Origin of the sequence: Pseudoalteromonas sp. OANN1 (genome assembly GCF_024124685.1) — a bacterium.
GTDB lineage: Bacteria > Pseudomonadota > Gammaproteobacteria > Enterobacterales > Alteromonadaceae > Pseudoalteromonas > Pseudoalteromonas piscicida.
This window is the reverse complement of sequence record NZ_JAMXSE010000001.1, coordinates 230687-441983: the sequence shown is the minus strand read 5'-3', so window position 1 is coordinate 441983 and position 211297 is coordinate 230687. Positions and strand designations below refer to the sequence as shown.

Annotated in this window: 184 protein-coding genes and 7 tRNA genes (1 of these 191 only partly in view); 109 read left to right on the top strand and 82 right to left on the bottom strand. The window is 43.3% G+C overall.

Annotated elements, in window-relative coordinates; genetic code table 11:
* Positions 1-361: 361 nt before the first annotated feature.
* The 3 genes from NH462_RS02050 to nfsB form a co-directional block, all read right to left on the bottom strand.
* Entirely contained in the window at positions 362-1423 is a 1062-nt protein-coding gene (locus NH462_RS02050) for an endonuclease/exonuclease/phosphatase family protein (protein ID WP_253103514.1), read from the bottom strand.
* 124 nt (positions 1424-1547) lie between these two features.
* A complete protein-coding gene (locus tag NH462_RS02045) occupies positions 1548-2660 on the bottom strand; it encodes a M35 family metallo-endopeptidase (protein WP_253103511.1) in 1113 nt (370 codons plus the stop codon).
* Positions 2661-3047: 387 nt separating this feature from the next.
* Positions 3048-3707 carry an oxygen-insensitive NAD(P)H nitroreductase gene (gene nfsB, locus NH462_RS02040; RefSeq protein ID WP_253103509.1) on the bottom strand — a complete coding sequence of 220 codons (660 nt, stop codon included), beginning with the start codon at positions 3705-3707 and terminating at the stop codon, positions 3048-3050.
* Between the two features lie 96 nt (positions 3708-3803).
* On the opposite strand from nfsB, the gene NH462_RS02035 reads away from it, so the two are divergent.
* Positions 3804-4715 carry a LysR family transcriptional regulator gene (locus NH462_RS02035; RefSeq protein ID WP_253103507.1) on the top strand — a complete coding sequence of 304 codons (912 nt, stop codon included), beginning with the start codon at positions 3804-3806 and terminating at the stop codon, positions 4713-4715.
* 4 nt (positions 4716-4719) lie between these two features.
* On the opposite strand, the gene NH462_RS02030 is transcribed toward NH462_RS02035, so the two are convergent.
* Positions 4720-5568 (bottom strand): sterol desaturase family protein, encoded by an 849-nt coding sequence (locus NH462_RS02030; RefSeq protein ID WP_253103505.1) that lies wholly within the window; start codon positions 5566-5568, stop codon positions 4720-4722.
* A gap of 121 nt (positions 5569-5689) precedes the next feature.
* Between NH462_RS02030 and NH462_RS02025 the strand changes: the two genes are divergently transcribed.
* The gene (locus tag NH462_RS02025) at positions 5690-6658 is read left to right on the top strand and encodes an AraC family transcriptional regulator ligand-binding domain-containing protein (RefSeq protein WP_253103503.1); all 969 of its coding nucleotides are present in this window, start codon (positions 5690-5692) and stop codon (positions 6656-6658) included.
* Positions 6659-6995: 337 nt separating this feature from the next.
* On the opposite strand, the gene NH462_RS02020 is transcribed toward NH462_RS02025, so the two are convergent.
* The 4 genes from NH462_RS02020 to NH462_RS02005 form a co-directional block, all read right to left on the bottom strand.
* Positions 6996-7436, bottom strand: a complete 441-nt coding sequence (locus tag NH462_RS02020) for a trypco2 family protein (RefSeq protein WP_010375886.1) — start codon at positions 7434-7436, stop codon at positions 6996-6998.
* Between the two features lie 527 nt (positions 7437-7963).
* The gene (locus NH462_RS02015) at positions 7964-8341 is read right to left on the bottom strand and encodes a hypothetical protein (RefSeq protein ID WP_010375884.1); all 378 of its coding nucleotides are present in this window, start codon (positions 8339-8341) and stop codon (positions 7964-7966) included.
* A gap of 212 nt (positions 8342-8553) precedes the next feature.
* On the bottom strand, positions 8554-9309 hold the full coding sequence (locus NH462_RS02010) for a DUF3944 domain-containing protein (RefSeq protein ID WP_010375881.1): 756 nt from the start codon (positions 9307-9309) through the stop codon (positions 8554-8556).
* Positions 9310-9477: 168 nt separating this feature from the next.
* Positions 9478-9858 (bottom strand): hypothetical protein, encoded by a 381-nt coding sequence (locus tag NH462_RS02005; RefSeq protein ID WP_248694197.1) that lies wholly within the window; start codon positions 9856-9858, stop codon positions 9478-9480.
* Positions 9859-10980: 1122 nt separating this feature from the next.
* On the opposite strand from NH462_RS02005, the gene NH462_RS02000 reads away from it, so the two are divergent.
* Positions 10981-12429 carry a RimK family protein gene (locus tag NH462_RS02000; protein WP_253103500.1) on the top strand — a complete coding sequence of 483 codons (1449 nt, stop codon included), beginning with the start codon at positions 10981-10983 and terminating at the stop codon, positions 12427-12429.
* On the top strand, positions 12429-13538 hold the full coding sequence (locus tag NH462_RS01995; protein ID WP_045988367.1) for a GNAT family N-acetyltransferase/peptidase C39 family protein: 1110 nt from the start codon (positions 12429-12431) through the stop codon (positions 13536-13538). The genes NH462_RS02000 and NH462_RS01995 overlap by 1 nt, the downstream gene beginning before the upstream one ends.
* 66 nt (positions 13539-13604) lie before the next feature.
* Here the strand turns inward: NH462_RS01995 and NH462_RS01990 are convergent, their stop codons facing one another.
* Positions 13605-15443 carry a di-heme-cytochrome C peroxidase gene (locus tag NH462_RS01990; protein ID WP_045964267.1) on the bottom strand — a complete coding sequence of 613 codons (1839 nt, stop codon included), beginning with the start codon at positions 15441-15443 and terminating at the stop codon, positions 13605-13607.
* Between the two features lie 184 nt (positions 15444-15627).
* Here NH462_RS01990 and NH462_RS01985 point away from each other — a divergent pair, with 184 nt between their 5' ends.
* From NH462_RS01985 to NH462_RS01965, 5 genes are all read left to right on the top strand, one after another.
* Positions 15628-17130: an ethylbenzene dehydrogenase-related protein gene (locus NH462_RS01985; RefSeq protein WP_253103498.1), complete on the top strand. Its 1503-nt coding sequence runs from the start codon at positions 15628-15630 to the stop codon at positions 17128-17130.
* A complete protein-coding gene (locus NH462_RS01980; RefSeq protein ID WP_253103496.1) occupies positions 17127-17798 on the top strand; it encodes a DUF1566 domain-containing protein in 672 nt (223 codons plus the stop codon). Before NH462_RS01985 ends, NH462_RS01980 begins: the two co-directional genes overlap by 4 nt.
* A gap of 11 nt (positions 17799-17809) precedes the next feature.
* Positions 17810-19774: a pre-peptidase C-terminal domain-containing protein gene (locus NH462_RS01975; RefSeq protein ID WP_253103494.1), complete on the top strand. Its 1965-nt coding sequence runs from the start codon at positions 17810-17812 to the stop codon at positions 19772-19774.
* Positions 19775-20030: 256 nt separating this feature from the next.
* Complete coding sequence (locus NH462_RS01970; protein ID WP_253103492.1) at positions 20031-21758, top strand: hypothetical protein; 1728 nt, start codon at positions 20031-20033, stop codon at positions 21756-21758.
* 88 nt (positions 21759-21846) lie between these two features.
* Positions 21847-22314, top strand: a complete 468-nt coding sequence (locus NH462_RS01965) for a DUF4920 domain-containing protein (protein ID WP_010375863.1) — start codon at positions 21847-21849, stop codon at positions 22312-22314.
* Between the two features lie 3 nt (positions 22315-22317).
* Here NH462_RS01965 and NH462_RS01960 read toward each other — a convergent pair whose 3' ends face one another.
* The 5 genes from NH462_RS01960 to NH462_RS01940 all read right to left on the bottom strand — a co-directional run bounded on the left by NH462_RS01960 (position 22318) and on the right by NH462_RS01940 (position 26741).
* On the bottom strand, positions 22318-22806 hold the full coding sequence (locus NH462_RS01960) for a hypothetical protein (protein ID WP_017216263.1): 489 nt from the start codon (positions 22804-22806) through the stop codon (positions 22318-22320).
* A gap of 116 nt (positions 22807-22922) precedes the next feature.
* On the bottom strand, positions 22923-23600 hold the full coding sequence (locus tag NH462_RS01955; protein WP_253103489.1) for a hypothetical protein: 678 nt from the start codon (positions 23598-23600) through the stop codon (positions 22923-22925).
* A gap of 113 nt (positions 23601-23713) precedes the next feature.
* Positions 23714-25480: a class I poly(R)-hydroxyalkanoic acid synthase gene (phaC, locus tag NH462_RS01950; protein ID WP_253103488.1), complete on the bottom strand. Its 1767-nt coding sequence runs from the start codon at positions 25478-25480 to the stop codon at positions 23714-23716.
* 62 nt (positions 25481-25542) lie between these two features.
* On the bottom strand, positions 25543-25890 hold the full coding sequence (locus tag NH462_RS01945; RefSeq protein WP_017216260.1) for a phasin family protein: 348 nt from the start codon (positions 25888-25890) through the stop codon (positions 25543-25545).
* 101 nt (positions 25891-25991) lie between these two features.
* Positions 25992-26741, bottom strand: a complete 750-nt coding sequence (locus tag NH462_RS01940) for an SDR family oxidoreductase (RefSeq protein ID WP_253103486.1) — start codon at positions 26739-26741, stop codon at positions 25992-25994.
* Positions 26742-26956: 215 nt separating this feature from the next.
* On the opposite strand from NH462_RS01940, the gene NH462_RS01935 reads away from it, so the two are divergent.
* Positions 26957-27499, top strand: coding sequence for a hypothetical protein (locus NH462_RS01935; RefSeq protein WP_010375848.1), 543 nt, complete (start codon positions 26957-26959; stop codon positions 27497-27499).
* A 115-nt stretch (positions 27500-27614) separates the two neighbouring features.
* Complete coding sequence (locus tag NH462_RS01930) at positions 27615-28460, top strand: hypothetical protein (RefSeq protein ID WP_253103484.1); 846 nt, start codon at positions 27615-27617, stop codon at positions 28458-28460.
* Positions 28461-28485: 25 nt separating this feature from the next.
* Here the strand turns inward: NH462_RS01930 and NH462_RS01925 are convergent, their stop codons facing one another.
* Entirely contained in the window at positions 28486-30003 is a 1518-nt protein-coding gene (locus NH462_RS01925; protein WP_253103482.1) for a winged helix-turn-helix domain-containing protein, read from the bottom strand.
* 138 nt (positions 30004-30141) lie between these two features.
* Here NH462_RS01925 and NH462_RS01920 point away from each other — a divergent pair, with 138 nt between their 5' ends.
* Positions 30142-31569, top strand: a complete 1428-nt coding sequence (locus NH462_RS01920; RefSeq protein WP_253103480.1) for a serine hydrolase domain-containing protein — start codon at positions 30142-30144, stop codon at positions 31567-31569.
* A 115-nt stretch (positions 31570-31684) separates the two neighbouring features.
* On the opposite strand, the gene NH462_RS01915 is transcribed toward NH462_RS01920, so the two are convergent.
* Together NH462_RS01915 and NH462_RS01910 are read right to left on the bottom strand one after the other, a co-directional pair.
* Positions 31685-33313 (bottom strand): methyl-accepting chemotaxis protein, encoded by a 1629-nt coding sequence (locus tag NH462_RS01915; protein WP_010375838.1) that lies wholly within the window; start codon positions 33311-33313, stop codon positions 31685-31687.
* Positions 33314-33727: 414 nt separating this feature from the next.
* Complete coding sequence (locus NH462_RS01910; RefSeq protein WP_010375836.1) at positions 33728-34246, bottom strand: hypothetical protein; 519 nt, start codon at positions 34244-34246, stop codon at positions 33728-33730.
* A gap of 113 nt (positions 34247-34359) precedes the next feature.
* On the opposite strand from NH462_RS01910, the gene NH462_RS01905 reads away from it, so the two are divergent.
* The 5 genes from NH462_RS01905 (at position 34360) to map (ending at position 38835) form a co-directional block, all read left to right on the top strand.
* Positions 34360-34848, top strand: a complete 489-nt coding sequence (locus tag NH462_RS01905; RefSeq protein WP_253103478.1) for a hypothetical protein — start codon at positions 34360-34362, stop codon at positions 34846-34848.
* The gene (locus tag NH462_RS01900) at positions 34845-35219 is read left to right on the top strand and encodes a rhodanese-like domain-containing protein (protein WP_010375831.1); all 375 of its coding nucleotides are present in this window, start codon (positions 34845-34847) and stop codon (positions 35217-35219) included. The genes NH462_RS01905 and NH462_RS01900 overlap by 4 nt, the downstream gene beginning before the upstream one ends.
* Before the next feature lie 197 nt (positions 35220-35416).
* Positions 35417-37681 (top strand): TonB-dependent siderophore receptor, encoded by a 2265-nt coding sequence (locus NH462_RS01895; RefSeq protein WP_253103475.1) that lies wholly within the window; start codon positions 35417-35419, stop codon positions 37679-37681.
* A gap of 181 nt (positions 37682-37862) precedes the next feature.
* Complete coding sequence (locus tag NH462_RS01890) at positions 37863-38063, top strand: ParD-like family protein (protein WP_010375827.1); 201 nt, start codon at positions 37863-37865, stop codon at positions 38061-38063.
* A gap of 1 nt (position 38064) precedes the next feature.
* Complete coding sequence (gene map / locus NH462_RS01885; protein WP_253103467.1) at positions 38065-38835, top strand: type I methionyl aminopeptidase; 771 nt, start codon at positions 38065-38067, stop codon at positions 38833-38835.
* 12 nt (positions 38836-38847) lie between these two features.
* On the opposite strand, the gene NH462_RS01880 is transcribed toward map, so the two are convergent.
* Both NH462_RS01880 and NH462_RS01875 read right to left on the bottom strand, forming a co-directional pair.
* Entirely contained in the window at positions 38848-39651 is an 804-nt protein-coding gene (locus NH462_RS01880) for a methyltransferase domain-containing protein (RefSeq protein WP_253103465.1), read from the bottom strand.
* 21 nt (positions 39652-39672) lie between these two features.
* Positions 39673-40428: a Nif3-like dinuclear metal center hexameric protein gene (locus NH462_RS01875; protein WP_253103463.1), complete on the bottom strand. Its 756-nt coding sequence runs from the start codon at positions 40426-40428 to the stop codon at positions 39673-39675.
* Between the two features lie 191 nt (positions 40429-40619).
* Between NH462_RS01875 and NH462_RS01870 the strand changes: the two genes are divergently transcribed.
* Positions 40620-42653, top strand: coding sequence for a tetratricopeptide repeat protein (locus NH462_RS01870; protein ID WP_253103456.1), 2034 nt, complete (start codon positions 40620-40622; stop codon positions 42651-42653).
* 85 nt (positions 42654-42738) lie between these two features.
* Here the strand turns inward: NH462_RS01870 and NH462_RS01865 are convergent, their stop codons facing one another.
* Together NH462_RS01865 and NH462_RS01860 are read right to left on the bottom strand one after the other, a co-directional pair.
* A complete protein-coding gene (locus tag NH462_RS01865; protein ID WP_253103453.1) occupies positions 42739-43812 on the bottom strand; it encodes an efflux RND transporter periplasmic adaptor subunit in 1074 nt (357 codons plus the stop codon).
* Between the two features lie 14 nt (positions 43813-43826).
* A complete protein-coding gene (locus tag NH462_RS01860) occupies positions 43827-46937 on the bottom strand; it encodes an efflux RND transporter permease subunit (RefSeq protein WP_253103452.1) in 3111 nt (1036 codons plus the stop codon).
* 285 nt (positions 46938-47222) lie between these two features.
* On the opposite strand from NH462_RS01860, the gene NH462_RS01855 reads away from it, so the two are divergent.
* Complete coding sequence (locus tag NH462_RS01855; protein ID WP_010375813.1) at positions 47223-47687, top strand: hypothetical protein; 465 nt, start codon at positions 47223-47225, stop codon at positions 47685-47687.
* 63 nt (positions 47688-47750) lie between these two features.
* Here NH462_RS01855 and NH462_RS01850 read toward each other — a convergent pair whose 3' ends face one another.
* The 7 genes from NH462_RS01850 to dinG all read right to left on the bottom strand — a co-directional run bounded on the left by NH462_RS01850 (position 47751) and on the right by dinG (position 53456).
* The gene (locus NH462_RS01850; RefSeq protein WP_010375811.1) at positions 47751-48545 is read right to left on the bottom strand and encodes an NPP1 family protein; all 795 of its coding nucleotides are present in this window, start codon (positions 48543-48545) and stop codon (positions 47751-47753) included.
* Between the two features lie 100 nt (positions 48546-48645).
* Positions 48646-48807, bottom strand: coding sequence for a DUF2496 domain-containing protein (locus NH462_RS01845; RefSeq protein ID WP_253103450.1), 162 nt, complete (start codon positions 48805-48807; stop codon positions 48646-48648).
* Entirely contained in the window at positions 48804-49076 is a 273-nt protein-coding gene (locus tag NH462_RS01840) for a late competence development ComFB family protein (RefSeq protein ID WP_010375804.1), read from the bottom strand. Before NH462_RS01840 ends, NH462_RS01845 begins: the two co-directional genes overlap by 4 nt.
* 27 nt (positions 49077-49103) lie before the next feature.
* Entirely contained in the window at positions 49104-50009 is a 906-nt protein-coding gene (locus tag NH462_RS01835) for a histone deacetylase (protein ID WP_010375801.1), read from the bottom strand.
* On the bottom strand, positions 50009-50608 hold the full coding sequence (locus NH462_RS01830; protein WP_039496840.1) for a primosomal replication protein: 600 nt from the start codon (positions 50606-50608) through the stop codon (positions 50009-50011). Before NH462_RS01830 ends, NH462_RS01835 begins: the two co-directional genes overlap by 1 nt.
* Positions 50605-51384: a TSUP family transporter gene (locus tag NH462_RS01825; protein WP_010375797.1), complete on the bottom strand. Its 780-nt coding sequence runs from the start codon at positions 51382-51384 to the stop codon at positions 50605-50607. Before NH462_RS01825 ends, NH462_RS01830 begins: the two co-directional genes overlap by 4 nt.
* Before the next feature lie 2 nt (positions 51385-51386).
* The gene (gene dinG, locus NH462_RS01820; protein WP_099029414.1) at positions 51387-53456 is read right to left on the bottom strand and encodes an ATP-dependent DNA helicase DinG; all 2070 of its coding nucleotides are present in this window, start codon (positions 53454-53456) and stop codon (positions 51387-51389) included.
* Positions 53457-53623: 167 nt separating this feature from the next.
* On the opposite strand from dinG, the gene NH462_RS01815 reads away from it, so the two are divergent.
* The 3 genes from NH462_RS01815 (at position 53624) to NH462_RS01805 (ending at position 62630) form a co-directional block, all read left to right on the top strand.
* Positions 53624-55960 carry a DNA polymerase II gene (locus NH462_RS01815; RefSeq protein ID WP_253103448.1) on the top strand — a complete coding sequence of 779 codons (2337 nt, stop codon included), beginning with the start codon at positions 53624-53626 and terminating at the stop codon, positions 55958-55960.
* 380 nt (positions 55961-56340) lie between these two features.
* The gene (locus NH462_RS01810) at positions 56341-59208 is read left to right on the top strand and encodes a TonB-dependent receptor (protein WP_010378868.1); all 2868 of its coding nucleotides are present in this window, start codon (positions 56341-56343) and stop codon (positions 59206-59208) included.
* A gap of 497 nt (positions 59209-59705) precedes the next feature.
* Positions 59706-62630, top strand: a complete 2925-nt coding sequence (locus tag NH462_RS01805) for a TonB-dependent receptor (protein WP_253103447.1) — start codon at positions 59706-59708, stop codon at positions 62628-62630.
* A 109-nt stretch (positions 62631-62739) separates the two neighbouring features.
* On the opposite strand, the gene NH462_RS01800 is transcribed toward NH462_RS01805, so the two are convergent.
* Entirely contained in the window at positions 62740-65076 is a 2337-nt protein-coding gene (locus NH462_RS01800; RefSeq protein WP_010378874.1) for a helicase-related protein, read from the bottom strand.
* Positions 65077-65379: 303 nt separating this feature from the next.
* Between NH462_RS01800 and NH462_RS01795 the strand changes: the two genes are divergently transcribed.
* Positions 65380-66204, top strand: coding sequence for a M90 family metallopeptidase (locus NH462_RS01795; protein ID WP_010378876.1), 825 nt, complete (start codon positions 65380-65382; stop codon positions 66202-66204).
* A gap of 73 nt (positions 66205-66277) precedes the next feature.
* Here the strand turns inward: NH462_RS01795 and NH462_RS01790 are convergent, their stop codons facing one another.
* The 6 genes from NH462_RS01790 to NH462_RS01765 form a co-directional block, all read right to left on the bottom strand.
* On the bottom strand, positions 66278-68101 hold the full coding sequence (locus NH462_RS01790) for a DEAD/DEAH box helicase (protein ID WP_019647600.1): 1824 nt from the start codon (positions 68099-68101) through the stop codon (positions 66278-66280).
* A gap of 129 nt (positions 68102-68230) precedes the next feature.
* A complete protein-coding gene (locus NH462_RS01785) occupies positions 68231-68494 on the bottom strand; it encodes a GrxA family glutaredoxin (protein WP_010378880.1) in 264 nt (87 codons plus the stop codon).
* Positions 68495-68588: 94 nt separating this feature from the next.
* Entirely contained in the window at positions 68589-68867 is a 279-nt protein-coding gene (locus NH462_RS01780) for a peptidylprolyl isomerase (protein ID WP_010378882.1), read from the bottom strand.
* 60 nt (positions 68868-68927) lie between these two features.
* The gene (locus tag NH462_RS01775; protein WP_253103445.1) at positions 68928-70991 is read right to left on the bottom strand and encodes a TonB-dependent receptor; all 2064 of its coding nucleotides are present in this window, start codon (positions 70989-70991) and stop codon (positions 68928-68930) included.
* A gap of 109 nt (positions 70992-71100) precedes the next feature.
* Positions 71101-71583, bottom strand: a complete 483-nt coding sequence (locus NH462_RS01770; protein ID WP_253103443.1) for a TlpA disulfide reductase family protein — start codon at positions 71581-71583, stop codon at positions 71101-71103.
* Between the two features lie 83 nt (positions 71584-71666).
* Positions 71667-73388, bottom strand: a complete 1722-nt coding sequence (locus NH462_RS01765) for a lysophospholipid acyltransferase family protein (protein ID WP_253103442.1) — start codon at positions 73386-73388, stop codon at positions 71667-71669.
* Between the two features lie 116 nt (positions 73389-73504).
* Between NH462_RS01765 and NH462_RS01760 the strand changes: the two genes are divergently transcribed.
* Together NH462_RS01760 and NH462_RS22855 are read left to right on the top strand one after the other, a co-directional pair.
* A complete protein-coding gene (locus tag NH462_RS01760; RefSeq protein WP_253103440.1) occupies positions 73505-74431 on the top strand; it encodes a glyoxylate/hydroxypyruvate reductase A in 927 nt (308 codons plus the stop codon).
* A 136-nt stretch (positions 74432-74567) separates the two neighbouring features.
* A complete protein-coding gene (locus NH462_RS22855; protein WP_010378895.1) occupies positions 74568-74702 on the top strand; it encodes a hypothetical protein in 135 nt (44 codons plus the stop codon).
* A gap of 27 nt (positions 74703-74729) precedes the next feature.
* Here the strand turns inward: NH462_RS22855 and smrA are convergent, their stop codons facing one another.
* On the bottom strand, positions 74730-75311 hold the full coding sequence (smrA, locus tag NH462_RS01755; protein WP_253103438.1) for a DNA endonuclease SmrA: 582 nt from the start codon (positions 75309-75311) through the stop codon (positions 74730-74732).
* 122 nt (positions 75312-75433) lie between these two features.
* Positions 75434-75673 (bottom strand): hypothetical protein, encoded by a 240-nt coding sequence (locus NH462_RS01750; protein WP_010378899.1) that lies wholly within the window; start codon positions 75671-75673, stop codon positions 75434-75436.
* 360 nt (positions 75674-76033) lie between these two features.
* Between NH462_RS01750 and NH462_RS01745 the strand changes: the two genes are divergently transcribed.
* From NH462_RS01745 to NH462_RS01720, 6 genes are all read left to right on the top strand, one after another.
* Complete coding sequence (locus tag NH462_RS01745) at positions 76034-77644, top strand: diacylglycerol kinase family protein (RefSeq protein ID WP_253103436.1); 1611 nt, start codon at positions 76034-76036, stop codon at positions 77642-77644.
* A gap of 80 nt (positions 77645-77724) precedes the next feature.
* The gene (locus NH462_RS01740) at positions 77725-79128 is read left to right on the top strand and encodes a sigma-54 dependent transcriptional regulator (protein ID WP_253103435.1); all 1404 of its coding nucleotides are present in this window, start codon (positions 77725-77727) and stop codon (positions 79126-79128) included.
* A gap of 15 nt (positions 79129-79143) precedes the next feature.
* Positions 79144-79359, top strand: a complete 216-nt coding sequence (locus tag NH462_RS01735; RefSeq protein WP_253103433.1) for a histidine kinase — start codon at positions 79144-79146, stop codon at positions 79357-79359.
* Positions 79356-80840, top strand: a complete 1485-nt coding sequence (locus NH462_RS01730) for a sensor histidine kinase (RefSeq protein WP_253103431.1) — start codon at positions 79356-79358, stop codon at positions 80838-80840. The genes NH462_RS01735 and NH462_RS01730 overlap by 4 nt, the downstream gene beginning before the upstream one ends.
* Complete coding sequence (locus tag NH462_RS01725) at positions 80830-81279, top strand: response regulator (protein WP_010378908.1); 450 nt, start codon at positions 80830-80832, stop codon at positions 81277-81279. The genes NH462_RS01730 and NH462_RS01725 overlap by 11 nt, the downstream gene beginning before the upstream one ends.
* Before the next feature lie 113 nt (positions 81280-81392).
* Positions 81393-83345, top strand: coding sequence for a response regulator (locus NH462_RS01720; protein WP_253103429.1), 1953 nt, complete (start codon positions 81393-81395; stop codon positions 83343-83345).
* A 27-nt stretch (positions 83346-83372) separates the two neighbouring features.
* Here NH462_RS01720 and NH462_RS01715 read toward each other — a convergent pair whose 3' ends face one another.
* The 5 genes from NH462_RS01715 to NH462_RS01695 form a co-directional block, all read right to left on the bottom strand.
* Complete coding sequence (locus NH462_RS01715) at positions 83373-83627, bottom strand: hypothetical protein (protein WP_010378914.1); 255 nt, start codon at positions 83625-83627, stop codon at positions 83373-83375.
* Entirely contained in the window at positions 83611-84048 is a 438-nt protein-coding gene (locus NH462_RS01710; RefSeq protein ID WP_010378916.1) for a phage holin family protein, read from the bottom strand. Before NH462_RS01710 ends, NH462_RS01715 begins: the two co-directional genes overlap by 17 nt.
* 2 nt (positions 84049-84050) lie before the next feature.
* A complete protein-coding gene (locus tag NH462_RS01705; RefSeq protein ID WP_010378919.1) occupies positions 84051-84380 on the bottom strand; it encodes a hypothetical protein in 330 nt (109 codons plus the stop codon).
* A 417-nt stretch (positions 84381-84797) separates the two neighbouring features.
* Complete coding sequence (locus tag NH462_RS01700; protein ID WP_017216222.1) at positions 84798-85373, bottom strand: outer membrane beta-barrel protein; 576 nt, start codon at positions 85371-85373, stop codon at positions 84798-84800.
* Positions 85374-85434: 61 nt separating this feature from the next.
* Positions 85435-85998, bottom strand: a complete 564-nt coding sequence (locus tag NH462_RS01695; protein ID WP_010378923.1) for a BON domain-containing protein — start codon at positions 85996-85998, stop codon at positions 85435-85437.
* Between the two features lie 235 nt (positions 85999-86233).
* On the opposite strand from NH462_RS01695, the gene NH462_RS01690 reads away from it, so the two are divergent.
* From NH462_RS01690 to NH462_RS01670, 5 genes are all read left to right on the top strand, one after another.
* Entirely contained in the window at positions 86234-87118 is an 885-nt protein-coding gene (locus NH462_RS01690) for a mechanosensitive ion channel family protein (protein WP_017216221.1), read from the top strand.
* A 165-nt stretch (positions 87119-87283) separates the two neighbouring features.
* Complete coding sequence (locus NH462_RS01685; RefSeq protein ID WP_253103427.1) at positions 87284-87730, top strand: PA2169 family four-helix-bundle protein; 447 nt, start codon at positions 87284-87286, stop codon at positions 87728-87730.
* A 10-nt stretch (positions 87731-87740) separates the two neighbouring features.
* On the top strand, positions 87741-87908 hold the full coding sequence (locus tag NH462_RS01680; protein ID WP_010378934.1) for a DUF1328 domain-containing protein: 168 nt from the start codon (positions 87741-87743) through the stop codon (positions 87906-87908).
* A gap of 40 nt (positions 87909-87948) precedes the next feature.
* Positions 87949-88140: a hypothetical protein gene (locus tag NH462_RS01675; RefSeq protein WP_010378936.1), complete on the top strand. Its 192-nt coding sequence runs from the start codon at positions 87949-87951 to the stop codon at positions 88138-88140.
* A 216-nt stretch (positions 88141-88356) separates the two neighbouring features.
* Entirely contained in the window at positions 88357-89982 is a 1626-nt protein-coding gene (locus NH462_RS01670; RefSeq protein WP_082086223.1) for a methyl-accepting chemotaxis protein, read from the top strand.
* Positions 89983-90109: 127 nt separating this feature from the next.
* Here NH462_RS01670 and NH462_RS01665 read toward each other — a convergent pair whose 3' ends face one another.
* The 3 genes from NH462_RS01665 to NH462_RS01655 all read right to left on the bottom strand — a co-directional run bounded on the left by NH462_RS01665 (position 90110) and on the right by NH462_RS01655 (position 92379).
* The gene (locus NH462_RS01665) at positions 90110-90481 is read right to left on the bottom strand and encodes a hypothetical protein (protein ID WP_010370869.1); all 372 of its coding nucleotides are present in this window, start codon (positions 90479-90481) and stop codon (positions 90110-90112) included.
* A gap of 145 nt (positions 90482-90626) precedes the next feature.
* On the bottom strand, positions 90627-91391 hold the full coding sequence (locus NH462_RS01660; protein WP_253103425.1) for an ElyC/SanA/YdcF family protein: 765 nt from the start codon (positions 91389-91391) through the stop codon (positions 90627-90629).
* Between the two features lie 100 nt (positions 91392-91491).
* Complete coding sequence (locus NH462_RS01655) at positions 91492-92379, bottom strand: LysR substrate-binding domain-containing protein (protein WP_010370874.1); 888 nt, start codon at positions 92377-92379, stop codon at positions 91492-91494.
* A gap of 291 nt (positions 92380-92670) precedes the next feature.
* On the opposite strand from NH462_RS01655, the gene metE reads away from it, so the two are divergent.
* Positions 92671-94947, top strand: a complete 2277-nt coding sequence (metE, locus tag NH462_RS01650) for a 5-methyltetrahydropteroyltriglutamate--homocysteine S-methyltransferase (RefSeq protein ID WP_290442324.1) — start codon at positions 92671-92673, stop codon at positions 94945-94947.
* A 58-nt stretch (positions 94948-95005) separates the two neighbouring features.
* On the opposite strand, the gene NH462_RS01645 is transcribed toward metE, so the two are convergent.
* A complete protein-coding gene (locus tag NH462_RS01645) occupies positions 95006-97366 on the bottom strand; it encodes an EAL domain-containing protein (RefSeq protein WP_253103423.1) in 2361 nt (786 codons plus the stop codon).
* 184 nt (positions 97367-97550) lie between these two features.
* Between NH462_RS01645 and pyrC the strand changes: the two genes are divergently transcribed.
* The 3 genes from pyrC (at position 97551) to NH462_RS01630 (ending at position 100915) form a co-directional block, all read left to right on the top strand.
* Positions 97551-98588 (top strand): dihydroorotase, encoded by a 1038-nt coding sequence (gene pyrC / locus NH462_RS01640; RefSeq protein WP_253103421.1) that lies wholly within the window; start codon positions 97551-97553, stop codon positions 98586-98588.
* A gap of 167 nt (positions 98589-98755) precedes the next feature.
* On the top strand, positions 98756-99061 hold the full coding sequence (locus NH462_RS01635; protein WP_010370885.1) for an H-NS histone family protein: 306 nt from the start codon (positions 98756-98758) through the stop codon (positions 99059-99061).
* Positions 99062-99172: 111 nt separating this feature from the next.
* On the top strand, positions 99173-100915 hold the full coding sequence (locus NH462_RS01630; protein WP_253103419.1) for a DEAD/DEAH box helicase family protein: 1743 nt from the start codon (positions 99173-99175) through the stop codon (positions 100913-100915).
* Between the two features lie 15 nt (positions 100916-100930).
* On the opposite strand, the gene NH462_RS01625 is transcribed toward NH462_RS01630, so the two are convergent.
* Complete coding sequence (locus NH462_RS01625) at positions 100931-101263, bottom strand: ribonuclease E inhibitor RraB (RefSeq protein ID WP_039496902.1); 333 nt, start codon at positions 101261-101263, stop codon at positions 100931-100933.
* A 239-nt stretch (positions 101264-101502) separates the two neighbouring features.
* On the opposite strand from NH462_RS01625, the gene NH462_RS01620 reads away from it, so the two are divergent.
* Genes NH462_RS01620 through NH462_RS01605 form a run of 4 tightly spaced genes read left to right on the top strand, consistent with a single transcriptional unit; the run spans position 101503 to position 108585 of the window.
* Positions 101503-103239 carry an outer membrane protein assembly factor gene (locus tag NH462_RS01620; protein ID WP_010370894.1) on the top strand — a complete coding sequence of 579 codons (1737 nt, stop codon included), beginning with the start codon at positions 101503-101505 and terminating at the stop codon, positions 103237-103239.
* Entirely contained in the window at positions 103239-106898 is a 3660-nt protein-coding gene (locus NH462_RS01615) for a translocation/assembly module TamB domain-containing protein (protein ID WP_253103418.1), read from the top strand. The genes NH462_RS01620 and NH462_RS01615 overlap by 1 nt, the downstream gene beginning before the upstream one ends.
* Positions 106895-107716: a transporter substrate-binding domain-containing protein gene (locus tag NH462_RS01610; protein ID WP_010370899.1), complete on the top strand. Its 822-nt coding sequence runs from the start codon at positions 106895-106897 to the stop codon at positions 107714-107716. The genes NH462_RS01615 and NH462_RS01610 overlap by 4 nt, the downstream gene beginning before the upstream one ends.
* Before the next feature lie 2 nt (positions 107717-107718).
* Positions 107719-108585, top strand: a complete 867-nt coding sequence (locus NH462_RS01605; protein WP_253103415.1) for a peptidylprolyl isomerase — start codon at positions 107719-107721, stop codon at positions 108583-108585.
* Positions 108586-108845: 260 nt separating this feature from the next.
* Here the strand turns inward: NH462_RS01605 and queF are convergent, their stop codons facing one another.
* Positions 108846-109691: an NADPH-dependent 7-cyano-7-deazaguanine reductase QueF gene (queF, locus tag NH462_RS01600; protein ID WP_253103413.1), complete on the bottom strand. Its 846-nt coding sequence runs from the start codon at positions 109689-109691 to the stop codon at positions 108846-108848.
* A gap of 127 nt (positions 109692-109818) precedes the next feature.
* Here queF and syd point away from each other — a divergent pair, with 127 nt between their 5' ends.
* Positions 109819-110370, top strand: a complete 552-nt coding sequence (gene syd / locus NH462_RS01595; protein ID WP_253103410.1) for a SecY-interacting protein — start codon at positions 109819-109821, stop codon at positions 110368-110370.
* Positions 110371-110398: 28 nt separating this feature from the next.
* Here syd and NH462_RS01590 read toward each other — a convergent pair whose 3' ends face one another.
* From NH462_RS01590 to NH462_RS01580, 3 genes are all read right to left on the bottom strand, one after another.
* Positions 110399-111172: a Zn-ribbon-containing protein gene (locus tag NH462_RS01590; protein WP_010370909.1), complete on the bottom strand. Its 774-nt coding sequence runs from the start codon at positions 111170-111172 to the stop codon at positions 110399-110401.
* A complete protein-coding gene (locus NH462_RS01585) occupies positions 111172-111432 on the bottom strand; it encodes a hypothetical protein (protein ID WP_010370912.1) in 261 nt (86 codons plus the stop codon). Before NH462_RS01585 ends, NH462_RS01590 begins: the two co-directional genes overlap by 1 nt.
* Positions 111433-111503: 71 nt before the next feature.
* Positions 111504-111731 carry a DUF2789 domain-containing protein gene (locus tag NH462_RS01580; protein ID WP_010370914.1) on the bottom strand — a complete coding sequence of 76 codons (228 nt, stop codon included), beginning with the start codon at positions 111729-111731 and terminating at the stop codon, positions 111504-111506.
* A 275-nt stretch (positions 111732-112006) separates the two neighbouring features.
* On the opposite strand from NH462_RS01580, the gene NH462_RS01575 reads away from it, so the two are divergent.
* On the top strand, positions 112007-112639 hold the full coding sequence (locus NH462_RS01575) for an N-acetyltransferase (RefSeq protein WP_010370917.1): 633 nt from the start codon (positions 112007-112009) through the stop codon (positions 112637-112639).
* Between the two features lie 912 nt (positions 112640-113551).
* A complete protein-coding gene (locus tag NH462_RS01570; RefSeq protein WP_253103409.1) occupies positions 113552-113899 on the top strand; it encodes a DUF805 domain-containing protein in 348 nt (115 codons plus the stop codon).
* Positions 113900-113974: 75 nt separating this feature from the next.
* On the opposite strand, the gene NH462_RS01565 is transcribed toward NH462_RS01570, so the two are convergent.
* Complete coding sequence (locus tag NH462_RS01565) at positions 113975-114280, bottom strand: DUF3301 domain-containing protein (RefSeq protein ID WP_253103407.1); 306 nt, start codon at positions 114278-114280, stop codon at positions 113975-113977.
* Complete coding sequence (locus NH462_RS01560) at positions 114281-115309, bottom strand: DUF3549 family protein (RefSeq protein WP_253103405.1); 1029 nt, start codon at positions 115307-115309, stop codon at positions 114281-114283.
* A gap of 158 nt (positions 115310-115467) precedes the next feature.
* Between NH462_RS01560 and NH462_RS01555 the strand changes: the two genes are divergently transcribed.
* The 4 genes from NH462_RS01555 (at position 115468) to NH462_RS01540 (ending at position 117363) form a co-directional block, all read left to right on the top strand.
* On the top strand, positions 115468-115785 hold the full coding sequence (locus NH462_RS01555; RefSeq protein ID WP_010370929.1) for a YqcC family protein: 318 nt from the start codon (positions 115468-115470) through the stop codon (positions 115783-115785).
* The gene (gene truC, locus NH462_RS01550) at positions 115785-116519 is read left to right on the top strand and encodes a tRNA pseudouridine(65) synthase TruC (RefSeq protein ID WP_253103403.1); all 735 of its coding nucleotides are present in this window, start codon (positions 115785-115787) and stop codon (positions 116517-116519) included. Before NH462_RS01555 ends, truC begins: the two co-directional genes overlap by 1 nt.
* A complete protein-coding gene (locus NH462_RS01545) occupies positions 116519-116962 on the top strand; it encodes a flavodoxin domain-containing protein (RefSeq protein WP_253103401.1) in 444 nt (147 codons plus the stop codon). Before truC ends, NH462_RS01545 begins: the two co-directional genes overlap by 1 nt.
* A 200-nt stretch (positions 116963-117162) precedes the next feature.
* Positions 117163-117363: a hypothetical protein gene (locus NH462_RS01540; RefSeq protein WP_010370935.1), complete on the top strand. Its 201-nt coding sequence runs from the start codon at positions 117163-117165 to the stop codon at positions 117361-117363.
* A gap of 224 nt (positions 117364-117587) precedes the next feature.
* Here NH462_RS01540 and NH462_RS01535 read toward each other — a convergent pair whose 3' ends face one another.
* Together NH462_RS01535 and gloB are read right to left on the bottom strand one after the other, a co-directional pair.
* Positions 117588-119162 (bottom strand): LysM peptidoglycan-binding domain-containing protein, encoded by a 1575-nt coding sequence (locus tag NH462_RS01535; protein ID WP_253103399.1) that lies wholly within the window; start codon positions 119160-119162, stop codon positions 117588-117590.
* Positions 119163-119389: 227 nt separating this feature from the next.
* Positions 119390-120157 carry a hydroxyacylglutathione hydrolase gene (gene gloB, locus NH462_RS01530; RefSeq protein ID WP_010370943.1) on the bottom strand — a complete coding sequence of 256 codons (768 nt, stop codon included), beginning with the start codon at positions 120155-120157 and terminating at the stop codon, positions 119390-119392.
* 52 nt (positions 120158-120209) lie between these two features.
* Between gloB and NH462_RS01525 the strand changes: the two genes are divergently transcribed.
* A complete protein-coding gene (locus tag NH462_RS01525; RefSeq protein ID WP_010370946.1) occupies positions 120210-120959 on the top strand; it encodes a methyltransferase domain-containing protein in 750 nt (249 codons plus the stop codon).
* 63 nt (positions 120960-121022) lie between these two features.
* Here the strand turns inward: NH462_RS01525 and rnhA are convergent, their stop codons facing one another.
* Positions 121023-121493: a ribonuclease HI gene (rnhA, locus tag NH462_RS01520; protein ID WP_010370948.1), complete on the bottom strand. Its 471-nt coding sequence runs from the start codon at positions 121491-121493 to the stop codon at positions 121023-121025.
* 69 nt (positions 121494-121562) lie between these two features.
* Between rnhA and dnaQ the strand changes: the two genes are divergently transcribed.
* From dnaQ to NH462_RS01455, 13 genes are all read left to right on the top strand, one after another.
* Entirely contained in the window at positions 121563-122273 is a 711-nt protein-coding gene (gene dnaQ, locus NH462_RS01515; RefSeq protein WP_010370953.1) for a DNA polymerase III subunit epsilon, read from the top strand.
* Positions 122274-122372: 99 nt separating this feature from the next.
* Complete coding sequence (locus tag NH462_RS01510) at positions 122373-123743, top strand: TIGR03503 family protein (protein ID WP_017216194.1); 1371 nt, start codon at positions 122373-122375, stop codon at positions 123741-123743.
* Between the two features lie 110 nt (positions 123744-123853).
* Positions 123854-123930 (top strand) — tRNA-Asp (locus NH462_RS01505).
* A gap of 30 nt (positions 123931-123960) precedes the next feature.
* Positions 123961-124037 (top strand) — tRNA-Asp (locus tag NH462_RS01500).
* Positions 124038-124069: 32 nt separating this feature from the next.
* Positions 124070-124146, top strand: a tRNA-Asp gene (locus NH462_RS01495).
* A gap of 32 nt (positions 124147-124178) precedes the next feature.
* Positions 124179-124255 (top strand) — tRNA-Asp (locus NH462_RS01490).
* Positions 124256-124304: 49 nt separating this feature from the next.
* A tRNA-Asp gene (locus NH462_RS01485) sits at positions 124305-124381 on the top strand.
* Between the two features lie 41 nt (positions 124382-124422).
* Positions 124423-124499: transfer RNA gene (locus NH462_RS01480), tRNA-Asp, on the top strand.
* A 29-nt stretch (positions 124500-124528) separates the two neighbouring features.
* Positions 124529-124605, top strand: a tRNA-Asp gene (locus NH462_RS01475).
* Positions 124606-125623: 1018 nt separating this feature from the next.
* Positions 125624-126310, top strand: a complete 687-nt coding sequence (imuA, locus tag NH462_RS01470) for a translesion DNA synthesis-associated protein ImuA (protein WP_010370960.1) — start codon at positions 125624-125626, stop codon at positions 126308-126310.
* 2 nt (positions 126311-126312) lie between these two features.
* Positions 126313-127710 (top strand): DNA polymerase Y family protein, encoded by a 1398-nt coding sequence (locus tag NH462_RS01465; protein ID WP_253103398.1) that lies wholly within the window; start codon positions 126313-126315, stop codon positions 127708-127710.
* The gene (locus NH462_RS01460; RefSeq protein ID WP_253103396.1) at positions 127710-130787 is read left to right on the top strand and encodes an error-prone DNA polymerase; all 3078 of its coding nucleotides are present in this window, start codon (positions 127710-127712) and stop codon (positions 130785-130787) included. Before NH462_RS01465 ends, NH462_RS01460 begins: the two co-directional genes overlap by 1 nt.
* 337 nt (positions 130788-131124) lie before the next feature.
* Complete coding sequence (locus tag NH462_RS01455) at positions 131125-132078, top strand: fibrinogen-like YCDxxxxGGGW domain-containing protein (RefSeq protein WP_010370969.1); 954 nt, start codon at positions 131125-131127, stop codon at positions 132076-132078.
* A gap of 96 nt (positions 132079-132174) precedes the next feature.
* On the opposite strand, the gene NH462_RS01450 is transcribed toward NH462_RS01455, so the two are convergent.
* Positions 132175-132645, bottom strand: a complete 471-nt coding sequence (locus NH462_RS01450; RefSeq protein WP_010370973.1) for a hypothetical protein — start codon at positions 132643-132645, stop codon at positions 132175-132177.
* Positions 132646-132737: 92 nt separating this feature from the next.
* On the opposite strand from NH462_RS01450, the gene NH462_RS01445 reads away from it, so the two are divergent.
* Positions 132738-133121 carry a response regulator gene (locus NH462_RS01445; protein WP_010370975.1) on the top strand — a complete coding sequence of 128 codons (384 nt, stop codon included), beginning with the start codon at positions 132738-132740 and terminating at the stop codon, positions 133119-133121.
* Between the two features lie 93 nt (positions 133122-133214).
* Here NH462_RS01445 and rpsT read toward each other — a convergent pair whose 3' ends face one another.
* Positions 133215-133475: a 30S ribosomal protein S20 gene (gene rpsT, locus NH462_RS01440; protein WP_010370978.1), complete on the bottom strand. Its 261-nt coding sequence runs from the start codon at positions 133473-133475 to the stop codon at positions 133215-133217.
* A gap of 427 nt (positions 133476-133902) precedes the next feature.
* Here rpsT and murJ point away from each other — a divergent pair, with 427 nt between their 5' ends.
* The 13 genes from murJ (at position 133903) to NH462_RS01375 (ending at position 148595) form a co-directional block, all read left to right on the top strand.
* Entirely contained in the window at positions 133903-135465 is a 1563-nt protein-coding gene (gene murJ / locus NH462_RS01435) for a murein biosynthesis integral membrane protein MurJ (protein WP_010370982.1), read from the top strand.
* Between the two features lie 67 nt (positions 135466-135532).
* Positions 135533-136459 (top strand): bifunctional riboflavin kinase/FAD synthetase, encoded by a 927-nt coding sequence (gene ribF, locus NH462_RS01430; protein WP_010370985.1) that lies wholly within the window; start codon positions 135533-135535, stop codon positions 136457-136459.
* A gap of 21 nt (positions 136460-136480) precedes the next feature.
* Positions 136481-139309 (top strand): isoleucine--tRNA ligase, encoded by a 2829-nt coding sequence (gene ileS / locus NH462_RS01425; RefSeq protein ID WP_017216185.1) that lies wholly within the window; start codon positions 136481-136483, stop codon positions 139307-139309.
* A gap of 9 nt (positions 139310-139318) precedes the next feature.
* The gene (gene lspA / locus NH462_RS01420; RefSeq protein WP_253103394.1) at positions 139319-139822 is read left to right on the top strand and encodes a signal peptidase II; all 504 of its coding nucleotides are present in this window, start codon (positions 139319-139321) and stop codon (positions 139820-139822) included.
* Positions 139819-140259 (top strand): FKBP-type peptidyl-prolyl cis-trans isomerase, encoded by a 441-nt coding sequence (gene fkpB / locus NH462_RS01415; protein WP_010370993.1) that lies wholly within the window; start codon positions 139819-139821, stop codon positions 140257-140259. Before lspA ends, fkpB begins: the two co-directional genes overlap by 4 nt.
* Positions 140259-141188, top strand: coding sequence for a 4-hydroxy-3-methylbut-2-enyl diphosphate reductase (ispH, locus tag NH462_RS01410; protein ID WP_253103392.1), 930 nt, complete (start codon positions 140259-140261; stop codon positions 141186-141188). The genes fkpB and ispH overlap by 1 nt, the downstream gene beginning before the upstream one ends.
* A 13-nt stretch (positions 141189-141201) precedes the next feature.
* A complete protein-coding gene (locus tag NH462_RS01405) occupies positions 141202-142206 on the top strand; it encodes a histidine kinase (RefSeq protein WP_253103390.1) in 1005 nt (334 codons plus the stop codon).
* Entirely contained in the window at positions 142203-142889 is a 687-nt protein-coding gene (locus tag NH462_RS01400) for a LytTR family DNA-binding domain-containing protein (RefSeq protein ID WP_253103388.1), read from the top strand. Before NH462_RS01405 ends, NH462_RS01400 begins: the two co-directional genes overlap by 4 nt.
* 117 nt (positions 142890-143006) lie before the next feature.
* Positions 143007-143561 (top strand): type IV pilus modification protein PilV, encoded by a 555-nt coding sequence (gene pilV / locus NH462_RS01395; protein WP_017216180.1) that lies wholly within the window; start codon positions 143007-143009, stop codon positions 143559-143561.
* Positions 143558-144565 (top strand): PilW family protein, encoded by a 1008-nt coding sequence (locus NH462_RS01390; RefSeq protein WP_045964373.1) that lies wholly within the window; start codon positions 143558-143560, stop codon positions 144563-144565. Before pilV ends, NH462_RS01390 begins: the two co-directional genes overlap by 4 nt.
* Positions 144553-145014 carry a hypothetical protein gene (locus NH462_RS01385; RefSeq protein WP_010371010.1) on the top strand — a complete coding sequence of 154 codons (462 nt, stop codon included), beginning with the start codon at positions 144553-144555 and terminating at the stop codon, positions 145012-145014. Before NH462_RS01390 ends, NH462_RS01385 begins: the two co-directional genes overlap by 13 nt.
* A gap of 22 nt (positions 145015-145036) precedes the next feature.
* On the top strand, positions 145037-148171 hold the full coding sequence (locus tag NH462_RS01380; RefSeq protein ID WP_253103386.1) for a PilC/PilY family type IV pilus protein: 3135 nt from the start codon (positions 145037-145039) through the stop codon (positions 148169-148171).
* The gene (locus NH462_RS01375) at positions 148158-148595 is read left to right on the top strand and encodes a type IV pilin protein (protein WP_253103384.1); all 438 of its coding nucleotides are present in this window, start codon (positions 148158-148160) and stop codon (positions 148593-148595) included. The genes NH462_RS01380 and NH462_RS01375 overlap by 14 nt, the downstream gene beginning before the upstream one ends.
* A gap of 262 nt (positions 148596-148857) precedes the next feature.
* Here the strand turns inward: NH462_RS01375 and NH462_RS01370 are convergent, their stop codons facing one another.
* Together NH462_RS01370 and NH462_RS01365 are read right to left on the bottom strand one after the other, a co-directional pair.
* The gene (locus NH462_RS01370; RefSeq protein WP_253103382.1) at positions 148858-149364 is read right to left on the bottom strand and encodes a GspH/FimT family pseudopilin; all 507 of its coding nucleotides are present in this window, start codon (positions 149362-149364) and stop codon (positions 148858-148860) included.
* Positions 149365-149463: 99 nt separating this feature from the next.
* Positions 149464-150069, bottom strand: coding sequence for a GspH/FimT family pseudopilin (locus NH462_RS01365; RefSeq protein WP_010371021.1), 606 nt, complete (start codon positions 150067-150069; stop codon positions 149464-149466).
* 68 nt (positions 150070-150137) lie between these two features.
* Between NH462_RS01365 and glnB the strand changes: the two genes are divergently transcribed.
* Entirely contained in the window at positions 150138-150476 is a 339-nt protein-coding gene (gene glnB / locus NH462_RS01360) for a nitrogen regulatory protein P-II (protein ID WP_010371023.1), read from the top strand.
* Positions 150477-150722: 246 nt separating this feature from the next.
* On the opposite strand, the gene NH462_RS01355 is transcribed toward glnB, so the two are convergent.
* Positions 150723-151487 (bottom strand): outer membrane protein assembly factor BamD, encoded by a 765-nt coding sequence (locus NH462_RS01355; RefSeq protein ID WP_010371025.1) that lies wholly within the window; start codon positions 151485-151487, stop codon positions 150723-150725.
* Positions 151488-151610: 123 nt separating this feature from the next.
* Here NH462_RS01355 and rluD point away from each other — a divergent pair, with 123 nt between their 5' ends.
* The 6 genes from rluD (at position 151611) to NH462_RS01325 (ending at position 159479) form a co-directional block, all read left to right on the top strand.
* On the top strand, positions 151611-152588 hold the full coding sequence (gene rluD / locus NH462_RS01350) for a 23S rRNA pseudouridine(1911/1915/1917) synthase RluD (RefSeq protein WP_010371027.1): 978 nt from the start codon (positions 151611-151613) through the stop codon (positions 152586-152588).
* A gap of 1 nt (position 152589) precedes the next feature.
* Positions 152590-153306 carry a peptidoglycan editing factor PgeF gene (gene pgeF / locus NH462_RS01345; protein WP_010371029.1) on the top strand — a complete coding sequence of 239 codons (717 nt, stop codon included), beginning with the start codon at positions 152590-152592 and terminating at the stop codon, positions 153304-153306.
* Between the two features lie 90 nt (positions 153307-153396).
* The gene (gene clpB, locus NH462_RS01340) at positions 153397-155970 is read left to right on the top strand and encodes an ATP-dependent chaperone ClpB (RefSeq protein WP_253103380.1); all 2574 of its coding nucleotides are present in this window, start codon (positions 153397-153399) and stop codon (positions 155968-155970) included.
* Between the two features lie 128 nt (positions 155971-156098).
* Positions 156099-157034 carry an NADP-dependent oxidoreductase gene (locus tag NH462_RS01335; protein ID WP_010371032.1) on the top strand — a complete coding sequence of 312 codons (936 nt, stop codon included), beginning with the start codon at positions 156099-156101 and terminating at the stop codon, positions 157032-157034.
* Positions 157035-157162: 128 nt separating this feature from the next.
* On the top strand, positions 157163-158740 hold the full coding sequence (gshA, locus tag NH462_RS01330; protein WP_010371034.1) for a glutamate--cysteine ligase: 1578 nt from the start codon (positions 157163-157165) through the stop codon (positions 158738-158740).
* Positions 158741-158870: 130 nt separating this feature from the next.
* On the top strand, positions 158871-159479 hold the full coding sequence (locus NH462_RS01325; protein WP_010606683.1) for a transglycosylase SLT domain-containing protein: 609 nt from the start codon (positions 158871-158873) through the stop codon (positions 159477-159479).
* A gap of 52 nt (positions 159480-159531) precedes the next feature.
* Here the strand turns inward: NH462_RS01325 and NH462_RS01320 are convergent, their stop codons facing one another.
* Together NH462_RS01320 and ccsA are read right to left on the bottom strand one after the other, a co-directional pair.
* On the bottom strand, positions 159532-160791 hold the full coding sequence (locus NH462_RS01320; RefSeq protein WP_017216168.1) for an HlyC/CorC family transporter: 1260 nt from the start codon (positions 160789-160791) through the stop codon (positions 159532-159534).
* A 68-nt stretch (positions 160792-160859) separates the two neighbouring features.
* Entirely contained in the window at positions 160860-161666 is an 807-nt protein-coding gene (gene ccsA / locus NH462_RS01315; protein ID WP_253103378.1) for a cytochrome c biogenesis protein CcsA, read from the bottom strand.
* Between the two features lie 207 nt (positions 161667-161873).
* Between ccsA and ffh the strand changes: the two genes are divergently transcribed.
* The gene (gene ffh, locus NH462_RS01310) at positions 161874-163253 is read left to right on the top strand and encodes a signal recognition particle protein (protein ID WP_010371045.1); all 1380 of its coding nucleotides are present in this window, start codon (positions 161874-161876) and stop codon (positions 163251-163253) included.
* Positions 163254-163313: 60 nt separating this feature from the next.
* Here the strand turns inward: ffh and NH462_RS01305 are convergent, their stop codons facing one another.
* On the bottom strand, positions 163314-164972 hold the full coding sequence (locus tag NH462_RS01305; RefSeq protein WP_253103372.1) for a tannase/feruloyl esterase family alpha/beta hydrolase: 1659 nt from the start codon (positions 164970-164972) through the stop codon (positions 163314-163316).
* A gap of 257 nt (positions 164973-165229) precedes the next feature.
* Between NH462_RS01305 and rpsP the strand changes: the two genes are divergently transcribed.
* From rpsP to NH462_RS01270, 7 genes are all read left to right on the top strand, one after another.
* Positions 165230-165478, top strand: a complete 249-nt coding sequence (gene rpsP / locus NH462_RS01300) for a 30S ribosomal protein S16 (RefSeq protein ID WP_010371051.1) — start codon at positions 165230-165232, stop codon at positions 165476-165478.
* A 17-nt stretch (positions 165479-165495) separates the two neighbouring features.
* The gene (gene rimM, locus NH462_RS01295) at positions 165496-166029 is read left to right on the top strand and encodes a ribosome maturation factor RimM (RefSeq protein ID WP_010606688.1); all 534 of its coding nucleotides are present in this window, start codon (positions 165496-165498) and stop codon (positions 166027-166029) included.
* A complete protein-coding gene (trmD, locus tag NH462_RS01290) occupies positions 166029-166796 on the top strand; it encodes a tRNA (guanosine(37)-N1)-methyltransferase TrmD (RefSeq protein ID WP_237115899.1) in 768 nt (255 codons plus the stop codon). The genes rimM and trmD overlap by 1 nt, the downstream gene beginning before the upstream one ends.
* A 33-nt stretch (positions 166797-166829) precedes the next feature.
* On the top strand, positions 166830-167189 hold the full coding sequence (rplS, locus tag NH462_RS01285) for a 50S ribosomal protein L19 (RefSeq protein ID WP_017216162.1): 360 nt from the start codon (positions 166830-166832) through the stop codon (positions 167187-167189).
* A gap of 211 nt (positions 167190-167400) precedes the next feature.
* The gene (gene tyrA / locus NH462_RS01280; RefSeq protein WP_253103370.1) at positions 167401-168549 is read left to right on the top strand and encodes a bifunctional chorismate mutase/prephenate dehydrogenase; all 1149 of its coding nucleotides are present in this window, start codon (positions 167401-167403) and stop codon (positions 168547-168549) included.
* 577 nt (positions 168550-169126) lie between these two features.
* The gene (locus NH462_RS01275) at positions 169127-171469 is read left to right on the top strand and encodes an SEL1-like repeat protein (protein WP_253103368.1); all 2343 of its coding nucleotides are present in this window, start codon (positions 169127-169129) and stop codon (positions 171467-171469) included.
* 221 nt (positions 171470-171690) lie between these two features.
* On the top strand, positions 171691-172554 hold the full coding sequence (locus tag NH462_RS01270) for an AraC family transcriptional regulator (protein ID WP_193521406.1): 864 nt from the start codon (positions 171691-171693) through the stop codon (positions 172552-172554).
* 839 nt (positions 172555-173393) lie between these two features.
* Here NH462_RS01270 and NH462_RS01265 read toward each other — a convergent pair.
* The 7 genes from NH462_RS01265 to NH462_RS01235 form a co-directional block, all read right to left on the bottom strand.
* Positions 173394-174251 (bottom strand): sugar phosphate isomerase/epimerase, encoded by an 858-nt coding sequence (locus tag NH462_RS01265; protein ID WP_253103366.1) that lies wholly within the window; start codon positions 174249-174251, stop codon positions 173394-173396.
* 68 nt (positions 174252-174319) lie between these two features.
* Positions 174320-175069 carry a gluconate 2-dehydrogenase subunit 3 family protein gene (locus NH462_RS01260; protein WP_253103364.1) on the bottom strand — a complete coding sequence of 250 codons (750 nt, stop codon included), beginning with the start codon at positions 175067-175069 and terminating at the stop codon, positions 174320-174322.
* Positions 175069-176748 carry a GMC family oxidoreductase gene (locus tag NH462_RS01255; protein ID WP_017216155.1) on the bottom strand — a complete coding sequence of 560 codons (1680 nt, stop codon included), beginning with the start codon at positions 176746-176748 and terminating at the stop codon, positions 175069-175071. The genes NH462_RS01260 and NH462_RS01255 overlap by 1 nt, the downstream gene beginning before the upstream one ends.
* A 2-nt stretch (positions 176749-176750) precedes the next feature.
* Positions 176751-177446 carry a DUF1080 domain-containing protein gene (locus NH462_RS01250; RefSeq protein WP_253103362.1) on the bottom strand — a complete coding sequence of 232 codons (696 nt, stop codon included), beginning with the start codon at positions 177444-177446 and terminating at the stop codon, positions 176751-176753.
* 53 nt (positions 177447-177499) lie between these two features.
* On the bottom strand, positions 177500-178717 hold the full coding sequence (locus NH462_RS01245; protein ID WP_045964393.1) for an MFS transporter: 1218 nt from the start codon (positions 178715-178717) through the stop codon (positions 177500-177502).
* Positions 178718-178731: 14 nt separating this feature from the next.
* The gene (locus NH462_RS01240; protein ID WP_253103360.1) at positions 178732-179787 is read right to left on the bottom strand and encodes a sugar phosphate isomerase/epimerase; all 1056 of its coding nucleotides are present in this window, start codon (positions 179785-179787) and stop codon (positions 178732-178734) included.
* A 7-nt stretch (positions 179788-179794) separates the two neighbouring features.
* A complete protein-coding gene (locus NH462_RS01235; protein WP_253103358.1) occupies positions 179795-180955 on the bottom strand; it encodes a Gfo/Idh/MocA family oxidoreductase in 1161 nt (386 codons plus the stop codon).
* Positions 180956-181112: 157 nt separating this feature from the next.
* Here NH462_RS01235 and NH462_RS01230 point away from each other — a divergent pair, with 157 nt between their 5' ends.
* Positions 181113-181847: an AraC family transcriptional regulator gene (locus tag NH462_RS01230; protein ID WP_017216150.1), complete on the top strand. Its 735-nt coding sequence runs from the start codon at positions 181113-181115 to the stop codon at positions 181845-181847.
* On the opposite strand, the gene NH462_RS01225 is transcribed toward NH462_RS01230, so the two are convergent.
* On the bottom strand, positions 181827-182687 hold the full coding sequence (locus NH462_RS01225; RefSeq protein ID WP_253103353.1) for a BadF/BadG/BcrA/BcrD ATPase family protein: 861 nt from the start codon (positions 182685-182687) through the stop codon (positions 181827-181829). The genes NH462_RS01230 and NH462_RS01225 overlap by 21 nt on opposite strands.
* Entirely contained in the window at positions 182684-183430 is a 747-nt protein-coding gene (locus NH462_RS01220; RefSeq protein WP_010371087.1) for a copper homeostasis protein CutC, read from the bottom strand. The genes NH462_RS01225 and NH462_RS01220 overlap by 4 nt, the downstream gene beginning before the upstream one ends.
* 384 nt (positions 183431-183814) lie before the next feature.
* Here NH462_RS01220 and NH462_RS01215 point away from each other — a divergent pair, with 384 nt between their 5' ends.
* Together NH462_RS01215 and NH462_RS01210 are read left to right on the top strand one after the other, a co-directional pair.
* The gene (locus NH462_RS01215; RefSeq protein WP_253103351.1) at positions 183815-186799 is read left to right on the top strand and encodes a TonB-dependent receptor; all 2985 of its coding nucleotides are present in this window, start codon (positions 183815-183817) and stop codon (positions 186797-186799) included.
* A 144-nt stretch (positions 186800-186943) separates the two neighbouring features.
* Positions 186944-189784 carry a discoidin domain-containing protein gene (locus NH462_RS01210; protein WP_253103349.1) on the top strand — a complete coding sequence of 947 codons (2841 nt, stop codon included), beginning with the start codon at positions 186944-186946 and terminating at the stop codon, positions 189782-189784.
* A gap of 99 nt (positions 189785-189883) precedes the next feature.
* Here NH462_RS01210 and pheA read toward each other — a convergent pair whose 3' ends face one another.
* Positions 189884-191038 carry a prephenate dehydratase gene (pheA, locus tag NH462_RS01205; protein WP_017216145.1) on the bottom strand — a complete coding sequence of 385 codons (1155 nt, stop codon included), beginning with the start codon at positions 191036-191038 and terminating at the stop codon, positions 189884-189886.
* Between the two features lie 371 nt (positions 191039-191409).
* Here pheA and NH462_RS01200 point away from each other — a divergent pair, with 371 nt between their 5' ends.
* A complete protein-coding gene (locus NH462_RS01200) occupies positions 191410-194373 on the top strand; it encodes an EAL domain-containing protein (protein ID WP_253103347.1) in 2964 nt (987 codons plus the stop codon).
* Between the two features lie 40 nt (positions 194374-194413).
* Here NH462_RS01200 and NH462_RS01195 read toward each other — a convergent pair whose 3' ends face one another.
* Positions 194414-194743, bottom strand: coding sequence for a translation initiation factor (locus NH462_RS01195; RefSeq protein ID WP_010371093.1), 330 nt, complete (start codon positions 194741-194743; stop codon positions 194414-194416).
* A gap of 143 nt (positions 194744-194886) precedes the next feature.
* On the opposite strand from NH462_RS01195, the gene NH462_RS01190 reads away from it, so the two are divergent.
* The 4 genes from NH462_RS01190 to NH462_RS01175 all read left to right on the top strand — a co-directional run bounded on the left by NH462_RS01190 (position 194887) and on the right by NH462_RS01175 (position 199035).
* Positions 194887-195192 (top strand): STAS domain-containing protein, encoded by a 306-nt coding sequence (locus NH462_RS01190; protein ID WP_010371095.1) that lies wholly within the window; start codon positions 194887-194889, stop codon positions 195190-195192.
* Positions 195193-195213: 21 nt separating this feature from the next.
* On the top strand, positions 195214-196872 hold the full coding sequence (locus tag NH462_RS01185) for a fused response regulator/phosphatase (protein ID WP_010371098.1): 1659 nt from the start codon (positions 195214-195216) through the stop codon (positions 196870-196872).
* A 127-nt stretch (positions 196873-196999) separates the two neighbouring features.
* A complete protein-coding gene (locus NH462_RS01180; protein WP_253103346.1) occupies positions 197000-197665 on the top strand; it encodes a GAF domain-containing protein in 666 nt (221 codons plus the stop codon).
* A 179-nt stretch (positions 197666-197844) separates the two neighbouring features.
* Positions 197845-199035, top strand: coding sequence for an amino acid aminotransferase (locus tag NH462_RS01175; RefSeq protein ID WP_010371103.1), 1191 nt, complete (start codon positions 197845-197847; stop codon positions 199033-199035).
* 94 nt (positions 199036-199129) lie between these two features.
* Here the strand turns inward: NH462_RS01175 and NH462_RS01170 are convergent, their stop codons facing one another.
* On the bottom strand, positions 199130-199444 hold the full coding sequence (locus tag NH462_RS01170) for a YebG family protein (RefSeq protein WP_039497042.1): 315 nt from the start codon (positions 199442-199444) through the stop codon (positions 199130-199132).
* Positions 199445-199913: 469 nt separating this feature from the next.
* Between NH462_RS01170 and NH462_RS01165 the strand changes: the two genes are divergently transcribed.
* Complete coding sequence (locus NH462_RS01165) at positions 199914-200222, top strand: helix-hairpin-helix domain-containing protein (RefSeq protein WP_045964414.1); 309 nt, start codon at positions 199914-199916, stop codon at positions 200220-200222.
* Positions 200223-200273: 51 nt separating this feature from the next.
* On the opposite strand, the gene NH462_RS01160 is transcribed toward NH462_RS01165, so the two are convergent.
* From NH462_RS01160 to NH462_RS01150, 3 genes are all read right to left on the bottom strand, one after another.
* Positions 200274-200579, bottom strand: a complete 306-nt coding sequence (locus NH462_RS01160) for a hypothetical protein (protein WP_017216140.1) — start codon at positions 200577-200579, stop codon at positions 200274-200276.
* Between the two features lie 12 nt (positions 200580-200591).
* On the bottom strand, positions 200592-201101 hold the full coding sequence (dsbB, locus tag NH462_RS01155; RefSeq protein WP_017216139.1) for a disulfide bond formation protein DsbB: 510 nt from the start codon (positions 201099-201101) through the stop codon (positions 200592-200594).
* A gap of 194 nt (positions 201102-201295) precedes the next feature.
* Positions 201296-202795 carry an amidohydrolase family protein gene (locus tag NH462_RS01150; protein ID WP_253103343.1) on the bottom strand — a complete coding sequence of 500 codons (1500 nt, stop codon included), beginning with the start codon at positions 202793-202795 and terminating at the stop codon, positions 201296-201298.
* 145 nt (positions 202796-202940) lie between these two features.
* Here NH462_RS01150 and NH462_RS01145 point away from each other — a divergent pair, with 145 nt between their 5' ends.
* From NH462_RS01145 to NH462_RS01135, 3 genes are all read left to right on the top strand, one after another.
* On the top strand, positions 202941-204698 hold the full coding sequence (locus NH462_RS01145) for a winged helix-turn-helix domain-containing protein (RefSeq protein WP_253103341.1): 1758 nt from the start codon (positions 202941-202943) through the stop codon (positions 204696-204698).
* A gap of 572 nt (positions 204699-205270) precedes the next feature.
* Positions 205271-205984: a fatty acid metabolism transcriptional regulator FadR gene (gene fadR / locus NH462_RS01140; RefSeq protein ID WP_010371123.1), complete on the top strand. Its 714-nt coding sequence runs from the start codon at positions 205271-205273 to the stop codon at positions 205982-205984.
* A gap of 320 nt (positions 205985-206304) precedes the next feature.
* A complete protein-coding gene (locus NH462_RS01135) occupies positions 206305-206910 on the top strand; it encodes a peroxiredoxin C (RefSeq protein WP_010371125.1) in 606 nt (201 codons plus the stop codon).
* A gap of 422 nt (positions 206911-207332) precedes the next feature.
* Here the strand turns inward: NH462_RS01135 and NH462_RS01130 are convergent, their stop codons facing one another.
* A complete protein-coding gene (locus NH462_RS01130; protein WP_017216129.1) occupies positions 207333-207575 on the bottom strand; it encodes a hypothetical protein in 243 nt (80 codons plus the stop codon).
* A 236-nt stretch (positions 207576-207811) separates the two neighbouring features.
* Positions 207812-208363, bottom strand: a complete 552-nt coding sequence (gene smrB / locus NH462_RS01125) for an endonuclease SmrB (RefSeq protein WP_010371129.1) — start codon at positions 208361-208363, stop codon at positions 207812-207814.
* Between the two features lie 96 nt (positions 208364-208459).
* On the opposite strand from smrB, the gene prmB reads away from it, so the two are divergent.
* The 3 genes from prmB to NH462_RS01110 all read left to right on the top strand — a co-directional run bounded on the left by prmB (position 208460) and on the right by NH462_RS01110 (position 211038).
* Positions 208460-209395 carry a 50S ribosomal protein L3 N(5)-glutamine methyltransferase gene (gene prmB / locus NH462_RS01120; protein ID WP_026000853.1) on the top strand — a complete coding sequence of 312 codons (936 nt, stop codon included), beginning with the start codon at positions 208460-208462 and terminating at the stop codon, positions 209393-209395.
* Positions 209396-209442: 47 nt separating this feature from the next.
* Positions 209443-210540, top strand: a complete 1098-nt coding sequence (gene aroC, locus NH462_RS01115; RefSeq protein ID WP_010371135.1) for a chorismate synthase — start codon at positions 209443-209445, stop codon at positions 210538-210540.
* 66 nt (positions 210541-210606) lie between these two features.
* Entirely contained in the window at positions 210607-211038 is a 432-nt protein-coding gene (locus NH462_RS01110; protein WP_253103339.1) for a hypothetical protein, read from the top strand.
* Positions 211039-211123: 85 nt separating this feature from the next.
* Here NH462_RS01110 and NH462_RS01105 read toward each other — a convergent pair whose 3' ends face one another.
* Positions 211124-211297, bottom strand: the final stretch of a protein-coding gene (locus NH462_RS01105; RefSeq protein ID WP_253103337.1) for a transposase DNA-binding-containing protein. The gene runs 282 nt beyond the window's last position; only the last 174 of its 456 coding nucleotides appear in the window; the start codon falls outside the window, past its right edge — the gene reads right to left on this strand; its stop codon occupies positions 211124-211126.

Below are 211297 nucleotides of genomic sequence, written 5' to 3'. Positions count from 1 at the left end.
TGCGCGATTTACATCTAGGTCAGAGTTTCAAATAAAACTCATTAACAGACCGTATATATGACAGCAATCCTGTCCCTGTTATTTACTAAAGAAACCTTGCAATAAGGGAGGAGACCATATATGAGCTTCGGAGAATTAATGCCTTTCTAGCAGCCAGTTTTAGCGCTAACTGCGTTGAATTCACTTCCAATAGCCAGCTATTGGTGCGTAAATTCGCCTTGCCTACAAGGATGTAGGTACCTGGGCGGTAGCAGGACGCGAGAGCGGAGTTATCCCCAAAACTCTCTGGCTAGATAAGAAGATAGTTTAAGGTGATTAAAAAACAATGAGCTAGCTCATTCCTTATCCAAACCTCAGGTTATCATAATTTGCAATTCGGCTTTGCCACGGCATTTTCAATAATTTCTTTGCTGCGATGTATATCTTTCTTTTTCAGCTCAAGACCTGCTTCATCTTCATTTTTTACGGGTTGATAAGCGAGTTTTGCATAAAGCGCAAAGTGATCTGACCCTATGTTGTTGAGCCTTTTAATATTGATCACTGTGAAATGGTGACTCGCAAACAAATGATCTAACGGCCAGCGTGCAAACGGGTACTGTGCATGAAAAGTGTTAAACATGCCTCGGCCAACTCTCGGATCAAGAAGCCCACTTATTTTCCTAAATAACCTCGTGGTTGGTGACCAAGCAACATCATTGAGATCGCCTGTGACTATGGTAGGCAAAGGCTCCTTTATGACGCGTTTGGCAACAACCACCAGTTCTGCATCTCGCTCAATGGCCGTTTCGTTCTCGGTGGGGCTCGGCGGTGCTGGGTGCAAAAAATGGGTTTGGATAGTGATATGGGGAGCGATCTTGAGTCTTGCATGTATCGAAGGCACGCCTTCTTCAACGATATACTCACATTTTGCCTCGTCTAGCGGGTAGCGAGAATAAACGTGCATGCCATATAAATTGGATTGTGGACATTTAACGCTGTAGGGCAGTATATCTAACAACGAGTCTAATTGTTGCTCCCATAACTCATCACTTTCTAACGTGACTAAAATATCAGGTTGATGTGTCCTAACTTGCTCCAATATCAGATTAAACTGTCGATTGGTTTGCAGGATATTGGCGGTGATCAAACTGATTGTGTGAGTATTGGTTGTCGCTTTTTTTACCTCGACCGGCCAAAGCGGGGTGTAGGGTAAAATCCACCACAGTTGAAAACTTAAACAACCTAATAGAGCAATGACAGCAAGCGCGGCTACGCTTTGAAGATTAAGGTAGAAAATGGACAGCAGTAGCGTAAATGCAGTAATAATAGCGAGCTGAAGCCGTGGGAACTCCATTGCTCTGACACTCCAGTGCGGATGCTTAGCAAGTGGCAATAACGTAGCAAGTAGGATAAAACCACACAGCGCGACGATAACCCAAGTCATGAAATTCCTCAGCAAATAGATGAATTTAAGAAGTATATTTCATGTTAGCTGAAATCGCTGTGAATAGTATCGGGTTTAGACGGTTGCCTAAACCCGATACTCGTTCAGGGATAACTAGTTGAGATTAGTTTTGGTACGGAGTGTTTTCCGCAAAATATTCATGGCTGTCAGCATTTTGAATCGCTTGACTTGGGTTTGAGTTTGCTAAGTTTTTCGCACCAGATTGGCCATAAACGATGTCATCTGTACCTGCAACGGCATTAAAGTGACTTAGCTCATGAACAATCGTGCCCGCACGTGAATCTGTACCTAGCTCATTTGCGCTCCAAAATGCGCGACATAGATAGACTTTGTATGGTTGATTTGGGTATACATAAGCAAAGTATGATTTGTTACAACTACAGTCAAAAGTGAGATCTTGGTTGTCGATTGCATCATTGATTGCGTTGAAGTTAGATTTCACGGTTGCGTAACGGCTGCTTGTCGCTGCGCCAAACCAAGTTTGATAACGCGTAGATGGGTTGCTTGCTGAGTGGCTATTTAGGTAAGCAACGGAGTCATTAGTGATCTGGTCTGCAGCATTTAGTGCTGACAAAATACTGGTTTTTTCACTGTTACTACAACGACCTGTAAAACAAGTGCCATCAGTACAATCGGCCGCGCCTGCGGTTGGTTTTGCATTGACTTGAACATTGCCCTTCGTCATCGCAACGCCTTCAAGCCAGAGATTGACCGAATTTGAGCTGAGTTCTGCTACATCGGCACGCATCATCGATTGCTGACCCATCGTTCTTGTAGTCATGCTCGGGATTTCTTTTTTACCGAAAAGATCAAATGATTCAACATCATAACTAATTTCGTAGTTACCTGGCTGGCTAAGATCATAAAGGCCTGAAAGCTCAAATGATTTAGTGAGCGTTTCGCCAGACTTTAACTTGATAAAGTCAGCTTCAGTAGGAGCTGGGCGTTTGTAGTGAGGACCAAAGAAATTAACTTCTTTACCATCACGCGTAATTTTGAAAATATGCTCTTCTTCAAGGTCTGTATACCAGCTTAAGATTTTTTGATTGCCTTTACCCTGATTGGTGATGTTTAGCGTCGCAATAACATCGCCATTGCTTTTTGTGTCGACATCAACGCTTACCGCTAGGTTTTTATTCATTGCTTGAGCATTCAGTGATGCGGTTACGGCTGCTGCGAGTAACCCTGTAGATAGTGTGCGTGATAGTAGCTTCATTATTTCTTCCTGTTGAGGTTGCTACAGTCTCTCGGTTGGCAGGTACAAAACCAGTGGCGAGGACTGAGTTTACTTGTTGTCATTTCGTTATTTTTAAAGGTGAATTCACTCTTCACTTTTAATTAACAATAATATATTCAATGTTTCAAGCAGAATTTTCACAACAGAGTTAAAAAATTCACATTAAAAAATTACCAATAATTTCAAATAACTGTAATGTTATTGAAAAGTATGGATAAATTTAATACAAAACTGGGGAGAGGGTAGTTGTGAATTTATTGTTTCATTCACATTGGTTTACATTGAGGTGTTTGAAATGGTATTCCAACAGAAGTTGGAGTGGCACTGACGTTATATAGCTAGCCATTATCAGCGCCAAACTGAGTATTAGATTTCGGTAATGATATCGTCGATAGCAAGGCGAGATTTAGGTAATTTAGCATTAAAATCACCTTCGTCTCGATAGCCCAATGCGACAATGGCAAGAGCGTCAAAGCCTTGCTCAGTTAACCCAAGCTCATTGCTGAGGATTTCAGCATCAAAACCCTCGATAGGAACTGAGTCAATGCCAAGAGATGCCGCACCGAGCAAGAACTGTCCAAGATTTAAATAAACTTGTTTGCCAGTCCATGCTTTGATTGCTTCATCGCTGGTTTGATTTAAGCCGACAAAATAGCGACGGCCATTGTTCATTTGTGCCTCGATCTCAGAGCCTTTTTCAAATCGGCCATCAGCACTTTCTTTGGCAAGCACTTTATCTAAATGCGTATCATCTATATTTTGTTTTGCAGCAAATACAACAACATGCGATGCATTTAGTACTTTTGCTTCATTAAATTTGTAATTCTCTTGCGTGCTTTTTGCCACTTGAGTTTTTCCAGCCTCAGTACTTGCGATGACAAAATGCCATGGCTGAACGTTGGTACTAGACGGGCTTAGTCTTAGCGCCTGCTTGAGTAGGTCAATATCTGAATCACTAATTTTTTTATTAGGATCAAAGGCTTTTGTTGAATAACGATTGTGGATTGCATCGCGTAATGTGTACATATCAGACTCCTAAAATTGCTTTAAAGACATAATATGGATTTACATAATCAATAAAAAGATGATAATGAGTTAAATAGTTTAAAAAATTTTTTGAAAATGAATACACAAGATTTAATCGTCGTAATGAAAACGGCTCAGCTTGGCAATATTAGTGCGGCGGCTGCGCAGTTAGATATGCAGGTTGCTACAGCGAGCGCTGCGATAAAGCGAGTAGAAAAGCTCCTTGGCTTTCAACTTTTTGTGCGTTCTACGCGCAGCTTAAGGCTATCAAAGCAAGGTGAAACTTACTTGCCAATTTGCGAGCAGGCACTTGCGCTTTTGGCTGATGGCAAAAAGCAGGTGCTCGACAACGACAACGAAATTGACGGTGAGCTAAGGTTAACCGCACCGTCAGATTTTGGTCGTAATATCCTCCTTCCTTGGCTAGACGAATTACTTGATGAATACCCTAAACTTGCCCTGAAGCTTATTCTTAATGATCACAATCTCGACTTTTATCGTGACGGTGTTGATATCGCGCTGCGCTATGGTGCGCCTGAAGACAGTAGCTTCTACGGCTTTAAAATTTGTGATGTGCCATTGCTGCTGTGTGCCTCTACGGAATACCTAGAAAAACAGGGTACACCAAAGGATCATGAGGAATTAAGCGAGCACCAAGGGCTGTTCTTTTTGATCAGAGGCAGTAAGTTTGATACGTGGAAACTGACGAAAAATGAACAAACTTACAAAGTGGTGCTTAAAGGGCGGAGAACCAGTAATGATGCGGATGTGGTAAAGCGCTGGTGTGCGCAAGGAGCGGGTATTTCACTGCGCTCCGCGATAGATGTAGCAGACCAATTAGAGCAAGGTGTGGTGCAAAGTATATTAAATGACTACCGCGTTGAATGTAAGCCGCTGTGGTTGATCTGCCCGTCAAAGCAAATGATCAACCCAAGCGTGAGAGTGCTGCGCGATAAACTAAGAATGTACTGCCAAGCGCTTGTAGAAAAGGCAGAGCGGTATAAATAGCTCACTAGGGCTTGACTGAAGCTGTATTCTTAGGTTTGTCGGGTAAGTGGGTTGGATAACCAAATAACGCCAACCATTTGCCCTTTAAGGTGTTTGCTTGTGAAAAGCAGTGGAACATATGACGCCACTGAGCAAAGTTTACATCTAAAGGGGTCTGCTTTGGCGCCGCACCTCTTATTCCATAGCAAATTGTTATGTCTTCACGCTCTTCAACAAAGGTGCCAAAAAGCTTATCCCAAATGATCAGCACCCCAGCAAAGTTTTTATCTATATAGTCAGGATTACTGGCGTGATGGACTCTGTGGTGGGAAGGCGTATTAAAAATTCGCTCTACCATCCCTAATCGATTAACCGTTTGTGTATGGACAAAAAATTGAAAAGCCAAGTTGATTGCGACGATGGCAAATACCAAAGTCGGGGTAAATCCAAGTAGTATCATAGGCAGCCAAAATAGCCACATACCAACAATAGGGTAAAGTAAGCTTTGGCGAAATGCGGTGGTAAAGTTCATGTTGTTAGAACTGTGATGGACTACGTGTGCACTCCAAAGCCAGTGAGTGCAATGTGATGCGCGGTGAAACCAGTAATACAAAAAATCTTGCAAGATAAACCCAAAGAGCAAAGTGAAGATACTTAATTCGATTGTGAATAAGGCAAATTGATGGAGCCAGTAAAAGAGCGGCATCAGCACAAGCAAAGCCAGCGCGTCGCTGCCTTGATGGAGCAAGGCGAGTAGGGCATTGAGTATTGAGTCTCGCCAATCATAGTATTCGTGGTGCTTAATATATTCCCAGGCAACACAAAGTAAAAAGACGGGACTGAGTGCCAGTAAAATTAGTGATACATCAACCATATACAGCTCCTTCTTTAGCCAAAGCTTTGGTACTTTATATGCACAAGGGTAACGGGTTAGTCATTGACAATCCTGCCAAACTGCGCCAACAATTTGTCCAAATACGACAAAAGGAACTGCAATGCACTCCACTTCGTTTGTTTATTTTTATAGTGCGTGGGTATATCTCCATGACCATTTTACCGATGACAAGAGACTGCAAGGCGAGTTTGCTGAGCTGGTGGCGTCACGGCCTGAACGTGTAACACTCGTTGAGTACGAGCGGTTGCTTGAGGTAGGGCAGGAGTTAAGCGGCGATCCCTTGATTGGTTTTGAACTGGGTAAAGCCATTCAGTTGCATGACTATGGGGCGCTTGGTTATTTGGTCGAAACCAGTAAAGACTTGCAGCAGGCTATAACCTCATTATTGCATTACGACGCAATTGTCGCCGATATTGGCCTCGCCGTATTCACAAGTGATAGTGACAATGCCAAGTTAACTTGGCAACCAAAAACCCCGCTGGGTAAGCAAGCCATTTTGCGTAATATGACCGCTTGGGTGAGCGCTGCACGGCAGCTTTTGCGATCAACTTTATCGCCTAACCAACTCCAGCTTAGCTTTAGCGTGTGTGACCTAGAATTACAGCGGTTGCAAACTTGGTTTGGTTGCCCCGTATCGCAAAATTGCCCTGAAAATGCACTGTCGTTTCCGTTAGATTTTCTTACCATGCCAGTCGCTACCGTCGACAGCCTAATGCACGAGCATATTGAGCAAGCGGTTGCCAAAAGCGTATCAGCGCTTTGTGATAATCATGATTTAAAAACGCGTGTTGCCAATTTACTTGCGGCAAAGCACTCACTGACTGGAGTCAACCAAGCAAGTATTGCTAAGGCATTAAACATGAGTGTGCGTTCGATGCAGCGTAAGCTAAAAACACAACACACCAGCTTTAGAGCCTTACTCGACCGAGAGCGAAAGCATAGATTTGAACAACTCATCGGCAACACAAGGTTACTCGATATTGTAGACGCACTCGGTTTTACAGAACAAAGTGCGCTGAATAAGGTGTGTTTAAAATGGTATGGGAAACCACCGTCAAAGCTAAAGTGAAGAACCGAAGGTAGGTAAGTTTTGGTTTGTTAGTCAAATTCCCAGCTTCGGTGCAAATATGCAGTGGGAATATATAGTGGGTGTCATCGATTTCCTATTTACGAATACTCCTGACTTGGCTTGTTAGCACTTTTTCATTCCCTTTCTACTAAGCCGAGAAATAAATCGCTGACACCCACCTCAGATCGACGTGTTCTAAAAATGCCACTTAAGTTTTAATACTGAAACGTAGTGATAGGTGTCATCTTTTCGCTCTGTTCATAAGCAATGCGTTTCATGTCGCAATCGGCAAAGCATAAAGTCAGTTATTGACGCCATAGTCTCTCGTTATATGCAATTACGCTTCACCCTCTAATTTCCCAGCTACCGGCATAGTAACAACATGAAAATTTATACCATCTGGATCTATAACTTCAGGGTGTGCTTGCAGATATTGCCGAATTGCAACTGCTTGTTCTGGAGTTGATACAGTTATATCGCCGTGGGCTGTGATGCTATTTCCTCCTCCACCACTAAGTAAAGAGGGATTTATCGACTGTCGTATTGGCGAAAACTTAAGAGTGACACAGTGTCTTTGATTTGCTTCGGTTTTGGCCGATAAATCGACAAAAAATTTAAACCCGCCACTTGCTTCGGCCTTTAATCCAAACTCTGTTTGAAGCTCAACTGCATTAAGCGTAAAAAATGGATCATCGTCTTCTTTTTTGTTTTTTACAGCCTCAACCAATTCCTTTTTTACTTCACTAATAAAATCAGCAAGACTAATTTGACCTTTCATAACAACTCCCTTTAGTTTTAATAAATGACCCCAAAACACTTACACATAACGAGCCTGTGGAATTGCTCGTTTTTAATACGTTTTGCATTGTGGTATCAACCTTAGCCGAGTTCCGTGCTTGGTTCAATTGTTTACTCTAAACGTCACTGTCATTTTTTTGCTATGTCTTATAAGGTTGGTCTCTGTTGAATAAATCGCTTAAATCGCTGACACCCACCTAAAGTTTGTGTATTCAAAAGATGACAGCTTCAACTTTGAAGTGCCCTCCCTGTATCGGCAAAAATATGTGATGGATGTCATCTAAAGCTTGTACTGACACCCACCTTAAATTTGCGTGCTTTTTAATCTCACTTTGCCAGTATAGATACAAATAATAGGGGGTGTCACTTATTCCACTAAATCCTAAATCGCTTACACCCACCTCAAATTGGGGTGTTCTAATGTTCTAAAAATGTCATTTAAGTTTTAATACTGAAACGTAGTGATGGGTATCATTGACTCCAGACTTCATGATCGACTCCATGTGCTTACTCCAGTAATCCTTGAGACCACAACGACACAACAACATCCATTTGGCTATTATGAACTTTAGACTCAGAGCCACATGACTGAATCCAAAGTTTTTTGATGTCATTTTGCATATCTGGCTTTTCGTTTAACAGCCTAACAGCCCTTAAAGCATACTGTTTATTTAAAACTGATTTTGTATAGCTTCCTTTGGGCACACCGACGACAAAGCCATTTTCAGCTAAACCTAGAAAAGCGTTTTTTGGACATCCTTTTTTAATGGAAGCAGTACTGTCCTTGAACTCTTTTTCTGCGGCTGTATTCCAAGCTTCAACTGGACAGACTCCAGTTTGAGCGATATGAGTAGCTCCTACAGCAACATCTCCATATTTGCTCATTTGACCTCCTAGCACATAATGCCGCAATATACGGCTAATTTTATTGAAGACTAATCGTTAAAGTTTGTGCTGACACCCACCTAAAGTTTGTGTATCAAAAAGATAACATTTTCAACTTTGAAGTACCTTCCCAGTATCGGTGAAAATATGTGATGGGTGTCATCTGCTCTCTCTTTGTGAATTGATTTCGAACAGGTTGTTATCGATGCGTCTTACGAAAACTCAACTTCTTCAGCTTGTTTTTCATATATATGTTTTTGCCTCAAAACGGATACTTGAATTACGGCAGGGATTGTTACACGGTATGCAGCCCCGGCAACATCAACTGCTGTCCACAAGCCTGTGATAGCCCAACCAATTGGTCCAGTCAAAACCGCCATTGTTCTAGTAAGCGCAGCATTACCTGCGAACGTCAAGCCGCGACCAATTAGAGCTTTAGCTACGGCATTTACGATAATTAGTGTTAGCTGGTATGACTTAAAACCTCCGGCACGGAATACCGCCTGAAAAAGACCAACCATTGCTTCTTTCGTTATACCTGAAGTATTTTCTACACCAGTACTCAATGCCAATTCTTTGAGCTCTTCCGGAGACATTTTTTCAATAGCGTCCTCGAGAATTTTCATTAGCAAATTTTGCTCAATCTTTTCAACACTAGAGTTTTCATTGTAATTTACTTTCATCTTGTCGCAGACATCAGTCAACACTTCCTTATACTCGACGCCTTTACCACCACGTAGGAGAGTCACAAAAGTGTTGGCACCAAAACATTGTATTTCAGCAGCTATTTCTTCCCAGTACATCGAATGATCTGGATAGTGTCTTTTATAGTTTGCATGCTGAGTAAGCTCTTCAGTAAAACGCTCCTCACCATCCTTATCATGAGTTAAACAATAAACTAAGTCACTAAGATCTTCAGATTTAATCGCTCCTAAAAATTCTAAGTCACTATCATATCTATAAGCCATTTTTTTTCCTTTATTACTATTTTACTTACAACAACTAATTTGTACTCCTAACGCCTGTTAGGGGCGGAGTAACGCAATACTGATGCCGCCGCATACAACCTTAAACACTCAGAGCAACTCATAACAAAAAAGCCATGCGTTTCGAATCACTCTCAAACAGTTGTTATGCTATTTTTTGTCCGTAATAGCTTCGACGCCTCGAATAGAGAAACGTTTACTATAATGAGGTGATTTGTATAGAGCTTTGGTTTTTTTCTCAGCGATCGTAATTAACAGTTCCATGGCTTCAGCTAATCCCTCTTCTTTGTATGCTGTTGAAGGTTCATTACTAAATTTCATATCTGGATTTACCGTTATACAAGGCACTTTAGGATGATCGATTTGCTTCAAGTAGGCATAAAAAGCATCTTTTGAAATTACCAGACCAAACTCACGCCACGCATATTTCTTACCCCATAAATAACCATCTGTGCCTTTATGTGTAACCCTTTCGTCGTTTTTCTGCTTGTTAACTGTATGTTTAGCTCTAGAAAACTCTTTTGCATACATATAGGATAACATTGGGTTTACACTGTCTGATTTTGAAATACACGACAAGTCGACGATCTTACGACCATTTTATCCTCACGGAATCCGATGTTGTACCTTTCGCCTTCTTCCATCTCTGCGACACCATTAGCTTCGAACTGATATAAAGTATTCGTCGTTTTCGGCTTAAATGTGTGTAAGAATCGGCCTTCACCGATATGTGTCATTATGTATTCAGTTACAATAACGTCATATATTGTTTTTAAATCTCTTGATTTCATAAATATCCAATAATTTCTATTGACATGTTTAAAATTGCATAACTTTTTTGGCTAAAGTTAGCGAAGAATGAGTGCCAGCCAAGCTTTAGAACCCATTCTTAAGGCGCTTGTTATAGCTACTTATACGGAAACGGTTACTCTAACTGCAACACTGATTACGGACACAACGATTGCAACAACTGAATACTCAACTTTAAATTTCACCGGTGAGGTATTCGAGATCTTTCATTTTTTCATTGTGTGGCAAATTTGTAACAGACTTTTATCATTTATTTTTAACAATTGAAATTACACTGCATTACACATTTGCATTGCTTTCTCTTGACCACGACTCAAGTAACCCTATTGCTCGTATTCTTAACGATTCAAGCGGCTTAAAAATACCTGTCTTGAAATCATCAATAGGGTGGAGCTCTGTCCACTCTCGCTGTTTACTCACGACTTCCCATCAGATGAAATTAAGGCTTATCCTTTAGTGGTCATCTGCTCTCAAATATAGCAACTACAACCAAAGCACTCATTGCTCGTGGTGTTCCTAAGCATGCCTACCGCTTGCTATTTCATCCTTGATATCTGTTTGTAAACACGAGAAATCTTAATCGTTTCAATCAAATCTAATTGTATACGCTTTTGTGATTTTTAACTTATTGAAAATAAATCCTTTTATTCCAACCGCCGACAGCAAGAAAGATTTATCTTGAGAATCAAAATTACTCAATTGCTAAGTGCTATATTTAAGATTACAACTACTCCACTTTAATGTGGGCCCTTGAATTTGCCCACTAACCCTATGTTAAATCGTGGGGTGCCTAAACCATCATGTAATGATGTGCCAACGCATCGCCACCTAAGGATTATTTAGATGCTATCTACTCTATTCGTTGTTGATCAAAATGCAGATGTACTGCCTTTGGCAAATAACGTAGTGACGTTTGAAACGTATTTGCAAGAGTACCCAAAGCTCGGTGAATCAAAACTTCGAGTGATTAATTTATGTGACTGTGACCGTTATTTAAGCCAAGGTTATTACTGCTCTTTACTTGCTGAAGCGCGTAATCACCAAGTACTTCCGAGTCTAAAAGTTATTAACGGTTTACGTGATGGCGATAATGCGTTGTTTTTATCGCAAGCTTGGTTTGATAAGCGTGGGATTGCGATTGCCGATGACGCTGAGCTGATCATTTGTATGGGCGAAACCCAACAGCCTGAGTTTAGTAAGTTGGCGGCGTATTTATTTCAGCAATTTCCAGCGCCTTTACTAAAAGTGACATTACAGCAGCAAGATAAAGGCGTGCGTGTGCAGGTGCAGCGTCGAGACTTTTCGACTCTACAGGTGGCGCAGCTTGAGTTTTGTACTCAAGTATTAGGTCATGTGCATGCCACTCAGTGGAACAAACGTAAGAGTCACAAAAAGTATCGCTGGGATATCGCGATGCTGGTGGACCATGATGAAAAGTTGCCGCCAAGTAACAAAGGGGCGATCAGCCGCTTTGTAAAAGCGGGTGAAAAGCTTGGCATTAAAGTCCATCCATTAGAAGCGGCTGAGTTATACAACTTAGGTCAATACGATGGACTATTTATTCGTGAAACCACAGCGATTGATCACCATACTTATCGCCTTGCGCAAGAAGCAGAGCAAAAAGATTTAGTGGTAATTGATGACCCAAGCTCGATCCTACGCTGTTGTAATAAGGTGTTTTTACATGATGCTTTTAATTACAAGAAGGTGCCAAGTTTAGAAACGCGATTTGTGAGTCAGTGTAATGAACAAGTAATCGATAAACTTATTGCTGAGTTATCGTTACCTATGGTGCTTAAAATGCCTGAGAGTTCGTTCTCAAAAGGCGTATTTAAAGTAAAAACCAAAGAAGAGCTTGGCGAGCGTTTACAAGAGCTGATGAGCGTCTCCGCGATTGTGTTGGCGCAAGCTTACTTATACACAGATTACGACTGGCGTATTGGGGTATTAAATGGCCGTGCGATCTACGCATGCCGTTACCATATGGCACGTAACCATTGGCAAATCTATAACCATGAGTCAAAACGTAATTTCTCGGGTGGGTTTGACACGCTACCAACGTTTGAAGTGCCAAAAGCGGTGTTACGTGCAGCGTTAAAAGCGGCGGCAGTTGTGGGTAATGGTTTGTATGGTATTGATATTAAAGAGCACAACGGCAAAGCCTACGTGCTTGAAGTAAACGACAACCCCAATATTGATCAAGGGGTTGAAGACAAATATCTCGGTGACGAGCTGTACATGCAGGTGATGTCTGAATTTTCAAGACGTCTTGAAGCGAGGGGTAAAAAGTAATGTTGCAAGCCGCGTTGGTGCTTGAAAAGGCGACACTGCAGGATTTGAATTCACTGAATGCGCTGGAGCAAAGCTGCTTTAGTGCAGATAGACTGAGTCGCCGCCAACTCAAGCATTACATCAGTTTTGAACATAGCTTGCTGCTCACTGCAAAGTTAGCAGGGGAACTTGTGGGCTATGGATTGCTTTGGTTGCACCAAGGGACGCGGCTAGCAAGGCTTTATTCATTGGCGGTATCGCCTCATCATCAAGGTAAAGGGATCGCACGCCAATTGATGTCTGAGCTTGAAGTTAGAGCGGGTGAAATGGGCTGGTTATATATGCGTTTAGAAGTGGCTAAACGCAATGACGCGGCCATCGGCTTATATAAACGCATGGGTTATCGTGTATTTGGCGAGTATCAAAACTATTACGCGGATCATGACGATGCGCTAAGAATGCAAAAATGCGTGCGTAAGCTGTCGCAAAAGGCGGTGTTGCACCAAGCTCCTTGGTATCAGCAAACGACAGACTTTACCTGCGGACCGGCGTCACTGATGATGGCAATGGCAAGCATAGATCCAGGCTGTATGGGCGATCAGGCCTTAGAGCTTGAGATATGGCGTGAAGCGACCACCATCTTTATGACCGCAGGTCACGGCGGCTGTCACCCATTTGGATTGGCATTGGCTGCGGAGCGCCGTGGTTTTGCGGCAGAGGTGATGGTGAATACGGCGGGCCCGCTATTTTTAGATGGCGTGAGAAGCGCGCAGAAAAAACAGGTGATGACCTTAGTTCATGAGCAATTCCGTCAAGAGTGTGAATATCGTGATATTGCTATTCATCAAGCCGATGTAAAGCTTGAACAGGTTGAACAATGGTTGTTACAGGGCAGTGCGGTATTGGCTTTGATCAGCACCTACAGACTAAACGGCAAAAAAGCGCCACATTGGGTGCTTATTACGGGGTTGGATGAATTGTGTTTATATCTTAATGACCCTGATGTCGAGGACGATCAAAACCCTATCGACTGCCAGCAAGTACCCATTGCAAGGTCGGATTTTGAAAAAATGATGACGTTTGGCGCAAGCAAGTTAAGTGCGCTGGTGGTGTTGCACGAGTCATTTTAAATAACGTTTTCGGTTATAAGTCAAAGGGCCTGTATTCGGCCCTTTGTTTTTAGTGCTACATGGCGTTTATAGCGTTTTCAAAAACTCAACGATTTGCCATTTTTCATTGTCACTCAAGGTCGTGCCGTAAACGTGACCGCTGTTATCATTGCCCGGCATCACCTCGCCGCTGGCTTTGTTCACTTTGAACTCGTTCATGCCTTGATGAGTAATATAGCCAACATTGATAGGGTCGAATTCGCGACTGCCAACCCAGAAGGTATCTGGGCGCGACTCTGGTGATTGTAGTAGTGACCATAGGTTTGGCACCGAGCCATTATGTAAATAAGGCGCGGTTGCCCAAATTCCATTTAGCGGCCTTGCTTTGTAGACCCCCGCGTCGTAAAAACCATCAACACAATCTTCGTTAGTATTGGGCGTTAACTGTTGTCTATTTGCCAAATAGACTTTGAGGCGCTCTTCAATGGACTTTTTCACGGTGGTTTTCTTACCATCAGGCCCGGTGCGCTCTGCTATTAAGCCCGCTTCGATTGCTTTGATGGGATCTTTTAGCACTAGACCCACCACGCCATTTACTGGGATATCGATAGCGCTATCCACTGCTTGGAATTTGTCTCCCGCGATAATGTCGGTTTTTGTGCCTTCCAAGAACAGTGTTTTTGCCATGTGGCAGCTTGCGTTATTAGACATAGTCGGATCGGTACCTATCTCTTTTACCGGTACTTTTACTGCTTCGTAATCCTTGAGTAAGTTTTTGCTATCAATGAGTTGGTGGCAGTTGGCACAATTTGCTTGGAATAGCATTTTTCCTTGTGCCGCCTTATTGGTGTCAATCCCCGGAAGGTATTGCTCAGGCCAAGCTGGTGGCAGAAGTGTTTTTACCCAGGCTTCTAGTTGCCCTAACGCATGCATGTCTACCGTTGAGCTATATCGAGCATGTTTTCCCCAAACGCGCTGCCAAACCGGTGCTTCTTCAATGGATAACGAACCAAACACACCGACAACTTCACCAATGTTGCGTACTAATGGGCCGACCACAGGAATATTGGGGGCGGAAGCATTCCACTGCACAACATTTGACTGGTGCGTCCCCCATAAAAATGGATAGGAGACGGGCGCGGTGGGCGCATTTTTATTGTTAAGGTCGTCAAGCGCAAATGCCGTGCCGGCGTTTTGTATATTGCCAAATGCATCAAGTCGAGCATAGCTAGTAAAATCGTCTGGATAGTCTTCGGGCAAGTCATTAACGGTTTGTCGCTCGGCGGTTGCAAGCGCCACATGCTTGAGATCGTCTCGTAGATCATCAATCAATTCTTGCGATGCCCCTTCTTTTAATACGCGCATCGCGAAACGGCTAAACTTTTGATTATCGTTAAGGGTCGCTTCTAACGCGGCATTTAGGCGGCTAAAGAAGAGTACAAAGTTGGCGAGGGTGGGCGCACCTTCTACCAAGATTTTTGTGCCATTATAGTCAATTTGGTTAGTGTGACATGCGGCACAGGTCATCCCGACCCAAGCTTGTCCCGTGGTTTGATTGTTATGCACGGCAAAACCGATGGGCAAGCCTGAAGGGTTATTGGCGGCGGTTTTACTGGGCAGGTAGCGCAGCATTTCCATATGTTCGCTATCGCGAAAGAGCTTTTTACTGTTGGGTTGCTCTAACCAAGTAAACCAAGTATAGGGAATGATTTGTGACCCTTGGCCTGTAAACCAAAAGTCTTGCCGAAGTTTATCTGACCACCCTTGATTGAGCCAAACTCGCTCAGGCACTTGACCAGATTCTGCAACCGGGTCGAGCGTTTCTTTTGGCACTGAAGGTTTTTTACTTGGTGAGCTACAACTTGCGAGAAACAATGTGCAAGCCACTGCCGCACTTACATATTTTATTACTAGTCTATTGTTCATGTTGAACTGTCCGTGACGGTGGAAGTACCAACTACCTTAGTACAAACTAATTAACAATCAAGTTACACGACATTACACGTGCCGCTAATTCACAAGATGAGAAAGTCTCATCTTTCCAAATATGAAATATTTATGTAAATTTATTTGTTTACACTAAATTTACTTTATTTGTTTGGGAGCGGTTGTGCGTCGAAGTAGTTTTGCCATTTTTCATGTTATGGCGGTCATAGTTATCTTGGTTGGGTTACTGACAGGTCCTCGTTTGGGCATTATCAATCATGATTTTCTTACGTTTCTTTCGCCTTTGCTTCCCCAAGGCGCGTTGCTGTCAGTGCATGTGTTATTTGGTTGCTTACTCACCTTGATTGCGATTGTTTTTACTGTGGCAACCATTCGCACACCGTTTCATGGCGCACCAAGCAAGTTTGATAAAGCCGTTAACTACTTTGGGTATCTTGTTATCGTGCTGAGTATAGCCACAGGTTGGTTACTTTGGCTCAATCCAGAGAGTCTAAGTCTAGTCATTCATGGGTTATCAGCGACAGGCATTTTTTTGTATTTGGTGTTACATGGCATAAAGCACACCGTGTTTAAGGGTAAGCAAGTACTGAGCGTATTATTGCCTAGAAACGCGCTTATTTTACTCAGTTGCAGTGTTGCCCTGGTGTATTTTTGCGGCCTTGGCATAAAGCTTATTGTTGCAGAGCAGCATTTACGGCTAGAAGTTGCGCCGCTATCAAGGCAAAGCCACCTTGAAATAGACGGTAAAGGAGACGAGCCGGAATGGTTGCGTGCTAAGCCTATTAAGTTAACTACATTTGGTGGTGCAAACTTCTTGGATGGGAGTAGTGAGGTCGAAATAAAAGCGTTGAGCAACCATGATGAAACCTTTTTTCTGATCCGCTGGCAAGATCCGACCGAAAGCCTAGAGCATCTGCCGCTGGAAAAAACCTCGAACGGTTGGCAAGTACAAGAAAATGGCTTTTATCGCTTTGACGAGCGCACTTATTATGAAGATAAGTTTGCCATTATGCTATCGACTACCTGTGAACTAGGAGGTGATGGCACCGTTCAATACGGCGATGCGCCGCTTGCAGGCAAGCCCCGTAACTGGCATGGCAAGGGCTATCATGCAAGTACGGACGGCCGCACGCGAGATTTATGGCACTGGAAAGCGCTGAGAACCAATGACATGTACTTGGCCGATGATAATTTTTTTGGGCCGCCTCAAAGCGTTGCACTTGGGCAAAGACGCTACACCGCAGGGTATCAACCTGATAGCAAAGAAAGCGGTGCTTATGTGATGAACTGGCGCTGGTACTCACCGACTGAGGTTACGCCAAAGCGAATACCAATCCCATCGCCAGATATCACTGAGCGCAAAGTCCTTGATTGGTTTGCCAGCGAAACCTACAACCCACAACGAGACATGGCGAAAATTGGCGAACAGTTACCGTCCGTGTTGTACCGTTCAAATCGCTTTGAGGGAGATAGAGCCGATGTTAGGGCTAGGGGAGAGTGGCACGATGGTTATTGGACGCTAGAGCTGGTACGTAAACACCAAACGCATTCTACCCTTGATGTTGAACTGCGCTCTGGTGTTTGCATGTGGGTCTCCGCATTTGATCACGCGCAAATCGCGCATACTCGTCACCACAGAGCGATTCAATTGAGGTATATGCGATGACCGTTGCCTCACGTTTAATACTTAGTTTAGCGATTGCCGCTGTGGCGATGAGCTACTTGTTATTCAGCGCATCTGAGCGAGAGACTCCAACTCACGCACGCTTTATTAAAGTCACCAATGACATGCAGTTTTTGTCTGTATGGCAGGGTCCTTGGCATTGTGTCTATGACAAAAAGCTTAATCTGATCTGGGAAGTAAAACGAGATGATGAGTCTATTCACGATGGCTATTGGAGTTACTCTTGGTATGACGGTCAATTTGGTTATGCTGATCAAGGTGATTGTTATTTCGAAGCATCCCACTGCGACAGCCAAGATCTGATCCGTAAAACTAACCAAGCTAGATTATGCGGTAGTGCCGAGTGGCGTTTACCTACACCTGATGAGCTGCGCTCTTTAATTCAAACGCCAAATAGTCCCGGAAAGCCCCATATCGCAAGTGATTTTTTCCCACACATTAAAAATGGTGACTATTGGAGTAGTGAGGCTGGTGTGCCGTTACCCAAGTCGTTTAAGCGTGAAAAGTTAGGGGCAACAGCTGTGAATTTTCACTCTGCAGAGACGCTTTCGCTCCCTTATGCAAACGCCGCATTTGTCATGTTGGTGGCTACGCCGTCAATACCACTCTCATTGGCTCAAAGTCGTGCTGAGCCTGTTACTCTAAACTAGGAACCAAGGAAATGAAATATACTCAAATGGCAACTTTTGTGGTTGCAGTTGGCCTATCTTGTAGCAGTTTTGCTGCGAGTGACTACCATCGTCTTGTGTGGGACACCAGTCCAAGCACTTCAGCAACAATAGGATTTACACCCACATCAGGCACTAATCATATTGTTAAATATGGCAGCACAACGGATGAGCAGAGCTGGCAAAGTGCTGCGGTCAGCGCAACGCATACCTTTGACGGTGGCCTCTCAAGTTCATTTGTGAAATTAACCGGTTTAACCCCAGATAGTGCGGTTTATTATCGTGTTTGTGATTCACAAGGTTGCGGTCAGCGTTTGTGGTTCAGAACTGCGCCGCAAATGGCATCAGGGATCACTGCTGTAGCTGGTGGTGATACGCGCACGGGTTGGACAACACGCCGTAAAGGCAATGAGTTGATCGCTAAAATTCGACCGCTATTTATTATGCATGGTGGCGATTACACCAATGCAAACTCCGTTTCTGAAATGCGTGAGTACTTAAAAGATTGGCAATTAACCTTTTCGGATGATTTGATAGATGGCCTTGCATACAAGCGAATTTATCCATTTGTAGCAACACATGGCAATCACGAAGACGATAACTACAAAACGCTATGCGAAGTATTTGGCGTCGATTATGACCAAGATGGTGCGTGTACAGCAAAAGATACCTATGGTGCTTTTAACGTGGCGGGGCTTTTAAGGGTTTATACCTTAAACAGCCAATTTAAAAATAGTGGCTGGTCGAGCTATGCTACGGCGATGAACAATTGGCTGAAAAGCGACTTACAGTCTCAGGGCAACAGCGCAACGTGGCGTATCGCTCAGTATCACAAGCCGATGTATCCTCACTATTCTGGTAAGTCAGACAACACCATATTACACACTTGGTGGGCACAAGACTTCTATAATAATGCGATGAACTTAGTGGTAGAGTCCGATACTCATATCAATAAACTGACTTACGCACTAACGCCTACCAGCAATGGCTTCACTGCAACGACCCAAGGCGGCACCGTATATGTGGGGGAGGGAAGCTGGGGGGCACCGGCTAGAAGCGCCAATGATCCAAAAAGCTGGACTATCGACCTTGCGAGTATTCAACAGTTTAAAGTGTTGAGTGTGACAAACGATAAGCTCATTGTTCGAACTGCTGAGTTTTCAAGTAATGCAACCGCGTTATCTAAAGCGCAGCGAGATGCCGATCCGCTCGCGTTACCTATGAATATGACATGGTGGTATGCCGCAGAAATTGGTGATGAACTGAATCTGATCAAAGCAAGCAATAATCTATCTGTGATAGAAACTCCCATTGTTGAGCCGCCAGCTGCAATTGAACTTATCAGTGGTCAAACACAAGCGAATGTCACAGGTGCTAAGTCTTCTCAGGCACTTTATTACATTGATGTGCCAGCAGGAGCAACGCAGCTAAAAGTTGAAACGGCGGGCGGCAGTGGGGATGTAGATATGTATGTGCGCTTTAATGCGGATCCGACGACACAAAACTACGATTGTCGGCCCTATAAATCAGGTAATAATGAAGTCTGTACAATTACTCCAGTACAAACAGGTCGTTACTATGTCATGCTTGATGGCTATGAGAGTTATTCAGGCGTTGCGCTAACGGCTACGGTTTATACTGATACTCCTCCAGATCAAGGTAATAGCCAGCAATGGTTAGATCAATCCGCCAGTAAAGGTCAGTGGCAGTATTATACTTTTGACGTGGCACAGGGAACACAGAGCCTGCAAGTAAAGGCATCGGGTGGTACTGGAGATGCTGATTTATATCTGCGTTTTGGTCAACAACCAAATAGTAATACCTACGAATGTCGGCCTTATGAAAATGGCAATAATGAAACGTGCACAATCACCAATCCAAATGCGGGAACATGGCATATTGGGCTCTATGGTTACGCCGCTTTTTCAGGGTTGACTCTACAAGCAGAAAGTCAATAATTCTGTAAATGAGAGCTTGGTGGTTATTTGTGTAACGATCAAGCTCATTTTAAAACTGACCGAATATTGAGAGTAACTTGACCATTCACAATTAATGGAATTGAGACAATAATCGAGGTACAATACCGCTGCATTTTTGGGCATGCAATTGTCTTTATGCAACGACCTCTGACGCGCGCAATCGTTGCGGTTCGTAGGGAAGAATAAATTTACCACGTATTTGGCTATGTACCGTGGTGATAACAAGGAATCAATTATGAATACAAAACTTCTCGTTGGCTTAGGTGCGGTGGCTATTGCCGTTGGTGCTTATGTAACCACTCAATCATCTTCTTCAAGCATTACGATGGAACAACTGGAATATGTTCCGGCTGATACCGCTGTATTTTGGGGGCAATTAACGCCTTTTGAGCAGCAAAAATATTTATCTTTTATGCCTGAATCGCTTAGAAAAGTACAAAACCTTGAAGAAGTAACTGGGCTGCTTAGAAAAGAAAATGACAAACATCTGAATTTTCTGGCGACGTTATTAGAGCAGTACAATCTAGCGATGACATCCCCTGAGCAAATGAAAGCTATCTTAGGTATGGGTGAGACAGTTAGAAGTGTATTCTACACCGTTGGTTTGTTACCGACACTGCGTTATGAGCTTGCAGATCCTGAAGCTTTTCAGCGCACGATAAAAATGGCTGCAAAAGATGCCGAAATCACATACCAAGAAGATACGCTTGATGGCGTCGCATTAACGCGTTATCAGCTTGAGTTCGCGCCAGAAGCTAAAATTGAGCTTATCACATCCGTGCAGGGTCAATGGGTAACGACGACATTTAACACGCCAATTAACACCGAAGCAGATTTAAAAGTCGCTTTGGGTATTGCCAAACCAACCCAGTCACTGGCGCAATCTGGCAAACTTGAGCAATACAATACGCAGTTCAGTTTTGATGGTTCGTCAATTGCGTTTCTGAACCATGTGGCCATCGTCGATGGCATTACTGCAAATAAGCAGTCCGATTTGACTCGTATGTTAGATAACCTATTGCAGCTAGGTGGTGGTACTGAGAAATTAGCAGCGGTACGTGCTCCTGAGTGTCAGGCGGACTACAGTGAAATCGCCAATCTGTGGCCAGCAACGGTATTGGGTACCAAGAATATTCAATTTACTAATTCTGCAATCGACTTTGAAGTTGATACTGTGGTGGTGGGTAAAGATGCCGAACTGATGAAAGCGCTTGGGTCGATCCGTGGCTTTATTCCTGCCCACGTCACCAACGGTGAAGAGAAAGTACTAGGGTTTGGCTATGGTGTTGATGTTGCAAAAGTTGCGCCGCTTGTAAACACCCTTTGGGGCCGCTTTACTAAAGCTGAATTCAAGTGTTCTGAACTCGTTGCGCTACAGCAGCAAGCGAAACAAAACAGTCCAATGGCTATTGCGATGATGACAGGCATGGCGAACTCGGTTAAAGGCGTGAGTGCATCCGTTTTTGATCTTATTATGGAGCCAAACGACCAAGGCATGCCAGAACCTAAAACGTTTGATGCTCTAGTCACATTGTCTGCCGAAGATCCTTTAGTACTTGTTAATACGATAAAAGGGCTTGCACCTATGCTGGGTCAAATTCAAATCCCAGAAGATGGTACTCCGGTTTCAATTAACCAGTATATTCCATCTCCACAGCCTTTAGATGTAGATATTAAACTAGCAGTTAAAGGCGATCACTTGGTATTGTTTACGGGTGAAAAGGCGACGGTTATTGCTGAGAAAATGGCAAACCAAGCGCTAGAAACTAATGGCATGACGCATTTCAGCATGGATATGCAAGCGTTTTTAGCACCAATGTTAGAAGCGGCAAAAGCGACGGATCTCACTATAACTGATAGTATGGATGCAGTTTTACAGCAAAATATGGTGTTTGAGTTTAGTATGGATGTTGCAGATCATGGCCTTGTATTTGGCACTGATATGAAGCTGAAAAAACTATAACGAGCAAAAACCAAAATGATGTTAAAAATGCCGACTTTAAGTCGGCATATTTGTTTATACTGGCTGTAATTTTTGAGAAGGAGGTTTTATGAAATTACAAAATAGGTTGCTGCTGATGTTGGCATTGCTTAGTACTATATCTTATGCAAGTGATACTCAGTTTGGCGGTGGTGCAGACATGAGTAAGCTCGTTGCGGGCAAAGACGTATTGAAAAATACTGAGCAGTTTGTGGGGAGTCAGATCACGCTGTCGGGTGAGGTGGTCAAGGTGTGTAAAAAGCGTGGTTGTTGGATGACACTGAAAGTAGATAACGGCGAGGAAATAAACGTAAAGGTACGGGATGGCGATATGGTTTTTCCAATGTCCGCCATTGGAAAGCAAGCCTATGCGACTGGAATACTTGAGCAGTTCGAGTTAGACATTGAGAAAACGAAGCGTTATTTGGCTCATAGAGCACATGAAAACGGTGAAGTGTTTGATGCAAGCAAAGTCACTGAGGGAATGAATCTAGTTAGGCTCAAACCGGACTCAGTAACGATTTTAGAAGCGCAATAAAAGCTATTTCACAAGTACGGCGTACTCGAAGTTTGTGCGCTGTGAATTTGGGCTGATCACTACTTGGTAAGTGTCAGCGCCAAGCATCACATAATTCACCTTACCCACCTTGAGCGGTTTTGGTGTGCTATCTAAATCCATTATCCAGACACCAGTTTCTGTATCCGGAGCCAAGTTTATTAAGGTTCTTCCTGCGTTATTTGGAATATATAAAGCGGCATTGCTACTTTTACCCCAAATCGCTTTGAGTTTGTGGTTTTCCGACACCAACGTGTAATCCGCAGGACCGGAAGGGCGCATATCGGTCTGACGTTTGATTTCACATTGTTCACATTGAATTGAGGGAGCTGACAGGTGCGTTTGCAGCTGCCCATCAAAAATGATGCCTTCTGAGGCGATTCTCCACAAAGATTGACCTTCGCCCAGCTGGTGGCATCCCGACATCAGTAAGGCTGAAAATAGCAGGCTGTAATGTTTGTTGAAAATAGGCACCGGATCACCAAAAGAAAACTAGTTAAACCGGTACAAATAGTAGCTAATCTTTGGCGCCAATATAAGGCCTTAACGTTAACGAATGTAAAAGGCCGCATCCTAGAAATACTTTGTGTTTAACTACTACAGCCGCTACCGCAACTTGAACCACTACTACAACTTGAGTTTGAAGAGCTTGAGGAAGTGCTGCTGTCGCCACTGTCCATTGACGTACACCCGATGTGCCCGGCATAGGTTGTGCTGCTGGAGTCGCCTTTGGCAATGGGCTCTCGAAAATCAGTTGCCGAGTAGTAATAGCCATTTGGGATGTTAAGTAAGGCATCCAGTGCGAATAATATAGGTAAAGTAGCTGGCCTGCGCGGAGATATTCCTTCGATGCTACAGCAGGCTCTCCATGTTTTACGCAAACTGAGTTGAGCTTTGTTTTTCCCTTTCATTGCCTCAGATGGACAATGGTGTAAGAAACGGTCAAAAGCCTGGTAGCAAAAGGAATGATACTCTTGTGTGTGTAAAATAAATTCATGCCACAGCGCATCGACAACCTGAGAGGGCATAGCCAAGGATTGATCTTCGAGCAATAAGTTCGCGTGAAAAAACTGCTTAAGGCCTAGCTCAACCTGTGTCAGTTGCTCATTGGTAAGCTCAGGGTAATGGTGGCTGAGTTTGGGCCTTAAATGTGTGAGGTTGTAATCTTGAATAAAACTACGTCTACGTGCCGTCGTTTTTACTTTTTGATATTGTAATACGCCAACAAAGGCTACGAACGCCGCAACAAGTATAAGAAATCCAATCATGTTATTTCCCTATATTTTTGCGTCCTAGACTGACCGAATGTATAGAATGTGTCAATAACGGGAAATATTAGAAGCAAGATTTCTTGCCTCTAATTGATTTGATTGTAAGTTTCTTAAATACTCTGTTTGACGTATTCTCCGGGGGCATCGTAAATCCCCGGTTGTTCATCACTTTGTGCGGCACGGGCTGGGACTTGCTCTGGGTTTATTTGATGTAACCACTGTGCCCAATGGGACCACCATGACCCGCTTTCATGCTTTGCCGAGGCCAGCCACTCAGCGGGGTTTTCTTGGTCTTGTCCATCAAACCAATAACCATATTTGTTTGCATTTGGCGGGTTGACCACACCAGCAATATGGCCAGACTCACCAAGCACAAAGGTGAGCGGGCTGCTGAGTTTTTTGGCTCCTTCAAAAGTGCCTTGCCACAGTGCAATATGATCGTCACGGGTAGAGAGAAAGTAGACAGGTTGCTTTACTTTACTGAGGTCAATTTTAGTGCCACGAATACTGACAGATTTGTCTTCAATAAGCTGATTATTGAGATATAAGTCTCGTAAAATAAAGTTGTGGCAGGCCGCTGTTAGGTTCGTGCTATCACTATTCCAGTAGAGTAAATCTAAGTCGGCGGGCGCTTTGCCTTTGAGGTAGTTATTGACGAAGTAATTCCAATACAAGCTGTTTTCTCTCAGCATACTAAAAGAAGTACCGAGCAAGTGCCCAGACATCACGCCATTTTGATTATTATACTGCTCTAGCGCATTAATGGTGGGCTCATTGATAAATGCGCCAAGTTCTCCAGGCTGCGAGAAATCTAAAATCGTAGTTAGCAAGGTTGCACTTTTTACTCTTTGCTTGATGCGCTTAGCAGCAATATAGGCCATACACGTAGTGAGTAGAGTACCGCCGATACAATAACCCACAGTATGGATTTGAGTTTCGCCTGTTTGCTTTTCAGTTTGCTCTAAAGCACATAACACACCGTCGACGACATAGTCGTCAAACGCAATATTTGCCATGCTTGGATCTGGGTTTTTCCATGACATCATTAACACAGTATAGCCTTGCTCAAGTGCCCATTTAACCATGGAATTATCAGCTCTCAAGTCCAAAATATAGTATTTATTAACAAATGGCGGCACGATAAGCAGGGGAGTCTTGTATACTTGCTCCGTTGTTGGATGATATTGGATCAATTCAAACAGGTGGTTTTGGAATACCACTCTTCCCGGTGTACAAGCTAGGTCTTCTCCAAGTGTATACGCATTTTCATTGGTCATGCTGACTCGGAGCATTTCAGTGCTTTTGGCTAAATCTTTTTTTAAGCGCGCCAGTCCATCGAATAGGTTCTGCCCGTTACTTTCTAGCGTCAGCTTGAGTAATTCAGGGTTGGTTGAAACAAAGTTGCTCGGCGATACTGAATTAACGGACTGTCTTGCAAAAAACGCTAATCGCTCTTTAAGTTTTGGGTCGAGACCTGGGGTATTTTCAATGGTGTTTTGTAGTGATTGTCCAAACCAAAGATAGCTTTGTTTAAGGTAGTTAAACCAAGGATTGTCCTGCCAATCTGGGTCTATAAAGCGTTTGTCTCCACGCTCAGGGCTAATAATGTCTTCTTTCTCATCAATCGTTTGTGGCATAAAACTGTTTTGAAAAATTGCAAACTGAGTTTGCCACCACGCATTTTGCTGTTTAATAAAGGTTTCTGGTTGCTGATTGAGTGCACTGAGCCAACTTTGTAAGTCGGCTTGGTTTTGCTCATTTAATGCATTTTGTAATGGATTCTCTTTACCAAAATTTGTCGCTGCGAGCTGCCACAATTCTTGGTTATATTGCCACCACGCAGTTAACCCTTGCTCAATATTTTCTTGAGTGCCCATACAGGTAGATCCTTTGTGTTGTTTGAACGGGTAAGGCGACCTAAGCCGCCCAAAATTGCAGGTTATTGCGCTTTCGCTGTTTTTAGCGTTTCTTTACCAAGAGATTCTAAGCTGTCTTTAAATTCTTGACCTAACTGAGAAAGCTTTTGACCATCTTGGATCATCTGTTGGCTTAGTGCGTTTAACGCGTTCAACTGACTTGCGTTAAAATCCATCATAGATTTTGCATCTTTGATTTCAGTCGCTTGCTTTAGCTGCTCAATGGATGTTTTAGTGATCTGTTCAGCCGAGTGCAGCTGAATTTTAGATAGTGCTTCGATGTTTTTTGCCACGATTTGGTTAAACTGTACCGCTGGTGCAAAGAATTGCTCAGTTTGTTCGTTGAATGTTTTGAATAAATCGCTGTACATGGTCTTTTCCTTGTTATCGATTAAGTTAACACAATGGATGATAGTGAATAGTTGGCACCACCGAACATCAGGTACAGCTCGCTCCCTCAGTGGTACTTAGGTTATTGCATGTATAGGCCGCCATTGAGCGACAGGGTTTCGCCAGTAATGTAACCGGCTTCTTTTGATGCTAAGTAAGCAACTGCAGCTGCAACTTCGTCAGGCGTGGCTAAACGCTGCATCGGTACTTGTGCTTTTATGCTATTTAATACGTCTTCACGCATGGCGCTCACCATAGGCGTTTCTGTGTAGCCTGGTGCTACTGCATTGACGGTGACACCGCTTCTCGCACCTTCATAGGCTAGCGCCTTAGTAAAGCCAATCATGCCCGCTTTCGCAGCGGAATAATTTGCCTGCCCAAATTGACCTTTTAGGCCATTAACGCTAGAGATATTAACGATACGACCTTGCTTATTAGCGCACATTGCCGCAAAGACCGGGTTGGTCATATTAAAAAGGGAATTTAGATTGGTGTTGATCACCTCGCTCCATTGCACGTGGGTCATTTTTTTAAACGCTGAGTCGCGTGTGATCCCGGCGTTGTTTACGAGTAAATCGATATTACCAAATTCTTGTAGGACTTGAGTCATCGCTGTGTGGCACTGCTCAGCATTAGTCACATCCAAGAATAGAGGTTTTACTGCCGCTGGATTGATTTGTAGCGTGTTAAGCCAGAGATCAAAGTCGGCCTCATTACGCCTTTCGCTTGCTATCGCGACAACAAAAAAATCTTTTTCAATGAGTGTTTTCGTAATAGCAGAACCAATACCACCGAAGGCACCAGTTACTACCGCAATTTGCTTGTTTTCCATAACGCTCCCGCGAAAAAAGAGGCTATACCAACATACTTCCTAGCCGAGTTAGCTTATCGAGTATTTTTGCTGGTATTTATGACAAATTGGTCGCGAGTTGATGTCAGTTTGAAGACAGCGGAAACGAAATTAGGAACGCACAACGTAAATTTAATTAAGTTTTATCCAGTTTTTCCGATATGTATAGCAAACAGTATCTATCCCAAGGAGTGAAAATGGATATTCAAATACATCAAGGTGGCTTACCACCGCTAAAGCAACAGACTGAATTGAAATCACAAGGCTCGGCTCAAGTTGCTTCCAACCAGCTAAAAACGAAATCACCAAGCGATGCGGAAGAAAAGCCAGAGGTGCCCGCGATGCTCTCCAAAGAGCTTGATGATGAAGCAGCTGGTTATAAGGAAGATAACCCTGTATTTAAAGAGGATTATGAAAACTTAGAAAAGGCAATGGACCTTATTCAAGCGCAAATTCGTAAACTCCAAGAAAGAATTAATAAACTGATGCAATCCCAAGAGCAGCGCTTTCTAAAAGTCGAACAACACCCAGACGCGACTAATGATGAGCAGCAAGCTTTAATCGAACACGTAGGCAGTAAAAAGTACCGTGACCAAACAAAAGTGGATGAAGTGGAAGTGCTTGAAGAGCAGCTCTCTGAATTTAAACAGCAAGAAGCGGAGCTTCGCATCCAGATGTTAAAGATGATTTTGGCGGAGCGAGAGCGGTTAGAAGAGCTTAAACGCAAAGGAAAACGGTAGAAATCAGATAAAGGTCATTAATAAATCATCAGAAATTCAAGAGAATTTTGCTGAAATTGTTACCTTACCCACTCTCAAAAAAATAATCTCTAACCGAAGAAAGTGAGTAATAAAAATGAAAATAAACATTGGTTTAGCGCTGTTGATGATATCAATGTCTGCTAAGAGTTTCGCGCAGCTTAGATCCGGTCCTTATCTTGGCCAAACACCTCCTGGGGACACACCTCAAGTATTTGCGCTTGGCACGGTGTCAACAGAGCACAGAGATCACAATGCGTTTTTCTCCCCGGACATGAAAACCTTTTATTTTACGCGAAAGGATCTGAACGTGAACCGTTGGAGTTTAATTGCATACGAGCAGCGAGGTGAACAGTGGCATGATACGGTTGTTGGTCCAAGAGTTGGCAGGCCATTATTAGCACCAGATGGCGTGACCATGCATATGGGTAAATATGTTATGACACGTCAAGAGGGGAGCTGGTCTGAAGCCAAAAGTCTAGGCCCTATGTTTGATAAAGAAAGCTGGGGGATCATGCGGTTAAGTGCATCTGCGAGTGGTACGTATGTGTTTGACGATTATAAAAGTGGCGATGTTATTAGGATCTCTGAGGTGAAAAACGGTCAGCGCCAACGACCGGTTAAATTAGGTCCTGAAATTAACACTGGCCTTTATAATGCACATCCATTTATCGCGCCCGATGATTCTTACATTATATGGGACGGGGTTCGAGATTCAGGGTTTGGTAACTCGGATCTTTATATTAGCTTCCGCTTGAAAGACGGTAGTTGGGGCGAAGCGATTAATTTGGGAGACAAAGTGAATACCAGTGCGCGGGAGGCGTCAGCGAGTGTCACGCCCGATGGTAAATATTTGTTCTTTAACCGTACCACACCTTCACGAGATGCTGATATTTTTTGGGTTGATGCTCAGGTAATCGAAACGCTAAGACCTGCTAATTAACTTATTGGTATACAGCGCACAGTGACTACTTTGGTGTGCGCTTTATTCTTTTCTTTAAGTTAGTCAGAGTAAGCTGCTCAACAATGCTATCTAAAAAATGAGCTTGATCTGCCGTGATATTGAAGGGTAATGCTTTAAACCTAAACTCGTCACTAAATCCCAGTTGAATAGCCTGTTTGAAATAGTCCTGAGCCTTGTCATTTTGCTGATGGTAAAGGCTGATGAGACCGAGGCTAAAGACTAATTCAGGGTCTTGGTTGCCGGCCTTTATCTGGTTGGCAATATCATTGGTGTATTTACTTATTGATTGATGCTTAGTAGTGAGGAGTGACAAGTATAATTGACTGAATAATGCGTATTTACCGTGCTTTTCAACAGTCAGCGCTAAAACATCGGTCGCTTTATCATGATGATTGTTACTTAGATAAGAAAGGGCTGTGAACCAGTTTAATGTCTGGGAATTTGGTGCGGCTTTGGCTAATAAGTTAAGTTGTTGGATGGCTTGTTCGTGCCGCGCTTGTTGCTGCAAAAACTGGATGTGTTCTAGTTGTATCCAAGGAGAGCCCTTTACTTCAGGGCTGGCATTGACAAGTACCTTGCTAAACCAGTTGGCCATATACATTTTGCGCAGGCAGTGGAGGTAGCTAGCAACTACCTTGGGTTCGGTGGGAGAAGCCTCATAAGCTTGGCGTGCTAGCGGGTATGCATCAATGGTATTGCCTTGCAAGAGATAGGTCTCGGCTAGGTGTGACTTTAACAAAGGCCAATTAGGTGTATTTGCTATGGTGTCATTTAGAAGTTTTTGTGCTTGATGGTAATGCCCTTGAAGCGTCTGTGCTTGAGCCAAAAGCAGATTTGCTGATGGACTATCAGGTGTTAAGTCCAGCGCTTTTTCTGTATTGATCCGGCTTTTCGTCAGCGCGTCTGCAACCTGATTATATAAGTTGTAGTCGCTCAATAATGCTCGACTCAAGCCCTTATAATTCTCATCTACATCTTGCGATGTTGTGATGCTTTGCTGATACAGCGCTATCGCCCGCAAATTATCTTCTAAAGTTTGTTGGGTAAAGTGTTGCTGGGCGATGCTCAATGTTGCGTCCGAGTTTGTTGAAGAAAATGGTGAGGTAAAAGGGGAGTGATATATACAGATTGCAGACACCAGAATTAAGCCGATACTTCCGCCGGCTAGAGTAGTAAATCGTTTTACTGCTGGCGCTTGCGCTTCATGATTTATCATATTAACGGTTGCGCTAAAACGGTATCCGAAGCTGCGTTCAGACACGATATATTCTGGTTTATTGGCATCATCTTCAAGGAGCTTTCGTAGCCTTGCTATTTGTTTTTTAATCGCATCATGAGTCACGACTCGACCAAGCCAAACTTGTTGTTCTAATTGCTGGTGGCTCACAAGGTGAGGTGCATGCTCAATCAGGTTCAGCAACAATCTATGCGCGAGCGGTGTCAGTACATGAGACACATCGCGATGACTGATGGTGCGAGAAGATACATCAAAGTCCCATTTTTGATTCAACTGATACTGCAAGTCATCAATCCTGTATTTTTTATTTTATTGATTTAAAAGCTTTTAATTGTTCCGTCACGCAATGTCACCAAAGCACACTGGCAAGCCAACATTAGATACGTAGAGTAAGACTCGTCATAACAATAAACAAGGATTTACATGAAAGCATTACCCCATTTACTGTTATTTTTATGCTTGTTTTCTATGCCTGCTCAGGCGACGACTCAACTGCACAAACAACTAGATGACTATATCGCGCAGTATCACCAAATTAAAGAGTTTGATGGTGCCGCTTTGGTTGCTCGAGGATCTGAGGTGTTACTGCAACAAGGTTATGGGTTTGCCAACGTAGAGTGGCAAATAGCAAATCAGCCCAATACTAAATTTAAGCTAGCATCAGTGACCAAACAGTTTACCGCGCTTTTGGTATTACAACAGGTTGAGAAAGGAAAGATTGAGCTTGATGCTAATATTTCCAGTTATTTACCTAAATACCGAAAGGATACGGGAAACCAAATTACCATAAGGCAATTACTTAATCACACGTCAGGCCTACCTGATGTGTTTAAACACCCTGAATTTCGCCAAGTGCAAAGTCACAACCCTTATAACCGCGATGAGTTTATCGACCATTTCTGCTCAGGAGACTTGTTGTTTGAGCCGGGCTCTGCGTTTCGTTACAGCAATGCCGGTTACACTATACTTGGACGTATCCTTGAGCTTGTGAGTGGACAAAGTTACTGGCAACTACTTGAAAAGCAAATATTAGTACCGTTAGATATGAAAGAAACTGGATTTGCCGATGATGAGCAGGTAATTAAAGGCCTAGCCAGTGGTTACGATACCACGTTAAAGGGGTTCAAACATGCCGATTTTATTGACATGACTGTGCCTTTTTCCGCGGGTGCAATGTATTCAACGGTGCTAGATATGTATAAGTGGGACCGTGCATTATACACAGATAAACTATTAACGCCTGAGACCAAGACATTGTTATTTACCCCCTCTAAACATAGAAATTACGGGTTTGGCTGGGAAATCACCAACAAAGAAGATGCCAGTCAAACTAAAACGCTGATTCACCATGCCGGTGGAATCCCAGGGTTTGGGGCTAAGATTGCAAGAGTATTGGAGGACAAAACGGTTATTATTTTGCTGGATAATACAGGTGGTGCGCCATTGACACAGATGATTGATGGCATACTTGAAATCCTTGCAGGTAGGGCTGTAGCAGCGCCTAAGTTAAGTCCATATCGGCTGCTTTTTGCAACGATTCTATCTGACGGCGTTGAAGTTGCGATTAAAAACTATCAACAACAGGTTCGCGAAGGGAAGGGGCTGAGTGAGCGCCAGCTAAATCGCTTTGGGTATCAATTATTGGAAGTCGGTTATTACGACGCCGCAATTGAATTTTTCAAATTGAATGTTACGGCACACCCAAAAAGCGTGAATACCTATGACAGTCTTGCTGAGGCGTATCTAATTAAAGGAGATAAAGCCAATGCACATGTTACTTATCGGCAGTTATTGCAATTAGATAGTAGCCATGAGGTGGCTAAGAGATTTGTAGAATCAACCTTGAAGTGAGCGCAGCAGTCAACTTTTGCTATGTCTGTTACCGAGCATAGTTTTCTGATGATAGAGTGTTTCAATTATATAGCGCCTAGCTAAGCCTAAGCGCTATTAATTTCGTCGGGTTATCTTAGAGCGTAAACTTGTCGACTTGTGACTTTAAGTCATGGGCAAGTTTACTCATTTCATTACACGCCGTCGCGGTTTGGTTGGCACCTTCGGTCATTTCAACGGCTGAGTAATTGATAGTCTCGATATTTTTGTTCAGCTCCTCTGAAACCACTGATTGCTGATGACAAGCTGACGCGATCTGTGTACTCATGGCTGCGATGCTATCAATTTGAGATTCAATTTGATGGATCATATTGCCAGCGACTTCCGATTGCTCAACACAAAGTGCAATACCTTGTTCACAGCTTTTGGTTGCCACGCCAGTTTCCTTCGACTTGGTTTGTAGGTCGTTGACGATTTCAACAATTTGCGTGGTTGAATCTTGGGTGCGTTGGGCCAGTGAGCGAACTTCATCCGCAACAACGGCAAAACCACGACCTTGCGCGCCTGCACGAGCGGCTTCAATGGCGGCATTTAATGCCAATAGATTCGTTTGTTCCGCGATCTCTCTGATTACGTCAACAACCACATTAATGTTGTGTGAGTTTTTCTCGAGATTATTGGCAAGCTCGCCTGCAGATGTGACTGTTTGTGCAACGTCTGAAATATGATTAATATTTGATTTAAGTGCGTCGCTGCCTTCTCTGGCTTTTTCACTTGCCTGATTTGCTGACTCAGCGCCCATTTCTGTACTTTTAGCTACTTCACTAATCGCAGCTTGCATTTGTGTCATCGCGGATGCGACGGATTGCAGCTCATTTTGTTGTACATTCATGCCTTGGGCATTTTGGTAAGAAATAGCATTTACTTCTTCTACCGCTGCAGTTAATTGAATGGCTGAGTCATTGATCATGGTGATCAAGGCGTGTAACTGTGAACGCATTTTTTCTAAAGATTGGGTCAATAAACCGAGCTCGTTCTTGCCTGTATCTTCAAGTGTAATCGCATGATTTAGCTCACCACGGGCGATTTTACTCGCAAGATCCACGGATAAAGCAAGCGGTGTCTTAATCGCTTTACTCAACAGCATACAAATAATGACTATGGTTATTGCAACGAGTAATCCAGAAATCGCTAAAGTAAATAGGGTGCTATTAACGGCTGATATAGCCGAGCGCTCAGAATTTTCAACACTGCTATCATTTAGTGCTTCCAGTTCACTAAGCTCAGACATGGCGTTGGCAAACAGGGGGTAGCTATCCAAAATAATACGATTTGCTTCTTTTGCGTTGCCACTTAAGATAAGGCTTTCATAATGATAGGTCGCATTGACGTATCGCTGCCAAGCTTTAATAAATGCGTCGAATAACGCTTTTTCTTCTGTGCTGACCGGTAATGATTGATAAAATGCTATCTTGTCATTTAATGACTTCTTCAGATCTCTTAATATAGCGAGCCAGTTTTGTACCTCTGAGTCTTCAGGGTTTAATGCAGTACTAAACTCATCTTTACGTATCGTTGCTAAGTCAATTTTAATGTCTTTGATGGTTTCCATCGATGGAATACTGGTTCTGACTATGTCGTTCAGATTGGCGTTTACTTCTTTCATTCCTTGGTAGCTCATCAAGCCAACTCCAATGAAAATGACAAAAAGTAAGGTGAAACTTAACGTTATTTGGTTAGAAATAGATAGTTTTTTTAACTGCATTATTGAAGCTCAATGAATCCATGGATGATGATTGATATTTAAAGGGGCGGTATTGTATTTGAAAAGCAGGTGATATTAATAATTAAATGTTTTTTGCTAATGTTTGCAGTTTGTATTATTTGTTGATTATATTTTGTGTTTTAGATTTGTGATTTTTTAGCTGAAAGGTGGTGTGGTTTTTTATCCTCTTTTTGTGATTTTCTTTTCTAAAAAATGTCCGGTTTTTAACTTTGCCACATCACTTACTTTTTTGTTCAAAATCTTTACGTTATGGAGACTTATAAATAGCGTTGAAGGACAAAGTTGAGGTATGTAGCCTAAGTGAATTAAAATTCACCTAAATTTTAGTTGTAGAAATCTGCATAATATTGATTTAGTTAAGTCGTTATAAAGTAATAGACGCGCTAGGACTATTTAGACTTCATACCTTTTATCTCGTTGCCTAGTCATTTCATCAAGTACCATTTGGATCATCTGTTGCTTTATATCAGCATGCTGTGATTTAAGCTCATCAAGTTGTTGGGTTAAAATCTCGATTTCTTTTTCTGTTTCATTATCGCGGTACTGTTTTGCGCCGGTATGTTCATATCTCAGGGTATCTTCTTGTGTCGTTGGGACATCAATATCACTTACTGTGGATAATTTTATGGCCCGCTGCAGAGGTGTCTTTTTTAACTCGCTAATAAGCTGTTGTAAATGTTGGATTTGCTCTTTCATTAGGGCTTCAGACTGTTCTAACATTTCATATTGTTGCTTAAAATTAGGGTTGTTACCTTTGTATTTCTTTGCCTTTTTATCCATAAACTCAGTCAGTATGGTTTCATTTGCTGGTTTTTCTTCCGTTTCTTCTGTGGAGTTACTTGTGGCAGTGGATGTGTCGTTGTTTGCGTTTAGTGCGTCGGCAAAGTGATGTAGCTTCGTTTGAATTTCCATAACGTTATCCTTGTTATCTCTATTTCTAACTGTATCGGAGTATTTCCTGATTTCTTTAGCTGTTTGGTTAATCCCCGCTAAGCTAACAAGGTTGGTTATAAGGAGTCAGTGAAATGAAGGTATGGTTGGTTATTAGTATTTTGTTTTTTAGCTGCAGCAGCTTAGCTAAATGTGAAGGCCAGGTATTTAGACAGTTTGATTTTTGGCTTGGAGATTGGTCGGTAACGAGCGTAGGAGGCCTTGAGTCTGGACGTAATCGCATTACCCGTGAGTATGATGGTTGTGTCATTAAAGAAAGTTATACCACTGAACTTGGGTATCGTGGTGAGAGTATAAATATTTATGATGCTTCCACTCATCGTTGGCATCAAACTTGGGTGGATAATAGTGGGCTGTTGTTACAGTTGGATGGTGAGTTTCATGAAGGGAAAATGGTATTACAAGGGGATAGGAAAAATGCAGCAGGTATTAAGGTGACGGATAAGATAACATGGACTGCGAATCCAGATGGTACGGTACGTCAAGTCTGGCAGAGTAAGCAAGGGGCTGATGAGTGGCAAATAGTATTTGATGGATTATACAAAAAGGAGACTAAAGAATGAGAAAACTGATTATTAGCTTTATGTGGTTTGTTAGCAGTATTTGCTATGCCCAATCGGAAACGATCACACAGCAAGCACTGATGGTAAATCAAATGTCTGCAGACGCTTACACCATAGTGGACGTACGAAGCCCTGAAGAGTTTGCCGCAGGACATATCAAAGGGGCAATAAACATTCCTTTTAATGAGATTGAAATGCATCAGGAAGAGCTGACTAAATTGACTGATACACCACTCGTAGTGTACTGCCGCTCAGGGCGTAGGGCTGGCATCTTCATTAAAGCACTAGCGCCAAAAGGTTACACCTTAAAACACCTAGAAGGTGATATGAATAAGTGGCTGGCGGAGTCTTTACCTGTGGTGGAAAAGTAGGGGTTCCCTACTTTTTGAGTAAATAGTAGAGGGTAAAAACAAAAGGTAAACGGCAAAGCTCAATAGGGTTTGGTCGCTGGTACGTTTGAATAGCGCTTAAAATAACTTCATATCACTAAAAAAGGGACTTGAAAGAATCATTAATATAAATGATAATCACTATCGTTTTCAAAATAAAGTTAATTTAGGGAAAAACGATGCGCTCTTCATCTCCACGTACACGAAACAATTCTTTAAAACTCTCTCTTTGCGCCACTTTTGTGCTGTTCTCACTACATGGCAATGCACATGCCGCTGATGATACGCTAGCTGCTGATGCCGCGGGTGATGGCAGGGCTCAAGAACTAGAGCATATTTATGTGACTGGCACGAGTGTAAAAAATTACACTGAGTCCGCGAACAAAGCAGCATTAAAAATGATTTTATCACAGCGTGAAACGCCTCAAGCGGTGACCGTTATCACTAATCAAATGATGCAAGATTGGCAAACGGTTAACATTGATGAGATCTTGGAACATGCAACGGGCTTTTATGCAAAGCGGGGGGCCAGTCTCGATAGGACACGTTTTTCTGTACGTGGCGGTGATGTCAATTTAATCCAAATAGATGGTGTGCAACAGTTTCCTGGTGGCCGAAGACCGAATGTAAACGGGGATGCGGTTGCTTATGAGCGCGTGGAGATTGTACGTGGTGCAAATGGTTTATTAACTGGCGTTGGTGACCCAACCGCCACCGTAAACTTAGTAAGAAAACGTGCAACAAGCGATGAGTTTAAGGGCAGTGTGGCGGTTTCGGCTGGTAGTTGGGATAATTACCGCGCAGAGGTGGATGTGGCGAGCGGGTTAAACCAAGAAGGCAGTATTCGCGGCCGCTTTGTTGCTGCACATTATGAAAGAGATTCTTATATTGAGCGTTATAGCCAAGAGAAGACGTCAATCTACTCTACTATTGAGGCAGATCTGACCGACTACACCTTATTACGACTCGGTGTGGAATATGCTGATACTGCTTCAAAAGGGGCGATAAATAGCCACTCTCAACCTTACTTTTACGCTGATGGTAGTCGCTATCAGGGACGCCGTGGTGACACTGGGATGACGGCAAAATGGAGTAGCTGGCCAATCGAAGAGTACACCTATTTTGTTGGGCTTGATCACGCGTTTGAAAACGATTGGCAACTCCATGCCATCGCGACTTACAATACTATTGAGATGCAAGGTGGGCAGCTGTTTTTCGTCTATCCAGATGGGCCTATCAACCCTGATGGCAGCAGCGATAATGGATTCGGTTACAGTGCTGTAATAAGTAGCTCCGAAGATGAACAAAAGACAATAGACTTGTCACTCCAAGGCCCAGTAGAGCTATTTGGTCGTACGCACGATGTTATTTTCAGCTACAACCAATTCAAGCGAGAGCGTACCTCATTTGGCAATGAAGCAGACCAAACCGCGATTTCATTGGAAGGATTAAATTTTCACGATTGGACAGGTGACGTGCCGCGCTATCCGTTTAAAGATTTAGGCCGTGATAGTTTGACGGTAACAGACTCTAATGGTGGATTTGTGGCCGTGCGTATTAACCCGCATGATGATGTTAAGCTTATTGTTGGCGCTAGGATCACCAATTGGGAGTACGATATTGACCTCTATGATCCTAATAACGGTAACTTTCTTCGTAACCGCTATCATGAAAAGGTGGATACAGAAGTTACGCCTTATGCCGGGCTCGTGGTTGATATTAATGAGCAATATAGTGTTTACGCAAGCTACACAGAGGCATTTCAGCCGCAAGCCTACTTTGATATCAATGATAAAATGCTCGACCCAAGCACCGGCGAAAGCTATGAGCTCGGGGTAAAAGGTGAGTTACTTGATGACACCTTGAACTTTACGGCGGCGGTGTATCGTAATGTTGAAAATGGGCTTGCGATTGTCGATCCAAACTACCCAGACAGCTATCTAACTCCGCAGGGCAATAGGCCATATATTCAGCGCGGTGAAGGCGATACGACAGAAGGCTTTGAAGTTGAATTTACGGGCTCTATCAATGAGCAGTGGAATATCAGCTTAGGGCTATCAAAACACAAAACTGAATCAAAAGATGGCAAAGAGCTGTTAACGGATCAGCCCAAAGAGCTCATAAACCTGTATACAACCTATGACTTTAGCGAGTTTGTTGACGGCTTGACTGCGGGGCTTGGAATTAATTGGCAAGGTAGCTTTTATGCAATACCACAAAGGCCATTGCCGGGCGGCGGTAGCGAGGCGTATAAGATCACACAATCTTCCGGAGCGTTACTTAATTTAATGGCAAGATATGAAGTGAGTGAACAGCTTAGTGTGTCGCTTAACTTCAACAACCTACTGGATGAAAGTTACTACAACAGTATTTCATCTTGGGACGGCTATGTAATGCACGGCGAACCGTTCAATTGGCAATTAGGGATGCGCTATAGCTTTTAGTGAGTCAACCTAAGCTTGGGTGACTTAAGCTTAAAATACGGAGTGCACCGCCGAGGCGGTGCATTTTTTTGCCTTAAATTTTTTTGCTTCAAAATAATAAGCAAATTGGCATTAGATTTTGCATTGTTCCGCAACTCCGTTATTATATAAAGCATATATGATATGTATATGGTTTATATAAATGGGTATCGTAAAAATTTCAGATGAACTACACGATGAGATCCGTGAAGCGAGCACTGTGATGTCGCGCTCAATCAATTCACAGGCTGAGTTCTGGATTAAAATTGGGCGACTTGCCGAGCGCAATCCAACGCTTACATTTACAGAGATCATTACGGCAGAGATGTCGCGAGTGAAGTCACAACAGCCAAAAGGAAATTGAGATGCAAGAGGTTACCTTCAAAACCGCTGATGAGATCCAATTGATGCGCGAAAGTGGACGATTGCTTACGCAGGTGTTTGACTACATTGATAGTTGGATTGAACCCGGAATTTCTACGCTAGAGATTAATGATAAAGTGCACAACTTTATTGTTGATGAGCTTAAAGCGCGTCCTGCCAGCCTTGGTCAATATGGTTATCAGTTCGTCCTCAATAGCTCTGTAAACGAGGTTGTGTGCCATGGTGTGCCGAGTAAATCACAAATCTTAAAGTCTTCAGATATTGTAAACATCGATATTACGCTTGAGAAAAATGGCTTTATCAGCGACTCCAGCAAAATGTACGTGATGCCAGACGCATTACTCCCAGCCAAAAAGTTAGTGGCAACGACTTATCAAGCGATGTGGGCTGGGATAAAAATGGTTAAACCGGGAGCAAAACTTGGGGATATCGGTGCGGCTGTACAACAAGTGGCGGAAAAAGCAGGTTACAGTGTGGTACGCGAGTATTGTGGTCATGGGATCGGTAGAGAAATGCATGAAGCGCCAAATGTATTGCACTATGGCAAAGCAAATACCGGGATGACGCTAAAGCCTGGGATGACCTTTACCATTGAGCCGATGATCAATCAGGGAAGCGCAAAAATTAAAACCAAAAAAGATGGCTGGACTGTAGTAACCCGAGATAAAAGGCTATCGGCGCAGTGGGAGCATACTGTGCTGGTAACAGATGACGGTGTTGAGGTGTTAACCCTAAGAGCGGAAGAAGCGTAAGCAGTGCTGTACTTACGCTTGCTTTAACATCAAGTGGGTGTAACGACCTAGAGACGCATAGGGCTCTTTACGATTGTATTTAAGCTCTAAGGCGAGCAAAGCATCAAAACCTTCATCCGCCTTATTCAACTCCCTTAAGTAGTCATGAAAACAGCGAACACCGGTTTTTTGCATAACGCTGAGTTTTGCTTTATCAAGCCAAGTTGCCATATCAGTTTGGCTAATTGGTTTATTGGGACTGAGACCTACTTTTTGTTTTACCTTAAGGCCTTTTTGCACATAGTCGAAGTTACCGTACACCATATTGGCCATCAGATGCGCCTCATGGTTGAAATACATTAGCGAAAGCAAGCCAGTTTCGCTTAGCTGCGACTTTAGCAGCATAAGCGCACTTTGTTGCTCAACCAGCCATTCAAGCACCGCATGGCACAATACTAAGTCGAATTGTCCTAAGTTCAGCGTATCGAGCGCTTGCAGGGGCGCGTGGATAAAATGAAGCTGGTCATTTAGTCCAGCTTCATGCGCGCGCGTTTTGGCAAGTTCAAGCATCTCTTCTGAAATATCAATCACAGTGACATGGTGGCCTAGCGAAGCTAAATAGAGCGCCAATTGCCCTTGTCCGCCGCCAACATCTAATATGCGTTTGCCACTTGATTGCGTTAGCCAGTCAACTTGTGCGCTTAAGTCACGCTTGAGCACCGCTTCTCTGATTTTACCTTTATTGGTGCCATAGATATTGTTTTTAAACTTGTGCGTTAGTTCAGCAAAGTTTCTATCTGTCGGTGCTGGTTTTTGCTGCTGCTTTTTTCTAGCCATATGCGAGATCACACCAAACGGTTAAACCGGGTTGTCGATATCAATGAATTCAACATCCAAACCATATTGCGCAGCCAAATATTCACCAAGTGCCTTCGCGCCGTAACGCTCTGTGGCATGATGTCCCGCTGCGATAAAGTGGATCTGTTGTTCGTTTGATGAATGAATGGTTTGCTCTGATGCTTCACCCGTTAAGTAGGCATCAATGCCTTGGCTTGCCGCGAGATCGATAAAGCTTTGCCCGCCACCGGTACACCAAGCGATGGTGCTGATCGGGTGATCGCCTGCAACATTTAAGAGCGGCTTTCTACCGAGTTTCTCTGCAACTAAAGCGGCAAAATCAACAGCAGTCATTGGCGTCGTTAATTTACCTTTTACCGCTACGCTATTTTTATTCCAAGGTTCAAGCGGTCTTTCATATTCAAGCCCAAGTAGCTTACCGAGCTGTGCGTTATTCCCGAGTTCAGGATGAACATCCAGTGGGAGGTGGTATGCGATTAAGTTGATGTCATTGGCAAGCAGGGCTTGTAGTCGGCGCTTTTTCATGCCAGTGACACACTGATCTTCCCCTTTCCAAAAATAGCCGTGGTGAACCAAAATGGCATCAGCACCACGTTCAATAGCGGCATCAATTAAAGCTTGGCTTGCGGTAACACCCGTGACGATTTTTTGGATTTCGTCTTTTCCTTCTATTTGCAGACCATTTGGACAGTAATCGTTAATTTGAAATGGCTTCAGTAATTCCGTTAATTGATTCACTAATTTGGTTCGTTTCATAACACCCCCTAACTCTCAGATAGCGCTAGTTTAACTGGTTTTACGATAGATCAAAAAGGGAGATTACACCGATAGATGCGTGCAATATGAAGGAATAAAGGCAAACAGCTCGGATCTGATTGTTCTTTTATTCGAAATAAAAATGAATTACTGTATGTTTGTAGTTCTTTATTATTAGTAAAGGTAAATATATGTTTAAGTTTGCAGTGTTTCTGCTGCTTTTGTGTCCGTTTTGCGTTCAAGCAGAACTGAATGAAGAGGATTTTGAGTCTCTTCGGCTGCAAATTAGAGAGCAATATACCGTTGACCCTAAAGTTGCGCTTCAACTCACTGAACAAGCCTTAAATACTAGCCGTTTGAGCGCAGATCAAAAAATCAAAATCCTGAATTACAAAGCTTGGTTTCAAATGGAGCTGAATCAATTTTCGGCTGCTATGCGCACGATAAATGAAATCAAACGACTGATAAGTGGCGCTCAAGATAAATCACTGATTTATGCTTACTATAATTTGTCGGGGGGAGTTTATTCTAAACTAGGACTGTATGAGCTTGCTTTGGTGCAGTACAAGGATGCATTGATTGTTGCGGAGCAACGAGGCGACGACATGGTATACCAAACAAAAAGTAATATTGCTGACGTTTATTTTTTGCTCGGCCAATATGATGTCGCGTTAGATTACTATAACGAGTACCTGCACTTTCTGAATTCAAACAAAGATGAGCTGTCATTATCATTGCTTTATAACAACATTGCTAAAGTCTACATAGCTAAAAGTGAATACGATAATGCTACAAAGTTTATTGATAAAGCACAGCAAATTCAAAAGAGTAGCAAGTCTGACTACCATCTAGCGTATTCGTCACAGTTTCGAGGAAAAGTCGCGCTTGCTAGAGGTCAACAGGGTGCTGCATCGGCCTATTTCAGGAAAGCCATCATGACTTTTCAACGGCTTGGTAATGTTCGCGAAGTCAATGACGTTAAGCTCGATTTAATTACCTTGGATATCAAACAAGGAGATATCACGGAAGCTAAAAAGCTGGCTGAAGAAGTGTTGGAAGCTGCGAAGCAAACAAACACTAAAAATAAACAGGTACGCGCTTTGTCGGTGTTAGCGAAAATAGCCGAGCTTCAGGGGGACAGCAAACACGCACTGGCTTTAACACAGGAGTTAAGCCAAGTGGAGCGAGAGATCTATGCTCAGCAGCGCAATATTACCTTATCTCGTGCTTCTTACGAACTTGAAATGGTTGAAAAAGAGCTAGAAATAGAGTCGCTTAAACGAGTGCAGGCGGTTCAAGCAGCAGAGGCAAGCGCACAACAAAAGTGGCTGTTGAGTATTATCATATTTATGTTGATTTATGCCGTATCAACTATCTTAGTGATCCAAATAATTCGACGTCGAAATGGCAAGCTACAGGCCACATTAAAAGAGTTAACAAACACGCAAGAAATGCTCGTTGAAGCGGAGAAAATGTCGTCACTAGCTGGATTGGTTTCGGGGATGGCGCATCATCTCAACACACCAATAGGTTTAGTGATCACCGCAAACTCATCCCTTAATGGCTCGCTACGCGACGTTCAAGACAAATTTGAACAAAAAACTCTGTCGCCTAGTCAACTTAATCACTTTATAGGAGATGCTTTAGTGGCATCAGATATTGTTGACCGTAGTGCCAATCGCCTCAATGCCACAGTCGAGAGGTTTAAAGCAATTAATACCTCAATTGGTAGTGCAGAACTTAAAACGATTGAATTATCAGACTTTTTAAATTTGCACATTCGTGAGATGCTGATCCGCACAGCGCCAAACGCTAAGTTAATGTTGGATAACGATAGCCTTGAGGTACAAACCTATCCCAATATCTTGCTTGAGGTATTGAAGGAGTTTATGCACAACTCAGTGCAACACGGATTTATCGACAATCATTTAGAAGACCAACCTCTTATTACCATCCGTGTGAATGAATACGACGATGCATGGCAGCTAAGCTATAAAGATAATGGCCGAGGCCTGCCTGATCATAATACAGAGCAAGTGTTTAATCCCTTTTTTAGTACAAATCTAGCGGCGCAATTAGGACTTGGCTTAACTATTGTATTTAACAGTGTGAGCCATGTGCTTCAGGGCAGTATTAAGGCATATTCAGATGATAAAGGGGTGGAGTTTTTGTTGACCTTACCCAAGCAGCTAAAAAATGGTAGGCGCAAAGCTGTGAAAAATTAATTCAACTACTTTCGGAAGCTGTGATGCTTTTAAAAATGAGCCGCTCATCCATGAGTGAGCTCATTGGGCTAGTAACTGGTTGCTATTAAGGGTTTGTCACCTCGACGTCTTGTCCGGTTTGTAGGCGCTCTGCGCCGCGAACGGCGACTTTATCACCTGCATGTAAGGTATCTTTGGTACGGGGAGTAATTTCAACCCATTGGCCTTTGCCATTGCCGACGGTGACAGGAATTTGTTCGGCTTTATTTTGCTTATCTATTTTGACGATATGGGTGCCTTGCTTGCGTAATATCAAGGCATCACGGTCAACCAGCAGTACGGGTTGTTTGCTGGTGAGCGGCACTGCCACATCAACTAATTGTCCAATTGCCCACGTATGGGTTTGATCTGCTGCCAGTGTTGCACGCACTTCAACGGTCTGTGAGCGCGGATCGGTTGAGGGGATCACCGCTGTGACTTTCGCTGACGTATTATCTGGCTGGGATAAGTCACCAGAACGGATTGGCAGCACTATACCTTTTTGCAAAAACTTTAAGTATTTAACGGGCACATATAAGCGAACTTCAAGATGATGGATATCTAATATGGTGAGCAGTTCATCGGCGCGATTTATTTCTCGCCCTGCGCGTTTAAAACGTTCACTGATAACACCATCAAATGGAGCACGGACCGTTGCGCGAGATAACTTATCGTCAATAACCTTAAGTTCGACTTCCGCTAAGGCGATATCCGACAGCGCTAGGTCATGTTTATTTTGCATTTCATCGACTTGACTCTCTGCCGCACTGCTGGTTTTTGCGAGCTTCTTTAATCGAGTCAATTCTTGTTGATATAAGCGTAAATTGATCTTGGCTCGATTTAATAATTCGGCTTGACGGGCCTTATCGAGTTCCAGCGGGAGTGTGTCCATACGTACTAAGATTTCGTCTTTTGCGACACTGGTACCGGGTTCTGCTACGTACAACAAACGGCCACTAACCCCAGCGGTCAGCGTCACGTCGTCTTTTCCATACAGTGTGCCACTAACTTCAATTTCGCTCGTGAGGGGGGCTTTTGTCACTTCAGCTACGGTGACTGGCACGACGGCGACGGCGTGTGGCGCAACGATCCCAGCACACAGTGCTAGGGCCTGAAGTGTCTGTTTTATTGGGTATTTCATTCTGTTCTCACTACTCACTGATTGGCAACTAGGCTGAGCGGGGCTTTGGCCGTTGATTTGTTTGTTTCGGATGGCGGAGTTTGCCGCCCAAGTTGCAATAAACTCGGCATTAACACTAAAGTAAATAGTGCACTGATAGCCATGCCACCGACGATGACGGTCGCAAGGCCACGGTAGATTTCTGAGCCTACGCCTGGCATGAGCATTAGTGGCAGCATGCCAAACAGACTGGTTAAGGTGCTCAAGTAAACGGGTCTTGCTCTTAGCAACACCGCTTGTCTGACCGATGCTTCACGACTCATGCCTGATGCCATCGCAACGCGAGTCTGATCCACCAGCAAAATGGCATTATTAACGACCAGCCCAAGCAAGATGATAAAGCCTATCATAGTCAGTAAATCCAAGGACTGGAAGGTAAAGAGGTTTAAGATATACAGAGCCAGCACGCCACCTGCGATAGCCAGTGGCATCACTAATAATACCAAGGCGCTGTCTTTGGCAGACTTAAACAGCGCGGTCATCAACAAAAACAAAATGAACAACGCGAGGACAAAATTCAACGCCATTTCTTCCATTGCGGAATTCATCTTTTGCGCATTCCCCGCTAAAATAGCACCCGCACTGGCTGGTAGGCTTGCGCGCACTTTTGGCATTACCTGTTCACTCAAGATGGTTTGCACTTGCTGCAGGCTCATATCAGCCGGAGGCGTGACAACAATGCTGACCGTACGGCGACCGTTCACACGCCGCAGTTGCGTCGGGCCAACTGTACGTTCTATATTTGCCAACTCGCCGAGAGTTTGAATTCCTGACTGAGGTGTTACGATAGGCAAGGCTTTTAGTTCCTCAGGGCTTTGCCAAGGGATACCACGAAGAATAACGTTCATACGCTCGTTACCATCAAAATACTCATTGACGAATAATCCACCGGTATAAGCTTGTACCGCTTGAGATACATCTCGACGCGTTAATCCCGCTTGGGTGATCCTGCGATCGTTAGGCGTTAATCTAAGCTCTGGCTCTGCCATATCCAATCGTGGCTGAGGTCTGGCAGTTGCCTCTGGTAGCGCCGTTTGTACTGCCTGCAAAGCCACTTGAGCAGCTGAGATTAAGTCGTCCATATTGGGACCTGTAAGGTCAATATTAATATCGCGACCATCGCCGCCATTGGCGACTTGGATCATGGAGCCGCGAAAGAAAAACACTTGAGTATCGGGAAGGTCGACGAAGATTTCTTCTCTGGCAACTTTCATCAGTTCTTCAACACGTTGAGGGTCGGCTGAATAGATAAAACCGCCAGCATTAGAACCAAACGCATAGAAATTAAAGTCTTTAATACCTGGCTCTTTTTCGCCTTGGTAGTAGGGCATTAAGCGCTTTTTCACGCGCAGCAGTAGTTCTTCTTCCATAAACTGCACATTGCCACCAGGTGGTGTCACTAGGTTAAAGAAAAAGCCGTCGGTGGGGGCTCTTGGCATAAAGTCAGTTTTTGGCAGGATGGTCAAGGTTGCAACGACCGAGCCACCCAGTAATACGCCAATCCAAGTAAGTTGCTTTACTCTATTATTGGTCAACTTCATGATGAAATTGGTGAGTTTTTGCCAGTATTGATGGTAAGGATCTGGTTTTAGTTCAGAGTCTGGCCACAAATGGTTTGCCAGTGGAATAAGGGTAATTGCACACAACATTGACGCAATAACGGCAATAGAGAGTGTCAGTGCTAAATCGGAGAATAGTTGTCCCTCAATACCCGCCATAAAGAGAATCGGTAAAAAGATGGCGACGCTGGTGGTTGTCGAAGCAAATAATGCTCCGGTCACTTGTACTGCGCCTTTTAAGGCGGCTTTTTTGTTATCGAATCCTTCTGCTCTTAAGCGTGAGATATTCTCTTGAACTATGATAGCGGCGTCTAGTACAAGGCCCACTGCAAATGCCAACCCCGCCAACGAGATCACATTCAGACTACGGTCAAAGATATTCAGTGCGAGAAAGGCGACCATCAATGAAATGGGGATTGTAGCTGCAATCACCAAAGTTGCTTTCAAGCCTCTAAAAAATAGCCACAGGATTAAACAAGATAAGAGTACCCCAAGGCCTAAATTACTTTTTACTAAAGAAAGTGCATTACGAATGTGGACGGAGGCATCAAAGCTGAGCTCAATCGATAAGCCGTTCTCAGCCAGCGGCCCTTGGTTTAATTCATCAATTGCAAGGTTGATTTCATCAAGTAAGGCAACGGTATTTGCCTCGTTAGCCCGTGAGATCCGAATATAGTAGGCTGGTTTACCATTGCGGCCACTCATGCCCAAACGGTCTGAGAAGGTGCGTTCCACACTTGCGATATCACCTAAGTAGATTGGCCTGTCTCCTGAATAGCCGACACGCATTTGGGCCATACTGGAAAGGTCGTATTGGCCGGTGAATCGTACGGTATATTGACGACGTCCAACGTTGGCAAGACCTCCAGAGGTATCGCGAGAGCTCGCAAGTACATTACTGATTTGATCTAAACTAATACCAAGCGCGGCGGCTTTGTGCGGGTCGAAAGTAATACGCAGCTCTTTTGGCCGCTCACTCGCGAGATCGACACGTGCCACGCCGGGAATACGTGCAAGTCTTGGTTCAATAAACTCGTCGATTTGCTTTTGAAACTGCGCCATATCAAAGTCGAGACTATTTGATTGATAGTCTTTAGGTGTGACCAGCAAAGTGGCTGCAGCTTCACCGTTATTACCGCCGGCGAATACGACTGGGTCTAGCGCATCAAGTGGCAACGGCGGAGCCTGATTTAAGCTTGTTAGCACATCTAGCATTGCTTGTTGCATATTTGCACCCACCGCAAATGTTAGCGTAATAGAGCCGTTACCACGATTGATGTTGGTATTAACTTCAAGTGCGCCGGGTGTGTTTTTGACCGCATTTTCTAGCGGTTCGATGATTACAGATTCTATTTCTTCTGGAGCGGCTTGGCGCCATCCCGAGAAAATCGTGATCTGTGGTTGCTCAATATCTGGCGTCAACTGAATGGGCAGTTTAAATATACTTAACAGCCCAAATAAAACAATCAACACCAAGATGACAATTACACTCGCTGGATTTTTTAGCGAACCGCGTGTCACGTTCATTTGGTATATTCCAATCTTGCTTTTTCTGCATTGTAGTGGGATGTAAAAAAAGTGCCAGTAAGGTGAAATTCACGTTTGCTAAAGTTAGCGCTAAATCGGCAAAAATAAGCGACAAAGCGCATTTCTGTAATACCTTGTAACGCTTTTTTATAGTTTGAAAAACTTTTTGATCTGAATTAAAGGCAACTGAACTTGTACTAGTAAGATCAATAGAAGTGGCTAAACTTAGCCGAGTATGATCAGCTCTTTGCAATAATTGATAAATGATGTTCATAAGGAGGTTATATGTACGTTGCGTTAAAATGGGACCATATTATCGGAGCACATTTTGTGCAGTGGATCGTCGTAAAGTGCAGTGGCGTAACGGACAAATTTGGATTGCCACAAGCCTTACCCCCTCGGCGTGATATTGCCTATTTCACCGATCCCCAATCTGCTGAGCAAGATGCTAAACAATTTGCGGATTACAAAAATACTGGGCAAATGGCGCATATTGAAAAAAAATACTCTCCTAACTTGGGGGAGCACCATGGCTTTTGTCACTATGCGTGGGATCACACCTATCTGGGGGAATTAGTAAAACACGCTGTGCTCTACTGGGAAGACGGCAAACACTTTTCACCTGAACCACACCGAAGCGATGTTGCTTATTTTATCGATCCGCAAACAAGTGAAATGGATAGTATTTTCTTTGCACAATATAAGCTAGAGCGAGCAAGACAGCTTAGGCAAAAGCAAGACGCAGGTTAATACCTATTGGTATAAGCATATCGACTCACCTCACCGATGGGTGAGGTGAGTATGTCTTCGCAATTACTGAGCGTTATCTACATCACTTTGTGAGTACACTGGGTAGTCACTGGGTTTAAAGCGATTAAGGTTATTGAGGAAGCGACTGTCTTTAACGGGCAAGGTGGCGGAGCCATAGTCATATTGATTGAGCTTTTCTCGTAATTCCGTGTTCGAAATTCCATCTCCAGCCATTTTGTACCAACTGATGATAGCGGGTGTGACAAAGCGGTAATAGTTGTTTTCAGCGATTTCGTTTGATTTGGCGAAGCGCAGTGCATGGGTCAAAATACCGTCTTTATGATAGACAATTTTTAAATGGCCATTCTCGAATGGTAGCTCATTAGCAGGTTTAGTGAATAAGTCGCCATGTGCGCTATAACTACCGTGTGTAACTATCCCATCTCGAGTCCATACCGCTGCATACTCCCAGTCATGGCGGTGACCACCACCAAAGTAATCAAACACTTGGTCTTTTTTGAAGTAAAGTGCATAGAAGTGTCCACAATACTCGCCGCTAGTCGTTGTTTTACAGGCGTAGCGATGCACAGTATTAGAAGTATTTAAAAATTGATTATCTCGGCAATCACCAGTGATGCGACCCGATGTTTTTAGCCCTGAATTTTGCACACCAGTTCTACTGATCCCTGCACTAGGCAGGCAACCATCACCGTCAAAATCGAACACAGGTTCGGTACCATTGATAATGTAGGGGGCTGGTAGGGCTTCGTCTAATGCCGCAAAGTCATTGGCGTAAGCGTATTGTGTACACGCTGCAACAATTGCGAGGGACAATAAAGGGAGTTGTGTTGTTGTCATACTGCTTTCCTTAATAAATGCAGTTGTGCCGTTTTGCACAACCGCTATCGATTAGAATCTAAGGTTAAAAAAGAAGTATGACTTGAATGTATATTTAATGTTAATTTTTTTGTTGGTTATTTAACTTTTTTTGAAAGTCAGATCTGACAATTTCAAGTGCAGCCATGACTTCTTCTGCTGGAAGATCATGCTCTTCTAACAACATAATAAGGTCGACGGCAAGTTTTACATGAGTTGGCGCTTGTTCTAGAGGGGTGCTCATACTTGAAATTGTTCCTTTTTAGCGATTTGTGAAATGGCAAAATCAATCGCACTTTCTACCGCTTGTTCCATTTTTACACGCTCGGGCTGAGGCAGGTAAAACTCCATGTCGACATCGTAGCGAATATAACGCGATGGAAGTTGGTTCAAAACAGTACAACAAAAATCGGCCATTACGTCTTCATCATAGATTTTATCTAACTTACGACGGACGATATGTTCGACTACCAGCTTTTCATAATAATTATGAATATCATCATGTAACTTCATACAGCCTCCTGCACATTCCTTTTAAGTTTATATCATAATAGCGGGGTTATCGAACAAAGCCAAAAAGGTTTGTTGATGTATATCTACAAGACGATCAACGTCGCGCTGATAGCCCCCACCAAGAGCAAAAGCTAACGGAATATTGAGGTGATGAGCATACTCAAAAACAATCGAATCTCGAGCCCTAACGCCTTGCTTTGAAACACTAAAGTGTCCTAGTTCATCACCTTGATACACATCTGCGCCGGCGTTATAGAGTATGATGTCTGGCTGGTATAATCGAACCGCCAGTTGTAAGGCTTCGCGGACGGTTGCCACATATTGTGCGTCCTGTGTATTCACAGGTAAGGCAAAGTCCAAATCGGATTGCGGTTTAACGCGAGGAAAGTTACTTTCACAGTGGATGGAGCAGGTAATGATATCGTCTCTATCTGCAACGATCGTTGCCGTGCCATCGCCTTGATGCACGTCACAATCAAAAATAAGCACTCGCTCAACCCGTTGATGGGCAATGAGCGTTGCTGCGACCACTGCCCAATCATTAAATATGCAAAAGCCGCTGCCAAAATCGCGATGTGCGTGATGATAGCCGCCGCTTAAGTTTGCTCCAAATCCATATTCGAGCGCAGACTGTGCTGCTGTTAAACCGCCACCTAGAGAAATCAAAGTGCGCTGCACGAGTTGCTCACTCCAAGGAAAGCCCATTTTCTTAATTGCTTTTTCGCTCAACGTGCCGTTTAGAAAGGCATCAACGTAATTACTGTCGTGGCAAAGTTGCAGTGCATCAGCTGTGATTTTTTGCTCGGGCTCTTTGATAAATTTAGCAAATTTACTGGCGTTTATTCGTTGGTATAATTTTTTATACTTGCTGATAGGGAAGCGATGCTTTTCAGGTAGATTTAGCTCGCTATAAATAGGGTGGTAGTAAAGCATTAACGGCTCTGACTTTTCTCAACTTCTTGAATTTTTTGCTCGGTGGCGGAAATAGCCTTTCTGCAGCGGCCAAGGCGGGCATGAAGGGCTAATATTTCGGCATTGAGTTTGGCAGCCTGAGTGGGATCTGCTTTGTCCATCTGTAGTCTTCTGAGATCAATCATTTCTTGCAGTCGACGCTCAAATTCATGATTTTGCGACAGTTCCTGATATAACTCATGGGACGACTGCATAATCTTCTGCACTGCTTTCTTATACACTTTGGCTTTTTTTGGTGTATTTAGTTTGTTTTCTTTCGCCCAGACCGGGGTTGATTTTAACACCTTCAACACGGCTTCCATTTGCGAGCCTATCCGCTCGATGGCAAATGTAAAGGCGTGACGTTGTTCACTTGGCGGCAGGTGAGACATTGCTTCTGCTATTTCTTCAACATAGTCGCTGAGCTTTAAGCTTTTAGTTCGAAATACACGGGCATCAAATAAGCTGGGCTGTGCTTGCATATAACGATTCTTATCAAACCATTTCGCAGAGTCAAATTGCGCTGCTTGTTGCTTTAAGCGGCTGACTTGTTGCTCAAGCTTGATAAGTCCTGTACTCACGAGAAATAAGCCTCAAAAATGAGCTTGCCCGCAAGTACAATAACCACAGTGTTAAAGAGTGGTTTGATCAGTTTGTTACCAAACTTAATCGCAGAATGCGCGCCAAGCCAAGCACCAAACATTAAAAAGGCGCCCATGGTGACACCAAGCATAAAGTTAACATGGCCCAAGGCTACAAAGGTGATAAGCGAAATAAAGTTGGAAACAAAGTTCATTGAACGAGCAAGACCACAGTTTAAAAGTAAGCTCATTTTATAGAGCATACTGTTAGACGCAGTCCAAAACGTGCCAGTACCAGGCCCTGCCATACCATCAAAAAATCCCAACGATAAACCTTGCACCCATTGCTTGATTTTGAGTGCTCGATTCGCTTCAGGCAAAGTATGGGAATCTGTAGGGCTTAGTCTACCGACTAAGCTATAAATTGCGACAGCGATGATAATAACGGGGATAAGTTTATTTAAAAACTCGATACTGAGAAAGTCGACAAGCAATGTGCCCAATACAGCACCTATCGCAGTGGCAATAATAGAGCCAATCCAAAAGCTAGGTTTGAATAACTGCTTTTTGTAGTAGGTAAAGCTCGCGGTTAAAGAGCCAAAACTCGCGGCAAGCTTGTTGGTACCTAAGGTTAAGTGCGGAGGAAGGCCTGCAGTAAGCAAAGCTGGTACGGTAAGCAGCCCACCACCACCTGCAATTGCATCAATAAATCCAGCAGCCAGTGCGACTAAGCAAAGTAACCCCCAAGTTGTGGGATCTAAAGCGAGTTCAAACATTATTAATCAATTTGCCTTTTGTATGGTGGCAGAGTATCAAGCATGGCTTTGCCATAACGTTTTGTAACTAAACGTCTATCTAAGATGGTGATACGGCCGGAGTCTGATTCTTTACGCAGCAGTCTACCACAGCTTTGCACTAATTTCTTTGCAGCATCGGGTACAGTGATAGATAAAAATGGATTCCCCCCTTTACTTTGCACGAATTCCGCTTGGGCTTCTTCAATAGGGGACGTTGGCACGGCAAAAGGGATCTTAGTCACCACGAGGTTTTCTAAGTATTTTCCGGGTAAATCTAGCCCCTCGGATAAGCTTTGTGTACCAAATAAGATACTGCCGCGACCTAAGTCGATATTTGCTTTGTGACGAGTGAGTAGGGCGTCACGGGAAAGCTCACCCTGCACCAAAATATTGAGATTTTTACCTCTTAATTTTTCTACCACATGGTTCATTTGCCAATAAGAAGCAAACAGTACAAGGTTGGCCTTACTGGTGTCTAAGTAGGTTGGCAGGGCATCCGCTAAATAATCGCTAAAGGCTTTATCCGTTGGATCTGTTTGGGTTTTTGGCAAATGCAATGTTGCTTGATTGGGATAATCAAACGGAGAATCAGCCTTGATATATTTAACACCAGGCTCTTTTGCCAACCCGCTTTCGTGGGCGAAATGATCGAATGTGCCTAAAGCGCTGAGGGTTGCGGAGCAGAGCACCGCGCCTGCACACTCTCGCCAGAGGTTATCTTTCAAATAATAGCCGACTTCGATCGGGCAATCGCAAAGTAAATGGTCGTGATGGTGTTTGTATTCTAAGCGTTTTATCCACCTCGCATGTGGCACGCTGTCGCCTTTTCGCGCATAGCTAAACCAGAGTTTGTTGAGTTGCTCAAGCCGATTGATATATTGACCGCTTTCAACCAATAACGGGTCGGCTAAAAAAGCTTGCACATCGCCGTCTGAAACATCGCCCGATAGTGCATCATGCATCTTGGTAAGGCAACGCAGTGCATCTTGCGTGGCATCTGCGATATCTTTTGCTTTTACGGTGAGGGCTTCAGGTACTTCGCCATGACTAAAGCGGTAGGTATCGTCATCGTTATAGGTAAAGTCGCTCTGATCGAGTATATCCCTTACCGCTCTGAGATATTTCGCAGCGTCATTGGCTGCATCATTCAGTTTGAAATTCTGCCCAATGGCTTTTTGCGAAACCACAGTGTTTGCCATCTTTCCGCTAAACTTAAGTAGCTTTTCAAGCCACTCGATAGTGCCTTTAATCGTCGCCGCAGCAGAAGAAAAATCTCTGGTAATATGAGGCAGGTGGTGCGCTTCATCAATTACGTAAAATGTTTCTTCTGGTTCCGGTAATATCGTTCCGCCACCTAGTTCTAAGTCGGCCAGTAACAAAGCGTGATTAATCACTAGCACATCCATTTGTGCAATCTTTTGTCGAGCCAAATGAAAAGGGCATAAGTGATGAGATTTTAATTGCCGTTGGCAGGCGTGTTTATCACAAGCGATAACATTCCAAACTTTATCTGGAATTGTGTCTTCCCAGCTATCTCTGTCACCTTGCCAGCGCTTTTCCTGGTATGCAAGTGCTAACTCTCTCAAGCACTTTTGCTCCATTTGAGAAAGCGGACTGCTGGTTGTCGGCATCATCGACATTTGCATCTCATCATCACTGACAGCAGCCATCAGTTTTTGTACACAGATGTAGCGTTGACGGCCTTTTACGAGGTCAAATTTAAAGTCTATGCCTGAATGTTCTTTTAAAAATGGCAACTCTTTGTTGATCAGCTGTTCTTGTAAAGCGACGGTTGCAGTTGAAATGACGAGTTTCTTTTTACTTGAGAGTGCAACAGGAAGCGCGCCGAGTAGATAGGCTAAAGATTTTCCGGTGCCTGTTCCTGCTTCAATCACGCAAATACGTTGAGTGCGGTGATAATCACCTGAAAGTGTTTTTGCAATTTCGGCGACCAGATAATTTTGACTCGGACGAGGACGAAAGCCATCTAAAGCGGAGGCGACATTTTGATGTGCTTGGCGGATGGTTTTTTTTAGTTTGTCTGAGAGCATAATCTATTTAGCCTAGAGTTCTGATATGAAGCAAGCCTACCACTTGAGTCTCGATTTTTAGTTAATCACTGCGTTAATGGGTAGGTTTTATTCTGTTTGTGACTTTATGTTCAATAAACAGGTGGATATAATTACAGTGATTCGTCTATTTTAGGGTGGTATTGGAGTTGGCACAAGCGATATATCAGGGCTTTGTTTTATCGAGACAGCAGATGCAGGTAAATGGCCAACTGCGCTTGTGTTATTGGCTCAAATCGCAACATCAGTTACTCAAGGTGTGGGTAGAGGATGAGCAGCCACTTTTTTTCATTAAACAAGATAAAAAAACGGAAGTAGAGCTGCTGCTAAGTCGCGCTCAGTTGCAGTTTAGCATCTTGCCAAGTCAACTAAAGCACTTCGATCAAGCCCCTGTTGGTGTTGTGAAATTTCGTACTTTGAATCACTTCTATGAGGCAAAACAGCTACTTGAAAATAAAGTCGCATTATATGAAGAAGATATTCGCCATTCCGACCGCTATTTAATGGAGCGCTTTATTCGCGGAGCCGCTTGGGTCAAAGGTAAAGCCATGCAAAAGTCAGGCTACATCGAAATTACTCAGGCGCAATTTAAAGCTTGTGATGATTATAGGCCACACCTTGAAATGCTCTCTATCGATATAGAATGTAACGGCGAGGGGGTCTTGTTTTCGGTGGGCTTAGTGACCGATACGGAAAAGCTGGTGATTATGATAGGTGAGGCACAGCATGCTGCCGTCAATGTCGTTTGGGTTGAAGATGAAATTGCGTTATTAGAAGAGCTAGTAACACAAGTGAATCGTTTAGACCCAGATGTGTTAATTGGGTGGAACGTGATTGAGTTCGATGCCGCAATACTTGTGGAACGCGCACAGGCTAACGGCGTTGCACTTGCGATAGGACGAGATGGCGGAGCGATGTCGACCTTCAAAGGTAACTATACCCGGGTATTTATTCCGGGGAGAGTGATGCTAGATGGCATCGATATGATGAAAAATGCGACCTATCATTTTGAAACATTTAAACTGAGCTTTGTAGCTGAGAAGATTTTGGGTACTTCCAAGCTTATCGCACAGGATGACAGGCTTGAGGAAATCATCAGGCAGTTTCATCATGATAAACCGGCGCTCGCAGCTTACAACTTACAAGATTGTCAATTGGTGCTCGACATTTTTAGTAAACTTAACTTGCTTGACTTTGCTCTCGCTCGAACTCAGTTGACGGGACTGGAACTCGAGAAAATGGGCGGCTCAGTCGCTGCGTTTACTAACTTGTATTTACCGTTACTGCACCGTAGTGGTTACATTGCACCAAATTTATCTGAGCATGGCATTAACTTTGACAGTCCCGGCGGTTATGTCATGGACTCAAAGCCGGGCCTCTACCAAAATATTTTGGTACTCGATTTCAAAAGCCTCTACCCCTCAATTATTCGCACTTTTTGTATTGATCCGATGGGGTTAATAGAAGGATTACAGCATCCTGAACATGCCATAGATGGCTTTAATAAAGGTAAATTTAGTCGCACGGAACATCATTTACCGGGTTTAGTCGCAGCGCTTTCCAGCGCACGTGAACAAGCTAAATTAGACAAAGACATGATGCTCTCGCAGGCGATAAAAATCATCATGAACAGTTTGTACGGCGTACTTGGGTCTAAGGGGTGTCGGTTTTACGACCCTCGTCTTGCGAGCTCGATAACGATGCGCGGTCATCAGATTATGCAGCAAACGCGAACCTGGATTGAACAGCTTGGATATGAAGTGATCTACGGCGATACCGACTCAACTTTCGTCTGTTTACCTGAGCCTTTGAGTAGCGAAGCGTGCCAAACAATCGGCAAGCAGTTGATGATGGAAATCAACGAGCGCTGGCGCGCACTGCTGATGGACAGCTTTGGCCTTCACAGCCATTTAGAAATAGAGTTTGAAACACATTATAGCCCTTTCTTTATGCCCACCATTCGTGGCCAAGAAGTCGGCTCTAAAAAGCGATATGTTGGGCAGATCACCGAGCTTGGTAAGCAAAAGCTGGTTTTTAAAGGAATGGAGACCGTGCGTAGTGATTGGACGGAAATTGCAAAGGAATATCAACAAGCAATTATTCGCGCGCTGTTTGATGGGCTCGACACCGTTGAGATCACCCACCAATACATAAATGAGATTTTCGCTGGAAAAGTAGACGAAAAACTCGTTTATAAAAAGAAGCTTGGTAAGTCTGTTGAACTATATACAAAAAATATCCCTCCCCAAGTAAAAGCGGCGAAACAGGCTATTGAAGATGGATTGTTGCAAACCGCCAAAAAGGGGGCACAAATACCGTACTATTTAAGTACCGATGGACCCAAGTTTGCGCAGCAAGGCAAGCTCGTAGATATTGATTATTATCAATACGTTGAAAAGCAAATTCTGCCTATATATCAGATGCTTCCCAATGCTTCTAAGCTATCAATTCGCTCAGATGGGCAGCAAAGTTTCGATTTGCTTTAATTGAGATCGTGCTATCAAACTTTCTGCGTCCTCCACTCTTAAAATTAATTAGTCAGTTAAATACACTAAAATAAAGTTCCCTTTTTGTTAACTAAAACTCCCTCCTTTGCTCGTTTATTGCTCTATTGTTTCGTTTTTGAGGATTTTTCGATTTTGATTTCAATTGAAAGTATATTTTATTCTTTTAATTCAGCTTGTTGTGGTTTGTTTTTGTTGTGCCTTAAATTGGTAATTGCAAAAAACAGTATAATTAACCTTGATCATTGGTCTGGAGTTTGTTTAATATCTTGCCCCTAATGTTGCTATTTTAGAAATTAACAAGGCAACAAAATAATAATTAATACAAGCTGTTTACAATAAAACAATCCAGGGTGATTCACATGCTAAACAATAAGTTAACTAAGGCGGTTCGCTTAGCGATCGCGTTTGGTGGCGCTAGCGCTGCCGTGTTTGCAACCAATGCAGTTGCTGAAGAAGAAGGCGCGAAAAGCGTTGAGCGCATTGAAGTTACAGGTTCTCGCTTAAAACGCACTGACCTTGAATCTACTGCTCCAATCACAGTTATCGGCGGCGAAGCGCTAGGCGATATGGGTATCAGCAACGTTGGTGAATTTGTTCAATCAAACCCAGTTATGTCTGGATCGCCAGCAACAACAACGCGTAACAACGGCGGTAGTGGTGGTGTATTCGTAGAACTACGTGGTCTAGGTTCAGAGCGTACGCTAGTACTTATCAACGGTCGTAAGCCTGTAAGCTCAGACTTCCAGAATATTCCTGCTGCAATGATCGACCGTATCGAAATTCTAAAAGATGGTGCTTCGGTTGCATATGGTTCTTCAGCAATGGCTGGTGTTGTAAACATCATCACCAAAAAAGAACTTACTGGTGTTGAAGTTAAAGCAACAACGTCTTGGTATGACATGTTTAGTGGTGGTAAAGAGCAAAGCTTCCAACTAGTTGGTGGTAAAGAGTTCGATGCAGGCCATATCACAGTAGGTTTCGATTATACCAAGCAGGATCCAATCTATCAGGGTGATGTGAAAGACGTTAACTTCTTCCAGTATCCTTGGCAGGTGCTTTCAGAAGAAGGTGCTAAGAGTTTTTACGAGAACGGTTTAATCCCAGATGGTGACAATGCGAACGTATTCATTTTAGGTTCGGGTTCTACTCCTTGTGGTAATTTCTACGTTGAAGGTAAAGGTAACTTTACTAACGATAAATGCCCAAGTGGTGGCGACGGTAAGCCTTCTCTAAGTGACATGCGTCCATTTGTCGGCGGTGGTGAAGTAAACGATACTTACAACTACAACCCAGTAAACTTAATGCAAACACCTTTTGAAGTGATTAACTTCTTTGTTGATACTTCATTTGAATTAAACGATGACCTTGTTGTATATACAGAAACACGCATCAATAAGCGTACTTCAAAACAGGAACTTGCGGCTGTACCTTTCGACACAGCCTATGATCCAGGCTATGTAGTTACTCTTTCAAATGGTTCGACGGCTAACGGTGTATCAGCTGATAACTACTACAACCCATTCGGTGAAGATGTTTATCGCTCTCGTCGTCGTATGCTTGAAGGTGGTCGTTACTTTGAACAAGATTATGTACGTTTCCAACAAGTTGCAGGTCTAAAGGGCGCAATTAACGACAACTGGCAGTTCGATGCTTACTACAACTATGGTGCAAATAGCCTTCAAGATACTGACTTTGGTCAGCTTTACGGCCCACACCTAGCAAAAGCTTTAGGTCCATCATTCAAAGATGACGCTGGCAATGTGGTATGTGGTACGCCTGACGCACCTATTTCTGATTGTGTATCGTTAAATGTATTTGGTGGCCCTGGTACTGTGACTCAAGAGATGCTTGATTACATTACTGCACCACTAGGCGATCACTACAATGATTCATTCCACCAAGTTCGTGTAGACGTGTTTGGTGAGCTATTTGAAGTTCCAGCAGGGTATGTTTCAAGTGCATTTGGCCTTGAGTATTACACCACTGAGTTTGAACAAGTAAATGATTCCGGTAAGTTCTTTGATTCAGTGACTGGTAACACCAGCAAGCCACTAACAGGTCTATCTAAGAACTACACAGCTGCATCAGCAGAGTTCTTAATCCCATTAGTGCGTGATTTAGGTGTTGAATCCGCAGATTTGACGCTAGGTGCACGCTATGACGACTTTAGCACAACGGGTTCAAACTTCTCTTGGATGGCTAAAATTGAGTCAAACATTTTTGATGGCTTAAAGTTCCGTGCAAACTATTCCGAAGTATATCGTGAACCAACACTAAGCGATTTGTATTCGCCAGAGCTTGATTCATTTGAAAGCGCTTCAGATCCGTGTTCTGCGGCAAACATTGGTGGTTTATCTGCAGCGGGTCAGGCTAAATGTCTTGAAATGGGTGCTCCAGCTGGCGGCCACAACAGTGCTGATGCGCAAGTTCGTACACGTTTAGGCGGCAACACAGGTGTTCAATCTGAAGAAGGTGAAACATTCACTATCGGTTTTGTTTGGGCTCCTGACTTTGTTGAAAACTTAGGTATTACTATTGATTATTGGGATATCAACATTGACGGTAAAATTGGTTCTCTAGCAACTGATGATATTCTGCAGGGTTGTTATGCCGGTCTTATCGAAGATATGTGTGCAAAAATCTCACGTGGCTTTGATGGCTCAGTTGACCGTGTAGACAGTCGTACAACAAACTTACAAAGCATGACTGCTCGTGGTATCGACCTTGATGTGAACTATTCATTTGACACAGACTTCGGTGCATTTGTAGCTAGCGTATCATGGACTCACTTCCTAGAGCGTGGCGAAGAAAACTTTGATGGTGAAACGGGTACATTTATTGTTGAAGATTTAGTTGGTAGGTTTGAAGATGATACATCTTACTTTGAAGACAAAATCTTATTCAATTTACGTTATGACCTAGACAACCTACGTGTTGTGTGGGCTGCAAACTACCAGTCTGGTCTTGAGTACGGTGATCTAACTTACATTAAGCGTGATAACTATGATTCATTAGCAGGTTTAGTTGCTAAAGTTGATTCGTACGTGTACCACGATTTAACGGCACAATACTCATTTGATACAAACACAACGGTGCAAGCAGGTATTCGCAACCTAACAGACGAACTACCTCCTTATATCGAAACAGCGTTCAACGCGAACACTGACGAAAGTAACTTCAAGCTATTCGGACGTCAGTTCTTCTTAGGTATAACTCAGAAGTTCTAACCGAAATTTAGCAATTTTGACCCAAATCGGCCTCTGTTGAGGTCGATTTTTTAATTTCCCACTCGAGCTTGCCTCTTCTTGTAGTAACCCCACCCAATTTATAACAAATTCTTTGATGCGTGTTTATTTTATTGTAGATATGAATTTTCTATGTTTATCGAATGTTATTCATTACCGTGTGTAAATGTAGTGTTTGTGCTTTTATTGTTGCGTGAAGTGTGCTTTTTTGCGATGAATTACAAAAGTGATAAAAAAAGTGAACTTATTTTTATATTTATAACACCATGAAAACAAAAGGGAAAAGTGGGATTTAATGTTAAAATTATGCCTTTTTGGGTTTATTTTATGAAATGATTGTTGACCCTATGTTGGTACTAAAAGTAGTATAACCATCGATACGATAACTTAACCAACTCTGAAAATGATATCTAAGTGTGTTTAAGGTGTTGTTTTTAAATAGGTTTTTTTATACATAAAAATAAAATCAGGGATCAATCATGTTGAATAATAAAGTAAGCAAAGCTGTTCGTTTAGCAATCGCTTTCGGTGCAGCTGCTACCGCTGCAGTAGCAAGTTCATCTGCGCTAGCTGAAGAAAATTCAGAAGCAGGTGTAGAGCGCATTCAAGTAACAGGTTCAAAAATCAAGCGTCAAGGCTTAACATCTCCAACACCTGTGACAGTAATTACAGGCGAGCAATTAGTTGCTCAAGGTATTACAAACGTAAATGACCTTTTACGCGACTTACCTGCTGGTGAAGTTGGTAACTCTCCAGAAACAACAACAAATACTATTTATGCGAGTGGTTTGAACACTTATAACCTTCGTAACCTAGGGTCTAGCCGTACACTAGTTTTGGTTGATGGCCGTCGTTTTGTTGGCTCAGGTCCGACAAATAATGCCGTTGATTTAAATAACATTCCAGCGTCAATGATCGACAGAATTGAAGTAACAACTGGTGGTGCATCTGCTGTATATGGTGCAGATGCTGTTGCAGGTGTTGTTAACATCGTTACTAAGAATTCTTTCGATGGTGTTAAAGTTCAATTAGATACGCGTCGTCCACAACAATCTGGTGGTGAGCGTGATAGTATCTCAATTACTGGTGGCTACGAGGGAAGCGATTTCAGCTTTATCTCTACACTAGAATACAACGACGCAAAATCGCTAGCTAAGATGGATCGTGATTTCTTCAGAACGCCTGTAGAAACATTTAGAAATCCAGCAAATAAGACAGATACAGACTTCATTCCACGTATGCTTTCTCACGAACGTCGTGAAGGTTATGCACTATATGCAAGTCAAGGTAACTTCTTACTAGGCCCATTTAATGCTGATACGATTGATAACCGTAACTACACATTCGATTCAAATGGCAACATTAGAAGCTTTGACTATGGCGAAGGACGTTTACCTGACTTTGATCCAGCAAACCCAGTATTAAACTACGTCGAGACAGATGAAAACCCTGGTGATGGTATTCGTCACGGTTATCGTGAATTCTTTAATACGCCGTTGGAGCGCATCACTTTTGGTACAAACTTCGAGTACCGCTTTGCTGATGAGCATAGACTAACTGCTGGTGTTTTCTACGGTAAGTCAGAGTCAGCAACTGAGTCAACACCATCATTCCACAGACATACTATTCGTCGTGACAATGCTTATATGAAGCAAGATATGAAAGACTTGCTTGATAACTATGAGAATGCAGATGGTGAAGTTAGCCCTGTTTCAAGTGTAACACTTTACCAAATGTCAGATAAGCTAGGTAACCGTGAGTTTACGCAAGACCGTGAGTCATTGAACTTCAGTATTGGTGTTGACGGTTTAATTACTGATGATTGGGCTTACAATGCCTATGTTCAATATGGTAAAAACGAAAACGAATCAGTTTGGAAAGGTGAAGTTTATACTCAAAACCTAACTAACGCTGTTGACGCTGTGCTTCTTGACGGCAATGTTGTTTGTGCGGACAGAGATGCAGATGGCAATGTTGTTGGTGCTTTAGCTGGTTGTACTCCATTGAATGTAATGAACATTCAGGATCTGACTGCAGAACAAGCAAGCTACATTCTTACTGAAGCGTCAAACGTACGTAGCGCTGAAATGTACTCTGCAGGTGTGACTGTTGATGGTGTTGTATACGAGTTACCAGCAGGTCCACTTTCAACTGCAATCTCTTTAGAGCGTAGAAAGAACGAATCTGAAGCGACTCCTAGTGAAAATATGCAAGCGGGTACGATCTTTAACAATTCAAGTCAGCCTTTTAAAGCAGACATTTCTGTGACTGAAGCATCGGTAGAATTCTCTATCCCACTAATTACAGATATGGATTACATCCAGGACCTGACTTTCGAAACAGCGTATCGTTACATGGATTATTCTGTAACTGGTAGTGATAATGCTTGGAAATTAGGTTTAAACTACACTGTGAATGATGAATTATCATTCCGTGCTACACGCTCTAAATCTGTACGTGCTCCAGACTTAGGTCAGTTGTTTACAAATAAGTCAACAACTTATGGTACAAGGTTTGACGTATGTACCGCAGAGTCAATTAGCAGCTCAACATCTCGTTATATCAATAACATTAAGAAAAACTGTGCAGCTGATGGCGTACCAGTAGACTTCCAGCCTTCGCAAGAGTGGAGAACTGGTGGTTCACTGAGAGGTTACATTGATGGTAACCCAGATTTAGAAAACGAAGTGTCTCAAGATTTAACGGTTGGTTTTGCTTATTCACCGAGCCAGCTTGAAGGTTTTGATATCACCTTAGATTATTGGGAGTTTGAGATCTCTGGTGCGTTAGCAACTTTCGACGAAGAAGTAATTGAACTTTGCTATGAATCAGAATCACTTGATAATCCGTTCTGCCCTAACGTTATTCGTGACCCAAATACTCACGAAATCACAGAGTTCTATCAAAGAACACTGAATGCTGCAGTAATCAACAGAAAAGGTATTGATTTTGAATCTCAATATCGCTTTGATGCATTAGGTGGTGAGATCGTTACTGGACTTACAGCGACTTATAATATTTTATCTGATGAAAATACAACTGGTCGTTTAGAAGACTATCGTATTTACACAGGTGAAGTTGATACACCTCGCGTGAAGGGGCGACTAAACATTAAATATCAGGCTGATACTTATTTCGTAGGTGCAACAGTTAACTACCGCTCTGCTACTGTAAATGATCGTAATGACTGGACGCCAGAAACAAATAATTATAACGATGTGTCTTCGTATACTCGAGTTGAAGTGCGTGCTGGTGTTGATATTACTGAAGATTTCACAGTAACGGCTCGTGTTAAGAACTTGTTTGACGTTAAGCCTCCAAGAACTCCTGATACATATGATGATGGTGAATTCTTTGACATCTACGGACGTACTTTGTCTTTAAGTGCTTCTTACACGTTCTAACTTGAGATGCTCTAGAACTAGAGCATCAGGTTAGTACTGAGAACAAAACAAAGCGCCTAGTGTAACTCTAGGCGCTTTTCATTTTCATTAGAATCAATACACGGCTTTTCTAACTTACATCGACCACTTTACTCGCTTTACGGTAGCGTATTTTGAAGCCACTCCAGGCTGGCAGTTCCCACCTCTTTGGTGCCTCTTTCCTTGTACCGCTGATATAAGTAATTTCGATTCTTTTCCCTTTAAAGTTATAGCTTACTTCCATAGTCAGCTCTGGAATTGACCAGGTTAGCGGGAACTTTTCAACAAATGGTGTTAACTTCCACGTTTCAACTTCATTGAATAGCAAGTCTTGTTCGCTGATTAGCTCTACATCGTCATAGCTTTCTATACCAAGCGCCGTTAGCTTCTCACTTAAAAACGAGTCGAGTGTGGGCACAAGTTCACTGCATTCGTAGAATTGATAGAATAATGCAGTCTGCTCAATACTGGCTTCTACTTGCTTGGCCAAACCTGAAAACAGCGTATTATTTTGGATAAGAAATACTAAGGCATAAACAACATCCTTGGGGTTATCAAGGCGCTTAGTTTGTTGGCCTAAAACCTCGTCACTGTAATGTGTAATAAACTCACCCCAAAGCTCATCATTATCAATATAGGCTGAGCGTAATGTTTGGCTGCCGAGGCCCATTTCAAGTAATTGCTTTTTCGTTAGTAGCGCATTACACATCGCGAGTGTCTTGGCTTGCTTGATACCTTTACTTGCGAGTGAAAAAGTATCTAATACCAGTAATGCTTCTGCCTGTTCCGGTACGCGAGTATGGTTTGAAGGTATGACTTCAGCTAAGCCATTATTAAAACCATTACGACGGTTTTGCTTATTGATATAAACCCAATGTGGCATTAGCTTAGCTAACTCAATGACCAGTTTGTCATGATCAAAACTGGCTGCTTTATCCAAAGGAGGTAGTGCAAATGCTTCACGCAATTGCGTGCTAAATTGCTGTGCTTCTGTGAGCGCCTCAGGCGTAATATCAATTAATTCTTCAGTTTGTCCTCTCACCACCGCGATAGCGATTTCTATATCTGAGCCTCGAGTAAATCGGTTATTTAATCTTGTTAAGCGCTCCACATCATTCGGTAGCTGGTAGACTCGTGCTGGTACAGACAGTAGCGAAATTAGGTCAATAGCCGCTTGGCGTAGCGTGTTTGAGGTCAGTTTATGGATCACATAACCAAACTCAAAATCGACGGGCAGCGGGTACAGCAGCTTGCCAAACGGAGTTGCTATATTTTGTTCATCAATGGCTTCTAATGTAATTAGCTGTTGTTTAGCTTTATTTAGTGAGCTTTCTGGGAGTGGGTCGATAAAATCAATAGACGAGACGCCTGTTGTTGCACAGCCCGCCGCAAGCACGAGTTCTGCCAATGATTCTCTTTGGATCTCAGGCGGGGTGCTGTCTATCAAAGGCGCATACTGGCCATATAACCGGATACATAGTCCCGGTTGCGTGCGTCCTGCACGTCCTAGACGTTGCTTTGCCGAATCTCTTGCAATCGCATCTAAGCCTAATACGGTTTTTCCAAGGCGTAAATGAGTACGACGCTCAAGCCCTGAGTCAATCACGCAAGTGACATTGGGAATAGTGAGCGAGGTTTCGGCAACATTGGTTGCGAGAATAATTCGACGTGTACTTTGTGCGGTTAATACAATGCGCTGAGCTTCTGGACTGCAGCCACTATATAAACCAACGATAGTCGCTGGCAGCGTTTTTACTTTAGCTAAGCTTGCTTGGATCTCGGCCTTGCCAGGTAAAAAGACTAAAATATCGCCTTGGCAATGTTCCAATGCGTATTGGCAAGCTGCAAAAACGCGAGTATCGAGTTGCTCTTTCTGGGGCATAGTTCTTGGATCAGAGGCGTGAAAACACTCTTCAACGGGGTAAATGAACCCTTCTGACTCTAAGATCGGGGCGTCTAAATAAGAGGCTAATTTTTGGCTGTTTAACGTCGCCGAGGTAACAATTAGTTTGTGTGATTGAGCCTGCCTTAAGAGCGCTAATAATAAGTCCATGTCCCAGCGTCTTTCATGAAACTCATCCAACATAACGGCGCTGAATTCTGCAAGTTTGCTCTCAAAAAACCATCTTAGTGCTACACCAGGCGTCACATAAACTACCTGAGTGTCTGGTGAAAACTTCCCCTCAAACCGAATAGCAAAGCCCACCTTTTCACCAAGCGGTGAGCCACTTTGAGCCGCAACATATTCAGCTAAAGAGGTACAAGCAATACGCCGAGGCTCAATGACTAATACTCTGCCATGTTGTGAGGCCCAAAGCGGAAGTTGGGTCGATTTGCCTGAGCCTGTTGTGGCACATACCACAATCGCATTTTGTTCGTTTAGTGTTTGAGTAAACTGAGGCTGTAAAGATTCAATGGGTAAAGACATAGCAGTTCATTTGCATTTTTTCGCCATAGTACCAAAGTTTGCTTGAAAAAGTGGGAGTCAGTACCAATTAATATTTGATAGATTATTCAACCTGAACTCGGAATAGGAAGTTAGGGAACTGATATAAAATACGCTTTCTAACATTATTCAACTCTAGCCAGATGTTCTTTCGTAATACAAGGCAAATTTGAGCGTCAATAGCTAGCCTATTGCAAACAAATTTAACGCAGTAGTCAGGAATAACAACTGCTAGAGAACAAGTTATTATTCCTAGTTTAGGTTATTTTATAAAGGCCAAAAGCCATGATAGAAATATTGCTTATTGTCGGCCTTATTCTATTTGTTTCTCTGTATTGGAACTGGGAAAAAATTCAAAGACTGCAGTGGCAAAGGAAATACCGAGATCAAACACTTAGCGCGTCAGATAAGCAAGTATTGCTAAAATACATGCCTATCTATCGTAAGATGACAGATGCTGACCGCACACAGTTAGAAAAACATATTGTCTGGTTTCTTGGCGAGAAGCGGGTATTGGGTAGAGATGGGTTAACGGTGTCACGACCGATGACCTTAATTATTGCTGCAGATGCCTGTTTACTGGTTCTTAAGCAAGCTTGGCCACTCTATCCCAACGTCAAAGAAATATTACTGTATCCCAGTAGCTATTACGCGCCACAAACTGCTAGAGATGGTGCTGGTTTGGTTAGTTTTCACCAAACCGTTCGTCAAGGAGAGTCTTGGCCTGGAGGTACTTTAGTACTGAGTTGGCACGATGTACTTGAGGGAAATCGATTGCCTGAGGATGGTCACAACTTAGTATTTCATGAGTTCGCCCATCAACTTGACCAACAAACTGGTGCGACGAATGGAACGCCTGCGTTACCTGTAGGAATGAGTTACCAAGACTGGGGGAGGGTGCTATCAAAGGCCTACAAGCACTTAAAAATGCAGCTGTCTTACAATATGCCTCATGCTATTCATTCATACGGCGCAACAAACGAAGCGGAGTTTTTCGCCGTGGTCACAGAAACCTTTATTGAAAAGCCCCATGAACTCAAACAGGAAAACCCAGAGCTATATAATTTGTTAAAAGACTACTATCAGTTTGAACCAAGAGATTGGCAATAACATTAAAGCATAACTGACACTAGCTAAGATAAAAAAACCGCTCAATTGAGCGGTTTTTTCTTAAGAGCGTCGATTAAGAAAAGCTAATTTCTTTTCTTTCGCGCTTTTCTCTTCTTTGACCTTCAGGACGGCGTTTATCGCCACCGCCACTACGTGGGTCTTTAAAGCTACGCTTACGGTCTCTTTGCTCTTCGCCTCTGCCTTGACCTTGGTCAGCAGGGTGAGTGCTCTTAGTCATGTTCATAGGGCGTTGACAGATGTGAACGCTCTTGAAGTGGCTAAGTACATCACTTGGCATATTCTGCGGCAATTGAACCGTGCTGTGTTCATTGAACAGACGGATTTCACCGATGAACTTGCTTGAGATATCCGCTTCGTTTGCGATAGCACCAACGATGTTCTTAACCTGAACACCATGATCACGACCCACTTCGATGCGGTAAGTATCCATTGGACCTGATGCACGATCACGGCTACGAGATTTGCGTTCACCACGCTCGCCACGTTCACCACGGCTACCATCTCTTTCGCGACGCTCGCCACGACGGTCGTCACGTTCTCTACGCTCACGTTGTTGAATTTGAATATCTTCAACTTTCAGCGGCGTTTGCTGCTGTGCAAGACACAATAGCGCTGCTGCTAAGTCTTCTTGGCTCAGCTCTAGCTTTTGTGCAAGGCCTGATGCCACTTTTGAGAAGAACTCAATGTCTTTGTGCTCAAGCGCTGTAGAGATCTTAGTCTCTAATGCACCAATACGCTTTTCTTCAACGACTTTCGCACTTGGTAATTCAACCTGTGCAATATCAGAGCGCGTATGGCGCATGATGTTTTTAAGTAAATAACGCTCGTTGTTCTTCACGAACAAGATTGCTTTACCTTGACGACCAGCACGGCCGGTACGACCGATACGGTGAACATAAGCTTCACAGTCTTGTGGGATATCGTAGTTAACAACCAGGCTTAGACGCTCTACGTCAAGACCACGTGCCGCAACGTCAGTTGCGATAACGATATCTAGTAAGCCGCTCTTTAGACGGTCTACTGTGCGCTCACGCGCCTGCTGGTTCATGTCGCCGTTGAGCGGTGCAGCTGAGAAGCCTTCACGCTCTAGTAGCTCTGCAAGCTGAACAGTGTCATTACGTGTACGTACGAACACGATAGCACCGTCGTAATCTTCCGCTTCTAAGAAACGTACGATCGCTTTGTTTTTGTGTGCAGTTGCACGCCAGTAAACTTGCTCGATCGTAGATACTGTAGAGTTACGCGGTGTGATCTTAACTTGTTCAGCGTTGTCTAAATACTTATTACAGATTGATTGGATCTGCTTAGGCATAGTCGCAGAGAACAAACAAGTTTGCTTCTCTTCCGGTGTTTTCTCCATGATGCTTTCAACATCATCGATAAAGCCCATGCGTAGCATTTCATCTGCTTCATCAAGTACAAGTGCGTTTAGACCAGAAAGGTCAATCGTCTTGCGGTTGATGTGGTCAATCAAACGACCTGGTGTTGCCACAATAATTTGGGCACCACGGCGTAGAGCACTTAGCTGAATGCCGTAGCTTTGACCACCATAAAGCGCTAGTACTTCAACGCCTTTAGTATATTTAGCATATTGCTGAAATGCTTCAGCAACTTGAATAGCTAGCTCACGCGTTGGCGTAAGCACAAGAATTTGCGGTTGTTTAACGGATGCGTCTACTTGGTTTAACAATGGCAGTGCAAATGCTGCCGTTTTACCTGTACCCGTCTGCGCTAGTCCCAGTACGTCTTTTCTTTCTAGCAATAACGGTATACATTGAGCTTGGATCTCAGAAGGTGTTTTATATCCCAGCTCTTCGACTGCTTTTAAGATTGCAGGAGAAAGGTCTAAAGATTCAAACGTAACTGGTTCTGACATTAATGCGCCTCAACTATTTTAAAGAGGCGCGCATTGTACAGGAAAGATAAAATAAAAGCTTGCATAAAATCACACTATTTTATATGTGCCTGATATTGGTTAAAATTTAATCTATGTGATTTTGCTAATTTACTGGTAAAGGCCTAAATTTGCTTTTGCATAGGCTTCAAATTCAGTAAAGCCACCAATGTGATCTTGGTCGATAAAAATCTGTGGTACGGTAGGGCAAGGTTTACCCGCTGACTTTTCAAGATCGGCTTTGCTTACGCCTTCCTTGATAATGTCAACATAGCGAAAATTGAAGTCATCGCGCTCTTGCGTTAAACGCTCAGCCACTTCTTTTGCACGAACACAAAACGGGCAACCTTCACGACCAAAAATAACAGTAAACATATTCTTTTTCTCCTCTAAACGGTTAGCTTCAGTATAGAGGATTAATCATGAAGGTAAATTAAGTTAAAATGATGAGATTAATCCAAAAAAGCGATTAACTCCGATAGACGGTTTTGATCAAGTGGAAGCCGAACTTGGTTTTCACAGGGCCGTGCACTTCAAATAACGGCTTTTTGAATACCACATCGTCAAAGGCCTTCACCATATCCCCTTTATTGAACTCACCAAGGTCGCCACCGCGCTTTTTTGAAGGACATAGGGAATGTTGTTTAGCCAATTTGCCAAAGTCAGCACCTTTGGCTAGTTTTGCTTTGATGTCTAAACACTCTTTTTCGGTTTTTACTAAAATATGATAGGCGCACGCTTTAGGCATGAAGGGACTCTCATTATAAAAATAAATGCGATCATGCAGAGCTTGTGCGCCTATGGCAAGTTAAAATGTTACGCTGAAGCCAATAGAAGGACGCATTTCAAAGTCATCGCTTTCCTCTTCTATATATAAATCATTGATTGATTTGACCCTATCGTAGTCAAGGTCAACATAGGCAGTATTGTCTTGGCCATATGCATTCATTAGCTCCAAAATTAGCTTGCCATCGAGACCAAATAATTCTGTTTCGCGTTCAAAACGAATATCTAGGCGGTGATAAGTGTCAAAACGCTCTGAGAATGGGTCGCCATACACAGGCAAGTAGCGGTTCGCAAATTCAGGATTCTCTCTTACACCCACAATTGGGGTATAGGCTTGACCGCTGCGAGCGGTAAAGTTAAAGCCTCCAGACCACTTTTCGCCAAAGTCATAGTGAAACACGGCATTGAGAATAAAAGGGGTATCGGCATAATAGTCACGTTTAATGCCGGTTAGCTCATCCTCACGTTCACTTTTTGCAAGGCTTACAGCAACCCAACCATACCAGTCATCGGTTTTGTTTTTGTTAACAATAAAATCAACACCGTAGGCTGTACCGGAAGTCCCATTGATGTAGTTTACTTGAGATAAGGGGGCACTTTTTGGCAGGTCATCCATGGTTTTATAATAGGTCTCGACGGAATATGACCACTCATTTTCCAACTCCTGTTTAAAACCTAAGGTATAGTGAGTAGAACGCTGAGCTTCAAGTTCAGGGTTACCAACAACAGGTAAAATGTATTCAAGGTCTTGAATGCGGCTGTAAGTGCCAGCCTTGGCTGAGATCACTGTGTCATCGTTATAGAAGTAATTGAGCGCAAGGCGTGGATGAACAATCGTCTCATCACTGTAGTCATAATATTCACCCACTATTCCTAATTCACTTTGCCAGTTTGGTGAAAATTGCCAAACGTGGTTAACCCCAATAAAGGCGGAGTCTGTTCCAGCACTCGATGTGCCCTTAATCCTCTCACCTTTATTTAGGTCACAGTCGGGGTCAAACTCGGTACAAACATAATTAAAGGCGTCGTAGCGGTAGGTGGACTTTTTGTCGTAGTAGCCTGCATCTGCAATGACACGATGCTCTTTGTTTAGTTTATAACTGGCTCGTACTTTATAACTGAGTTGTTCTTCTTCAAAATTTTCAAAGTAGCCATCAGATAAAGTCGCGCGTTGACCGTAGCGCATAGTGGCTTGGTGGTTGAGATAACCGACGCCTGCGCGAATATGTAAGTCTTTGGCGTAGTGATCCCACAACATGTTCTGACTATTAAATTTACGAATATAGCGAGCATCGCCCTGATATTCTGGGGTTTTAAGGGCAAGATCTGACGCGCCTGAAAACCCAGCCGCAACCGAATCCTCCGCGCCATTGATATTTACCGTTAAGGTATTATTTGCATTGATATCCCACAGCCACTTGGCTTGGTAATCGTGATCATCCGGTGGATCGTTAATGGTGATCCCTGTTGGCTTGCCATCATCGTCCTCAAGCTCCTCGCCATCACTGAAAAACAGCGGTAGGGTACTTTTTCTTGCTGACACATAGAATGCAGAATTTTCAGTTGCTTTACCTTCAACAAAAATACCTGCGTTAAACATGGTTAAATCAAGTGTGGTGGCAATATCTTGGTATTTTGGATTACGCAGCGTGACGTCAAACACGGCACCAGTGGCATTGCTGTAACTGGTACCAAATCCGGCAGAATTCAGCTGAAAATCTTGAATTGTATTGCGGTTGAAAATAGAGCTGCCGAAATCGTGAAAGATATATCCTGCGGGCATAAAGTCCACTTCAAAGATATTGTCGTCAGGAGAGGAACCTCGCACGGCAGGTGCGCCCATAGAACCACCCGCGGCAACAACGCCAGGTAGAGCAAAAGCAGCCCTGAGCGGGTCGCCCATGGCTCCTGGCATGTCTACAAGTTTTTGCGCATCTTCGGTAATTTCTGAAATAACTGAGCTGCGTTTATAAATAACTTCGATGTGTTCAATTTTCTCCTCATCGGCTAATGCATGATTGCCAAGGGTAGTGCAGAGCACGAGGAGTGAAATTTTACTGAGCGTAAAGTGTGGGGCGTGGCGCATGGTCGGCTTCCTATTCATCCTTTGTTAAGATGTGCGTTAGCCTAAACGAAATAATTGTTGATTAATTTCAGAGAGTCGTAATTAACTGTAAGCGGTTTATTTAGGTTTCTTACAATCTCGCTCGGATCCCTATCTCGGATGAGTAACCAACAGAGCGCTCGGTTATTTTGAAGTCTTCATCAAGTACATAATAGGTAGGGTAAGCCTGCACTTTATACGCTTGTGCCGTGGTTTGATTGCCGAGTAATACGGGCATGTCTAATTGTAGATCGCTGACAAACTTTGTTACTTCTTCAGTGGAACGATAATCCAACGCAATCGCCACCGCTTTGACTTTGCCTTGTTGATGCAATTTATCAATATTCGGCATGCTCACTCGACATACGCCGCACCAAGGCGCAAAAAAATACACGATACTTTGTTGACCTTTAAGCTGAATAGAGGAATAAGTTTGCTTGGATTGTAAAATGGGTAGGTGAAATAGCGGCGCCGTTTGCTCTCCCGAGTCGGCAAGCATGTTTCTTTCTTGATAGGCTGAGACGGCGAAAAACACCAGCACAATGATGAAAGCTTGGCCAAATAGTTTGAGCATACAAATGATCCCGTGATAACAGTAAGCAACAATAAAGACCGCAGTGTAGCGATCTTTATTACAGCGGATCAATGTATTTGAGCTTAACCGTAGGGGTTATCGCCTAGGTAGCGCTTTGCTTTTTGTTCTTTTAATTTCGCTAAGTCAACGAGTACCAGACCATCGATACAGTTATTAAAGTCGGGATCTATACTAAAGCTCAGAAAGTTCACGCCTTGCTCTTCGCAAAGCTCCGTATATTGCTTAAATAATGTAGGGACTTGAGCACCCATATTAGCAAGAATATGTTTGAGCTCTGCGAAATCTTCTTTGATGTCATCGCCACTGAACATGTGTTGATAACGGTTAAGCTGATCATTACTTAGCTTCATTTCGTTGTTCGGCGTGGCGATACCAGCAAGGTTTGAAAAGTAATGTTGGTAGTGATACACCAACATGGCTTTTGCTTCATCCGGTAACGCGTTCGAGAGGCTGACTGCACCAAACATATAACGGTGCTCTGGGTAGCGCTTTACGAATGCACCGATCCCATACCATAGGTAATCTAGGCTCTTGCGACCCCAGTACTTGGGCTGCACAAAGCTGCGACCAAGTTCGAGGCCTTTTTCAAAGTATGGGGTCATGGTTTCACTGTACGAAAACAAGCTGTCGGTATAAAGCCCGGCTTGCCCGTGTTCTTCTATCACTTGCTTGGCACTTGCAAGGCGATAGGCACCCACCAGCTCAAGTTGTTTCGTGTCCCATAACAACAAATGGTGGTAGTGCATATCGTACTTATCGATATCACGACGATTACCACTTCCTTCTCCCACGGCCCTAAAGGCAATTTCTCTAAGGCGTCCAAGCTCTCTAAATATCACCGAGCTGCCGGTGTATTGGTAAACGTATATTTGCATGCCATCGGGTGTTTCACCGATACATTCGCACGCTTCCACTGCCTTTTTAAGTTCTTTGCGATTTTCTGGAACTGCAATAGGGGTTTGTGTTTTGAGTGGCAGTGGCTTTTTACTGGCAAGGCGATAAAGTTGTTTGCGAATAAGCGCGACTATCTCTTTGTCTTTAAGGTTATCAATAAGATAAGACTCTGGAGGAATGCTGGCGCCTATTTCAAATTCTAGCGACTTTTGCCTTTGTTTAAACATCTCTTTGACCAATAATAAACTGGCTAAAGGCTTATAAATCATACTGGTGCCGTAAAAGAGCGGACTGTTTTTCGCTTTGATAAAAATGGGTAGAATGGGGCAATTGGCTTTTTTAGCCATTCTTAAAAAGCCAGAGTTCCATTTGCAGTCTTTAATACCGGTTGGGCTTAAGCGAGAAACTTCACCAGCTGGGAAGATAAGTAGCGCTCCCTCAGACTTTAAATGCTTGTGAATGTTTGCCAGCTCTTGTTTTTTACTGGTTCCTGAGAGGTTATCAACAGGCAGTAATAGGGGATGCATTGGTGTAACCGACATCAACATCCGGTTAGCAACAACCTTTAAGTCAGGCCGTACTTGCGCCAGCACTTTGATTAGTGCCAGTGCATCTAAAGAGCCAATAGGGTGGTTTGCGACGATCACCACTGGACCTTCGCTTGGGATATGCTCTATTTGCTTTGGTTTAAAGCGAGCGTCAAAATCTAACTCATCGAGCACTTGTTCAACAAACTCGAGTCCTTGCAAATGAGGGTAGGTGTCAGCAAACGCGACAAACTCTTGCTCATGCAAGAGATAACCAAGCCCTTTTTTTACTAAACCTTTTACCTTTGGGGAGTTTTCAAGTTGTGGAAGATTTGCTTCAATGACTTTATCTACACTGATCATTTTTCATCACCTGTTGGCGCTTTTTTGCAAGAGTAAAAACTATTAATGACAAGCATGTTGCATTGGTATGTCATTTATTTTGCAGTGATAGCGTGTCGAGAGAATAAAGGAACAATATGGCTTTACTTATTTGTGTTACTGGTCGTAATAATGACAAGCTAGTTGCTAAGCTAGCAGCTCTGTTGCCGCAGCAAAGCTTGCTTGAATGGCCCGTTGATGATGTTAGCTTATTAAAGGAGGTCGAGTTTGTGCTGGCATGGAATGCGCCAGAGACGCTATGGTCAAAGCTTCCTAATTTAAAAGTAGTGCATTCCTACGGTGCCGGTGTTGATAGCATTCCGATGCAGCTGTTACCACCAGATGTAGAAGTTGCGCGTATCGTTGACCCAAATTTAGCGGATGATATGGCTGAATATGTATTAGGCCAACTATTAAGTCATAAGCTTAGAGTAAGAGAGTACGGCCACAATCAATCTCAGCAAATATGGAAGCCAAGGCGCGCAAGAGCAGGTCGCACTGTTGGTATTATGGGGATGGGGCAACTTGGCCTTGCGGTCGCGCATAAGCTACATGTAAATGGATTTAACATCAAAGGGTGGTCCGGCTCTGCAAAACAACTGGACAATATTGAGCACTTCAGTGGGCAAGATGAGCTAGCAGCTTTTCTTTCAGACATTGATTATCTTGTGTGCCTGCTACCATTGACTGAACATACCAAAGGGATATTGAACGCCCAGCTGTTTGCACTCGCGCCAGATCATTGCGTTCTCATTAATGTCGCAAGAGGTGGCCATCTGAACGAGGCGGATTTACTCAATGCGTTAGCGGCTGAGACGTTTGGCGGGGCTATTTTAGACGTATTTGATACAGAGCCACTCCCTGCATCACATGCCTTTTGGCAGCAGCCAAACATTAGTATTACTCCACATGTTGCCGCATTAACCAGTTTGAATACGGCAGCTCAGCAAATTGCTAACAACTATTTAGCGATGCAGGAGGGCAAAGCACTTGTTCATTTAGTTCATAAAAAGCAGGGTTACTAATTGATTAAATAGTTGTAATTAGCCACAGAGTAGGGTGTAAAGAGAATAGTGTAAACTACTGTATAAAAAAACATCTTGAGTGTTTATGAATGATGCATTAATTTAACAAAAAAACAATAATAAAAAGGTCTAACCCATGAAGCAAAGTCAAGGTGGCGCGAAATTATCACTTGTTGTGGTTTCGGTTATTTTGTTAGGTGTATCAGCTTGGTTTAATCAAGCGAGTGCAAGTGAACTTCAGGGGACGACACCCACCGCAAATAGCAAATAAGCCGAGTTTTACTCGGCTTTTTGTTTTTTAGCGTTTAGCGTGACGCTCTCTATTTTCTTGTTTTTTCTCATCACTCTTTCTTAGTAGTACGTAAGTAGAGCCGCTACCACCATGGCATTTTAATGCAGAGTGAAATGCCAACACTTGTGGCATTTCTTGCAGCCATTTATTTGTATAGCTTTTCAGTACAGCGGGAAAGGGTTTACTGTTTAAACCGATACCATGCCTTAATAACAATACTCGGATGCTTTTTGCATGGCAATCTGTAACAAAGTCAAACAAGGCTTTGCGGGCATCATGAAATGGTTTGCCATGTAAGTCTAAGGTAGCATCAACTTGGTATTTACCTAATCTGAGATTTTTGTATACACCATCTTGGACGCCGCTTTTTTTATAGGCGAGTAGATCGTGCGGATCTAATAGATCAACGTATTCTGTGGATAAGTAATTAGGATCAAACTCAAGTTCTTGTTCGGCAGCCTCGCGTTTTGCGAGTTGCGAAATAGTTGGTTTGTTTTTGTGACGGCGTAATTCTGCTTTTTTGTCTTGAGCGAGCGGAGTGACGTCGCCCATTGAAGCTAAAAATAGTTCTTCATCAGTCATGGCCATACTGCTTCTCCATTAACAAGCAATGATGGCCATGATTTTAGCGCACCGAAGTGAAATAGGGAACTAGTCGCTGGGAACTAGTCGCTGGGAACTAGTCGCTAGGAACTAGTTACTGCAAAGAACTAGTGAACTTCCAGCTGACCAAAGGTATAGACTTTGAATAGATAAAAAGTATTTATCAAAATCAAGCTAAGGTTAGAAATTACACTGGTGTTCATCAGATCAAGGCTAAACGAGATAAAAAGTACGCCACATGCGCACACAGCAGCTACTCTTAGTAGCGTTTTATGGTTAATAAAAAAGGCACCAAAACCTAAAGTAAGTAATATTAAGTTAAGTAGCCAGTCGAGCTCGTTTGCCATTGTCTGTTTGGTTCTCCAAATGCGTTTAAAGGATCGCCATTATGGTGATCATTTATGCTTCATTCAACTGATAAATTTTATGATTTTCACATTAGAAATTTTAATGGATTAATGGTGGCTGAATACTTATGTAGCAGCGCTTGCATAAGTCGTTACAAATACCCAGACGCACTTTTTATTTCTTTGTGAATAGTCTCAGCTATAGTTAAGTATCTTCATGATTATCATAAACAAGTTGATGAATCAGCGCAGATTAAGAAATGCATACCTATACTTAGTTACATATGTACAAACCTAAGAGAGTTCCGCATAAGGCGATAATAAAAAGCCGTAGGCGACAAAAATAATTAAGGAAAGGCAATGAAAATGCTTAAGTACTACCTGTTTGCAAGTCTCTGTTTAGCCGCACTCACGATCCACAGTATTGGATCTTGGCTAATGTTGCCGCTTGCGTGGTTTACCGTCTCTATTTCTTTAGTTACTTTTGCTTATGCAACCAACTATCCGCACATATTTAGAAAGCACGGTACAGGCAAAATTCCTTGGTATATAACCTGGCTATTTTGGCCTTACTTAGGTTGTGTACATTTATACAATGCAATTGAAAGAGGTAGAGATGTTGTTGATGCATTTCAGCCGCTTACAGATAATTTATTTGTTGCTTGTCGGTTATTTCCAAGCGATGTGGATATGCTTAAGGCGGAAGGGATTGAAGCCATTTTAGACGTAACTGCTGAGTTCGATGGGTTAAACTGGTCAGCAGAACAGCAAGGCTTACACTACCTCAATATTCCAGTGTTAGATCATCAAGCGCCTACCTCAGAACAGTTAGCGCATGGCATGGCATGGATAGCAGCGCAGCACGAACTAAAACGAAAGGTTGTAGTGCATTGTGCGTTAGGTCGAGGACGCTCAGTGTTCTTTTGTACTGCTTATTTACTCGCAACCAACCCTGATTATACCGTCCGTGAAGCACTCGAAAAAATACAAAACCGCCGTGAAACGGCGAGGTTAAACAAGCAACAACTTAAGGGAATGACAAAGCTACATCACAGTCAAAACTTTACCCATAGTGAGCAGGCGGCGTTAGTCATAAACCCTGTATCAGGATCGGGTAAATGGTTTACCTATGAAAATGACATTGTGGGTATGCTGACGGAAAAATATAACTTATCGATTCACTTTACAGAGAAAGAGACAGATGTCGCGGCTTTAGCTAAACAAATCATGTCTGATAAACAGCCAAATATCATCATAGCAGGGGGCGGTGATGGCACATTAGCAAGCGTCGCCCATGGTGTTCATGAAAACGATGTACTGTTTGGTATATTGCCTTTAGGTACTGCAAATTCCTTAGCGACCGTGTTACTCGGTTCACTGTCCAAGATAGATCCTATCAACCGCGCTTGTGAAGCAATTTTAGCGGGTAAACCTAAGCCTATTGATCTAATGAACTGTAATGGCCGCACCGCGCTTTTAGCGGCGGCCGTTGGCTTTGGTCAGGAAATGATAGAAAAGGCTGGGCGTGAAGAAAAAAATAACTCGGGGCAATTAGCCTATATTCGAGGCCTTTGGCAGGCGGTAAGTGAGAATAAGCCCCTTAATTTTAGAGTGAGCTTTGATGGCGCTGAGCAATCTCAGTTAGAATGTGTTAGTCTGGTTGTAGCGAATGCAGCACCAAAAACCACAATTCTTGCTCAAGGTCATGGAGAGCCAATCTATGACGATGGCAAACTAGATATTACGATTTTACCGGTTGAACCGGATGGTGCGCAGAATCTTACGGTAGCTGAACTTATTTTACCTAAATTGGACGGCAAACCTTCTAATATTCGCACCGAGCAGTGCGAAAAGATAAACATAGAATTTGAACAAGAACAACACTTTGCACTAGATGGTGAAGTGCTTAGTGCAAAAAGTATTGAAATAGTGATCCAGAAACACGCGCTGAACGTAATGGTTCCGAATTAGGCATTTTGCGGCCATTCATTAGTGTGCGAGATAAAAATCAAAAGTGGAAACACTATTGGAGCATTGAGAGAGGGACTCAATTGAAAACCGTTTTATTAGTAGATGATGATCATGATTTTGCAGAGCTGGCTTGCCGTATAGTTGAATATCTGGGCCATGACGCGTGCTTAGCGAATGACTTGGCATCGGCCAGACAATGGCTAGAAACGCAAAGTTTTGATCATATCTTTCTTGATTTTATGCTGCCAGATGGCAGTGGTTTACATCTAGTTGATGAAATTAGAGCCGCAGGGATCCGTACACCAATAACTATGGTTACGGGACATCCATCAGTAAAGTCAGCATTGTCGCAGCTTTGTCATGATGGATTGAATTATCTCACTAAGCCCGTTGACGCAGATGATTTTAGAAATGCGTTAAGCCCTTCCAAGAACAAACCCAAGCGAACCGAAAGTCAAGCGCATTTTGGTGTGTTGCTGGGCGAGTCTGCCAAAATGAAACATCTATATAAGATGATAGAGCGCGTGGCAGGTACCGACGCTAATGTGATGTTGATGGGGGAAAGCGGTGTAGGTAAAGAAATGTTTGCCCGCGCAATTCACAATGCTAGCACAGTGACAGGGGATTTGGTTAACGTAAACTGTGGTGCAATCCCGAAAGACTTGATCGGTAGCGAACTATTTGGTCATGAAAAAGGCGCGTTTACGGGAGCAAATGCTCAAAAAGTTGGAGTATTTGAACAAGCAGAGAATGGCACTTTGTTTTTGGATGAATTAACCGAAATGCCAATCGAGCAACAGCCAAACTTGCTACGTGTACTTGAAACTCACACGGTGACACGAGTCGGTGGCACAAAGCCGATAAAAGTAAATTGCCGGGTAATATCGGCGACTAACCGTAGTGTCGAGGATATCGCTACCAATGACGTACTGCGAGAAGACATTTATTTCCGTTTAGCGGTATTTCCAATCCACATTCCACCGCTCAGAGAGAGAAAAGAAGACATTCCATTACTTGCCGAGCATTTTCTCCAGGGTTTGAATAAAAAAGGTAATAGTCAATACGTGATTAAGGCGGCAGATATGAGCCGCTTGGTTGAATATGATTGGCCCGGTAATGTACGTGAACTCAAGCACACTATTCATCGTGCCTATATTATGGCGGATCACGATGACCATAGCTTAGTATTTGATGCGAACTTTGCCTCACCATTCGCGCAGGCGAAACGCATGATGGAACATGCGCAGTTAAATCGCGCTCCAATTCCACCACAGGTGGGTACTTCAAGCAGAGCAAATGCGATTCAAGTACCTACGCCTGAAATGAAGCCAGGTAAAACCATAGAAGAAGTAGAAAGAGAATTGATCTATCAAACATTAGAATCAGTAGAAGGTAATAAGACGCTAGCGGCCAGGATGCTTGGGATCAGTACAAAAACACTTTATAACCGCTTAAATGCCTATGAAGGAGAAGCACAGTCATAATTTCGAGGAGGAAAAATGACACATAATGATCAAGGTGAGCTTGCAAAGCTAGTACACGATGCACGCAAACCTTTGAATCAAATTTCAATGAATTCGGAATTGATTAAACTTATTGCTGAACAGCCGGGTTCTCAGCAGCAGATAATTGACATAGCGAACACGATTATCAAGGCAACCAAAGAGTGCAGCGAGCTGTTACAGACGCTGGTGGAGCAAGGAAATAATGAGTGAACAATGAATCAAAGTTTAGTTATTTTATGAACTTAAGTAATAAACTGAATTTTATCTGGTTTGCAGTTGTTGTGAGTGTAGGGTTGGTGGCGTCGAACGCGCTTATCGGTTTCAAAAACGTTAAAGAGCTCAATCAAGTTCAAGAGAGTATTCGCAATACCAGTGAAGTGATGATGTCATTGGACCGACTGCATATTGCGATGCTAAACGCAGAGGCTGGGCAACGAGCATTTTTAATCTCCAATAAAGAAAGCGATTTGGCACCTTTTAAAAAGGCATTGCAAAACCTTGATGAAAGTATAGCCAAAGTTAGCCTGAGTCATTCTGAAAGTGACGTACAGCAACAAAAGATCAATCTTTATGTCGATGGAGTGAAGGAGCGGTTCAAAACTTTGCAAAGCACGGTGATAGTGGCGCGTAATACCGATGTGGGTAACGAAACTCAACTACTCGACCGAGCTACAGAATCAGGTGGTGACCTAAGAGAAGAATTTACTCAAATCATGGCCGCAGAAGTGGACATCCGGACCATTCAGCTAAATCAGCTGAAACGTGTACGCAAAGAAGCACAAATTAATATAGTGGTGTTTACTTTGTTGAGCGCCGTGATGATTTTTGCCATTTTGCTGCTTTTAGTCGTCAATCTGCGCAGTGCAAAAAGAGCAAAGAGCGAATTAGAAAAAGTAAACGATCATTTAGAAGAAAAGGTGCAAGCGCGTACCGAAGCATTAGAACATTACGCTGAAGAGCTAAATCGTAGCAACCGAGAGCTCGAAGACTTTGCATTTGTTGCCTCTCACGACCTGCAAGAGCCGCTGAGAAAGATCCGCGCTTTTGGCGATCGCATCGAAAAGAATTATGGTGAGCACCTTGATGACAAGGGTAAGGATTATTTGGCTCGAATGACGAGTGCCGCACAGCGGATGTCGACGCTTATCACTGACTTGCTTGAGTTATCCCGAGTTACCACCAGAGCAAAGCCTTTTGAAGAACAGGATCTCAACCAAGTTTTACAGTTTGTGTTGGACGATTTAGAAATTGCAGTAAATGACAGCAGTGCGAGCGTAAACTCGGACGTGTTACCGACAATCAAATGTGATGCTAGTCAAATACACCAGCTGTTTTTAAATCTACTTTCCAATGCGATTAAATTCAGAGTAGAAGGGCGCGATCCGATTATTACAATCGCGGTTGAAAACACTCAATTGATGAGTCAAGATGCTTACACTTTTGTGGTAGAAGATAATGGCGTTGGCTTTGATGCTGAATATGCTGAGAAAATATTCTCGCCTTTTCAACGACTACATGACAGAAAAAAATATGCTGGTACTGGCATTGGTTTAACCGTGTGTAGACGCATTGTTGAGCGACACGGTGGAACGATTTCAGCGACCAGTGAAGATGGTAAAGGTGCTAAATTCACGATCACACTACTCGCTGAACCAACACCAATTATTCAGGAACTGAAGAATGAACTATAAAAAAACTCAGCCGATCCATATTTTGATGGCGGATGACGACGAAGATGATCGCTTGTTGGCTCAAGACGCTTTAGAAGAAAGCCGAGTACTCAATGCATTTCAGTTTGTTAAGGACGGGGTTGAGCTTTTGGAATATTTGAGAAATGAGGGGGAGTTTACTGATAAACAACGATACCCAAGACCAAACCTCATTTTACTTGACCTGAATATGCCAAGAATGGATGGTAGAGAAGCGTTACAAGAAATCAAAAAAGACCCAATACTACGCTCTATACCCGTGGTTATCTTAACTACTTCCAAAGAGGAAGAAGACAAACTGAGAGGGTATGACTCAGGCGCTGCATCTTACATTACTAAGCCCGTGGATTTTGATGGTTTAGTTGATTTGATGAAACATTTAGGCAAGTACTGGATTGAAATAGTAGAGCTGCCAAATTAATCCCATCGCGCTTGTGCATACAAGCGCTACCTCACCGCAAGTCGTCCTATACTTGTTTCAACATAACGTGACGACTCAAACGAATTAATATCACTTCATTTGTGGAGGCTAGTATGACAAAGGAGTCGGTCAGTGAAGTCAATGTGCTGCTCATTGAAGATGACGAAGACGATTATATTTTAACCTTAGATTATTTACAGTCTATTCCTAACTTTAAATTTAATCTCGTTTGGCAAAGCCAATACCATCAAGCGCTAGAAGAACTGGAGAGTAATGGCTTCGATCTCTGCTTATTGGATTATCAATTAGGCCCACAAACCGGTTTGAGCGTATTAAAAGAAGCCAGAGCAAGACAGGTTCATACGCCGATAATCATGCTGACGGGGCAATCAGATGAAGTGTTAGATAACGAAGCCCTAAAAGCGGGGGCTGAAGACTTCGTGCTTAAGTCGGAAATAAGCAGTGCTCGATTTATTCGTTCCATTCGCTATGCTTTGGCACGCAAAGAACTTGAACGTGAACGCCTGGAGCGATTGCGGGTCGAGTCTGACAGTCGAGCAAAAGACCGCTTTTTGGCACATTTAAGCCATGAGTTGAGAACACCGTTAACGTCTATTTTAGGTTACACCAATCTCCTCTTATCTCGGGAAGAGTTGCAGAATGTTAAGCCTGAGCTTTCTATAATCAATAACAATAGCGAGCACTTACTTAACTTGTTAAATGATGTGCTCGACCTATCCAAGCTAAATGAAAACCGGTTACAGCTAAATAAGCAAAGCACGTGTTTGAATAGCTTTCTAAGTGATTTATATAGTCTGTTTAAAATGGCCGCAGCCAAGAAAGGCTTGAGTTTTAGCATTGAAGCTAAAACACCACTTCCACAAGATGTAAAGATTGATAAAACACGGCTAAAACAGGTACTTATCAACATTATTTATAATGCGATTAAGTTCACAAGCTCCGGTTTCGTGAAGGTTGAGATCACGTTACAAGCTGAAGCAAAACTTGAGTTCAAGGTGATTGATACAGGTATTGGTATTCCTTGCGAGAAGCTTAAACGTATATTTAAACCTTTTGAACAAGTACAAAACGTCACAACGCGCACGGATGAAGGTGCTGGTCTTGGTTTAGCTATTAGCTCTGCACTCATTAAATTGATGGGAGGCGAACTTGCGGTTGAGTCGACTTTGGGAGAGGGGAGTGAGTTTGGTTTTAGTATTGACCTTGATGCTATCGATGAAATGACTCTGGCGCCATTGATGCTAGATAAAACCCAAAATGCGACCGATAACTCGCTTCCATCTGATTTGCAAGGGCATATCCTTATCGTTGAAGACATTAGTGAGATCCAGATGTTGTTGCGCACCCTGATAGGTCAAACCGGTGCAACCGCTGAAATTGCGGGCGATGGCATCGAAGCGCTTGCGATGCTTAAGGATAATCCTGATAAGTATGACTTAGTCTTTATGGACTTGCACATGCCAAGAATGGATGGCCGAGATACGATTGTTGCACTCAGAGAGCGTGGTATTGACTTACCTGTTGTCGCACTAACGGCGGCCGCTCAAAAAGGCACAAAAGAAGAGTTAGTGGCGCTTGGCTTTAGCGATATGATGAGTAAGCCTGTTAATGTCTCTGAGTTAGGTGAATATTTAGCACACTACTTGAGTGATGAATTGGCAACATCTAGCGATGATGTGGAGCAAACTACCGGTACTTTGCAGTTTTTAGTGGTAGAAGACGATGCAGATACACGGAACTTGCTTAAGCTGTTACTTAATTCACTGCAAGTAAATGTGGTTACGGCTGAGTGCGCGCAAACTTGTTGGCAGCACTTTGTTGGTTCTGAGCGCTTTGACACGATTTTACTGGATATAGGCCTGCCCGATAAGTCCGGGCTTACGCTTGCGCGAGAGATTAAAGCACAAGATCCTAATCAGCATATCGTGATTGCTAGTGGTTTTGATCCAGAGCCGGAAAAGTTGGCCGAGTCACAAGTGGATGACGTGTTGTTAAAGCCTATTACACTGGTGGATCTGAAAGAAATTAAAGAAAATCTGGTTTAGATAAGAACCAAAGAATAGCGCAAGGAATTAAATGATACCTTGCGCTATTCTTTGTAGTAGTACGATTTTTCTTAGTGCACCAAACTTGCCATATTTAGCGCTGAGTGCGCCAAACATAAACATGAAGCCTAACCCTTGAGGAGAGCTAATCGCGCCGGTAAATACTTTTTTGGCTTTCACTTGGGTAAGGTGATTAAAATGCCGTGCAGTAATGAGCTTTTTCTTCTCTATCACCACTTCTTGGTGCAACTTATCAGTGATGAATTCAGCGAGCTTCGTCATTACTGGCCTCCTGCTTCGCAACTGGAGTATAAAACCCAGACGTCAGGTCGTTTATGCTGTTATTAAAGAGCTTTAGCCCTGTGATGATCAGGTAATAAATCATTGCGATATTGATAGTAAGCACAATACCCGCCGAAATAAACCAGCTTAGGCCTGCGTAGGTTAAGGCGTAAGCAAATAACACGTGCAAGCTGCCCCATACCATCGCCGTTAAAATCAAAGAAAACAGAATTAACCCGAGCGCGATACATAAAGTTTTTAAATTAGCTCTGAACTTGGCACCTAATAGGTTAATTTGTGCTTCCGCGATTTGCTGATAACTGTCGAATAATAGAGACACAGAATCTTTAAGCTCAGCGAGCGCTGGCGTGCGCTCGTGAGCTGCTGCTTGACGGTCTCTTAGTTGAGCTTGGTCTTGCATGATTACTTATTCCTTAACAGCATAGTTGCCAACATACCGAGTGAAAATGCGATACCAGCCGTTTTTACTGGGTTTTCCGTTGCATACTTTTTCACACCAGATGTATTCCACGCACGTTCCCACTCTTTACGCTTGGCACCAATGGCTTCGCCTGAGTTATGGCCTTTTTCGCGCAGCGAGGTTTCAGTGCGAGACGCTGAAGCGTGCAGTGAATCTACTGACGCATGTAATGTATCTGCAATTTGATCCGTAACTGGGTGACTAGAATCATGGCCATTTGACTGTGGTTTTGCTGTGTTACTTGTCTGTGTTTGGTTTGCTTGATTACTCATAAACTACTCCTTATTCGTTTAGTTCACTGTATTTGTTGCAAACCCTTTGCCAACTTAAAACTTTATAAATATCAGCTTGTTATCTATTTTTTATATTTTGTGTCGGTAGATGCGATACGAAGGGTGTAAATGTTACATAGCAGAACCTACAGGGTGTAGAGTTTAAAAATGCGACAGATTTCATTTCTAGCTGTGACTGGTAAATATTACATCTAGAGATTGTTTATCTTTAAACTCTATTTTCTACAAATAAAGGAATAGCGAGAAAGCAATCATATTATTCAATATAGAAGCCGTACATTGAAAACAAAAAAGGCGCTACCAAGAGGTAGCGCCAAAACCAGACTCTTGTGGAAGAGCCAGGACTGAGTCAAAGGGGAAATAATTGGGAGGCTATAAATTAGCCATCAGTACTGCTTAAAATTGATACTCAATAGAGACTGCTGCTACGTCCATATCAGGATCAATATCGTCTTCAAGTTCGTAGCGCGTATATTCTAAACGCATGTTAATGTTTTCGTTTAGGTGGAACTCTACACCGGCACCATAAAGCCAGTCGCCACCTTCAAGGTTAGATGAAACACGACCCACAGCTGGAATATCAGCATAGATATCTGCATCCCATTCAAGCCAACCACCTTTTGCGTAAACTGAAAAGTATTCGTTTAATGGGGCTGAGAGACGTGTAGATAAAGAAATACCGTCGATTTCAGCAGAGTTGTCAATGTCACTTGCTTCGTCGAAGTTTTCATAGGCAAGTTCAAAGCTCCAATATGGATTGATTTTTGTACCCACATACGCTTTTAACATAGACGAGTCATCATCGAACGAGGTGTCGTTCTCACGATCTTCCCACTGAAAAGAGTATTGGCCATAACCGATACCTGTATAAATTTTATAATCTTCTAGTCCAAAATCAGACTCCGCGTGAGCAGCGGTAGATGCAAGACCTAGAGAAGCTAGTAGCGCAGCGGCAATAGTTAATTGTTTCATCTTTACTCCTTAAATCAATATAAATATGGGAGGGGGGAGTACCCCCTCAAATCAAAATTGCTTATGATTTTTTAGTAACGCGAAGGTTATCTTTTACATCTTTAACGTCATTGGCGTTTTTTGCGATTTGCACAGCAAGTTTACGCTCTGCTTCGCTGCCAACATGACCGTTTAGTGTTACGACTAAACCTTCCACATCAACATCGATGTCAGTACCATCTACATCTGTGTCAAACAGGTAGCGAGACTTAATTACTGTTGCGATTTTTGCGTCAGTAAAGCCGCTATCGCTTTCGTAGTTACGCTCTTTTTTGCGTTCATCGGACATATCCACGATAGTCAGGTCGTTTTTCACTTCTTTTACGCCGTCGATACCTAGTACCAGTTCTTCAGCTAGCTTTTTGTCTACTGAGTGTTCAACTTTACCAGTTAGCACTACAACGCCATTTTTTACATCTGTGTTAATGTCAAAGTTGTTCAGCTCACCGTTGAAAAGTAGCGTCGCTTCTGCTTTACCGTCTATCCAAGCATCGCTTGCTTCTTTTTCCCAAGAATTATCAGCAGCGAACGCTGAAGCAGTAGTAAGTGAAGATACAAGTACAGTTGCAATTAATGTCTTTTTCATAATTAAACTCCTTTAATTTCGTAGTCGAATTACCTATTGCAGCTGTTGTGCCATGTTGTAAATTATTGAATTTTATGTGTTTTTATTTTGTTGGTAAGTTTTAAGGAAGAATTTACCGAGAAAATGTGTACATTACTTTGTAATAATTACCTTTTTCATGAACGGCTAATTAATATCAGTAGGAATGATTACTGCATTCTATCTTTGTCGCGTACTTATATAGGAATGAGTAATTATGAATTTAGAAAAATTTTGGACGTTAATTAATGATAAGTTAATCTCTTGGCTTGAATCCGGTGTGCAGTTACTACCGAATATGATCCTAGCCTTAATGATACTAATATTCTTTACAGTGCTGGCTAAAATATCAACAATCTGGTTTTCTAAAGCGATTAAAAAAGCAATAAAGACAGAACAAGTTGCTTCTCTTATTAGTTCCATATTTAAAGTCTCTATTATTACCATTGGGATTTTCTTCGCTTTAGATATAGTAAAACTATCAGGTGCCGTAATGTCACTGTTGGCTGGGGCGGGGATCATTGGCCTTGCTATTGGCTTTGCATTCCAAGATATGACCGAGAACCTCATCGCTGGATTTGTGATGGGAGTCAGAAAGCCCTTTATGGTCGGTGACATTATCAGAACCAAGGATTGCTTTGGCACGGTAAGTAAAATCAATTTGAGAAATACCTTAGTAGAAAACTTTTACGGCCAGCTGTCTTATATTCCCAACAAAATTCTCTTTAAGAATGAGTTACAAAACTACACTAAGCTTGGTAAGCGAAGAATAGAAGTACCAGTTGGTATCTCTTATGCGGATGACCCAGAACAAGCCCGAGAGGTGATTGTTGAGGCAATTAACAAGCTTGATTTCGTAGTAAACCAAAAAGAAACGGATGTCTATGCTGAGTCTTTTGGTGATAGTTCTATCAATCTACTCGTGTGGTTTTGGATAGACTACCCAGCTGATCCCGGCTTTATGGTGGTCAGGCACCAAGCAATTTGTACAATTAACCGTGTTTTAGCCGATAACGATATCTTAATTCCTTTCCCTATTAGGACGATGGACTTCAATGCCAAAGGCAGCACGACCTTAAGTGCGCAATTATCACAGGAATAATTTACATCTAGTTTGTAATATTTTCACCGGTCTGAAAGTGCTTATATTAAAAACCCTTGTAAAATAAAGGTTTATAATTTGGCATTTAATCTGCATTGACGAAAGGGACAGAAAATAATATTTGCAAAATGCACTTATTAAATATTGCAACGAAAGGAGTTATTTATGGCAGATTCAAATTACGACATGGAGCCGGTAAAAGAGCTCATTAAAGTATTAAATGGTGGTGTTGATTTTTACACCGAAGCTAAAAAGAAGCTAGATAATATCGAATTAAACCGCGTATTTGACCAAATGATTGTAGATAAAGCGCAAGCAATCTCGGATCTACAACCATTTGTTCTTATTGACGAGGGTGAAATCGAGACTGATTCAGCGCTTAGCATCGATATTCGTGAATCGTACACCAAGTTGGTTGGTATGGTGAGCACCGACAAAGAGCACACCTATATTTCTCAGCTAGAAGAAGTGGAAGATAAAGTGTTGAGCAAGCTTGATAAATCGCTAAGTAAAGATCTTCCACCTAAATGCAAGAGTGTATTACTGCAAATTCAAACCAGAATGCAAGCTTGTCACGATCAAATGAAGCAGTTGCAAGAGCTAACTGCCTAAGGAGAATGTTATGTTGAGTTGGGCTGTAATGTTTTTATTCCTAGCACTTGTCGCAGCCGTGTTAGGTTTCACCGGAATCGCGGGCGCTGCGGCAGGTATGGCGAAAATTCTATTCTTTGTGTTTATCGCCTTTATGATTATTTCGTTTATTTTTGGTAAAGCACGCGCTCCCAGATAAAAGGGATTTAACGTTCTAAAACGGTTTTAGGAGATAGATTATGAAATCAGCAATTACATTAGCTAAAGCATTTGGTTTTGTTTCAATTTTAGCACTTTTTGGTTGTAGTGAAGGCCCAGCGGAAGATGCGGGTGAGCGTTTCGATGAAACGGTGCAGGAAGTGGAAAACAGTGTAGAAGATGCCTGTGAAGATGTAAAAGAGAACCTGAACGCAGAAAACGAAGAGTGTTAAGCAAAAACAATTTCGACGTGGAATGTAAGAGGAGAAGCCGATAAAGCTTCTCCTCTTTTTTGTAATAAGTTTAAAAATCAATACCCTAAAAAGGGGGGACACAGTAAATAAATATGATGCACATCAAAATCACGCTGCTTAATCTGCAATTAATATTGTAATCTACGAACTTTGAGTAATACTTTATTTCTATGTTTACTCAATAAAAATCAGATTATGCTAAATAGGGTTTCAGTTAAAAGCAGATTGTTGTCGCTTTCAGGCATACCTGCTGTGTTTTTTATTCTTGCAACCATCTTCACAATCGGAACATTATCAAACCTTATCAATTACATTGACCGTATTTATGACGACAGAGTTGTACCGCTTAGACAAATAAAAGTGGTGTCAGATAACTACGCGGTGGTTATTGTGGATACGTTTCACAAGTTACGAGGCCATCAACTATCCAATGGTGCTGCGTTAAAGCAAATCGAAGAAGCTAAGAATATCGCTGAAAAAGAGTGGAATAGCTATTTGTCCACGGACCTTACGAGCGAAGAGCGAAGCTTAGTAAAGCAAGTTGAAAAAGCAGAATTAAGTGTCAAACAACTGCTGTCTAATTATATTAACCGAGTTAACGCAAATACCTTTGAAGAAATTCCTTACGATAAATTTGTACATGACCTCTATGCGGCCTTCGATCCGCTTAGCGAAAGCTACAGTGCCCTAATTGAATTGCAGCTTACTGAAGCGAGTGCGCTTCGGAACGTCGGTCGCTCAGAAGCCAGTGCGACAAAAGCGGCGATGATTATCTCTTCCGTTGTTATTGTGGTAGTAATGGTGCTAATTGGCATGTTGATATTTAGGTCAATTAATGAACCGCTTAGCCGCTTACGTATGCGTATTGGTAATATTGCAAGAGATGCAGATTTAACACAAAGAGTGGTAGTTGAGGGGCAAGATGAGTTAAGTCAGATAGGGAATGACTTCAATACCATGGTGTCTAGCTTACATGAGCTAGTTACCAATCTAGTCACAATCGTGAATAGCCTTTCTACGACCTCGAACGAGTTGAATGGTATCAGTCAGTCGATTGCGGGCACTTCGCAAGAGCAAGAGCAGCAAACAGTGATGATTGCAACCGCAGCAACAGAAATGAGTAGTGCGATACAAGAAGTGGCGCATAATGCGATGAATACCGCGAACAAAGCTGAGATGTCCGGCAAGCTTGCGAAACAAGGGATGGATGTTATTTCGCAAAATATTCAGGCCATTGAGCGCCTTGCTAGTGAAGTAGGAGATAATGCGCAGTTAATTAAAGCGTTGAACGATCAGTCTAATGAAATCAACCAGGTTGTTTTAATGATCCAAGGTGTGGCTGAACAAACAAATCTTCTGGCATTAAACGCTGCAATAGAAGCTGCGAGAGCAGGGGAGTCTGGCCGAGGTTTTGCGGTTGTTGCCGACGAAGTCAGGCAATTGGCACATAATACGCAAAAAGCCACAGAATCTATCCGAGATATGATCAGCAAGTTACAGGGCATGGCACAAAACGCAGTATCATCAATGGAGAACGCGCAATCAAGCGCAGCTGCGGGGGTAGATAGGGCTAATGAATCAGCTCAAATAATGACCGATATTGATAAGGCGGTGGATGAAATCGTTGGTATGAATATTCAGGTTTCAACGGCGACAGAAGAACAAACAACGGTGGTTGCGGAAATCAGCGAAAATATTAATGATTTCAGTAGCAGTATTTCTGAAATTACCCGAAATGCACAGAGTAATGCCGATGTAAGTAATGACTTAGAAGCGTTAGCCGAGCAGCTAAACAGCCAAGTACTAGTATTTAAAGTTTAGTAATATTAGGGCCGAGCCTGTTTAAATCAAACAGTAAAGATCAACAGGCCCTAGAATTAAAGAAATAAAAAAACCTCGTCATTGCGAGGTTTTTTTATTTATGGAGTTGTTGTTACACCAACTGATATTACACAACACCACGAGGTAAGCGGCAGTCGTGATCTTTTGCTGCTAGTTCAGCAATCCACTGTTCTTCCGCTTTGAAGCCTTCTTCGTTTTCTGTAACGATAGTAAAGCTCGCTGATTTTACAGCTGCAGCCTTAGGCGCTTTCTTAGTCGTTTTCGCTTTTTTGGCAGGCGCCTGCGTTTTCTCACTTGCTACAGCTGACCCTGAAGTTAGCTCTTCTGTTAATTCGGCTACCTCAGCAAGACGCATGTTTTTGCCACCATCGATGCTATACCAACCTGGCTTTGCAGTGATCTCAGGCTTTTTGCCATGTGCAGCTTCGTACGCAGCTTCGAAAGCGCTTAGTACTTCAGTTTTATCTAGTTTACTCATCGTAGATCCTAGTCGTGTTGTACGCGGATACGCGGGTTAAGATTAAACTCTATTTATACCCATATTTGCGCAAATTTTCAATTTTTTACGTTTTTCAGCGCTAATTTGTCGAACTTTAGCCTGATTTTGGTGTCTTTTTCGGCGCTTAAAGTGCCTCAGGGTCAATAACACGACGGATCGTGATCCACATACTACCAAGCTGTTCATGCCAAATCCGAGTGACTACTTCTAAGGCCTTATGGTTCGGAATAAATTGTCTGCTCAGTGGGTATTGCTTGAAGTTATAAAACTCCGTCGGTGCAGCGATCACTTCTATGCCTTGTGCTTCAAATAGGTTTTTTGCGCGTTGTATGTGCGATGCTGATGTGACCAATGCGACCTCATAATCGACTAGTAAAGGCGCTAGCATTTTTGCTTCGTCCGCGGTGTCTTTGGCATTGGGATTTTGCTTAATACGTGTAGCTGAAATACCTAGGCTCTGTGCGGTTCTTGCCATGAGTCCCGCGCTTGTTGCATGGCCATAGCCGTAACCAGAAACATACAGCTGGGCCTTTGGGTAAATATTAGCAAGTCTTACGCCTTCAACTAACCTGGCTAGACCACAGCTGCCAAGTTGGGCGTTGCTGGGGAGAGATTTATTTGGGTATAAATCACAGCCAAGTACCACGATTTTATCTATGTTGTTGTGCTTGCTAGGATTGAATGCGGCGAGAGTGCCTGTATCCCACTCAATAATATGTTGTGCGACATAAGGAGTCGATAACGCCCATGTGGTCAGTAAGACGAGCCAGCTTGCGATGTAAGGTCCTTTACGCGTTTTGGCAATAAAAAGCATAAGCCCCATAAGCACCACTAAAGATAATGGTAACGGCATCAGAAGTTGACCGATAACCTTTTTGACTTCAAACATTTAAACATGCCCTAGATTTAGATAAGCCTGACGCAATGCTAGCATGAGATGGGAGTTGTAGAAATGTATAACAGTTAGGGCTCAAAAAGAGCCCTGTCATCTATCTTGCAGTGGTTTTACGGCAAGTATTGAGGAAATGACGATAAACAGGGTTATCTTTCATGCTTTTCTTCATTGCTAAATACATTGGACGATTTAGCCCAAGTGCGCCTAGAGGAATCGATTTAATTAGCCCTTGGCTCTCATAAGGTGTCACTAACCAGTCCGGTAGTGCTGCAACCCCCATGCCTGCACTTACCAGTTGGAAGATTAATAAACCTTGATCGACGGTTTTTAGCGTACCATCAAAGCGTGCATTTTGAATAAAGTGCTTAAATATATCCTGGCGCTCGCGAGGAATAGGGTAAGAAATGATGGTTTCATCTTTTAGGTCGAGTGCTGTGACATAGGCCTTCTTGGCCAATTCGTGATCTGGTGCAACGATTAACTTTAATTTAAAGTCGAAAAGGTGCGCGTATTCCAATTGTTCTGGTTCTCGAATGTCTGAGGTAAGCACTAAGTCCAGCTCATCTTCAATAAGGTCAGGAATAGCGTCGTAGCTAAAACCACGTTCGTAATCGACTTTAATGTCAGGCCAAAAGGTATTGAATTCTTTAATTGTTGGCAGCAACCAGTGAAAACAAGCATGGCATTCCACGCTTAACCTGAGTTGCGAGATAGGTTGATTAAGGCTTTCCTTCAAACGACACTTGGTTGCTTCAACTTTAGGTAAAACATCGTTGGCAAGTTCCAATAATAACATCCCTTGAGGGGTAAAGCGTACTGGTTGCGTTTTGCGCTCAAAAAGCTGGCAGTCGAGTTTGCTCTCAAGATCTTTGATCTGATGTGATAAAGCAGATTGAGTCAGGAATAGCTCTCGTGCTGTATTCACGAGAGAACCAGTTTCTTTCAAGGTGGAGATAGTCTTTAGGTGCTTTATATCAATCATTATCAACAATTCTCATATTTTAAGTGAGCAAATCTCAGCATTACTCAATATTACGATTCTATTTAGTTATTATCAATGTCTAGACGTCTAAATACCTGCGGTGAGTTGTTCAAAAATTCACAAATCCACTATAACACTAAAAATGACAGCGTTGTCACTACTTGTGTAAAAATTTTTTAAAAAATTACAATTTAATTTTATTCATATGAAATCTGAGAAAGCATCAATTGTTGTTTTTGATTATGAGAATTATATTTTTAGACATCCATGCATCTAGACGGAATTAAAATCATGGCATTAACACATAACTTGGGTTTTCCACGCGTAGGCAAAAAACGTGAACTTAAATTTGCAGTAGAACGCTATTGGTCGGGCGACTTAACGCAAGACGACTTAATCGCGGAAGGAAAGCGCATTCGTGCAGAAAATTGGGCATTGCAAGCTGAGGCTGGTGTTGACCTTCTACCTGTAGGCGATTTTGCTTGGTATGATCACGTGTTGAATACTTCATTACTTGTCGGCGCTATTCCTAGTCGTCACAAAAATGATGAGTCGGTAAATCTTGATACTTTGTTTCGGATTGGCAGGGGACGAGCACCTAGCGGCTGTGCGTGTGCTGCAAGTGAAATGACGAAATGGTTCAACACCAATTATCATTACATCGTCCCTGAGTTAACTCAAACGCAGGAATTTTCCCTAACTTGGACGGAGTTATTTACTCAAGTAGAGGAAGCACAATTACTTGGCTACCAAGCAAAACCCGTATTGGTCGGCCCGGTAACCTACCTCTACTTAGCTAAATGCGTTGGTCAAGAGTTTGACAAATTGGCTTTATTAGATAAGTTATTGATTGTATATCAGCAGGTACTTACCAAGCTTGCTGAGCAAGGTGTTGAGTGGGTACAAATTGATGAACCTATTTTAGCTCTGGAAATCGACGATGCTTATCGTAACGCGCTGCGCCGGAGTTTTGATGCGTTGAGCGGGCAAGGAGTAAAAGTGTTGTTGGCCAGTTATTTTGACTCCGTACAAGCGCATGTTGAAGATATCCAGTCTTATCCCGTAGAAGGCGTACATTTTGACTGCGTAACGGCAAACTACGACTTGGCTGCGTTAGAGGAAGTAGTTGGGCAAGATAGCGTGCTGTCTCTAGGGGTTGTGAACGGTCGTAACATTTGGCGCTCGGATCTTGAAGGTGTATATCAGCAACTTGCTCTGGTTCATGAACGTCGAGGTGATAATCTCTGGCTTGCTCCTTCATGCTCATTATTACATACGCCAGTCGACTTAGATCAAGAGCAAAAACTTGATAGTGAGTTAAAGTCTTGGCTCGCATTTGCCAAACAAAAAGGACAAGAGCTGGCATTATTGAAAAATGCATTGGAGCAGCGTGATATTACCCAGTTGGTCGAATATTCTAAGCCTGTAAAAGCGCGTTTGACTTCTACTCGCGTGAATAATAATGAGGTGCAGCAGCGTGTTTCAGCGCTTACAGCAAAAGACGGCCAACGCAATAGTGAATTCGCAACCAGAATTAAAAAACAAGCACAGTCGCTAAATTTACCCTTATTGCCAACCACAACGATAGGCTCCTTCCCACAAACCCAGGCTATTCGTAAGGCGCGACGTGATTATAAAGCGGGTACGTTGAGTGCTGATGCTTATCAAAGCCAGATGGAAGCAGAGATCCGTTATGCCGTTGAAGAACAAGAAGCGCTTAACTTAGATGTGCTGGTTCATGGCGAAGCAGAGCGCAATGATATGGTTGAGTACTTTGGTGAATTACTCGAAGGTTTTGCCTTTACTCAGTTTGGTTGGGTGCAAAGTTATGGTTCGCGCTGTGTTAAGCCCCCAGTGATCTGGGGAGATGTCTCGCGTGCGGCACCAATGACTGTTAATTGGACGAGTTATGCACAGAGCTTAACCAAAAAACCGATGAAGGGCATGCTAACAGGGCCTGTGACTATTTTATTTTGGTCGTTTGTCAGAGATGACTTAGACAAGCCGAGCATCGCGAATCAAATCGCATTAGCACTGAGAGATGAAGTGGTGGATTTGCAAAACGCAGGGATTAAGGTGATCCAAATCGATGAACCTGCATTTAGAGAGGGGATGCCACTCAAAGCCAGTCAGTGGCAAGCCTACTTAGCGTGGGCGGCGTATGCGTTTAGGGTATCTGCAAGTGGTGTGAATGACGAAACACAGATCCATACGCATATGTGTTACTCGGAGTTTAACGATATTATCGCCGCCATAGCGGATATGGATGCGGACGTGATCACAATTGAAACGTCACGTTCAAATATGACCTTACTCGACGCCTTTGAAGATTTTGACTACCCCAATGACATCGGGCCTGGCGTTTATGATATTCACACACCAAACGTCCCTGAGGTGGCATGGATAAAAGACTTAATTCACAAAGCAGCGAAGAAAATCCCGGTAGAAAGATTATGGGTGAATCCAGATTGTGGGCTAAAAACCCGAGCATGGACTGAAACCCGAGCTGCACTTGAGAATATGGTGACAGCAACCAAGGAGCTTAGAAGCGAATTAGGGGAAAGTTAATCTAAACCAGTCCACATACCTCATTGTTTACAAACAATGAGGTATGTGGCGAGTGTGTCTAGTTTCTACTCAGTAAAAATGCCATCGCTTGATCTGCGGCTAATGGTTTAGAAACAATATAGCCTTGACCAAATTGACAGCCTTTTTGCTTTAATAGCTGCCACTGGGTTTCGAGCTCGATACCTTCAGCGACAACGGTTAGGTTAAGTGATTGTGCAAGTTTCAAAATCGCATCAACTAGCGGGTTTTCTCTTTCAGTTAGTTGGTCAATAAAGCTCTTATCAATTTTAAGCACATGAATGGGGAGCTGGTGCAAATAACCTAAAGCAGAGTAACCAGTGCCAAAGTCGTCAAGGTAAAGCTTCACTCCAAGGGATTCTAATCCTTGAATAATTTTGGTTGCGAGGGCGAGGTTTGCTATCAATCCAGATTCTGTGATTTCCAAACATAAAGAGCCTGGTGTAAGCTCATAATGATGATAAAGTTGCTGAATTGTATCAACGAACTCTAAGCTTGCGAAATGTCGCGATGAAACATTTACCGTAACACGAGTCTTCGGCAGCTTTTGTGCTTTCCAGCGTTTGAGTTGTTTGGCTGCCAACTCCAACAAATGTAAGTCAAGTTCAATGATCTGTCCGGTTTGTTCTGCAATTGGAATAAAAGCATCCGGAGAAACGAGACCATTTTTGGGGTGAAACCAACGGACGAGGGCTTCAAAGCTTACAATAGCGCCAGTCGTTAGAGAAAATATCGGCTGATAATACAGCGCAAATTCATTGTTTTTTATGCCATGTTGCAGATCATTTTCAATATCGGCTTGCTGTTTTAAGCGCTTGCGCATGGCATTATTAAAATAGCAGACTTGACCCCGACCCGAAGATTTTGCTTCGTACATGGCGGCATCTGCTTGCTGCAGTAAATTAATTGCGCTATCGGACTCGTTATCAGTGAACGCAACGCCAATACTGCCTGAAGCTTGCAGAACATGGCCATCTATATGAAGGGGCTTGGTTATAGCAGTGGTGATCCTATCAAGTAGCAGGGTGACCTGTTGCCTGTCTTGGACATTTTCCATAAAAATCGCAAACTCATCACCCCCGAGCCGCGCAAAGGTGTCGGTTTTGCGAATACAGCCATTTATCATCTCGACAATAGCAATCAAGAAATGGTCGCCAACATCGTGTCCAAGTGAGTCATTAATGCTTTTAAATCTGTCCAAATCGAGATAGATCAAGCAGTGCAAATTAGAGGACTCCACTCGCGCTAGCCTCAAAATGGCATGTTTGATCCGTTCTAACAATAAATAGCGATTGGCAAGACCCGTTAAATCGTCGTGTAAAGCTCTATGTTCTAGCGCCTGCCTTGAAAGCTGCCGGTCTATGGCCATGCTGACTTGACGACTTATATAAGTCAAAATAGATAAATCATGATTCACGAAAGCTTGGTCGTTATTGTAGCTTTGCAGCACAATCACGCCCTGATATTGATCATTAACCAAAAATGGTACGCCTAACCAAGAGCGTGGCGAGCGACCCACCATTTTAAAATCACCCCGCGTAATGTGCATTCTAAATTGATCGTTATCACATAGCAGTGGTCGTTGGTCCTTCAGAATATAGTAGGATGCAGTATGCTTAATCTGATCTTTTGATACTCTTTGATGTGCATTACATTTTTCGCCTCCCTCAATCAAATAATCGATTTCTAAAATATCCTGTTGAGTATCATAAAGGCCGATAAAGAAGTTCTCGGCGCAAAGCTGAGAGGCAATGATTTTATATAAGTCATCATAAAAAGCTTCAAGGTTCTCAAAGCGGTAAGTGATGTTCGCAATTTTAAGCAGGGACTTTTCTAAATTCTGTGCTTGGTGTAACTGGGCAATCGTGGTTTGGAGGTTTTCTAAGGTACGTAGCTGATGGATTTTGGCACTGAGCAGATGTGCGACCGTCGATAATATTTGTAAATGCGCGGAGGTAAAATAATCAGCCTCTGGATGCTCACAGTCAATCACACCGATTAAGTGGTCGTCATACTCAAGTGGTACACAAAGCTCTGACATCGCTGGACGTAAATCTGCAATGTACATAGGGTGAGAGGCGACGTTTCCAGAAATAAAGGGCTCTCTAGTCGTTGCGACTTGCCCGGTAATACCTGAACCAATTTTTATCTTAGTTTGTTCAACACGATAATCCCCATTAGCATGGGAAACGCCCATACTGGCGGCAACTTCTAAATACTCTTGATAAGGATCAGCGAGATAGATAACACAATCGACAAACCCCAGTCGATTAACGACCTGTGTCGTAACGTATTCAAATAATTCGTCAAGTTTGGTTAGATGCAGCAGCGACGAAGAAAACTGGTTAATGATGCTAAGCTGCTCAGTTTTTGATTCTAATTTTTGGTTCTCAGACAGCATACATATTTCTCATGAAAAGATGCCACTAAGTTAACTTAAATTGTACATATTTACCAATATTGTGGAAAATGAAAGCGAGTTAAAAATAACTGACAAAGTGAAATAATTTGCGGTTGGCCTGAAAAACTTTACTAACACCCATGTGCAGCCTATGATCGGGCAAATTCAGCAGTGGAAGAGAGCAATGACGAGCAAACAAACGTTAACGATTACACGACCAGATGATTGGCATGTGCACCTACGTGATGGTGATGTCTTGGTTGACACGGTAAGAGATATTAGTCGCTACATGGGCCGCGCGATTATCATGCCAAACCTTGTACCACCAGCAACTTGCACAGAGACTGCTTTGGCTTATCGTGACCGCATTATGGCCGCTAATCCTCAAGGTAACTTTCAGCCTCTAATGGTGTTATATCTTACGGATAACACGACTCCTGAAGAAATCAAAAAAGCGAAAGCAACTGGCCATATTGTTGCTGCTAAATTATATCCAGCCGGTGCAACGACAAACTCAGCATCGGGTGTAACGGATATTGAAAATGTATATCCAGCGCTCGAAGCGATGCAAGAAGTTGGCATGTTGCTACTCGTGCACGGTGAAGTGACGGACTCTTCTATTGATATCTTTGATAGAGAAAAAGTATTCCTTGAGACAAAACTGTCCAAAGTCGTTGATAACTTCCCAACGTTAAAAATTGTACTCGAACATATCACAACAAAAGACGCAGTTGATTTTGTTAATCAAGCGCCTGACAACGTTGCTGCAACTATCACAGCTCATCATTTGCTTTATAACCGCAATCATATGTTGGCTGGTGGTATTCGTCCTCACTATTATTGCTTACCTATCTTAAAGCGTAATACGCATCAACAGGCGTTAATTGAAGCGGCGACAAGCGGAAGTAAAAAGTTCTTCTTGGGCACAGACTCAGCCCCTCATGCGAAAGATAAAAAAGAAGCCGCATGTGGCTGTGCCGGTGCGTACACTGCACATGCCGCAATTGAGCTTTACGCAGAGGCATTTGAAGATGTAAATGCGCTGGATAAGTTAGAAGGTTTTGCGAGTCACTTTGGTCCGGACTTTTATGACTTACCACGCAATACGGATACCATTACGCTGACTAAGTCTCCTTGGCAAGTGCCTGATACATACAAATTAGGTGAAGGAACGGTTGTGCCAATTAAAGCTGGGTCGACAATTGATTGGAAAGTTGAATAAGATTTAAACAAAATGTAATTAAATCTTCTTAATTCTAACTAAAAGGCGCCATTATGGCGCTTTTTTCGTAACAAAATTAAAATTCATAGAATACAATTTGTTTTTTATTAATTTTAATATAGTATTCAATATAAATATTAAAACTAAGCTTAATTGAGAGAGTATCAATGCGTGAGATCAAGTCTTTTATTAAAAATGCAAGCTACGGTGATTTGGAAAAAGCGTTAGAGCTTATTCAAAAAGCACTGGACGAGCAAAAGGAGCAACAGCAGGCTAAAGAAGAAGTATTGGCTATGCTGAAAGAAAAAGGACTTACGCTTGATGATTTAGTAGGCACTACGCCAGCTGACCGTCGTTCTAAAGTAAAAGCAAAATACCGAATTGAAAAAGACGGTGAAGTAATTGAGTGGACTGGCCGTGGTAAAACACCTAAAGTATTCCAAGGTGTTAACCTAGATGATTATCTAATCTAGCAATACTTTATTATGAAGGCTGTTCGGTATTGAACAGCTTTTTAAAATAGCATAAATAAAAGGCGTATCTTATGGATACGCCTTTTTTGACTTAATTATTTATATCCTGAGGTGCTTATTTACGTTTTAAGACCTTACCAACAAGAAGCGGTACAAAATACGCTGAATCACTTTCGCAAATCAAGCGAGTCAGCCGTTATTGTATTACCTACAGGGGCCGGAAAGAGTCTAGTGATTGCGGAGCTTGCACGGCTTGCGAAACACAAAATATTAGTATTGACTCATGTTAAGGAGCTCGTAGAACAAAATGCACAAAAATATAAAAGCTATGGGTTACAAGCGAGTATTTTTTCTGCTGGATTAAAAGAAAAGTCGTTACAGCACCAAGTGACTTTTGCCAGCGTGCAGTCATTGTCTCGAAACTTATCACAACTCAATCAATTTTATTCATTAGTTATCATTGACGAATGTCACCGAGTGAGTGGGGAAGATAATAGTCAGTATCAGCAAATTTTAAACCAGCTGGCTCAGTTTAATCCTGAACTAAAGTTACTGGGCTTAACAGCAACCCCTTATCGTTTGGGGATGGGGTGGATATATCATAAACATTATCACGGTTTTGTTAGAGGAAAAGCTGATTCACCATTTAAGCAGTGTATTTACGAATTACCACTTAGATATATGATAAAAAATTCGTATCTGACGCCGCCTAATAAAATTGATCCTGCCGTTGAGAATTATGATTTTTCTAGTTTAAGTACAGATTCGTTTGGGCGTTATTCAGAATCTGATATGAATACATTATTACAAGCACAAACTCGTGCAACAAAGAGCATTATCACTCATTTACTGGCGCTCAGTGAAAATAGGGCGGGAGTAATGATTTTTGCCGCGACGGTTATGCATGCAAAAGAAATTCTCGGCTATTTACCCACGCAATATAGTGCGCTTATCACGGGTGAAACCAAATCTGCCGAGAGAGATGCACTTATCATCCAGTTCAAAAATAGAGAAATTAAGTATTTAGTGAATGTTTCTGTGCTGACTACTGGGTTTGACGCGCCCCATGTTGATGTAATCGCTATTTTGAGACCCACGGAGTCCGTGAGCCTCTATCAGCAGATTGTAGGCAGAGGACTTAGGTTAGACGAAAACAAAGAAGATTGCTTTGTCATTGATTATGCAGGCAACGACTTTGACTTATTTGCACCTGAAGTGGGAAGTAAAAAGCCAAATTCAGACAATGAGCCCGTACAGGTGCTGTGTCCTGGTTGTGGTTTTGCCAATATTTTCTGGGGCAAGGTAGACGAGCAAAGCAAGCTTATTGAGCATTTTGGTAGGCGCTGTCAGGGATTGCTTGAAGACGATGAAGGTCACTCGCAGCAATGTGATTATCGTTTTAAGTATAAAGAATGTGAGCAATGCGGTGCAGAAAATGATATTGCTGCAAGGCAATGCCATCAGTGCGGCGCAATAATGGCCGACCCAGATGATAAATTGCGTGCCGCACTGAATTTAAAACATGCAATGGTACTACGCTGCAGCGGACTCTGTGGCGAAGTGCTTAGTGGTAATAAGTTAAAAATTACTTACTTTGACGAGGATGGGGTAAGTTGCAGTGAAGTCTATGACTTCTCTAATCAAAAGAGTCTATTTATATTCCACCAGCAATTTGCAAAGCGGCGAAAATCTACGTCGGCACCTGCAAAATGGCAGTCAGCTGAAGAAGTGATAGATACTGATTTGATTGCACCGGATTTCGTGATTGCTAAATTACACAAGAAGTTTGGTTGGCAGGTTTCTGAAAAGCTGTTTGATTATCAAGGAAGCTACAGAAAGGCTGACAAAAGTTAGCCTTTCTGTGGCGGTTTATTCTTCCGAGGCCATTAAGCCCCAGCCATCACCATATCCTTCATAACCATTGGCTATGCTTTCAAGGTATTGCTCCGTTTGACTCAGTAGCTCGTGCATCGGGACCATAGTCACCGTGGTGATCACTTCCCAAACGCCTGTGTCAGGACATTGTTGTAACTGGGTTTTCGGTGCTAATTCGTCTTTCTCAATCGCGCCAATGAAACGCTTAGCATCATCAGCTTGCTCGAAAAGAATATAAAAATCGATATTCTGCATTTGCGTCAGATCAACGCCAGCAGCGGCAATCTCAGCTAGAAGCTCACCGTTATCATCATTTGGGAATTGCATAATTTCACTCTGCAGGTTCAATTGCTGCTATTGTCCGTCATCTGCAAGAAAATAAAAAGGATGAATGTAAATAAATGTGCGATAAAACCCACTGCGTTACAACAAAATACACCCTATGTTCAGCTTAAGCTCAGTAAAATTGCACTTTCTCTGAAAAGTCGTTTTACAGTATCCATTTTCACAAGCACAATGGCGTTATCGATGCCCATAAGTCGCGATATTTAGGTCGTTTTATTTTAATGAAGCCGTATTTCTCTTGTTTAACACTAGCGCTTTTTTTGTGCTGCTTTTTCTCGTTTAACGCAGGTGCTGAGTCTCGTCCTGCATCAGTAAAAATCTCCAACATTGAAGTCAAAGTCGAAAACGGCGATGTAGAAGACAACATCACTGGTTTTTTAAAATCTTACAAAGGTAAGCCAAAAATTCCTCGGGTGATGAAAGAGGTGCGTGCGGACATACGTCGCGCTCTGCACGCTTTAGGCTATTATCATTTTGATATTCAACTCAGTGGAGAAGGGCAAAACGTCATAGCCGAAGTCAAACTTGAAGCACCACTGAAATGGAAAGATATTAATATTGAGCTTGTGGGTGCGGGTAGGGACAATGCGGATTTAGTTTCGCTTATCAAAGATGTACCGATCCAAGTTGGCAAGCAAGTCAATCATAGTGATTATCAGGCAACGAAAAGCCGCTTTGAAAGCGAGCTACTAGAACTTGGATATTTTGATTATCAATGGCAAGAGTCCAAATTGCTTGTTCACAAAGCGAATCGCTATGCTGGCGTGCGACTGCTGCTCAACACTGGTAAACGTTATCAATTTGGTGACCTTGCTATTGAGGGAAACACTAAAGCGGCTAACTATATACGTTCGCTAAGCCCATTTTCGAAAGGACAGCCGTTTGAAGCGAGCCTCTTGTCTGATTTTAATCTGTCTTTAAATGCCACCCCTTATTTTAGTGCGATAAAGGTTTATCCGCTGTTAAAGGACCGGACGAGCGATCAGATCCCAGTTCGAGTGAGTGTTGAAGACAAACCCGCAAATAGCTTTGAAGTGGGTGCTGGCTACAGTGATGATGTGGGTGCAAAAACCCGTTTTAAGTGGACTAAACCCTGGATCACCGAGGATGGCCATTCCTTTGAGTCCAATCTGAGGCTATCGCAAAAGCAACAAGATATCACTGCCAGTTATACCATTCCAGTAGACAATCCTAACGACGATTTGTGGCGTGTGTTAGGCGGCTATAAAGTGCAGGATGAAGTAACGGAAGGGATCAACAGTAGGATTTGGAACGTACAGGTACAGCGACAATGGCTAACGGATGATGAGTGGGTGAGAACGGCGTTTTTGAAACGTGAACATGAAACCACAGAACAGTTAGGCGAAAAACAACGCACGGAAATGTTGATCCCAGGCATTAGCTACTTAAAGAAAGAAAGTAAAGGTGGCGCGCTACCTTACTGGGGGAATGAGCGCCTGATCTCCATTGAAGCCGCAGCAGATTCGGTACTATCGTCTGCAAATATGTTGAAAGTGAGATGGAACAATGAATGGCTAAGAAGCTTTGAAACCAAGCACTTGTTTTTTGGTCGCTTAGACTTAGGGGCGATCGTGACAAAGGATATTGACCAAATTCCGTTTACCCATCGTTTCCTTGCAGGGGGAGATCAAAGTATCCGTGGTTTTGCCTATGAATCTATCGGTCCTCGCGATGACGAAGGGCGCATACTTGGCGGCAGATATTTAGCCACAGGCACAGTGGAATATAACTATCAATTCCACCCAAGTTGGCGAGCCGCTTTGTTTGTTGATGCGGGTACTGCAACGAACGATTTCTCGGACGCTTGGGAAGTTGGAGCCGGGTTTGGTTTTCGTTATTTGACCCCCGTTGGTCCAATCCGACTCGATCATGCTTGGGGGCTGACCAAAGAAAGTAAAAGCACCCGTCTCAGTATTGTTATAGGACCTGAAATCTAATGCAGTTCAGAAGCTTAAGAATCAAAATCATTACTGCCATTATTAGCCTATTTTTACTTTTGGTTTGTTTATGTTTTACCTTGCCGGGGCAACAGTTGCTGGTTTGGGTAGCGAATAAAACGGTTTCAGGGTTAGCAATCGATAGCTTAGACAAGCGCTTATTATCTGGCGCCAATCTTACGTTGCGTTATCACAATGACGATATCGATATTCGCCTTAGAGACACCAAAGTTACTGTTGAGTGGTTGACTTGTGCCAGCGTTTGCATTGCGCTAGACGCAAAAGAGATAGCGATTGTACAAAAGCAGAAAAGTGTCAGCGAAGCGGAAACTACTGAAAGTAGCCAAGTTGAGTTACCACTGCCAATTGCAATAAAACGTGCGCAAGTTCAGCAATTTTCGTTGGAAACGCCGGAGATTACTGTGCGATTGCAAGGCTTAGACACGCAGCTTTCAGGTTCTGGCTCACATTTTAATGTCCCTTTTTTGCTGTTAGACAGTGTAAAGTTGACCACAAAGGCAACCGATCAGCCCGTGCCTGCAAAATCGCCAGCACCACTTAATACATTAGCGCCACTCCAAATACCTAAGATAGACCTGCCGCTAACCGCTGAGCTCGGCGAGTTAAAGATTAACAACCTCGCGATAGATGAGCAGACGCTTGAGAATATCAAGCTTTCTCAAGTTGTAGTGGCTGAAAATGTGGACGTGGAGCAGGTTCAGCTTAACTATCAAGAATGGTTTATATCAGCGGCGGCAGAAGTCTTGCTTAACGACTGGACTGTTGATCTTAGGTCAACCTTGAGTGCGCCACAGGGGTTAGCCAGTTTAACACTGGCGGGTCGCCCTCACGATCTCACGCTTACTTTGAATAGTGAGGGAATGGCGTTTGCAAAACTGCAAGCCCATGCGGATTTAACAGCGACAAACTGGCCTTTTGAGTTACAGGGTCAAATAGATAAGTTAGTCATTCCGTCAGGGTCCACAACTTTAAAAGGTGCAACACTCGGCTTGAGCGGAGATGCCTCAAAATACAATTTATCAGGCTCAATCGCTGTTAATACAGTGCAGTTTGGTGATGTCACCGCGACACTTGAAGGGCAAGGTGGACTACAAGCGTTTACACTTGCTAAAGCAAAGCTTCAGCTTGAAAAAGCGCAAGCGCAAATAGCAGGACAAGTGAACTGGTCGCAAGGCGTGAAGGGCAAAGTGAACGGGGACTTTTCTCAGCTACCAATTGATAAACTGCTAGGACTAGTGCAATACGATGCAGGCCTGACGGAAAACGATATGCTGGCAGGGCAATTCGCGCTCGATTTTGTGAGCCAAGGTGAACAGTGGCAAGTTAATGTTGAGCGCTTTAAGCTCGATGGTAAAGTAGCTGGTGCCCCGCTTAATGCGGACGTTAAGGTCGTTGTGGATGAGAGCCTGTTAGGTGAGTTTAGCCATGCACGCCTGAATTATGGCAAAAATAGCCTGACGGTAAGCGGTGAGCTTGGTCAGCAGTTAGATCTCGATATTGACTTTCAGTTTGAGCAGGCGGCAAATACGCTTATTCCAGCCGACTTAAAGGGCAGTGGTGAAATCTTTGTTCAGGGTGACCACCTCAAGCCGAGGATTCAGACCGATATTAAGTTTGACTCTGTGCGCTACCAAAATATAGCACTACATGGTTTAACTACGAAAGGCACGGTTGATATTGCCAATGAAGTGACTGGGCAAATTAAACTGGCACTAGACCGTTTGATTGTTGACTCTGAAATGGTTGAAGACATTCGTTTAGCTGTGAAAGGCAACCAGCAGCAACATAACGCGACATTGGATATTCGTGATAAGCGAGTGGTCGCAAGCTTTGAAGTCAATGGCAAGATGCAGCAGTCAACTTGGCAGGGAGAATTGTCGTCTGGAGAGGTAACTTCTCAAGGGCAAACGATAGCATTGCAAAGTCCTGCCGCAATCGTGATCAGTGATGTCAGACAGCGCATTGCAAAGCAGTGTTGGCAGATGGATGATACTGATTTGTGTTTTGCAGCCGAGCAAAAGGGCACACAAGGGCAAGCCGATGTTAAATTGGAGAAGTTGGCACTGGCTAAACTACAAACTTGGTTGCCAGCAGAGCTAAAAATAACAGGTGAAACTCAGGCCGTGGCTAAACTTGCGTGGCAAAATGGCCAAGTAACGCGAGCCGATGGCGAGCTGAACATTGTTGATGCCGGCATTACGACTCATGGGCAAACATTTTCAATTTCTGAATTTAAAGCGCTATTAAAAACCAATAACAAGCAAATCCACGCTGATTGGCGCATGACCTCCGATACCTTAGGTAAGTTCAGTGGTGATACGCGTGTGCCGCTAGATAAACACTCTCCCCAATTAGCTGGTAACGTAAAAATAGAGTCAATTGAGCTGGCTAAGTTGTCAGCGCTACTAAACCGAGTAACGGAACAAAGCTTTGAGCTGCAAGGGGAAGTGTTAGGGGGTATAAATATCTCCGGTAGTCTCGCAGCCCCAGAGGTGAACGGTAAACTAACTGCTCAGCGCTTATTTATGTCTTCTGACTCTTTGCCTGTGGAAATCGATAAAGGTCACATCAATCTTGATTTTAATACCACTTCTGCTCAGCTAGAGGCTGAGTTAACTGCAGCAAAAGGCGGCAAGGTGGCACTCACTGGCGAAGCCTATTGGTCGCCCGAGCTCTCTGCTGAAGTCAAAATAAAGGGCGAAAATATTTATGTGCAACCAGACTCACAGATTGAACTAACCGCAAGCCCAGATTTAACACTTGCCTATAAAGATAAGATTGCGCGAGTACTTGGAGAAATTGTGGTGCCGTTTGGCCGAGTAAACATTGAATCTCTGCCTGAGGGAGTCACCTCGCCAAGCGATGATGAAGTCATTGTTGATGCTAAGGTGCAAAAGCAGATGTCGGTGCCAGTTCAACATGAAATAGATTTAAAACTGACCGTTAAAGATAATTTTAGGGTGAAAGCGCTTGGGCTAGATAGCTTTGTTACCGGTGCAATCGAAATTGATAAGCAAGCTGAGTCGCCAATGCTGGCAACGGGAGAGTTGCAATTGCGAGAGGGGAAATACCGTGCATTTGGCCAAGACTTGTTGATCCGCACAGGGCAAATTGGCTTCAATGGTGCATTAGATAAACCATATTTGAACATTCGAGCTATTCGTAATCCAGCGACAACCGCCAATGATGTAATAGCGGGTGTTGAGCTCACTGGCAATATTGCTAAGCCGCGTTTGACTGTGTTTTCAGAGCCAGCAATGGACCAAGCCAAGGCTCTGTCATACCTACTTAACGGGCAGCCTTTAGGGGAGTCAGAAACCTCTAACAATGCGCTACTCACGCAGTTTTTACTCTCACAGGGAATTGACCGCAGTGAAGGATTCTTTAGTAAGGCGGGGGAATCGCTTGGACTTTCGGATGTTAACCTATCAGCAAAAGGCAGTGGTGACGATACACAAGTTGAGGTGTCAGGTTACATCACCCCCAATGTTCAAGTCAGTTATCGGGTTGGGGTATTTGAGTCTATTAATGAAATTGCGCTGCGCTATCGTGTTTTTTCGAAGTTTTATGTTGAAGCCACGAGCGGTTTGTACAACAGTATAGACTTCTTATACAAATTTGATTGGGATGACAAATGAAACTGCTCTGGCTCGCTCTAGGTTTTGTGATATTTCCTCTCAAAGCACAAGAAACAACGGAAATTAGAATCAGCGCTGGTGCCGATCCGTACATTATAGAGTTGCTTACTTTGAGTTTGTCATACCAGATAGAGTCAGCGAGGCTCGTATCAGTGAGAAGTATTCCTTCTCAAGACAGAGCGGTGCGCCTACTTGGAGAAAAAGGGGGGCTGGATGTCAGTTGGTTAGTGACTAACTCACAGCGCGAAAAGGCCGCGAGCGCAATTCGCATTCCCCTAGTGAAAGGGATTTTGGGTTATCGCATTCCTTTAGTGCACAAACATAATCAAGCCTTACTGAGTGGAGTGCGCTACATTGGCGACTTGCGCAGAGTTACTTTTGGTTTACGCAGAGATTGGCCTGACCATCAGATTTTTGAGCGTAATGGCCTCAGTGTGACTTCTTTCTCACAAGAAGACAGTGGCTACGACATGTTGTTGAAAAAACGTTTTGATGTGCTACCAAGCGATTTAGTGAGTATTGAAGCTGCCCTGAGTGACACGGACTTGGTTGCAGATCAGCATGTGGTGTTTTACTACCCTTCGGCGGTATACTTTTTTGTTTCTCACGACAACCCGTTGCTCCATAGCCAAATTGAGAAAGGCCTCAAAAGCGCACTACAAGATGGCCGATTTGAGGCGTTATTCTTAAAACACTTTTCCGCTCGTCTTGAAAAGCTAGATCTTAAAAACAAAACAGTCATAGAATTAGACAATCCAAACCTGCCACCCAGTGCGCCGTTGGAGGTGCCATTTTATTGGTATAAACAAGGAAAATAAGAATGAAAAAAACCTTACTACTTATTGCGCTTGCCATAAGTACATCCCCTGTCTTAGCAAAACCTGATACAAAGTCACCATCGGAAGTCGTTGCTGAGGCCAAAAGCAGCGACTGGCAGCAGTTGGACCCTGAAAATATTCTTAAAATAGAACTACAAACAGGGCCGGTCTATATCGCGCTTAACCCTGAACTTGCGCCCAATCATGTGGCAAATATTAAAGCGTTAGCGCGAGAAGGATTTTACACTAATTTGAGTATGTATCGGTTTGTGGAAAACTTTGTGGCCCAAGGCGGCGATATGTCGGACAAGAAAATGCCACAAAAAGGAAAAAAAGCGATTGCCGCCGAGTTTTTTCATAGCACAGAATCAACCTTGAAGATCACACCGCTAGATGCTGTGGACGGCTACGCGCCACGTACCGGGTTTTTAAATGGTTTTGCCGTAGGACAAAATGAAGCTGGAACCAAAACTTGGATGACGCACTGCGTTGGTTCGTTTGCCATGGCTAGAACTAACGATACTAACAGTGGTGGTACTGAGTTTTACATCACGTTGACGCCGCAGCGATATCTAGACAAAAACACTACCGTGTTTGGACAGTTGTTATCGGGAATGGAGCATGTTCAGCACCTAGATCGCAAACCTGTTGCTGGACAAGCGTTCAATGTTATCAAAGGGGTCACGGTACTTGCTGATGTAAAAGGTGCGCCTTCGTTTAAAAGACTGAAGACAAATACGCCGATTTTTGAGTCGCTAATTGCTGCGCGTAAAAATAGAGCGGGAGATTGGTTTATTGATACACCAAATCACACCGACATATGTTCGGTCCCCGTCCCAGTTGAAATGGAAGACGTGACAGGGGAATAAATAACCTGAGCTGCGGATAATTAATGCCTTTCTAGCAGCTAGTTTTAGCGCTAACTGCGTTGAATTCACTTCCAATAGCCAGCTATTGGTGCGTAAATTCGCCTTGTTTTCCCTAAAACTCTCTGGCTAGACAAGGAAAAAACTAAGTTTTGCTTTAGCAACAATGAGTTGGAACATTCCTTATCCAAACCTCAGGTTAAATAGCAATACTTAGATGTGATAAAAAGCCAAGCCATGTGAGAACATGGCTTTTTTACGTTTTACTGTCGGTTAGTTCTTACCGTATACGGAGTTTGATCTTGTTCACTCGAACGATATGGATTGATATCTAACCCGCCGCGGCGAGTATAGCGCGCATAAACCGATAATTTTTCAGGGTTAAAGGTGCGCCAAAGCTCACAGTAAATGCGTTCCACACATTGCTCATGGAACTCGTTGTGATCACGGAATGAGATCAGGTACTTAAGCAGCGCTTCTCGGTCGATTTGCTTACCACGGTAACTTATCACCACGCTTGCCCAGTCTGGCTGTGAGGTGATCAAGCAATTTGACTTGAGTAAGTGGCTGTGAAGCGTCTCATCAACCACATCCTCAGAGGCAAGTTGTAGTAAGTCACTATTTGGTGTGTAGCTATCAACTTCAATATCCAGCTCGTCGATACACTCACCAGGGAGGCGCGAGAAAGGAATACAATCGAATTCGTCTGCGCCAAATAATGTCACGCTAACTTGGCTATTTGATGCCGTAGAAAGATCCGCAGCTAGCGTTTGGCGCACGGTTTCCATCGTATCAAAGCGACTTTGGTTAAAGCTATTCAAGTAAAGTTTGAACGATTTTGACTCAATGATATGTGAGCTTTGGCAAGGAAACACAAAAGTGGCAACCGCAACTTGAGGTTTACCTTTGTTATTGAGCCAAGACAATTCGTAGCCTGTCCAGGTATCTTCACCTTTAAATGGTAAAGCGGACTCATCAACATTGATTTGGTCACGATTAAGTTTACGTGCAATGGGGTGCAGCAGGCTTGGAGTATAAACACTGGCGTATCCTGTGGTTTTACCAAGCACAGAAGATTGCAGCTCTGGCGAGTTACTGTAGTCTGTCATGTTAATTCAAATCTCGTTACAATGCGGTCATTATAACGAATGTTCACCTCGGGATTAATAGCAATTTGCTTAATTGCACGAAACAAGTATTCAGCCCACAGTGAGAAAAATAAAGAGAGCTTTATATATGACTCAGCCCGTAAATATGGCGCGCTTGCATCAAGCCTATGTAGATTATCATCAACAGACCTTTAAAGGTTTACCGAGCACCGAGCATGATGAAAGTTGGCCAAGCCCATGTGAGCAGGGTGAACCGAACAAGCTTAACGAGATAAAATGGCTAGCGGTAGAGCGCTCACCAGCGGGACATTTAAATGATTTAGCCAAAGCGTTGGAAACGCAATTTCCTGAGGGATTGAACGGACTGTATGGTGACTTCTTCGCTGGTAATATCGTGGCATTCATAGAGGGTAAGCAAATTGAGCTACTGCAAGTATGGAACGAAGATGACTTCGAGCGCTTGCAGCAAAATATCACCGGCCATATTTTAATGAAGCGCAGGCTCAAACAACCTGAAACCGTGTTTATTGGCTTAACAGAAGCAGATGACTTATTGGTGTCGGTCGATATCGCTACGGGTCAAGTTGGGTTAGAGTTTGTCGGTAAGAAGCAGCACCATGTTTTGGCTGATTCTATCGCAGAGTTTGTGGAAAAACTGACAGTCAACTACCCAATATAGCTAATTGATATAAAGGAGCTTGCGCTCCTTATTGAAAGTCCCACGAAATATTCGAGACCAATTGGCAAGTTTCACAGCGAAAGTCGAAAAGGCCGAACCAAGGCTCTTCAAGTAACCAGTCTCCCTGGCAGCTTGGGCATTTTCTTGCTTTTTCTGCGGCGAGGTTTTCGCCGCCAACACGATACAGATAATAGTAAACCGGTTTTTTCGTGAGATAGCGAATACGTTTGCTCAAATCCATGCCGCGTCTAAACAAATCGCTACCCGTGCTGGAAATTTCTTCCAATGCAGCAAATTCGCAGCGAGTTGCGCCATTGATCTGTATTTGATCGCAGGCTTGCCAATCTTCTTTCCATTTGATCAGTGCTTTGTAATCACCGTTGGCAATAGCTGGGATTTTATATAAAGGTACTGGTAAAAAGTCGTCGCCACAATACAGTGGACTACAAGTGTGTACGTATGTGGTGTAGAGAATGTAGCTTGACGGTTCATGACAGGCATCAGCGCTGTTGGCATGTATATCTTGCCCAAAAACTTTGACCTTAGGTGCAAGCAAGCCTGATTGCTGTAGCTGGTCAATTGCAAACTTCACAAAAGGACTATGGTTTAATGGATGCAAAGCGTCTTCTTCTGGACACATCACACGAGTAACGAAATAGCCATCTTTAAGTACAGTTGGAAATTCGTCACCAATGATTTGACCATTAAAGCGAAGCGCATTGACCACACGGTTAATGGCCTGCTCGGCAGCATCTAAGGTGGTTTCCTCATAGCAATCAAAAGTTAAGTCGACAACAAACACTACGACTTCTCCAATAAGGCAATGAGCTTATCAAGCTTAGCTTCAATTCTATCTAATTGGCTTTGTGAACTTGCTTTGACGACCTCTTCAACCTCTTGAAAGTGATCAATACAGGTAGGGTCTTGTTTGTACGCAGCAATGCCTGAGATGACGTCTGGCATTGCGACGCTTTGAGTTAATTTGCTTTTTGTTAGCGCGACGGTTGGAGTCTTTCCACTATCGACTAATTTTTTGATAGCTCTGGCAACAGCAGGGTGCATAGAGGTTCCTAAACGCCTAAATCATAGGAGTGGATCATAGCACCAAGTTACGCAAGGAGCGATTGCTTTAGCTATCTTAACATCGCATCTAGTTCGTCAATGATTTCACTCCAATCGGCGTCCTCTTTCAGTGATTCTTCAATAAAGTGACGCTGTCCTTCATTCCAAAATGGTGCTTGGCTTAACAGCATATCGTCAGGAAGGCGGTGTTGTTTGACAAACCCTTCAATCGCCTTGGGATTGTTGTCGAGCCCAAGTTGGGCAAATAAAGTACTCATAGTGTGGCGACTAGTATCCATTTCGTTCTCCCTCGTTTGCTTGAATTTTACTCACTAACTATAGTAAAGGTGGTTGTAAAACCTTTAGCAAGTCATCATCGATAAAAACCATAATGACTAATGCGATGATAAATATACCTGTCCACGACTGAATAAATTGTGACTTGTATCAATATCTATCACTAGCGAGTAGCCGTACATTATTAAAGTACACAGAAAAATTCTGAGGTTTTGATATTAAGTAGTATTTCGGCATGATTATCAGAAGCTTGGGGCAATAACAATAAGGAACCGTGATGTCAGTAGAAACTTCTCAACATGAATTAATCGTTAGATATTTAAATCCAGAAGATATCAATGTAGCCGCGAGTGTGTTGTATCAGGCTTACCACGATGATCCGCTACTCAAGCAGGTATTGGAGGCAAAACAAGAAGCAATTTTTGAAAAAAAACTCAGAGCCTTAATACGAGAAGAGTTGTCGGCATTTGGCCAAACGGGTCAGCCTATGGTGGGGTTATATCATCAAGATAGATTGGTCGCGGTAGCATGCGTTATTGCGAATGGCGATGAATTGGACGCAAATCGGCAGTGGCATTGGCGATTACGACTCATGATGAGTGCGGGATATTTGCAAACGCAGCAGCTTATTGATAAAGAAAAGTCGATTAGACAAGCGTTGCAAACGCAGGAGCCGTGTCACTTTTTATCCCTAATTGCCGTTGACCCACATGTTCAAGGGCTTGGCTATGGTCACTATTTACTCACCGCGCTGGATGATTTAATTGCACAAAGTGAAGAAACGAAAGGGATGGCAGTATTTATTACTAAGCCAGAACACGCGCAGTTTTTTGCGGGTCACGGTTACCAAATTTTACAAAAGATGGCGTTTAGCTCAGTAGAAGGCACATTGTTATTTAAGAGCAAATAGCAACAATGGAAATTACCCTGTGAGATATCTCCTACGAGAATGTGGGTTAAGGCGCTTTGTAGTACCGAATTTGCAGTGTTATTTTTACTTATCTTTTTGTTTTTAAATGAATTCTTTTACTTTTCTTTTAAATGACAGCAAAAAGATTGTTCCTAGCTATCTAACAAAAATACTCAATCCCCGTAAACTTAACAATGTAAGGAAACACAAGAGCAGGAGCTCAGCGTCAAAGGATAAGGAATTTGACAACAAGAGAAGGATGTATTGCATAAGGCAAGGAAGATCAGGAACTCGAGGAAGCGAGTGTGAAGCGGAGCTTCACTAGGGATAAGGAGACACATGGAGTGTCAAGGAGCGCGGGAAGCGTAGTGGAGCAAGGAAGAGTAAATAGGGATGAGCAAGGCTCTAGGATGAAGGAGCGCAATCTGGATGATTGCGAAGTGGATGGGTTACACTGGACGTAACAATGTATAGGGAGCACATAGGGAATATGTGAAGCGGAGCCAAGATGGCATAGGAGCGCGGGAAGCGAAGTGGAGGCCAAGGGGGCTAAAATGGAGATGCACTGGAAGTGCTAATGGATGACACAAGGATGGGATTCGGGTAGGTCGGAGTACATACCCGTTCAGGGGAAGAAGAATTGGCGGATTGCTTTTGGGTTGTAAAGCAGAGGGATTGGATACCTCTTGGGATAATCGTCAGGATTGAGGCGCAGCAGACAGGCTAGCGCCTTAGTTTTTTGTGGCCATTGTAAATTTGATATTTATTTTCCTAGTAACTTAGTTGAAGTTTTCAAAACTTTCCGCTTGCAGTTTCATTGTTACCTTTCGATCTCATTGCTAGATTATTTCACTCTCATTTTAGTCTTATTTTTTAGTGCACGGTGTTGGCGTAATAGCTAAGGAAAAAGAAATGGAATGGTATTTAACAGTATTAAAAAGATATTCCGATTTTAGTGGACGTTCAAGACGCAAAGAATATTGGATGTTTATCTTGATAAATGCGTTGATAGGCTTTTCAATTGGGATTGTCGACGGGCTTTTCGGAACCCTGATTTTGACAGGTATCTATTATTTGACAGTTCTAGTACCGACGGTTGCCGTATCTATTCGTCGTCTTCACGATACTGGACGCTCGGGCTGGTGGCTGCTTGTGAGCTTTGTGCCTATTGTCGGTTTATTAGTGATGATATATTTCACCACCATGGATAGTGAGGTTGGTGAAAACGACTACGGACCAAGCGTCAAAGGATATTTTTAAAATAGTCGTACTATAAATTCAGAGCAGGCACTTGTATTCATATGAATTTAAGTGCCTACTTTCGCACTTACCGAATTAACTTGCGATTTTATAAGCGGGCAATTCTTTTTTGACTAATCGTTCATTTTCTAAGTAAAGCTTACCTTGATAGGCTGACTCGCCATCTGAACTAAACTCAAACATAAATTGGCTTTTTATTCCAAGCTTACCGTCTTTTAATACCCCGAAACGGCGCTTAATACAGGCAACACTTAACAGTTGCACTTGCAAACTTTCAGCTTGATGCTCTGCATGCCTATTTGCTGCTTCTGCGATCTGGCGACTATACCAAAATAGCGCGATACCAGATGATACGATGATAAAAAGCCAAAGCGTTGTCATTTAAGAAAATAACCTTCCAATTGCACGAGACAGAGTTTCACTGCGATTTTCTGCTCTAATAATCCCTAAAACATGTGGGCGTAACATAGGTATTGCAACTAAGTCTGCGAAAATACTACTGAAAAGTCCATCGATTTGATTATTCTCAGCGGCTTTTTCCATATAGGAAAAGAGTCTTTGCTGGTCAGTTAGAGTCTCCCAAGCACGCCCTGCAATAGTGAGTAAGCAATCTGCATCTGATCCCAATTCGGATGCTAAAATGGTGTCTACTGCTTGTGCGATGAGACCAAGCGCGTGACTTCCCGACATCGCACGCAAGTTGGTGACTGCGGCGTCCTTATCTTGCTGTTGGCATGCATGGGTTAAAGCGGCTAAAAAGTCTTCGGTTTGTGATGTTGAGATGGTAACGTGCTCAAGCATTGCGGCTAATGGGGTCTTAACTTCTGCAGGCAAAACTGACCACGCCTGTTGCAGGTTGTTCGCGTTATGACCGTGGTCTAGACGAAGGGCAAAGTCTGCAATACCTTGTAGCGCTATTTCTTGCCAGCGTTCGAATCCAAGTTTGCCAGAAAAGTAGAGTTCGGCGTGCTCGTAATATTGAGAAGCTGGGCGATTAAGCTCACGCTTTAATAGCGCATTGAATGCAGCGAGTTTGTTCGCATTTGGCGTGAAGACATAAGGGTTGTTATCAAGTTTCCCTTGAGCGGCTTCACCCGTGAGTTGTGTACCTAATGCTTCGAGCACCATGGAGGCAAAGTGGTCTCGACTGGCGATAATGAGCTTGCTTTGCTCATCCAGTGGAAACTTTAAAAACCAAACATAAGGATCAACTGTCGCCTCATTATCCCAAAATTGAATTGCCATGATGGCATGACCACCAAGTGGATACGGATAAGGGACTTGAGTATTCTCAATTTGCGCAAACTGCTTCTTATCTATTTTTGTGATACGTCGACCCAGATCATAGACTCGCCACTGCGTACCGGCGTTTGTTAGTAATTCACCTAAAGTTGAAATTTGCGCTGTCATGAATGCTCTATATGTTACTTATATTTTCAATAGCGGCAATTATAGCTACTTTTAGGTGCGCTGATAAGCCTAGGAAAAAGGTGTACTTGAGAGAATTGGCTAGCTCCTAAATAATGCAAATTGCTATAATGTAAAAAATTGAGAAAGAGACAGAACCGATGAATTCGGAATTATTGATTCAATTAGATGAACTTGAGACTTGTTTAAAAGCAACTGGTCTTTGGCAAGACGAGCCAATTTCGGCTAAGGCACTTACCTCTACGGAGCCATTTTGCTGCGATACCATGACCTTCGCGCAGTGGTTGCAATTTGTATTCTTGGGCAAAATGCGAACAATGGTAGAAAGTGGTGAAGCATTACCGGAAAATATGGCGATTGCGCCAATGGCTGAAATGGTGCTGAGTGAGCACCTTTATTTTAATGCGGTTCATCAGTGCTTAAAAAACCTTGATAATACAATTGCAAAGAGCGCGTAATGCTTGAGATCTTATATCAAGATGCGCATTATGTTGCGATAAATAAGCCGTCAGGGTTATTGGTTCATCGCTCATTTTTGGATAAGCGAGAAACACAATTTGCGATGCAAATGCTGCGTGATCAACTCGGTCAACATGTTTTCCCCGTTCACCGTTTAGATAGACCGACGTCAGGCGTGCTGCTGTTTGCGCTAAGCTCTGAGGCCGCGCGAGACATGAATGAAGTCTTTATTAGCGGTCATATTCAAAAACGCTATTTAGCGCTTGTTCGCGGGTTTGCTCCTGAATCTAGATTCGTTGACAGACCACTCAAGGAAGAACTTGATAAAATCGCTGATAAGTTTGCCTGTCAGGATAAAGCTCCGCAGGAAGCGCAAACACAGATAAATTGTTTATTGCAGGGTAGCCTGCCAATTCCTTTTGGTAAGTATCCAAGTATCCGCTACTCATTGGTGGAGTGCTTTCCTAAAACGGGTAGAAAACACCAAATCAGGCGCCACCTCAACTATTTAGCACATCCGATTATTGGTGATGTCAATCACGGTGATAATAAACACAACCACTTTTTTGTCGATCATTTTGGTTTACGTCGGTTGATGTTATTTGCAACTAAATTGGAATTTGTACATCCTTATACCAACATGACGATTTCAATTACTGCGGATTTGGGAGAAGAAGCATTGGCTGTCTTCGCTCAGCTCGGCTGGTCAGACAACGAGAAGGATTATAAATAATGGCAAAAGTTTCCATTTTTGTGGGAAGTATGTACGGCAATGCTGAAAACTTGGCAAACGGCAGTGCTGAGTTTTTGAATAAATCGGGTCATGAGGCAAGTGTTATTGAACCTGCTTCCATCGTTGATGTAACGCAAGCTGAAAACATTTTATTTATTTCTTCCACTACCGGATCTGGTGATATTCCAGATAACTTGTTGCCTTTATTTTTGCAAATGCAAAGCGAATTTCCAATGCTAACGGGCAAAAAAGTAGCAGTCATCGCATTGGGAGATTCTAGTTATGGCGATACTTATTGTGGTGCTGGAAAGCAAATTGATGCCCTGATTGAAGAGCTGAACGCCACTCGAGCACAACCGCGCTTAGACATCGATGCCTGTGAATATTTTGAGCCTTGGGAGCCTGCTGAGCCTTGGCTTCAAGCATTGGCAAAAAACCTATAGGTTTTATCTTCTGTTCAAGCATTACCTTCCAATTTACGCGGCTTAATAGGCGCGTTTTTTATGCAAAGAAAGATGTTAGTTATCATTTTTGTAACATTCTGTATGTATATTTACATTTCCATTTCATTGTGTGACAGTAGTGTTGATTGTGTAAAAATCAATCACACTTAGAATTCATAAATAATGAAAAGGAAAAAATAATGATTAAACCAATTCTATTTGCTGTTTCTGCAATCTTTGCCACCGCTATGTCTGCCGACGCAACTGCATACGAGGAAATTTACCTTGAATGTTACAAAAATGGTGAGTTGTTATGGGCTGACTCGTTTACTGATTATCGGGATGCGGATAACGCATCGAGAATTTGCAGGAGGATTGGTGGTACGCCAATAATGTATTAACGATATCAGTTCTTTATGAAATTTTCTTTAATCAGTATTGAAGTCTAACCAAATTTTTGGGTTTAAATCAGCTGTAAGTAACATTGAAAAACTGTGTATTTAAACGATAGATAGTACTGTCATAATTTTTAAGGAAAAGTGAGTCAAAAGTGCTGCTTTAATATGTAAAAATCCAATATCATCACAGATATTGGATTTTTATTTTTAAACCCTATTTCTTAGTGCTAAACACGTTTAGTTTGAACTTTCAGTTTTAACTTTTGACCTGGCTGGAGATACTTCTGCCCAGTCAGGTTATTCCATTTGACGATTTCATTCACGCTAACGTTAAATTTAGTGGCGATACGTGCCAGTGAGTCGCCTTTACGCACTTTATAAGTGATTGTGCGCTCAGTGTTGACGAGTACGGTTTGAGCCGCTGCTTTTTCATCTTTAAAGACAGTAAGTTTTTGTCCAAGGCGCAAAACGGCATTGGTTTTTAACTTATTCCAGCTAGCTAATTGCTTAACGGTAACATCATATTCGCGGCTGATATCCCACAATGTATCGCCTGACTTTACCGTGTGGCTGAGCTTTTTCTTGGTTACTTTGTTGGCGGCAAGGCGCACTTCTGGTGGTAAATGCTCACTTTGCAATTCGCCATCACTTAGTGGCACCAATAGCTTCTGGCCAACACGGATCATATTGCCATCGATGCTATTAAGTGAGCGAATGGCGCCGATACTAGTATTAAATTTAGTCGCAACGACCGACAGGCTGTCTCCTTTTTGCACCGTATAATATTGCCAACGAAGCCTATCTTTTACTTCGGTTTTAGCTAATTTTTCTTGAAAAGCATCAACCTTTTCCATGGGTAATAATAGCTGGTGTGGGCCATCTGGATCGGTGGCCCAACGATTAAAACCTGGATTGAGGCGATAGAGTTCAGTTAAAGATATATCAGCCATTTCAGCGGCAAGTGCTAAATCAATTTGTGACCCTACCTCAACTATATCAACAACTTGGGCATTGATGATAGGTTGCCACGCGACCTTAAACTCATCTGAGCGTTTTAAGAGGTCGGATAAGGCAAGTAATTTAGGCACATACGCGGTGGTTTCACGAGGTAAATCGAGAGACCAAAAATCGGTAGGCAAATGCTTTTTACGATTTTTCCGGATTGCATTGAGCAATCGGCCTTCACCTGAGTTGTAAGCGGCAATTGCGTTTAACCAATCGCCCTCCAGCGTTTTATGGAGATAGGTGAGATAATCAAGTGCCGCTTGCGTTGATGCGATAATATCGCGACGACCGTCATACCACCAATTTTGTTTAAGGTTAAAGCGCTCACCAGTTTGTGGCATAAACTGCCAAATACCGGAAGCGGTGCGGTGTGAATAGCCAAATGGATCGAATGCGCTTTCCACAATAGGTAACAACGCGATTTCTACCGGCATATTGCGCTTTTTTACTTCTTCAACAATATAGTAGAGGTAAGGTTCTGCACGTTTTGCGATACGGTCTAAATAGGCTTGATGACGTTGATAGTAATTACGTTCGGCGACAACCGGTCTATTTTGTGGCACTTCGATAGATAACTGATAACGGATCCGCTCCCATACATCATCAAATACAGGCACAGCATCTTCATCTTCGTCTTGCCATGAGGTACTGAGTGTTTGAGAGATATCATAAGGGCTCGCGTGATCTAAGTTGGCCTGCTTCACTTGTTCAGTTGCAGTTTCCAATGGGGTTTCTTGTGTGATTTCACAACCACTTAATATTGCTGTTGATGCAATAATAAAGGCGAGCTTTTTCATAAATGCGTTCTTTTGCTTGGGGGTTCGGACAAAAACTCGGCAATATTACCGAGTTTGTACCAGCATTTAAAGCTTCTTTATTATTTTATTTCGACTTCCTAAAAATCGTTAGATATGCTTATTCTTGGCGGTATTGCAAAGAAAATGGATAATTTATTCAATACTTCCCATGTAAGTGCGCCAAAAAAGCGTCATTTTGGCGTTACATTAGGTCACTATTGAATATTTTAGAAGTTATCCTTCCATTTTCTCAGCGCACTAAAGCGAGCTTCTGGTGTATTTTCTGACGCGATAAATTGCGGTGGAACATGGGTGAGAATGGCTTCATTTGCGGCACGTACAAAAGGATTGATTGCTTTTTGCTGTTCAATTGTTGTCGGCACTGTACGCTCGTTATTGGCTCGTAATGACTTTGCTTGTTGGTGATACTGGGTTAGTGCTTGGTTAGTAGGCTCAACAGCCTCAGCAAAAGCAAGGTTCGCGAGCGTGTACTCGTGCGTGCAATACACTTTACATGTGTCAGGTAGGGTGAGTAGCTTTTCAAAGGAGTGCCACATTTGGCTTGGTGTTCCCTCAAAAAGTCTGCCGCAACCTGCGTTGAATAAGGTATCACCGGTAAAGGCCAGCTCATCATTTACATAACAGATATGGTCTAACGTATGTCCAGGGGTGGCAATAATGTTCAGCGTGGTATCAAAAAGTGTGATCTTATCGTGTTCACTAAGGCTATGAGTAATGCCTTTATATTTACCATTTTTAGGTCCGTACACTGTTAAGCTGGGAAAATGTGATAAAAGCGGGGCAATGCCATCAGTGTGATCCCAATGGTGATGGGTGACTAATATGCCTTGGAGTGTTAAATCAAACTTGGCGAGGTAATCTAAAACAGGTTGTTCGTCACCGGGGTCAACCACCCAACAGTTTGAACTTAGAGGGTCTTTTATCACCCAGATATAATTGTCATCAAATGCTTTGATTGCATCGACTTGCACCATAACGCAATGCTCTATAAAGTGATTAATAACACAAGTATAACGAGCTTAGTAAATGAAACCAGCGTTAAGTTTTTTACAAGGACCCAAACCCGATGAGTGGCAAGACTTTCCTCACGGTGAATATTTAAAAGTAGGGATCCAAAAACGACTGGATGAATGGCTACCAAGAATGTTTGGTTACCACATGCTAAAACTCGGCTGTTTGAGCGGCCAAATGAATACCTCTGCCAGCCCGATTAAGCATCAAGTTTGTGTTGCCCCACAGGGTAAACATGTTGGGGTATTTGCTGAAATTGACGAGCTACCTTTTTACGAAAACTCAGTCGATGCTTGTATTTTAAGCCAGTGCTTAGAATATCATTCTGATCCGCATCATATTCTACGCGAAGCCCATCGCACGCTTATTCCCGGTGGTTATATTGTGATCTCAGGTTTTAATCCGTTTAGTTTATGTGGTGTGGCGCAAATGCTTCCCTTTAGTAAAGAAAAATTACCTTGGTCAGGGCGCTTCTTTACTCCATCTCGGGTGAAGGATTGGCTAGATTTACTCGGGTTTGAGATTGTTGGTGACGAGCGCTTTATTTATGCGTCTTTAGCGCGAGGCTCGAGGCTTTCTCGTTTTGCGCCATGGCGCCGCTTTTGTCGTCATTACTTAAAGCCGATGGGAAGCGTGTATATGTTGGTGGCAAGAAAGCGGGTGATGCCGCTTACTCCGATCAAGCCCAAGTGGCATGTAAAGCCTAAGTGGACACCCGCTGTGAAAGGGGCTGGACTCAGGCAAACCTGCCAAGATAAAGAATAACGAGTATTATTACTTAAGATAAATCTTAAGGGAGCTGTTATTTGTTATTGAATGATCCCTTAGTTAGACGCTGGCTTCGTAGCCTTCATCTATAAGTAAGTTTGAACCTGAAGCCGCTTCACGCGCTAAATCATCAACAAGCTCATTGTATTTATTTCCAGCGTGGCCTTTTACCCAGCGCCATTGGATCGTGTGTCGGCTGGTGGCAGCGTCCAGTCTTTGCCATAAATCGACATTTTTTACCGGTTGTTTGGCTGCGGTTTTCCAATTGCGCTTTTTCCAATTTTCAAGCCAAGACTCAATGCCTTGCTTAACATATTGGCTGTCGGTATAGAGAATGATATCGCAGGGGCGCTTTAATGTTTCGAGTGCAACAATGGCTGCAAGCATTTCCATTCTATTATTGGTTGTGAGTTTATACCCTGCACTCATTTCTTTTTCATGTCCTTGATAGGAAAGGTAAACACCATAACCACCTGGACCTGGGTTGCCTAAACACGAGCCATCGGTATAAATCTCTACGGTTTTTTGCACTGAATTGCCTATTTTTATGTAAAATGTGCGAATAGGGCAAAATAATAGCAAAGTTAAGCGGGCAACGATATGCACACACGGCAAATAGTACTGGATACAGAAACCACAGGTATTGATCCTAAAGCAGGGCACAGGATCATTGAAATTGGTTGTGTTGAGCTGGTCAATCGCAGACTAACGGGGAATAACTTCCACGTATATATTAACCCTCAGCGCGACATTGAAGAAGAAGCCATTGATGTTCACGGTATCACCAACGAATTTTTACGTGATAAACCTTTTTTCCATCAAATTGCGCAAGAGTTTTTTGACTATATTAAAGGAGCTGAGCTTGTCATTCATAATGCGCCGTTTGACGTCGGCTTTATGGATCACGAGTTTGCTAAGTTAAACCAAGGCTTTCCTGCTACACATGACTATTGCCAAGTGCTAGATACTTTGGTGATGGCAAGGGATCTTCATCCGGGCCAGAAGAACAGCCTAGATGCGCTTTGCCGTCGCTACGATATCGATAACTCAAAGCGTACGCTGCACGGCGCTTTACTGGATTCCGAGATCCTTGCTGATGTTTACTTGTCGATGACGGGAGGCCAAAAAAAGCTGAATTTGGCGAATCAAAATAAAGGTGATCAGGCTAACTCAGCCGGTGGCATTATTCGTTTAGACAGCAATCGCCCTGCACTTAAAGTTTTACGTGCTTCTGCCGATGAAGAACAAGCACATACAGAACGTTTAGAGCTTGTAAACAAAGCTTGTGGACAAAGTCTGTGGCAACAATAATGAATATAATCGGTATCGTTGGGGTGGAGTAGACGCTTAATTAGGGACTTTATCCCAAAAAAGATCACTCAGGCCATCAACGCAATGTAAGGTTAATGCATGAATCTAAAACAGCTTATCTTGGGGTTTGTACTGCTAGTAAGTACGGTTGTTGGCGCTCAAACACCACAGATAACGATGTTGCAGCGGGACGGTAAGGTAAATGAAATCCCTCTTTTAGATAACCGTTTTCGCATTGATTATAATATTGAAGAGATCACTTTACTGTTTTTTCGTGCACCAGGCGCTCCCGCCGTGGTACTTGTGAAGCCTGATGGTAGTAAATATTATGCGACCAGTTCGCTAGATAATGATGCACTGCAATGGTACGACGAAGTCAGTTATGACTTGATCATTCTAAAGAACCCAACGCCAGGCCCTTGGCAAGTCATCGGACAGATCCAAAAAAGCAGCCGCATAATGGTGCTTGGTGACATTGAGCTCGAAGTTGAGGCTTTGCCCCCGCTATTATTCCGTGGTGAAGTGCTGAAGGTAACAGGGCGTGTGACTAATGATGGCAAACAGATAGATGTGGGTTACTTCAGGGATGTCGTGACTTTGTATGTGGAGTTTTCTAGTACCAATAACGATGAATATGCCAACTTTGGTGCAGGTACGCAAAGCGTGACCGACTTTAAAGATGATGGCCGAGAGTTTGATGAAAGACCCTTGGATGGAATTTTTACTGGTGAGTTTAAGTTAAACTTTCCAGCGGGAGAGTGGCAGCCTGAATTCTTCATTGAAACGCCCATTTTAAAAAGAAGAGTGATCAAATCACCTATTGTTATCGCTGAGCCGCCATTCAACTTTGAATTGATGCTAGCGGGTGAAAACGAGCTTGAACATGGCCTTACTATTACGATAGACGACACGGTTGTGAAACCTGAGACCATATTGCTACAGGGTAAAATTTTCTACCCCAATGGTGAAGAGCAGATGTTTACCTTAGATGCAGAAGAGCGGCTTTATCGTCAGCTGCCAATCAAGAATTATGATTGGGGGCGTTATAGTGTAGAAATCTCCGCATTTGGTGAAAATATCAATGGCCGTGAGTTTATGGCAACACTGCCAAATTACAATTTTGAAATTGAAAGACCCATTGAAAAAGTGCCTGAATTGGAAGCCGCTGCGTTACCGGCAGTGGAACAACCTGAGCCAGAACCAGAGCCGACTATAAGTACAGCGCTATTGGTCAGTATTATTGTTGCTGGTAACTTAGTTGTATTATTGCTCGGTTGGTTAGCCATTCGTATTTTGGTGCAAAAAAAGCCAATTAGACTAAAAATACCAATGCCAAAGAATCCATTTAAGAAAACCGAAGAAGTCATTGATCTTGATGATTTAGGACCATCTGAAAATAACGCAGCAGGGAATGGTTCAAAAAATGACAAATCAGGTGATATTTTGAACCTTTCAATGAAAGATAACTAAAAAACACGGTTTTTTTTCAAAAAACGGTTGACTCATGAGGGGGTCATTCGTATTATTCACGCCGCTGTCAGGGAGCACACCTTACAGCAAACACTGCAAGAATATGACGCGGAGTGGTAGTTCAGTTGGTTAGAATACCGGCCTGTCACGCCGGGGGTCGCGGGTTCGAGTCCCGTCCACTCCGCCAAATTTCTTCGTAGTATCAATAAGTCGCGCTGGAGTGGTAGTTCAGTTGGTTAGAATACCGGCCTGTCACGCCGGGGGTCGCGGGTTCGAGTCCCGTCCACTCCGCCAATACTTATTACAAACGTGCATTTGCTTCTTATGGAGTGGTAGTTCAGTTGGTTAGAATACCGGCCTGTCACGCCGGGGGTCGCGGGTTCGAGTCCCGTCCACTCCGCCAACACTTCGAAGCAAAAAATGCGAATACTCAGTGGAGTGGTAGTTCAGTTGGTTAGAATACCGGCCTGTCACGCCGGGGGTCGCGGGTTCGAGTCCCGTCCACTCCGCCAATATATCGCATAACTATATTCAAGCTTTATGACAGCTTGTTTACTCGCTGGAGTGGTAGTTCAGTTGGTTAGAATACCGGCCTGTCACGCCGGGGGTCGCGGGTTCGAGTCCCGTCCACTCCGCCAACACTAAAACGAGTAAAATAATGTCATTAAGATATCTCTGCGGAGTGGTAGTTCAGTTGGTTAGAATACCGGCCTGTCACGCCGGGGGTCGCGGGTTCGAGTCCCGTCCACTCCGCCATTTAAGATATCTTGCAAATCTATCACTGCGGAGTGGTAGTTCAGTTGGTTAGAATACCGGCCTGTCACGCCGGGGGTCGCGGGTTCGAGTCCCGTCCACTCCGCCAGTTTGCACTTTCTCTTCTAAGCAAGCTTCCTTGATCAAAAATCAAAAATCAAAAATCAAAAATCAAAAATCAAAAATCAAAAATCAAAAATCAAAAATCAAAAATCAAAAATCAAAAATCAAAAATCAAAAATCAAAAATCAAATAGCTCATTTACGTTAATCTTTCCCTTGTCATCACAATCAAGTAACTCATTTTTCAATATAAGTTTATAATAATGTCGTCATAACTTTGCCCATTGCAGCAAAGTGGTAGTTCAGTTGGTTAGCTGTTGCCTTAGAGAAAGCGGCCTGTCACGCCGGGGGGTGCAGCGGTTCGACGTTTAGATTCGAGTCCTGTCCACTCCGCCAGTTTGCATTTTCTCTTCTTAGCAAGCTTCCTTGACCAAAATCAAAAAACTCATTTACGTTAATCTTTCCTTTGTCATCACTATCAAGTAACTTATTTTTCAACATAAGCTTATAATAATGTCGTTATAACTTTGCCAGTTGCAGCGAAGTGGTAGTTCAGTTGGTTAGCTGTTACCTTAGAGAAAGCGGCCTGTCACGCCAGGGGGTGCGGCGGTTCGACGCTTCGATTCGAGTCCCGTCCACTCCGCCAGTTTGCATTTTCTCTTCTAAGCAAGCTTCCTTGACCAAAATCAAATAACTCATTTACGTTAATCTTTCCCTTGTCATCACTATCAAGTAACTTATTTTTCAACATAAGTTTATAATAATGTCGTTATAACTTTGCCAGTTGCAGCGAAGTGGTAGTTCAGTTGGTTAGTTGTTGCCTAAGTGGGTAGCACTCATCGAGGCCAAAAGACGATTATCTACGCGCCACACTCATTGTTTTACGTCTCAGTTCTTGTCGCCTTTTATACAAATACACTTTGTAGATCTCATTTCTCCTAAGCAAAACACGATTAACTTAAAGCGCAAACTATGGTTATTTTTAACTCGCCTCTTTTCTAGCGATCTACTTGCGATCTGCCTTTATTTAAATATACTGTATATATAAACAGTATTTGGTGATGTATGGCGAATTATATAGATCTTCTTGAGCGTAAAAACTTGCTTTGGCGTGGACGTGGACAGGCCGTGCAGCATGATGTCGTCAGTACTCGCTTTGCTGCACTTGACGATTTGCTGTGCGGTGGTTGGCCGCAACAAGGTGTGATTGGTGTGAAAACTGCAATGGGAGTAGGAGAGTTAAGGTTGATATTGCCCCATTTTGTGGATGATAACCGTTTGAAGGTATTAATTAATCCTCCAGGGCAAATACATGCCGCAGCATTGCATTATTTATCGTTAGATCTGAGTGAATTTATGATATTGCAGCCACCAAGTGAAAAAAAAGCATTGTGGGCTGCGGAACAATGTGTAAAAAGTGGTGCGTGTAGTGCGCTTGTACTTTGGCACGAAGCGCTTTCTATTGCTGCTGTAAAGCGTTTGCAGTTAGGTGCACAGGCGGGAGGTTGTAGGTTATTTGCTTTGTATCAAGCGCAGTACGCCCAGACTTTACCATTTACACTTTCAGTGGTTTTACAAGCACAGCACAGCGGCTTGGATGTGACAGTAAAGAAGCACAAGGGGCACTTTGCACATCGCAGTCTTAAACTAGAGAATCCCCACTATTGGCCAGAGCTTGAAAAGCCAAATCTACCTCATGTTAGCGATAATATAGTTGCATTTTCGGGCTATGAGCGGCGTTTAACGAGCTAGTTATGTGGTTATATCTCTATTTTCCTATGCTGCAACTAGAAGGAATGACAAAGCAAACAGTTTCCGGTGATTTTGTGACACCCGTTGTTATTATTGATGGCCGCAAAAACCAGATAGTACAGCTAAATGATGCAGCGCAGCAGCGAGGTATAAAAATAGGAATGGGCCTTGGGACTGCTTGTGCATTGTGTACACAGCTTCATGTTTTGCCCTACGACGACCTTCTAGAAAGACAGCAGCTATTAGAAATTGCCAATATGCTTTATCAAGTAAGTGCAGATATTGTAATCGATGAACCTAATGGCCTTGTGCTTAAAGTCGATTCTATGCTGTCGCTCTATCATGATTTGCCAAGTTACTGGCAAGTAATATCTGGACAATTAGCGCAGCTTGGCAAGAGTTATTATTACGGCATGGGTGAGTCCACAATAATGGCTAAACTCTTGGCGCGAGAGCATTGCAATGCGCTTATGTTAACGCTGTGCCAAAAGCGTCATTACTTGGGGAAAATTGGACTAACACATACAAGTCTAGACAGTCGGGTGATTGAGCTGCTTGCTCGCACCGGAGTTAAAAATGTGGCGCAGTTAGAGCAGTTTGCACTCAGTGAGCTGGCTAAACGTTTTGATACTGAACTCGTACATTATGTAGGCTGCTTGTTTGGAAAGCTAAAGGAAACTCTTAACTATTACCAACCTGCGGAAACTTTTGAGCTTACTGCACCTTTACTTTACGAAGTCGAAGTAATGGCTTGGTTAGAAAAGCCAATCGAGCATTTGCTATCGCGTTTAGCCTTATTCCTACAGCAACGTAACTTAGTAACTCGAACGCTTTATTTTACCTTAGCACTTCGAGATAAAGAGGCTTTAGAAATCACATTAAACAGCGCGGAGCCTGAATATAAGGCGGAAAATTGGCAGCGTTTGTTAAACCTCAAGCTAGAATCCATAACCTTAGATGCGCCCGTACAAAGTGTTTCACTCAAAGCTGATGCACTAGAAACGCAGCATGCCACAATAAAAGATCTCTTCTCAACGCAGCAAAGTGCGATGTCTGCGCAAGAGTTGCGGGCTATTCTATGTGCTAAGCTCGGTGAGCAGGCTGTGCAAGGTTTACAACTTACAGGCGATCCTCGTCCTGAAAAGGCCAGTACTTATAGCCACGAGCCACATTTCACGACACTCAAGAGTAAATTAAGACCTACCATTCTATTTCCGAAGCCACAGCCTTTATGTGAAAGAGTCAATATTATTTCTGGTCCAGAGCGTATTGCTTCAGGGTGGTGGGACGGTGAGCCGGTCCAGCGAGATTATTTTATTGTACAAAATGAACAAGCGCAGCGGTTATGGGTATTTCGAGAGCAAAATAACCATTGGTATATTCATGGAGTATTTAGCTAATGTCTTATGCCGAGCTTTTTTGCCAGAGCAACTTTTCATTTTTGACTGGCGCATCGCGACCAGAAGAGTTGGTCAAACAAGCAAATTTTTTAGGTTATAGCGCAATAGCCATTACTGACGAATGCTCTTTGGCTGGCATTGTCCGTGCTCATGCTTATATTCGTGATCATAAGCTCAAGATAAAACTCATAGTTGGGAGTTTGCTGAAGTACAACAATATTGACTTGGTTGCTATTTGTCCTTGCCAGCTCGCTTATACAGAGTTATGTCGAGTGATCAGTAATGCTCGCCAGCGAACGGAGAAGGGACAATATCAGCTTAGTGAGTGGGATATTATGTCGCTTAAGCATGTTTTATTGTTGTGGTTGCCAAAGGGGAACAGTCAAGATGTTCAAGCATTGCAATGGCTGTGTAAATATCACCCAAATAGAGTATGGATTGGCTACCGACGTAACTTGAGTGCAGAAGATGTACATTACTTTACCCATTGTGTAAAACTGTCAAAAGCTTATCAAATACCTGTCTGCGCTGTTGGTGGGGTGCTTATGCACTGCCCGTCTAGACTAGCGCTACAGCACACACTGACAGCCATTCGACAGAATCGTGTGATAAGCGAGATCCCTGAGAAAATGATTAGTAATAGCGAGTCGGCACTGAGATCTATCTCTAAGCTTAATAAGTTGTTCTCACCTACCTTTCTTGAAGAAAGTGCCAATATCGCGAAGCGATGTGTATTTAATTTAGACTCATTGCATTATCAGTATCCTCAGGAGTTAGTGCCTAAAGGCTTTACTCCAATGGCTTATTTACGCGCGTTGGTCGAAAAGGGTAAACAAGTTCGCTTTCCTGATGGCGTGCCGCCAGATATAGAAGCCATTATTGATAAAGAGCTCTCGCTTATCGAAGCGCTTGATTATCCGTTTTTCTTTATCACTATTCATGACATTGTGATGTATGCAAAACAGCATCAAATCTTATATCAAGGGCGAGGCTCAGCCGCTAACTCTGTGGTCTGCTATTGCTTAGAGATAACCGCAGTTGACCCTCGGCAAGTGGGCGTATTGTTCGAGCGTTTTATTAGTAAAGAGCGTAATGAGCCACCCGATATAGATGTAGATTTTGAACACCAACGTCGTGAAGAGGTGATCCAATATATCTACAAGAAATATGGCCGTAAACGCGCAGCATTAGCAGCAACGGTGATCACGTATCGTTTAAAAAGTGCCATGCGTGATGTTGGCAAAGCCTTGGGCATTGAAATGGCGCAAATAGAGTACTTTATTAAGCATCTCAACCGCCGTGATAAAGGACTTAACTGGCAGGCCCAATTAGTGGAGCTAGGGTTAGAGCCAAACTCATTAAAAGGTCAGCACTTTATTCAGTTGGTTAATGACATTATGGGGTTTCCAAGGCATTTATCGCAGCATGTTGGTGGTTTTGTTATCTCAGAAAGTCCATTACATGAATTAGTGCCCGTAGAAAATGCAGCTATGCCAGAGCGCACAATTATTCAATGGGATAAAGATGACCTTGAAACCCTTAAGTTACTCAAAGTCGATATCTTGGCCTTGGGTATGCTAAGCGCTATCCGTAAGTGTTTTGGCTATATTGTAGCGCATACGAAGCGAAACCTGGATCTTGCCCAATTGACTCGTATGCAAGACGACCCTTTGGTCTATAAGATGTTGCAAAAAGGGGATAGTGTTGGCGTGTTTCAAGTAGAGTCTCGCGCGCAAATGAGTATGTTGCCAAGGCTGAAACCCGCGAATTACTACGACTTAGTGATCCAAATTGCCATTGTACGTCCCGGCCCTATTCAAGGGGATATGGTGCATCCATTTTTAAAGCGGCGAGATGGTGAAGAGCAAGTGACTTATCCATCAGAAGCGGTTAAATCTGTATTAGAGAGGACCATGGGGGTTCCTATTTTCCAAGAACAAGTGATAAAACTGGCTATGGTTGCAGCTGGATTTACTGGAGGAGAAGCTGATAGCCTACGCCGAGCTATGGCGTCATGGAAGAAAACCGGAGAGCTGATGCAGTTTAGAGAAAAGCTTATTCGAGGCATGCTGGAGCGGGGCTATGAAGCACAATTTGCTGAGCGGATTTTTGAGCAGATTTGTGGCTTTGGTGAATATGGTTTTCCTGAAAGTCACTCAGCTTCTTTTGCTGTGTTGGCTTATGCCTCTGCGTGGTTGAAATACTACTACCCAGCAATGTTTTATACCGCTCTACTTAATAGTTTACCAATGGGGTTTTATTCGGCTTCACAGCTGTTGCAAGATGCATCAAGGCATAAGGTTAGCATTTTACCTATTTGTGTTAACCAGTCCAATTACGAACATCAAGTCGTACAAGAGCCAAGACAAACAACGTTTGCGATCCGTTTAGGGCTTCGGCTTATAAAAGGGTTAAGTGAAGAAGAAGCACTGCAATTATTACAATGCAGACCTCAAGAAGGGTTTGGTAAAATCGTGCAGTTACAACAAGCTGGTATTACCAACAGTACTATTGAAAAGTTGATTTCTGCGGATGCTTTACATCACTTTGTGGATAGCCGTTATGCTGCTAGGTGGTCGCTTGCAGATCAAAGTAAAACCTTGCCACTATTCAGCGATATTGAAGAGAAAGAGTCGCAATATAGTCACTTTAGCGCCACAGAGTTTGAAAACTTACAGGAAGATTATAATAGCACTAAGGTTTCCTTACGCACTCACCCAATCAAGCAACTTGAGCAAGCTAAGCTTATAGCCCGAACGGTTAAGGCCAATGAACTGCTTTATCGACCGCATAAATCGTTAGTAACAGTGATAGGGCTGGTAACAGGAAAGCAAGCCCCAGGTACCGCAAAAGGCGTGACCTTTTTTACTTTGGAAGACGAAACAGGCAACATCAATGTAATTGTGTGGTCTGGTACTGCTCGAGCACAAAAGCAAGCCTATATGGGCGCTCAGCTATTAGAAATAAAAGGCATAGTAGAGAAAGAGGGTGAAGTGGTACATGTTATTGCTGGTAAGTTAATCGATAGAAGTGAGTTACTAGAAGCAATGAAAATTAAGGCTCGCGCTTTCCACTAAAACTCAGTGTAGAGGGGGAAACTTTTGCTGCAGCCTTTATTGTTGACATAAATCATTTCTATTTTTTTTCTTTCAGGTACAGTATCTAATGCCAATTTGATTTAATACTTGCTCAACTTGAGGGATTAACCTGACGCTAGCTGCGTTAAAAATTTCTTATTTAGAACAATTAAATAGCAAAATTTTTGCCTAGCCTAAATGTGGATTTAGGTATCTTGGCGATAGTAGGATGCTGAAGCGGAGCTATTGACATGCTTTTCTTGCCTCAAAATAGACCACTTAATTGAGTGAATTGGTATAAGCCTAATTAAAAATACGTTATAAAAGGACGTAACGAATGACACTAAAAAGAAATACACTACTTATCCCTCTACTTTTTTCTTCAGTTTCTCACGCTACGGTTATTGTCCAAGCTACAGCAGATAATGAAAATGCTACGGTAGAAGCGATAGGTGGTCGAGTTAACTTTGATACCGTCATAAAAAATGAAGGTAGTGCAGATGCTAACCTAAGGTACTATGACACGTTGATTTTTCCTAAAGGGGAGCTATATAACCGTTCAGCTGCAAGTAATATTACATTATCAGCTGGTGCAAGCTTTGAGCAGACCAGGCCAAGTGTTGTTGTGCCTCCTGAGTTTCCTGCTGGAGAATATAATTACGTACTATCTGTATATAATAAGGATACGGGTGAGATCACATCTTCTAACTTTTCATTCTTTAAGCAATATGGAGAAAAGAAAGGCGCCAGTTGTCATGAAATACTGATCGATGGGCAGAGCCAAGGAAGTGGCATTTATACGATAAAGTCCGAGAGTGCACCAGTACCTTATCAGGTGTATTGTGATATGGAAACTAAAGGTGGTGGTTGGACACTCGTTGGAATTAAAAATAAGGCATTACCTAATGAGGAGGTTGAAGAGCTTACTTCTTTAGATAGTGAAGCAAGTGTTGTCTCTGATCAAAAGTGGCAAGAGTTAAAATATGTTTCCCAAGAGGTATTGGTGGTAGCTGATAAAATTACAGCCGTGCTAGATATGGATATTTTGAAGAGCGCAAATTGCAAACCATTGGCTGAGTCCCTGACAGAAAACCTATTAGCCCACAACGAAACTGGTGGTTGTAATGGCAAGGGACAAGACTATTCGCTATTTGGTTCAAATCAAGGCATTACTTCCGTATACGATTATTCTTCAACTAAATTTATTAAAGAAAAAAGTGGCTCGGGATGGGGAGGTGCAGATACCTCACCCTATTATAATGGAACTAAAATGTGGATTTATGTCCGCTAAGCTAACTTTTACCCAGCGAAGTTTAAAAAATGATGATACGGTTGTTTAAGCCGTATCATCATTATAGAAGTTCCGTTGCCCTTTCAAAGCGATTTTTTAAGACTGAAGCAATTTCATCATGGCCGCTATAAAGCCTTCTTGCTTGATTATTTGGTACTTTTGGCACGTATCTGGGTTTTTCAAATCGTGACATAGGTATAGTGTATTACGCTCAAGTGCTGGCTTTGGGTGTAAATTTGAGTCAAATAGCACAGGATCAATACCCGGAAGACCAGACCAATATACACTACTAGCCACAAGGCCTAATTTCTCATAAGTAATCAGTTGTGGTTTTGGCAAGACAACGAATAGTATTCCAATGACTGCAAGTGCTATCCACTTACCTTTTCCCTTAGGTCTATCATTATCTGTAGCAGTTTGTGCTTGCTGTGCTTGTGCGGTTTGCTGAGCCTTCATCGCTGCAATTTGTTGTGGCGATGGTCGACGGTTTTTTGTTGTACTAGTGCGTTTCTTTTGGTTGGACTGTACTTGACCTAAAAGCGATTGTTTTTTTGATGGTTTTGCCATGCTTTAAGTAGCCTTTTAGTTGCAGGTCTCTATAATGCTTCTATGCTAAGTATAATAGCTTATTTTTACACTACAGCCTACGGGAAAGGACTATGGATCAAAATATCTCTATTTTAATCGTCGATGATGTAGGGACAGTTCGCAGCTTTTTACATCAAACCTTAATGCACTTAGGCATTGATCATGTAAGAGAAGCCTCCACTGCAACGCAGTGTGTAAAGTCATGTGAAGAGCAACATTTTGATATTGTCTTTCTAGATATTGAGCTGCCCGATGGTGATGGTAAAGAGTTAATTGCAACCCTAAATGAAATAAACCCGAATATTAATGTCGTTATGGTGTCGGCACACTCAACGGTAGACAATGTTAAAGATGCTATTGAGCGTGGTGCTAAAGGTTTTGTTGTTAAACCATTTTCGCCAAAGAAAATCGCGGCTATGCTGAAAAAGTTTTACCCAGATTTAGAATTGGTTTAAAACTGCACTGATTTTATCTTTTGATACCAAAGTATATAAACTACAGACATAAAAAAACCGACATAATGTCGGTTTTTTCAATCCAGCAACAAATTAAAGTGCTTTGATCTTAGCAACTAAACGGCTCTTATGACGAGCAGCTTTGTTTTTGTGGATTAGACCTTTAGTTGCGTAACGGTCTAGGATAGGTGCAGCAACAGCGAATGCTTGAGTTGCAGCTTCTTTATCACCAGCTTCAATTGCAGCGATTACTTTTTTGAAGTATGTACGCATCATTGAACGACGGCTTGCGTTGTGCTTACGACGCTTTTCGCTAGTGATAGCGCGTTTTTTTGCAGACTTGATGTTAGCCAAGGTTTGCTCCTAACAATCTTAAAATAAGCTTAATTTAAAGGCCGAGGAATATGCCTGTTTTAATCGCAAAAGTCAATATAAATTAACAAGCGCGGCCTAATGTTCAACACCCAAGACTCGACTTGGGCTATTCTCAATTCTTAACCTGTACAAATCAAAACGTTGCTATGCGACATTTTTACTTCTATAGCAGGCAAGTAAACCCGTAATATCCCAAGTTGCACTAATAATTTGCAAAGCGTAGCTTCACAAAGTGCCTTGAAAATCTCAGGTCTGAACCAAAGTAAACAGTCAAATTTCACGAGGTGAAACAGGCCTACCAAGGTTAATGGCGCGTATTGTATCAAAGCTGACAGGGCACGCCTAGTGCTAAATGCACAACGACTGTGGCATAATTTGCCGCGATTCACTGAATTTAGGAGTTAAGGTGGCAAAAGGGTTATTTAAATCGGGTATGATTGTCAGTGCCATGACTATGATTTCGCGGGTTCTGGGGCTAGTTCGAGATGCCGTCGTGGCAAACCTATTGGGCGCAGGATTGGCCGCAGATGTCTTTTTATTCGCCAACCGGATCCCTAATTTTTTACGTAGGTTATTTGCAGAAGGCGCGTTTGCTCAGGCGTTTGTTCCTGTACTTTCAGAAATTAAAGAAAAGCATGGAGACGATAGAGTAAGGTTATTCGTTGCACAAGCTGCTGGGACACTCGGGACCGTATTGCTTATTGTTACTATTTTAGGGGTGATTGGCTCGCCTTTGATCGCCGCATTATTTGGCACTAGCTGGTTTCTTGACTGGTGGCAAGGTGGTGCTGATGCCGAAAAATTTGTGCTTGCAAGCGCACTATTAAAGCTCACCTTTCCTTACCTATTTTTTGTTTCATTAGTTGCACTTAGCGGGGCGGTACTGAATGTTTATAATCGCTTTGCGGCAGCGGCCTTTACGCCAGTTTTACTCAATGTGTCGATTATCGGCTGTGCTATTTTTCTCCATGATAAATTTGCACAAGGTGCGTACGCTCTAGCACTCGGTGTATTTATTGGTGGTATTGTTCAACTATTATTCCAGATCCCATTTTTGTTGCGCTTAAAAGTCTTGAGTCGCCCTCAATTTGCATGGCGAAGCCCTGAAATAACCAAAGTCAGAACATTAATGATCCCTGCATTATTTGGTGTTTCTGTTAGTCAAATTAACTTACTACTGGACACCGTCATTGCTTCTTTTCTCGTGACGGGATCGATTGCTTGGCTTTATTATTCAGACAGATTAATTGAATTTCCACTCGGCCTATTTGGTATCGGTATTGCGACCGTGATACTGCCTGCACTTTCTAAATTACATGCAGGAGAAAAAAGTGAAGACTTTCAGAAAACACTAGACTGGGGTGTACGTTTTGTCATCTTCTTGGGATTACCAGCGATGCTAGGGCTGATGGTGACAAGCCCACTTATCATTTCAGTATTATTTGGCCATGGTGAGTTTGTTTCTCAAAATGCAGACAATATAAACAAGGTAAGCTTAGGGGTAGCCGCATATTCCGTTGGTTTATTAAGCTTTATGTTGATTAAAGTACTGGCACCGGGCTTTTACGCTAGACAAGATACTAAAACGCCTGTTCGTATTGGTATTATTACTATGGCACTCAATATGGTTTTCAATCTTATCTTAGCGCCTTTTATTGGTTATCTAGGCCTTGCATTGGCAACTTCATTGTCAGCGTCTTGTAATGCGTTTTTACTTTATCGTCAGCTGTCACATCAAGGTGTGTATCAGCTAAGCGCATTTTCTCTTGGTTTTACTGCCAAATGCTTTGTTTCAGCGGTCTCGATGGCTGCATGCGTATACTTTCTAGGCGCCCGCTTTGAATGGCTAGAGTGGGGACTGATGGAGCAGGTGCTATTACTTTGCGGATTATTAGTAACTGCGATGGTGAGCTATTTTAGTTTACTATTTATACTAGGGGTAAGATTGAGCACAATCCGAGATGCTTGATTCGCATTTTTAAGCAACTTGGGTATAATCGGGCTCTTTGATATTTGCTGCACAAAGGCACGGCACTATGCAACTAATCCGAGGGATCCATAATATTCGACCACATCATTTTGGTTGTGTGTTGACGATTGGAAACTTTGACGGGGTTCATCTTGGACATGTAGAGGTTTTGAAGGGGCTGATTAGCGACGCAAAACACTATCAACTTCCAAGCACAGTGATGTTATTTGAGCCGCAGCCCTTGGAGTTTTTTGCCAAAGATAAAGCACCGGCTAGGCTGACGCGATTACGTGATAAACTAGTCCTGTTGCAAGAGCTTGGTATAGAGCGAGTCATTTGCGTCAACTTTAATCGCAAATTTGCCTCGCAAGATGCAGAGCAATTTATCAAAGAAGTCCTAGTGACAAAGCTTGGAACCAAGGCGCTCACGGTCGGCGATGACTTTCGTTTTGGCCGTGAACGAGCTGGTGATTTTGCAATGCTAAAACGAGTGGGCGAACCGCTAGGTATGCAAGTAAAAGACACGGCAAGTTTTCGCAAGCAAGATTGTCGTGTAAGTAGCACGTTGATCCGCACGGCGCTTGCGGCTGGTGATTTACGTCAAGCACATGATATGTTGGGCCATACTTATGCCATTTCAGGCCGTGTTATTCACGGTTGGAAGAAAGGCAGAGAGCTTGGTTTCCATACTGCAAATATAGCCTTAAAACGCCAAGTGAGCCCTGTGCGCGGTGTGTATGCAGTCAAAGCGACTGTGAATCACAAAACACATTATGGCGTAGCGAATGTTGGCACTAAGCCAACCCTAAACGGAACGAAAGCCCTTTTAGAGGTGCATCTGTTTAATTTTAATGAGACCATCTACGGTCAGTTTATGAAAGTGGAGCTAATTGAAAAGCTTCGCGATGAGCAAAAATTCGAAACATTGTCGCAGTTAACAGAACAAATCAGTCGTGATGTTAGCAATGCAAAACAGTGTTTTTCTTTAACGTAGCCGATACGGAAAGTAGGATAAATGAGCGACTACAAACATACTTTAAATCTACCGGAAACTGAGTTTCCGATGCGTGGTAATTTGGCGCAACGCGAACCAAAGATGCTGAAAAAATGGTATGAAGAAGACCTATACGGTCAAATTCGCATTGCGAAAAAAGGTAAAAAGCCATTTATTTTGCATGACGGTCCTCCGTATGCAAATGGTGATATTCACCTAGGTCACTCAGTAAACAAAATCCTAAAAGATATTATTATTAAGTCAAAAACGCTTTCTGATTTTGATGCGCCTTATGTACCAGGTTGGGACTGTCATGGTCTTCCAATTGAGCTACAAGTGGAAAAGAAAGTAGGCAAACCAGGTAAGAAAGTATCGGCTGCTGAATTCCGTGAAAAGTGCCGCGACTATGCTAAAAAGCAAGTTGATGGCCAAAAAACAGATTTCAAACGCCTTGGTGTGTTAGGTGACTGGGATAAGCCATACTTAACCATGAACTTTGATTTTGAAGCCAATGCTATTCGTGTGCTTGGTCGTATTATCAAAAATGGTCACCTGCACAAAGGTGCAAAGCCAGTTCACTGGTGTACGGATTGTGGTTCAGCGCTTGCAGAAGCAGAAGTTGAATACCAAGACAAACAATCGCCGGCAATCGACGTAAAATTTGTCTTTGCTGATCAAGCGGCAATCATTAGTGCGTTTGGTTTGGCCGAAGGCCATGAGGGCAAAGGCGAAGTAAGTACCGCAATTTGGACTACAACGCCTTGGACATTACCAGCAAACCGCGCTGTGGCAGTACACGGTGCGCTAGAGTATGCGCTGGTACAAATTGAAGATGAAGGTCAAGAGCAGCGTATTGTGCTTGGTTCTGAATTAGTCAAAGACGCTGTTGATCGTTTTGGATTCAAGCACTTCCACGTACTAGGTTACGCGAAAGGCGCTGCGCTTGAGAATCTGCGCGTTGCACACCCATTCTTAGATTTCGATGTGCCTGTTATTTTAGGTGAGCACGTAACAACAGACTCAGGTACTGGTATCGTTCACACTGCACCTGGTCACGGTCAAGAAGACTTTGCAGCGGGTCAAGCTTACGGTCTAGAGGTTGCAAACCCGGTTGGTGCAAATGGTGTTTATCTACCAGATACACCGATTTTTGCAGGTCAGCACGTATTTAAAGCAAATGACAGCATCATTGAGTTATTAACTGAGAAAGGCGTATTGTTCCGTCATAAGGCGCTAACGCATAGTTATCCACATTGCTGGCGTCACAAAACTCCTATTATTTTCCGTGCGACGCCACAATGGTTCGTCAGCATGGATCAGGCTAACCTTCGCACTGATTCACTGAATGAAATCAAAAAGACAGAATGGTTGCCTGAGTGGGGTGAAAGCCGCATCGCAAACATGGTTGAAGGTCGCCCTGACTGGTGTATTTCACGTCAGCGTACTTGGGGTGTGCCAATCGCGTTATTTGTTGATAAAGACACCGGCAGCCTACATCCTGAAACGGAAGCCCTTATCGAAGCCGTTGCTAAATTAGTGGAAGAAAAGGGTATTCAGGCGTGGTACGACTTAGAGCCTAGTGCGCTATTAAGTGAAGCTGATGCTCAACAGTACGTAAAAGTACAAGACACACTAGACGTATGGTTTGACTCAGGTGTAACACATGCGTGTGTTGTTGATGCGCGAGAAGAATTAACAGGTCCTGCAGATCTTTACCTTGAAGGCTCGGATCAGCACCGTGGTTGGTTTATGTCATCAATGATGACTTCAGTTGCTATCAATGGCCATGCACCTTACAAGCAAGTGTTAACGCATGGCTTCACGGTCGATGAAAAAGGCCATAAGATGTCTAAATCATTAGGCAACGTGATCTCGCCGCAAGACATCATGAACAAGCTAGGCGCAGATATTTTACGCCTATGGGTAGCTTCTACCGATTACACGGCGGAAATGACCGTGTCTGATGAAATCTTTAAGCGCTCAGCTGACCGTTATCGTCGTATTCGTAACACAAGTCGTTACCTACTTGCGAACCTAAGCGGCTTTGATCCAAAAACGGATTTAGTAGCAATTGAAGATATGGTTGAGCTAGATCGCTGGATTGTAGCGCGCGCTGCACAGCTACAAACTGAGATCAAAACAGCGTACGACAAGTATCAAATGCTTCAAGTAACACAGAAGCTTATGAACTTCTGTACTGGTGAATTGGGCTCGTTCTATCTAGACGTCATCAAAGACCGTCAGTACACGGCGAAAAGTGATAGCCATGCGCGTCGTTCTTGTCAATCCGCGCTTTATCATATCGCCGAAGCGATGACACGTTGGATGGCACCTATCATGAGCTTTACTGCACAAGAAATCTGGGAAGTACTACCAGGTGAGCGTGGCCAGTTTGTATTCACGGATACTTGGTATGATGCAATTGAAGGGGCGACAGAAGGCTCGTTGAATAACGAGTACTGGCAGAACTTACTCGCGGTACGTGATGAAGTAAACCGTGTGCTTGAGAATGCACGTAAAGAAGAAGTGATCGGTGCAACGCTACAGGCTGAAGTAACGCTATATACAGGCGGGGACTTAGCTGAGCAGCTCAATGCCATCGGTGACGAATTACGCTTCGTATTACTAACTTCGAAGGCAACGGTAGAAGTAGTCAACAGCAAACCAGAAAATGCAGTTTCATCAGAAATTGATGGCTTATACATTAGTGTAGCGGCAACATCGGCTAAAAAGTGTGATCGTTGTTGGCACTATACCGACGACGTAGGTACGGATGAGCAACATGCAGACATCTGTGGCCGTTGTATTAGTAACGTTGAAGGTGACGGCGAGCAGCGTCAATTCGCCTAGGAGTAAAACGTGACACAAACTACACAGAAAAGTGGTCTGGTGTGGTTGTGGCTTAGTCTACTGCTTTTTGCAGTAGACTACTTCACCAAAGCACTGGTTATGGCTGAAATGGAACTCTATGAATCCATTGATATTTTGCCTATATTCAATCTCACCTATATGCATAACTATGGTGCGGCTTTTAGCTTCCTAAGTGAAGCTGGTGGCTGGCAGCGTTACTTTTTAAGTGGCATTGCCGTGGCGATTAGCACTTTACTGGTTTTTTGGCTACGTAAATTGCCCGCATCAAATTGGAAGTTGGGATTGGCCTACGCGCTGGTATTAGGTGGTGCTGTAGGAAATTTATACGACCGTATCATTCATGGTTATGTGATTGATTTCCTTCATTTCTATTATCAAGACTGGCATTATCCAGCGTTTAATGTGGCAGACATGGCGATTGTCGGCGGTGCTGCACTATTAATTTTCGATGCCTTTACCAGTGGCGATAAACCACAGGAGAAAAATGCGTGAGTGAGCAACTAATTGGAGCAAAGTCTGAAGTCTTGTTCCATTTTTCAATCAAGTTATCAGACGGTTCAGCAGCAGATTCTACCAAAGTTCATAATAAACCCGCTAAGTTGTTTATGGGTGATGGCAGCCTGACGGAAAATTTTGAAAAGTGTTTGCTTGGATTAAAAGCGGGCGATGAGAAATCTTTTGAGCTAGAGCCAGAAGACGCGTTTGGACAACCAAATCCTGATAACATCTATTATGTTGATAGAAGCAAGTTTGGCGCAGAAACCCCCGCTCAAGTAGGTAGCATCATTGCATTTACGCAACCAGATGGTACTGACTTACCTGGATTGATCCGAGAAGTGGCCGGCGACTCGGTAACTGTCGATTTCAATCACCCGCTTGCAGGTCAAAAAGTAACGTTTGAAGTTGAAATTCTTGAGGTAAATAACTAATGGATATCTTGCTGGCAAACCCGAGAGGATTCTGTGCAGGTGTAGATAGAGCGATCAGCATTGTTGAGCGTGCACTCGATATTTTCGAAGCGCCTATTTACGTTCGCCATGAAGTTGTTCATAACAAATATGTTGTTGATGGTCTGAAGTCTCGTGGTGCGGTATTCGTTGAAGAGCTAAATGAAGTGCCAGACGACAGTATTGTTATTTTCAGCGCGCATGGTGTTTCTCAGCAAGTACGTAATGAAGCGAAGCGCCGAGAGTTAAAAGTCTTTGATGCGACTTGTCCGTTAGTGACAAAGGTGCATATGGAAGTGACGCGTGCTAGCCGCAGAGGTACTGAGTGTATTTTGATTGGGCACCATGGGCACCCTGAAGTTGAGGGTACTATGGGTCAGTATGACAATCCGAATGGTGGTATTTATCTCGTTGAAAAACCAGAGGATGTAGTAGCTCTCGAAGTGAAAGATGCTGACAATGTGTTCTATTGCAGTCAAACAACATTATCGGTAGATGACACAGCCGATGTAATTGACGCACTGCGTAGCAAGTTTCCGAATATCAGTGGTCCACGTAAAGATGATATCTGTTATGCCACGCAAAACCGTCAAGATGCAGTTCGCGACTTAGCGGACAAAGTTGATTTATTGCTTGTGGTTGGGGCGAAAAATAGTTCTAACTCTAACCGCTTAAGAGAGCTTGCAGATAAAATGGGAACTAAGGCATTTCTTATCGATGATGCCTCTTCCATCGAAGAAACTTGGTTCGATGGGGTTGCAAAGGTTGGTGTAACTGCCGGCGCATCTGCACCTGAAGTGCTGGTTCAACAGGTTATCTCACGACTTAAAGAACTTGGTGGGGAAACGGTAGTTGAGAACCCCGGGCAAGAAGAAAATGTCGTGTTTGCCGTACCTGTAGAACTCAGATAAGAGAGTTAGCACGATGACACCGCGTATCAGGTTGTTGTCTGCACTATTGAGTGAGCGAGGTGTGCTAGCATTGCTAGTTGCCTCGCAAATCCTAGCCTTTTTATATACGCTGATTTCCGCGACAACGTTTTGGCAATCCCTTGGATTAACCAGCTTATTTATTCATTTCACTGCCTTTTTATCACTTGCCGTGATAGCGATTGTGCGCCACGCTGTTGAGAAGCGCTCAGATCTAGTTGAAGCTGGTATTCTCATTTCTGTCTTTGTGCTTTGTACTGTCGTCACTAGTACGGCTTTCCCCTATGGTTTTACATTGCTCGGTTGGATTGATGAGGCAAAAATTGAATTGAGCTTATGGCGTAACATCGCAATATGTCTTTGCATTATCACGCTTTTTGCGCATTTCTTAGCTATCTTTACCGATAATATTCGTAAGGTGAAAGCACTATCTCAAGCGGAACTTGAAGCGTTACACGCGAGAATTCGGCCGCACTTTTTATATAACTCACTCAATACCGTGGCCGAATTGACTCATATCGATCCAACTGCAGCAGAAAAGTCAGCATTAGCCCTTGCCGATTTATCTCGTGCTGCGATGTCCACACAAAATATTGTTCCGCTGGAAAGTGAAATATCTTTATGCAAAGCGTATTTAGCACTTGAGCAGTGGCGCTTTGCAGAGCGTTTGAGGGTAGAGTGGGAGTTAGACAATGTCTTGGGAGATGTTTTGATCCCTGCGTTGATATTGCAGCCATTGGTGGAGAACGCGGTTAGTCATGGGGTAGAGCCAAACCCAAATGGAGCGGATATTCGTATCCATATTCACTGCAGTAAACGCACCTTAACGGTGGTAATTTTTAACAGCTATGACGCAAAATTAAAGCCGACGCACCAAGGGCATGGCATTGGGATAAGCAACATCAGACGCCGCTTGGCTTTACACTACAATCAGCCCATTGATTTTAAAACCGAAGCCAGTCAAGATAGCTATACTGTCAGTTTTTCGCTACCGCTATGAAAACAGTAATATCTTACCTTATTGTGGATGATGAGCCGTTGGCAAGAGCTCGCGTTAAACGATTAATGCAAAAGCACGCAGGCTTTCGTTGTATCGGTGAAGTTGACTGCGCGGGTGGTGTGAAAGCGCTGCTAAATGAGGAGCCTGTACAGCTAATTTTTCTTGATATTTCGATGCCTGGTCAGTCAGGTGTTGAGCTTGCGAGCCAATTACGCCTGCAATTTCCGAGGATGAAAATCGTGTTTCTAACAGCGCATCCGGAATATGCGTTAGAAGCATTTGAACTGCACGCCAATGGTTATCTAGTGAAGCCACTAGATAGTGATAAGCTAGATGCTTTATTAACTACTATCTTTCCGAGTATGGAGACGCTAAGCTATTATGTTGGCAGTGAGTTGCGTTACGTTCAGGTTTCGGATGTTATTGTTGCCGAGGCGGATGAAAAATATACGCGAGTAACCTTGAATTCTAGCCTACAAGCATTAATTGACATGTCACTCAAGTCACTGTTAGATAAGTTTCCAACACATTTTATTCAAATCCATCGCAGTACATTAGTTAAGCGAACAGAAATTTCTGCTTTAGAACTACATGAACAAAAGCACTACGTTTGCCTCAAGTCGCTGCCCAATCGCTATGAAGTTAGCCGTAGAGCCTACACCCAACTAAAAACATTATTTTGAGTGTTAAGTGGTGAATAAACCGCTTATCGCCTCAATAGACCTTTCATACTATCCCATATTGAGTTTCAAAGACGACGGCTTACACTGAGGCTAGGGCAATTGAATTCTGGTTGAGATATGCATACTTCGCTAAAGCAACATGGCTTCACACTGTTAGAAGTGCTTATTGCGTTTATGATTTTAAGCTTTGGACTGCTTGGTGCGGTGGCATTACAAGCAAAAGCGAAACAAGCAAGTTTTGATTCTATGCAACGAGCCGCTGCGGTAGAGCTTGCCAGTGACATCATGCACAGAATAAGAACAAATGATGCGGCAAATATCACCACACTTTACGATGTTGACTTTAATAGCACCGAAGACGTACAGGCAAACACTACGTGTTATACACAGCGCTGTAATGCAGAAACGCTTGCGAAAACAGATATTGCTAATTGGCGTCAAGCGATAAGAGCAAGGGAAAATACAGGTTCGTTGGATAACGCGATTGTGTGTATTAATCCAACCGCAGGTGCCACTCCATCTGGGGTAAATGTGCAGGTTATTGTCACTTGGCGAGGGCGTCAGGCAATGACTGCATTGGAAAATAATCCAGCAGCCGGGTGTGGTGTTGAAGACGATAGACGGCGTGCAGTCGTAATGGAAACTTTTGTGTTGATAAGGAGTCAGCCGTGAACAAAATCCGAGGTTTTACATTGTTAGAACTCATGATAGCGATGTTTATCGGCGTATTGTTATTAGGCGGTGTCATTGCAACTTATGTCGGTATGAAAGCGACGACCAACGACACCATGAGTATTGGAGAGCTACAAGAAAAAGGACGTTTAGCGCTTTCCATTATGAGGCGGGATATCGAGCAAGTTGGCTTTTGGGGGACATTTTACGATCAAGGTTTCACGGATGATAATCAAGCCGCTCCAGCTAACCCTGGAAGTGACTGCTCTGGCGGGATAAACAATGGTAGCTTTCCGAACAATCAGCCTGCTAATTTCAGACCTATTTGGGCAACATTCACAACAAATGCAACGGCAATGGGGTGTATAACCAAAGCTCGACCGCAGTCAGAAGTGTTACAGGTGAAGTTTCTGGAAGGGAGTCCTGTAGAGATAACAGGTCTCGTGCCAGACGCAGGTGCTATCCAATCAACTAGGTATTATTTTATTGCACAGCAAGAGCAAGCCGAATTTATTGCAGGTGGCAATGTTGGCAACATGCCAAGCGTGAATGCGACACTTTGGCCATATAGTCACCATGTATATTATGTGAGTGAAGAGCAGCAGGTAATTAATAATCGTACTATTACTATTCCCGTTCTAAGAAGGCAAAGGCTACATGTAAACGGTGGTATGAAGGATGAACTAGTGATCGAAGGTGTTGAACAAATTCGTTTTGTTTTTGGTTTAGATACCAATTTTGACGGCCGAGTGGATAGATATAGAAATACAACAAATATGTCCGATGCTGACTGGGGCGCTACAAGAGGCATCTTATCCCTACAGCTGTTTGTATTGGTAAGAGTATTGGAACCGGATGTTGACTTTGGGGTACAGTCGCGGTCTTACGTATTAGGTAATGATCCTGATAAAAGGACGTTGACTTATAACGATGCCATTAGACGTACCGTATTTTCAACCACAATATCAATGTACAACATGGGAGGCTCAGCATGGGAAATGTAAAGCAACGGGGTGTAGTACTGATCATGGCGATGGTCATGGTAGTCGCCATAATGGCGGTTGCAGTAACGTTAATGAGTACCAGTACGTTGGATATAAAAATGACCCATGCCGTCATGGAACGAGAAGAAGCTGAAAGCTTACTCTTTGGTGAAATGCAAAGATTAATTCAGCAAGAGCAGCCGCTTCCTAACAATATTTTTCTGCGTTCAAGGCAGCAGTTAGCGGACGAAGGCACAACAGTACAAACGCCTAATGGCTTACAAGCCACTGTGACTAACCTAAATAATGGTGAGCTAGAGCTGTTTTGTCCACGGCAATATGACTATACCGAGGGGTTTGTGTGCAACATGACGGAAGTTGAAGCCACTGTGGAATATGGTGATAGGGGACGTCACAACGTCACTATCGTGATGGGAATTGGTCAGGAAATTGTGAGCGTTTCAAATTAACAGCCTTTTTCGAGTAACTGATATGAATAAGTTAATATACACGATAGTTGCATTAATGGCGCTATTACAAACCGCTCAAGCAGAAGACATTGAGCTTTATGTTAAACATAATGTTTCTACCCGTGAGCAACCTCGGGTACTGATGCTATTTGATACATCAGGCAGTATGGCGTGGGACTCACAAAATGGTAAGGCGTGTTATGAGCGTTACTCATATCGCGTGTGGACTGGCTGGCGCTATGAAACGCGTTATGGCTACCGAGAAACAGAGTGTTTTAATGGCAGTAACTGTTATCAAGCGAACCAATATAATCAAGCGGTTCAGGGGTGTGCGGATAGCCGCCTAAAAGTAGCACAAAATGCAATGCGCAGTTTAGTTAGCGATAATGATGATATTAGATTTGGCCTGTCTCGACTTTATTCTTCGAGTGGGGGTTATATTCTTAATGGGATTGGCAGTAGCCGCAGCGATATTGTTGATAAGATCAACGCATTACCAGCAAGTGGTTCTACGCCGCTGTCAGAAACGCTTTGGGAGTTATATAACTATCTTAAAGGTGGCAGCGTATACTGGGGCACTAACGGAGGAAACGACAGGGATAAAGGGATTGAACGTGGGAGCAACTATATTTCTGCGTTTAAGCCCGTGCGTGGCGAAGAAGAGCGGTGTGATACGTCAATCAACTTAATTTTAATGACGGATGGCGACCCTACCAGCGATACTGATTCTAACACAAGCATCGTTAATGAATATTACTCAGTGTATGGCGCCTACCCTAATTATTTCGACATTAATGAAGGCTCTGGTGTTACCAAAAACTATTTACCAGCTTTAGCCAAAACAATGCGTGGTACATCTCAAGTTAAAGTTGACTTATATCCTTCTACTCCAGATGAACATGACTTTGCGCGAGTCTTTACGATCGGTTTTGGTAACGGTATGTCTAGTACAGGTAAAGAGTTGCTTGCGGAAACTGCTAAGGAAGGAGGGGGGCAATACCTGCACGCCAATACCGCAAATGAACTGTCGGATGTACTCAAAACCACGATTACCAATATCAGAAATGTGAGTGCAAGTTTTAGTTCACCAACGGTATCCGCCAATGCTGAAGATCAAACCCAAACAGGTGATGCACTTTACTACACTCAGTTTAAACCAGAGACACATACTCGCTGGCGTGGCAACCTGAAAAAGCTTAAGTTTGTGGGTACAGAGATAGTAGGTCAGGAACTGACTAAAGCGATAAATGATAAAGGTGCGATTGATAGCAATATCACAACGTATTGGTCGCAAGCGCAATCAAAAGATGGCAACAATATTGAAAAAGGAGGAGTTAACTATGCGCTTGAAAATCAGGTTACTAGAAAAGTACTGTCTGATTTTGGTGGCGGTGATTTAGTTGATTTCACCTATAATAATGCCGAAAGTGCCTATGGTAATTTAACTAAACTTGCCACAGCAATGGAGTTAAGTGGTGCAAGTAAAAGTGAGATACAAAGTATTTTTAATTGGGCGATAGGTCAAGACGTCGACGATGATGATGGTGACGGTTTGAGATCTGAAAGAAGGCCAGACATATTCGCCGATCCATTACACTCAAAGCCTGCAACGGTTGACTATGGCAATGGCGATATTCGCGTGCTCATTGGTACCAACGCCGGCATGCTCCATATGTTTAAAGATCAAGGAAATAGCGTAACTGAAAGCTGGGCATTTATCCCAGGTTCTTTATTACCTATCCTGAATCCAGTCAAAACACGTAAAGCAGAAACGAAACTGTATGGCCTAGATGGACCTATTACTGTGTACTTTCACGATGTGAATAAAAATCGCAAGGTAGAAGCGGGTGATAAGGTTTGGGCCTTTGTGGGAATGCGCCGCGGCGGCAATAAATACTATGGCTTTGATATTACCAATCCAGATTCACCCAAACTATTGTGGGGTGGGCCTATTTCCGGTGATTCAAATAAGTTTAAGAACTTGGGGCAAACGTGGTCCAAGCCTGTGGTGACTTTCATTGAAAAGCAAAAGGATAGACCGGTATTGGTTTTTGCAGCAGGATACAATACCAATAAAGATAATGTTTCACGTAGCGATGATAATGATAAAGGCGTAGGGGTTTACATGGTTGATATCATGTCAAACAATGCTGATATCGTTTGGTCGCTGACTGGTGATGCGTTTAAAGGTAAGCACAGTATTGTTGCGGAGCCAACGTTAACGGACTCAGACTACGATGGCTATATTGACAGAATTTATTTAGCGGATACCGCAGGGAGTATCTGGAGAATTGATATACCCGGTCCAAACCCATCTGATAGTACTGAGCCTTGGACTCATTTTGAGTTGGCACGTTTGGGGAGTAGCTTTGCTGATGAGGATAGACGCTTTTTTTATCGTCCAAATATTGCTCGTACCTTTTATAGTAAGGTAACAGAGACTAGATATAACGGGAATTTGATTAAAGAGCGCAGAGATACACCGTTTGACGCCATTGTTATTGGTAGTGGTAATCGCTCTAAGCCGACAGATTCAAGTGTGACTGACTATCTTTTCATGATTAGGGATATACATACGAAAACGCAATCTTTTGTAAACGATATTCCAGACCCTATATTAATTTCTGATTTAATGGAAATGAAGAGCGATCCGTTTGGGAATGCTGTAGATGATATTGACGACTTTGTTGAACTAGAAGTAGAGCTGGCTAAGTTTAATGGCTGGAAGTATCAATTATCAGGGGGCGAAAAGTCGCTCTCTGGTGCGACTGTTATTGGAGGAGTCGCATATTTTACTTCATTTACACCAGCAGATCAGACAACCCAACAATGCACATTAACAGGTGGTAAAGGGCAGCTTTACATGTTCCATTTACATTATGGCACAGGGAAAACTTACGTGACCTCACAAGACCTACCAGATACGCCGACTCTAGTTGTACGCAAAGATGAAAATGGTAAAAGAGTTCCTTATATTGCAGGCCCTGGGATTATAGCTGATGACAGTAATCCATTTGTGCCGCCAGGGATACCGGGTGAACCAGTGCCAGTTGTAGGCGATGATGACAAGGTTATTATCTTTAAAAATAAAACGTCGGGTATCAGAACAAAACAACTTTACATTTATAAGAGGGAAGATAGTGATGAGAAGAAATAGTACCCTAGACAAAGCAATATCAGGTTTTACCCTGATTGAAGTAATGATAGTGGTGGTGATCATCGGTATTCTCTCTGCGATTGCATACCCTAATTACACTGAGTATGTGAGAAGAGGGGCAAGGGCTGATGCCATGACTTTGCTACTTGACGCCGCGAATAAGCAAGAGCAGTTCTTTGTTGATAACAGAGCTTACAGCGATAATCTAGCGGCAATCGGTGTAGCGACGGCAACGGAAAATGGTTATTTCAATGTAACACTTGAAAACGTTACTGCAGATACCTTTAGAATCGTTGCAACAGCCGCAGCAGGGCCGGTTCGAGGCGATGAACAGTGCCCAGCTTTAACCATTGATGAACTTGGGGTTCGTGGTGTTGCTGGGACAACGAATCAAGACGCTATAGATAGGTGTTGGGAACGTTAATTTTCGGGGGAGTAGTTAACTCCCCTTTGTATTAACACTAACTATCCCCGAGCTTAGGTTATTTAACCTGAGGTTTGGATAAGGAATGAGCTAATTCATTGTTTTTAATATTACATTAAATTATTTCCTTATCTAGCCAGAAAGTTTTGGGATTAACAAGGCGAATTTACGTACCAATAGCGGGCTATTGGAAGTGAATTCAACGCTGTTAGCGCAAAAACTGGCTGCTAGAAAGGCATTAATTATCCGAAGCTTAGGTTATTTACTTTTGACACTCATCAGTATCTTTTAAAGTGCTTCTCCCTGTGTAGCTAACTGACAGAGACAATCCCACGGTAGAACTTGCGTTACAATAGACAAAAGTACCGTTATAGAGTCCCGCGAGATGACCAAAGCGGCGAAATATAATGGCGTTTCTTGGGTAGGTGAGCATGTCCCCTGAGTCTACTGAGTCCACAACCGCTAATTTATAATCATCGCCTGAAAACTCACCTTGAGGGTGGTAGTCGATAAAAACCGTTAACTGAGTGTGCCATTCTTTGTCGTCGCAGCGATTGTTTTTCAGGGGGCACAAAGTAACGGTTGCACCGCTTGCAACGGCCTGAATGCGAGCAAAATTAATGGCTCGTCGCAATGCTTCAAGCTTTATTTTTGGTTTATCAAACTGAAATAAAGCCGTAAGACTGGGAAGAGAGAATAAACTGACGATAGTGATAATCGCCAAACACACTAAAGATTCCAATAGGGAAAAACCCATATGACGATGCATATCCTTTGCCTCGTTTTATATTTTCTTTAAGCCTAGACGTTTATATATTAAAGGCAAGATTGAAACTTCGAGATATTTTGCGCATCAGTACTTTTGTGGCTATCCACAGGTATCTGTTGTATTTCCTCGATATAATGCTGTGCCAGCGGTTGAAACACTCAACTGCTGATTGTTGTCGTCACTACCAGGACAATAGGTAAAGTTTCCCGCGTTTGAACCACTTAAGAGTCCACTTGAATCAAACCTTAGACGATTGTCACCAGAAAATACCATTGTGTCGTTATCGTCTACGACCTCCATCGTACGATGGATAGTATCACCATTACTAAATGTGCCATTTTTATCACTATCAACAAACACGCTAATTCTGTTCGTTGCCCAATTATCTTGGCAAGTAAATGCAGTCCTAGCTTGAATATTGGCTGGGGGAGCTGGGCAGAGAATGACAATTTCGTCTGCGGCGGTTGCTTTTACACGAGCAAAAGCGATATTGCGCTGTAATTCTTGCAAGAAGGACTCAGCTCGGTTGCGTTGCAGCAGGTTGCCATCAAAGCTAAATGAAATGGCCAATACGATAGCCAATATAGCGATGGTTATCATCAGTTCTAGTAGATTGAATCCTGCTGATTGTTTCATTACCGCCTCACAACCAAAAAGTAATAATTTATGATTAATATTATTGCGTGAAATCACTTCAACTTTCAATGTCTTTGTTTGCCTTGGGCAAGCGGATTGTCTAAAATCGACGCTATACCAAAGGAATCGAGATAGTCATGAAGAAAATAGAAGCAATAATTAAACCGTTTAAACTTGATGATGTCCGAGAAGCGCTTTCGGATGTGGGGATCACAGGTATGACGGTATGTGAAGTAAAAGGTTTTGGTCGTCAGAAAGGTCATACTGAGTTATATCGCGGTGCTGAATATATGGTAGATTTCTTGCCTAAAGTGAAACTTGATATTGTTACCGCAGATGAAGACGTTGACAGAGCGATTGAAGTTATCCTAAAAACCGCACAAACGGGCAAAATTGGTGATGGTAAAATCTTTGTGACCGATGTTGAACGCGTGGTTCGGATCCGTACAGGTGAAGAGGACGAAGAAGCGATTTAATACGCTGTTAAGTCAAATGCTTACCTTTTAAGGCTGCTTACCTTCTATTATGGGCAGCCTAATTCCTTCCTTATTACAACTACAATCAAATAAAATATGCTGACGGCTGACGGCTGACGGCTGACGGCTGACGGCTGATGTCTATGTACAGAAAACAAGTATTTTTTACTGCTGTAGAATGCTTGAAGGCGAGCGTTGGTGGGAGAGAAGTCACAACATCGGTGATATCGTGACTTAACAGTGTATTTATTTGTTACGAGCGTTAACCGATTTGGCTTTTTTCACATTATCCGCAAGGTCTGGCAGGCCGAGTTTGCGGTAGCTTTTTTCCATAATGTCAAAAGCTTGGGTCAGATAACTACTTTGAGAGTAGTGTTCTACTACATATTTACCACGGTTTGCTGCGGCAAGATATGCTTCACGCTCGAAGTAATATTCAGCGACTCTCAGCTCGTAACGAGCCATTTTGTTTAGTAACCATACTAAGCGTTTTTTCGCCTCTGGTGCATACGGACTGTTTGGATAGTTTTTGACTAACGTGGTTAAATCCTGAAAAGCAACACGGGTACGATTGGCATCGCGGTCGGCTCTGTCTACACCAAAATATTCTTGGAATGCGTTTTCGTCAGCTTTAATACTTACCAGACCTCGCATGTAGTACATGTAGTCTAGGTCTTTATGATTTGGATTTAAGCGAATAAAACGATCAATAGTGGCAAGTGCTTGGTCAGTGTTACCTGTTTGATAATATGCATAGACTAAGTCCATTTGAACTTGTCTTGCATAAGGGCCAAATGGATAACGAGCATTAATCGCACCCAATAATTCAATGGCGCGGGCATATAAACCAGAATCTAATGTTTGTTTAGCATCTTCATAAAGCGCTTGGGCGGATTTGTTTGGTACGCGTTCAATATCTTCTTGTTCTGGTGCGGATGAACAGGCTGCCAAACCCAAAACAGACGCGGCTAACGCCAGCCTAAAGGCGTGTGTCCTTAAGTTTTTAATCATTTTATTTTACTACCTTTGTTTTCTTCGGCTAGGCCAACTCGGCAAAACCGAGTAAACTATGCATTAATACGATTCTAACCCAGTCGAGCACGGCTTGCACTGGTAAATTAGGTAAAGTTTCAGATGTCAGAGCAAATTTCCCTCCAAGCGGAGGTTCCAGTCGAACTCGGTGGTAAACGTCTAGACCAAATATTGGCGCAATTGTTCCCGGATTTTTCTCGTTCAAGAATAAAAACTTGGATCCTTGAAGATAAAGTCACCGTAGATGGTGAAGTATTCAACACCCCTCGTGAAAAGTTACTTGGTGGTGAAAGTGTTGCTATCGAGACGGTTATCGAAGCACAGCGCGAATACGAAGCGCAAGATATAGAGTTAGACATTGTTTACGAAGATGATGACATTCTTGTGATAAACAAGCCGATGGGGCTGGTGGTTCACCCCGGTGCCGGTAACCCAGATGGCACTGTGTTAAATGCTCTGCTGCACCATCACCCAGAAATCATTAACGTGCCTCGTGCTGGTATCGTACACCGTCTGGATAAAGACACTACCGGTCTAATGGTCGTGGCGAAAACCATTCAAGCACAAACGCACTTGGTGAAGAATCTACAAGCGCGTGAAAACTTCACACGTGAATACGAAGCAGTTTGTAATGGCACGATGACCGCAGGTGGCATGATTGAAAAGCCAATCGGTCGTCACGCAACTAAGCGTACACATATGGCAGTACATGAGATGGGGAAGCCTGCTATCACTCATTACCGTGTTGCTGAAAAGTTTCGAGCACACACGCGCCTTCGCCTGCGCCTAGAAACCGGTAGAACGCACCAAATTCGTGTACATATGGCGTATTTGAATCACCCGCTAATTGGCGATCAGCTCTATGGCGGCCGTCCTCGTCCACCAAGAAATGCGACTCAAGGATTAACCGAGCAATTAAGAGAGTTTAAACGTCAGGCATTGCATGCTATAAAACTGAGTATCGCTCACCCTATTACTGGCGAGAAGATGACATGGGAAGCGCCTGTGCCTGAAGATATGATTAAACTGGTGGCTGCGCTTAGAGAAGATACCAAAGAAAACCCGGATTTAACGTTATAAGATGCAACTTGCTCAGTGGCCATTAACCCAATTCGTTGGGACATTATCAACAACGCGCAAGGGCGGTGTTTCAGCACCGCCGTATGATAGCTTTAATCTAGCCTTTCATGTTGGTGATAATGCTGAACATGTAGCCGAAAACCGTCGAATTTTACATGGTTATGTGGCCAACCCGATTGTATGGCTTGAGCAAGTACATGGCGCTGAAGTGGTGGTGGTCGACGAGCAGTTTGAAATCGCGCAGGTCCATCAAGCCGATGCCTTATACACTCGCTTGCGTCAAACGCCACTGGCTATCATGACAGCAGACTGCTTACCCATTCTGCTTGCATCAAAAGATGGTGAAGAGGTGGCCGCTATCCATGGTGGTTGGAAGCCTCTTGCTGCTGGAATTATCTCGCAAACACTGGCTAAGTTTACCTGTGCACCTGAAGAGATCTGTGTATGGTTTGGCCCAGCGATTGGGCCTAGTGCATTCGAGGTGGGCGAAGACGTAGTACAGGCTTTTGAGGCGCAACGAAATACGGCATTTGTTGCCAAAAAAGACGGTAAATATCTTGCGGATATTTTCGAGCTTGCACAGTCGTTATTGCGCGAACAAGGTGTAGAGGATTTTTACGGCGATAAACACTGTACAGTAACTATGTCCGAGCAGTATTTTTCTTATCGTAGAGACAAAACAACGGGCCGTATGGCAACTTTGATTTGGCGCAAATAATCAGGGTAAATTATTACTTTTACGCTTGATCTTCGTTCAGTTAATACCCATAAATAAGGTAATTCGATATTTTATATGGGTAAATAAATCATGCGTTTAGATAGATTTACAAGCAAATTCCAAGCTGCGCTTTCCGATGCGCAGTCATTAGCGCTTGGGCGCGATCACCAATTTATTGAACCTGTTCATTTAATGTATGCTTTGCTCCAACAGAGCGGCTCAAGTGTGCGCGCATTATTAGCACAAGCAGGTGTGAGCGCCGACGAGCTTAATACTAAGTTGTCACAAGCCATTGAAAAGCTATTTAAAGTAGAAGGCGTAGGTGGTGATGTACAGCTTTCAAATAACCTTATTTCGCTGATCAATCTGTGTGATAAATATGCACAAAAGCGTAAAGACAAATATATCTCCAGCGAGTTGTTTGTTTTTGCTGCGTGCGAAGATAAAGGCCCATTAGGCGAGATTTTCAAAGCGCTTAACATCACCCAACCAAAGATTGAGCAAGCCATTAAGGCTATTCGAGGGGGTCAAAAAGTGGATGACCCTAATGCCGAAGACACTCGCCAAGCTCTTGAGAAATTTACTATCGATCTCACTGAGCGTGCCGAGCAAGGCAAGCTTGATCCGGTTATTGGCCGTGACGACGAAATCCGCCGCACTATTCAAGTGCTACAGCGCCGTACTAAAAACAACCCTGTACTTATCGGTGAACCGGGCGTTGGTAAAACCGCCATCGTTGAGGGGCTCGCGCAGCGTATTATCAACGGTGAAGTTCCAGAAGGCTTGAAAAGTAAGCGCGTACTATCGCTGGATATGGGTGCATTGGTAGCGGGAGCCAAATACCGTGGTGAATTTGAAGAGCGCCTAAAGTCGGTATTAAACGAGCTGGCTAAAGAAGAAGGCCAAGTTATTCTCTTTATTGACGAAATCCATACTATGGTAGGGGCGGGCAAAACCGACGGTGCAATGGATGCGGGCAACATGCTAAAACCCGCACTTGCACGTGGTGAGCTTCACTGTGTAGGGGCGACCACACTCGATGAGTATCGTCAGTATATTGAAAAGGACGCGGCACTTGAGCGTCGTTTCCAAAAAGTATTTGTTGCAGAGCCAACCGTAGAGGATACCATCGCTATCCTGCGTGGCTTAAAAGAGCGTTACGAGTTGCACCACTCAGTGGATATTACCGATCCTGCGATTGTCGCTGCGGCTAATTTATCACATCGTTATATTTCAGACAGGCAGCTTCCAGATAAAGCTATCGATTTGATAGACGAAGCAGGGTCTTCAATTCGACTGCAAATTGACTCAAAGCCGGAGCAATTAGATAGACTAGAGCGCCGTATTATCCAACTAAAATTGGAAGATAACGCGCTGGCAAAAGAGAAAGATGAAGCGAGTCAAAAGCGTCGCACTGAGATGCAAACGCTCATCAATGAATTAGAAGCTGAGTATCGAGAGCTTGATGAAGTGTGGAATGCCGAAAAAGCCTCACTACAAGGCACACAAGTGATTAAGGCTGAGCTTGAGCAAGCGCGTTTAGATCTAGAAGTCGCGCGTCGAGCAAGTGATTTGCAACGTATGTCCGAACTACAATACGGTCGGATCCCTGAGCTTGAGCGAAAACTAGACCTTGCTTCTCAGGCTGAAATGCAGGAAATGAGCCTTTTAAAAAATCAGGTTGGTGAAGATGAAATTGCAGAAATTTTATCTCGCTGGACTGGGATCCCGGTCGCAAAAATGCTCCAAGGTGAGCGTGAAAAGTTACTGCAAATGGAAGACGAGCTTCACAAAAAAGTGATTGGTCAAGACGAAGCTGTTAATGCGGTTGCCAACGCTATCCGTCGCTCACGAGCTGGGCTTGCAGACCCAAATCGCCCAATTGGTTCGTTCTTGTTCTTAGGTCCAACAGGGGTTGGTAAAACGGAGCTGACCAAAGCGTTAGCCAACTTTATGTTTGATACGGAAGATGCCATGGTGCGCATTGATATGTCCGAGTTTATGGAAAAACACTCAGTTGCGCGCTTGGTTGGTGCACCTCCTGGTTATGTCGGCTACGAAGAAGGTGGCTATTTGACAGAAGCGGTAAGGCGTCGTCCTTATTCTGTGATTTTACTTGATGAAGTGGAAAAAGCGCATCCAGATGTATTTAACATCTTATTGCAGGTGTTGGACGATGGTCGCTTGACCGATGGTCAAGGTCGCACGGTTGATTTTAAAAATGCAGTGATCATCATGACCTCGAACTTAGGGTCGGATGTCATTCAAGAGCAAGCAGGAAATAACGACTACGCAACACTCAAGGAGCGTGTTATGGGCGTGCTGGCTAGTCAGTTTAGACCTGAATTTATTAACCGTATTGATGAAACCGTGGTGTTCCACCCGCTTATCAATGAACATATTAAAGAAATAGCGAGTATCCAGTTAGACAGATTGAGTAAACGCTTAACTGAAAAAGGCTTTGCGCTTGAGCTCAGTGACGCCGCGCTTGATAAAATCGCAGCAAGCGGATTTGATCCTGTATATGGTGCTCGTCCTTTAAAACGAGCCGTGCAACAATACATTGAAAACCCGTTGGCGCAGGACTTGTTACAAGGTAAGTTTGTGACTGGCGATACCATTAAAGTCGAGGTGGTTGACGACCAGATAGTGTTTAAGCACTAATATAGCTAAATGCTCTTACAGCCATGCTGTAAGAGCATTTTTCCTTCCCATACTGTAAATTTCTTCAAACTCCTTACCCTTTCGCGTATTCTACAAAGATAACAAACTGTCTTCTAAGAAAGCCGCATATGATAAATAAGTCAACCACTTACGGTATCTACGAATTTGGTGATAGCAACCAGCTGTGTAGCACCATCATTTCTTTGCCAGCGCTTACTTCAGGCCAAGTGCGCATAAAAGTAAACAGTACCAGCATAAATCCTATTGAAGTGAAAACCAGACAAGGCCTTGGTTATGTTGCAGCGCAAAAAAGCGCAGATGCCTTTTTGCCGCTCGGATACGATCTGTATGGTGAGGTGGTTGAGGTTTATGGCCCAGATAGCCAATTTAAAGTAGGCGACCTTGTCATCGGTATGGTTGGATTTGCAAGTAACCCCGGGACCTATAGTGACTATACAATGGCGCTTGAGTCAGAGCTCATCAAGGTTTCTTTGCAAGAAAATCCAGATATTGCAGGTCTTTGTCTTGCGGGTCTTACGGCAAAACAAGCGTTAGATAAATTTTCGAATCATAATCGTCCACTATATGTATTGGCACCAACTGGTGGTGTGGGGCATTTAGCAATTCAACTAGCGCAGCTCCAAGGGCGAAAAGTCATTGCTGTCTCGACCCGTCCTGAGCATGAATTGTTGTCGAAGCTCAAGGTAACGGCAATAAGTTATGACAAATTTTATCAGCACCAAGTTGAGTGCGATTTACTGGACTTAATTGGTGGCGATATTGCATTACAGTGTGTCGACTCGATGAAGCCGAACTCGCACCTAGTGACTATTCCCAGCGTCACCAAAGAAATGGTCTGTGAGCGAGCTACGATAAGGGGTGTAAGGGCTGAGGGGATGCTGGTTGCGAGTAATTTAGACGATCTTAAATATTTGTATCAGGCGTATCAAGCTGGCAAAATCAGCATAAATGTAAGTCATTACTTTGCTATGGCGGATATTGCGCTGGCTCATCACTGTATGGAAAGTGGTAAGCATGTTGGCAAAGTTATTATTAAGGCCTAAGTGTACTAAAAGTAGCCGTATTTAAATTGATTGCTCGGTTTAAATCACTCATTTAATGGATACACTTGGTATAATTTGGTTTCGACCCCATAAACTTGAAATTGGCCTGTAGGTTCGAGGAAGAATTTTTGAAACAATTAGACTTAAACACTAAGCTGGACTTATTGTCTGACGGCGCGCATCGCGGCGTTTTCAAAGGTATCAAAAGAGGTATCGAACGTGAGGCATTGCGGATCCAAGGGTCGGGAAAAATAGCGAAAACACCGCATCCAGAAAAGACGGGCCACGCACTGACCAATGGTCATATCACCACTGATTTTTCTGAGTCGCTACTCGAATTTATCACTCCAGTGAGTGAAGACCCACAAGAGACATTAGCGCAACTTTCTGATCTACAGAAGTTTACTTTGGCTAACATGGGTGATGAGTTACTGTGGCCTTTGTCGATGCCATGCTTTATTGAGGACGAAGAAGATATTGTCCTAGCGCAGTTTGGCACTTCTAATATCGGCAAAATGAAAACGCTTTATCGTGAAGGGCTGAAAAACCGTTATGGCAGCATGATGCAGGCCATTGCAGGTGTGCACTTCAATATTTCATTTCCAGAGACCGTATGGCAAAGCCTGCAAGTGATGTCTGAAGACGATAACCCTCAACAATCATTTATCTCCCAGCAGTATTTAGGCCTTATTCGTAATTTCAAGCGTGAAATGTGGCTGATAAGCTACCTGTTTGGCGCATCTCCTGCGCTTTGTCCGTCATTTTTGCAAGGTAAAAAGAGCGACTTGCCATTTAGTAAGCTAGAAAATGGCTCCATCTACCTTGAATACGGCACCGCACTTAGACTGGGTGATTTAGGTTATACCAATAGTGCACAAAGCTCGCTTAAGGTGATGTATAACGATCTGGATGAGTATATTGCGGGCTTGCGACAAGCCATTCGTTGCCGCTCCGACTTGTATCATGAAATTCCAGACTATCGAGCAGCAGAGCCAAAACAGCTAAATCGCAACATTTTACAGATTGAAAACGAGTTCTACTCACCAATTAGACCAAAACGCAATGCCAAGTCTGGTGAAACACCGACTCAAGCACTTGAACGTGGTGGTATCGAATATATCGAAATTCGTGCGTTGGATGTTAACCCATTCGAGCATACTGGTGTGAGTCTTGAGCAAATCCACTTCCTCGATGTGTTCTTAACCTATTGTTTGCTAAAGCCAAGCCCGGAGCTTTCTTTTGAAGCGCAAAAGCTCGCTGGTAAGAATTTACATCAGGTGGTTAACCAAGGTCGCTGCACAGCACTTGAACTGAGTAAAGCGGGTGAGCCTGTGAGTGTGAAGCAGTGGGGCACGGAGATTTTTACAGACTTACTCAAAGTCGCAAAAATGTTAGATGCGAGTACCGAAAAATCAGTTTATGTGGCAACAGTGGAAAAATTAATGTTGTCAATTGAAACACCTGCACTTACTTTTTCTGGGCAGTTGCTATCTCAACTGAAGAGTCGTACCTTAGAACAAGGCTCAATGGGCATTGAACTTGCGAAAAAATATAAGCAACTTCATCAAGATATCAAATACGGTTATTACGATGAAGATACGCTGAAGTCATTTGCACGTCAGTCTTTCGAAGATGAGGCTGCGGTTAGAGCTGCGGATACGGTAGACTTCACGGCTTTCCTTGACGATTATTTTTCAAGGGCATAATGCACAAGGCATAAAAAAGCGCAGCCATAAGGCTGCGCAAATAAATTTCAGGGATGAAACAATGCTAAACTGCTGCATTCATAAGTTCAGACCAATGCAAATTGTAAAAGTTCATTAGGTTTCGAAAAAAATGCAAAAAAAATTAATTTTAATTAGCCTCGTCGCTGTTTTATCCGGATGTGCTACTGCACCACCTAAACAACCTCATGATATTTGTAAGATTTTTGAGGAAAAAGAAGATTGGTACTATGACGCTCGTGATGCTCAAGAAAAGTGGGGCTCACCAAAGCATGTACTGATGAGTATGATGTACCAAGAAAGTTCTTTTCGGCATGATGCGGCTCCTCCTATGGAATATTTCCTGTGGTTTATTCCTGTTGGCAGAGTGAGCTCTGCTTATGGCTACTCTCAAGCCAAAACTCCGACCTGGTCTGATTATATTCGTGAAACTGGAAACTCAGGTGCAGATCGCGATGACTTTGAAGACGCCATCGACTTTATGGCTTGGTTCGTATACAAGACTCACAAGGTAAACGGCGTGTCTAAATGGGACGCTTACGCACAATACCTCAATTATCATGAAGGCTGGGGCGGTTATCGTCGTGGTACGTATAAAAATAAGAAATGGTTAATGCAAGTCGCAAATAAGGTAAAGCATCGTGCTGCGCGCTATGCCGTTCAACTTAAACGCTGTGAAGATGATTTAGATAAGAACTGGTTCGAGAGAATTTTTTCTTGAATAAACCGCGGTGTTACTTTCAACACCGCAATTGAGTTTAGCTTTTACTTGCTTAAGAGCTAGAAGAAATTTTCACCATCTTGATCATGTTTTCTTTGATCTCAATGACTTCCATCTTATAACCAGAAATCGTTAAGCCAAGAGGCGCATCTGGAATATCCTCAAGGTGCTCTACAATCAGACCACTGAGGGTTTTAGGACCTTCGGTAGGTAAGTCCCAACTCATTTCTTTATTTAAGTCACGCACGTTTACACTGCCGTCAACCATAACTGAGCCATCACGCTGCATGTTTACGTCTTCGCTCGGCGCACGCGTCTGCGTAGTGGTAAAGTCACCTACGACTTCTTCAAGAATATCTTCGAGCGTAACCAGACCTTGAATGTCACCATACTCATCAACAACAAGACCAATGCGCTCTTTGGCTTCTTGGAATTTGATCAGCTGTGTATTGAGCGAGGTATTCTCTGGTACATAGTAAATCTCTCTTACCGCACGCAGTAGTGACGGCTTATCAAACTGCTCTTTTGTCAGTAGGCGTAGCGCATCACGAGCGTGAATAAAACCAACCGCATCATCAATTTGGTCACGGTAAAGTAGCACTCGGGTGTGCTGCGCATTCGTGAGCTGGCGAGCAATATCTTTCCACTCGTCATTGATATCTATCGCATTGATCTCACTGCGTGGGATCATAATGTCTTCCACGGTCACGTGATCCAAGTCTAAGATAGAAGTGAGCATGTTTTGGTGGTTTGAGGGCAGCATAGCGCTTGACTCATTTACCACGGTTTTTAATTCTTCTTTACTTAGGCTGTGCTCTTCAATCTCTTGTGGTGTGATCCCGACCAATCGCAACATACCATTGGTGATCCAGTTGGTTGCCACAACCAAAGGGAACAAGACCTTCAACAATACTTTGAGGATAACAGAGCTTGGGAACGCGACTTTCTCGGGGTATAAAGCTGCGAGAGTCTTAGGTGTGACTTCAGCGAAGATAAGAACCACAAGTGTGAGACCAAAGGTAGCTACTGCGATACCCATATCGCCATACAGGCGCAGTCCAATGATGGTAGCCACTTGCGCAGCGGCAATATTGACGAGGTTATTTCCGATCAGGATCAGACCAATCAGTCTGTCAGGACGGTTAAGAAGGTTACTTACACGCTTCGCACCACGGTGATTCTCTTTTTCAAGATGGCGTAGACGAATACGGTTGATTGACATGATACCGGTTTCTGAACTAGAAAAATAAGCCGACATCAAAATGAGCACGCCGAGTATGATAAACAAGGCGCTGGTCGATATGTCTTCCAACAGTGGATCCCTTTTTTACTTACGAAAGAGTATTAAGCGTTAGTGAGTTACGATAGTCAAGTTAAAGTTTAAAACCTGCCTAAAATCACTTCTTGTATAAAGCGACTACCAAAGTAACCTAAAGTTACGATGCCAGAAGCCGCTATGATTGAAATCACCACAGACTTACCGCGCCAGCCGAACTGCTTATGCCCAAAGGCGACGATGACATAAATAAGCCATGCAACGATAGATAAAATGGTTTTGTGAATAGTCTCTTTGGCGAACATACCGTCTAAAAAGTAAAAACCGGATGCCAATGCCAGTGTTAATAAACCTGTGCCTACAAATAACAGCTGATAAAGCTGCCTTTCCACTTGCATAAGTGGCGGTAGATGGCTGGTCATAATCGCCAAATCCCGTTGTTTTAAGCGTTTATCAATAAACATAAATTGAATGGCGTAGAGTGTGGCGATGATAAGTACACAGTAAGCCAACAAAGAAAGTGAAATATGTAAAACGAGACCAACATCTATGTTTATTGTATGCATAATAATATGGTGTGGAATGAATAGGCTTGCTAATAACAAAATAGCGGCGAAACCATACACCACGGGCAGCAATAATGTTGCAGGGAAGCGTAAAGATACGGTCGTTACAGAAACAACGATAACCCAACAGGTTAACAAGGCAACGTTGACGGTACTGAGATCTTGTCCTTGATGCGTAAACACTGAATTCACCAACACTAGCATATGAGTCAAAATGGCGACGGTGCTTAATATTAAGGTTTTCTTTTGATCTGGACCTTGTTTGTCAAATAAGCGCGATAAAACATGGCTGGTGGCCATGATGTAAAAGAGACAGGCGATTAATGACAAGCTAATAATCAACATAAAAATAAGTGCCTAATTTTTGCTTTCCTTTTTTAGCTATTGTATTTAAAGCCTATCCACTTGCATAGGGTTTTATCTCAATCTGTTAACTTATTCTTATTTTCGTTCAGCGAAAGCGTAAAAAGCAGAACAATCGGCTTGAATACTGTATTAGTGGCTCGCATATCAGTATAATGCCCGACAATTTCGAGATTTTGGAACCGATACATGTTTGAAAACCTCCAAGAGCGTTTAGGAAAAACGCTTAAAAACATCAGTGGCCGTGGCCGACTAACTGAAGACAATATTAAAGAAACACTCCGTGAAGTACGCATGGCATTGCTTGAGGCTGACGTTGCCTTGCCAGTTGTGCGCGACTTTGTAAAACAAGTAAAAGAACGCGCGGTTGGTGTAGAAGTCACAAAGAGTCTGAGCCCAGGCCAGGTTTTCATCAAGATTGTTCGTGAAGAACTTGAAAAGTCGATGGGTGAGGCCAACGAAGAGCTGAACCTAAACGCGCAGCCGCCAGCTGTCGTGATGATGGCAGGTCTTCAAGGTGCGGGTAAAACCACCAGTGTTGGTAAGCTGGCTAAATTCCTTAAAGAGCGCAAAAAGAAATCTGTGTTGGTGGTGAGTGCTGACGTGTATCGTCCAGCGGCTATCAAACAGCTTGAAACGTTAGCAGCAGAGGTTGACGTCGAGTTCTTCCCCAGTGATATTTCACAAAAGCCGGTAGATATCGCAACGGGTGCTATTTCTCACGCGAAGAAAAAGTTCATTGATGTGGTACTTGTGGATACCGCAGGTCGTTTGCACGTAGATGCAGACATGATGGATGAAATCAAAGATTTACACGCGGCGATTAACCCAATTGAAACCTTATTTGTTGTTGACTCAATGACAGGTCAGGATGCTGCAAATACAGCAAAAGCGTTCGATGAAGCGCTGCCACTCAGCGGTGTTATCTTAACTAAAACGGATGGTGATGCGCGCGGTGGTGCGGCACTGTCTATTCGCCATATTACTGGTAAGCCCATTAAGTTTATCGGTGTGGGTGAAAGAACGGATGCCTTAGAGCCATTCCACCCTGACCGTGTTGCATCTCGAATTCTAGGTATGGGCGATGTACTGTCGCTTATTGAAGAAGTCGAAATGAAAGTCGATAAAGACAAAGCCCAAAAAGTGGCTGAGAAAGTCTTTAAAGGCGATGGTTTTACACTGGAAGATTTTGCTGAGCAGCTGCGCCAGATGAAAAACATGGGCGGTATGATGTCGATGATGGAAAAGCTGCCTGGTATGTCGAACTTGCCAGATGCAGTAAAAGGTCAAGTAAACGATAAGACCTTTAATCAAATGGAAGCCATCATAAGCTCAATGACGCCAAAAGAGCGTGCACGTCCTGAAATCATCAAAGGCTCGCGTAAAAAGCGTATCGCTGCGGGTTCTGGTACGCAAGTACAAGACATTAATAAGTTGCTGAAGCAGTTTACCCAAATGCAGAAGATGATGAAGAAGATGAAAGGCAAAGGCGGCATGATGAAAATGATGAAGAACATGAAAGGCATGATGCCGCCGGGCATGTTCGGTGGCGGTGGGCCTAAGTTCTAACACCGTTTTATAGTATGGATAATGGGAAAGGCAAGCCGTATGGCTTGCCTTTTTGTTCACTTAGTTGTTCTTAAAATTGGACACTATTGGCCTAAAGTTTTCTGCTTTTTTCGGGTCGCCTGTACCAATGTACTGGGCTTCTTGTGGATAGGGGTAAACAGGGCGAGTGAAAAGAATATTGCCCTGCGGATCTTCTTTTTGCGTCATCAGTGCATCCGGTGCTATGCCTGTATCAAGCCAATGCACTAACGCTGCGATGGCATCAAAGGTTTCAGCGCCAGGTCCCTCGATACCACAATGCACCAATCCTGGTGGCAAGAATAGCCGAGCAAAGTCGTAGGTGTTGTCTTTACCCATATAGTTGATAACCGACTCATACCAATCAATAGTTGCATATGCAGGTATCGCAGCGTCTGACCATCCATGTAATACAATCATTTTGCCACCGCTATTTTTAAATCCAGTGAGATCAGGGTGATCGGCGTCCATAAAACTTGAGATAGATGAAAGCTCGCCAACCTCATTGTTGTAAGAAAAGTCTCTCCAGTTGCCTTGATTGTATCTTTCTCGAGGAAAAGCCAAGTACTTTAAATACTCGGTTGCAGCATAGTAGTGATAAGGCTTGATAAACGGTGCTTCAGGGAACAACCAACCTGTCCATTCAGGTTCGGAGCCATAGGGTAGGCCGCCATAAATGACGTTGCCTTGTTGGTCGTAGGATGGCGCATATATTTCCTTAATTGCGTTGACTTGGCGAGGTGTCAGGCATTTACCCGTTGTGTTGTGGCTGCACAGGAGCGTTTGCGGGTCAAAATCGCAGCGTCTAGGATCACTTATTAATCCATCAACTAAGCCATCTTTATGATCACAAGCTTGCATGACGGCCTGTGAAATAAAGTCAGTGTAGCTTGCATCGAGCAGTGCGTTATCGTTTTCATCCAAAATAGCTTTTGCATTATCCATGCAGTTGACTAGGTTGACTTTGGTGTAATTAATCGTCGGTCCTCTGGCAATCACGCCATCAAAATCATTTGGGTAACGCTTTGCGGCCATTATCCCTGCATGACCTCCTTTCGAACAACCCGATATAAATGAGTACTTAAGTTGCTTACTATAAAAACGCTCAATAACCGCTTTTGCTGCAACAGCAACCACATGGTTCGCTCTATAGGCGAAGTCTTCTCTTAACGGCACATTGTTTTTAGCCCACAAACCATCGAATCCAGCAGCGGTATGGCCGCCATCATGAGACATGGTCGCGTAATTGCGCATAACGCCAGCCATCGTTGGGTAGTTCGATACTTCGCCACAAAAGCCCATACAGGCATTGAGCAAGAAACGTTGGTTCCAAACTTGGTCCATTGGTAACCTAAGCTGAAAACGTATCGTCGGTGCGGCATAGCCTTCAACCAAACAGTGCTCAGATAAAGAGTTTGTTCCTTTTGGTATAGGTGTACCCAATAGGCGACTATACTTATAAGTCCAGAGTTCGGTGTCGGCATCTAGGGTTTGGCTTGGTACATATTCTGCGTTGGTGATACTCATTGCAGCATTACCTTGCTCTAGCTGCGAGAAGTCGCCAAAACGTAACAGTTTACAAGCCGTTATTTCTTCATTGTTTGCTGCAAGTGTTGAAGTAGCAACGAGCGCAAAAGAAAAGAATGGAATACCTAGAAGTAGATGTTTAATTGAACGTTTTGCTTTGCGCATTTGGTTCATATGTGTGCTTTCCTTATAAATGAAACAACAGGGACTTTCGACTTTCCAGCAGTGCTGAAAAAGTCAATTTTTTGTACCACTATTGGGACGAATGTGGCGTGCGAAACTTCAGCGGTAATTTTTGTAGCAGGGCCTAATAAAGCATCAACTTTGGAATTAACTTGCATTGCGCGTGAAAATGCGTAAAATGCCCGAGCTTCCCGTAATGGGAAGTACAAACTTATTAATGAAAACAGTCAATCTATGTAGAGGACGGTATGGTAACTATTCGTTTGCAACGTGGCGGCGCTAAAAAGCGTCCATTCTATCAAATCGTGGTTGCGGATAGCCGTTTCTCGCGTGACGGTCGTTTCATCGAGAAGGTAGGTTTCTTTAACCCTATCGCTGCAGGTCAGGAAGAAAAAGTACGTTTAGATTTATCTCGTGTTGATCACTGGGTAGGTCAAGGTGCAGCTCTTTCAGATCGTGTTGCGAAGCTGGTTAAAGACGCTCGTAAAGCGGCTTAATAGGCGTAAGTGTAACCATGAGTCAAAGTAAAACCTCGACAATCGTTGTTGGTAAGCTTGGTGCTCCTTATGGCATCAAGGGTTGGCTTAAGGTGCATTCATTTACTGACGATCCCCAAGGGATCTTCGATTTCAGCCCATGGTTGATAGGGCAACAAGGTAAATGGCAAAACCTTGAAGTGAGCGACTGGCGTCGTCACAACAAGGGATATATCGCTAAATTTGCACAGGTAAACGACAGAGATGAAGCAGTGGCTTATACCAATGCTGAAATCGCTGTTTATGCTGAGCAGCTTCCTGAATTACCTGAAGGGGAGTTTTATTGGCGAGATCTCATCGGCATGTCAGTAGTAACCGATAAAGGCTACGACTTAGGCATAGTTGATGACTTGATGGAGACTGGTTCAAATGACGTTTTGGTTGTGAAAGCAAACAAAAAAGATGCATTTGGCCAATCGGAAAGATTAATTCCATTTTTAACAGACTCTGTTATTTTGGATATTAATCATGACGAGAGAAAAATTACGGTAGATTGGGATCCAGCGTTTTAATGAGCGATCAGCAAAAGCTATGGGTTGGAGTGGTTTCACTTTTTCCTGACATGTTTAATGCGATAACTCAGCAAGGCGTAACGGGTCGAGCTGTGAAAAACGGCTTGATTGAGTTTAATTGTTGGAACCCAAGAGACTACGCCACTGATAAACATAGAACCGTGGATGATCGCCCTTATGGTGGTGGCCCAGGAATGTTGATGATGGTTGAGCCTCTCAAAAAAGCCATTCTTGATGCCAAAGCGGCAGCAGGAGAAGGTGCTAAAGTAATTTATATGTCCCCTCAAGGGCGAAAGCTAGATCAACAAGGTGCGACTGAATTGGCGCAATCTGAAAAGTTGATTTTAGTAGCGGGTCGTTATGAAGGTATTGATGAGCGGATCATCGAGTCTTATATAGACGAAGAGTGGTCCATCGGCGATTTTATACTGAGTGGTGGTGAGTTACCTGCCATGACATTAATCGATGCAGTAGCTCGATTAGTGCCAGGTGTGTTAGGTCATAACCAATCAGCAGAACAAGATTCATTTTCGGATGGCTTGTTGGATTGTCCTCATTATACTCGGCCGGAAACATTGGATGATAAACAGGTGCCTGCTGTATTACTCAGCGGAAACCACCAAGAAATAGCCAAATGGCGCTTAAAGCAGTCTTTGGGTAGAACTTGGCAACGTCGTCCTGACTTGTTGCGTAACCTAGCTCTGACTGAGGAGCAGGCGGCATTACTTGCTGAATTTCAGCAAGAGAATGGCCAAGCTTGTGGCTAGAAGACAGTTACACCTAGGAATGTGAGAAATAAAATGGCAAAAGTAAACCAAAATATTATTAAAGAGCTTGAAGCTGAACAGCTTAAGCAAGACGTACCTGCGTTCGGCGCTGGTGATACAGTAGTTGTACAGGTACGCGTAAAAGAAGGTAACAAAGAGCGTCTACAGGCCTTTGAAGGTGTTGTAATCGCTAAGCGTAACCGTGGTCTACACTCATCTTTCACTGTTCGTAAGATTTCAAGCGGTGAAGGTGTTGAGCGTGTATTCCAAACGCACAGCCCTCTTATCAGCAGCGTAGCAGTTAAGCGTCGTGGTGCGGTTCGTCGCGCTAAGCTTTACTACCTACGTGAGCGTTCTGGTAAATCTGCACGTATTAAAGAGAAACTTAACTAATACGTCGCATTTATCAAATGCAGATAAAACAGGCCGCTTTATGCGGCCTGTTTTGGTTTTATCCCTCTCATTATTTCCATTCTGTGAATACTCACTGACATATCAGACGTCTTGTCACGATATTTTCATGGTTGCTTACTTTTAAAGCGGCGCACTTCTTGTTAGACTCGGTGTATTATTTAATTTACTACTGTATATATAAGTTTACATCATGAATGGGGCTAACGATTTAGAAGCAATACGCGTTGCAATAGATGATTGCGATAGCGAGCTTGTCGCACTACTTGCAAAGCGCAAAGCATTGACCGAGCAGGTTGGAAAAATAAAACAGCAAAAGGGCGCACCGCTACATGTGCCGAAGCGCGAAGCTGAGCTGATCAAAGCCCGGCGCGCAGAAGCTGATGCCAAAGGGGTAAACCCTGATTTAGTCGAAGATATTCTGCGTCGTATGATGCGAGAAGCCTACGAAAACCAGCAAAGTGAACTCGCCTGTGCTGCACCAAAAATGTCGCCGGTCGTTATTGTCGGTGGTCAAGGCGCCATGGGTAAACTGTTTGCGAAACAGTTTAGGCGATCAGGCTACGAAGTACGCATTTTAGACAAAGACAATCAATCACAGGCTACTGAGCTACTGAGTGATGCTAAGTTAGTATTGGTGAGCGTTCCTATCAATGCCTTTGAGCAGGTTGTTAATGCGCTACCTACGCTGCCTGATGACTGTATTCTTGCTGATATTACCTCTGTGAAGCAAGCCCCGCTCAAAGTACTAATGAACAAGCACAACGGCCCTGTAGTCGGTCTACACCCTATGTTTGGTCCAGATATATCTCATTGGGTTAAGCAAACTGTCGTGGTGTGCGAAGGACGTATGCCAAAGCAATGTGAAGGATTAATCAAGCAACTAAAGATCTGGGGCAGCCAGTTGGTACCGATGGACGCTAAAAAACATGACCAATCCATGCAGATCATTCAGGTAATGCGCCACTTAACCACGTTTGTGTATGGTCAGTTTTTATCCAAGCAGTGCCATTCATTAAAAGAGCTAAGAAGCTGTTCATCGCCTATCTACCAATTAGAGCTGATGATGGTGGGACGGCTGTTTGCACAATCCCCTGAACTTTATTCAGATATTATGCTCGCGCAATTTAATGATGTAGAAGGGTTATTGGCAAGCTATCAAGATACCTTTGAGCAGACATTGGCCAAGCTACAACAAGGCGATAAAGAAGGTCTAATGCAATCTTTTTCACAAGCCAAACAGTATTTCTCAGAAAGCGCGAAACACTTCCTATCACAAAGCCGAGGCCTGCTTAACAAAGCCAATGACGCAAAAGTGTTGGATTATGAGGAAAGTATTTAGCGCCAAGTTATGCCTCCTACATCACAGTGCAAATAGTGTTGTGGGAGTGGCTTTACGCCACGATTTTACGTAGGTCGCCATTTATGGCGACAAATAACTTTGGTGCTGACACAAAAGAAATTTGTTCTTAGCCCTAGCTTGACAAAGCGAAGTATCAAATAACACCCGTTACTATCTGCATCAATGCTGATAATGCAGCTCCAAGCATGAGGTGGGTATCAGCGATTTCGTACAAATAGTGTTGTGGGAGTGACTTTACGCCACGATTTTACGTAGGTCGCCATTGATGGCAACAAATAACTTTGGTGTTGATTCTATTGCGTTTTGTTCTTAGCTCTAGCCTAACGAAGCGAAGTATCAATAACAGGATTTCCAAATTTGAGGTGGGTGTCAGAGACTTCCTCGATTTTCACGCTTGTTCCCAAACCGTGTGAAAGCATTTCCTCTTAGTACAGACAACCTACACTTACTGATTAAAATCTATCCCATTGTCAGCCATCACAAAATGTCGTTTAATAAGGGCATTCAGCCCCCAATCATGATATTTACAGGGTTAAGCAGTTTAAAAGGAATATTGATGTTAGAACAGAACCCCGAATTAACCCCAGAGATTAAAGCACTGATTGAAAAAGCTCAGAGTGGAGATGCAGATGCCCATTGCAAGCTGGGTGTTATCTATGAGCAAGGAAAAGGCGTAGCGCAAAGTGATAAGAAAGCGGTTGAATATTTCCAGTTGGCCGCAGAGCAGGGAGATGCGCGCGCTCAGTGCAACCTAGGTGTTATGTATAGACAAGGAAAAGGCGTCGCGCAAAGTGATGAGAAAGCGGTTGAGTATTACCGGTTGGCCGCAGAGCAGGGAAATGCAAATGCTCAGTGCTCTTTGGGTATTATGTATGAATTTGGTCAAGGCGTAGCGCAAAGCGATGAGAAAGCAGTTGAGTATTACCGGTTGGCCGCAGAGCAGGGAAATGCGCGCGGTCAGTGCTACTTGGGTGTTATGTATAGACAAGGAAAAGGCGTCGCGCAAAGTGATGAGAAAGCGGTTGAATATTTCCAGTTGGCCGCAGAGCAAGGAGATGCGCGCGCTCAGTGCAACCTAGGTGTTATGTATGAATATGGTCAAGGCGTCGCGCAAAGTGATGAGAAAGCGGTTGAGTATTACCGGTTGGCCGCAGAGCAGGGAAATGCAAATGCTCAGTGCAACTTGGGTGTTATGTATGGACAAGGAAAAGGCGTCGCGCAAAGTGATAAGAAAGCGGTTGAATATTTCCAGTTGGCCGCAGAGCAGGGAGATGCGCGCGCTCAGTGCAACCTAGGTGTTATGTATAGACAAGGAAAAGGCGTCGCGCAAAGTGATGAGAAAGCGGTTGAGTATTACCGGTTGGCCGCAGAGCAGGGAAATGCAAATGCTCAGTGCTCTTTGGGTATTATGTATGAATTTGGTCAAGGCGTAGCGCAAAGCGATGAGAAAGCAGTTGAGTATTACCGGTTGGCCGCAGAGCAGGGAAATGCGCGCGGTCAGTGCTACTTGGGTGTTATGTATAGACAAGGAAAAGGCGTCGCGCAAAGTGATGAGAAAGCGGTTGAATATTTCCAGTTGGCCGCAGAGCAAGGAGATGCGCGCGCTCAGTGCAACCTAGGTGTTATGTATGAATATGGTCAAGGCGTCGCGCAAAGTGATGAGAAAGCGGTTGAGTATTACCGGTTGGCCGCAGAGCAGGGAAATGCAAATGCTCAGTGCAACTTGGGTGTTATGTATGGACAAGGAAAAGGCGTCGCGCAAAGTGATGAGAAAGCGGTTGAATATTTCCAGTTAGCTGCGGAGCAAGAAAACGCTCGGGCTATATTCATTCTGGCCTATTGCTACTTTCGGGGAAAAGGGATCACTCAAAGCTTTACAGAGGCTAAAGCTCTGTGTGAACAAGTGTTCAAAGACCCTCTACTAAGCTTTGAAGCCTATGAGCTTCACGATAGAGCTGAGCGTTTTGAACAATCAAAGTCAATTAGCGCTTTAAGAGAGGAGATACTCTCTCATTTGGAAGTTAGAAAAAATGGTACGATGACTCACTATACCGCTTTCGACGTTGGGCAAGCAATTTTGTTAGAAAAAAGCCCTTTTAGGCTGGGGCACATTAACGCAGTAAATGATCCCAATGAGGGAAAATTACTTTGGCAGGAATTAGGTTACGCGCCGGAAGAGGGCAACCCTGTGTTTATTGGCTGCTTTTTACCGGACAGCGACAGCCTGAATATGTGGCGCTTTTACAGTAAAAACCACTTAAATGACGATGCTTGCGGCTGCGCCATTACTTTTAATACAGAGCGCTTTTTTGGCTATCGTTTAATGAAAGATCAGGGCTATCACGCAGAGCAAAATGAGCAACGAAAACCTTCATTTGCCAATACCGGCCAATCTCCTCAGGAAAGTGCTGCTTTTTACCGGGTTGTGTATCTAAAGGATAATTTTAAGATACTGGGCCAGGGTGCCAAAAAGCTGCAAGATGACTTTAAAAACCTCAAAAAAGAAGTTGATAAGTTTGTTGGCAAGAAACCCACTCCTGAAAAATTACAAACACTTGCCTGGCTACTCGGCCCGCTGCCTTATCTGCTAAAAGATGCCAACTACAAGGATGAGCAGGAACACAGGGTGATAGTCACGCATCTGGACTATGGCGCTAAAGAAATAAAGAGTGAAGATCCCGACTTTGCAAATGGCAAAGCACCGCGCTTATATCTGGAGCTGCACAGAGACGATCATCTGACTCCGATTGAGTACGTTACACTTGGCCCCAAAGCGCCGAACAAAGAGATGATGGCACCGTACTGGCGACACCAGTTGGCCAGCAAGTTTGAATCGCAGCTGAAAAGACGCAAGGATAAACCTCTGAATATTAACCCCTCGCGCTGTGCTTATAAGTAGTGCGAGGGATCCTCTGGGCTTGTAGTCGGGCGTTTAGCGCGTTCGACCACCAGCTGGCCCGGTAGCGCGATTAAATAGTAAAATAAGTGACACCCCTCTCTATTTCCATCTTTGTGGATGGATATTTCCTCATTCTCTCTTACATCGAGCAATTTCAATCAAGTATCTTGCTTTTGATATGATTAAGCTTGTCTGCAGTTCTACTAACACATAGGCGCTTTATGCAAAGCAATCTTTTACAGCAGCGTATTTCGCTCGTTTGCGATTATATCAATCAACATTTAGATGATGAATTAACGGTGAGTTTGCTTAGTGATGTTGCTGCTTTATCTAAATTTCATTTTCATCGTGTATTTGTGGCTTTTATGGGCGTGAATGTGGGTAAGTATATTTTGCTGGCGCGATTAAAGCGGGCGTCTTTTCGCCTAGCATTTGAGCGCGATATTAAAATTATTGATATTGCACTCGAAGCAAAGTTTGATAGTGCTGAGGCCTTCTCTCGAGCTTTTAAACGTACTTTTGAACAAAGCCCTTCACAGTTTAGACAAGCTGCAAATTGGCCTAGTTGGTATGACGTTTTTAATTTTTCACCACAAAATTTAGGAGTGCAGACAATGCAGGTCGATATTATTAACTTTGAACAGACTCAAATTGCTTTTTTAGAGCACAAAGGGGCAGCAAAACTGATATTTGAAAGTGCAGGTAAGTTTATTGCTTGGCGACAAAATAGCGGACTTTCACCAATTAATACAAGTCGAACATTTGGCATGCCAAATGGCGACCCAGAAACTATGGCTGAAGACGCATTTCGTTTTAAATTGTGTGGCTCAGTAAACACTGAAGTACCAGATAACGCGTTTGGCGTCGAAAGTGGTGTTATTCCACAAATGCGTTGCGCCAAGGTAAGGCATTTAGGGAGTCACGACAATATGGAGCAAACTATACGTTGGTTGTATCAAAACTGGCTAGCAGACAGTGGCGAATTGCCAAATGCGCATTGCTGCTTTTTTGAATATCATAATTTTGTGCATCAAGTGGATGAGTGCGACTTGATCACCGATATTTACCTGCCATTGCAAAATTGATGATAACGTTACTTGGTTTGCATTTATGGCTAATGTATCTGCCTATAAGCAAGTTACTAATATTTATTTGCTTTGCTATAGCAATCATTGTTGCTCTAGCGAAGCGAGTTCTCAGCGCTGCAAGTCGAGTCTGAGCGTTTATTATCAAGACTTACCAACCTTCCGTTTAGCTTTGACACTTTACGCAGTAATCTTACGTAGGTCGCCATTTATGGCGACAAATAACCTTTCGGCGTAGGTACTATTAAAATAACGAGAAGTAAAAAAGTCGCGGGTATATCACTTGCAACATTTAAAGTTGAGCATTTTTATAGACACTATTTGTACTTAGCGAGTCAAAAGAAGGCTCGGATAGGTCATTCCTTGCGTGTAGCAGGTGATTTGCGTGTTGAAATTATAATCTTTGACTGATAAGTTACTAAAATTACTAAATAAAGTTAGCTTGATAATTGTTGTTTTTTACTTGTGAATAAGTGAGATATTCAAGAAATCACTTTCTTTGGACTAAGAAGCATTTTGGCTACCTGCGATCACGGAGGCATACTTAAGGGAGCGTAAAGGGTCAAAAAATGAAGCTAAGCTTGGTATTTGCCTGTATGACTGCTCATTTACTTTAACTCACTATTACAGTCAAATTGATGTATAACAGGTGCCTAAATCAAGGGACGCAAAACAGCAGGCTTGCGCTCCTTCATCGCTAATTTTAGCCTGCTATTTAGCACCAGTTAGGCAAGCGTTACCATTTTCCACTCTCGCACCATTACAGCAGTCAGGTTTGATTAACCCCGCGATCAAACCTGACAGTGACAAACTATTTCAGATAAACATATTCCCGCTTGTTACTCACTCAGTATCTTATCTAAATTCGCTTTTGAGCGGGCGACGCTTTCTAGGGGGGTTAGGCCGCTTGGGTATTCTTCTTGTTCGATTACCAGCCACTGTGTGCCGCCGTGTTGCTGCATGGTCTGGATGAGCGCTTTCCAAGGGTAGTGGTTTTCGCCAATGATTGGGCTTTTGTCATCTCCTTGGTGAGTACGTATTTTGATATGTGTCGATACGGTTCTTCCTGTATATCGCTTAACATAATCGCTAGGTGATTTACCTGCATAATTCACCCAGCCGACATCGAGCTGCAGCGGAAAGTCGCTTGGGGTGTTAGTGGCGATATAATCCCAAAATGTGCTATTAGCGTATGGGTTAAATTCCTTCTCGTGATTATGAAATCCGATCTTCATATCATAACGTATGGCAATTTGGTGCACTTGGTTAAGCTGTTTTACAAATGCTTGCACTTGGTTTTTATCCCATGCTCTTTCATCCCAAGGAATAAAGAGCGTGGATACGCCTAAGGTTTTGTAAAAGAGTAGGGTGTTTGCTAGTTTTTCTTCAGTTAATTCATCAAAGCCGATGTGGGCGCTGCTCGCAACTAATCCGAGTTCGGCTAACCTTTGTTTTAATTTACTTGGGTTATTGGCATAGCTGCCAAAGTTTCCAGCAAACTCAACGCCATCAAATCCCATGTTGGCGAGTGCTTGCAATGTGCCGTCGAAGTCTCTTGCTAATTCCTCTTTTACCGACCACAGTTGAACGCTAACGGGCAAAGGTTGAAGGGAAGGCTGTGCATACAGTGGCGAGATAAAAATTAAAGCAATGAACAGCATTACTTGCTTTAATCGGTTGGTGTTTTCAACAAACATGATCTACTCCTAAAGAAAAAGCAGAGCTAGACTCTGCTTCGGTTAGTCATAACAAAATGACTCAAGGGTTAGTCGCGGTACGCATACTGGCTTAGCCCAAGCTCTGCGAGTACGCCATCTAGATGCGCCTTGGCTTCAGCAGTAGGCCCAGGATAATCACCTGCAATTGGTACATTGCCCAGATAACCTATGTCTTGACAGCCCTCAGGTGTACAGAAGTAGGCGCCGAGAACGAGATCTTTAAAGCGCAAGAATGCTTTACCTATACGCTGAAATTGCTCTGGTGTTTGCGCATTAAAATAAGCAATATCATCCATAATCTTACTTTGCTGCGTGGCGCTAAGTTGTAAAAATGGCTTTTTAAAGCGCAAAGTCGACTCATCGTCAATCCAAGCAAGCGCATGGAGTATTGTCACTCTGTCTTTTTGTTGTCCGTGATACGGTGCGCTTACCCATTCATCGATCACACTCGGTACTTGTACTTCAGAAGCCGATGGATGATTTCCTTCCTTTGGCACTATAAAATCAGCTAGTACTGCAACTAACGTGAGCTGCGCTTCGGTGAGGGTGAGCGGCCAAGGTGACTCTGGCGGCATGATCATGTTTGGATCGGTTCCATACCCTTGAGCGCTAACTGGCTTTATTTCAATATCTGGCCAGTGCCCGGCAGTAGGCGTTTCACCCTCAATAGCCTTGCTGCATCCAGCGGTGAGTGTCACCGCTGATCCCGCAGCAAGCAAGCCTAACCACTTTAATGACTCGCGACGTGTCATGCCTGAAATATATTTATAAGAATCAACGCGATCAGGTGTATTCATCACAGTGCTCCTTTATCAATTTGTGCTGCCAACCAAGTTGAGTTTCGCATCGCTAAGGTCATTATGGTTAAGGTACAATTTTTATGGGGGTTAGACGCAAAGACACCGGCATCCATCACAAATAGATTGTTACAGTCCCATGTTTGGCCCCACTGATTCGTTACCGATTCTTTTGCTGAGCTGCCCATTCTCGTCGTGCCGACTTCATGAATGATCTCACCGCCTTTTGAAATGGCTTTTTCTGCAGGCGGCAGCTCGCCCACTTTGGCACCCATGTTCTCAAGGATCTGTTTCGCGGTTTTGAGACCATGCTCGATTTGCTTGAGCTCTCTGTCAGACCATTTGAAATGGAACTTAGCAACCGGGATCCCCCATTTATCTTTGACGTTTTCGTCAATTTCCATGTAAGAATCTTTGTTCGGTAGCATTTCTCCACGCAGTGCAAATCCAACATAGGAACCATAAGCGTCACGCACTTGCTGCTTTAACTTGGGACCATAACCTTGTTTATTGCCAGACACGCCAGAGCCCGGTTGATTAAAGCCGCTGCTAATTTCAAAGTGATAGCCACGCGGGAAATTAAGCTCACCTTTCTCATGGGCTTTGTGTCCCCACCACGGAATAAAAAGGTGGTTACCTGTATGGCCGTCTTCGTTATAACGCGGGCGACCTTTTAACGCAGGGATTTGCGCACCAAGCCAAGCACCGGTAGAGTCCATTAGATTGCGACCTACCTGACCACTTGAGTTTGCAAGTCCCTTGGGATGTTTTGCATGTTTAGAATTAAGCAAAATACGGGCAGATTCACAGGCACTGGCCGCCAAAATCACCACATCTGCATTGACTGCATGTTCTTGTGCAGACTTTTTATCGACGTAAGTCACACCCGTTACTTTGCCATCTTCATTCACCGCCACTGACTTCACCATGGCATCGGTGATCACTTCAAGGTTTCCTGTCGCTTTGGCCATAGGAATAAGCGAGGTTGTGGTTTGGAATGCTGCGCCAATTGAGCAACCGTGGCCACAAGGCGTGGCGTAAAAACACGCTAAGCGGTCGTCTTTATTACGAGTCAGCACTGCTCTGTGCATAGGAACCGCTGGGATCCCCATTTTTTTCGCGGCAGCAGCAACCAATAATTCGGGTACTCTTGGTGTTGGTGGTGGCTGTAACACGCCAGGCGCAGAAGGGGGCATGTCATCCAAGCCGGTATTGGTACCACAGATCCCGACGATTTCTTCCGTTTTATCATACCAAGGCGCAATGTCTTGATATTCAAACGGCCAATCAGCGCCATGCCCGTCACGGCTTTTACCCTTAAAGTCGTGCTCACTAAAACGCAGCGAGTAGCGACCCCAGTGATTGGTTCGGCCACCGAGCATACGTGCACGCCACCAATAAAAATCGGTGTTTTCTGCGCGTGTGTATGGTTCATCTGGCACTTGCCAACCGCCATCAATCGTCGCGTCGTAAAAACCAAAGTTCTTATCCTTATTGCCAGCACCCATGAGTGGGGCTTCGCTATTACGGCGGAACATTGGGCTTTCTGTTTTTGGGTCGTAATTTCTGCCAGCCTCTAACAATAAAACTTTGTGACCTAGCTTGGTGAGTGTATAAGCGGCCATTGCGCCACCGGCACCTGAGCCAACGACCAATACTTTATGATCAAATGTTGCCATGGTTACAGCTCCTTGATCTTAATGTTTTTGAACCAGACTTTGTCGCCGTGATCTTGCAGGCCGATGTGGCCTTTTTTACCTTCAGCAAACCCTTGCCATGTCGCAAATTTACTGTTCTTAACCAAAGCATTCCAAGTGGTGCTGCCAATCACGATACTCGTCGTGCTTACACCATTTTGCCAAACTTGTAGGTGGCTATCTTGCAGCCTAATACGAACTTGGTTCCAAGCTTCGGCAGCTTTATGTGCCGTACTTGGCGCGGCGAACAGGTCATAAATAGAGCCTGCAAGGTGAGAGTCTATTTTATTGTCTGGGTGTTCTTTGTTATCTAGAATTTGGATTTCTGGGGCGTGGGAGTATATTGCACCACCTTTTTCATCCGCCAATACAAAGATCCCACTGTTGCCTTTTTTAGAAATCTTCCAATCGAGCTGGAGCTCAAAATTCTGATACTGTTTTTTGGTCAGAATATCGCCGCCACCACCTTGGGTAAGTGTCATCGCGCCGTCCTCAACTTGCCACTGGCTATTTAGGCCGTCACTTTTAAAGTTGCGCCATTGCGACATATCTTTGCCATCGAATAGCAGTTGCCATCCAGCTTGTTGTTCTTGCGGGCTCAATTGGTTGTCAGTTGTACTAGCGCAAGCCGCACAACTAACGGCTAATGCCAGCGTTAGTATTTTTATAGAGTTGAGCATATTGGAACCTCGTCTGTTCACTTTTTACTTGTTGCTACTTAATACAAAGGGTATTACGCGTATTTCTCAACGCGTTTATTTTTATTGATATAAAGGTAAAGGCCGATAAAAGCGGCTATGAGAATAGCTGGGAATAACAGGATATTTTCAAGCACCGCTTGACCTGCAACTAGTTCTGATTGCTGCGCAGTTAAGTTCGCCGCTTGGGCTTCGAGTCGCGCCGAATCAATCCAACTACCAATTACAGGGTTCCACATGCTGACAGCAAACATCCCCGCACCGCCCATTAGAGACATACCAAGTGCGCCTGTTTTTGGGGTGTATTCAGCAACGCAGCCCAGCATGGTTGGCCAAAAATAAGTGACGCCCAAGGCAAATAATATTGCAGCCAAGTAGATTGCTGATCCTTGTGCTTGGCTCATCATGAAAATCCCCGCGGTTGCCAGTACTGCAGAGCCTAGTAACACGCCTGTTGGGTTAAAGCGGTGGACTATTGGACCGGCAAAGAAGCGACCTAATGCCATTAAGCCTGTGATCAGCGCAAGGATCATCATAGGTGAGGCGCCTGACGCACCCAGTATGCGTTCAATCCACTGTTGTGTACCAAGTTCGGTTGTTGCTGTTAAGGTCATACAGCAAATTAAAAATAGGTAGAGCGGAGAAAACAGGTGCTTGAGATTGCTGGTGGTGGAATGATCTGTGCGGTCAAATTCAGGAAACTGTGACTTGACCATCATCGCTCCATAAATCAGCGTTGGAATTAAGATCAAAGCAACTTGCCATTGCCAATTAAAGCCCGATGCAGTCATGGCATTTGATGCCAGAGCACCAATCACAATGCCGCCTGGAAACCAGACATGGAATCGGTTGAGCATGGTCGTGGTGTTTTTCGGATACATTTCGGCAATCAGTGGATTACAGCCAGCTTCCACTGAACCATTCGCAAAACCGATTAAAAACGTCGAGATCAGTAGTAACCAAAAACCATCAGCGGTAATAGTTAAAACCAACCCTGCAAAGTGGCAAATAAAGGCGAGGGCAACTAACTTTTTGGCGCCAATGGCGTTGTAGATTGCGCCACCTAACATGGTTGCAACGGGAAAGCCCAGAAATGCCATGGCGTTAACCCAACCAAGTTCTGTATCTGAGAGTCCAAACTGCTCACCTAATTGCCCCAAAATGCCTGCGCGAATAGCGAACGTCATTGATGTGACGACCAGTGCAAGGCAACAGAGCTGAAACACGGTCCGATTATGATTATTATTATTCATGGTCGTAGTCCTGTTTATTTTATGCCGAGGATTTGATTATTGCGTTCGGTATCGGTGCTACTTCCTGCAAAATCATCGAAGGCTTTTTCGGTTGGTCTTATCAAGTGCTGTTTGATAAATTCGGCACCTTCTTTGGCCCCATCTTCAGGGTGCTTAATACAGCATTCCCATTCCAATACAGCCCAACCATCAAAACCGTACTGTGTTAACTTACTAAATATTTTCTTAAAGTCGACCTGTCCGTCACCTAATGAACGGAACCGTCCTGGCCGTTGTTGCCATCCTTGGTATCCGCCGTAAACACCGCAGCGGCCATTGGGGATAAATTCGGCATCTTTTACATGGAACGCTTTGATACGTTCATGATAGATGTCGATAAATGCCAAGTAGTCCAATTGCTGTAAGACAAAGTGACTTGGATCGTAAAGAATATTGGCTCGCGGGTGATTATTCGTCGCCGCTAAAAAGCGTTCAAAAGTCACGCCATCGTGTAGATCTTCACCTGGATGAAGCTCATAGCACACATCGACTCCAACCTCATCAAAGCGGTTTAAAATAGGCAACCAGCGTTTTGCGAGCTCCTCAAACCCTTGTTCCACCAAGCCATTTGGACGTTGTGGCCACGGGTAAAAGGTATGCCAGAGCAAGGCGCCAGAAAAGCTTGCGTGACTGGTAAGCCCAAGCTTAGCACTGGCATTGGCCGCTAGCATTAGCTGCTCTGTTGCCCACTCCATACGAGCCTGAGGCGAGCCATGCACTTTTGCTGGTGCAAAGCCGTCAAACATTTGGTCATAAGCTGGATGCACCGCCACTAATTGACCCTGCAAATGGGTTGATAGCTCTGAAATAGTAAGGCCATGCTCTGCGGCAATACCAGTGATCTCGTCGCAATAATCTTGGCTTTCAGCGGCTTTTTGCAGATCGAACAGTCGCTGTTCCCAACTTGGTAGCTGAATACCTTTATAACCTAGGTTACTTGCCCACTGGCAAATACTATTAAAATTGTTAAATGGCACCTCGTCCGAGACAAACTGCGCGAGAAAAATAGCGGGTCCTTTAATTTGCTTCATTCTTATTTTATCCAATGGTAAAGGGGTGCCACTTAGTGTCTTTTGCACTAGCTGCGACCGCGTTTTCAATAAATGCCATGCCACGGACTGCAGCGTTAATACTTGGCACGTCAAATTCTTCGTGCTGCACATCGGGTTGCAGCTGGTGTGCACGAATAAGGCTGGCGAAGTTAAGGTAGATATTTGCAAATGCTTCCAGATATCCCTCAGGGTGACCGGCTGGCACACGAGTTGCGCTAATGGCTGCTTGACTAAGTGAACCCACTCCTGTGCGGATCAACTGAGCTGGGGCGTTTGCCGCACGTAACCACAAACTATTAGGCTCCATTTGCGACCATTCGATACTGGCTTTGTCACCATAGATTTTTAACGTGAGATTATTTTCTTCGCCAAGTGCTATTTGGCTTGCCATCAACACGCCCTTTGCACCGTTGCCAAAGCGCAGTAACACTGTGCCGTCATCGTCGAGCTGTCGGCCGGACACGACCATATTTAAATCCGCACAAAGCGCCTCTATCTCCAAGCCACTCACATATTCGGCGAGGTTCGCTGCGTGTACACCGATATCGCCCATACAACAACTCACGCCAGACTTACTTGCATCTAGTCGCCAGCTGGCTTGCTTGCTGTTTTCGTCATCAGCACTTGCAAGCCATCCTTGACTATATTCAACGACGACTTTGCGTATTTTGCCAAGTTCGCCATTTGCGATGCGGTGGCGTGCTTCTTTCACCATTGGGTAGCCGGTATAGGTGTGTGTTAATCCGTACAAGCAATTGCTCTTCTGAAGCTGTGTTTGTAGACGCAGGGCCTCAGATAAATTGAGCGTTGCAGGCTTGTCACTCAAGACGTGAAAGCCGTGTTCGATCGCGGCTGTGGCAATCGGAAAATGCAAATGGTTTGGGGTCACGATGGCAACAAAGTGGATGCGCTCCGACTCTGGTAATTCCGCCTCTTGTTGTAAGAGTGCTTGGTAGCTGGCATAGCAACGTGCTGGGTTAAGCCCGAGTTGCTGGCCCATTGCTAGGCTTTTGTTTGATTGGGCGCTAAATGCGCCTGCAACGAGTTCAATTTGACCATCTAAACGCGCAGCTATGCGGTGCACTGCACCTATGAAAGCGCCTTCTCCACCACCGATCATGGCCATGCGGATTTTGTTATTATCCATCGTTTAGCTCCGTCGAGTTATCGAGGTAAGTTAATCTGATGTTATTGATAATAGGTAACAGAGGCGCCAAAGTGATAATAAAAATTCGGTTGACAATGCAACAAAATCGGCGTTTAAAATAAATTATTATAATTATAAAAAGGCGGTAAATAGGGCAATGGAAGAGCAAACAATATTGAATAAAGCTGGCGTAAATCAATTGATTGCAGCATTTGATCTGATCCCAGACATCCTCTTTTGGGTCAAAGACACAAAAAGTAGAATAGTGCATGCGAACCAACATTTTGTTGAACATCAGGGCTATAAAACCCTAGATCAAATCTTACTGAAAACCGATTTTGACTTTTCACCGCAACACTTGGCATTCCAATACGTTAACGATGATAAACGAGTGATGGAAGGCTTTATCGTGACGGATAGATTAGAACTCAACCAAACCGCAAATGGGGAATTGGCATGGTTTTCCACGTCAAAAAAAGTGTTACTTGATGACGAAAATGCGATTATGGGCACTTATGGTGTTACGCGACATCTAGCGAAAACGTCAAAGGCGTTATCTCACGTAAGAGCCATTGAAGCGCCCGTTGAATTTATTCGGGCACATTATCATCGTCATATTTGTATCGAAGAATTGGCGGAACTTGCTCACCTGTCGGTAAGCGCACTGGAGCGTAGATTTAAAAAGCATTTAGCCAAAACCCCGAATCAATTTATCAACGAAGTGAGATTGGAAAATGCCCGTAAATTATTGGTCGAAACACGCTTACCAGTATCACAAGTCGCTTATCAGTGTGGCTTTTCAGAGCCAAGTTATTTTAGCAAGCAGTTTCGTCGTTTATTTGGTGAAATCCCGTCGCAATTACGTAAGGAGTTAACGTCGAGCGAGCGTTAACGCAGCGACTTCTGGTGGTAGTGCTGGTGTCACCAGCGCATCTGCGTATTCGGCAGCTAACCATGGACGAATGGGCGTGGCAATACCTCCAACTAGCGCGACTTTCTGTGCCCCTAAGCTCTGCAAATGACGGACATAACGCTCAATAAACCGTGCCGCGCTACTTAAGATCTGCTCGGCATAGGGATCGTTTGGCGTGGCAAAAACATGTTGAGCAAACTGGGCAAAATACTGGGGAGTGGCGTTTAGCGTGAGTTTGACTAGCTGTTCGGTACTGTGGCAATTCATAGCAGCCAAAAACGACTCAATCATCAGACTGCTAGGGGACAGTGTATCAAGCACCTCGATGGCATGCTTCACTAAACTCAAACCTATCCAACTGCCACTTGCACCATCACCGAGTAATAATCCGTGGCCACCGAACTCCCTAAATTGTCCATGCGTCACCAGACCCGCGCAAAATCCGGTGCCGAGAATGATTACACCGCCATCTTCGTGTTGATGCGCACCAAGGCAAGCAATGTGTGCATCGGTTGAAAATTGAAAACGTGCAAAAGGGGAACGCCATTGCTGCATCGCCTCACAAGCCGTCGTGACATTCGCGCCGGCAAGTCCTGCAAAAGCACTGATGTTGGCAATATCGTGGTGGGGGATTTTTGCGTTTGTCAGCGCTGTCATTGTTGCGCTCAACATTGACTCTTGGGCCTGATGTATTGATGTTGCTATGTTTGCAGGGCCGCTGGTGGCCTCGGCAAGGAGCTGTCCATGTTGATCCTCGAGGCGGACTTTACATTTCGTCCCGCCACCATCAATCCCTAAAAATAGCTTCGATGCTGTCATTGTATTGCCTTTTCTGATCCGGTGAGTATTGCATTAACTAGCCTTGGGCAAACTTCATCGCCATGGTGCACGCCAGAGTGAGTATGTAGAGAGAGTGGACCAAATTCACTTAAAAGCCAAAGATCCGCTGCGTTTTTCGTGTTGACCCCTCCACCGATCACCACTTCGATTTCAGCATTGAGTTTTTTCAGTAAGGCAATGAGCTGACTGGTACCAAACGCTGCGCCTTTACCACTTTGCCATGTGTTGCCGGCGCTTAAGACCCGCTCAACGCCTAACTCTAGCAGCGTCTCGGCTGCCTGCTGCCAGTTTGCAGCGGCGTCAAAGGCGCGATGAAAGGTGACAGAAAGGCCTAAGGATTTTGCCGTGGCAATAAGTGCTCTACAATGGTCAGCCGCTATCTTCTGATTGTCGTCGATAAAACCAAGCGCAATACCGGTTGCACCCGCGCAAGCAATGCCATCTATCCCTTTTTGTAACTGATATAGCATGGTGTCATCAATAGAAAAATGCGGTGCTTGGCGTAACATCACAATACATTCGCCAAAGCTTGGTAAATACTGGGCAACTGCAGCTATCGCCGTCGGGTTTGGGGTCAAGCCACCGCAACTCAGTACACCACAGAGTTCTATCCTTGTTGCCCCAGATGCAAAAGCAATTTGTGCATTTCGCTGCAACAAATGAGGATTATCGCTGCTGAGGCATATTTCCAAGTTTTTACCTGAATAGTTTGCCAAATTCATATTTCACTCTTGAAGTTGAATAATTTTAAAGTTTAAAATGATTGGTTTTGAATATTTAATTAGTTCAATAAAAACATTTAGTTACACATGTTTGGAACGTTTTTAAATTGCCTAATATAGAAACTAATAATGAGTTTTTATGTTAATCAGACTATAAACCAAGGAAATTGAAATTGGATCTTTTTTTGACCTAAACGCCGATTTTGTCTTAGTGCAAACCGAAATTCTATTATCACTTTTTGTAGAGCGCTCCTATTCTGAACGAGTGTTTCACAAACCATTAACCCCGATAGGGAAACAAAAAAGGGTCGTCACAAAGTCATGCGTCATGGAGCAGCAAGGGACGTCGTGGCTTTACAAATTATAAAAAACTTGGAGATAGGAATGGCCAATAATAATAACAGACGCCATGTGACAGGAAGGTCACGGCAATTTAGCAAGTCTGCACTGGTCCTCGCTATGTTATCAGCTACTAACTGGGCAATGGCTGAAGAAACCGAAAAAGAGGAAGCGCAGGAAATCGAAACAATTGAGGTGCGTGGGATCCGCGCATCTATGGCCGAAAACTTGGCGATTAAGCGTTTATCAAACGCGATTGTGGATGCCATTACAGCAGAAGACATTGGCAAGTTTCCCGATAAAAATGTGGCGGATTCACTGCAACGCGTACCCGGTGTGGTGATTTCTCGTAGTGGCGGGGAAGGGGAAAACGTCAGTATTCGTGGTCTTTCCTCTGATCTTACTTTTACGCAGTTAAACGGCAATTTTATCGCTTCTTCTCCGGGCTCGCCATCGCGCTCTTTTAGTTACTCTTTGTTGCCTTCTACCATGGTGCAATCGGTTGAAGTGTTTAAGTCTTCTGAGGCGCGTTTAGATGAAGGTGGGGTCGGCGGCACGGTTATTCTACACAGCCGTAAACCACTGGATATGGAGGCTAATTCTGGGGCGTTGAATGTTGAATATACCTACGCTGATGTGACTAAAGAGTACGAGCCTAATTTTAGCGGCGTTTATTCTTGGAAGAACGAAGAAGAAACCTTTGGCTTACTAGTTGGTTATACCAAACAAGACCGCACTAACCGCTCTTTAGGCGGTGATATGTCGGGCGGTGGCGGTTGGCGTTGGGCAACGAGTTCAGACTTGCCAGCTGCGGACACGGCGGGCAATGTGATTGCCGATAGTACACGTCGATTTGCAGCGTTAGAAGATGCTTATGGCAACGTCTATGACGGTGTTTGGGCACCGCAAGTTGCAGGTGTTGGGGTAACCAAAGAAAAACGTGAACGTCAGGGGTTACAAGCCACCATTCAATGGCGTCCAATAGATGATTTATCTTTAACATTCAATCATTTTCATTTTGAGCTTGGGCAAAATCGCACCACGTCACAAATGTGGATCCCAGAATGGAAGTACAACCCAGATTATCTTACCGGTATTACCCTAGACGAAACCGGTACGATTGTGACTGGCATGGACTTCACCAGTGGCGCTGGTGGCACTGAAGGGAATCTTGAATTTCCTTGGATCATTGGGAGTTATACGGTAGAAAAAGATACCTCGGATACCTACGACTTCGCTTTTGAATATGCTGGTGATTTATATGATTTACGCGGTAAGTTTGGTCGCACAGAGGCCAGCGGTGGCCCTTCAGAATCTTGGAGCGCGGCGTATAAAAGCGGCCAACCTGCGAGTCGCAGCGACTCAGGACTGGTTGAAAACGCCGCTTCATTTGCAGGATGGCGATTAGGTGACAGAGTGTCGTTGTACGCCGATCCCGCTTTGCTGTCTAACCTTAAGGCTGGTATTGCCGGCGATCCCGATCCGGGGTCGACTGGTTCTAGCTTTGTCGTCAGTGACTTAGAAGAAGACTATGCTCAGTTAGACCTTGATTATCGCGTCGGGTACGGCATCGTTGATACGCTGCGTGTCGGTGCTAAATATCGTAAAGCGACACTGCACCGCGAAACCAACAACACCTTCTTCATTACTCAAGATGGGGCTGACAGAATTGCCAGTGGCGAGCTAGATCCGTTCAGTCAAGGTGCCATTGATGAAGTGTCTTATCAGTGGATTGGTGGTATGCCAAAACTGGAAGATATTTTGAATGCAACGTCTGAACAAAATATCCCAGGCGGTTTTGAAGTGAATGCGATGCCCACGATCAATTGGGATCGATACCGCGAAATCGTGACCAGTGAATATGTTAAGCACACGCGCCGTGAGCCTGATTTTGTGTTCGACATAGAAGAAGAGATCATGGCCGCCTATCTACAGGCTGATTTTTCTTTCGGAGATTTTAGAGGAAACATCGGGGTACGCTATGTCGAGACTGAAACGCAGATTATGTCGTCGGATAAAATTAACTACTTTTTAGATGACATTGATGATGTCACCGAAGAGGATATCTTAGGTGATGAGCGCCTCATTGACGTTGAAACCACCACCGTGCGTACCGTAACAGACTCGCAATTTTTACCTAGTTTCAACATTGTCTGGGATGCCAGCGACAATCTTGTCATACGTGGTGCTATCGCCAAAACGATGTCTCGAGCTCCATTCAACGACATGGGGGCGCCAGAGCAGCTGACCTTTATCTCTCAAGAATGGGCAGACGACAGGCTCGAGTTTAGAGGCAACCCTGTGGAGCCAGGATGGCGTGGCTCAGGGGGTAACAAGGCGCTAAAACCATTTGAATCGGTACAGATGGATTTATCTGCGGAGTATTATTATGGCGAAGGATCTGCGGTTGGCATTGCGGTATTCAACAAGGACGTAGATAACTTTATCGTGCCCTTGATTATTACCTCAGTAAGGCCGTTTGAGGGCTTTAATAACCCTTTTACCGGTGTTGAAATTGTGCCGCCGGGTGATATTACCGTCACGCCGTTTACCACCACCGCCAATGGTACAAACGCGACTTCTCGGGGAGTAGAACTGTTTGCACAACATGCATTTGATAATGGCTTTGGTCTCAACGTTAACTACACCCTAAACGATACCAATCAGGCAGACATTAGCGTAGACGGTGAAAAGGTCGGTGAGTCTGCACTTGTCGGCAGTGCCGATAATCAATTTAACTTCTCCGCCTATTACGAGAATGACACCTTTAGTGTCAGAGCATCATATAACCGCCGAGGAGAAACCGCTTTGGGGCTTGCAGACGGGCTCACTGTATATCAGGAACCATACCAACAAGTTGATGTGAACGCTTCTTATAACTTGATGGAAAACCTGATCCTAACCGCGTCTGTGATCAACCTAACCAAAGAAGAACCGAGAACCTTTTATGGTGAAGATTCTAAAGCGAGATTGCGCAGCAGCAGCTATACCGGCCAGCGCTACTATGCTGGGATCACCTATCGATTTTAACTTTGGCGATAACCATAAAGTAATGCAAACAGGGTGAAGTCGTGTCAGCACAACGAGAAACAATATCACGGCTTATCACCTGCTTGTGGTGCGTTTATATCAGCCTGGTCACACGAGTTGGTTGATATGTAAGAAGGGATAAATATGAAAACGTTAAATAAAATAAGAAATGCGATCCCGCTCATTGCCGTTAGCAGTATATTGGCTGCATGTGGCGGCGGGAGCGATGACCCAAAAGTTGAAGAAGTGCCAGTAACTCCCGCTGTGACGACGGCAGAAGTATCAGGTTCAGTGATAAAAGGCGCGTTGAGCCAAGCCCGCATTTCGGTGACTGCGCTCAATGGCTCTAGCATGATGATGGATGAGAACTCGGCAACCAGTCAAACGGGGGAGTTGTTTATTGAACTGACGGGTAAAGCCGGGTTTGGCATTAATTCCACCATTAAAGTGACCGCCACAACGAGCGAAGGCTCGCAGATGCGCTGTGACGCCAGTCGCTGTGGTTCTGTAGGAATTGGGGAACTAGTAAGTGGCGAGTATATTGCTGGTGTTACTTTGGCTACCTTAAGTCATGTCGCCGTGCCGTTTGGTTCAAATGCCGATGGCAGTGCTGATGCTACCTTACAAATCAACGCCTTGACTACACTAGCAACCATGCTGGTAGAGCAGCAAATTGCTGAGGGGCGTAATGTCTCTACTCCCGAATTAATGGCATTGGCAAAAGTGGAGATGTCTGCGTTATTGCTTCGGGCCCTTGGCTGGCAAACCGGGAACATCAATGTTTTTGAGTTACCTGTGGTTAGCGCTGATCAATTAACGAATTTTGAATTAGGGGAAACTTGCACAACCTCTGACTCTGGTGAGCAAAGTTGCGAGATGACATATGTTTCCGAAAGTGTGCAAAAGCTTTCTCTATTCAATGCCGCGTTTGCACAGTTTGACGAGCAAGGTTCTTTGCAAGGCGTCTTAAGCGACTCAGCTAGCAATCTTAGCGCCGCACTTGGCGGTGATGAAGTTGCACTTGAAGCGCTTCGATTGCCAATTTACAACGCGCTTCAAGCTCACCCATTAACTGCGCAGCTAGATCTTAGTGCCGATAGTATTATGGACTTAGCGTTACCATTATTTGATGAACCGGTATCCACGGGACCGATGCAGCAAGTCGTGACATCAGGTGCCACTATCACAGCAAGAAATGCTATTGGTGATGCTGAGAGTGCAGACAAAGCATTTGATGGCGATCCACAAACTAAATGGCTTGACCACAATGACTGGCAGGGGCCACCTACTGAGGAAGCGCCGTCTTGGATCCAGGTGGATTTTCCCACTCAACAAGCAATTAGCGGTGTTTACATTACCAGTGCTAATGATGCCCCAGAGCGAGACCCTGAAAACTTCTCCTTATTAGCTTCTAACGATGAGGGAGCGAGTTGGGTTAATTTGGGTAATGTGGTTGGGGCGTCGTTTGAAGCGCGCTTTGAACGTCAAGGCTTTGTATTTGGTAATGCGCAAAAATATACAAGTTACCGAATAGCAGTGACAAAGAACAAAAATAACGATGGCTTACTGCAAATTGGAGAAATTCAATTTGTTGGTCCGGTTTATCCGAGCGTTGACCATACAGATACTGAGACGTTTGTGGTCACGGCAAGCAACAGTATCGGTGAGGCGGAAAACCAAGATAAGGCATTTGATAACGACCCAACCACTAAGTGGTTAGATCATAATGATTGGCAAGGCCCGCCCACCGTTGAAGCGCCTTCTTGGATCCAAGTAGACTTTAATGATGCGGTGGCGGTTAATCAGCTTGCGATAACGAGTGCCAATGATGCACCAGAGCGAGATCCTGAGAACTTTGCTTTGTTTGGCTCTAACGATAATGGTGTTACATGGCAGCGGTTGAGTAATTGGGTTGGTGAGTCTTTTGAAGCGCGAGGGGAGCGTCAAAGCTTTGCGATAGCAAATCAATTGCCATATCGAAGCTATCGTCTTGAGATAACCAAGAACAAAAATAACGATGGCTTGATGCAGCTTGCTGAGATTGAATTAATCGGCCCAGAAATCTCTGGATTAGATCATGCACAAGTACAAGGTGCGAGTTACTCGGCGCGTTTTAGTATCAGTGATTCAGAGGGCGCAGCGCAAGCATTTGATAAAAATGTTGAGACTAAATGGCTCGATCACAACGACTGGCAGGGGCCTCCCACTGTTGAAAATCCGGCTTGGGTTCAAGTTAGCTTGCCGCAAGCGCAAGCGGTAAATACTTTGTACATAACTAGCGCCAATGATGCGCCGGAGCGTGACCCTGAAAACTTCCAACTTTTAGCATCTCACGATGGGGAAGTGTGGCAAGTATTAAATACTTGGGTAGGGGAATCGTTTGAATCGCGTTTTGAACGTCGTGCCTTCGCGTTTGCTAATGGCTTGGCTTACTCACATTATCGCTTGTCTATCAGTAAAAATGCGAACAATGATGGATTAGTGCAAATAGCCGAAATTGAACTCGCTGGACCTCAGTATGCACTTGAAGATTTGTCTGACTTGGCTGGAACAAGCTTCACCGCGCGTAATCGTATTGGAGATGCGGAAAGTGAACAAAAGGCGTTTGATAATGATATCGAGACAAAATGGCTAGATCACAATGAGTGGCAAGGCCCGCCAACAGAGGAATCACCATCTTGGATCCAAGCCGATTTTACTGCGCCACAGATTGTGAGTGGTTTGGCTATTACCAGTGCCAATGATGCACCAGAACGCGATCCCGAAAACTTCCAGTTGCTAGGTTCTAATGATGGCGGTGAGACGTGGACAGAAGTCGCGGTTTGGGTGGGGGAAAGCTGGGATGAGCGCTTACAACGAAGAGCGTTTACTTTCTCCAATGCTTTTGCCTATAGCAGTTATCGTCTAAATATTAGCAAAAATGCGAATAACGATGGCCTAGTACAGATCTCAGAAATAGAGCTCCTTGGCCTTAGCAGCGAATAGCCTGAATATCCAAAGGTTAAACAAATCTCAACCAAAAAAGCCAGAATGCAATTTGCGCTCTGGCTTTTTATTCGTCTCTATGAGAGTGACTTAGTATGATTACAACACATCTACGGCTTGCAAAGACTCGCTTTGGTAGCAGCCCAGTAAGCGTACAAATTGGGTATGATCTTTTAATTCTTCAAGTGCTACTTGGACTTGTGAGTCTGCAATATTGGCAAGCAAATCTACGTAAAAGACTTCTTCCCAAGGGTTACCAGGTACTGGGCGTGACTCTAGCTTAACCATATTGATATTGTGCTGTTTAAATACCATCAGCGCGTCAGCAAGTGAGCCTACTTGCTGTTTGGTGGCCATAATTAAGCTGGTTTTTGTTGGGATTTGAGTAGACACTTGAAGTGCTTTTCTTGCTACTACAATAAAGCGGCTATGGTTTTCGGTCTGATTCGCAAGACCAGATTTCACCACTTCTAGACCCATATTCTTTCCAGCTTGTGCCGAGCCAATCGCGGCACTGTTTGGGTGCTCTGCTGCTTGTTTTAATGCACTAGAGGTCGAGTCGCAAGTTTCATGCTGAATATCCCCCAGACCTTGAATAAAACGGCTGCACTGGGCAAAAGGTTGAGGGTGCGCATAAATTTTGTCGATGGCTTGTAATTCTGTATCTGGTAATGCTAGGAGGCAATGTTCTACGGTATGGGTTACTTCGCCTACAATAGATACTTGTGCATGTTGCAATAAATCGAATACTTCGTTGATACTGCCTGAACTGGTATTTTCAATAGGTAAAATACCAAAGTCCGCTTGGCCTTTCTCTACCTGCTCGGTGATTTGCTCAAAGCTTTGGCAACCCATTTCCACAAGCTTACCGGGACGACGGCTGAAGTATTTATGACAAGCAAGCTGGCTATAAGAACCTTGTCCACCCAAGTAGGCAACGCGGTGTGTATCACCTACGGCATCGGGGTTTAAGTTCTTTTGCAGCATGGCTTGCTGGTTTAATACAGAGTCTTCTAAGATAGTTTGGAAAACGCTGTTTATATAAAAGGCATCAAGACCCAGAGATTTACCATAGCGGATCAGTTTCTCCAGCAGTGCCTGCTCACGTGCTTCATCACGGATAGGTTTGTTGTTGGCAATCTTATATTCCAGCACACCATGACTAATGCGACGTCGCTTTGCCAGTAAAATCAGTAATTCCGAATCTATCTCATTGATGTCATGCCTAAGGGCATCTAATGTATTTTGTGTCATAGGTCCTCACTCCCATTTAGCCAAAAAAAAAGCCTCCCGAAGTTGGGAGGCTTAGCTATTCTTTTTCACTCGCGAACAGTCAAGCCTCTTCACCTAAAGAAGCTAAAAAAGAAATATGTGTTGCTGTTGCGTATGATGAAATTCATTTATTCAAACCTTACTTTGAAACTGAATACATTATTAGCATAGAACTAAACGAGAAAACAAGTACTACTTTGGACGTATGGGCAAAAACCTAAGTTATTTGGTAGATAAGTGTCCAATCTCAGTGAGTTAAGTACGTTAATCAAACGTAACTTATTGGCGAGTCGAAAAATATTCTGGTATATTCAGGCAACACCACCACTGTAAATAAAAGAATAGGTTAACTTGTGGGCAATCGTCGTCCCCCATCAAGATATGGTGCAAGCTCTTTAAGTGTAAAGCTGTCGATGTTGATTTCGGCCGTGTGTTTGATCGCGGGCGTTTTTGCTGCGGCATTGATGCTAAAATCTGAAGAAAAGCAGTTGATCTATGAAGAGTATGATGAGCTTAAGCGTTTTAGTGCGCAGGTGAACAATCAGTTCTCAAATTACCTCGACCTTAAAGCTAACTTGGCCGAACAAGCCAATTCAGTGGTTTCCAAACACTTACTTTATGGTGTTCAAGATTTATCTGGCGCGCAAGCGAGCGTCGACAAGCGTGGCGAAAACTTAGCGAGTACAGCCAAAAATGGCCTTTCTGCAGCTATGTATACTGGCGATTTAAAATTACAGTCAGTACAAAAGTTATTTTCTGAATCTGAATTGCTCTGGAACATTCTCGCACCCCCACTGTTGCAGGATTTCTTTAACTTTTACCTTTCTACAAAAGACGGATTTGTCCGTGTCGCGCCTCCTAATGCCCTATTAGCGAAAGACCCAAGGCTGGTAAATAATCAGCTTCATAACTTGCCTGTTTTACATGCTGAACAGAACCCAACGAGGGAAGCGGTATGGTCGGGCGTGTATTTTGATAGGGTTTGGAACAAGTGGGTTGTCAGTATTTTGGTGCCTTTATACTTACATGACCAATATCTTGGGTTAACGGGTAGCGATATAGAGTTGACCACCTTACTCGAAAAACTACCTAAATCTGACCATCAGCAAGGTTTCATCGTTTTTGATAAACAGGGTCGATTATTGGCAGCTCCCGGCCTGTTTAAAACCACCGCTGCGACTGGACAGCTATTGGACCACAACAAGCTACCTGAAGACTTGAGTAAAATAGTACAAACAGCACTTATTACTAAGCTGCCAAATATCCAAGATGAATTTAGATATAAAGACAACTGGCATATTATGCACGTGACCCATATTGCCAATTTAGATTGGTACATTGGGATCTACAAGAAGCGGGCGTCGGCTATCTCGGCCATTGAAGAGCTTAAAGTTAAGTTCTTTGGTTTGTTTATTCTGTATGCCATTTTTGTCGCAATATTACTGCATCAGGTTTTATATCAATTAGTACTCAAACGCATCAATGCGCTTGTTAAAGCAGTGAAGGGATTTGGTCGAGGGCAGTGGGATACGCCAACCTTGCCGCATACCGATGACGAAATAGGTCAATTGAACGCCTCATTTAATGACATGAGTGTTGAGATAAAACAGCTTGTAAATGGTCTAAATCAACGTATTACAGAAAAAGAAATCGCTGAAAAGGCGGCAAACCGTTTGTCAAAAGCTGTGGCTTTCTCTGGTACTGGCGTTGTATTGACCAATGAGCATTTTCAAATTGAGTACGTCAATCCAAAAATGCAGGAAATGACGGGCTATGATGAACAGCATTTTATTGGCTCTCCGCTTTTGAGTATTATTTCAAAAGACATGGCAATTCTAATTGATGATATTGATATTGACTTGCGCAGCCGCAATCATTGGCGCGGGGATACTATGTTGGCTGGTAACAGAGAGGCACCTATTTGGGTCAGTTTGAGTGTGTCGCCGATCCGCGAAGAGGGCGGCGCGATTTCAAGTTATGTTGCCTCAGCCCAAGATATTTCGTTTGTAAAAGAAAGCCAGCGTAAAATGGAAGAATTGGCTTACTTTGATACCTTAACTGGCCTTGCCAACCGAACTTTTTTCAGGATGCAGCTACGTAAATCTATGGCGCTTGCCGAGCGTGGTCATTACGCCTTTGCTCTATTTTACTTTGACTTAGATGAGTTTAAACGCATCAATGATACTTTGGGACATGACGCGGGTGACCGCTTATTGCTTGAAGTCGCGACGAGATTGAAAAAGCGGCTCCGTGCAGAAGATACCATTGCCAGATTGGGTGGGGATGAGTTTGCGGTGTTACTGAGCGGCATCAATGAGCGAGAAAATGCCATGGAAGTTGCCAATATCATTCAAAAGACACTGGCAGAACCAATAAAACTGGGGAATAACGAGGTGATCGTCAGTGCAAGTATTGGCATTACGATGGCTCCGTTTGACAGTAAAGAAGAAGAGCAGCTGCTTAAACATGCAGATTTGGCAATGTATCAGGCCAAAGCAAAAGGGCGGAACACTTACCATTTCTATAGCCAAGATTTAGATGAAGCTGCTAACGAGCGCCTGTATATAGAAAACGAGCTGCGTATAGCAATTAAAGCGCAACAATTTACCTTGCATTATCAGCCACAAGTGAACAGTGAAAGTGGTGAGGTTGTAGGCTATGAAGCACTTATTCGCTGGTTCCACCCAAGCGAAGGAACCATTCCGCCAAGTAAGTTTATTCCAATTGCTGAAGCGACAGGCCTAATCGTAGAGCTTGGTGCATGGGTGTTAGAAGAAGCATGTCATTTTTCTCGTCGTTTAAAAGCCGCGGGCAAGATTGCCAACGTATCCATCAACCTTTCTGCGAGACAGTTTAAAGACGCACAATTGATCAGTACGCTGTCAGATATTATTGACAGAACTGAGATGGAGCCGACTCTACTACACCTTGAACTTACCGAGAGTATGCTGATGGGAGACGTGGAAGCGGCAATCATACAACTTAGAGATATCAAAGCGCTTGGCGTTTCACTGTCTATTGACGATTTTGGTACAGGCTATTCGTCTTTAAGTTATATTAAGCGTTTCCCAGTTGATATACTTAAAATTGACCGCTCCTTTGTAAAGGATATCCCTGAAGATCCAAACGATATGGAAATCACCGCTGCTATCATTGCGATGGCGCAAAAATTAAATTTGCAGGTTATTGCTGAAGGGGTGGAAACTGAGGCTCAGATGACGTTCTTGGCGAAAAATAACTGCTATATTGTACAAGGTTATTACTACAGCCCGCCGTTAAGTGAAGCCGAGATTTTGCGGTTTGCCCCAGCGGTATAGCGGCTCAGCCCCAACGCTTGGGGCTGAAAATAATAAGCGCTTAACCGCCTGCGATTTTCACTTTGAAGCCTTGGCCTTCTAATAATTGCTTAAGCTTTTCTCTGTCATCGCCTTGAATTTCGATAACGCCTTCTTTAACTGCGCCACCTTGACCCATTTTTGATTTAAGCGTTTTTGCCAATTTCTTTAGATCATGCTGTCCATTATCGATGCCAACGACAAGCATAACGCCTTTGCCTTTTCGCCCTTTAGTTTGTCTTTCAATACGAACGGCGCCGTCTTTAAAAACTTTCCCTTGAACTTCTTGCTTTGGCTCTTTGGTGTCAATACGGCCTACATCTGTGGAGTACACAAGTCTTGATTCTGACATTGATTCTGGTCCTCTTAAGGGTTCTTTGCAGAGATCATAGCAAAAAGCAGATTAGATGTTTTTTATTTTTTGCTAAATGATTTTTAAGCGTTATATTTAAATTGGTGAGGGGAAACAAATCAAAATAATTTAGGAGCTTAATGATGAGCTTGAGTAAAAACGCTTCTGCTGACGGTAAGACACTAACCATTCAAATTAGAGGTAAGTTCGACTTTAATTTGGTGCAATCGTTTCGTCAGGCGTATGCGGAGGTGAATGATCAAACCGAAAAGGTTGTTGTTGACCTGCGTGAAACCGATTATATGGACAGCTCCGCTTTGGGTATGCTGTTAAATATGAAAAAAACACTAGGAAGCTCAGTTTCTAGCATTCAAATTAGTAACTGCCGTCCACAACTTAAGAAAATCCTCCAGATCTCTCGTTTTGATAAGAAGTTTGATATTGACTGATCGCCGATAGATTAGCCCCTCATGAATATCTTGGTAGTCGACGATCAGGTATTAAACTGTAAGCTGCTCAAGGCAATGCTTGAGCAACAATTTTATACCGTTTTTTGTGCCCATAATGGTCGTGATGCATTAAAAATTCTCGAAAGTCAGGACATCGACATCGTGCTGCTAGACGTTGTCATGCCCGTAATGGATGGCTTTGAGACTGCCCCTAAAATAAAGCAATATGCGGGCGACGTATACCTCCCCATCATCTTTATCACTGCACTTGAAGATCAAAGTAGCTTTGAAAAATGTCTTGCTGTAGGAGGTGATGACTTTATTCATAAGCCGTTTGATAAAGTCATTTTATCAGCCAAAATCAAAGCGCATGCGAGGACTCGTAGGCTCAGCCAACAAAGCAACGAACAACGCCGACAACTAGAATATCACTATAACCAGATAGAGCGAGAGCACGAGATTGTTGAGCACATCTTTAGTAATGCGCTTGCACAACAATCTGAATATCCTGAGATTTGTGAATACCACTTGTCCCCCGCGTCAATGTTTAATGGCGATATGTTTTTAATGGCCAAGAGCCCAATGGGTGGCTTTTATTGTTTACTGGGTGATTTTACTGGCCATGGTTTAGCGGCTGCAGTCGGCGCGCTTCCCGCATCGCGCATTTTCTACACTATGGTGCAAAAGGGAATGGCGGTTAGTGATATAGCCGTTGAGCTCAATACCGCCCTTAATGAGTTATTACCCGGCCATATGTTTTGCGCAGCAGCGATCATCGAATTGAGCAGCTCAGGGAAAAGTGTTTCTGCCTGGCTTGGTGGTCTGCCAGATTTATACCTGATTGACCAAAATGGCAGCCTTATTAAAACCATAGAGAGCCAACATATGGCACTCGGCATTTTAGAAGTCGATGAGTTTGAACGTAATCTGCTGCATTTTGAAGTCAGCCCCGACCAACGCCTCGTAATGGCGACAGACGGTATCATCGAATCTGAATCTGAGCGGGGGGAAATGTATGGCGAACGACGGTTAAAGCGCTTGCTGGCGAGTCGGCAGCATATTTCCACGGATCAAATTATCTCTGAAGTTCGCGAGTTTTCTGGCAATACGGAGCAACAAGATGACTTGAGTATCGCAATTATTAATTGCGTTGCCAGCGAGTCAATTGTTTCTGCGCCTAACCATTATTCAAGCTTGCCGTTTAATATTTCGTTATCTTTAGATGCCAAACAGATGAAAACTACCGATCCGGTACTTGAGCTGGTGGACTTGCTTAGTGAGGTTGACGGTATTTCGGCGCATCGCTCTAACATCTTCTTACTACTCTCCGAAGCCTACAATAACTCTTTAGATCACGGTGTGTTGGGGCTAGATTCTGAGATTAAAAATAAAGAAGATGGCTTTTTTGAGTTCTACAGTTTGCGAGAGAGTGTTTTGAAGGAGCTAAAAGAAGCGCTCATTATTATTTCAGTGCGCTACAGCCCTGAAGAGCTAAAGCTATACTTCAACATTTGTGATTCAGGTAATGGTTTTGAATCAAGCGAGCGTAACAAAGCACAGCAAGAGCATAGCCATGGCCGAGGTGTTAGCTTACTTAACGAAATTGCTCAAAGCGTTAGCTACAACAGTGCTGGAAATGAAATAGAAATGATTTATTCACTCACCTCTAAATCGGTCTAAATTCCACTCAAGCGTATTTCACCTCTGCTTTAGTTTACTATCTACTCCTATTACTCTATGTACCTGTTTTTTAGTATTGGCAAGGTATAAAGAGCGTGGTAAAGTTGTATTAACTTTAGATGTTTAGATGGCTAAAATGTCAGATTATATTTCATTGAGTGGATTATCTATCTCCCGCGAATTGCTTTTGCTGCAATTAGAAAAACTAGATGCTTATATTGAGCAAAACTCAAGCCCTGCTGTATGGTCATATCAGATCCCTGAACTTGGGGAAGGGGGCGCTTGCAGCTTGTTTGGATACCTTCAGGAAGCACCTTTTTTATTGAGTGACTATGTTGAAAAGAACACGGCTAATGCACGTTCGCTTACCAAGCTGCAAACGATAGTGTCAGCGGTAGTTGAATTTACAGCTGTTGATTGGTTTGGCATATACCAAGCAAGAGCGACAAATGAAGGGAAACAACTTCTCAAATTAGCGTATTCTGGCGCGCCGAGTAGACCACTATTCCCTATAACGGATGCTTTTGCCGCTACGTCAAATAATATTCAAACGGTATTGAGTGCTAAAGCTCGAGTGATTAATGACATCCCTCAATATGTCGCCAGTGGAGGAGAGTACTACACTTGCGATCCAAAGGTGAAAGCAGAAACCTGTCTGCCATTATTCGATGATGCTCAAAATTGTATTGGAATTATTGATGCAGAAGCGTTTTCTGAGTCATTTTTCAACGAAGAAATTTTAGCATTGCTTGCAGCGGCATGTACGAGAATCCCTGAATATTTACCCAAATAATTATCGGAATGTCCGGCTGTAAACTTGACGCCTTTGTGGTGCTGCCAAGTTTACAAAAATGAATAAAATTCTAGATAAATATGGTAACTGAGATGCAAGTCTCTATGTTACCATCAAGTCTACTGGAATCGGGCGTCAGCCGCTCGAGTTTGCATTAATTAAAATAAAAGAGATAAGCCATGTTCTCAGAGCTAAAACCACTTCCAACAGATCCTATTTTAGGCCTGATGGCCGCTTATAAACAGGACACTAACCCAAACAAAATTGACCTTGGTGTAGGTGTTTATAAGGACGAGCAGGGAAACACGCCGGTACTTAGAGCGGTTAAAAAAGCGGAAGCGTTTCGTTTAGAAAACGAAACGACAAAATCTTATATTGGTTTGGCTGGTAACTTAGACTTCTGTCAAAAGATGGAAACACTGTTACTTGGAGAGCATAGTACATTATTGGCAAACCGTGTACGTACGGCGCAAGCACCAGGTGGTACTGGCGCATTACGTGTTGCTGCCGAATTTATTAAACGTTGCAACACCAATGCTACTGTTTGGGTTACGACGCCAACTTGGGCAAACCACATTAGCCTATTTGAAGCAGCTGGTCTAACAGTTAAAGAGTACCCTTACTACGACTACGAAAACAAAGGGTTGTTGTTTGATGAGATGATCAATGCGCTGAAGCAAGTACCTAAAGGTGATGTGGTACTACTTCATGCATGTTGTCATAACCCAAGTGGTATGGACTTAAATCAAGCGCAATGGAAAGTAGTTGCTGAACTCGCAAAAGAGCAAGGCTTTACACCATTAATTGATATTGCATACCAAGGTTTTGGTACCAGCCTTGAGGAAGATGCACAAGGCCTTAGAACGGTTGCGGATACAGTTGATGAAATGATCATCTGTTCATCTTGCTCTAAAAACTTTGGTTTATACCGCGAGCGTATCGGTGCGTGTTCAATCATTGCAAAAGACAGTGCCACTGCTGATGTTTCAAACTCAGTATTACTTAGCGTTGTTCGTAGTATCTATTCAATGCCACCAGCACACGGTGCTGATATTGTAAATACCATTCTAAGCAGTACTGAACTTACGCAAATGTGGTACGACGAACTTGACGAAATGCGCGGTCGTATCAATGGTCTACGTACGTTGATCAAAGAGAGCCTAGCTGCAAAAGGTGTTGAGCAAGACTTCTCGTTCATCGACCGTCAGCACGGTATGTTCTCTTTCTTAGGTATTAATAAAGAGCAAATTGACAGACTACGCACTGAATATGCTATCTATATGGTAGGCTCTAGCCGCGTTAACGTAGCTGGCGTAAGCAAAGACAATATTGACTACTTTGCTGACGCAGTGGCAAGCGTGATTAAATAATACCACGCTACACAGCACAAAATAAAAAACCGCAGAACATGCGGTTTTTTATTTTCAGCCTAAACCACCCACTGAAGTAAGTGGTTATTATCATTTAGGCTTGCTTAATTTTGGTTACTTTATCTGGATCTGACGCTTTTTCGTTTTCAGATTTGTTTTTGGCATTGGCCTTTGGTGCTACTTTGCCACCTTTTAACACAGACACAAAGTCATCTTTTTGTTTCGCAATTTCAAGCGCTAGGGATTCAACTTGTTGTTCACTCAGCGGCACGTCAACTTTCGTTAGCATGTCTTCCAATGCTTCAGCTACATCTAGCATCTTATCATAAGCATCAGCTTCTTTTTTAGACGTGAAAGTCATACGCTCGACTCCATTTCTTTCAACAACATATTTGATGATAACGGCCATGGTTATTCCCCTAGTCACTGTTTTTTTATACAGTAAATCGAATTCAGTGATTAAGCAAGTTATTTTGAAAATTTTTCAAGTGGCATTGAGTGAAAGGAAATTTATTAAAGCCATTAAAAACAAAGTCTTAGTCTTTATTTTGGTTTTTGAAAGAATGAATGTTTTTTGACAAAGTCAATATTCCAATCTTTATTTAACCTGAGGTTTGGATAAGGAATGAGCTAGCTCATTGTTTTTAAAATCATTAAATTATTTCCTTATCTAGCCAGAGAATTTTGGGGATAACTAGGCGAATTTACGCACCAATAGCTGGCTATTGGAAGTGAATTCAACGCGGTTAGCGCTAAAACTGGCTGCTAGAAAGGCATTAATTATCCGAAGCTCAGGTTATTTTATAAGCTTGCTGCAATCACCCATCGAGAGGAATGCAAAAAGCTCTGGATACTTTTTACGCACAAGGAGTGTATATATGTTCAATAAACCCACCATACTTTCTATTTTATTGGCGCTAGGTTTAAGCTGTTCAAGCGTGCTCGCAAAACCTGCGGAGCAAGTAAAGCCAGCCTCTCAAACGCAGCAGCAAAGTGCTGTACTCGATATTAATTCTGCCGACGCTTCGGCGCTTTCAAGTTTACCTGGGATTGGTATTCGTAAAGCTGAAGCCATCGTAGAGTACCGTAAGAAAATGGGGCGCTTTAAAACAACAACGGAGTTGCTGGAAGTAAAAGGAATTGGGAAAGGAATATTGGCAAAACTGGAGGGGAAAATTAGAGTCTAGTCGTAGTTATTGTGTGCGAGCTTAGCTGCTCGCACACAGGTAAATTGAAGATTAGGGCTTATTCGAGGCGTTAAACTCAGCGATTGCCTGAGCTAGCTTGGGTTTGCCAAACTGTATTTCCAGTGGTGTGGTCAGTAGCGGATAAATTAGTCCTGCTACCAATAAGACAGGTAATAACAGCCAACCTTCAAATACGACCAATGAGGCAAAAAACGGTGTGAGCAGTAGCAACTTGGCTATTCTTAACACGACCTTTGTTTTTGCATCAAGGTGGCTAAGTGCAAGACGTAAGATCATCTGCTTGTCACGTAATTTAAACGCTCTCAGTTGCTCAATTTGGCTTAACCTAAAATGCATGAATGTGATATCTCAACTTCTTTTGGTAACATGGAAAAATAAGAAAAGAATAAATGCAACACTATAAAATGCAAAGATAATTTCCATCCATCCAGGCATAGATAATCCTGCAAAAGACCAATCTATGTTGCCGCAGTCACCTGTTGCAGCAAAGAAACTTGGTAGCCATTCATGCAGCGGCATAAACGCAGGAAAGTTTGGTACAAAGTCACAGGTAAAAGCAAATGGATCTGTTGTAGTTTGCATACTGATATGTTCACGGGCGATAAAATAACCCCAAATACTGCCTACCCCCCACGAAACAAATGCGAGGCTACGCAGTGCGAAAGAGCGAGGAGAAATCATACCGATTAAACCAGCTGCTAATAACCCCAACATAGCAAAACGCTGATAGATGCACATAATGCAGGGCTCTAAACCCATACCGTATTGGAAATACAGTGCAACGGCTTCAAAAATAGCAGCGGATAGTGCTAGCAATCCCCAAGATTGCCTAGAGAGATGAAAAGATGAAATCTTCATTATAGAGAAACCCTTTTTGTTTTATTATGCTTTATCTGGCCGCGTTAGAGCAACTTTACTTCGCAGTGTGCGCTATCTTTGCGACGATTTTTCGACTCTTGTTACCAGCAGAAGTTCGAAAATATCAGAATAGATCACTTGATTAAGTCAATTGAGGTGAGACCGACATTATCAGCATTTCTATTCTGACGTATTTACTCACTTTTCTCGAGGGCATCGATATGAAAAGTAGCACGCTCAATGGCTGAGCCGTGTAAGATAACATATTCAATATCGTTATAAGCCGCGACTGACTGCAAAGGGTTACTATTTAAAAGTAATAGATTAGCCACTTTCCCCACAGCGATGCTGCCGTACTGGTAGTCTATCGCAAATGCTTTGGCATTATTGATGGTTGCAGCAGATAACAAGCTAACGAGGTCTACTCCGGCTTGATCCATCATCGTTAATTCTTGATAAGTCGATAAGCCAGGTTGCGATACATAAGTTGGTGCGGGTGGCGTATCTGAGCCAAGCAGCAAGGTTGCGCCATTTTTATATAGATAATTTAGTGCTCGTTGCCCTTGAGAGAAAACTTGCTCAAGTTTAGCCACCTTTTGTTGATTACTTATTTCACCCCAGCCTTGACCCATTTCTCGAGAAAACCAGCGACCAGGTTCACTTTGATACCAAGCAATTTGAGACGGAGGTAATACGGTACGATATTCAGACGAGAAGGTGAAAGTGTTGTCAGTCACTTTCGCCAGAGCATTCATCACATTTAATGTGGCTTGATATGCGATGTCTTTTTCGATGATGGTATCCAGCACAGCTTTTACATTGGTTGGTAGTTCGCTTTCGCTAGGGGCTGTATTTGGCGCTAACCAGTTCCAAAGTCCATGCGCCATAACGTTGATATTGGCATCTACAGCAAGTTGTTGCATATCAACGGCATTCGCATGTGCCATTACGGGTAACTTAAGTGAGTTTGCGGACTCGACTAACTGTTTGGCAGTTTCTTGGTTAATAAGCGGTATAGCACTGTTTTCTCCAAAGCCATCTTCAAAGTACAGTTTGGCACAAGTTGCACCGTCAGATTTCATTCGCGTTAAGGGCTGAGCTCCTTGGTGAGCGTGTGCTTGAGATGGTGTTAGCTCATGAGCAGGATCGCTGTGTTGTGCAGCAAAGTAGGGTTTATGTTGGTGTAGCTTTGAGTAACTAAGGCCTTCAGCATTATACCCTTGGTAAACTGGCATTGCGCCACAAAAGTAGGCGTCGGGTGCGGGGCCATTTGCTGTAAATTCGGTCATGCCGGTTGCAGTGTTTGACGGGTCAATAACTTGCGTGACGCCATAGTAAAGATAATTGGCGCCTTGCCGTTTTAAAAATGCTGTTTGCATCTGGCGAGCTCTAGGGGAGGTGTTAAGCAATCCCGGCATTGTTTTTAGGTGGACATGGCTATCGGTTAACCCTGGTATGAGGTATTGACCATGAGCATCAATGACCTGTGCTGCATCCGGTTTTTGACTTGAGTCAGAGACTTGTATAATTTTGCCATCTTGGATGGTGAGCCAATGATTGGAAATGATATTGACTTGGTGCTTATCAATAGGATTTAAAATGGTAGCATTGTCGATACGAAGGTCCACTGCTGCAAATAATGCATGAGAAGACAGGGCGCAACAGGCCGCAAATATTAATGTTTGTTTTTTCATAATGAAAACCAGTTAGTGTCGTATTAGATGTCTTCGAGCATAACTGGCGAGGTACTTTGTGTTTTAATTTTCATATAAATTAACTCTGAAATTTTTCTTAATTTAATTAAAACTATAATAATCAATAATGTAAGGTGTTCTGGGGTTGAAAAATTTGCTTTTGGGAAATTGGCTTGTTGTGCCTAAATTGAACCAGATTGTGGAGTATCCGACTGGCCGTGAATATACCGTCACCCCAAAAGTGATGAAATTACTGTTGGTGCTGGTCGATGCTAAAGCTGAGCCTCTGAGTATTGATACCCTCGTCGAGTTAGTTTGGCACCCGAAGGTGGTGTCTGACAATTCGGTCTATCAAGCTGTTGCGCAGTTAAGAAAGATTTTAAACACAGATCCGCAATACGAAGAATATATCGAAAGAATATCAGCTCAAGGCTACCGCATTCATCCAAACATTGCACTTAGAGAGCATAAAGTGGCTGTGATGCCAGTGAGCAAAAAGCGAATTTGGCTGCTTGGTGTCACCATTCCGTTGCTCGCTCTAATCGCCTTTTTTGCTTTTTATATTCAAACTGATCAAAAGCACAAGACACAAAACAACCCTTATTTTGATGAGATCACTCTTGCCACACACCTATCCCAAAGTACAGCGGTGGAAGAGTTAGCGCGAGCGAAAACGATTTATCAACAAGTGTTATCTAAACAAAGTGATAATATCGAGGCACTCAGTGGCTTATGCAATGCCTTTATGGGGCTAAGCGTATATGGCGCGGTGTCAGAGTATGAATCGCTTGCTTTATGTCGGCCATTGTTAGAAAAAGCACGGATCTTAGATGATACAAATATTGAAGTGATAACCTCTCTTGCACGCTTTGCGGTGATGGAGAATGAAATTGAGCAAGCACAGAATTATTTTAAGCGCGGATTTGAGCTCTCAACCAAGCATGCTCGCCTATGGCATTGGTACGGTCGATTTCTTCGGGACCAACACAAAATACCCGATGCAATTGCTGCGCATAAACAAGCGTATCAGTTAGCACCAAACGATGCGGTTATTATCCGAGGATTAGCCTATGCCTATTTGAATTTTAGAGAGTTAGTGCTCGCGCGAAAATATTTTGATCGTAGCGTTGCCATTGCCCCGCACACCAAAAACAATCCGCTCTATGCGCTAGACTTTTATCCGCTTAACCAGAATAGGGCAAGCGAATATTTGCTGTGGTACCAAAACAATCACATCAGTCATAGTAAATTGTACCCCGCGCAGCAATTGAGCCACATATTAGTGTTATTGAGTTTAGGGCGAGCAGAAGAAGCTGAGGAGAAATATCAGCAAGCCGCAAATTTAGGTTCAATTTCTACAGCATTTAGACTCTATGTTGAATCTGGGATCGCATGGCGACAAGGTGATATCGAAAAGGCCGAAGAACTCTTAAAGCAGCGATACGAGCTAGACTCAAAGGGTAATCATTATGTGATGCCTTATATACTTGCTTTACTTGCACGGCAGAAAGTACAATCCGCGCTAATACTTTTTGAACAGCATTTTGCTGATATCGCGGCGTTTACATTGCCAGAGGCAGGCAATGTAGGACAACACCTTACTTATGCCTTGATGCTGAAACGTACAGGTGAACAAAGCAAGCTCAAGCGAGTAACACAGTTGTTAGAACAATACCTTAACCAAGGAAATCAGCTAGATGCAGCGTTATCTCCTTACTGGTTTGCACTTAACAATGAAGCAGCAGAAACACAACAAGCACTGACGCAGCTGCTCAACACTGGCTGGTTACCCGACTACAATGATAGTTTTTTTGCCACGGATCTTTATCTCGCTTTGACATCAGACCACGAATTTAAACAAGCATGGCTGAATAAGCTTGAAAGCAGACAAAACGAGCTCTAAAACGTTAGGTTACTCAGGCATAAAGTTCGCTATGTGATTTAAAAGTAGGGAGCGAATTTTCTTGGTGATTCCTTGAATAGGGGTTCTGTGTTTCGGCAGACTTTGATATTGGCTTTTAAAAACAGGGTTCGATTTTGTTGCCTGTGAGTTTTGGTTTCCTTAAGCTGCTTTGTTGTTTGCAAGCAACGCTCGAAAGTAAATTGCAAAAGATGTCTAATAGCATTATTACATGCCGCTTTGTCTGTTTATTTCGCAGTCGTTTCGTGTGCACTTTAGGAGAAGTATTTGAGTTATACAAAATGAAAGCAGAGGCTGGATGGTCTGATGAAGAGCAATTTGTTTACATTAACAGCTCAGTGTTTAGCGAAGATGAGCCCGTTATGGCCAAGTCTATATTGCATTAAGTGAGTTCTAAGCCTCACACTACATCACAATCTCACCGGCATTAAACATGGCTATTTTCAGCTAGGGTGATTTGTAGCTTGTTAGTTGAGCTTCATCTGGTACAATCAGTGGATTAACAAGCACAACCTGCCAATCAAGGCATTGATGTAATAATAAAGTGGTGTGAGATGAGAATTTTCAAAGCCAAGAGCCCAGCTGGATTTGCTGAAGAATATATTGTTGAGTCAATTTGGAACGGCGAATTCCCTCCGGGATCAATTCTACCTGCTGAGCGTGAGCTTTCTGAACTCATTGGTGTAACAAGAACAACACTGCGCGAAGTATTACAAAGGCTAGCTCGTGATGGCTGGTTGACTATCCAACATGGTAAGCCAACCCGAGTAAATAACTTTTGGGAAACATCAGGGCTTAATATATTAGAAACCTTAGCGCGTCTTGATGAAGATAAGATGCCTGAGCTGACCGATCAGCTGCTGTCAGCGCGTACCAATATTAGTGCTATCTATACGCGTGCGGCGATAAAATTCAACCCGCAGCGTGTTATCGATATTTTGTCTAAGCATGAAGAGCTAGAAGACACCGCAGAAGCGTTTGCCGATTATGACTACCAAGTTCACCATGAGCTGGCAGGTGCAGGGCAAAACAAAATTTACGTGCTTATTTTAAATGGCTTCAGAGGGTTATACTCAAAAATTGGTTGCCATTACTTTTCTGATTCAAGAACGCGAGGACTGGCGAGACAGTTCTATGCAGATTTAACCAAACTGGCAGAAAATCAAGAACACGATGGTGCTATTTCATTGATGCGTAAGTATGGTCACCAATCGGGTGAAATTTGGCAGCAGATCCGCGGTGATATGCCAGAAAATATCATGGACTAATGTCCACTGAGTGATAGACATCTTAAAAAGGCTTCTTCATGAAGCCTTTTTTGATCTCCGAATGGCATCGTGAGCGGAGGTATTTGCGTCTCATCGAATTTATAGATTGGTGCTATCGGTAAATTCGATTGTTAATTATGGCACTTGCCAAATACACTAGGCGCAGTTTTTGGTGGTGAGAATGACAAAGAGACTTTGGTTATGAATTTAGCTAGGGTTGTTTTTTCATAAGCACGCCACAATATTATGAACAAGATATTTTGGTCTCGACACGAGATACCAAATAAGATTGGAAATAAACCTAACTATTGGAGATAAAAATGGGTGTATTAGTAGGCCGCAAGGCACCAGACTTTACAGCAGCAGCAGTACTAGGTAACGGTGAGATCGTAGATAGCTACAACCTGCACGAGCGTATTAAAGGTAAAAAAGCGGTTGTTTTCTTTTACCCACTAGACTTCACGTTTGTTTGTCCTTCAGAGCTAATCGCGTTCGACAAGCGTTACGAAGAGTTCCAAAAGCGTGGTGTTGAAGTGATCGGTGTTTCTATCGATTCTCAATTCTCACACAACGCATGGCGTAACACTCCAGTAAACGAAGGCGGTATCGGTCAAGTTAAATACGATCTAATCGCTGATGTTAAGCACGAAATCTGTCAAGCATATGACGTTGAGCACCCAGAAGCTGGTGTTGCTTTCCGTGGTTCTTTCCTAATCGATGCTGAAGGTAATGTACGTCACCAAGTAGTTAACGACCTACCACTAGGCCGTAACATCGACGAAATGCTTCGCATGGTTGATGCACTAGCATTCCACGAAGAGCACGGTGAAGTATGTCCAGCTGGTTGGACTGAAGGTAAAGCAGGTATGGATGCAAGCCCTGAAGGTGTTGCTAAGTTCCTATCTGAAAACGAAGGCGCACTATAATTTAGTGTCGACTTTGTGATATCTCGCTGATATCAAAAAAGAAACCCGCCAATTGGCGGGTTTTTTAATGGCTACTGATACCTCAATAGCTTTCTCAGGGTAATACCAAAAAATGTATTTAGCAAATAAGCTATTTGAAGCGGAGAAATAGCTTTAGTAGCTAGGCAAAAATTTTGCTATTTAGTTGTTCTAAATGAGAAATTTTTAACGACGCTAATATGCTATTTCATCCTACAAATTGATTAGAGAATTAATTCAATTGGTATGATACTTTGACTACTCGGCTACCTTGCCTACTTTAGCAAGTGCCATGCTAGTTAAAGTTGATAAACTGACCCAGTGATTTTATCAGTTGAATGCTTAAGTAAGCGGCAAATAAACTGATCACGGGAGTTGCGAGCAGACTCAGAAATTCGAGTTCATTAATCATTAGTCTCTTCCTTTTTTTCTTGCTCGCTGTTATCGGTTGTTTGAAACGCTTTCTCTAAAGACTGTTTGGTCTCAATTTTTATTTCTTCTAGATTCGCTTTGATTGACTCTGTGATAGCTTGCGTTACTTTGGTTTTTACTTCTTGAAGTAATGAAGCATCAATTTCTGCAGCTGTTGTTGTCATGCTTGCTGTAAACAATAAAGTTGTCATGGTGATTTTCGCTAAAGTAGTCATAATAAGTTTCCTTGTAATTTGTTAGTCGCAATAACTATTACAAAGGTTGTGCCAAAATGAATTTAATTTTTATGTTATTGATTTTTATGTGTTTTAATTTTTTCTTGGCACAGGAGAATTAATGGGGTGGTGAATTTGACCAGTGTAGGATGGGTGAAATGGCTAAGATTTAGTTAAATTTATTAAGGCTGGATTAAGCGAAGCAAGAAAGGATAAAAAACAATGTTCGGGCCGAATTAACGGCCAAAGTTAGGGTCATCAGGTAGGTCAACCAAGATTAATACTGCCCCTTTACCGCCATATTCTAAAGGTGCTTGGTGCATCGCCAGTATATCTGGATGCTGAACAAGATACTGCGGTACTTTATGTTTAAGCACACGCTCACCAATTCCATGCACCACGCACGCACAAGCAATATGCTGCTTCTTACAAGCATGAATTAATGCTGCTAGTTCTTGTTTTACTGTTTCTTTATTTAGCCCGTGTAAATCTAAGATGAGTTCGGGTGCGTAGTCACCACGCCTTAGCTGCTTTGCTAAATAGCGATCAGCTCCGGGCTTTACGAAATTGATGGTTCCCGACGTATCAATATCAGGAATGTACTCGTCAGAAAAGTAAAACTCAGATTGCTGTTGCTTAACTTGTTGCTTCAGCTCAATGCTCTGAATTTTTTTCTTTTGTTTGAGCTGCACCTGATCTTGTTTGAGGGGTTTTACACCATTCAAAGACTCACGAAACATCGCGAAATCGTCATTTAGGTCAGCATTAGTGTTAGATTCTCTGTTCATGGTGGCATTTTAAATAAAAAAAGCATAAAAACCTAGCTTAAAAACCGCTACAATAGCGCCATATAGTTTGATCTTTAGAGAGTCATCATGACGGAAATGTCGCAACCACTTATTACCGAAGAAATGGCCGTTGAAGCCTTTCAAGACTTACATACCATTCAGGACTGGGTGCGCTGGACAGCGAGCCAGTTTGTGAGTAACGAGGTGTTTTTTGGTCATGGTACGGATAATCCTTGGGACGAAGCGGTCAGTTTAGTGCTTCCGGTGTTGCATATGCCAATTGATGCCCCCAAAGAAATCATGCATGCGCGCATGACGCAAAGTGAAAAAGCGCATCTGATGGAGTTTATCAAAGCACGTATCGAGCAGCGTATTCCCGTCGCCTACTTAACCAATCAAGCTTGGTTTGCTGGTATGCCGTTTTATGTTGATGAGCGCGTATTAGTGCCACGCTCACCATTTGCAGAGTTAATCGCAAAACATTTTGCCCCGTGGGTAGCTGCACCGAATAAAGTAACGCGTATTTTAGATATGTGTACGGGCTCTGGTTGTATTGCGATTGCATTGGCCAAAGCATTTGAGCGCGCGCAAGTAGACGCAGTAGATATTTCTTTTGAAGCCTTAGAAGTGGCTGATCACAATATCAATCAGCATATGATGCAAGACAGAGTCTTTGCTATCCAGTCTGATGTATTTAGTGGTGTGCCGGGTCAAAAGTACGATTTAATCGTAGCAAACCCTCCTTATGTTGATGCAGAAGATATGTCAGATCTGCCAGAGGAGTTCCATCATGAGCCAGAGCTTGGCTTGGCGTCAGGAGAAGATGGCCTTGATGTGACCCGCACACTACTGGCAGAAGCGGCTGACCATCTAAATGATGATGGTTTGTTATTTGTCGAAGTTGGCAATTCTATGGTACATATGGAGCAGCAATTTCCTGAAGCGCCATTTACTTGGTTAGACTTTGAGCATGGTGGTTTAGGGGTCTTTGTCGTATCCAAACAACAACTATTGGAATACTTTAAAAACTGATAGGGAGCCAATGCTCTCTATCGTCTATTTAGGAATGAGGAAAAACGATGGCAGGCAATAGCATTGGCCAATTATTTAAGGTGTCGACCTTTGGTGAAAGCCATGGCGCCGCGCTTGGTGGCGTGGTAGATGGTGTACCACCAGGGCTTGAGATCACTGAAGCTGATTTACAAATCGATTTAGATAGACGTAAACCAGGTCAAAGCCGCTACACAACACAGCGCCGAGAAGGCGATGAGATAAAAATTCTCTCGGGTGTGTTTGAAGGCAAGACCACAGGCACGAGCATTGGATTGTTGATTGAAAATACCGATCAACGTTCAAAAGATTACTCAAACATCAAAGACTTGTTCCGTCCGGGTCATGGCGACTATACCTATTGGCACAAATACGGACATAGAGATTATCGCGGTGGTGGCAGGTCGTCGGCACGTGAAACTGCCATTCGCGTTGCAGCAGGTGCAATCGCAAAAAAATATCTCAAGCAAGTCCACGGCATCGAAATCAATGCCTGCCTTTCTCAATTAGGCCCGATTAAAGCCGAGCATTATGATTGGTCAGCGGTTGAAAACAATCCATTTTTCTTTCCCGATGAATCTAAGCTAGAAGCGCTAGATGAATATATGCGCACGCTGAAAAAAGAAGGTGATTCAGTCGGCGCGAAGGTAAAAGTCGTGGCGAAAAATGTGCCTGTTGGTTTAGGTGAGCCTGTGTTTGACCGTTTGGATGCTGAGATAGCGCACTCCTTGATGAGTATTAATGCCGTAAAAGGCGTAGAGATTGGTGATGGCTTTGATGTGGTTGAGCAAAAGGGCTCAGAGCATAGAGATGAGCTAACGCCACAGGGATTTACTTCTAACCATGCAGGCGGCGTTTTAGCGGGTATTTCTACAGGGCAAGATATTATCGCATCAATTGCGCTAAAACCGACATCAAGCATCTCGGTACCGGGGCAGAGTATTGATACCCACAACCAACCGCAAGAAGTTGTGACGAAGGGTCGCCATGACCCTTGTGTTGGTATTCGTGCCATTCCAATCGCAGAAGCCATGTTGGCCATTACGCTCATGGATCACTTATTACGTCACCGTGGTCAAAACCAAGACGTAAATTTGCCGCACAAGCCAATTCCTGGTCATATCTAGCCAGTAGCGAGTAAGCTAATTTTGGCACAGTGATTGCTTTTCTTGGACAAATCAAGGAGAGCAATCATGATCACTTACCAAACCCACTCCGCAATTCGTACCACTGAGTCTGTTTCCGAGCAGCAAAACCTTGCCCAAACTAAACGAGCTAATACCGCTGCGCAGGAGCAAGACTATGTCGCGGCTGCTAACATCGCAACCCAATCATCCCCTGTACTGGATAATAAAGCCGACGAGCCATATAAATATGAAGTGGTGGAGCGTAATCAGTCATTTCTAGAAAAAATGAGAGAAGCGGTAATGTTTAGCCGCTTAGGGGCAAATAAAGAGAAAATAGACGAATTAAAAGAGAAAATGGCAGAACTTGAAAAGCTCGCGGCTGAGGGAAAAATTTCACCTGAAGAATTAGAAGAGCGGATGGCTGCCTTACAAGAAGCGATGAGAGAAGCGGTAACTCAGGAAGAAAACAAAGCGAACAAGGACACGCTAATGAGTTAGTACAGCCAAGGCGAGTCAACATCGCTTCTGATGCCAGCCCCCCTTGTAGCTTTCTTTGCTTTCATTTACTCGGCTTGCATGACGATTATTTTGGCCATTTGAATTGATTTCTCATGTGCTCAATGAGACTAACGACATGTTTCTGCTCTGGTGAAAACAGCAATACTGAGTAAGCATGCTTATCACGCGAATGCTTGTTCGAACTCGTGTGTCCCATTTCGTCACATACTGCTTGATGCTTGAATTTAAGCGAAGTGGT

Excerpts from the sequence above, each read along its gene's own strand:
- NH462_RS01545 (WP_253103401.1), top strand. The coding sequence starts at position 116,519 with ATGGCAAAAGTTTCCATTTTTGTGGGAAGTATGTACGGCAATGCTGAA.
- ffh (WP_010371045.1), top strand. The coding sequence starts at position 161,874 with ATGTTTGAAAACCTCCAAGAGCGTTTAGGAAAAACGCTTAAAAACATC.
- gloB (WP_010370943.1), bottom strand. The coding sequence starts at position 120,157 with ATGGTGCAAGTCGATGCAATCAAAGCATTTGATGACAATTATATCTGG.
- NH462_RS01910 (WP_010375836.1), bottom strand. The coding sequence starts at position 34,246 with ATGGAAATTCAAACGAAGCTACATCACTTTGCCGACGCACTAAACGCA.
- NH462_RS01445 (WP_010370975.1), top strand. The coding sequence starts at position 132,738 with ATGGATCAAAATATCTCTATTTTAATCGTCGATGATGTAGGGACAGTT.
- pyrC (WP_253103421.1), top strand. The coding sequence starts at position 97,551 with ATGACGAGCAAACAAACGTTAACGATTACACGACCAGATGATTGGCAT.
- NH462_RS01150 (WP_253103343.1), bottom strand. The coding sequence starts at position 202,795 with ATGAAAAAACAAACATTAATATTTGCGGCCTGTTGCGCCCTGTCTTCT.
- ispH (WP_253103392.1), top strand. The coding sequence starts at position 140,259 with ATGGATATCTTGCTGGCAAACCCGAGAGGATTCTGTGCAGGTGTAGAT.
- NH462_RS01405 (WP_253103390.1), top strand. The coding sequence starts at position 141,202 with ATGACACCGCGTATCAGGTTGTTGTCTGCACTATTGAGTGAGCGAGGT.
- NH462_RS01185 (WP_010371098.1), top strand. The coding sequence starts at position 195,214 with ATGAATATCTTGGTAGTCGACGATCAGGTATTAAACTGTAAGCTGCTC.
- NH462_RS01270 (WP_193521406.1), top strand. The coding sequence starts at position 171,691 with ATGCAAAGCAATCTTTTACAGCAGCGTATTTCGCTCGTTTGCGATTAT.
- NH462_RS01705 (WP_010378919.1), bottom strand. The coding sequence starts at position 84,380 with ATGAGTAATCAAGCAAACCAAACACAGACAAGTAACACAGCAAAACCA.
- NH462_RS01860 (WP_253103452.1), bottom strand. The coding sequence starts at position 46,937 with ATGAACGTGACACGCGGTTCGCTAAAAAATCCAGCGAGTGTAATTGTC.
- NH462_RS01510 (WP_017216194.1), top strand. The coding sequence starts at position 122,373 with ATGAATCTAAAACAGCTTATCTTGGGGTTTGTACTGCTAGTAAGTACG.
- NH462_RS01945 (WP_017216260.1), bottom strand. The coding sequence starts at position 25,890 with ATGTACAGCGATTTATTCAAAACATTCAACGAACAAACTGAGCAATTC.
- NH462_RS01110 (WP_253103339.1), top strand. The coding sequence starts at position 210,607 with ATGATCACTTACCAAACCCACTCCGCAATTCGTACCACTGAGTCTGTT.
- NH462_RS01195 (WP_010371093.1), bottom strand. The coding sequence starts at position 194,743 with ATGTCAGAATCAAGACTTGTGTACTCCACAGATGTAGGCCGTATTGAC.
- NH462_RS02030 (WP_253103505.1), bottom strand. The coding sequence starts at position 5,568 with ATGGTTGATGTATCACTAATTTTACTGGCACTCAGTCCCGTCTTTTTA.
- NH462_RS01560 (WP_253103405.1), bottom strand. The coding sequence starts at position 115,309 with ATGACAGCGCAAATTTCAACTTTAGGTGAATTACTAACAAACGCCGGT.
- NH462_RS01210 (WP_253103349.1), top strand. The coding sequence starts at position 186,944 with ATGAAAACGTTAAATAAAATAAGAAATGCGATCCCGCTCATTGCCGTT.
- NH462_RS01710 (WP_010378916.1), bottom strand. The coding sequence starts at position 84,048 with ATGCAAGACCAAGCTCAACTAAGAGACCGTCAAGCAGCAGCTCACGAG.
- NH462_RS01610 (WP_010370899.1), top strand. The coding sequence starts at position 106,895 with ATGAAACTGCTCTGGCTCGCTCTAGGTTTTGTGATATTTCCTCTCAAA.
- NH462_RS01215 (WP_253103351.1), top strand. The coding sequence starts at position 183,815 with ATGGCCAATAATAATAACAGACGCCATGTGACAGGAAGGTCACGGCAA.
- NH462_RS01665 (WP_010370869.1), bottom strand. The coding sequence starts at position 90,481 with ATGAGTAAACTAGATAAAACTGAAGTACTAAGCGCTTTCGAAGCTGCG.
- NH462_RS01685 (WP_253103427.1), top strand. The coding sequence starts at position 87,284 with ATGGCAGATTCAAATTACGACATGGAGCCGGTAAAAGAGCTCATTAAA.
- NH462_RS01575 (WP_010370917.1), top strand. The coding sequence starts at position 112,007 with ATGTCAGTAGAAACTTCTCAACATGAATTAATCGTTAGATATTTAAAT.
- NH462_RS01540 (WP_010370935.1), top strand. The coding sequence starts at position 117,163 with ATGATTAAACCAATTCTATTTGCTGTTTCTGCAATCTTTGCCACCGCT.
- NH462_RS01865 (WP_253103453.1), bottom strand. The coding sequence starts at position 43,812 with ATGAAATACCCAATAAAACAGACACTTCAGGCCCTAGCACTGTGTGCT.
- NH462_RS01335 (WP_010371032.1), top strand. The coding sequence starts at position 156,099 with ATGATAAATAAGTCAACCACTTACGGTATCTACGAATTTGGTGATAGC.
- queF (WP_253103413.1), bottom strand. The coding sequence starts at position 109,691 with ATGACAGACTACAGTAACTCGCCAGAGCTGCAATCTTCTGTGCTTGGT.
- NH462_RS01660 (WP_253103425.1), bottom strand. The coding sequence starts at position 91,391 with ATGTTTGAAGTCAAAAAGGTTATCGGTCAACTTCTGATGCCGTTACCA.
- NH462_RS01135 (WP_010371125.1), top strand. The coding sequence starts at position 206,305 with ATGGGTGTATTAGTAGGCCGCAAGGCACCAGACTTTACAGCAGCAGCA.
- aroC (WP_010371135.1), top strand. The coding sequence starts at position 209,443 with ATGGCAGGCAATAGCATTGGCCAATTATTTAAGGTGTCGACCTTTGGT.
- NH462_RS01680 (WP_010378934.1), top strand. The coding sequence starts at position 87,741 with ATGTTGAGTTGGGCTGTAATGTTTTTATTCCTAGCACTTGTCGCAGCC.
- prmB (WP_026000853.1), top strand. The coding sequence starts at position 208,460 with ATGTCGCAACCACTTATTACCGAAGAAATGGCCGTTGAAGCCTTTCAA.
- NH462_RS01870 (WP_253103456.1), top strand. The coding sequence starts at position 40,620 with ATGTTTAAGTTTGCAGTGTTTCTGCTGCTTTTGTGTCCGTTTTGCGTT.
- NH462_RS01160 (WP_017216140.1), bottom strand. The coding sequence starts at position 200,579 with ATGCATTTTAGGTTAAGCCAAATTGAGCAACTGAGAGCGTTTAAATTA.
- dsbB (WP_017216139.1), bottom strand. The coding sequence starts at position 201,101 with ATGAAGATTTCATCTTTTCATCTCTCTAGGCAATCTTGGGGATTGCTA.
- NH462_RS02000 (WP_253103500.1), top strand. The coding sequence starts at position 10,981 with ATGCTATCTACTCTATTCGTTGTTGATCAAAATGCAGATGTACTGCCT.
- NH462_RS01645 (WP_253103423.1), bottom strand. The coding sequence starts at position 97,366 with ATGCTGTCTGAGAACCAAAAATTAGAATCAAAAACTGAGCAGCTTAGC.
- rplS (WP_017216162.1), top strand. The coding sequence starts at position 166,830 with ATGGCAAAAGTAAACCAAAATATTATTAAAGAGCTTGAAGCTGAACAG.
- NH462_RS01385 (WP_010371010.1), top strand. The coding sequence starts at position 144,553 with ATGGGAAATGTAAAGCAACGGGGTGTAGTACTGATCATGGCGATGGTC.
- ribF (WP_010370985.1), top strand. The coding sequence starts at position 135,533 with ATGCAACTAATCCGAGGGATCCATAATATTCGACCACATCATTTTGGT.
- NH462_RS01775 (WP_253103445.1), bottom strand. The coding sequence starts at position 70,991 with ATGCGCCACGCCCCACACTTTACGCTCAGTAAAATTTCACTCCTCGTG.
- NH462_RS01975 (WP_253103494.1), top strand. The coding sequence starts at position 17,810 with ATGAAATATACTCAAATGGCAACTTTTGTGGTTGCAGTTGGCCTATCT.
- NH462_RS02020 (WP_010375886.1), bottom strand. The coding sequence starts at position 7,436 with ATGAAAGGTCAAATTAGTCTTGCTGATTTTATTAGTGAAGTAAAAAAG.
- NH462_RS01620 (WP_010370894.1), top strand. The coding sequence starts at position 101,503 with ATGAAGCCGTATTTCTCTTGTTTAACACTAGCGCTTTTTTTGTGCTGC.
- NH462_RS01450 (WP_010370973.1), bottom strand. The coding sequence starts at position 132,645 with ATGGCAAAACCATCAAAAAAACAATCGCTTTTAGGTCAAGTACAGTCC.
- NH462_RS01455 (WP_010370969.1), top strand. The coding sequence starts at position 131,125 with ATGACACTAAAAAGAAATACACTACTTATCCCTCTACTTTTTTCTTCA.
- NH462_RS01240 (WP_253103360.1), bottom strand. The coding sequence starts at position 179,787 with ATGAAGCAAATTAAAGGACCCGCTATTTTTCTCGCGCAGTTTGTCTCG.
- NH462_RS01995 (WP_045988367.1), top strand. The coding sequence starts at position 12,429 with ATGTTGCAAGCCGCGTTGGTGCTTGAAAAGGCGACACTGCAGGATTTG.
- dnaQ (WP_010370953.1), top strand. The coding sequence starts at position 121,563 with ATGCACACACGGCAAATAGTACTGGATACAGAAACCACAGGTATTGAT.
- NH462_RS01460 (WP_253103396.1), top strand. The coding sequence starts at position 127,710 with ATGTCTTATGCCGAGCTTTTTTGCCAGAGCAACTTTTCATTTTTGACT.
- smrA (WP_253103438.1), bottom strand. The coding sequence starts at position 75,311 with ATGGCCATGACTGATGAAGAACTATTTTTAGCTTCAATGGGCGACGTC.
- NH462_RS01765 (WP_253103442.1), bottom strand. The coding sequence starts at position 73,388 with ATGATCAGTGTAGATAAAGTCATTGAAGCAAATCTTCCACAACTTGAA.
- NH462_RS01655 (WP_010370874.1), bottom strand. The coding sequence starts at position 92,379 with ATGATTGATATAAAGCACCTAAAGACTATCTCCACCTTGAAAGAAACT.
- NH462_RS01325 (WP_010606683.1), top strand. The coding sequence starts at position 158,871 with ATGCAAAAAAAATTAATTTTAATTAGCCTCGTCGCTGTTTTATCCGGA.
- NH462_RS01180 (WP_253103346.1), top strand. The coding sequence starts at position 197,000 with ATGGCTAAAATGTCAGATTATATTTCATTGAGTGGATTATCTATCTCC.
- NH462_RS01565 (WP_253103407.1), bottom strand. The coding sequence starts at position 114,280 with ATGACAACGCTTTGGCTTTTTATCATCGTATCATCTGGTATCGCGCTA.
- NH462_RS02025 (WP_253103503.1), top strand. The coding sequence starts at position 5,690 with ATGCACTCCACTTCGTTTGTTTATTTTTATAGTGCGTGGGTATATCTC.
- NH462_RS01980 (WP_253103496.1), top strand. The coding sequence starts at position 17,127 with ATGACCGTTGCCTCACGTTTAATACTTAGTTTAGCGATTGCCGCTGTG.
- NH462_RS01375 (WP_253103384.1), top strand. The coding sequence starts at position 148,158 with ATGAGAAGAAATAGTACCCTAGACAAAGCAATATCAGGTTTTACCCTG.
- NH462_RS01355 (WP_010371025.1), bottom strand. The coding sequence starts at position 151,487 with ATGATTAAAAACTTAAGGACACACGCCTTTAGGCTGGCGTTAGCCGCG.
- NH462_RS01605 (WP_253103415.1), top strand. The coding sequence starts at position 107,719 with ATGAAAAAAACCTTACTACTTATTGCGCTTGCCATAAGTACATCCCCT.
- imuA (WP_010370960.1), top strand. The coding sequence starts at position 125,624 with ATGGCGAATTATATAGATCTTCTTGAGCGTAAAAACTTGCTTTGGCGT.
- NH462_RS01245 (WP_045964393.1), bottom strand. The coding sequence starts at position 178,717 with ATGAATAATAATAATCATAATCGGACCGTGTTTCAGCTCTGTTGCCTT.
- NH462_RS01250 (WP_253103362.1), bottom strand. The coding sequence starts at position 177,446 with ATGCTCAACTCTATAAAAATACTAACGCTGGCATTAGCCGTTAGTTGT.
- trmD (WP_237115899.1), top strand. The coding sequence starts at position 166,029 with ATGAGCGATCAGCAAAAGCTATGGGTTGGAGTGGTTTCACTTTTTCCT.
- NH462_RS01235 (WP_253103358.1), bottom strand. The coding sequence starts at position 180,955 with ATGGATAATAACAAAATCCGCATGGCCATGATCGGTGGTGGAGAAGGC.
- NH462_RS01225 (WP_253103353.1), bottom strand. The coding sequence starts at position 182,687 with ATGACAGCATCGAAGCTATTTTTAGGGATTGATGGTGGCGGGACGAAA.
- NH462_RS01585 (WP_010370912.1), bottom strand. The coding sequence starts at position 111,432 with ATGCACCCTGCTGTTGCCAGAGCTATCAAAAAATTAGTCGATAGTGGA.
- NH462_RS01230 (WP_017216150.1), top strand. The coding sequence starts at position 181,113 with ATGGAAGAGCAAACAATATTGAATAAAGCTGGCGTAAATCAATTGATT.
- NH462_RS01670 (WP_082086223.1), top strand. The coding sequence starts at position 88,357 with ATGCTAAATAGGGTTTCAGTTAAAAGCAGATTGTTGTCGCTTTCAGGC.
- NH462_RS01535 (WP_253103399.1), bottom strand. The coding sequence starts at position 119,162 with ATGAAAAAGCTCGCCTTTATTATTGCATCAACAGCAATATTAAGTGGT.
- NH462_RS02005 (WP_248694197.1), bottom strand. The coding sequence starts at position 9,858 with ATGTATGCAAAAGAGTTTTCTAGAGCTAAACATACAGTTAACAAGCAG.
- NH462_RS01170 (WP_039497042.1), bottom strand. The coding sequence starts at position 199,444 with ATGGCCGTTATCATCAAATATGTTGTTGAAAGAAATGGAGTCGAGCGT.
- NH462_RS01380 (WP_253103386.1), top strand. The coding sequence starts at position 145,037 with ATGAATAAGTTAATATACACGATAGTTGCATTAATGGCGCTATTACAA.
- NH462_RS01400 (WP_253103388.1), top strand. The coding sequence starts at position 142,203 with ATGAAAACAGTAATATCTTACCTTATTGTGGATGATGAGCCGTTGGCA.
- NH462_RS01735 (WP_253103433.1), top strand. The coding sequence starts at position 79,144 with ATGACACATAATGATCAAGGTGAGCTTGCAAAGCTAGTACACGATGCA.
- map (WP_253103467.1), top strand. The coding sequence starts at position 38,065 with ATGCAAGAGGTTACCTTCAAAACCGCTGATGAGATCCAATTGATGCGC.
- NH462_RS01805 (WP_253103447.1), top strand. The coding sequence starts at position 59,706 with ATGTTGAATAATAAAGTAAGCAAAGCTGTTCGTTTAGCAATCGCTTTC.
- NH462_RS01935 (WP_010375848.1), top strand. The coding sequence starts at position 26,957 with ATGGATATTCAAATACATCAAGGTGGCTTACCACCGCTAAAGCAACAG.
- glnB (WP_010371023.1), top strand. The coding sequence starts at position 150,138 with ATGAAGAAAATAGAAGCAATAATTAAACCGTTTAAACTTGATGATGTC.
- NH462_RS01915 (WP_010375838.1), bottom strand. The coding sequence starts at position 33,313 with ATGCAGTTAAAAAAACTATCTATTTCTAACCAAATAACGTTAAGTTTC.
- NH462_RS01760 (WP_253103440.1), top strand. The coding sequence starts at position 73,505 with ATGGCTTTACTTATTTGTGTTACTGGTCGTAATAATGACAAGCTAGTT.
- NH462_RS01850 (WP_010375811.1), bottom strand. The coding sequence starts at position 48,545 with ATGACAACAACACAACTCCCTTTATTGTCCCTCGCAATTGTTGCAGCG.
- NH462_RS01255 (WP_017216155.1), bottom strand. The coding sequence starts at position 176,748 with ATGGCAACATTTGATCATAAAGTATTGGTCGTTGGCTCAGGTGCCGGT.
- NH462_RS01525 (WP_010370946.1), top strand. The coding sequence starts at position 120,210 with ATGAAACCAGCGTTAAGTTTTTTACAAGGACCCAAACCCGATGAGTGG.
- NH462_RS01835 (WP_010375801.1), bottom strand. The coding sequence starts at position 50,009 with ATGCTTTACTACCACCCTATTTATAGCGAGCTAAATCTACCTGAAAAG.
- NH462_RS01970 (WP_253103492.1), top strand. The coding sequence starts at position 20,031 with ATGAATACAAAACTTCTCGTTGGCTTAGGTGCGGTGGCTATTGCCGTT.
- NH462_RS01725 (WP_010378908.1), top strand. The coding sequence starts at position 80,830 with ATGAACTATAAAAAAACTCAGCCGATCCATATTTTGATGGCGGATGAC.
- NH462_RS01845 (WP_253103450.1), bottom strand. The coding sequence starts at position 48,807 with ATGAGCACCCCTCTAGAACAAGCGCCAACTCATGTAAAACTTGCCGTC.
- NH462_RS01750 (WP_010378899.1), bottom strand. The coding sequence starts at position 75,673 with ATGGCAAACGAGCTCGACTGGCTACTTAACTTAATATTACTTACTTTA.
- NH462_RS01265 (WP_253103366.1), bottom strand. The coding sequence starts at position 174,251 with ATGTTTGTTGAAAACACCAACCGATTAAAGCAAGTAATGCTGTTCATT.
- NH462_RS01305 (WP_253103372.1), bottom strand. The coding sequence starts at position 164,972 with ATGAACCAAATGCGCAAAGCAAAACGTTCAATTAAACATCTACTTCTA.
- pheA (WP_017216145.1), bottom strand. The coding sequence starts at position 191,038 with ATGACACAAAATACATTAGATGCCCTTAGGCATGACATCAATGAGATA.
- tyrA (WP_253103370.1), top strand. The coding sequence starts at position 167,401 with ATGAATGGGGCTAACGATTTAGAAGCAATACGCGTTGCAATAGATGAT.
- NH462_RS01165 (WP_045964414.1), top strand. The coding sequence starts at position 199,914 with ATGTTCAATAAACCCACCATACTTTCTATTTTATTGGCGCTAGGTTTA.
- NH462_RS01880 (WP_253103465.1), bottom strand. The coding sequence starts at position 39,651 with ATGGCTAGAAAAAAGCAGCAGCAAAAACCAGCACCGACAGATAGAAAC.
- NH462_RS01580 (WP_010370914.1), bottom strand. The coding sequence starts at position 111,731 with ATGGATACTAGTCGCCACACTATGAGTACTTTATTTGCCCAACTTGGG.
- metE (WP_290442324.1), top strand. The coding sequence starts at position 92,671 with ATGGCATTAACACATAACTTGGGTTTTCCACGCGTAGGCAAAAAACGT.
- nfsB (WP_253103509.1), bottom strand. The coding sequence starts at position 3,707 with ATGTACACATTACGCGATGCAATCCACAATCGTTATTCAACAAAAGCC.
- NH462_RS01570 (WP_253103409.1), top strand. The coding sequence starts at position 113,552 with ATGGAATGGTATTTAACAGTATTAAAAAGATATTCCGATTTTAGTGGA.
- NH462_RS01825 (WP_010375797.1), bottom strand. The coding sequence starts at position 51,384 with ATGTTTGAACTCGCTTTAGATCCCACAACTTGGGGGTTACTTTGCTTA.
- NH462_RS01615 (WP_253103418.1), top strand. The coding sequence starts at position 103,239 with ATGCAGTTCAGAAGCTTAAGAATCAAAATCATTACTGCCATTATTAGC.
- rpsP (WP_010371051.1), top strand. The coding sequence starts at position 165,230 with ATGGTAACTATTCGTTTGCAACGTGGCGGCGCTAAAAAGCGTCCATTC.
- NH462_RS01770 (WP_253103443.1), bottom strand. The coding sequence starts at position 71,583 with ATGCTCAAACTATTTGGCCAAGCTTTCATCATTGTGCTGGTGTTTTTC.
- smrB (WP_010371129.1), bottom strand. The coding sequence starts at position 208,363 with ATGAACAGAGAATCTAACACTAATGCTGACCTAAATGACGATTTCGCG.
- NH462_RS01940 (WP_253103486.1), bottom strand. The coding sequence starts at position 26,741 with ATGGAAAACAAGCAAATTGCGGTAGTAACTGGTGCCTTCGGTGGTATT.
- NH462_RS01790 (WP_019647600.1), bottom strand. The coding sequence starts at position 68,101 with ATGTCAGAACCAGTTACGTTTGAATCTTTAGACCTTTCTCCTGCAATC.
- dinG (WP_099029414.1), bottom strand. The coding sequence starts at position 53,456 with ATGCTCTCAGACAAACTAAAAAAAACCATCCGCCAAGCACATCAAAAT.
- NH462_RS01810 (WP_010378868.1), top strand. The coding sequence starts at position 56,341 with ATGCTAAACAATAAGTTAACTAAGGCGGTTCGCTTAGCGATCGCGTTT.
- NH462_RS02010 (WP_010375881.1), bottom strand. The coding sequence starts at position 9,309 with ATGGCTTATAGATATGATAGTGACTTAGAATTTTTAGGAGCGATTAAA.
- NH462_RS02015 (WP_010375884.1), bottom strand. The coding sequence starts at position 8,341 with ATGAGCAAATATGGAGATGTTGCTGTAGGAGCTACTCATATCGCTCAA.
- NH462_RS01855 (WP_010375813.1), top strand. The coding sequence starts at position 47,223 with ATGTACGTTGCGTTAAAATGGGACCATATTATCGGAGCACATTTTGTG.
- NH462_RS01955 (WP_253103489.1), bottom strand. The coding sequence starts at position 23,600 with ATGATTGGATTTCTTATACTTGTTGCGGCGTTCGTAGCCTTTGTTGGC.
- NH462_RS22855 (WP_010378895.1), top strand. The coding sequence starts at position 74,568 with ATGAAGCAAAGTCAAGGTGGCGCGAAATTATCACTTGTTGTGGTTTCG.
- NH462_RS01690 (WP_017216221.1), top strand. The coding sequence starts at position 86,234 with ATGAATTTAGAAAAATTTTGGACGTTAATTAATGATAAGTTAATCTCT.
- NH462_RS01700 (WP_017216222.1), bottom strand. The coding sequence starts at position 85,373 with ATGAAACAATTAACTATTGCCGCTGCGCTACTAGCTTCTCTAGGTCTT.
- NH462_RS01715 (WP_010378914.1), bottom strand. The coding sequence starts at position 83,627 with ATGACGAAGCTCGCTGAATTCATCACTGATAAGTTGCACCAAGAAGTG.
- NH462_RS01895 (WP_253103475.1), top strand. The coding sequence starts at position 35,417 with ATGCGCTCTTCATCTCCACGTACACGAAACAATTCTTTAAAACTCTCT.
- NH462_RS01370 (WP_253103382.1), bottom strand. The coding sequence starts at position 149,364 with ATGCATCGTCATATGGGTTTTTCCCTATTGGAATCTTTAGTGTGTTTG.
- NH462_RS01780 (WP_010378882.1), bottom strand. The coding sequence starts at position 68,867 with ATGCCTAAAGCGTGCGCCTATCATATTTTAGTAAAAACCGAAAAAGAG.
- NH462_RS01930 (WP_253103484.1), top strand. The coding sequence starts at position 27,615 with ATGAAAATAAACATTGGTTTAGCGCTGTTGATGATATCAATGTCTGCT.
- ccsA (WP_253103378.1), bottom strand. The coding sequence starts at position 161,666 with ATGTTGATTATTAGCTTGTCATTAATCGCCTGTCTCTTTTACATCATG.
- ileS (WP_017216185.1), top strand. The coding sequence starts at position 136,481 with ATGAGCGACTACAAACATACTTTAAATCTACCGGAAACTGAGTTTCCG.
- NH462_RS01900 (WP_010375831.1), top strand. The coding sequence starts at position 34,845 with ATGAGAAAACTGATTATTAGCTTTATGTGGTTTGTTAGCAGTATTTGC.
- syd (WP_253103410.1), top strand. The coding sequence starts at position 109,819 with ATGACTCAGCCCGTAAATATGGCGCGCTTGCATCAAGCCTATGTAGAT.
- NH462_RS02035 (WP_253103507.1), top strand. The coding sequence starts at position 3,804 with ATGAATACACAAGATTTAATCGTCGTAATGAAAACGGCTCAGCTTGGC.
- NH462_RS01720 (WP_253103429.1), top strand. The coding sequence starts at position 81,393 with ATGACAAAGGAGTCGGTCAGTGAAGTCAATGTGCTGCTCATTGAAGAT.
- NH462_RS01675 (WP_010378936.1), top strand. The coding sequence starts at position 87,949 with ATGAAATCAGCAATTACATTAGCTAAAGCATTTGGTTTTGTTTCAATT.
- NH462_RS01890 (WP_010375827.1), top strand. The coding sequence starts at position 37,863 with ATGGGTATCGTAAAAATTTCAGATGAACTACACGATGAGATCCGTGAA.
- pgeF (WP_010371029.1), top strand. The coding sequence starts at position 152,590 with ATGCAACTTGCTCAGTGGCCATTAACCCAATTCGTTGGGACATTATCA.
- rimM (WP_010606688.1), top strand. The coding sequence starts at position 165,496 with ATGAGTCAAAGTAAAACCTCGACAATCGTTGTTGGTAAGCTTGGTGCT.
- NH462_RS01635 (WP_010370885.1), top strand. The coding sequence starts at position 98,756 with ATGCGTGAGATCAAGTCTTTTATTAAAAATGCAAGCTACGGTGATTTG.
- NH462_RS01800 (WP_010378874.1), bottom strand. The coding sequence starts at position 65,076 with ATGTCTTTACCCATTGAATCTTTACAGCCTCAGTTTACTCAAACACTA.
- NH462_RS02050 (WP_253103514.1), bottom strand. The coding sequence starts at position 1,423 with ATGACTTGGGTTATCGTCGCGCTGTGTGGTTTTATCCTACTTGCTACG.
- NH462_RS01990 (WP_045964267.1), bottom strand. The coding sequence starts at position 15,443 with ATGAACAATAGACTAGTAATAAAATATGTAAGTGCGGCAGTGGCTTGC.
- NH462_RS01465 (WP_253103398.1), top strand. The coding sequence starts at position 126,313 with ATGTGGTTATATCTCTATTTTCCTATGCTGCAACTAGAAGGAATGACA.
- NH462_RS01175 (WP_010371103.1), top strand. The coding sequence starts at position 197,845 with ATGTTCTCAGAGCTAAAACCACTTCCAACAGATCCTATTTTAGGCCTG.
- NH462_RS01795 (WP_010378876.1), top strand. The coding sequence starts at position 65,380 with ATGATAGAAATATTGCTTATTGTCGGCCTTATTCTATTTGTTTCTCTG.
- NH462_RS01555 (WP_010370929.1), top strand. The coding sequence starts at position 115,468 with ATGAATTCGGAATTATTGATTCAATTAGATGAACTTGAGACTTGTTTA.
- NH462_RS01785 (WP_010378880.1), bottom strand. The coding sequence starts at position 68,494 with ATGTTTACTGTTATTTTTGGTCGTGAAGGTTGCCCGTTTTGTGTTCGT.
- NH462_RS01745 (WP_253103436.1), top strand. The coding sequence starts at position 76,034 with ATGAAAATGCTTAAGTACTACCTGTTTGCAAGTCTCTGTTTAGCCGCA.
- NH462_RS01625 (WP_039496902.1), bottom strand. The coding sequence starts at position 101,263 with ATGCAATTCCCAAATGATGATAACGGTGAGCTTCTAGCTGAGATTGCC.
- NH462_RS01190 (WP_010371095.1), top strand. The coding sequence starts at position 194,887 with ATGAGCTTGAGTAAAAACGCTTCTGCTGACGGTAAGACACTAACCATT.
- NH462_RS01220 (WP_010371087.1), bottom strand. The coding sequence starts at position 183,430 with ATGAATTTGGCAAACTATTCAGGTAAAAACTTGGAAATATGCCTCAGC.
- clpB (WP_253103380.1), top strand. The coding sequence starts at position 153,397 with ATGCGTTTAGATAGATTTACAAGCAAATTCCAAGCTGCGCTTTCCGAT.
- NH462_RS01905 (WP_253103478.1), top strand. The coding sequence starts at position 34,360 with ATGAAGGTATGGTTGGTTATTAGTATTTTGTTTTTTAGCTGCAGCAGC.
- pilV (WP_017216180.1), top strand. The coding sequence starts at position 143,007 with ATGCATACTTCGCTAAAGCAACATGGCTTCACACTGTTAGAAGTGCTT.
- NH462_RS01965 (WP_010375863.1), top strand. The coding sequence starts at position 21,847 with ATGAAATTACAAAATAGGTTGCTGCTGATGTTGGCATTGCTTAGTACT.
- NH462_RS01840 (WP_010375804.1), bottom strand. The coding sequence starts at position 49,076 with ATGAAGTTACATGATGATATTCATAATTATTATGAAAAGCTGGTAGTC.
- NH462_RS01260 (WP_253103364.1), bottom strand. The coding sequence starts at position 175,069 with ATGAATACACCTGATCGCGTTGATTCTTATAAATATATTTCAGGCATG.
- NH462_RS02045 (WP_253103511.1), bottom strand. The coding sequence starts at position 2,660 with ATGAAGCTACTATCACGCACACTATCTACAGGGTTACTCGCAGCAGCC.
- truC (WP_253103403.1), top strand. The coding sequence starts at position 115,785 with ATGCTTGAGATCTTATATCAAGATGCGCATTATGTTGCGATAAATAAG.
- NH462_RS01875 (WP_253103463.1), bottom strand. The coding sequence starts at position 40,428 with ATGAAACGAACCAAATTAGTGAATCAATTAACGGAATTACTGAAGCCA.
- phaC (WP_253103488.1), bottom strand. The coding sequence starts at position 25,480 with ATGGGCACTCAAGAAAATATTGAGCAAGGGTTAACTGCGTGGTGGCAA.
- NH462_RS01920 (WP_253103480.1), top strand. The coding sequence starts at position 30,142 with ATGAAAGCATTACCCCATTTACTGTTATTTTTATGCTTGTTTTCTATG.
- NH462_RS01130 (WP_017216129.1), bottom strand. The coding sequence starts at position 207,575 with ATGACTACTTTAGCGAAAATCACCATGACAACTTTATTGTTTACAGCA.
- rluD (WP_010371027.1), top strand. The coding sequence starts at position 151,611 with ATGTCAGAGCAAATTTCCCTCCAAGCGGAGGTTCCAGTCGAACTCGGT.
- NH462_RS01695 (WP_010378923.1), bottom strand. The coding sequence starts at position 85,998 with ATGAAAAAGACATTAATTGCAACTGTACTTGTATCTTCACTTACTACT.
- fadR (WP_010371123.1), top strand. The coding sequence starts at position 205,271 with ATGAGAATTTTCAAAGCCAAGAGCCCAGCTGGATTTGCTGAAGAATAT.
- NH462_RS01275 (WP_253103368.1), top strand. The coding sequence starts at position 169,127 with ATGTTAGAACAGAACCCCGAATTAACCCCAGAGATTAAAGCACTGATT.